Raw genomic sequence first — 208434 nt, 5'->3', positions numbered from 1 at the left:
CGGGGGGGGGCGCCCGCGGCCCGCCCCCCCCGCGCCCCGGGGGGGGCGCCGGGGGGGGGGGGGGGGGGGGCGCGGCGGCCCCCCCCCCCCCACCGCCGCGTGCGACGCGGGCCCACTCGACGGGCCCGGCCGGTCGGGTCGGCCTAGAGGTCGAACTCGTTCGGCGCGATGTCCAGGGCGTAGCAGACCTCGCGGACGACGGCCTGCTCGGTCAGGTCGAAGTCGCCGTCCGCGCCGCCGATGACGATGCCGATCTGGATGACCGCGCGCGCCTCGACCGGCTTCTTCTTGACCTTGCCGATGTCCTGGATCACGGACACCTTGCCGAACTCGAAGTCGGCGGCCAGCTTGTCGAGGTACTCGTTGAAACGACGCTGCAGATCGTCGGCGGGGAAGTTCTGGAGCACGTCGTTGGTGGCGATCAGCGAGGCCACGCGCTGCCGCTCGGAGGCGTCGACCGAGCCGTCGGCGGCGGCCACCAGGGCGCACATCGCCATGCTGGCGTCCCGGAACGCGCCGCTCTTCAGCTCGTTCTTCTTCGCCGTCAACTGGGTCTGCATCGAGGACGCGGACTCCTTGAGCTTGTCCCACAGGGCCATCGGTAACTTCTCCTCGTGTTATCGCGCGGCGGCCGTAAGAAGCCCTCGGCGACGCCCGCAGATCTCTACAACGATGTAGAAGCTAGCAGGCCCGTCACCCCCACGCGGCCCGACCCGACCCCTCGCGACGGACGAGGCCACGCGCGCCCGACGCCTCCGCCCGCCTCCCACCCCCCGAAGGGGCCGCGACCTCGCCCGCGCCGCCGGGAGCCACCTCCCGCCCGGAGCCCGCCCGCACGTCCGCACATCCGCCGTGCCCGCCCGCCCACACGTCCGCGTGGCCACACGTCCGCGCGCCCGCCCCGGTCCACGCGCCACCCAGACGGGTCACCCTCGGATCAAGCCGCCTGGGGCGCGCCCCAGCAGCCCCATCCGCCCCGGGGCCGAGGTGGCGCACGGGGGCGCACGGGAGTGTCGTGGAGCGGTGGGTGGGGTGCCACGGGATCGGGTCGCTCGCTCGCGTGGCTCGGCGGTGCGCCCCTGCCGGGCCCGTCGGTCCAACGGCGGGGGCCGTACGGGGCGTACGAGGTGCGCCCCGCGTACGCCGGTCGCATGCCGGTCCGCCGGCGCGTCACGGCATGCCGTTCGAGCCCAACTCCCTTGACCAGGACAAGTGTTGCCCACGTGGCGGTAAAGCATCGGCCATCTTCGCGAGGCCCCCGGAGCCCCTCGCGGATGGCCGGTTTCCCATGGGACGTAGGGGACTTGGGGAAACCGATGGGGTGGGACCGCGCGGGGGCGGTGGCACGCTGCGGGAATGAGGTGGACACAGGAGGTCAGCGGGCGGGTGCGGGCACTGGCACCGGCCTGTTTCGCCCCGGTCATGGCCACGGGCATCGTGTCGCGCGCGGTGGCGAGCGGCGGTGCGCGGCGGCTGTCCTGGGCTCTGCTGGGCATCGGCCTGGCCGGGTTCGCCGTCCTGGCCCTGGCGCTGGCGTGGCGGCTGCTGGCCTACCGCGAGCACGTCGCCGCCGACGCGGACGCGCCGGCCAGGGTCTTCGGGTTCTTCACGTTCGTCGCCGGCTCCGAGGTCCTCGCGGCCCGGCTGGCGGGCGCGGGCGCGCGGGCGCTCGCCCTCGCGTTGTACCTGGTCGCGGTCCTGGCGTGGGGAGTTCTCGCGGCTCGTACGGCCCGGACGCTGCGCCGCCACCCCGGGGCCGCGCGGCTCGCGGACGGCACCTGGTTCCTGTGCGCGGTCGGTCTCCAGTCCGTCGTCGTGGCCGGCGCCGCGCTGTGGAGCGGCCCGTGGGCCCGGGGCGTCCTGCTCGGCTGCTGGGTGGCGGGCGTGGCGCTGTACGGGGCGGTGCTGGGCGCCGTCGGCTGGCGGCTGCGGCGGCACCCGGTGGCGCCGGCCGCCCTGACGCCCGCGTACTGGGTGGCCATGGGCGCCTGCGCCATCAGCGTGCTGGCGGGTGCGCAGGTGGTGGGCCTGGGCTGGTCGGCCGGGCCGCGCCGGGCCCTGCTGGCCACGCTGCTGGCGCTGTGGTGCTGGGCGACGCTGCTGCTTCCGGTGCTGGTCGCGGCCGGATACTGGCGGCACTGCCGACATCGGGTGCCGGTGCGGTACGAGCCCACGCAGTGGTGCGTCGTCTTCCCGCTCGGGATGTACGCGGCGGCCAGCCGGCAGCTCGGCGGCGTGGCCGAGGTGGCCGCGCTGCGCCCGGTGGCCGGCGTGGTGACCTGGCTCGCGGTCGGCGCCTGGCTGCTGGTCACCCTGGCCATGACGGGGCTTCCCTGGCGATTCATCCGTCGCACCCCGTCCGTGCCAACGAAGTCGCTGGGTTCCGGCCAAAATCAGTTCTAAAAGGCACGCAAAGCCCGGTGAGCGGTCACGTCAAGAACGACGCTGTCCGCTTCCGCTCACTCCCTGTACTGGGCCACGCTGCGCTGAGCAATCGGCAAGCGGCTGAGAGGGGGCCCGTCGTGGCCTCGAACAAGTTCGGGTTGCGTGTGGGGCGTTCCGCTGACGCCGCCGAACGCGCCCTGCTGGCCATGGGGCAGATGTTCCACAAGGCGCCGGTCAGCCCGCAGGCACGCGCGATCTTCCGTACGGACCAGAGCGTCAACGACTCCACGTACCGCGAGCGGTGGGCGCACGACAAGGTGGTGCGCTCCACGCACGGCGTCAACTGCACGGGCTCGTGTTCGTGGAAGGTCTACGTCAAGGACGGGTTGATCACCTGGGAGACACAGGCGACCGACTATCCGACAACCGGTCCCGACCGACCCGAGTACGAGCCGCGCGGATGCCCGCGCGGCGCTTCTTTTTCCTGGTACACCTACTCGCCCACGCGGGTGCGCTACCCGCACGCCCGTGGCGTGCTGGTCGAGCTGTACCGGGAGGCCAGGCAGCGGCTGGGCGACCCGGTGGCGGCCTGGGCCGAGATCACCACCGACCCCGACAAGCGGCGCCGCTACCAGTCGGCCCGTGGCAAGGGCGGCCTGGTGCGCGTCGGTTGGGACGAGGCGCTGGAGATCGCCGCCGCAGCCCACCTGCACACCCTGCGCGAGCACGGCCCGGACCGGATCGCCGGCTTCTCGCCCATTCCCGCCATGTCGATGGCCTCGCACGCGGTCGGTGCCCGCTTCCACGCGCTGATCGGCGCGCCGATGCTCTCCTTCTACGACTGGTACGCGGACCTGCCGGTGGCCTCCCCGCAGGTCTTCGGCGACCAGACGGACGTGCCGGAGTCCGGTGACTGGTGGGACGCGGCGTACCTGATGCTGTGGGGTTCCAACGTCCCGGTGACCCGCACCCCGGACGCGCACTTCATGACCGAGGCCCGCTACCGGGGGCAGAAGGTCGTGGTGGTCTCGCCCGACTACGCGGACGCCACCAAGTTCGCCGACGAGTGGCTGCACCCGCACCCGGGCACCGACGGGGCGCTGGCCATGGCGATGGGGCACGTGATCCTCACCGAGTTCTTCGTCCAGCGCCAGGTCCCCTACTTCGTCGAGTACGGCAAGCAGTTCACCGACCTGCCGTTCCTGGTCGAGCTCGACCCGCACGGCGCCCACGACTACACCCCCGGCAGCTTCCTGACCGCCGCCGACCTGGGCCTGGACGAGGGCGACGCGCCCGGCGCGGGCCGCTACAAGCCGGTCCTGGTGGACGCGGTCACCGACGAGGTGGTCGTCCCGGCCGGCACCCTGGGCGACCGCTGGGGCAAGGCCGGCGAGGGCCGCTGGAACCTGGACCTGGGCGAGGTGGACCCGCGGCTGACCTTCCACCGCGAGGACGGCACGGCCCCCACCGCCCGTGTGGTGCTGCCGCGCTTCGACGTCGAGGACGCCGGCTCGCTCAGCCGCGCGGTGCCCGTGCGCCGCATCGGCGACCGCGTGGTGACCACCGTCTTCGACCTGCTGCTCGCCCGGTACGGGGTGCGCCGCGAGGGCCAGTCGGGCCAGTGGCCGCTGTCGTACGAGGACGCCTCGGTGCCCTGCACGCCGGCCTGGCAGGAGACGATCACCTCGGTGCCGGCGCGGGCGGCGATCCGCACCGCCCGCGAGTTCGCCCGCACCGCCGAGCAGACCCGTGGCCGGTCCATGATCGTGATGGGCGCGGGCACCAACCACTGGTTCCACTCCGACACCATCTACCGCTCGTTCCTCTCGCTGCTGCTGCTCACCGGCTGCCAGGGCGTCAACGGCGGCGGCTGGGCGCACTACGTCGGGCAGGAGAAGGTGCGCCCGTACGCGGGCTGGCAGCAGATGGCCACCGCCGCCGACTGGGCGCGCCCCTCGCGGCAGATGGCCGGCACCCCGTACTGGTACACCCACACCGACCAGTGGCGGTACGAGAACGCCCCGGCCGACGCGCTGGCCTCACCCGCCGGGCAGGGCCTGTTCGCCGGGCGGCACACCGCGGACCTGGTGGCCGAGTCGGCCCGGCGCGGCTGGATGCCCTCCTACCCGACCTTCGCCGGCAACCCGCTGGAGCTGGGGGCCGCCGCCCGCGCCTCGGGCCAAAGCCCCGGCGACTGGGCGGCCGAGCAGATCGCCACGGGCAAGCTCGGCTTCGCCTGCCAGGACCCGGACGCGCCCCGGAACTGGCCCCGGGTGCTGACCGTGTGGCGGGCCAACCTGATCGGCTCCTCGGCCAAGGGCAACGAGTACTTCCTGCGGCACCTGCTGGGCGCCGACGACAACGCGGACGCGGACGAGGTACCGCCCGACAACCGGCCCCGGGACGTCACCTGGCACGACCAGGCGCCGCGCGGCAAGCTCGACCTGCTGATGGCGCTCGACTTCCGGATGACCTCGACGACGCTCTTCGCCGACCTGGTCCTGCCGGCCGCCACCTGGTACGAGAAGCACGACCTGTCCAGCACGGACATGCACCCCTACGTGCACGCCTTCTCGCCCGCGATCAACCCGCCCTGGCAGGCCCGTACCGACTTCGACATCTTCCACGGCCTGGCCCGCAAGCTGAGCGAACTGGCCAAGGGGCGCCTTGAGGTCGCGTACGACCTGGTGGCCACCGCGCTCCAGCACGACACGCCCGGCGAGGCGCCGCCACCGGGCGAGACGATGCCGCAGGTCACCGTGGTGGAGCGGGACTACACGGCCATCGCCGACAAGATGGCCGCCTTCGGGCCGCTGGCCGAGCGGGACGGCATCGTCGTCAAGGGCATCACGGTGCGCCCGGAGCCGGAGGGCCGGTGGCTGGCCCAGCGCTGCGGCACCGCGACCGAAGGCGCGGCGGTCGGCCGCCCGCTGCTGGACACCGATGTCAAGATGTGCGAGGCGATCCTCGCGCTGTCCGGCACCACCAACGGACGGCTGGCCGCCGAGGGCTTCCACCGGCTCGCCGAACGTGTCGGCCCCGACTCGGGGCTGACCGAACTGGCCCACTCGGTCGCCGATCGCCGCATCGTCTTCTCCGATACCCAGGCCCGCCCGGTGCAGGTCGGCGCGAGCTTCGAGTGGTCGGGCAAGGAGGGGCCCGAGCGCCGCTACTCGCCCTTCACCATCAACACCGAGCACCGCAAGCCCTGGCACACCCTCACCGGCCGCCAGCACTTCTATCTCGACCACTCCTGGATGGCCGAGTTCGGCGAGCAACTGCCCGTCTTCCGGCCGCCGTTGAACATGGCCGCGCTCGGCGAGCGCCCCCGCAAGGGCGGTGGCCAGGAGCGGTCGGTGACCGTGCGCTACCTGACGCCGCACTCGAAGTGGTCCATCCACTCCGAGTACCAGGAGAACCTGCTCATGCAGACCCTGGCCCGGGGCGGCCCGGTGATCTGGATGAGCCCCGAGGACGCCGAGGCCATCGCCGTGGCCGACAACGACTGGATCGAGGCCGTCAACGCCAACGGCGTCGTGGTGGCCCGCGCGATCGTCTCGCACCGCATGCCGGCCGGCACCGTGTTCATGTACCACGTGCAGGAACGCCTGGTGAACGTGCCCAAGTCGGAGGCGACCGGCCGGCGCGGCGGCGTCCACAACGCCCTGACCCGCCTGCTCATCAAGCCCACCCACCTCATCGGCGGCTACGCCCAGCTCTCCTTCGCCCCCAACTACTACGGCCCCACCGGAAACCAGCGCGACGCGGTCACGGTCATCCACCGCCGCTCGCAGGAGGTCGACTACTGATGCCCCCGCGACAAGCGCCCATCGGCCGGGTGATGGCCCAGGTCGCCATGGTCATGAACCTCGACAAGTGCATCGGCTGCCACACCTGCTCGGTCACGTGCAAGCAGACGTGGACCAACCGGCAGGGCACCGAGTACGTCTGGTTCAACAACGTCGAGACCCGCCCCGGCCAGGGGTACCCGCGCCGCTACGAGGACCAGGAGACCTGGCGCGGCGGCTGGGAGCTGAACAAGCGCGGCAAGCTCGTACCGCGCTCGGGCGGCCGGCTGCGCCGCCTCTCGCGCATCTTCGCCAATCCCGAACTGCCCACCATCGAGGACTACTACGAGCCCTGGACGTACGACTACGCCAACCTGACGGACGCGCCGCTGGGCGACGACGTGCCCACCGCCCCGCCGCACTCCCAGATCGACGGCCGCCCCATGGCGATCACCGCCGGGCCCAACTGGGACGACGACCTGGGCGGCGGCCCCGAGCACACCGCCAGGGACCCGCTGCTGGCGCGGATCAGCGAGACCGTGCGCCTGGAGTACCAGGACGCGTTCATGTTCTACCTGCCGCGCATCTGCGAGCACTGCCTGAACCCCTCGTGCGTGGCCGTGTGCCCGTCGGGGGCGATGTACAAGCGGGTAGAGGACGGCATCGTGCTGGTCGACCAGGACCGCTGCCGTGGCTGGCGGATGTGCGTGAGCGGCTGCCCGTACAAGAAGGTCTACTTCAACCACTCCTCCGGCAAGGCCGAGAAGTGCACCTTCTGCTACCCGCGCATCGAGGCCGGCGAGCCCACCGTGTGCTCCGAGACGTGCGTGGGCCGGCTGCGCTACCTGGGCGTCATCCTCTACGACGCCGACCGGGTCGACCAGGCGGCGGCCGTGGCCGACGAGAAGGACCTGTACGAGGCCCAGTTGGAGTGCTTCCTGGACCCCGCCGACCCCAAGGTCATCCGCGCGGCCGAGGCGTCCGGCATCCCGCACGACTGGATCACCGCCGCCCGCCGCTCCCCCGTCCACGCCCTGATCAGCCAGTACCGGGTGGCCCTGCCGCTGCACCCGGAGTACCGCACCATGCCGATGGTCTGGTACGTGCCGCCGCTGTCGCCCATCGTGGACGCGCTGTCCAAGAGCGGGCACGACGGCGAGGACGCGGGCAACCTGTTCGGCGCCATCGACACGCTGCGCATCCCGCTGTCCTACCTGGCCGAGCTGTTCACGGCCGGCGACGTGGAGCCGGTGGCCGACGCGCTGCGCAAACTGGGCGCCATGCGCGCGCACATGCGCCGCCAGAACCTCGGCGAGGAGCCCGACCCGGACATCGCCGCCAGCGTGGGCCTGGACCCGACGACCATCGAGGCCATGTACCGGCTGCTGGCCGTGGCCAAGTACGAGGACCGGTACGTCATCCCCACCAGCTACGTCGCCGAGCCCGGCAGCCCCCTGGACACCGGGTGCAGCCTGGACGGCGACGGCGGGCCCGGGATGATGGAGGCCGACGCCTTCCACGCCGCCCCCGGCGCCGGCCCCGAACCCGAACACGCCGGGCTCGCCCTGCGCGGCCGGGTCAACCTCCTCAACTGGAACGGCACCGGACGCCCGGACGGCCTCTTCCCCGAGGGCACGGCGTGAGCGCCCCACGCGCGGGAGCGGGCACACCGTCCGCCCGCTCCCCGCGGGCCACGCCGGCCGGGCACCCGACGCGGGCCGGGTCGGCGGGCGCCACGCCACCGGGGGCCGCCTCGTGAGCGCGCCCGCCGTCCACCAGGCCGCGTCGCTGCTGCTCTACTACCCCGACCGGGCCTGGCTGGAGAGGCTGGACCTGGTCGCCGAGCGGCTGCGCGAGACGCGCCACCCGGCCGCCCGGCCGCTGCTGCGGTTCTGCGCCGAGGCCGCCCGGGTCCCGGTCCTTGAGGCCGCCGCGCACTACACCGACGTCTTCGACCGCACCCACCGGCGCACCCTGCACATGACGTACTACACCGACGGCGACACCCGACGGCGCGGCGGCGCGCTCGCCGCGCTGCGGGAGGTCTACCGCGCCGCCGGCTGGGAGCCCGACCCGGCCGAACTGCCCGACTACCTGCCGCTGATGCTGGAGTTCGCCGCCCGCGTCCCGCGCGCCGGCAACCGGCTGCTGCGCGGTCACCGCGCGGGCGTCGAACTGCTGCGGCTGGCCCTGGAGGACCGCGGCACCCGCTACGCGCACGTCCTGGACGCCGTCAGCGCGACCCTGCCGGGCCCGCGCCCGGCCGACCGCGCCGCCGCCCGCCGACTGGCCCGCACCGGGCCGCCCCGCGAGAGCGTCGGCCTGGAACCCTTCACGGCCCGCCCACCGTCCTGACCGGGCCCCGACCCACCCCGCCCCGACCACCCCCACTCTCCTCATCACCCCCTTGCCCCGCCGCACGGGGCGCCGCCGCGAAGGAGCCCGCTGGTGGACCACCTACACACCACGCTGTGGGGCGTGTTGCCCTACCTGACCCTGACCTGCCTGGTCGCGGGCACCGCCTGGCGCTACCGCTACGACCGCTTCGGCTTCACCACCCGCTCCAGCCAGCTCCACGAGAACCGGCTGCTGCGCGTCGGCTCGCCGCTCTTCCACTTCGGACTGCTGCTCATCCTCATGGGCCACATCGTGGGCCTGCTCGTCCCGGAGAGCTTCACCGAGTGGCTGCACGTCACCGAGGCCCAGTACAGCGCGGGCGCGCTGGTGGCCGGCAGCGTGGCCGGCCTGATGGCCACCGGCGGGCTGGCGATCCTGGTCTGGCGCCGCACCCGCGTCAAGGCCGTCCGCCGGGCCAGCTCCCGCAGCGACCGGGTGCTGTACCCGGTGCTGGGCGCGACCCTGGTCGCCGGCCTCATGAACACCATGGTCACCCCGGCCACCAGCGACTACGACTACCGCCTCGGCGTCTCCGTCTGGGTCCGCAGCCTCTTCACCCTGGACCCGGACGTCTCCCACATGGCCGACGCCCCGCTCCAGTTCCAGGTCCACGCGGTCCTCGCGATGGCCCTGTTCGCCCTGTGGCCCTTCAGCCGCCTCGTCCACGCCTTCACCGCCCCCGTCGGCTACCTCTTCCGCCCCTACGTCGTCTACCGGGCCCGCAACCGCCGCGTCCACGGCCCCTACGGCCCCCGCGACGGCTACCGCTCCCGAGGCGACCACGGCCCCCGAGGCGAACGCCCCGTCCCCCTCGAAGGCGCGACCACCGGCCGCCCCACCCCCCACCGCTAGCCCCCGCCCCACCCCGGGCCCACCCACCATCCCCCGCACGCGCTGACCAAGACCGCCCGTGCGGGGGATGCTCCGCCCCACCCCAGCCACCACGCCCCCACCCACGAAGCGGCGAGCGTCACGAAGCGACGATCACGACCTGGGACGCGTGGCGGGGGCGTTCGGAGGGGCACAGGCGCAGCACCCGGCGAATGCGCGCGGCACCTCAGCGGGGCACGACGGCCGGACGACACAGGCTCGTGAGCCGCGCAACTTCCTCGTCGCGGAAGTCCCGGACTTCGGCACAACGCCGACTCATCACGAACTCGCCCAGCGGTAGGCACAGATCCATCCGCTGAATACACACACCGACCATGAACGGGCCGTTTCGCGCCCGGTACATCCGGACGCCGTAGTACCCCTCCTGGCAGTCCCGATCGTTGTTGAACCGACAGTCAGAGCAGGTGCGGGGGAGCCGGGTCGCACGGATGCTCTTGGCGTACAGCGTCCGACCGTCCGGGAGCCGATAGCGGGTGCGCTGGTCAGACGCGCCAGCGGTGATGACACGACGGACCGGCACTGCTCCGAGGTGGTTGACCACCTCGCGCATCGCCGCGAGCGAGGCCCCGTCGTCTTCGAGGTTGACCAACATGCGTACGGTCACGGCCCGCCCGTACTCCTCGATCACACGAAGCACCCGGGCCACGTGGCCCCGGTCCGGGACCACGATGTTGGCGGAGACCTTCACACCGTGTCGAGCCGCGGTCTCGATCGTGGCGGCCAAGGCCCGCAGCTTGCGCGCGGCCAGTTTCGGCGAGGCCGATCGCCCGGTCTGGACCGCCGCGAGTTCCTCGGGGGTGGTGCCGAAGACGGACAGGTTGATCCGGTCGAGGCCAGCCGAGGCACACTCGGGCAGTACTGCCGCACCGTTCTCGCCGTTGCTGGTGAGGCCGACAGTGAGGCCGAGCCGTCGAGCGATGTGGACGAGCTTGGGGAGCTCAGGATGGAGGGTGGGCTCACCGCCGGTGAGGTGAACCTCCGTCGTGGGAAGACTGCCGCGTACCGCTGCCAGGGCCAGGGCGAAGTCCGAGTCCGCTGCGACACGATCGGACAAGAAGCTCGCTTCGTTGGTCGCGAGGTAGATCGAGACCCGCCCCGAGGCGCCTGGTGTTCCGGTGAACTGCCCGGCTTCGCGGCCGAGGTTGTCCGACGTCACGGGGGTGCCTTCGTTGTGACAGAAGGTGCAGGCGAGTCCGCAGGCATCGATGATCTTCACCCGCAGCGTCCGGTCCGGCACCACTGTGACGGGCAGGTCGTACTGGTCGGTTGTGGTCAACACCGCCTCCTACCCGGCGGGGCTCGACGCCCCGCCGACAGTTCGCCAACAGGTCAGGTGAAGCGGAGCTCACTGATCGAATCGAGGTCGATCCCGTACCTGGCGAAGACCTTGGTCGTATTCTCGCTGGTCAGAGCCTCTCGCGTGAGGGCAAGGCGCTCGGCGGCAGCCCACACCTGCTCCTCGGTGTCCCCCTCGATCTCAAGGTAGGGCGGGATGAGCGGCCACGCGTCGATCTCCAACCGCACCCCGTTCAGGGACCAGGACGAACGCCGGTTCTCCTGATATGCGCGATGCGTGAGGCCCATGAGGCCCAGCAGCGCGTGCGTGTCCTCGAACGAGCCGACCGTCGTCTCGGTCTCACGAGTACCGTCCAGCGCGTCCGAGCTGATCGTCTTCACGCACAGCGTGACGGTGTCGCCGGAGTCGCGCAGACGCACCCACCGTCCCGGCACGGGGGGAACGGTGTCATAGACATAGCGACGCATCAGGTGCTCGCCCCGAAATCCGCCGCCGGCCAGCGCGATGCGCTCGGCCATCGCCTTCGGGTCGATGTCGAGCATCTTCGTCTCGTACTCAACGGTGTGCACGGCTCTCCTTCGCGTATGCCGGACTCGCCTGCGTCGACGAGCTCTCCACATGCCGTCGCACGCCAACACCCCAGCACGGACACCACCACGTTGGCGGCGCCCCAAGGGCGGTTCGCACACTGCTTGACGGCATGTCCCCAGGCAACCGCAGTCGCTCGTTCGAGTCAGGGGCCCCCGAGGGGGCCAGCAGGGGGGCCAGTATGGGGACAGCGAACTGCGACCGGGGAGCGACATGGACGAGTGCGGAATCGGCGAGCTCCTCGTTCGGCTGCGAAAGGCCCGTGGCTCGGTCACGCAGGCCCAGGTCGCCGCCGAGTACAACACGATCGAAGGGAGCGCGCTCCCGAGAATGACAGGCAAGGAGATCGGTCGATACGAGCGGGAGGCACGTCTACCGAACGCCCGCACCCGGGGAATTCTGGCCGAGGTCTACGCCGTGGAACGGGCCGTGCTGGACAGCGCGCATGCGCGGAGTCGTCGCCACAGAGACGGCGTCGACCACACCGTGAAGGCGCCGACGGCGAAGGGGAAGCCTGTCAACGAGCCGACTGTCCCCCGTACGTCAACGCAGCATCTCGTGGCGGACGCGTCGCGCTCGGCGAGGTTCGCTCGCTACATCTCCGCCCTGAATGCCACGGAAACGACCGTCGAGCAGCTCCACGCGGACACCGCGAGGTTGGCACGTCATTTCGTCAGCCAGCCGGCAGGCACGCTCCATCGCGAGATTCGCGACCTCCGCGATGAGACCTTCGAGCTGCTGAGGGGGCGGCAGCGCCCCCGGCACACGCATGATCTCCTGGTCACGGCCAGCAGGCTCTGCGGCCTGTCGGCCCACCTCTGCCTCGACGCCGGACAGTACGAGGCAGCGGCCACACACGCACGCGCTGCCTGGTCATGTGCCGAGGTGGCGGGCCACAACGAGATGTTGGCTTGGGTCCGGTCGATCGAATCCCTGATCGCCTTCTGGAACGGCAACCCGCGACGTGCGGCCCTTCGCGCACAGCAGGGGCAACACCTCAGCGGCACCGGCAGCGTGGGGGTGCGCCTTGCGAGTCTTGAGGCCCGAGCGCTTGCCGCGACGGGAAACACACACGGCGCTGTCCTCGCACTGGCAGCCGCTGAGCGAGCGAGAGAATCCATGCGGGCTCCGGACGGGATGGCCGGTGTCTTCAGCTTCCCCTCAGCGAAGCAGGCGACCTATGCCAGCACCACGCACCTCGCGTTGGGAGGCTCGGGTCACCTCCGACAGGCCATCCGCTGCGCCGAGACGTCCGTGGCACTGTACGGCAGTGTCCCAGACGCCGACCGATCGACGTTCGACCTGCTCGCCGCCCACCTGGACCTCGTTCGGGGCCGGACACTGGCCGGTGACCTGGATGGTGCCGAGGCCGAGCTCAACACCTTCTCCGGCACGGCGCCGGACTCGCTCTCCGCGAGCATCGTCAGCCGCCTTCGGGTTCTCGCTGGCGATCTGAGCGCCCCGCAGTACCGTGGCTCCACACGGATCGCTCACCTTCGTGAGCGTGTCACGAACGCCGCCGCTGAGGCGTTGTCCGCCGTCGACCGATCGGAGTCGCTGACGTGAACCGCCCGCCCCACGGCCAGCGCGCCACCGTGACCGATCGCGCGTTGCTGGCCGGAAGCGCGTACAGGACAGGTGAGGAACTGTCCGCCCGGCAGTCCCTCTACCGGTGGCAGGAGCCGCGTTACGACCTTCCCGGCATGGTCGTGGAGCGACTGCGGGACGTCCGGGGCACCGTTGTGGACGTGGGGTGCGGGAACGGCGGGTTCCTGCGTCGCCTCCGGCGGGATCGGCCTGACCTACGGATCGTCGGTCTCGACGTGTCGCCGGGGATTCTCGCCGAGGTGCCTGGTCCGGTGGCGGTGGCCGATGCCGCACGCCTGCCTCTGTCGGCGGCGGGCGTTGACGCCGCGCTCGCCACGCACATGCTCTACCACGTCGACGACATCCCGGCCGCCATCGGCGAGTTGGCCCGAGTCGTCAGGCCGGGTGGGCGGGTGGTGGTGTCGACGAACAGCGAACGCGACAAGGTCGAGTTGGACCGGTTGTGGGAGCGTGCGGCGGGTGACGTGCTCGGGGTCGAGAAGGGGCCAGCGCGGATGTCGCTCAGCGCCAGGTTCCCCCTGGAGAAGGCGGGGGGCCTGCTCGGCGCCGCGTTTGGTGACGTCGAGACGGTCGAGCTTGCCGGAACCGTCACCGTGCGCACGCCCGAACCCGTGATCGCTCATCTGGCGTCGTACCGGGCGTGGGCGGACCAGCACGACACGCCGTTCACGGAAACCGTCGCGAGGGCCCGGGAGATCGTCACCGCCGAGATCGAGCGCAACGGGGCGTTCGAGATCGGTTGCCTGGGTGGGTTGTTGCTCTGCACCCGCTAAGGGTGCGAACCGCGCGGGGGCGGTGGCGGGCCGGGGCGGGCGCCGTCGTGGGGCGCGGGGGGGGTGGCGGTGGATCGGGCGGGCGGGGGTGGCCCCCCACCTCGCCGCTGGCCTCGCCGTGCACCGGCCGCCCCGGCGGGGTCGAGGGGCCGTCGACGAACCCGGGCCGCGGGCCGTGCCCGCTGGCCGGATAGCGTCCCCGTATGGACGAGAGAACCGAGGGCCGCGACGCGCATCCCGACCCCGCACGCTGGGGTGCCACGCGCGCCTGGGTGGAGAAGGAGCTGTCCGAGGGGGAGCACATCGAGCGGGTGGTGCGGCTGCGTGGTGGGTGGACGTCGGACATGCGCCGCCTGGACCTGCGCGGGCCGGGCGGTCGACGCTCGCTCGTGCTGCGGTCCTTCGTCAAGCCCTTCTTCGTTCGGCACGCGGAGGGCCTGCTGACCCGTGAGGCGGACATTCTGCGCCTGCTCGGTGACACGGACGTGCCCGCGGCCACGCTCGCGGCGGTGGACGCGACGGCGTCGCACTGCGACCACCCCTCCTTGCTGATGTCCCTTCTGCCGGGGACCGTACGCCTGGACGACGCGGGCGCCGAGGAGCGCGCGGAACTCCTGGCGCGGCAACTGGTGCGCGTCCACCGGTTGTCGGTGGACGCGCCGCGACGGCCGCGCGTCTACCAGCCCTGGGTCACCCCCGAGCGTGTGCGGCTGCCGGCGGCCACCGAGCGGCCCGAGCTGTGGCGGCGAGCGGTCGACCTCATCCGCGAGCCCCCCTCCTACCAGGGCTGCTTTCTGCACCGGGACTTTCATCCCGGCAACGTCCTGTTCACCGACACCGATGACGGCCTCCGGATCAGCGGGATCGTCGACTGGGTGGAGACCTCGTGGGGCCCGGCCGACCTGGACGTGGCCCACTGCTCGACCGCTCTGGCGCTGCTGCACGGGGTTCCCACGGGCATGCGGTTCGCCGACCGCTACCGCGCCACGGGAGGGGCGCTGGCCGCTGACGGCCCCGCCCATCTCTACTGGCGGCTGCTGGACGCGTTGGCCTTCGCTCCGGACGCGGAGAAGGTCGCGGTTCCCTGGCGCGAGCTGGGCCGCGTCGACCTGACACCCGAGGTCCTGGCCCACCGGCTGGAGGAGTACATCGCGGCCCTGCTCGCCCGCTACGCGTGACATGACGGAGCACGGAGGGACGTTCGGGATCGGTCGCGCGCGGTCCCCTTCCACGGTCGCCGAGAGCGCGGCGGATCGGGCCCGGTGGCGGCGCGGGGGCGCGGGTGGGTGGTGATGGTGGATCGGGCGTACGGGGGCGGGTGGGGCGTCCTACGCTGCTCGGAGTATCCCCGCTCCTCTCGGAGGGCCCGTGTCGCGTGAAGCGTTCTGTACGGCGGTCGACTGTCGGGCCACGTCCGGCCGGGTGGAGCGGCAGGAGGAGCTCGACGCCTGGTGTCTGGCCCATACCGACCGCCACCCCGGGCACGACTACTTCCGCCGCGTCACCACCGACCACCTGCTGATCGGCGAGGCGTGGCGGGACGAGGGGGGCCCGCGCTGAACCGGGCGGGCGGGGCGGCCCGGTGGCGGGTCTAGCGCCGCCGGGCGGTCTCGTCCACGGCACGTGGTGCGCCCAGGCGCACCGCGTCGCCCTGTCGTACGCGACCCGCTCGTACCACTCGCGCGTAGACACCCGCGCACGGCTGGGGGTCCATGCCGGGGTGTGGTTCGACGCGGTTGTGCGCGGCGGGCACGCGCAGGGCGTGGGTGTCGCGCGGCAGGGTGCCGTGGGCCAGGGTGGGGATGGCGCAGCGCGGGGTGGTGGACAGGACGTGCAGGGTCAGTTCCTCGCCCAGGTGCAGTTCGCGGCCGACCCAGTCGTTCTCGGGGAAGGCGGGCGACGTGCCGGGCCCCGTGGGTGGTTCGGCGGGTAGGGACACGATGATGTTCGGCCGGTAGCGCTCGGCCTCCACGGCGCCGCGTGGGCTCAACTCCGCGATGCGGGCCAGGGTGGCGGTGGTGACGAGGTGGATCGGGGCGAAGTCGAAGAACGTGCCCAGGGGCGCCCCGGTGCCGATCTCGTTCTCGTCGTACGCGACCTCCGCGTCGATGCCCGCCGCCAGCACCTCCTCGGGCCTGGAGCGTTCCAGCCGGGCGCCGGGCGGTGGGGTGTGGGCCACCCGGACCGGGGCGCCCAGCACCTCGCTCAGGACCGCGTCGGCCCGCTCGTCCGTGGCCAGCAGGGTGCGGCCGTCGGGGAGGGTGACGCGCACCGGCGTACCGTCGGCCCCGACCGGCCCCGGGGCTTCCACGGTGGCGGACAGGGTGAGCAGGTCGCGCCACAGCCTCGGGTTCTTGGCGCTGGCGATCCTGCCGGTCTCGCGGTGCACCAGGGCGATCGCCCGGTCGTGCCGCAGGCCGCGGCGGGTGACGTCGCTCGCGGGCACCTCCTCGCCGAGCATCGACTTGACGGGATAGCGCCGCAGTGTGCGTACCGTACCCAGCATCGGTTTCCGCTCCTCTCGCCCACTCCGCGCGCCAGGGTGGGTCCCGACGACCGTACCCAACGCCCGGTCACGAGTTCGACGCGACGGAACGGGCCGGCGAGATCAAGTCTGGCGACGCACGAGTGGAAGGATCCACCAGTGCTCGTCCAACCTGCACGACGGGTACGTGAACCAGGCGTGGAACGACACCCACACGTTCGGGTTCAGGCCCCGTTCGGCGGGCGAGCCGGCGAACGCGTGGGAAACGGGCGGGGACGGGGCTCGGCACGAGCACGGCCGCTGCCGCCGCGCCGGCTCCCCGCGACCCGCGCGCCACCGCGAACACCTTGGCCGGCTGGGGCACTTTCGTGGGCGCCTACCACCGCAAGGGCGCCCCGGCCACGGAGTGCGCCTCGGTGGCCACCGGCGCGCAGGGCGCCACGTTCTCCTTCTGGTGCGATGTCCACAACCACCACGGCGACCCGTGGGTGTACGGCCGGCTGGCCGGCACGCGGACACAGGGGTGACCTCCATGGACAACCCGATACGGAACGAGGGTTCCTCCAACCCCTGCCCGACGTCCACGAGTCGACCGCTCGCCTGACCCGAGTCCGGGGCGCGTGCGCCTGCCCGCGCACTCCGTGGCGTAGCGGACGAACCGTACGTCGCCCCGTGGAGCGGCGGCGGGCGCGATACGGGGCTCGCGGCCCCGCGCGGCGGCCCGGGGAAGGCCGCGCCCCGTGGTGCCGGCGGGAGCGGCGGTGCGCGGGCGGGCCGCGCGCTACGCGTGCCAGGGGGCGCCCGTGACCTGGTGGTCCGCGTGTCGCAGGGCCTCGACCACCAGGCGGCGCAGGTGTCCGTCGCGCAGCGCGTACACCGCGTGCCGGCCTTCCTTGCGCGACCGCACCAGGCCGGCCAGGCGCAACTTGGCCAGGTGCTGGCTGACGGCCGTACGGGCCGCGCCGCTGGCCGTGGTCAGGGTCGTGACGTCGGCCTCACCCTGGGCGAGGAGCCACAGCAGGTGCAGCCGGGTCGGGTCGGCCAGCAGCGCGAAGACCGTGGAGGCGACGCCCAGTTGCTGCTCGCCCGGGGTGTGCTCGTGCGCGGGGTGTGCGACTGGGAACTCTTCGCGGACCGCCATGGCCCCATCGTACGGCGGGGTGTACGGGACGGCGCCGCGCGCGAGGCGGCCTCGGTCCGGGGCCGGCCCCGGCGCGGGCTTCCCGGGCCCGCGCGGGCTCACATCCGGGACCGGAGCACGTCGACCTCGCAGCCCGGCGCGAAGGGGTCGAAGCCGTGCTCCGCCAGCCAGCGAACCGCCAGCAGGCTGCGCAGCGACCACCACGCGTGGATCACGTCGCGGTCGACGTCGGTGCCGTAGCCGGCGATGACGTCGTCGAGGTGCTCCTCGTGTCCGAGCGTGAAGGTGGCGAGGTCGTACAGGGCGTCGCCCTGGCCCGCCTCGGACCAGTCGATGATGCCGGTGACCTCGGCGCCGTCGAGGAAGACGTGCGCGATCTGGAGGTCGCCGTGGGTGAACGCCGGGGTCCACGGCCGGAGCGCGGCCTCGGCGACCTCGCGGTTACGGGTGACCAGGTCGGCGGGCAGCAGGCCGTGGGCCACGAGCGACGCGCACTCGTCGTCGAGTTCCGCCGCCAGCGCCGCCGCGCTCCGCCCGGCCCGGCCCGGCAGGGGTGGCGGGGGCGCGTCGTGCAGCGTCCGGATGGCGGCGCCCGCCGCGGCCCACGCCGCCGCCGAGCCGGTCGAGTCCCCGCCAAGGCGCCCCAGGGTGGTCCCCGGGAGCGCGGCGAGCGCGAGGACGGGCGGCTCGCGCCACAGGACGCGCGGGGTCGGGACCGGCGCGCGGGACATCGCTTCGACCTCGGCGTCGACGCGCGCCTGATCGGCGTCCACCTTCAGGAACACGTCGCCGACGCGCAGCGTGGCGCGCTCGGAGTGGGCGACGACGACGGTGACCTCATCCATGGGCGCCCAGTATCCCGAAGGTGATCGCCCACGTCGCCGGGTTTACCGCGGGCGCCAGGGCGGGCGCCAGGGCGGGCGCCCGCGGCCCGGCGGTCCCCGGCCCGAGGCCGTCCGCTCCGGTCGGGCCCACCGCTCCGGGAGGAAACGCGCTAGTCGGGGGCGGTGGTCGGCTCGCCGGCGGCCGGGGCCGCCGGGCCCCTGGTCCCCGCCGCCGGACAGGTCGGCGCCGCCGGACCGGTGGGGCGTCGGTGCGTCGGCGCGCAGCCCGCGATCTTGCGGAGCGCCGCGTACGTGGCCTCGGGCTGGTCCATCACGAACAGGTGGCCGCCCGGCACCCAGCGCGTCCCCCGCGCCGCCAACTGGTCGGCCAGCTCGGTGAGGACGGCCGGCGGGCTGGCCGGGTCGTCGGTGCCGCCCAGCAGGTGGACCGGGGGGCGTACCGGCTCCGGGGCCCAGCCCGTGGTGCCGAGCGTGGCCAGGTCCCGGCGCAGGCCGGGCAGCAGCAGCCGGATCACCAGCTCGTCGGGCAGCTCCAACCGCGGCACGATGCCCCGGGCGCGGGCCACCGAGAGCAGCGAGTGGTCGTCGAGGCCGGCCAGCGCGTAGGCGGGTGGCCCGGGGCGGGGTGGGGCGGAGAGGACCAGTCGCAGGTCGGCGGGCCAGTGCGCCGCGTGCCGCTGGGCCATCCGGTGCGCCACCACGGCGCCCAGGCTGTGCCCGAGCACGATGCCGGGTCCGCCGAGGTCGGTGGCGAGCAGGTCGGCGTAGAAGTCGGCCAGTTCGTTCAGGTCGGGCGGCGTGTCGTGGTCGTGGGCGGCGGGTGGCTGGGCCGCCACGACCGTCCAGTCCTCCGTGACCTGGCGCACCAGCCGCGTGAACGACCGGGCCGAGCCGCCCGCGTACGGCAGGCACACCAGGCGGTACGGCCCGCCCTCGCGCAGCACCAGCCGGTCCGGGCCCGTCCTCATCGGGTGGCTCCCTCGGCTGTCGCGGCGGGGGTGGCGCCGGCGAGGAGGAGGGCGGTGGCCGCGCCGTCCGGGTCGAGCCCGAGGCAGAGCGCGAGCGGGGCGGCGGGTGTCTGGGTGGGGGCGCCGGGGTCGGTCGGGCCGGGGGTCGCCGGGGGTGGGGGCGCGGCCCGGGTCAGCGCCTCGACCGCGACCGCGAAGGCCAGCGCGCCGTCGGCGCCGCCCGTGGTGCCCGTGGTTCCGGCGACGGCCAGCCGGGGCAGCGCGGGTCCGAACACGGCGGTGACGGCGGCGTGTTCGGCGACGCCGGTCGGGGTGTGGGGGGCGGCGGTCGTCACCGCGAGAGTGAGCTCGTGGGCGGCGCGGCCCGCGGCCCGCAGGGCCGCGCGCACGGCCTCGGCTCCCGCTTCGGTGAGGTCGGGCCGGGCCGGGGCGCCCCCGGCGTCGGCGTTGGGGGGCACGCCGTCCCCGGGCCGGTCCTCGGCGGCGTACGCACGGGCCGTGGCGCAGACGTGGGCCAGGGCCGGGGCCCGCGCGGGGCCGCCCGGGGCGGTCAGGACGATGACGGCCGCGCCCTCGCCGACCGGCGCCGCGAGCCCGCTCCCCGCACCCGGCCCGACCATCACCGGTGCCGTGCCCGGCGGTGGCTTCGCGCCCGCCCGTGCCGCGCCCGACGATGCCGCGCCCTGCGGCACCGCACCCCACGGCCCCATGCCCCCCGGCGTCGTATCCGCTGGTGGGGCGCCCTCCGGGGGTGGTGGGCAGGCGGCCGACAGCGAGTCCACGCCGCCGGCGACGACCGCGTCGCAGCCGCCCGAGCGCAGGTGCTGCACGCCCAGGGCGATGGCGTCGAGGCCGACGGCCGCGCCCGAGGTCAGGGTGAGGTTGGGGCCGCGCAGGCCGAGGTGGATGGAGAGGCCGGCGCCGGGGGCGTTGTAGCTGGACTGAGGGCCCCAGACCGGGTTGACCGGGCCGGCGTCGGCGCCGGCCCGGTCGTGGATGGCCACGTACTCGCCGCGCCCGGCGTGCGACGTGCCGGTGAAGACGCCGATCCTGGCCGGGTCGGCGCCCCGCAGCGGGGCCGGTGGCGGGGGCGGCGGCGAGTCCGGTACGGGCTTCGCCACCTCGCCCCGGGACACGTCGGCCCGGGGCGCGGCGGCCCCGGACACCGTCGCCCGGGGGGCGGCGGCCCCGGACACCGTGGCCCGGGGGGCGGCGGTTCGCGGTACCTCGGCTCCGGGCGGGTCGGCCCGCGGTGCCGGGCCGGGCTCGGGGACCCAGGGGGGTGCCGGTGTGGCGGTCAGCGCCGCGTGGGCCGCGGCGAGCAGCAGGGCCGTGTCGCGGCCGAGGGTGCGGCGAACGCGGGCGTCGATGTGGGGCGGGAGCGTGAGGGGGGCGGTGACGTGGGCCGCCGCGACGTCACGGGCCCCGTCCCGGTCGGGCCGGTGCGCGGGGCCGGCCGGGAGGGCGCCGGCGACCGGCGGGACCTCCCGTACCGTGACCCGCCGGGCGCCGGCCAGCAGGTCCTCGTAGAGCGCGGCGACCGTCGCCCCCGACGCGCTCACCGCCCCCACACCGGTGACCGGCACCGGGCTCGTCCAGGTCGCGTCCTGCGTTGGCACGTCGTACTCCTCGCGGTCTTGCGTCGGTGCGCGGGCCCCGTGGGTGCGGGGCGGCGGGTCGGGGCGGCGTCGGGGCCGGTGGGAGCCGGGCGGGGCCGGCGCCCGGGCGGGGCGGGTCAGTCCGTGGGCGCGCCGAAGACCACCGAGGCCGTGTTGCCGCCGAAGCCGAACGCGTTGCTCAGCGCGACGCGTACCGGCAGGTCCCGGGCCGGGCCACGGACCAGGTCCAGGTCGCGGCAGCGGTCGTCCACGGTGCGCAGCGTCGGGTTGCCCGGCACCCGGCCGTGGACGATCGCGAGCACACAGGCCACGGCTTCCAGGGCGCTGGCGGCACCCTGCGCGTGGCCCAGCATGCCCTTGATGGACGAGGTGGCCGGGCGTGCCCCGGCGGCGCCGAAGTAGCGGGCGAGGCAGGCGGCTTCGGTGGCGTCGTTGACCGGCGTGCCGGTGCCGTGCGCGCTGACGTAGTCGACGTCGCCGGGGCCGAGCCCGCCGCGCCGCAGGCTCGCGTCCACGCAGCGCAGCAGCGCGTCGCCGGCCGGGTGCGGGGCCGTCATGTGGTGGGCGTCGGCGGCCAGGGCGTGGCCGCGCAGCTCGGCCAGGACGGTGGCGCCCCGGGCCCGCGCGTGGGCCAGGGACTCCAGGGTGAGGACGCCGGCGCCCTCGGAGGGCATCGTGCCGCGCCGGTCGCGGTCGAAGGGCCGCACCACGTCGGGTTCCACGGCCCGCAGCGTGGTGAAGAGCTGGAAGACGGCCTCGGCCAACTCGTCGACGCCGCCGGCCAGTACGCAGTCCGCCTGCCCGGTGGTGATCAGGTCGGCGGCCGTGCTGAGGGCCGTGTTGCCGCCGGCGCAGCCGGCCGCGACGACATGGCGCGGGCCGCCCAGTCGGAAGCGGCGCGCGGGCCAGGAGGCGAGCAGTGCGGGCGTGTCCCAGCGGCGGTCGGCGGCGGTGTCGGCTCCCCGGCGGCGCAGCTCCTCCAGGTGCGGGCGGGTGCCCATGACGGTGCCGAGGACCAGGCCGACGCGGCGCGGGTCGGTGCCGTGGAGCGCCTTGGCGGAGTCGAGGGCGTCGCGTACGGCGTGCTCGGCGTAGCGCAGGGCGCGCGGGACGAGCGTGCCGTCGGCGTCGTACGGGGCGGTGAGCTCCGGTTCGTCGACCTCGGCGGCCCGGTGGGCGGGGTAGGCGTCGGTGGCGAAGCGGCGGATGGGGCCGGTGGCGACCGTGCCCGAGGTGACGCGCCGCCAGAACCGGTCCACGTCGCTGCCGAGCGGGGAGACCACGCCGAGCCCGGTCACGACGACGCGGGCCGTGTCCGGGAGGGCCGGCGGGCGGAGTGGGGCGTCAGCCGACATGGCCGCCGACGTACCGCGCGAGGGTGTTCACGGAGTTGCCGAGCGCCGCCTCGTCGTCGGTGAGCCGGCAGTCGAAGTGGGCCTCGACGTGCGCGATGACCTCCAGTTTGTTCAGCGAGTCGGCGCCGAGGTCGTCGTAGAGGTCGGCGTCGCCGGGGACCAGCTCCGGCGAGGTGGCCAGGACCCGCGCGATGACCTCGCGCACGGCGTGCCGGATGTCAGACTCGTTCAACGGTGCTCCCACGGGATGACGGAACGGCGATCGCGGCCCACCCACGGAGCTGGGCCCGGGTGAGGGCCGGCGCCCAGTGCAGGCGCCGGGACGCCAGCAGCCAGTGGCCGGCGCCGAGTGCGGCGACGGCGGCCATGCCGGGCGAGGCCATCGCCGCCAGCAGGTACGCCGCCAGGAACAGGAAGGTGTACGAGTGCATCACCTCGCGCGCCACCGACCGCTCCTCGGTCGACTCGGCCGCGTTCGCGCCGCGCACCACGTACGCCGACGCCAGGACGCACGGCAGCACGGCCAGGCTGCTGACCGGCAGCAGGCGCAGCACGACGAAGAGCGCGTCGAGGGCGAAGGGCGCGACGACCAGGACGTGGACGGCCGCGCCGCGCCCGGCCCGGGCGATGGTCAGCCACAGGCTGGAGTAGCCGAGCAGCCGGTCGCCCGCCACGTCGGTGATGTCCTTGATGCCGGCCAGGCCCAGGCTGAAGGCGGCCAGCACGGCGGCGGCCGGCAGGACCGGCGAGGTCAGCGCGTCGGCGTCGGGGCGCGTGGCCCAGCCGGTGACCATGGGCAGCACCAGCGGCATGACCAGGACGAGCAGGGCCAGTACGCGGTGGCGCTTGAACGCGGGGCCGATCGAGTAGCCGACGGCGATGGCGATGTCCACGAGGATCATCGCGGCGAAGGCGGGCTCGGGGTCCAGCGCGAACAGCAGGGCGCCCCAGGCGGCGAAGACCACCCAGGCGCCCACGGCGATACGGGTCAGCCGCGGCCAGCCGATCGCCTCGCACAGGGCGGTGCGCTCGGGCCGGTTGACGATGTCGGCCTCGCGGTCGGCGATCCGGTTGACGGACTCCGTGCCGACACAGAAGGCCAGCCACATCGGCGCCGCGCCCACGGCTCGGGCCACGGTGAGCTGGTCCACGGCGGCGAGCCCGGCGAGGAACCCCATCCAGTAGTACGCGGCGAACCGGCAGCTACAACAACGCAGCAGCAGGGGCAGCACGTTGGCCGGCGCGCGGCGGGCGGTGGTCACGGCCATGGTGGCGTCCCTGCCGGCGAGGGTATGCCTGGGGTCACGTCAGCGCTCCGTATTCGGTTACTCGTGAGGCGGGTTACTCGTGGGGCGGGTTCGGGCCACGGGGTGGGTCGGCGGCGGGGGCGGGCGCCAGGGGTGGGCCGGTCGCGGGGCGCGGGCCAGCGCGCCCGCCGTGCGGCGGGCCGTCGTGGAGACGGCTCGCCACGCCGCCGAAGGCGCCGCTAGCGCTCGCGTGGGGTCGGGGCCATGGACACGTGCCGCTCGTCAGGCCGCGTGGCACGGCCGTCGCTGACGTCGTGGTGGTGGTGCATGTTCGTGTCCCCCGTCGGCGCTGCGGGCACCCCGTCCACGGGGCCACTCCGCGCGCGGCATCGCCTTGCGACCACCCGCGGCGGCCCGGGTGGGCGTGCGGGTGGACAGATCCGCCCGGCTGGGCGTGGCGAGCAAACTACAAAGGAACGTCACCCTTGTTCAATAGCCTTCCGCCTGGCTGTCCGCCCCCTGCCATGGCGCGCGGGGGCGCCCCAGGGGCGCGCGACACGGGCGAACCGCCGTTCGACACCGCCCGAAACCCCGTTCGCCACGCGGGCGGCGCTCCCCCGTCGCCGCCGTAACATCCCTGGTCACCAGGGAGTTGTGGAGCCCACCCCGCGCAACGCGAGCGAGTCGACACCACCCCACCACGGCCCGCACACCCACCCCGCCCCAGCGCCTCGCCCACCCGTCTCCCCGCGTCTCGCGTCCCGAATCCCCACACCGGATCACCCCCTCCCACACCCCGCCCGGCAGGAAGCTGCTGGGCGGGGCTGTGGGCGCCGGGTCCGCTGGATGGGGGCCTGTTGCTCGGAGGCTGTCGTGGTGGGGGCCCGCTGGGCGTGGAGGCTGTTCAGGTGCGGGAGCGGCTGGGTGCGGGGGCCGTCGGGCGCGGGGGGTGTGTTGAGCTGCGGGTTCGCTGGGGTGCCGGGTGACTTGGGGCGGGTTCACTGGGTGCGGTCCTGGTGTCTGGTGGGGATGGGTGACGCGGGTTGTTGTCCGCGGGGGCCGTACGTGGGTGGGGGTCGCGGCGGAGGCTGACTCCGTGGGGGCCCGGCGCCGTGTAGGTGGGTCGCGGTGGTGGCGGGTAGTGACGGCCGGGGTGGGTCGCGGCTCCGGGGTGGCGTCGTACGCGGGTGTCGTACGCGCGGCGGTGTCGTAGGCGGCGGTGTCGTGTTGGGCCGTGCGGGCGGCGGGGCTGTGCGCCGATCGGGCGGACCCCGGCAGATCGGGCGTTCCCGGCGGCCCCGCCCGGGTACCCAACGCGGCTGGTACGCACGGCCGGACCACCCCAGCCCGCGCATCCGCCCGCCCCGCCTCCCACCACCCACCCCTGCCTCTCCCCGGGCCCCACACCCGCCCCGCGATTCCGCGTACCACCCCGCGCCCGCCACACGACCCCGCGCACCCGTCCCCACACTCCGCGAAGGAGCCCCCGTATGCCTCAACCCGCCGCCTCGGCCTCCCCCGTACCAGCGTCCCCCGCGCCCGCTTCCCCCGCGCCCACACCCACCGCACCACCCCGACCCGCCCCGACGGCCTCCGCGTCGACAGCGCCACCCCGAGCGACACCCGCGCCAACGACTCCCACCCAGCCGGGCCCCACCCCGACCCACCTCACTCAGCACACACCCACCCACGACAAGCCCGGCAGCGCGGACCCCACTCACAGGGAGCCCGACGGCGCTGGACCCACCCACGACAAGCCCGGCCGGGCGGAGCCCGCGCACCGGGAACCCACCCACAGTGACCCCGGCCACGGGGAGCCCGTCGCGGGGGGCGGGGTCGCTGCCGGGGCTGCGGGGGTCGCGGGGGGCCTGCCGACGGCGAGCGCGGCGGACGCGGCGCGGGTGGCCGCCTCGTTGTTGCTGCCCGCCGTGGCCGCCGGGGCCGCCCGGCGGCGGCCGGCCGGCGTGGCGCTCGGTGAGCGGGTGCGCTGGGGTCGACGGGCCGTCGAGACGCTGGACCGGTTGCGCGCGACATACGGGGACGGGCCGCTGCTGCTGCGCTTCGGTGGGCGCGCGGTGGCGCTGCCGTTGACGCCCGATGACGTGCGCACCGTGCTCGACCGGACGCCGACGATCTTCTCGCCCACCACGTGGAACGAGCCCGACCCGTTCCCGCCGCCCGGCGCCCCGACCGCCGGGGAGTCGCAGCGGGCGAAGGCGCGGCGGCTCGACGCGACGGCTTCGGGCGCCGCGCGGTCGCCGCTCCACCACCTGGCCCCGGTGGTCGTCGCCACGGTCCGCGCGGAGGCCGCCGCGCTGCTCCGGCAGACGGCCCGTACCGGCGAGCTGACCTGGGACGACTTCGACGCGGCGTGGTGGCGTACGGTACGCCGGCTCGTACTCGGTGACGCGGCGCGCGACGACACCGCGCTCGCCGGCCCGCTCGGCCGGCCGAGGCCCGCCGGCGACTGGTCGGTGCTGCGGCCCCGCCAGCGGCACATCCGGGACGACTTCCTCCGTCGGCTACGTCAGCACGCCGCCGATGCCGGACCCGACACGCTGGCCGGCGCGCTGGCGACACGGAGCGCGGGTGGGAGCGCGGACGGTGGCCCGGACGGGAGCGCGGACGCGGTGGTCCGGCTCCGGCCGTGGTGGTTCGCGTACGACGCGGCGGCGACCACCGTGCCACGTACGCTCGCGCTGCTCGCCACGCATCCCGCCCACGAGGCGCGGGCCCGAGCCGAGATCGCCAGGGGTGGCGGGGAGCCCGGCGCGCTGTCGTTCACGCGCGCGTGCGCGCTGGAGACCGCGCGGCTGTGGCCGAGCACCCCGTCGCTGCTGCGGGAGAGCACCGAGGAGACCCGGTGGCGGGGCCGTCCGATCGCCGCGCGCACCACGTTCGTCGTCCACACCCCGTACTTCCAGCGTTTTCGGGCCGGCGCGCGGCAGGAGTACGCGGACCGGTACACGCCGGAGATCTGGCTGGACGGGCGGGCCGCGCGCAATCCGGCGCTGGTGCCGTTCGGCGGGGGCACCGACGCGCACGCCGGCACCGATCTCGTCCCGCTGACGGTGACCACCTGGCTGGCGGCCCTGCTGGAGGGGCACACGTTCCAGCCACCGGCGTACGCGCCGCGCCCCGGCCCCGACGGCACCCTGCCGGTGGAGTTCCCCACCCACACACCACACTTCACCGCACGCCCCACGGGGGTGTGACACCGCCCGCGCCCGACACGTCGCGGCGGGGCGCGGCGGAAGGAGGGCGCGCGGGGCGGGGCCCGACCACCGGGCGGCGGGGTTCAGGTCGCGGGGCCCAGCCGCATCCGTACCTCCATCTCCTGGTCGCCGGGAACGGCCTTCTCCTCCGTCACCGAGAAGTGCCGTCGCAACGTGTCGCGTACCTGGTGGGTGGGGGGTTCCGTGCCGTAGAGGTCGACGCTGACGGGCTCCGACAGCGGGGCGGCGGGCGCCGAGTCGCCGGGTTCGCGGGTGTCCACGGTCATCGACCACACGACGGGCCGGTCGGACTCGGTGTCCACGGGCCGCCCCGCGTCCGGCCACTCGTCGGCGGCGGTCGCCGGGAACGCCGCGCGCAGCACCCGGAACACGGCGTCCGCGTCGTCCCAGTCGCAGCCACAGACGTGCACGCCCACTCCGGCCGAACTCTGCTCAGTGCTCATGCCAGCCGGGTAGCCCACGCGGCCGACTCAAAACCGACCGCGCCCCCGTCCCCGGGCGAGACGAACCGGTGGGCCGGGGGTCGGGCGTTCTCCGCCCGGACGAGGCGTCAGGTCTCGGACCGGACAAGAGTCCCTGTGTACGGCGTATACCTGGCCTGGTATACGCCGTACACCCGCCCCGTGGGAGAGGTCCATGCCGCCCGCAGATCGCACCGGCCGCCCCAACCGCACGACTGACCTGAGCGCCGTCGCAGACCTCCTGTGGCGCGCCGATCCCGACCCCACCGAGGCGTCCCGCCCCCGGCTCAGCGTCGAGCTGATCGTGGGGACGGCCGTCGCCCTCGCCGACGCCGAGGGACTGGACGCGCTGTCGATGCACCGCGTCGCCTCCGAGCTGGGCTGTACCGCGATGGCGCTCTACCGGCACGTCCCGAGCAAGAACCAGCTCCTCGCGGCCATGACCGACGCCGCCACCGGCAGCCCACCGACACCGCCCACGACCACGGCATGGCGCCCCGAGGTCGAGGGGTGGGTGGACGCGCTGTGGGGCCGCTACCTCCGCCACCCCTGGATGCCACGGACACCCACGCTCGGCCCACCGGTCGGACCGAACGAACTTGCCTGGTTCGAGGCGCTGTTGAGTCCGCTCCACCGCTCCGGCCTGGACCGCGCGGACCTCGTTCCGCTCGCCACGTTCATCTCCAGCGCGGTACGCGACCTGGCGAGGGTGTCCGTCGCACCCGACCCCGCCGGCGCCGCCGCGTACGGCCAGGTCCTGGCCGAGCGGCTGGACCCGGAGCGGTTCCCCACCCTGTGCTCGCTCGTGGGCGGAAGCGGACTCGACGAGGCGGAGGACGGCGACGTCACGCCGATCGTCCACCACGGCATGCGGCGTCTGCTCGACGGCATCGAGGCCCGCGCCCGCCCGTCTTCCACACCGGGCGGGGAGGAACGTCGTGGATGACATCCGTGTACGACAGGTTCGCCCGACCGCCTGACGGGCGGCCCGGGCGCGCCGGGCGGACAGACGCGCCCCGTGGCGGGTCGGCGGACTCCGCCCGGGGCGCGCTGTGGGTCGTTGTGTGCGTGCGGGGGTGGGTCAGCCGTTCATGCAGAAGGCTCGGCCGCCCATGTCCCAGCACTGGACCTTGCGGGTGGCGGTGCCGGTGTTGCCGGCCCGGTCGGTGACCGTCAGCTCGGCCGTGTAGGTCCTGGCACCAGCCGGGTAGGAGTGCTTGGCCGTGAGCCCGGTACCGGTCTTGCCGTCACCGAACTTCCACGCGTACGAGGCGATGTCACCGTCCTTGTCCGAGGACTGCCTCGCGTCGAAGTCACACACCTCGTACCAACACGAGACCGAGAACCCCGCCACCGGCGGCACCCCCACCGGCGCCCCCACCGACACCCGCCTGGACACCGAGCCCGACTTCCCACTGTTGTCCGTGACGGTGAGCTTGACCTCGTACGCACCCGCCTTGGCGTACGTGTGCGAGGGCTTCACACCCTCACCCGACGTGCCGTCACCGAAGTCCCAGGCGTACGAGGCGATCGAACCGTCGGAGTCCCGGGAAGCCGAACCGTCGAAGGCACACGAGAGGTCCACCTCCGAGCACGACGCCGCGAAGTCGGCCGTGGGCTTGCCCGGGTCCACGGGTGCGCCCAGCTTGTTCACGTCGAGGAACTTGTTGGGCGAGCCGCTGCCCGGGTTGGTGACGGCGCCTTCGCGGGCGGCGGCGACCACCGCTTCGGTGGCCTGGGTGGCGCCGGCGGTGGGGTTGGTCTCCAGGTAGAGGGCGAGGGCGCCGGCGGCGTGCGGGGACGCCATGGAGGTGCCGCCCATGGTGGCGCTGCCGGTGTCCGAGCTGTGGCTGGCCGAGGTGATGTTGCCGCCGGGCGCGAACAGGTCCAGGCAGCGGCCGTAGTTGGAGAAGCTGGAGCGGCTGCCGTTGCTGTCGGTGGAGCCGACGGACAGGGCCTCGGGGGTGTCGCCGGGTGAGGTGCCACAGGCGTCCGCGCTGGAGTTGCCCGCCGCGACCGCCGCCGGGAACCCGGCCCGCACGGCCCGCTTGGTCGCGTCCCGCATGCCCTGCGGGTCGGCGCCCGCGCCGCCGGAGGTGAGGCTCATGTTGATGACGCCGGGCTTCTTGCCGTTCTTGATGACCCAGTCGATGCCCTCGATGGTGGCCGAGTCGGGCCCGTTGCCCGAGCAGTCGAGCACCCGCACGGCGACCACCTTGGCCTGCTTGGCCACGCCGTACCCCTTGCCGGCGATGGTGCCGCTGACGTGCGTACCGTGGCCGCTGCAGTCGGCCGCGTCGGCGTCGTTGTCGATGAAGTCGTACCCGGAACTGGCCCGGCCGCCGAAGGTCTGGTGCGAGAAGCGGGCGCCGGTGTCGATGACGTACGCGGTCACACCCGCCCCGGTGCCCGGGTAGGTGTACGTCTTGTCCTGCTTGCCGTCGACGGCGTCCAGGCCCCAGGACGGCGGGTTGGGCTGGCTGCCGCCCTCGGTCGCGCGCACCATCAGCGACTGCTGGACGTACGCCACCGCCGGGTCCGCCGCCAGCCGGCCCGCCTGGGCCGGGGTGAGCCTGGCGGAGAAGCCGCGCAGCGCGGCGCTGTAGATCCGCTCGGCGGTGCCGCCGTACCGGTCGGTGAGCTGGTCCGCCTCGGCCTCGACACGGGCCTCGGCCGTGGCGGAGAGCGACGTCGCGCCCTTGAGGGCGACGATGTACTGACCGTCGATGGCGTCCGGCGCGCCGGCGTTGATGACCCGGCCCTGGGCGTGCGTGCCGCCCTCACCCGGGGCGGCGTGGACGGGAGCGCCGGCCATGGCCAGCGCGGCGGCGGCGGCGAGGCCCGTACAACTCGCCGTCACCCAGCGGTAGGTCCTTCTCGCGGTTCGCATCTCGTGTGCCTGTGCCTCTCCGTCGTGATGGTGCGGTGGATGGGTGGGTTGGTGGGTTGGTGGGTTGGTGGGTTGGTGGGTCGGTCGGTTGGTTGGTGGGTGGGTGGGTCGGTTGGCCGGTTGGTTGGTTGGTTGGTGACTCGGAGGGGGTGTGGGAGCGCCGTACGGGGCGTGTCGTGGGGGCGCGCCCGTGTGGCGGGTGCGGGTTGGTGGGGTGGGGGGCCGACTGGCTGTGCCGGAGGCCCGGTGGTGGTGGTGCTGGCTTGCCGGGGGCGCGGGCCGGTAGGTGGGTGGGGCCGCGCCCGGTGGGTTGGTGGGTGGGGTGCCGCTTGCCTCAGGGGTGCCGGGTGTGCGACGAAGGCCCTGAAGCGTGAGGTGAGGTGGGTTGTCGCTGCCTGCCTCGGGGGTGCCGCTGCCTGGCGGGGTTGCCGCTGGTCGGCGGGGGTTGGCCTGTCGGTGGCGGCGCCTGCTGGGGTGGCGGGTGCGCGGTGGTGGTGGCTGGTCGCGGCGGGCGCCGCCGGTCCGACGGGTGGTACGCCGGCTCGCTCGTGGCGGGGGGGATGGGCCTGCCGGGTGGGGTGGGCTCGACGGAGGTGCGGCCGGCGGGGCGGCACGGCCGGCCGGCGCGTGGCTCGCGGTGGGGAGCGGCGTGTACGGGACGGAGCGGGCCGCCGATGTGGGACGGGGCGGCCCACGGGATGGGCGGGCGCGCTCCGGTCGGGCCGGCCGCTGGTGCGGGGAGTGCGGCGCGGCGTCTGGGTGGCGTGCGGAGGATCGGGCCGGGACGGCCCGGCGTCGACCCGGCCGACCGACCGGAAGGCGGGGCTGTCTGGGACGGGAGGCTGTGACCGACCGGTCGGAGGAACGGGCCGTCCGGTCGGACGGCTGGGCCCTCGCGTCCCGGCGCCCGGCCTACCGGGTCGCTGCGCTCGTGAACTCCGCTGCCGGGGCGCGGAGTTCGTCCGGACCACCGGGGCGGGTGGGTGGCATCTCTGCTCCTTCTGTGGGGGACAGCGCCCGGCCCGGTGTGCGGAGGGGCCGGGCGCTGGGGTCAGGCGCCGGCGTGGGGGGTTGACGGGAGAAGCGCGACGCCGCGTGACGCGCCTACTTTCCTGGTGCGTGGACCCGCGAACAATCCGTGACGGGGTAGGTAGTCCCACGTATCCCACCCTCCCGCGCGGCCGGGCACGCCCACCCCCACACAGCGACTCCCCGGCGACCGCCCCCGCCCCTCCCCCACGGCGACGCCCCCACCGCCCCGCGCACCGGCACGTCCGCGCACCAGCGCCACCCCGTCACAACCCCCACCTCCCCGCCCGCCAGCGCCCCCGCGCGGCAGGGCCCCCGCCCGCCAGCGCCTCCGCCCGCCAGCGCCCCCGCGCGGCAGCGCCTCCGCCCGCCAGCGCCTCCGCGCGGCAGCGCGCCCCCCCTGGGTTCAGCTCTCCGGCGGGGCTTCGGTGGCGACCTCGGCTCGGGAGGTGAGGTTCAGTTTGCGGAGCACCTTCGCCACGTGCTGCTCCACCGTGCGGGGGGACAGGAACAGCACGTCGGCGATCTCCCGGTTCGTGTGGCCGAGTGCGACGAGGCGGGCCACTTCCCGTTCGCGGGGGGAGAGTTGGTCGCCGTAGCCGCGCCGGCCGCGCCGCGACGGGGTGCTGACACCGTTGCCACGCAGGACCCGGCGGCAGCGGGCCGCGTCCCGGGTGGCGCCCAGCGCGGCGAACCGCTCGGCCAGGTCGGCCAGTTCCGCCGCCACCCGGGCCCCGGCGGCCGGCGGCGTACCGTCGTCGCCCGGGTCGTCGGCGCCCCTACCGGCCGGGCCACCCACGGCGGGCGGGGCCGCCGTACCGGGCACGCCGCCACCCGTATGCGTCTCGCCCGGTGGCGGCACGGGTGTCGGCGCCGGGCCGAGGCGGCAGCGCAGGGCCGCCTCGGCCGCGCGGGCCGCCGAGTAGGGGCGGGGCAGCGCGGCGTACCGGGCGCTCGCCGCCTCGAACGCGGCGACCGCCGCCGCCCGGTGGCCCCGCGCGTACGCCACCGTCCCCCGGCAGGCGTGCAGCGCGGCGTCGGCCAGCGGCGCGTCGCGGCCGGCGATGCCGGCGGCGTACTCGGTGACCAGGGCGTCCGCCTCATTCGTCCGGCCGGCGCGGACGAGCGCGGCCACCGCCATCGGCATCAGATCCGCGCCCCAGACCCAGATGCCCTTGCGGCGCACCCGGGCCACGGCCCGTTCCGCCTCCGCGCGGCCGGCCTCCAGTTCGCCCCGGGCGACCCGGATCCGGATCATCGCGCCGGAGGCGGCGGCCAGGACGGGGGCCGGGGCGTTGGCCGGGTCGCCGAGCGCGGCGGCGTCCAGTTCCTCGGTGGCCTCGTCCCACTCGCCGCGCGCCACGGCGAGCAGCCCGAGCACCAGGTGCGCGTCGGCGGAGATGCCGGAGACGCCCTCCACCATGTCGAGCAGGCGGCGGGCGCGGTCGGCCAGCCCCTGCCACGCGCCCAGGCTCCACTCCAGGCGCAACAGGGTGCCGTCGATGATCCCCTGGAGCCACGGCGAGCCGCACTCGGCGGCGAGCCGGTGCCCCTGGTGACGGAACCGCTGGGCCGGCGCGTAGTGCCCGAGCCAGGTCGTGGCCTCGGCCAGGTTGCCGGCCAGCCGGGCGACCTGGAGGCGCTCGGCGTGCGTGTGCCCGGCGGCCAGCAGTTCGGCGGCCGGGGCCCAGGCGGCGGGGTCGCCGGCCGACATGCGCAGGGTGACGTGGTTACCGCGCACGGCCAGCCGCAGGGCCGGGTCCGGCTGGCCGGCGGCGAGTTCCTCGGCCCGGTCGATCCACCGCTGGTACACCGCGTACGGGTGGTCTCCCCAACTCGCCAACGCGAGCGCGGCCATGCCCCGGGCGGCGAGCGCGGGCTGCGCGCCGAGTTCCCCGACGGCGATCTCGGTGTCGATCCGGCCCTGTTCGTACTCGCCGGCCTGGTTGTTGAGCAGCAGGGCCAGGTTGAGCCGGATCTCGCCGCGTACGGCGTCGGGGAGGTCGCCGTCGCGCACGATGCGGCGCAGCAGGCCGGCCGCCCTGCGGTAGGCGAGGCCGATCACCGCGGCGCGGCTGAGCTGGGTGGCGAGGCGGGCCCGGTCGGCGGCGCGCAGGCGCGGGTCGGAGAGCAGGCCCTCCAGGATCTCCACGGCCACGGCGGTGTCGCCGAGTTCGCGGGCCGCGTCGGCCGCTGCCTCGCCGTGCCGTAACCAGGCGGCGAGTTCGCCGGCCCGCCGCGCGTGGTAGGCGAGTTGGACCAGGGGTGGTGGTTCGGCGGCGGCGAGTTGGGCCATCGCGCGGCGGTGCAGCCGACGCCGGTCGACACCCGACAGGAAGGCGTAGACGGCCTGTTGGGCGAGCGGGTGGCGAAAGCCGTAGCGGTCGTCGCCGACGTCGTAGAGCACGCCCGCCGCCAGCGCCTCCCTGATCCCGTCCTCCGCGTCGGCCCCACGGCCCGCCCCGCCCCCACCGGTCGGGCCGCCCGCGCCGTCGGGCGGGCCGGTCACCGCCGTCTCCGCGCCCCGCCCGGGGCCGGCCTCGGGCCCACCGAGGTACGACGCGATCCCGCCGTCACCCGCCGCCAACTCGCCGACGTGCCGGGGAAACACGGCGACCCGTGGCCGGTGCTCGGCGAGGTCCGGCGCGATCTCCCCGCACGCGAGGCGCCCGGCCCCGCCCCGCCCGGCGGCGGGCACGCGACCGTGGTCGGCGGGCTCGTCCGACGCGTCGGAGCCGGAGCCGGGCGGCACGCCGGCACCGGTGCCGGGCGGCGTCGCTCGTACGGCCCGGGGCCCGGTCGGCGGGCCGGGGCGAGCGGCCTCGGGGGCCGGGAGACCCGGCTCGCCGCGCGCGACGGCGGCGATCAGGTCCTCGGCGGCGGGGATGCGCAGCACCGCCGCCGCCCGCACCACGGCCACCGCGCGCGGCGAGAGGGCCGCCATCCGGTCCGCCATGGCCTCGCGCAGCAGTGTGGGCACCTCCATCGCGTCCAGGCTCTCGCGCCCCGGGTGCCAGTCCGCCGGGAAACCGCTGCCCACCAGCCCGCGCACGACCTCCTCCAGGACGAAGGGGATGCCCGCCGTGCGTTCGTGCAGCGCGGCGGCGAGCGGGGCGGGGACGGTGGCGCCGCCGGTGATGGCCGAGGTGAGGTCGCGTACGGCCGAGAGGTCCAGCGGGCGCAGCGGGACGAGGACGGAGGTGGTGCCGGGCGGGTGCCGGTAGGCGCGGCCCAGCGGCAGCCCGGCGCCCGGCAGGTCCTCGCGGCGGTAGCTGAGCACCGTGGACATACCGGGCGGCGGGTCGTCCACCAGGAAGCGGACCAGGTCGCGGGTGCCGTCGTCGGCCCAGTGCAGGTCCTCCACGACCACGACGACCTGGCCCAGCGAGGCCAGCAGCGCGCGCACGGCGCGAAACAGCCGGTGCTGGCGGGCCCGGTGGTCCTGGAGGGGTTCCAGGGCGGGCGGCAGGGCGTCGGCCAGCTCGGGCAGATAGGGCCGCAGCGCGCCGCACACCGGGCCGAGCCCCCTGGGCAGGCGGCCTTCGAGCTGCCGCAGCAGGTCGAAGAGCGGGCCGTACGGGAAGGGCTCGCGCAGCGGGTGGCAGGTGCCCAGCAGGACGCGCCGGCCCCGCAGGGGCGGCTGGGCCAGCGTCTCGCGGATCAGCCGGGTCTTTCCGATCCCGGCCTCCCCCTCGACGAGGGCGACCGAGGGCGGGTGGGTCAGCGCGTCGAGCAGCGTGCGGAGCTCGCCGGTGCGCCCGACGAGGACCGGGGCTCCGAGGCGGCGTAGGACGGAACTGGTCATGAGGGGACTCCGTGCCCGAGGGAAGGCCGTGGCCGGGTGGCCGCCCGGTGCGGACCCGCCACGCCCGGCCCGGTCGACCGACCGGCCCGACCCGCCGCCGTCGCCCGGACGCTCAGCCGTCCGCCGGCCGCCGTCGACCCGCCCTCGCGTACGGCACGCCCCTCACCGGTCGGTCACCGCGGTGACGTGAAGCTACGTTCCACGGGCCGCCGGGGCAAGGGACCGCGCACCACGACCAGCGGCGCACCCCACATCCACCCCGCACGGTCCAGACCAAGCCCCCTGGCCGGCCCCGCCGACGCCCGGCCCGTCCCCGCCGAGCCCCGGCCACCCGCACCACGCCCCGGTCCGCCACCCCGCCGACGCGCGGTGTGGGCCCGCCGCCGCGCGCGGATGCGTACGCCTACGGATCGAATCGCGGATTGTTCCGCTCGGCCGCCGCCCCTACGGTCACCCCATCTCCCAGCCTGTCATGCACTCGACGAACCCTGCCGTGCGTGTCGTTCGGACGGGGGCCGCCCGCCCGACGGCGGGCTCCTACCTGGAAAGGGAAGGCATGAAAGGAACCAGGCGGTTGGCCACGGCGGCCAGCCTCGCGGTGGCGGCTCTCGCGTTCACGCCCCTGTTCGCCGGGGGCGCGCGGGCGGCGCAGGAGGGGCCCGTCCAGCGCTCCCAGGCCGTCAACCCGACCGACACCGCGCCAGCGCCCAGCGGGCCGCAGAGCAGGATCATCGGCGGCGAGAGCACCACGGTCGCCGCGTACCCGTACCTGATCGCCGCGCTCCGCGAGGGCGGGCCCCGGCCGATGGGCCAGACGTGCACGGGCTCGGTCATCGGCCCGAAGACCATCCTGATCGCCGCGCACTGCAAGGACGGCGAGGGAGCCAAGTCCTTCTACTACGGCGCCGACGACCTCAACAAGCCCGACGGCGGCGTCAGGATCGACGTCGCCTCCTACACCCAGCACCCCAAGTACGAGCCCCCGAACGGCTGGCAGACCGGCTACGACGTGGCCGTCGTCCAGACGAAGCAGACCATCCCCGTCAAGGGCGGGCAGTACGCGAAGTTCGCCACCTCGGCCGACAGCGACCTGTCCAAGCCGGGCAGGACCGGCACCGCCATCGGCTACGGTCGCACCCGCGACGGCGAGAACCAGTACGCCCAGCTCAAGAAGGCCGACCTGCCCGTCGTGGACGGGCGCAACACCTGCGGCTCCTTCGGCGGCTTCAACGACGCGTACATGGTGTGCGCGGGGTACGCGGACGGCCACGACGGCATCTGCCAGGGCGACAGCGGCGGCCCGCTGGTCGTGGACGGCGTCGTCGTCGGCGTCGCCTCCTGGGTCAAGACCGGCTGCGGCAGCTACGGCGCCTGGGGCCGACTCACCGGCGTGATGGGCGACTGGGTCAAGACCCAGCTTCCCAGCGTCGAACCCGGCGCCCCCACCGCGGAGTTCACCGCCTCGTGCTCGGAGGCCGACCTCTCGTGCGCGTTCGACGCGTCGGCGTCCCGGGACACGGACGGCTCGATCGCCGGTTACGTGTGGGACTTCGGCGACGGCACGGCCGCCAAGGGCGTGAAGCCCTCCCACACGTACAGCAAGGCCGGCACCTACGAGGTGAAGCTGACAGTCACCGATGACAGTGGGAAGTCGGGCTCGGTGTCCAGGCGGGTGTCGGTGGGGGCGCCGGTGGGGGTGCCGCCGGTGGCGGGGTTCTCGGTCTCGTGTTGGTACGAGGTGTGTGACTTCGACGCGAGGCAGTCCTCGGACAAGGACGGTGACATCGCCTCGTACGCGTGGAAGTTCGGTGACGGCAAGACCGGTACCGGGCTCACGGCCAAGCACTCCTACCCGGCTGGTGCCAGGACCTACACGGCCGAGCTGACGGTCACCGACCGGGCCGGCAACACCGGCACCGCCACCCGCGCGATCCAGTGCTGGGACATGGGCGGCCGAGCCTTCTGCATGAACGGCTGACCCACCCCCGCACGCACACAACGACCCACAGCGCGCCCCCACTCAGCGCGTACGGCGCGCCGCGTGCGGGACTCCTGGCCGGAGTTCCGCACGCGGCGCGCGCCCGCTGTCGCCACCTCACGCTCGCGCGAGAGCGCCGGCCACCGTGGCGGTGGCCGTCCGGCCGGGTCTCTAGGGCAGCGCGTCCCGTACGGCCTTGTCCAGGTGCTTGATGATCTCCGGGGTGAAGTCACCGTCCGCCGTGTCGCTCATCCACGGGTCCATGGTGGTGGAGATGAGGAAGGAGACGTCGGGGAGGTCCGCGACGTCCGTGTCGATGTCGGGGACGCTCAGGCCCAGCCGGTGCGCGAAGCTGGCCACGAACTCCGGTCCGTACATCGACGGGGTCAGGCTGGAGAACATCAGGACCAGCTCGGGTGGTGGGGACGGCTTCGCGCTCGCGGCCGTGGCGGGGTTGACGCTGAGGGCCTGGTAGACGCGGGCGTTGAACTCGTTGGCCGCGCGCACGTCCGTGTTCAGCACGCCGTCCACGTAGAAGTTGAACGCGTAGCCGATGATGACCTGGTCGGCGCCGAGTGTCCGGAACAGGTCCATGGCCGCCGGGTCCGCGACCAGTTCGGCGTTGGTCCTGGTGACGATCTTCTCGTACATCGTCTCCAGTTGCGCGGCGACGTCGCCGTGGTCCTTCTCGGCGGGCAGCCACTGGACGGGCACCACCTTGTACCGGGGCACACCCGCGGCGTCCTTGTTGTGCAGGTTCATGGTCGTGATGCCGGCGTAGAGCCGTTTGCTGTTGAACAGGCACTGGCCGAGGATGCGGCCGTAGCCGTCCTGGTCGGGGCGGATGACCTTGTGGCTGAGGTAGACGCCCGCGGCGGAGGCGCCGGGTTTCGACCCCTCGATGGCGTACGGCCCGGTGCTCGGGTCCTGGTCGCTGTGGACGAGGTAGCGCAGCGAGAAGGTGACCATCTCCCGCTGTCTGAGGTTGCGGTAGCACAGGGCGCCCGCCGGGTAGGGCAGGAAGCCGGCCTTGTGCGGGTCGACGGTGATCGAGTCGGTGCGGGGCAGGGCCCGGTACTGCTCGTTGACGTAGTCGCTCATCACCAGCGAGGGCGTGGTCACGGCCCGTACCACGGGATCGGTGGGGGCCTCGCGGTGCCCGGGGCGGGGTCGCAGGAGGGCCGCGAAGTAGCCGCCCCAGGCGGCGTCGACGTGCACGGGGTAGAACACGCCCTTGTGTCGGGCGTACTTGTCCCGCAGGTCCAGGATGCCGACCAGCGGGTCGACGGCGCTCAGTTCCGTGCTGCCGAGGACCGCGATGTCCATGATGACCGGGCGCCTCTCGGTCCGGCACCGGGCCAGGATCTCCTCCCGGTGGGAGAGTACGGCGTGCGCGTCCCGGTCCACCCGCACGGCGAGCAGGTTGTCCTGGCCGATGCCGAGCACGGAGGCGGCCTTGGGCCACGAGTAGTGCATCGTCCCCGGGGCGAGGATCGCCGGCGGGCCGAGGGGCTGTTCCAGCAGCTCGCGCTGGAAGCGGTCGAAGCCCAGTTGCTGCACCGTGTAGTCGTTGATCTTCGCGATGGCCTCGTCCGGGACGCCCATGTCGGCGATGACTTTGGGCAGGGACAGGACCTCGTCCATCGGCAGGTTGACCAGGGCCCAGTCGGTCAGGTCCAGGAGTCGGTGCTGCTGGCCCGCGCCGTCGGTCACCGGGACGTCCCGTGCCTTGGCCAGCCCGCTCTCGTTCTCGACGGCCCGCGCCAGGGCCACCGGGTAGTACTTCAGGTTGCGGGCCGCCCACATCGCTTCGAGGTTGGCGACCGTTCCGTCGCAGGTGATGTGCCCCCAGGAGGTCTTCCTGTCGTAGCCGAGCAGCGCGCACAGGTCCTCGCACACCTCCCGTTCCAGGATGGTGGTGACCGGCGAGGCCTCGGCGGCGACGTTGTTCTGGTTGTAGAGCATCCCGGCGAAGTAGCCGGCCATGCCGGGCAGCGTCAGGTCCCACAGCATGTGGCCCTGGTGGCGGTAGCTGAACTGGGGGACGGACCCGGTGAGCCGGCTGAGCAGTTCGCCCAGGTCGGCCTTCATCCGCTTGACGGCCTGGTCGTAGGCGTCGGTCTGCTTCATCTCCTCGGTGACGTAGACCGGGTCGTGCGGGTAGACGGTGTCCCGGTCCGCGAGGTGGGACCGCAGGGCCTCCAGGACCAGCTCCTGGAAGACCGCGCCGTTCTCACCCCGTGGCCCGAGGAACCACGCGGCGAGTTCGGTGGTGCCCTCCGCCTTCTTCAGGTCGTACTCGGGCCGAAGCTGTTCGAACGCCTCGGCGTAGTCGGGAGGCAGGTCGTGGACCTGGTGCTGCTGGGGCATCGCTTCTCTTTCGGGGAGGTGGGGGGAGGTGCCAGTGGGTGGTCCGCCGCGCCGGGCGGGCGGGGCTCAGGAGGTCGCGGCGCCGGTCAGCGCCTGCTCGCCGGCGCCCCAGGCGCCGTCCTTGCTCCTGGCGAGCGCCACCAGGAGCAGGACCTGCGCGAAGGTCATGGAGTGGAGCTCGTCCAGGCTCACGCTCTCGTGGTCGCCGTGGATGTTGCAGGTCGGCTCCTCGCACCCCCACAACAGGATGGCGGCCTTCGGCTCGATGGCCTGGAGCGTGTTGGTCAGCGGGATGGACGCCCCCTGGCCGGCGAGCTCGACCTCCTTGCCGGCGTACGCCGTCCGCAGGGCAGTCCTCGCCGCCTCGAAGCCCGGCCCGGCGTCCGCCGAGGCGACGAATCCGGGGGCGCCGGAGACGTAGCTGACCTTGACGTCGGCCCGCCAGGTGTTGACGTCGGGGCGCAGGAGGTACGCCTCCAGGTGGCCGTAGGCGGCCTTGGGGTCCTCGTCGGGCGGCAGGCGCACGCCCAGTCGGGCGCGTACCGCCGGCTGGAGGATGTTGCGGGACTTCCTGACCGGCGGCAGGGGCCTGGGGTCCGGCGGCGGGCTGCCCTGGGTGACCTCCTCCAGTCCGACGACGTTGATCGACGGCTTGCTGTACAGCCGTGAGCCCAGCGAGCCGGTGCCGGCCAGCGGGACGCCCGCCCGGACCTTGGCGGCCTCACGGAACTCCGCCGTGTCCGGCTGGTGCCCCGTCCACACCGACTCCTTCAGCCCCGGGACGGCGACGTTGCCCTCCTCGTCGTGGAGCTTGGCCAGCATGTGGGTGAGGGCCATGAAGGCGTCCGGGGCGGGACCGCCGTACATGCCGTTGTGCACCTCCCCGTCGAGGGTGCTGACCGTCACGTCCGCCATCACGAACCCGCGCAGCGACGTGGTCAGGGTCGGCTTGCCGAGCGCGACGTTGCCGGCGTCGGCGAGGGAGACGACGTCCGCCCGGAACAGGTCCGGGTTCGCGGTCATGTACCCGGGCAGCGTCTCCGTGCCCTGCTCCTCCTCCCCCTCCAGCACCAGCTTGAGGTTCACGCGCAGGTCCGGGTGGTTCTGGAGGTAGCGACAGGTGACGAGGTGCAGGATGATGCCCGACTTGTCGTCGGCGGCCCCCCGGCCGGTCATCCGCCCGTCGACGGGCCGCGGGTCGAACGCCCCGGCCCAGTCGGCGCCCACCACGTCGTAGTGCGCGTACAGCAGCACGGTGGGGGCGTGCGGGTCGCCGCAGGACCGGGTGGCGTAGACGATCGGCGCCGGCACGTCCGGCTGTTGGCCGTTCGGCGACCCGGGGGGCGGGTTGATGATCCGCACCTCCATCCCGGCGGCGCCCAACAGGTCGGCGCATGTCGTGGCGGCCTGCTTGACGTTGTCCAGGTTGTCCTGGTGGTACACCGAGTCGATGCGGACCAGGGTCTGGAGGTCCTTCTCCGCCTGGGGTCGGAGCGTGGTCAGTTCCTTCTCGATGTCCGCCGGGGTCGGGGCGGCGTGCACGGTGTCCAATTCCGTCTCCTGTGGGTGGTGGCGGTCACGCCCGTGCGCCGGCGGCGGGCACGGGGGCGCCCGGCGCGCGAGCGGTCCGGCGAACGGGGGGTGGAGGGAGGGTCAGCGGTACGTCGTCGGCCGGCCGCACCGCCGTGGGCGTCGGGCCCACGGGCCAGGTGCGCGCACCTGGCCCGAGCCGTCCGAACCGCCATGCGCCCGGTCGACGCACGACGCATCCGGATGAACGCCTGGAGTGTCCGTGAAACACGCACCGCCAAGGCTCGCTACGGTCCTTGCGGCTGCCATTCCGATGGGCCCGCCAGCGAAAGTGGACCAGAAACCGGAACGGAAAGAAAGGACAGCGAGACGCCATGTCGGACGAATATCCCCTCGTCGACGGAAAGAACACGCAGAGAATCTCGGCGGACCGCATCAGCCGCGAACGCAAGGACGTCCACGAGGTCCTGAACGAAGGCTTTGTGTGTACCGTCGCGTACCAGTACCAGAGCCAGAGCGGGAACGTCCACGAGAGCTACCCGGTCGCGACCCCGATGCTGTACGGGTTCACGGACGAGAAGGTGTACCTGCACACCGCGGCGGGGGTCGTCCCCCACGTTCCGGCCGCCCGGCTGTACGCGCTGGCCACGGACAAGCAGCATCCGAACGGGCTGCCGGTCTGCCTCACCGTGTCCCTGGTCGACGCCCTGCTCCCGGCGACCACGCCACTCCACCACGGCATCAGCTACCGCTCGGTCATGATCTACGGGAGCCTCAAGCCGGTCACCGACGCGTCCGTGGGAGGCGAAAAGGAAACGGCGCTCAGAATCCTCCTGGATCACGTCATCCCCGGTCGCTCCAAGGAATTCACCGCCGACGACTTTCGCCATACGGACGACTTCTTCAAGAACCCCATGGACGCGGTCGGAGTACTGCGCCTGGATCTCAACGCCAGCGACAGCGCGGTCTGCGCCAAGCTCACCAGAAAAGCCGATTACCCGCCGAAGGACCCCGGCGACACCACAAAGCACTGGTCAGGAATCGTGCCGGTCACACAGACCTACGGCTCCCCCAAGCCGGACGCGAAGAACCAGGTCTCGCCACCACCGGACTACCTCACCCACTACCAACGGCCCTGAGCACGCCCGCGCGCACCTCGGCCCACCCGTACCGGGCCGCGCCGCCCGGCCCCCACCCCCACCTCCGGCCCTCGCGCCGCCCGCCCCGGGGGCCCGGCCCTCCGGCCCCCGGGCCCCTCACCCGCCGCCGCGCCCCGCCAGCATCGCCGCGTCGCCCAGGTCGGCGGTGCGCAGGTACTCCAGGAGGACGCGGCGCAGTTCGCGGGCGGCGCGGGGTGGGGCCACGTCCTTGCGGTGGGCGACGGCGACGGTGCGGGTCATGCCGGTGCCGGCGAAGGGGGTGATCCGCAGACCGGAGCGGGCGGCGACCATGCCGGGGACGACGGCGACGCCCAGGCCCGCGCGCACGAAGCCGAGCACCGCGTCCATCTCGCCGCCCTCCACCGTCAGGGTGGGTTCGAAGCCGGCGGCGCGGCAGGCGGCCATGGTGAACTCGCGCAGGTCGTAGCCGCGCCGGAACATGGCCAGCGGCTTGCCGCGCAGGTCGCCGACCCGTATCCGGGGCCGGGCGCCGGCCGGCGGCAGCGAGAGCGGCGAGGAGACCACCACCAGTTCCTCGTGCAGCAGCTCGGTGGTGGCCAGCGCCGGCCCCTGGCTGGGCTGCGGGCTGATGATCAGCGCGAGGTCCAGTTCGCCCGCGCCGAGCGTGCGCACCAGGTCCTGCGAGCCGTCCTCGTCCACGAGCAGGTCCACGCCGGGGAACTCGTCGTGGAAGCGGCGCAGCACGTCGGGCACCAGGCTGGCGCACAGGCTGGGCGGCGCGCCCAGGCGCACCCGGCCCCGGCGTAGCTGGGCCACCTCCTGCACCTCGCGGCGGGCGGTCTCCGCGTCGGCGAGGATCTGCCGGGCCAGGGGGAGGAGCGCGGCGCCGGCGTCCGTGAGGGTGATGTTGCCCCGGGCCCGGTAGAAGAGGTCGGCGCCCAGCTCCCGCTCCAGGGCGCGAATCTGTTGCGAGAGGGACGGCTGGGCCACGTGCAGCGCTTCGGCGGCTCGCGTGAAGTGCCGGAGGTCGGCGACCGCCGCGAAATAGCGAAGCTGTTGTAGCTGCATGCTCGGATGATAGTCAGACCCTATGCAAACGAGCTCTTTCATGTCTTGGACTGATGGCACGGGGTGTCTCTAGCGTCGGGTGTCATGGCACTGGCGACTCGGACGCCCCGTCCCCCCTCCCTCATCGGCTCCGTATGGCGATCGACCGTCGGCAAGAAGACGATCATGGCCGTCTCGGGCCTGATCATGCTCGGCTACCTGGTCTCGCACCTCGCGGGCAACCTCAAGGTCTTCTTCGGTGCCGACGACTTCAACGGCTACGCGCACTGGCTGCGCACCATCGGTGAACCGATCCTGCACCACGGCTGGTTCCTGTGGATCGTGCGCCCGGTGCTGCTGGCCGCCGTGATCCTGCACGGCGTCACCGCGTACCAGCTCAGCCGCCGCGACATCGCCGCGCGCCCCCAGAAGTACGCGCACCAGCGCAAGGAACAGAGCTACGCCACCCGCACCATGCGGTGGGGCGGGATCATCCTGACCCTGTTCATCGTCTGGCACATCCTCGACCTGACGACGCTGACCGTGAACGAGCGGGCCGAGGAGGGGCACCCGTACGAGAACCTCGTGGCCTCCTTCAGCACCTGGTACGGCAACACGATCTACATCACCGCCATGGTCGCCGTCGGGCTGCACGTGCGGCACGGGCTGTGGAGTGCCGCGCAGACCCTCGGGGTGGCCAGCGTCCGCCGCACCCGAGCTCTGAAGATCCTCTCGAACGGTCTGGCGCTGGTGATGACCTGCGGATTCATCTCCATCCCGGTGAGCGTGATGCTCGGATTGGTGGACTGACATGGCTGACACGACCCCGGACACGCCGGCCGCCGAGGCCACGGCCGCGTCCGGCACCGCCTCCGCCACCGACGGCAGCGCCCCCGGCGCCGACTACACGGCGTACGGCGTGGGCGTCCCGCTGGTGGACACCAAGGCGCCGAAGGGACCGATCGAGGAGCGGTGGAAGACCCGCCGCTTCGAGGCCAAGCTGGTCAACCCGGCCAACCGGCGCAAGTACACCGTCATCGTGGTCGGCACCGGCCTGGCCGGCGGCGCGGCGGGTGCGACGCTGGCCGAACAGGGCTACCACGTCGTGCAGTTCTGCTACCAGGACTCGCCGCGCCGCGCCCACTCGATCGCCGCGCAGGGCGGGATCAACGCGGCGAAGAACTACCGCAACGACGGCGACTCGGTGCGCCGGCTCTTCTACGACACCGTCAAGGGCGGCGACTTCCGCGCCCGCGAGTCCAACGTGCACCGGCTCGCCGAGGTCTCGGTGGAGATCATCGACCAGTGCGTGGCGCAGGGCGTGCCCTTCGCCCGCGAGTACGGCGGACTGCTCGACACCCGCTCCTTCGGCGGCGTGCAGGTCTCGCGCACCTTCTACGCCCGTGGCCAGACGGGCCAGCAGTTGCTGCTGGGCGCCTACCAGGCACTCTCGAAGGAGATCGCGGCCGGTCACGTCGAGATGCACCCGCGCACCGAGATGCTGGACCTGATCGTCATCGACGGCCGGGCCCGGGGCATCGTGGCCCGCGACCTGATCACCGGCAAGGTCTCCACGTACCTGGCGGACGCGGTGGTGCTGGCCTCCGGCGGGTACGGCAACGTCTTCTACCTGTCGACCAACGCCAAGAACTCCAACGCCACCGCGATCTGGCGGGCCCACCGGCGGGGCGCGTACTTCGCCAACCCGTGCTTCACGCAGATCCACCCGACCTGCATCCCGCGCTCGGGCGACCACCAGTCGAAGCTGACGCTGATGAGCGAGTCGCTGCGCAACGACGGGCGGATCTGGGTGCCCAAGGCACAGGGCGACACGCGGCCACCGGCACAGATCCCCGAGGACGAGCGGGACTACTACCTGGAGCGCATCTACCCGGCGTTCGGCAACCTGGTCCCCCGCGACATCGCCTCGCGCGCCGCGAAGAACGTGTGCGACGAGGGGCGCGGCGTGGGCCCCGGCGGCCAGGGCGTCTACCTGGACTTCGCCGACGCCATCGCGCGGATGGGCCGCAAGGCGGTGGAGGAGAAGTACGGCAACCTCTTCGAGATGTACGAGCGGATCACCGCGGAGAACCCGTACGAGGTGCCGATGCGCATCTACCCGGCCATCCACTACACGATGGGCGGCCTGTGGGTGGACTACGACCTGCAGACCACCGTGCCGGGCCTGTTCGCGGTCGGCGAGGCCAACTTCTCCGACCACGGCGCCAACCGGCTCGGCGCCTCCGCGCTGATGCAGGGCCTGGCCGACGGCTACTTCGTCCTGCCGGCCACCATCAACGACTACCTGGCCCGCCACCCGCACGACGAGGTGGACCAGGACCACCCGGCCGTGCACGAGGCGGTCACCTCGGTCACCGACCGGCTGTACGCGCTGCTGTCCAACAACGGTGACCGCACCCCCGACTCCTTCCACCGCGAGCTCGGCGAGCTGCTGTGGGACGAGTGCGGCATGGCCCGCACCGAGACCGGGCTGCGCAAGGCGCTGGAGCGCATCCCCTCGCTGCGCGAGGAGTTCTGGCGCCGCATCAAGGTGCCCGGCAGCGGCGAGGACCTGAACCAGTCACTGGAGAAGGCCAACCGCATCGCGGACTACCTGGAGCTGGCCGAGCTGATGTGCCTGGACGCCCTGCACCGCAAGGAGTCCTGCGGCGGTCACTTCCGCGAGGAGAGCCAGACCGAGGGCGGCGAGGCCAAGCGGCTCGACGAGTCGTACACCTACGCCGCCGCCTGGGAGTTCACCGGCAGCGGCAGCGCCCCGGTACTGCACCGCGAGGCTCTGGAATTCGAGTACGTCCACCCCACCCAGCGGAGTTACGCATGAGGCTCACCCTGCGCATCTGGCGCCAGCAAGGCCCCGCCGAGCAGGGCGCCATGACCACCTACGAGGTGGACGGCATCAGCGAGGACATGTCGTTCCTCGAAATGCTCGACCACCTCAACGAGGAGCTGATCCTCGGCGGCGACGAGCCGGTGGCCTTCGACCACGACTGTCGCGAGGGCATCTGCGGCGCGTGCGGCATGGTCATCAACGGCCAGGCGCACGGCCCCGAGCGCACCACCACCTGCCAGTTGCACATGCGGCACTTCGCCGACGGCGACACGATCGACATCGAGCCCTGGCGGGCCTCGGCGTTCCCGGTCGTCAAGGACCTGGTGGTGGACCGTTCGGCGTTCGACCGGATCATCGGCTCCGGCGGCTTCATCTCGGCCCCGACCGGCAGCGCGCCCGACGCGCACGCCACGCCGGTGCCCAAGGCCGCCGCCGACCTGGCCTTCGAGAACGCCGAGTGCATCGGCTGCGGCGCGTGCGTGGCGGCCTGCCCGAACGGCTCGGCGATGCTGTTCACCTCGGCGAAGGTCGTCCACCTCAACGTGTTGCCGCAGGGCGCCCCCGAGCGCGAGAGCCGCGTCCTGGACATGATCGACACGATGGACGCCCAGGGCTTCGGCGGCTGCACCAACACCGGCGAGTGCGCCACGGCCTGCCCCAAGGGCATCCCGCTGCCCTCGATCGCCGCGATGAACCGCGAGTACCTGCGGGCCACGCTCAAGGGCGGCAAGCGCCGTACGGGCTGACCGCCCGCACCGGCACCCCTGCCGCTGCCACGGTGCTCCCCCCTTGGCGGGGCGGGGCACACCGGAAACGTGGGCGGCCCCTGCGGGCGAGGCACGGGCTCCCACGCGGCCCGGGGTCACGGGTACTGACCCCGGGCCGTCACCCGTTTGCGACGGCCGTGGCGCTCACTCCCGCCGGCGGGCCCGGTTCCTGCCGCCGGGGCCCCGGGAGAGCGCGCCGGCCAGCTCGTCCAACGCGTCCACCAGCAGTTCCGCGCAGCGCACCGGCAGCGCCTCGGAGCCCTCGCGCGCCCGCCACGCGACCAGCGCCGCGTGCGTCTCGTGCCAGTCGAGCGGCTGCCGTTCGCGAACCGCCGTGGCGGCCTCCGGCAGCTCGGCGCGCAACGCCGCCGCGAAACGCTCGGCCTCCGGTGAGGCGGGCGCGGCCCGGTCCGGCGGATGGGCCTCCAGGAGCATCGTGACCCGCCCCATCGTGGACAGCGCCGTCTGGGCCGCGCCCGCCGAGCGACGCGAGATGCCCCGGTGGCGTACGGGCTCCGCCTGCGCGCGGGCCTCGCTCTGTTCCCAGGCCAGACGGGCCGCGCGGGCGTCCAGGAGCGCGTCGCGCACGTGCCGGGGCCGGCGTTCCAGCGGGTGCGCGTGGCCACCGAAGACGGCCACCGCGTACCGCCCGTTGGCCAGCAGCCAGTCCGCGAGCCGGTCGCGCAGCTTGGGCGTCTCCCAGGCGGGGAAGAGCGCGTACGCGGCCATCGCCAGCACCCCGCCCAGCAGGGTGAGCCCCACCCGGTCCTGCACCGTCTGGGACCAGCCCTCGCCCGCGATGCCCAGCAGGAACACGACGTACGCGCTGATGCACGCCGAGGCGACGGTGAAGCCCGTACGCATCAGCAGGTACATCAGCCCCACGCACACCACGGCCAGGCCCGCGCTGACCCACTCCCCCGGATGCCCGAGCGCCATCACCGCCCCACCGGCGACCACCCCCACCAGCGTGCCGGCGAACCGGGCCACACCACGCGAGTACGTCTGCTCGAAGTCGGGCCGCATGACCATGACCGAGGCCATCGGCGCCCAGTACCCGTGCCCCAGCGGCAGCGCCGTGCCCACCAGGTACCCCGCACAGGCCACCACCGCCAACCGCACGGCGTGCCGCAACACCGGCGAGGACCAGCGCACCTCCCGCCGCAGCGCGCGCAGCGCGACGGGCACCAGACGCGGCATCGTGGGCCGCAGCAGCGCGTTGCGCGGGACGGCCCGCTCGACGGGCTCACCCTCGGGGCCCTGCGCGGGCGGCGGCTGGGTGGGGATGCCCTGCGCGGGCGGCGGCTGGATCGTGGGGGTGGCGGGGCCCTGCGCGGGCGGCGGCTGGATCGTGGAGGCGGCGGGCGCGTCAGGTGCTGACGTCCCGTCGGTGGCGGGCGCGTCGGGTGCTGACGTCCCGTCGGTGGCGGGCGCGTCGGGTGCTGACGTCCCGTCGGTGGTGGGCGGAGCTGGTGGCGACTTCGCGGTGACGTCCCGGCTGGGTGGGGGCTCTTCGCCGGCGGTCAGCGGGCCCGAAGGCGACGTTCCGCCCGTGACCGGCGGGCCGGTGGGTGTGGGGTGGGTCGGCCCGGCGCCGGCCTGCGTGGGGTGGGTTGCTGTGGCGCCGGCCCGCGTGGGGTGACTCGGCCCGGCGCCGGCCGGTGTGGGGTGGCTCGGCGTGGGAGGGGCCGCTGCGGCGTCGGCCGCTGCCGGGCCGGGCGACATGGGGTGGGCCGGCGTGGGGTTGGCGGGTGTGGGGCGGACCGGTTCGACGGTTTCCAGGGGTTCGTCGGCGGACTCCACCACCTCCGCCAGCAGCGCCATCAACCGCAGCGCGGAGCGACGCGCGGCACCGTGCAGCATGGGGCCGGACGCGGGCACCTCCAGCACGCGCATCGCCTCGACCGGCAGCCGGACCGGCTGCCCCCGGCGGATCGCGTGCGCCACCGCGTCCAGCACCGTGCCCGCCGCCCGCAGCAGCTCACGCACCCGGTCGCGTTCCGGTCCGGTGGCCGGGGCGCCGATGACCGGGTCGGCCAGCGAGGCCAGTACGGGACGTACGCGCTCGGCCAGCGCCCGGTAGCCACGGAGCTGCTGTGGTCGGCGGCGGGCCTGGCGGGGCGTCATCGACGAGGCGTGCCGGGCGTCCATCAGCGGCTGCGGGTCGAACGGCGCCACCGGGTCCTCGCGCAGCCGGCGCGCGAAGTCGGCCTCGGCGGCGAACGCGTCGGCCAGCGCGTCACGCTGCGCGCCCCACGGCCGGATGGGCACCAGCACGATGAGCGCGGCCTGGACGAGCCCGCCGAAGGCGATCAGCGCGGCGTGGTGCAGGGCCCCGAGCACGGAGGTCGGCAGTGTGACCGTGACCAGCATGACGGCCACCATCTGCGTGGCGACCAGCCCCGACACCGGCCCGACCGCCCACGCCATGCCGGCCAGCAGCGACCACAGGCCGAGCAGGATGACGAAGGCGAGCGGATGCGCGGCGGCCACGTACCCGAGGAAGGTGCTGACCGCGAGCCCGGCGGCGGCTGCCAGCGCGAGCACGGGCCGGGGCCGCCAACTCCGTTGGAAGGTCGCCACGCCGGAGGCGAACGCCCCGAACGCGGAGGCGACCGCCAACGGCGGCGACTCCAGCCACAGAATCAGCCCGATGACGATCGCGACCCCGCACGCCCCCCGCAGCGCCACCAGCGGCTCAAGCCGGGTCCGCTCGATCGTCAGTCCGGTGCGGGCGGTCTCCTTGAGTGCGCGCAACCAGGTCATACGGCGAGAATACGGCGCTGATCACAGCAAACGTACGCGGCCCGAGGCGCCGGCGCCTGACGGCGAGCCAGCCGGGCCCCACATGCCGCACCGGGCCACCCATGCCAGCCCGCACCCGCCGAAGCGACGCGATGTCACGCGCACCGCTCCCCCGCGCGTACGCTCCGCGCGGCCCCGGGGGTACGCCAGTGAGGCAGCACCCCCACGCGGTGCGCCCCGCCCACCCCGGCCGCTACCGTGAGACCCCGACGGCGGGCCAAGCGGAGGGGAAGGCGCGAATGGGCGCTATGTCGCGATCGCAAGAAGTTGCAGAAAACGGGGTGCGCCCCCGATAAACCCGCAGCTCAACAACTCTGCTCCCCGCGCGTGCGGGGATGGTCCCGACGGCTGTGTCCCCATCGAGATCGCGCAGACCTGCTCCCCGCGCGTGCGGGGATGGTCCCCCCGGCATCCGCTGCCTGGTCGTACGCAAGACCTGCTCCCCGCGCGTGCGGGGATGGTCCCGCCTCCGCGTCCCGCCCCCGCCAGTCCGTCAGCTGCTCCCCGCGCGTGCGGGGATGGTCCCCGCATCTTCAACAGCACGGTCCTGCCCAAGCACTGCTCCCCGCACCCGCGGGGCTGGACCTCCTCACCCGCGCCGGCGCCCCCATCAGAGGCGCAAGCCCCCCGAAGGCGCAAGCTCCAACCCAACCCCCCCACCGGCAGGTGGCCCACCTCCGGGGTGGGCCACCCATGCGAGGCGCGCCGCAGGCGATCACCCCTCGCAGCTGATGTCGGTCAGCTTCATCGGCTTGCTGGCGTCGAGGCCGACGTAGGCCGTGAAGACCTGGGTGTCCTGGCCCTTGCCCCAGTGCGTGGTGATCGGGGCCCAGCCCACGCCGGCCGACTGGGCGGTGGTGACGGGGCCGATCTCGATGTCCTGGGGGGTGTTCTGGGCGCAGAGCAGCAGGTCGTAGTCGGGGGTCTGGGCCACCTTCTCCTTCAGCTCCTCGGTCACCAGGTGTTCGCGCTGCCAGGCGCTCGGGCCGTGGTGGCCGTAGAAGCCCTTCAGGAAGTGGCGTACCTCCTTCGCGTCGTACTGGCGGCCGGCCGTCGAGTCGGACCCCGACCGCTGGGCCGCCGACGCGGGCACGGAGACGGCGGCGCCGAGTCCGAGCCCGAGGACGGCGACGCAGGTGGCGGCGAGCAGAGCCGGTCGCCGGGGGCGGTGTGTGGTGTACAGCATGACAATCCCTCCCATGCCGGATTTGCGGTATCTCATGCGCCTATGTGGCGCTACTAGGGAAGACACTCCCCCCACCGAAACGGTTGCACCGCGCGCCGTACGAAACGGTGCGGCCCGCCCTGTCGGCGCGCCCACCTCCCCCGCCAGACCCCTCCGCCCCCGTACGGTTGGGCTCGCGCGTGCGCCTGTCGCCGGCTCCCGGCTCCCCAGAGGGGCGCGACGGCGCCTGGTCACCGTCAGCGGCTCCACCGGACACCACCACCGACCGCTCCACCGGGCGCGACCACCGGACACGGTCACCCGGCACAGTCACCGGACACGACCACCGACCGCTCCGCCGAGCGCAACCACCGGACACGACCACCAGGCACAGCCACCGGACACAGCCACCCGACACGACCACCGAGCCTGACCACCGAACACGACCGCCAGGCGCGACGGCCACGTGCGACCCTCGACGCCCCGCGCGGCGCTGCCTAAGATCACGGACACGGCATCGCGTGTCGGTCACCGGTCGGGTGAGGCATGGAGGCGCCCGTGAGATTGCCTTGCGGAGGCATTCCACCTATGTCAGTCGAGTTGAATCACACCATCATCCACGCCCGGGACAACCGGGAGTCGGCCGAGTTCCTGGCACACGTTCTGGGACTTGAGGTCGGGACCGAGTGGGGCCCGTTCATTCCGGTCGCCACCGACAACGGGGTCACCCTGGACTTCGCCACCATTCCGGCGGAGTCGATCGTCACGCAGCACTACGCGTTTCTCGTCTCCGACGAGGAGTTCGACGCGGCCTTCGGGCGTATCCGGGAGGGCGGGATCGCGTACTACGCCGATCCGCGTATGAAGCAGCCCCAGGAGATCAACCACCATCACGGCGGGCGCGGCCTTTACTTCATGGACCCGGCCGGCCACGGCATGGAGATCATCACGCGACCCTATGGCGGCCACGAACAGGAGCCGACGGATTAGCAGGACGAGAGGGGCAGGCCAGGGAGCGCCCTGACCTGCCCCTTCGTGACGTAGCTCGACTGCCGGTGGCGACGTACCGACGGGTTCGCGCATGCGGTCGCTCCCGTCCTTCGCAGGTCGTGTACGGCGCTCGGGGCGGTGGCCCAACTCCCTGACCGAGAAAAGGAACCGCCTGAGGCCATTACGGCGGCATATGCGCCGCACGTATCGGGGCCAGGAGTTCCAGCCAACACGGAGCGACGGCTTTGGCGGGAACTCCCGATTCCACGCGAGGTATCAAGACAACCGCTTCGTCCGAGCCGCGATCACAGGCTCCTTCCCGTGAAGGTGAGAGGTGGGTTGTACGGCCTGGCCGGGAAATATTTCGCGACCGGAAGGCGATCGGGGACGGCCATGGCCGGCCCCTTACGCAACTCCCGCCCGACCGTGGCCGTTAAATTCCCGCTCGTGCTAGGAATTCCCCCACGCGGCGCCAACCCGGCGCCGTATCGCTACTGTGCAGGGAGGTCGCACTCCATGTTCCAGAGCAGGGCTTTGTTCACCGCGGCGGCGACGGCGGTTCTCGCCGGCGGGACGTTGCTGACCGGACCCGCGTCAGCCAGTGCCACGGCATCGGAGGCCGGGGCATCGGTCGCCGCGCCGAGCGGGTGTACCGCCACGTACTACTGCGTCTACCAGAACGCGGGCTACCGGGGGGCGGTGTACAAGTTCCAGGACGACAACCCCAGTTGGGCCAGGTGGGACATCTTCAACCAGGACTCCTCGTCCTTCAACAACGGCACCTCCGGCCTGTCCGTCGCGCTCTACGGCGAGGAGAACTACGGCCGCAAGCTCGGCTGCCTGCCCCGGGGGCAGGGTTGGACCCAGCACCGGCCCAACGACGACGGTGAAAGCAACAAGTGGGGCTGCTGACGCCTGAGCGGTAGGCAGCGTCTTTGGTCACCATCGAGTACCGAATGCCGGGCGGATGATTCGCTCCGGCGCTCCGCCCGGCATTCACACCGCGCCACAGGAGGGCCACTCGTGCACCGTCCCACCGGGTCCCGATCCGCCGCCGTCACCGCCTGCGCTCTCCTCGCTCTCGTGACGGCCTGCGATGCCCAACCCAGCGCCTCGGGCGACGCGACTCCCCGCCTCAGAGGCGCCGCCCTGGCGCGAGTCCAGGGCAGCGAGGCCGAGCAGCGACGGCTCTTCGACGCGGAGGAACGGCTGACCGCTGACTGCATGACCGACCGGGGGTTCACCTACCGGCCCAACCCGTGGCACGGGCCCTCCGCCACACCGGCCGACGACCCACGCCACGGTGACGACGTACGGACGCGCCGGCGCGCCGGCTACGGAAGCGCCTCCGCGACGGGTGCCGATGGCGGGGACACGGGCGGCGACCCCAACGGGGTGTACGTGCGCTCGCTGGCGCGCGACCGGCAACGGGCGTACATGAGCACCCTCTACGGCACCGCACAGCACAAGGTCAGCGCCGCCGTACCGGGCGGTGGAGTGACCTTCATGTACGGCGACGGATGCAACGGCGGGGCCCAGCGCCGGCTCTACGGCGACCTCAGGCGGTGGATGGTCGCGCGCCTGGTGGTCGCCAACCTCGACTCCGAGATCAACCGCAGGCTGCTCGCGGACCGGAGGGTCACCCGGGCCGACGCCGCCTGGAGTCGCTGCATGAACGACGCGGGCCACTCCTTCCCCCACCCCGCCAAGGCCAGGGCCGTGGCCCTCGGCGGCGAGAAGGCCGACGAGCGACGGCGCCCCGCCCGGCCGGCCGGGAAGGCGGCGGGACCGAGTCGGCGGGAGATCGCCATCGCCGTGGCCGACGCACAGTGCGACAGGTCCGTGGGCAGAGCGAAACTGATCCGCTCCCTCGACGGGCACTACCGTGATCAGCTCGCTCGGGAACGCGCCGAGTCGATCAACACCTATCGCGAACTTCGCGGCCGGGCTCTGGCGTCCCTGGCGGCATCGCCCGAGCGGGAGCGACACGCCGCGTAGGAGACCCCGCACCCGAGCGGGATCGACCGAAGCGGCCGGGCGACCGCGAAGCACCGGACCGGGCCAGCGCGCTGGCCGCCCCCTCGCTCAGCCGGGCGCGCCCCCCAACCAGCCGGGCCACCGCCCCCTGGCACCTCCGGCGCCGTACCGCCGGGGCGCGCCCCCATGCGCTCCCGCGTCACCCTTGCCCCGATATGCCCGACCGCAGGACGCTGGTTCCTCCCGACACGACCCGACACGAGGAGAGCGGCCATGCCCGGCAAGCACGAGAAGCCACCCCCGCCACCGTCCGACGGAACGCCCCCACCGGGAAACACCGACGGCCAGGTCCCACCCTCGCCACCGTCCGACGGCAAGCACAAGAAGGGTTGACGTGCCCGCCGAGCGGCAACGGCGACTGGACGCCGCCCTGGCCTCGGCGGGAGCCTGGCCCACCCGCTCCCCGTGGGTACGCGAGGCCGTGCGGGCACTGCCACGACACGCGTTCGCGCCCGACCGCGTATGGGTGTGGAACGGCACCGACTACCGCCCCGTCGACCGCGCCACCGCCCCCGACGCCTGGGCCGACGCGGTCTACGCGGGTGCCCACGACGCCACGGTCACCCAGCTCGCCGACGGCCGTGCGACCTCCTCGCTGTCGGGCACCTCGATCGTCGCCGACATGCTCGACTCCCTCCGGGTCGAACGCGGCCACCGGGTCCTTGAGCTGGGCACCGGAACCGGCTGGAACACCAGCCTCCTCGCCCGGCTCCCGACCCGGGTCGACAGCGTCGAGGTCGATCCCGAACTCGCCGCGTCCGCCGCCGGGCGGATCAAGGACCACCACCTGGACGCCACGGTCCACGTGGGCGACGGGGCACACGGCTGGCCGGCCGGCGCCCCCTACGACCGCGTCATCTCCACCTACGCCGTCGACACCGTCCCCTGGCCCTGGATCGCCCAGACCCGGCCCGGCGGACGGATCGTCACCCCCTGGGGGCACCTCGGGCACGTCGCCCTGACGGTCGCGGACGACGGCCGCTCGGCGAGCGGCTGGGTGCAGGGCCTCGCCCAGTTCATGCCCGCCCGCCACACGTCCACCAGCCAGGCGCCCACCAGCCGCACCTACCGCGCCGTCCGTGGCACCGGGCCACCGGGCGAGGAGCGGCCCTTCCCCCGCGAACTCGCCACCCTGCACAGCGACTGGCACCTACGGTTCGCCGTACGCGCCCGCCACCCCCACCTCCACCTCGCCACCGCCACCGATGACGACGGCGCGCACGCCTGGCTCCACGACGGTGTCGCGTCCTGGGCCAACATCGTGACCACCGACGGCCGCGCCCTCGCCTACCAGGGCGGCCCCCGCCACCTCGCCGACGAACTCGCCGCCGCCTGGGACTGGTGGGAGGACGCCGGCCGCCCCGACGTGTACGACTTCGGCCTCACGGTCACCCCGGACGACCAGCACGTCTGGTGCCACGACCCGACCACCGGCGCCCGCTGGCCCACCCCTCGCGCCTGACCGGGTGGTCACCGCACCAGCGGCTCAGGCTGATGCGGACGAAGAGCTCAACCGGGCTGCGCCGGTCGACTCACCCGCGTGAGTAGTCGTCAATACCTGTGGACCAGAAGGTCCGCGGCTTTGGGGTGATCCGAGCCGGCCGGCCCCTTCGACCGCCGACAGACAGGCGCCGACCCCGGGGCCTCGTCCGTCTGCACGACCGGGCACTCACCGGCGGCGGTCTCCCCATGGTGGGTCAGTTGCCCGGGGCGACACCCCATGACCGTAGGAGCGCGGAGAGTTCCTCCTGGAAGAGCTTGTCCGGGCTGGTGGTCTGGGTGTGCAGGTGCCCGTAGATCTCCAGTGAGACCAGGCCGTGCAGGCGGCCCCAGACGCGTAGGGCGAGTGCCACTGCGGCCGGGGGCAGTTCGGGGAAGGCCAGGCGGACCTTGTCGACGAGGCCGGGGGCGAAGTCGGGCCAGTCGAAGTCGCTGCCGGCGTAGAGGTGTTCGGCGTGTGGCCAGGCGGCGTTCGCAAGTCCAGCGAGGCCGATGCAGACCCGGCGTGCGGCATCCGGGGCGGCTCCGCCTTCGGGCGCGCGGTAGCCGGGGACGGAGTCGCCGTAGATCAGCCGGAAGCCCTCCGGGTGGGCAAGGGCCCAGTTGCGAAAGGCGTGCGCCCACGCCTGGATCTGCTCAGTCGGCTTGTCGGCCGGGGCGGCATGCCAGGAGGCGTCCACGGCGTCGGCCAGTGCGGTGTACACGTCGTCGATGAGCGCGGTGACCAGGTCATCACGGGTGGCGAAGTAGCCGTAGATGGCGTTGGCGGTCATGCCCATCTCGCGGGCGATGGCCCGCAGCGTGATGGCGTCGGGCCCGCCCGACGCCATCAACTCCAGCGCCACGCGCTTGATTTCAGCTGTCGTTTCGGCCCGCAGTCGCTCCCGGCGTCCTCTCGTATTACTCCTCGCCGCGCTCTCCACGGTGGCCACTCTACAGCGCCCCGAGACTGATTGCCGTATCTAAACTTCACGCCGTATAGTTTCTGTACGTTGTCACGACGAAGGGGAGAGTCATGCACATCGGAGTCATCGGAGCCACCGGCACCATCGGCAGCCGCGTAGTCGCCGAAGCCCTCGGGCGAGGGCACCACGTCACGGCGTTCACCCGCGACATCACGCGGATCCACGAGGACCGGGACCACATCACCTGGAAGAGCCTCGACGTCCTCGATGCCGCCGCCATCGCTGCCGCCCTTCCCGGGCTGGACGTGCTGATCAGCGGATTCCAGCCCGGTAACGCGGCCAACGACATCGCTGACACCGTGGAGCGTTCGGTCGCCGACCCCACGGTCTTCGCCACCGCTGCCCGGGCGCTACTGAAGGCGCTGGAGAGCCACCCTCGTACCCGCCTGATCGTGATCGGCGGCGCAGGCAGTCTGGAGGTCGAGCCGGGCCTGGTCCACGCCGACTCCGACGAGCATCTGCACGCCACCCTTGACCAACTCGGCCTGCCTCGAACCTACGCGGCGGCAGTACGTGGCCATCGGGACGCACTGAACGTCCTGCGCACGTCCAACCGCTCGTGGACCTACTTCAGCCCGGCGGAGGACATCACCCCCGGGGAGCGCACGGGACGGTTCCGGATCGGCCTCGACCAGCCGGTCCTGGACGCCGACGGGCGCAGCCGCATCTCAGTGGAGGACGCCGCCGTCGCACTGGTTGACGAGGCGGAACTGCCCCGCTTCGTGCAGCGGCGTTTCACGATCGGCTACTGAACACACGCCAGGGAAGTCAACGGCGGGCCAGCCCTGCGGCACACGCCCATCGCGGCAAGGCCGGCCCGTCCCGACGCGACCAACCCCAGGATGCCCGGAAGTGCGACACCGCTCTGCCCGTCGTCCGACTACCCGGCGATCGGGTCCACCACCGAGGCATCCGGGGAAGGGGGGCGCACCCGGGCGGAGGAAAGGTCACATCCGGTGAATCATGAGGTAGTTCAGGCCCTCGTTCAGCGCGTTCCAGAACCCGAGGGCCCCGTCGCCGACGGCGAGTACCGGAGCGCGCATGCCGCGCCGCCGGCAGTCCCGCAGCAGGCCCGCCCAGGACTGTGAGGACTCTCGGCAGCCGTCCGCCATCGCGATCAGCTCCTTGGTGCCGTCCGCGCGCGCCCATGACGACCGGGACCGCGGCCTTCGCCTCCTCCAGGCGTATCCGCAGGTGGATGCCGTCGGCCCAGACGTAGACGTAGTCGGTGGCGGACAGGTCGCATTCGCCGAATGCTTTGCGGTCGGCCCGCCACTGGGTGGTCAACCGGGTGACGGCGGCCGGTGACAGGCCGGCCGAGCCGTTACGGAACACCAAACGGCGCCCGCGATCATCCCGCTGGTCAGCCAACTCATCTATATCGGCGTCCACTTCGACCTCCAGCGCAGCGGCCAGCATCCGACTCGCGCCCTCACGGACGATGTCGTCGATCAGGGAGCCAGCCTCGGTCGTTCCATCGGCATTCACTACGCGCAGCACGGCGCGCCTTCCCGACCGACGGTGCGACGTCGGCCTGCTCGATGACCAGAAGTCGATCACTCGGGAAGGTACGCCCTTCGCGTCCAACCCGAGGCCGACCCACAGGTCATGAGCATTGCCCCACCCACGAACCAACCCAGGTCCAGGCGGGCCGCGCGGGTTCGGGAGGTCGGCCGTGCGGGTCGCTGGGGAGGCGACCGGCGTGAAGGCGGTGGGCGCGTGCGAGATGTGACTTCGAGTCCGGACATGGTGATGTTTCCAGCCTGATGTCGCCTGTATTTGTGCATAGCTCGAATGAACGTGCACGTTATGTGAGCGAGTTGTGGCAGCGTGAGGTCCTGCCGGCGGTCATTGAGCCGATGGCCGCCGCTTCCTTGGGGGGAACCGTATGGTTCAGGATGATTCTGGTCTGTGGTCGGGTGTGCCCGCGGGCGCCGCTCCTCCTCCTCCTTGATCTCGCGGGGGGTGCGTTGTCGCCAGGGTGACCCAGGGGCCTGGCCACTCGTTCGAACCCGGGGGCGTTACGAGGCGCCGAGGGGCCCGAGAGTGCGGCCGGGGTCAGCTCCTGGCGCTCGGGTGCGCATCGGAGAGATGCCTGGCCCCTTCTCACTCGTTCGAACAGTGACTCCCCCGCGATCCGGCGAGCGGAACGCGTAGGGCGACGGCGAGCTGTCTACGGCATGTCATGTACCTGCCATTTTGGATGGCCTCGGTCCGGCTCTGGCGGAGCGCTCACGCCACCCTCTCCCCCTCTGTGCCGTCAGCGGTGCCGGCCCGTGCTGATCCGGGCCGCACACCAGTCGCACCCCCGTCATGTCCTCACTCAGGAGCCGAACTGTGCTTACCGCGTTACCGAAGAGACTCATCCAATTAGTGCTGGTCATGGTGATGGCCTTGGCCGGCTCCGTCGTCTCGATGGCCCGTCCGGCCACTGCCGCCCCGGCCTCGGAGCCTCGAACCGCTACCACCCGAACCGCGGCGCTCTCGTCGGCGGCCGGGCCGATCACCCGCTCGGAAGTGCTCGAACGGGCCCGTTACTGGTACGACAGGCGCTCCAACATTCCGTACAACCAGGGCGCCACCTACAAGGACTCCTCCGGTCGCGCCTATCGGACGGACTGCTCCGGGTACGTGTCGATGGCGTGGCACATGAGTTACAGCGCCGACACCAGAGCACTCGCCGACGCGGAGACCCGTCCCATTTCACGTGGCGACCTCAGGCCCGGTGACATCCTCAACAGCTACTACGATCACGTGATTCTCTTCGAGAAGTGGGACAACGACGCCCACACCCTCTTCTCCTACTACTCGTTCGGGTCCACCCCGGTGAAGCACGCCACCGGGGTCTCCATCAACGCGGCCACCCTCGACAGCCACCCCAACTCCGACTACCGAGCCCTGCGGTACAAGAAGATCGTCGAGGACTCTCCGCCCGACCCGACCACGTTGCCGAGCGGCACGCTGGTCAAGACCGCGAACAACCCGACGGTGAAGGTGATCGTCGGCGGTGCCGGGTTGCCGGTCGCGGGGTCGGACGTCGGGCCGGGCGGGTACGACCTGAGCAAGGTGGTCCCGGTGGACAGCGCGGCCTTCAACGCCCTGCCGAGCGCGCCCGCGAGCGGAACAGTGGTGCATGACCAGGCGGGCGGTCCGAGTCGCTACGTGGTCGTGGACGGCGCCGCCCTGCCGATCACCGGAGCCGAGTGGACGGCCGACGGATACGACCAGCGTCCCGACATGGGCGTACCGTCCTCCTGGCTGGCCGGGGCCACGGGCAACACGCTCTCCACGGGTCTGATCGTGATGAACCAGTCAGGCAGGGACCCGAGCCGGTACGTGATGGTCAGCGGTGCGGCGCTCCCCATCTCGGGTGATGAGTGGACCGCCAACGGTTACGACAAGCAGATGTTGTTGGGCGTCCCGGGCAACTGGCTGCGGACCGCCGCGGCGAAGTCGCCGCCTAACGGAACCGTGCTGATGGATCAGGTGGGTACGGACTCAAGTCGGTATGTGATGGTGAACGGCTCGGCGCTGCCGATCTCCTGGCCGGAGTGGACCTCGCAGGGATACGACCGACAGACGCTGATGGGTGTGCCGGGAACGTGGCTGCGCGCGCAGGTGGCACGGCCGCTCGCGAACAAGACGGTGGTCAAGGAGATCTCCGGCGCGAACCCGACGGTCTACGTGATGGCCGGCGGAAGCGCGGTCCCGCTGTCAGCGGCGGACTACACCGGCCTGGGGTACGACAAGCGCCCGCTGGAGCGAGTGCCCGGTACGTGGCTCGGAGTCGCGGCGGGACGAGGCGCTCCGAATGTGGGGACCCTGCTGCTCGCGCCTGAGAGCCCCACGGTGTGGTTGGTCGTGGAGGGAGGCCGCAAGAAGGGCCTGACCGCCGACGACTTCGGCCCGGGCAAGTACAGCTTGGACGACGTGGTCAAGGTGCCCAACGCCCTCGTCGCCACCCTCCCCACCGCCTGACACCCGCTCGGTCCCGGACGGCTGAACGGCTGAACCGTCCGGGTGTTGTTCTCGCGCCGGCCCTGGGGAGAACCTCAGGGCCGGCGTCCTCCCGAGCGTGGCGTCTCTTCGGGCGCCCAGCGGTCTAGTCGCGCTCGGCCAGTGCGGCCCGGGCCAGGCGCTGCCGCGCGTCGATGGTCGCGCGGATGGCGGCCAGCTCGTCGCGGTGCTGGTCCATGTCCCGCCGCTGGTAGGCGGCCTCGACCGCCCACCAGACGCCGATCAGGTTCTCCCGCCGCTTGCACACCGCGTCGGCGGTCGCGGCGGACCGTTCCGCCGCCGACGGAGTCGCCGTACGCCACGCCGGGTCGTTGCCGGCCGCGAACGGATCGGCGTAGGAGAACCCCCGGGCGCGCATGCAGCGGGACCAGCGCGAGAGCACCTTCGTCACGCGGGGGTCGCGCCGCGAGCGGTCGAAGCTCTCGGAGGTGATCCGCCGGGCCAGTTCCGCGTCACCGCCTCCGTCGCCGTCCCGGGCCTTGAGCGCCTCCATCGCCTGCCCGAAGCAGCCACCGTTGGGGACGGTGCGTCCGTTGACCCGCTGCCCGCCCTTCGCGTCGGTGGACCCGGGCATGACCTTGGGGCTATCGGTACCGCTGAGTACGAGGGACTGCGTGGCCGACAGCGGCGGCCTCTCCGGCGGTGGCTTCTGCCCGCGCGGACTTCCGGGCGGGGCGAAACCGTGCGTCGCCGTCTGTCGCGGATCGCTGACGCCGTAGCGGTACTGCATCCGGTTACGCGGGCGAAAGCCCGGCTTGACCAGCGGTTCGTAACGGAGCCCGAAGCTCGCCATGCACCGTGTGACGAGAGCGTGGCGGGCCCGCGCGAACGTGTCCTCCTCGTCGTTGGTGAGCAGATACGCGTCCACGGGCAGGGACCGGTCCGCCGGCTGCGTGATCACCGGAATCGCGGAGCTGTCGACGGGAGGTGGCGGAGCGGCGGACGGTTCGGAACCCGCGGAACACCCGACCGTCGTCACGGTCGCCGCGAGGAACAGGGCGGAGGCGGTACGAATACGAGCGCGCATGCGGGCGGCTGCTCCGATCTGTCAGAGCGATAGGGAAGGTGCCCCGCCCGACAAACGGGCGGGGCACAAGGTTGCACGCGTAATCAGTGATCCCATCTACCTGACGCGTTGTTGTTCTTGGTCACGTCGAGATTCCTGGAAGTCCAGGCCGGAACACCGTCCCATTTCCCGTCATAGTTGCTGTTCACGTAGATTCTGATCCCGTTGCCCCGGTCCCAGTTGGTCACCGAGGCGGCATTGTTCTTCACGGGCTGGCCGGCGCCGGCGCTGCCCGCGTCGCTGGCAGTGAAGACGTATCCCGCGTAGTTGGGGATGTTGTAGCGGTGCTTGAACATCGCACCCTTGAGGTCCGAGTTGTAGTACAGGCAGACGTACTTGTCCTCGCAGCTCCCCGACGTGATCGGCTGGGGAGCGGCCGAGGCGGGGGCTGCGGCCAACGCCGAGCCCACGGCCGCCATGCCGGCGATCACGAGGGCAAGCAGACGACGCTTCGTTTTCATGTTTCGTCTCATTCCGTTCGGATTAACGAATTCCCTTTTCCCGCCGTTCCGCGCCCGCACTGTCGTGGACGTGGATGACTGAGGATGAATCGAGAAGCTCACCAGGCACGGCCTCAATGCGGAGTACACCATTCGAGCGAGCTGGCGTGACTGACCGGAAACAGGCGGGGCTCAACGTGGGGGTCAATGGCCCACACACGATGGACACTTTCCTTCGGGCTGCTTTCGCGCCCTCAGAGGTTATCTTCGTTTTATCGAGATCCCCTGAGCGCTATCGCATCGAATCACGACGGTCGCCCACTCGCCTATGACCTATCGCGCCATACGATGAGGTTGGCGCATATGTCCCCATCTCCGCCTAAATGGAAGGTCACGTATCGCGGTAGCCGGGACTCCGGTATGACGGGGGGCGGCGCGTCACCCGCCCCGCGAGGCGACGGGCCGACCCCAGGCCCGCAGGCCCCGCCGCCCTACCCGACGACGAACGGCGGCAGTTGGGCCACCGCCGCGCCCAGGGCGACGGTCATGCCCTGGTCGTCGGCCAGCGCCTCGGCCCCCGCCCACCGCCGCCGATGCGAGCGCGCGGACGGGTGCGGGCGGGCGGACGGATGCGGGTGTGAACGAGGGTGTGGGTGTGGGTGCCGCGCGGGGTGCGCGCAGGGGCTCGTGGCGCTGCCCGCCAGGTCCGCGTCCGGGCCCGCCACCCAGCCGCCGTCCACGACGATCACCACTTCGCCGACCCGGCCCGCGCCGGCCGGCCGCTGGTCCACGGCGAGTACGCGGTGCGCGTTCGGCAGGGTCAGCCCCAGCGCGTACGCCACCCGCTCGGCGGCGCCCATCACGCGTTCCCCGTCCCCCAGGACGACGCTGGGCGCCAGCCACGGCCCCTCCCCCTCGCGCACCTGGAGCACGCGCGGCCAGCCGGCGGACACGTCGCCGGGGGCGTCGGCGTCGAGCGGTCGCCACACGAGGAGGGTGACGCGTACGGCGTGCGTCCTCATGCCGCACCCCCCGAGGCGCGCGCCGGAACCGAGGCCGGCGTGAGCCCGCACGCGTCGGGCGTCAGCCCGTTGGTGGTCATGACGCCCGCCTCGGCGTCCCCGTCCGACCAGAAGAAACTCCCCGGCCCGGCGAGCGCGTCGAGACCGACCTGGCACCGCCGCGCGTTGGGCCGCAGGTCGACGGGCCCCGCGCCGTGCCGCTCGAACAGCGACATCTCGTAGGCGAGTTGGAACTCCACGTCCGCGACGGCCACCCAGCCGCACGCGGGATCGTCCAGAAACGCGTCGGCGAGAAAGAACCGCAACACGGCCCCGCAGGCCATGCGTACGGTGTGCTCCCCGGTCAGCACGCGGGCACGGGCGTCGGTGACGTCCGCACGTTCCGACGCGGGTTCCGACGCGGGCGTCGGGAGGGGCGACGCCTCGGGCTCGACGGGTGGCGTGGTCGCCGGCCGGAGCGCCGGCTCGGGCGTGGGGCTCGGCTCGGGCGTGGGGGGTGCGCTCACGTCGCCGCCTCCTGCCGGTGGCGCGGGCAGCGGCAGGGCCCCCAGGCGGTGGAGCAGTGCTGCCGCTCCAGCTCGCACCGGGTCACGGCGTCGGGATCAACCCGCACGGTCGCCCGAGCGACGACGGGGCTCGGCGGTTCACCGGGGCGCTGGCGGTAGACCTTGATGGTCATGGAGTGGTTCACGCGACGGCTCGTTTCGGACGAAGGCTGCGTACGCCCACGCGGCCCTCGGCGGCAGGACGTCGACCTCGATCACCGATTGTGATCAGGCCCTTACAGGCTTCTCCCCGGACGGCTACGATCGCAATGAGTGAGCCGTTCCGGCCAAGGTCACACCACTGCCGTGACGGGGAATGCAATGACACACACCGAAGGGGGTCCCCATGGCGCGTCGGGGACGCGGAGTTGATAGAGATGCGGGTGCCTCTCCATCACCGCCTGGGAACGATCTCGCCGTGACGGCCGCGCAGTTGTTCGGACGGTTCATAAAGCACGCCCGCGAACGGGCAGGCCGAACCCAGACCGAACTCGGCACCGTCGCCCACCTGGATCGCTCCACGGTCGCGAGAATCGAGGCAGGCGAACGCGTACCCGACAAGCGGCAGGTAGTGGCCTGGGAGGACATGCTGGAGACCGGCGACACCATGCTGGACCTGTGGCGTGAGGTGGATTGGTATCCGGCCGTTCCAAGGCAGGACTGGTTCGAACGTCGCGCACAAATGGACCGCGAGGCGACTGCGTTACGCGTCTATCAGAGCCAGAGCGTCCCCGGGCTCATGCAGACGGAGGATTACGTCGACGCGCTGTATGCCCCCGTGCTGCGCAGCTCGGACGAACTCAAGCGCACTGTCGAAGCGCGACTTCGTCGCCAAGATCGCTTCGTGACACCGGCCCCTGACAGCCCGCTGCTTTCCGCCATCCTCACCGAGGAGGCCCTTCGCACAGTCGTGGGCAGCCCCGAGATCATGGCCGACCAGTGCGCGCACCTCTTGCGTCTAGCTGAGCTGCCGAACTTCGTGATCCAGGTCGTCCCGTCGAACTTTCCCTTGGTGGTACGCCCGATCACCCCGATGACCATCATCTCGATGCCGAACGGCCGAGACTGGGTCTACTCGGAATCAGTGGATTTTGGCCACTTCGTCAACGATCCTGCTCGGGTTCGGGAGTTAACCCGCCTTTACACTCGGCTTGCGGCGGACGCACTGTCCACAACTGAGTCTGCCCAATTCATCCGGAATGTGATGGAGGGATATCAGTGACCACCGATCTCACTTCGGCGAAGTGGTTCAAGAGCAGCTACAGCGGCTACCAGGGCGACTGCATTGAGGTCGGCGCCGGCGTACCGCACACCGTCCCGGTCCGCGACAGCAAGAACCCCACCGGCCCGGCCCTCACCTTCGAACCGGCCGCCTGGACCGCGTTCATCACCGCCATCAAGACCGGCGACCTCCCCAGCTAGCCACCTACCGCGCCCCGGCAACCCGCAAAGGTCACCGGGGCGCTGCCGGTCACGACCAGCACTCCCCCAGCAACCGCACCAGCCAAGAACAGCTACGCCAGTCCGCGCAACTCACCCGTAACGCGATGGAGGCTTAGCAGTGACCACTGACCTCACCTCGGCCACATGGTTCAAGAGCAGCTACAGCGGCACCCAGGGTGACTGCGTCGAGGTCGCCACTGGCGTACCGAACACCGTCCCGGTCCGCGACAGCAAGAACCCCACCGGCCCAGCCCTCATCTTCGAACCCACCGCCTGGACCGCGTTCATCACCGCCATCAAGACCGGCGACTTCCCCAACTAAACACCAACTCGTAGCGCCCCGGCAGCCCACACAACCGCCGGGGCGCTACCAGTGCAGACCGGCCTTCCCTACCGCCCCAGCCAGTCACCGAAGCCGTGAAACGAGTCCGGCGCACGTCGCCCCGCCGACTCGATCCCGCCGTACGTCTCCCGCACCCTCGGGTAATACCGGGTCTGCTGCGGAGCAGCCTTGCGCGCCTCGACCAGGCTCGCGAACGCCGCGTCCGGATGCCCGGCCCGCAGCAGCGCGTACGCCACGTCCGTGTGGTGGCGCGCGCGACGCGTCGCCGGCCAACCCTCGGGAAACACGACATCGCGCCCGGCGCGTACCGCATCGGGGTAGCGAGCCAGGTCAACGAGCACGCTCACCCGGTGTACCCGCACATTGGTCGGCCCGAAGGACAGCCAGTGAACACGCTCGGCCGGCCCGGTACGCCCAGCGAGGCGCTCCGCCTCGGCCAGGTGGTGCTCGGTGGCACCGGCATCGCCCTCGCGCGCGGCCAACACCGCTGCGGCGAGGTTCAGTTGGCCGGAGACAACGTCTCCGACCCGGCCGTCGCTGGCACCCGCAGCGGCCTCGAAGCCCAACGCCACGATCCGGCGCCCGCGGGCGTAGTCGCCGGCCCGCGCGTACGCCAGCGCCCGGAAGTACTGCCGCACGCCAGCCAGAGAAGCGTCCGACGCGCGCTGGGCCGCCCCGTCGAGCCGGTCGAGAGCGACCGTCGCCAGGTCGGTGAATCCGAGCTTGGACGCCACGTCGTACGCGGTGCGGTAGGTGGCGCCCAACGTCTGCCACGCGGACTCGCTCGGGGTCGAGTGGGCCGTTCCCGCGAGCTCGGCCAACAGACCCGGCAGATCTGTCGCCACCTGCCTCAGCTCTGCGGCACGCACCAGAACGCACAGCCGCTCGGCGTCTTCGGCCAGCTCGCGAAGCGGGCGCGGGGCAGCGTCCAGATCGGGACCGGTGTCGTACGCGTCCAGAGCCTCGCGGATCGGCTGGATCAGTATGTCGAGGTGGTCGGCGCGGAGCTCTTCGAGATACGGCTGGCCCGTCAGCGTCGTCACGGGCACGGAAAGCGCCCGCGCCAGCGCGGCGAGCGCGGTCGAACTGGCGGGCAGCCGGTCTTGCTCGATCTGCGCGAGCGTCGCGTACGAGACCCTCGCGAGCCGCGAGAGCGCGCGCTGCGTCAGACCACGGGCCTTCCGTTCGCGGGCGACGCGCGCGCCCGTACTCTCCACAACAGGTCGAGCCACGGGGGTACCTCCTTCTGGGAGACACTTCGAAAGTACCGGGCACACCCGACAACACAACTGCCCTGAAAGGGATCTGGCGACAGTGCCGCCAGTGCGAGGAACCTGGTTTCCGACCACGTCCACCCCGATAGCCGCCACCGGCGTCCCCCGGACCTACGCGAGGCCCACCCACCCGGCAACGTGCCGCCAACCAGCCCTTCGGTCAAGGCACTTCAGGCCACCTACGGTCGGGGGCCTACCGCACGTCCGGCGGCGAGGTCGGTGACGCTGGCGCGGAGCTGGCCGTTCGCTCCGGGCGCTGGCCGGGCCCCTCACACGTCCCAGGAGTTCGTCGGGGCGTCCAGCCACGCCCGCTGCCGGCCCTCCGGTGTCACCGTCAGGCCGAACCGGGCGAGCTTCGGGCGGCCCTGGCCGGCCCACCAGGCGTACGCCGTCTCCACCTCGTCCCACAGGCGGCGTGGGCCCGACTGGTGGACGGTGGCGTCGGGTGCGTCGTCGGTCCAGGTGACCGCCGCCCACGAGCGGCCGCGCAGGTCGAAGAACCACGCCCGCGTGGGTTCCCCGGCTTCCGCACCCGAGCGGTTGACCACGTGCGCGCAGGCGGGGACGCGCAGCCCGATGGCGAACCGCACGGTGTCGTAGCGATCCCCCAGGTCCGCCGGCCGCAAGCGGGTGCGCGACACGGCGGCGTCGCCTGGGAAGGCGGTGACGTGCTCGGCGAACCGGGCCCAGTCCAGCCGCTGTCGCCGCAGCTTCATGAACTCGACCAGGCGCAGGAACCGGCCCGCCGCGCTGCCGTCCGCCGCGACGGTCAGACGGATCAGGGCGTCCTGGTCGGTGTAGTGGGTGCCCCACGGGGCGAGCACGACGCCACCCGGCCGGACCTGCTCCAGCCAGGCCGGGGGAACGGTCCGGACGCCCGCCGTGGCGATCAGGCGGTCGTAGGGCGCGCCGGCCGGCCAGCCGTACGTCCCGTCGCCGTGCACGACCTCGGGCGCGAGCTTGGCCCGAGCCAGCGCCGCGCGGGCCCGCGCGGTCACCGCCGGGTCGACCTCGACGCTGACCACGTTCGCGCCGCCCAGCCGGCGCGCGAGCAGGCCCGCGTTCCACCCGGTGCCCGTACCGACTTCGAGCACCCGCGCGCCCTCGCGTACGTCCAGGTCACGCAGCATGCCGGCCACCACGGACAGCATGCTCGCGGAACTGGTCGGCACCGTTCCCGGGGCCCGGCCCGCGTGCCGGCCGTCGTCCCACTGGGTGACGAGCGGAACGTTGGCGTCCGCGATGTGTCGCCACCCCTCGGGGTCGTCGCCCCGGGCTACGGGCACGCTGCGGCCGGTCGGCATGTCGTGCGCCCAGACCAGATCCGGTAGGAACGACGCGCGCGGCACGGCCGTGAACGCCTCCACCCACTCGGGCGCGAGGACGCCCGCGTCACGAAGCGACCGTGCCAACTCGCTGTTGGCACGGCCCCTTTCCCCGTCGTGACTCACGTGCGGTGCGTCCCGTCGCCGGGCGGCATCTCGCCGTCCGGGGGCGGCGGGGGCGGCGGATTCCAGGGCTGCCCGGGGTGCGAGTCCCCGTCGTCCTCGTCCCCACCGCGCCGACCGCCCTCGGGGGCACTCTCGCATCGTGCTCGCATTCCGCGTCTCCTTACTGTGGTTGATGACACGAATTCGTCGGTTGACGCGTCACACCTGTGATGTACCCGGGAAGAGGCGGATCGCGCCTCCTTCTCCGTCATCGACTAAAGATCATGAATGACTGGCGGCAGACCACGCCGTCAGCAGGGCCCTGGCCTTGTCATCGAAAACGGCGTAGCTCTCCAACGTGGCGAAGAGCTCCACGTGCACACTGATATCTCTTGGATCTCTGAGGATGACGATGCCCGTGGTGTTTTCTACTGTGACGAGAGAATCGTCGTAGACGGTAAACGTGTCCAGCGCGGCCGTCGGCTTGTGTCCCGCTGTCGGAATGATCCCGATCCGGACGTTCCGAAGGTGGGTCAGTGACGCCAGACGGTCTATCTGCGAGACCATCCCGGCCGGCGGCAAGAGGGGCCACCGCACGGCCTGTTCGGTCAGCAGGAAAGTGAAGAGCTTCGTCGTGTCATGAAGGACTTCCTGTCGTTTCAGTTTTCTCTCGATCGTCTTGGTGACGTCGACCGTTGACTGGGCGAGGCTGGCCTGAACGTATTCGGGCGTGGACAGGAGCCCGGTGAGCATGGACAGGAGAAAGAACCGGAACCGCGTGGACGTGGCCTCCAGCGCCGCAAGTTCGGCCTGCTTGGCCTCCAGCCCTCGGCGTCGCATTGAACGCAGACTCTGCCACTCGGTGTTGGCCAGTCGCGCGAGGGTGAAGACCTCCTCGACGACGTCGGGCGGAGCGGCGACGGCACGCAGGATTCGTTCCAGGTCGAGCAGGCTGGGCTGGGCCTTCCCGTTCTCGATGCGGCTGATCTTCGACTGGGACATGTCGCACCGCAGGGCGAGCCGGTCCCCGGTGAGGCCGGCTCGCCCGCGCAGTTCTTTCAACGTGGCGGCCAATTCCCGTTTCGGCCGCCCTGGTCGCTGAGGATCGAACGTCACGGACCGCTCACGTACTCCAGAAACGGGACGGACTCGGCGACGGCCAACCGTTTCCACCGGCGATAGGGCTCAGGACTGCCTTCGAGGAGTTCCCGGTTGATCTGCGTCCCATCGGCGCGGTAGTTGAGCAGAACCACCGTGGAATCATCGAACAACCAGAAGTCCTGGTCCGGCAGTCCGGGGTTGTCTCGGTCGGTGAGATCGAGAATGCGGATATCCTCGCCCGCCGTCACGTGGTGCCGGTAGTAGTAGTCGAACTCGAACCGCAGATAGTCCGAGAGCGGACGGGTTACCACATGCACCCGCCCCACGCTCTTCCCCTCCGCCGTCCACTGCCGGACCTCGTCCATCCAGGGCGAGGCGTAGTCGTCCGGGGAGTTCTCCCCGGCGAGAAAGCGCTTCAGCTTCTCCTCTTCCTGGGGCATCGTGTAGACGGGCAGCGTCTCCAAGCGCCATGCCCCGTGCTCCATGGAATCGAAGCAGTCATTCCACGCGTCACCAGCCAAGTGCACGAATAGCCTCCCTGAGAACCGGCTCCGGAATCTCCACGAGCCCCTCTCCGGCGGGCGGAGTGAACGCGTCGGAAACGTCGCCCTGCACGAGGATCGACCCCTTCGCGGTGCGATACACGTTCGGGCAGTCCTTCTCGCCACACTCGCCGGTGCCGTTTCCCGTGAGTCGGGTCAGCGTCGAACGCTCGGACATGTCAAACCCCCTCGCTCCGGCCCTACTTGGGCCTGCGAATACCGACCGTAGAGGGGTCGGAACGCTACGTCCACGTATCGCCGTGACTATGCGTGTTCTCGCATAAAGAGACCCCGGCCGCCCCCCGCTGCGCCTGCCGCGTTCGCCTCGCCCGCAGGCGCGGGCACCGGCTTCGCGAAGCTTCCCCCGCGCCCGCACCCACACCCACACCCGCGCTCACGCGCGGCCAGCGCGGCGGCGGGGTGTCGGGCCGGGCCGGTGGGAACTGGGCCGGTGGGGTCGGGCCGGTGGGTGGGGGCGTAATCGGGAGGCGGGGTGAGGGCGTGCTCCGTAGGGTCTCTCGGATGACGCTCTCTTATGACGTGGCCGGAGACGGTCCCGCGCTGGTACTGCTGCATTCCGGGGTGTGTGACCGACGGATGTGGGACGCGCAGTGGCCGGCCCTGGTCGACGCCGGGTACCGGCTGGTGCGCTGTGACCTTCGTGGTTTCGGCGAGACTCCCGCGGCGGACCGGTCGCACAGCGACGCCGAGGACGTACGGGAGCTCCTGGACACTCTCGACATCGGGCAGGCGGCACTGGTGGGCTCCTCGTACGGGGGCCGGATCGCCCTGGAGTTCGCCGCGCGCTGGCCGGAGCGGGCGAGCGCCCTGGTGCTGCTCTGTGCTGGCATGCCCGGGCACGCGGCATCCGACGCGCTGCGCGCGGTCGGTGAGCGCGAGGAGGCGCTGCTCGCGGCGGGGGACGTCGAGGGGGCCGTGGAACTCATGGTCGAGACCTGGCTGGGCCCGGACGCCGACGAGGGCGCCCGGGAGGCGGTGCGTCGGATGCAGCGGCGCGCGTTCGCGGTGCAGCTCGCCGCCGAGGAGTTCGAGCCGATCAGCACCGAGGTCGACCTGGCGAACGTGCGGGCCCGCTGCCTCGCCCTGTCGGGCGGGCACGACCTGGTGGACTTCCGGCAGATCGCGGCCCAACTGCCCGGCCTCGTCCCGAACGCCCGCCATGTGGAACTGCCCTGGGCCGGCCACTTCCCCAGTCTGGAGCGGCCCGCCGTGGTGACCGACCTGCTGGTCGACTTCCTGCGCGAGGCCACCCCCGCCGGCTGAGCCCGCTCGCCGCTCCGTCCCGCCGGCTGGGCGTACCGACGCCGACCGGCGCTGCCCCCGGACGCGGACGGCTGCGGGGACGCGGACGGCTCCGGGAAAACGGGTGGGCCCGGACGCGAGTGGGCCCAGGCGCGGTGGGGCCCGGACGCGAGTGGGGCCGGTCGCGGATGGGCCGGGACATGGATGGGCCCGGCGGACCGTCGTCGTGCGACGGGGCGCCGGGCCCGTGCAGACCTCGCCTCGCAGGCCGTTTGTCCGGGGGCGGTGGGCCCATCGGGTGCACGCACATCAGCCGATGGGCCGCGCCGGGCCGGACCACGCGTCCTCGCGAGGCGGGGTGTGCGCTTACGGTGCGAGGTGAGCCGACACGCTGCGCAGGATGTCCTGCGGCGAGAGGGCGGCCGTCACCTCAGGGACGTCCACCTCGTGGAGCGACTGACCCTCACCAGCCACGATGACCGCGAACTCCGCGGACCTCCGGGCCTCCGACGCGTGGCCCTGTTGCACGGCCACGACGCGGCCGCCCGCTTCGGTGATGACGGTGAGCTTCATGAGAAACCGCCTCCCTGAAGGTTGTGGGTGCCCGCTTCGCCACCGACGTTCCGGATGGTGACGCCGTACTCGGTGCCGCCGCTTCCGTTCTTGCGCTTGCTGTGGTTGAACGCGATGTGCGACGGACCGTTTCCGGACGGCTTCACGTCCGGCCAGGCCGTCTGCGCACCACGGTCCTGGCCGTTGAAGCTGAACGACCATGTGGTCTGCGCGCCAGCGGCCAACGTGGTGACCGCTCCGACGTTGTTGAATGCCACGACTTCTTCCTTTCGCTATCCGAAGTCGAAGGTCGATCCGGCGAATTCCGCTCGCCTGCCCGATCGGACTCCAAGGCCCGTGTCGGGACGCGGAATTCGGATGACCTAATCGGCAGCGTGACAGTCCGGCGTGACGCCTGCTATCACTCAAAAGAGGTATATTCTCGGCCTTATCGTGTAGTTCCGCCCATGTGGTCTCTCGCTTGCACGGCAGCGCGTGTACGCCGCGCACGGCACAGCTCCCCCTTCCGGCGCCTGTGGTGCACGCGTGTCCGTCCCGTGGGGGCGCGGGTTCGCCTGCCGTCGTCGTTGCCGACCCCGCTGACCTGGGCCGAGGTCCTCGCGGCGACCGGCCACGGCCTCGGTGGGCGCGGCCGGCGTGGTGGCGGCGGTGGGGAGTCGGTCGGGCCGGGTCGGGCGCTGGGGTGCGCGCGGCAGCGCCGTACCGGGGCGGACTCGCGCCCGCGTGCCGGCGACGCGGTCGACTCACGGCCCACGGGCCCGCCGGCCGCCACGCGCCCGACGGACGCGCCCCGCGCGAGCCGGCGGCCCGGACAGGCGGTGACGCCCCGCGCGGCTTCCCCCTCGCCCGGCCGCCGCCCCCTCGCGCGATCCGACCCGGGGCGCGCACCCGTTCACCCGCCTTCGCGGGGGCCGCGAGCGGTGCGGACCACGGCGAGGGGGCGGCCTGGCGAGGGGCGGCCCGGCGCCCGCGCGGGGGGTCACCGGGGGGCGTGACAGGGGCCGTGACGCACGGCGGGCCCGCCCCTGAGGGCGGGCCCGGGTGCCGGCGGGTGGGTCGGTCGCCCCGGCCAGGCGGGAGGTCAGTCGGGCCAGGTGCCGGTCAGGCGGCGGGTGGTGACGGCGCCGCCACGCTCCACGGCGGCCTTGACCCCGGCGAAGATCGCGCCGTGCAGGACGGAGGCCGCCAGCACCTCCCGCCAGGTGCGGTGCTCGTCGGTGGCGTCGGGAGCGTCCTCCTCGTGCCCGAGCCGCTTCCACACCTGCTGGAACACCATGCCGGCGAGGAGGCCGCTGACGGCGCCCATGGCCAGGCCGACGGGCTTGTAGGCGAGTGCGACCGCCTTCACCGCGACCGCCGGGCCCGACGGACGAGGAGCAGCGCGACGACGAGCGCGCCGGTCACCGCGAACAGCGGAGTGCGGTTGGCCCGTGCCACCTCGGCGCCCTGGCTGGCCTTCTCCCGCACCGGCTCGGGCGCCTTGTCCCGGGCGAGCTGGCCGACCTGGGCGGCCTTGTCGCGGATCTGCTCGGAGGTGGCGGCCGCCCTGGCGCGCGCGGGCTCCGGTGTCTTCTCCTGGACCAGGTGGGCGGCCCGCGCCGCCTTGTCCCGCAACTGGGCCTTGGCCTGCGCCGCCTTCGCGTCGAGTTGCTGCCTGGCGGCCGCGGCCTTCTCCTGCGCGCGGGCCCTGACGTCGGTCTTCTCGACCAGGGACTGGACCGTCTCGCCCAGTTCCTCGCGCGTCTCCTCGGCCTTGGCGCGCAGTTCCCCGGTGGTGGGCTGGGAGTCGTCGGTCTGCGGCTTGCTCTTGGTCATCGCTGCGCCCTCTCCTTGATTTCGGCTACGTCGGCCCTGACGCTGTCCACCGTCTGTTCCGGTGCGGGCGGGGCCGCCTTGCTGATCTGCTGCCTGCCGAGGATCGCCAACAGCCCGGCGACGCCGGCCAGGACGGCGGTGACGACCAGCGCCGCGACCCACACGTCCAGCGCGAGGGCCAGGGCGGCGATCGCGGTCGCCACCAGGGCCTGCAGGGCCAGGACGCCCACCAGGCCGGCACCGCCGAGGAGGCCGCCACCCCTGCCGAAGCGCCTGCCCTTCTGGGTCATCTCCGCCCGCGCCAGGCGCATCTCGTCGCGCACCAGTTGGGACAACTGCTGGGAGGCCCGCTGGACCAGCTCGCCCACGGGCTCCGTCGATCGCTCGTTGGGGTGGCGGGAGTCGACTGTGGTCATCGGTGTACGCCCTTCCTTCCTCGGCGTTCCGGGCGGCTCGGGGGCGGTCGTCGTGCTCGACGGGTAGCCCTTGGCGGCGGCCATGTGACGTCTCTCCCTGGGGATCGCGTGCGGTCGGTGAGTACGTCGGGTACCCACGTCGCGCCGTCCGACGCGCCGGCGGCCCATGTCGCCGTACGGTGCGCGCGGCGGCCCTCGGGAGTGCGGGAGGTGGGCGTGGCGGACGCCGCGTGGTGGGTGGGCGCGCCGTGCGGTGGCTCACAGGCCATCGCGGGGCACCGTCTCGTTCCAGCTACGGGAGAAGACCCGCCGGTCCCCCTCGTAGCCGTCCAGCGTGGCGTTGACCTGGAACGCGTTCTCGTCGCAGCGCAGCACGGTGCGGGTCTCCACGCGGACGTCCCAGTCGTCGCGTCGAAAGCGCATGGTCCAGGCCGACTCGCCGTGCGGGGAGGTGAAGTCGTCGGCGACGGACGTGTAGCGCTCGTGGGCGCGCGTGCCGACGTCCAGACCTATGTCGTCGAAGCGCACCAGCCCCCGGTCCTTCACGATCTCCAACTCCGCCCGGTAACCGACCAGGTCACGCTTGACGTCCCAGCGCTCCTCCACGGGACTGAGCCGGGTGGTACGCAGCGGAGGCGCTCCCTCCGGCTCTCCGAACGGCCACGCCGGCCCCTCGTCCCGGCCGGCCGGGCGTACCGGGAGCGTCAGGCTGCTCGTTCCCTCGTGGACGCTCAGCAGGACGGGGCGCGGGGGCGGCCAGGCCAGCGGCCAGTACGAGGTGGACAGGGAGAGCCGGATGCGGTGGCCGGGCGGGAACGCCTGCGCCACGCCGTTGAGTTGGACGACCGCGCGGTAGCGGCGCCCGGGCTCCAGCGGTGCGGGGTCCTCGGTGCCGTCGCCCCGGCCGATGTTGAGGATGCCGTACGTCACCCGCGTCGCACTCCCGTCCGGCGCCACGTCGGAGATCCGGGCGGCGACCTGGGCGACCGGCTCCGAGACGGTGAGGTCCAGCTCCACGGTGGGCGATCCGAGGATCTCCACCCGCTCGGTGAGCTGGTCCGTGTCGAAGACCAGGGAGCCGCCGTCCTCCTCGCGCTGGTCGTACGGCAGGTCGGGGGGCGCGTTGTACGAGGCCCACTTCCCGGCGAACTGGCCCACGGACAGCGGCGAACGCACCGTCATCGCCTCGCCCGGCTCCCCTGGACGTCCCGCCTCGTCCGCCGCCACCGCGGGGCCGGCCTCGGCGACCGCGCTCACGCTGGCGTCCGCGACCGGCCCCGCGCCCCGGCCGGCGGGGTCGCGGGTGAGCCGGCCGGTGTCCTCGGGTGCCTCCCGGGGGGCGCCGAGGCGGTGCCGGGTGAGGGGATGGGTGACCTGGTGGACGTGCGGCGAGGGCCAGCTCGGCTCGGCGATCCACCGGCCGGGGCGCTGCGCGTACGCGGTGGAGGGAGGCACGGTGTCCTGCATCCAGGTACGCAGCATGGGGCCGTCCATCACCCCGTTCTCGATGCCCTTGAGCCAGCGGTCCCACCAGCGCACGACCTCCTGCAGGTAGCCGATCGCCGGTCCCGGCTCGCCCAGGTGGGGGAACGTGTGCGACCAGGGCCCGATCAGGCCCTTGCGGGGCACGTCCAGGTTGGCGAGCAGCCGGGTGACGGCGTTGGAGTAGCCGTCGGCCCAGCCGCTGGAGGCGAGCACGGGGCAGCGTACGGCCTGGTAGTCCTCGCAGACCGAAGCGCGCTGCCAGTAGGCGTCCCGACGCTGGTGGCGCAGCCACTCCAGGACCCAGGGCTCGGTGTTGTCCAGGCGCTCGTGCCACATCTCGCGCCAGCGCTCCCCGACGACGGCCGGGTCGGGCGGGCAGGTGCCGTAGGCGAACATGGTGCCCGCCTCGGCGAGGCTGTCGGAGAGCAGCGCGCCCCCCATGTAGTGCATGTCGTCGGCGTACCGGTCGTCCGTGAAGGAGGAGATGACGATGGCCCGCAGGCTCGGTGGCTGGCGGGCCGCGACCTGGAGCGCGGCGAAGGCGCCCCAGGAGAGCCCCATCATCCCGGTGGTGCCGTCACACCAGGGCCGCTCGGCCAACCAGGCCAGCACCTCCTCGGCGTCGGCCTGCTCCCGCTCCAGGTACTCGTCCCGCAGCACCCCCTCCGAGTCCCCGGTGCCCCGCAGGTCCACGCGTACGCAGGCGTAGCCGTGACCGGCCAGGTAGGGGTGGTGGACGGAGTCGCGCACGGAGGTCAGGTCACGTTTGCGGTAGGGGATGTACTCCAGGATCGCCGGGACCGGCTCGTCCTCGGACGAGACGGGGCGCCAGACGTGTGCCGACAGGCGCACGCCGTCGGACATGCGGATGGTCAGGTGGTGCTCTTCCCTCGTCGCGTACGGCAGGTCGCTCACGTGTCGCATGGGCGGGGCTGGCTCCTTCCTCGCGCCCGCGTCGCCCCGTGGACGGGTCCGGTGCGCGGTGTGCTCAGCGGGCCGGCTGGGCCGGGCCCTTGGGGGGTGTGGCCGCGAACCGGTGGTTCAGGGCCGCGACGCAGCGGTCGTACTTCTCACGCAACTCCTCCTCGCTGTCGCCACCGGTGACGATGTGGGCCACCTCGTAGCTGTAGTTGTCCTGTTCGCGGGCGTCGGAGAGGTTCTCGCCCCGGGCGGGGACCAGGGTGACGCGCGCGCCGGGCACGTCCCGCTCGATGCGCTCGATGTCGGCCGGGCTCGGCACCCCACGCACCGCGGCGTCGGCGAACCAGCGGTAGTACCACTTGGCCGCCATCCGGTAGGGGCCCTCGCGGTAGGGGAGGGCCGGGTCCTCGCCGAGCGCGAGGCGGACCATGCAGTGGTGGTTGGGCACCCCGTCCACGTACGCGAAGAGCGGCGCGTGCGACTGCGAGTGCCGGGGGTTGATCTCCAGCAGGTTGATCGCGTCGGTGCGCGGGTCGTAGAAGAACTCGATGCTGAACGTCGCGTTGTCGAAGCCGATCTGCCGCATCACGCGCGCCGAGACGTCCCGCAGCCGAACGAGCACCGACTCGGGCAGCGTCGAGGGGTACTGGTGACGCAGGAAGCTGGAGCTGTCCGGGTAGTCGATCGAGTCGAGTACGCCGTAGACGGTGACCAGGCCGTCGTGGACGTATCCCTCCACAGCGACCTGGATGCCCGTCAGGGTCTCCTCGGCCAGACACACCTGGCCACCGGTGCCGATCATCTCGGGGGGCAGCTCCAGTCGGTCCAGGACGTGGTCGAAGGGGCGCCCGACGCGGTCTATGCCCTCACGTACGCGCGCGACCGCGTCCTGGAACTCCCGCTCGTCGGACACGCCGAACGCCAACTCGGACGAGTACGCCACCGCCGGCTTGACCCACATCGGGAAGCTCATGCCCGCCGGCGGCCGGGGGTTGTCGGCCGCCAGGTCGACGCGGCCGAAGCCCGGGTGCTCCTCGATCGCCTTGCGCTGCTCCAGCCGGCTCCAGTACTTGTGCTCGCACTTGGCGACGGAGGCCAGGCTGGTGCCTCGGGTGCCGTAGCGCGCGTTCAGGATCGGGACCAGCGCGCTGACGGGGAAGTCCCAGTACCCGACGATCGCGTCCACGCCGCCGTCGAGGGCGTCGAGGGCGCCGACCGCCTTGGCCACCAGGCGGTTCATGTCGACCTCGCCACCCTGGAGTTCGTCCGGCTCGAACAGGCCGTGGAACGTGAGGTCGGCGGCGCCCGGCATGCTCCGCAGCACCCGCAGGTTGGCCTCGTCCGCACCGATCACGACGATGTTCCTTCGGCTCACCACTGCTCCCTGTCCTCGGCGTGCGCTTCCGCCGTCGCCTTCCTCGTTCCTCCGGGATCTCTCATGTGTTCCGCCTCCTCGGCATGACCGTCCGGCTGGCGTGGGGACCGGTTACCCGGTCGCGCCCGCTCGATGTCAGATCGCCGCCGGCGTCGGGGTGAGAGGTGTCACGGCCCGGGCGGCTCCCCCGGTGCGCGTGGCCGGGCGCCGGAGGGGTGGTGGCCGCGTGCGGGGCGAGCGTCGACACAGGGCGTCAGGGACGGGGCGTCGGGGGCGGGGCGTCAGGGGCGGGGCGCGAGGGGTCAGTGGCGACCGTGCGCGCTGTCGGACGCACCGCCGAACAGGCGGGCGATGGCGCGGAAGGGCAGGGTCACGACGGTGGCGATGGCACTGCCGATCGAGCGCAGTACGTCCGCGATGGCCTTGAACATGTGGGCTCCTCTCCGGGACCTTCAGCTCCCTGAGCTTGGCGTCTCCGGCGGGTCCACCCGGATGCGGCGAGGTGCGCGAGGGTGCGCCGGAGTGAGGTTCAGGGTGTCCCGCGAGCGGTTTCGCAAACGCCCTGTGACCTCATCGGCCCTACCGGACGCCGAAACGTCGAGGGCGACAGCTACGGAACGGCGCGAGGCGGTGGGGGAACGTGGCGCTGGTGAAGCGGGTGTGGCGGGCGCGGGTGGGGGCAGGGTCGTACGGGAGTGGGGGGCGGGCCGGACCAGCCGGCCCGAGGCGGCCCGAGGCGGCCCGGACCGGCCGGCCGAGGTCCCGTCCTCGCGTACGGGAGCCGCGGTGGTGGCCGGGCCCGAGGAGCACTCCCCCGTACGGGTGCGGTCCCGCGCGCGCCCGCGCGGGGTCTAGGCGATCAACTCACACCACACGACCTTGCCGCTTCCGCGCGCCTGCCGACCGCGCCCCGCGAGCCGGTAGCAACTCCAGTTGTCGGCGTACTCGCTCACCAGACGCAACCCCCGGCCGCTCTCCTGGTGGAGGTCCCACTCGCCCGCTCTCGGCGAGACGGGAAGCTCGGAACTCGTGTCCCGCACACTGATCCGCAGGACGCCGGTTCGCCAGCCGATCCGCAGCGAGGCCGAACCCCGCGCGTACCGGAACGCGTTACTGGCCAACTCGGAAACGAGCAGTTCAGCACGGTCGAGAAGGTCGGCAGGACCGTGCAGGCGCAGCACGGTGCGGGCCAGGGCGCGGGCAACGCTGGGAGCGAGCGGGCTGTGCGGCAGGTACAGGGTGTACCGCCAGGCGTCCGAAGGGGCACCGATGGCCGACGCGGCCAGGGCGACGGCCGGGACGACAGAGACGTTGGGGACGACTGAGGCATCGACGATCACGGAACTTCCCCTCTGCGGTGGGATACCTGTCACCGCGCCCGACGGCCGCCCTGGCGCCGCCACGCCCGGACGACCGCACGCGGCGGTGCATCTCCGGACGCGGAATGCCGACGTTCGGTTCATGATCGACCGCGGTGGCCTGGCGGGCCGAGGCGAACGGTTCCGTGCCGCGCGCCCTTTCGGGCGCCACCCAGCGCACCACCACCCGCACACGCCCGCCCGCCGACCACCCCGCCGCCGGCCCCGAGGGCCCGCGCCTCAGCCCACCGCGCGCTTGACGAGTTCGGCGATCCTCGTCTCCGCCTCGGCCGTCACCTCGGTGAGCGCGAACGCCGCCGGCCACATGGTGCCCTCGTCCAGCTTCGCGGTGTCGCTGAAGCCGAGCGTCGCGTACCGGGTCTTGAACTTGCCCGCGCTCTGGAAGAAACAGACGACCTTGCCGTCCAGCGCGTACGCCGGCATCCCGTACCACAGCTTGGGGGCGAGCGTGGGGGCGCTGGCGGTGACGACGGCGTGCACGCGCTCGGCCATGACGCGGTCCGACTCCCCCATGTCGGCGATCTTCGCGAGCACGTCGCGGGCCGCCTCCGCCGCCTTGTCCGCGCGCGATGCGCGCCGGCTGGCCTTCTTCAGGTCCTGGGCGTGCTCCTTCATCGCGGCCCGCTCCTCGGGGGTGAATCCCTCGTGCGTGGTGTCGTCGGCGTTGCTCATGGCGTGGCTCCCCTTGGCGGCCGTGCGGCGGGCCGTGTCGTTCCGGTTCTGTGGGGACCCTAGCCCGCCCCACTGACAACGCCCCCGGAGACCGACTCACCGCCGATCGCCCACCGCCCAGGGCCCACCCGACACCCGCGCGGCGCCACCGGCACACGCCCGGCCCCGCCGACCCGGGGCGGCGGGTCGACGGGGCGGGGGTGCTTCGGGGCGGCGCGGGGGCCGGGCCGCGGGGGCGCGTCAGCGGCGGGACCGACCGTCAGCGGTGGCTGGGAAAGCCCAGGTCGACGCCGCCGTCCTCCGGGTTGGGCCAGCGGGTGGTGACGACCTTGCCGCGGGTGTAGAAGTGCACGCCGTCGTTGCCGTAGATGTGGTGGTCGCCGAAGATCGAGTCCTTCCAGCCGCCGAAGGAGTGGTAGCCGACCGGGACCGGGATGGGGACGTTCACGCCGACCATGCCCGCCTCGACCTCCATCTGGAAGCGGCGGGCGGCGCCGCCGTCGCGGGTGAAGATCGCGACGCCGTTGCCGTACGGGGAGGCGTTGATCAGTTCGACGCCCTCGTCGTAGGTCTCCACGCGCAGGACGGACAGGACGGGGCCGAAGATCTCGTCGCGGTAGGCGTCGGCGGTCACCGACACCTTGTCCAGCAGGGACAGGCCGATCCAGTAGCCGTCCTCCTTGCCCTCGACGGTGAAGTCCGTGCCGTCCAGCACCACTTCGGCCCCCTGGGCGCTGGCGCCGTGCACGTAGGAGGCGACCTTGTCCCGGTGCGCGCGGGTGATCAGCGGGCCCATCTCGGAGGTCGGGTCGTCGCCGGGGCCGATCGTGATCTTGGCGGCGCGCTCGGTGATCTTGGCGATCAGGGGGTCGGCGGTGGCGCCGACGGCCACCACGGCCGAGACGGCCATGCAGCGCTCGCCGGCCGAGCCGTACGCCGCCGAGACCGCCGCGTCGGCCGCCGCGTCCAGGTCGGCGTCGGGCAGCACGAGCATGTGGTTCTTGGCGCTGCCCAGGGCCTGCACGCGCTTGCCGTGGGCGGTGGCGGTGGCGTGGATGTGGCGGGCCACCGGGGTGGAGCCGACGAAGCTGACGGCGGCCACGTCGGGGTGCTCCAGGAGGCGGTCGACGGCCACCCGGTCGCCGTTGACGATGTTGAGCACGCCCTCCGGGAGCCCGGCCTGGGTGGCGAGTTCGGCCAGCCGGTACGCCGCCGAGGGCACCTTCTCGCTCGGCTTGAGCACGAAGGTGTTGCCGCACGCGATGGCCAGCGGGAACATCCACAGCGGCACCATGGCCGGGAAGTTGAACGGCACGACGCCGGCCACCACGCCCAGCGGCTGCCGGATGGAGGCCACGTCCACCCGGGTGGAGACCTGCGCGGACAGCTCGCCCTTGAGCAACTGCGGGATACCACAGGCCAGTTCGACGATCTCCAGGCCACGGGCCATCTCGCCCAGGCCGTCCGCGTGCACCTTGCCGTGCTCGGCGGTGATCAGGTCCGCGATCTCGTCGCGGCGCGCGTCCAGCAGCTCGCGGTAGCGGAAGAGGACCGCGGTGCGCTGCGCCAGGGACGAGGTGCCCCAGGTGGCGTACGCGGACTTCGCCGCGGCCACGGCCGCGTCCACCTCGCTGGCCGACGCGAGCGCCACCCGCGTGGTCTGAACGCCGGTCGCCGGATCGGTGACCGGCCCGTACGTGCCGGAGGTGCCCTCCACGGGCTTGCCGTCGATCCAGTGGTCGATGGTCCTCATACCAGGGAGACCTTTCTCGTGACGGGGCACGCGGGGCGCGTGCGGGGCGCCGCGGGCCGGGGTGGGGCACCCGAACGCGCGGGCGGTGGGACGGGAAGGCGAGCGGGCGGGGTAGGCGGTGACGGGGTCAGAGGTGGCGGCGGCGGGCGGTGACGCGCTGGTCGTACTCCTGGCGGGCCCGGGTGGCCGCCGGTCGGGTCGCCGCCTCGGCGACGGGAACATCCCACCACGCGTGGGTGCCCGGCGCGCTGGACACTGTGTCGGTCGTTTCGGTCTCCACGTAGACACATGTGGGCCGGGTGGAGGCGCGCGCGGCGGCCAGCGCGGCGCGCAGCTCGCCGACGGTCGCCGCGCGCAGCACCTCCACGCCCAGGCTGGCCGCGTTGGCGGCCAGGTCCACCGGCAGCGGCGGGCCCGTGTAGCCGCCGTCGGCGGCGCGGAAGCGGTACGCGGTGCCGAACCCCTCGCCGCCGACCGCCTCGGAGAGGCCGCCGATGGAGGCGTACCCGTGGTTCTGGACCAGGACGACGTTGATGTTGACGCCCTCCTGGACGGCGGTGACCAGTTCGGTCGGCATCATCAGGTACGTGCCGTCGCCGACCAGGGCCCACACCGGCCGGTCCGGGGCGGCCAGCCGGACGCCGATGGCGGCCGGGATCTCGTAGCCCATGCACGAGTAGCCGTACTCCAGGTGGTACTGGCGCCGGGAGCGGGCCCGCCAGAGCTTGTGCAGGTCGCCGGGGAGCGAGCCGGCCGCGTTGATGACCACGTCGTCGTCGCCGACGACCGCGTCCAGCGCGCCGACGACCTGCGTCTGGGTGGGCCGGGCCGTCTCGTCCGGCGCGGCGTACGCCCGCTCGACCACGCGCTCCCAACGCTCTCTGCCGCGCGCGTACTCGCTCGCGTACTCCGCCGTGACCCGGTGTCCGGTCAGCGCCTCGGCCAGCGCGGTCAGGCCCGCGCGGGCGTCGGCGACCAGCGGCAGCGCGGCGAGCTTGTGGCCGTCGAAGGCGGCGATGTTGAGGTTGACGAAGCGCACGGCCGGGTCGGCGAACAGGGTGCCGGAGGCGGTGGTGAAGTCGGAGTAGCGGGTGCCGACGCCGATGACCAGATCGGCGGCGCGGGCCAGGTCGTTGGCGGCGGCGGTGCCGGTGTGGCCGATGCCGCCGACGTCGGCCGGGTGGTCGTGGCGGAGCGAGCCCTTGCCGGCCTGGGTGGCGGCGACCGGGATGCCGGTGGCGTCGACCAGGGCGCGCAGCGCGTCCTCGGCCTCGCTGTGGTGGACGCCGCCGCCCACCACGAGCAGCGGGCGGCGGGCGGCGCGGACGGCCCGGGCGGCGGCGGCCAGGGCGGCCGGGTCGGGCGCGGGGCGGCGTACGTGCCAGACGCGTTCGGCCAGGAACTCCTCGGGCCAGTCGTACGCCTCGGCCTGTACGTCCTGTGGCAGCGCGAGGGTGACGGCGCCGGTCTCGGCCGGGTCGGTCAGCACCCGCGTGGCCGCCAGGGCGGCGGGGATGAGCGCTTCGGGGCGGGTGACGCGGTCGAAGTAGCGGCTGACGGGGCGCAGCGCGTCGTTGACGGACACGTCGCCGGCGTAGGGCACTTCGAGCTGTTGGAGCACCGGGTCGGCGGGGCGGGTGGCGAAGGTGTCGCCGGGCAGCAGCAGGACGGGCAGCCGGTTGACGGTGGCCAGCGCGGCGCCGGTGACCAGGTTGGTGGCGCCGGGGCCGATCGAGGTGGTGACGGCGTGGGTGGCGAGCCGGTCGCGCTGGCGGGCGTAGCCGACGGCGGCGTGCACCATGGCCTGTTCGTTGCGGCCCTGGAGGTAGGGCATGGTCGCGGGCCCGGACTCCAGCAGGGCCTGGCCGATGCCGGCGACGTTGCCGTGTCCGAAGATGCCCCAACAGGCGGTGACCAGGCGGCGCTTGTGGCCGTCGCGCTCGGTGTGCTGCGCGGCCAGGAACGCGATCAGGGCCTGGGCGACGGTCAGGCGGCGGGTGCTCATCGGGCGTCTCCGTTCGGCGTGGCGGCGGGCCCGGGGTCGGTGTCGGACGTGGGGCCGGGTGCGGCGTCGGGGCCGGGTGCCGGCTCGTCCGGGCGCGGGGCCTGGTACAGCGGCAGGCGGGGGTCGACGGGCTGGGTGGGCCAGGTGTCGCGGATCCAGGTGTGCGCGGGGTGGTCGCGGATCAGCCAGGCGCGCTCCGGGTCGGGGCCGGCCATGACGTTGAGGTAGTACAGGTGGTGGCCGGGGGCCGCGATGGAGGGGCCGTGCCAGCCGTCGGGGATCAGCACGGCGTCGCCGCCGCGTACCTCGGCCAGGACGTCGGTGTGGCTGCCCGGCCCGGAGGGCGTCACGCGCTGGTAGCCGAGGCCGGGGGTGCCGTGTGCGGCGGCGACCTCGAAGTAGTAGATCTCCTCCAGCTCGGACTCCTGGCCGGGGTGGTGCTCGTCGTGTTTGTGCGGCGGGTAGGAGGACCAGTTGCCGCCGGGGGTGAGCACCTCGACGGCGATGAGCCGGTCGCACGCGAAGACCCCGGCCGCCGCGAAGTTGTTGACCTGACGGGAACAGGCACCGCTGCCGCGCAGCTCGACGGGGACCCGCGAGGCCGGCCCGTAGCGCGCGGGCAGCGCGCGTTCGCAGCGGGCGCCGGCCAGCGCGAACCGGCCACCGGCCGCGCTGGTGAGGCGGGCGTGGGCGTCGCGCGGCAGGTAGGCGAAGTCGGAGACGCCGCTGAACACGCTCTCCCTGCCGTGCAGCGCGAACTCCTCCTCGCCCGCGCTCACCACGCAGCCGCCGGCCAACGGCAGCACGATCCACTCGCTGTCGCCCGTCTCCCAGGCGTGCTCGCCGCCGGCGGGCAGGTCCAGGACGCGCAGCGAGGAGTAGCCCCAGCCGGCCCGGTCGGGGTCGATGGCCAGCGCGTACGGGCCGTCGGCCGCACTGCCGGCCGGCAGGTGGAAGGCGCGGGGAGGGGTGGCGGTCATGGGTTCACGTCTCCTGCACGGGGTGGTGGTCGCGGGGGTACGCGGGCGTGGGCGTGGCCGTGGTGACGGTCGTGGCCGTGGTGACGGGCACGGTGGGTGTGGTGGCCGCGACGGTCGTGGCCGTGGTGACGGGCACGGTGGGTGTGGTGGCCGCGACGGGCGGGGCTGTGGCGACGGTCAGGGCGGCGGGGGCCGGGGTGGCGGCCGTTGTGGTCGGGGCGGTCGGGGTTGGGGTGGCGGCGGCCGTTGTGGTCGGGGCGGTGGTGGCGGTCAGGGTGGGGGTGGCGGTCGCGGCCGGCACGTCGATCACAGCAGTCCGACGGCGGTGTCCACGGCGGCGGCGACGTCACCGTCCGCCGGATAGAGCAGCGCGCGCCCGGCCACCAGCCCCTGCACGGTGGGCAGCTTCAGCGCGTGCCGCCACTTCTCGTACGCCCGCTCCTGGTCCCGCGCGCCACCGCCGACGTCCCCGCCGAGCAGCACGGCGGGCAGCGTGGAGCCCGCCATGACCCGCGCCATCTCCGCCGGGTCGTCGGTGACCGGCACCTTGAGCCAGGTGTACGCGGAGGTCCCGGCCAGGCCCGAGGCGATGGCGATGGAGTGGGCGATGGCGTCGGGGCCGAGATCGTTGCCGACCCTGCCGTCGGTGCGGCGGCAGATGAACGGCTCCACGAAGACCGGCAGCCGGTGGGCGGCCATGTCGTCGATGGCGCGGGCGGCGGAGACCAGGGTGTCCAGCGAGCCAGGATCCTCGTAGTCGATGCGCAGCAGCAGCTTGCCGGCGTCGAAGCCGTGTCGGGCCAGGTCCTCGGCGCGGGGCCCGGTGAACCGGTCGTCCAGCTCGAACGCGGCCCCCGCCAGCCCGCCCCGGTTCATCGAGCCCATCGCCACCTTGCCCTCCAGGGCTCCGACGAGCAGCAGGTCCTCCAGGACGTCGGCGGTGCCGAGCACCCCGTCGACCCCGGGCCGCGACAGCGCCAGACACAACCGCTCCAGCAGCTCCGTACGGTTGGCCATGGCCAACTCCCGCCCCCCGACGGACAGCGCGCCGCGCGCCGGATGGTCGGCTGCGATGATCATGAGTCGCCCGCTGGCTCCCACGAGCGGTCTGCGCGCCCGGCGCGCGGCGGCCTCCGCGATGGCCTCGGGGTGCCGGGCCCGCACCGTCGCGATGTCGCGGATAGGGATAGTCAAGGGAACGCTCGCTCTCGCTGGTGGTCGGGGCGCGGGTGGCCGGGGCCCCGGTGACGGGGCGTGGGCGCGGGGTCGCAGGCGTCGGAGGGTACGGGGTCGCGGCGGCGGATGGGGGCCGGCACGGCTCTGGCGTACGGGGCGTCAGGCGGGGCCCCACGGCGGGAGCCGGGCCGGCGGTCGGGGCCGGGCCGGCGTCGGGCCCGGGGCCGAGACCGGTGGCCCGGCGGGTCAGGGGCGGTCCAGCAGGTCGGTCACCTCCCGTGGGGTGGGCATGGCGGAGGAGCAGGCGAGCCGGGAGGCGACCAGGGCGCCCGCCGCGTTGGCGTACCGCATGACGCGCTCCAGCTCCCAGCCGGCGAGCAGCCCGTGGCACAGCGCGCCGCCGAACGCGTCGCCCGCGCCGAGCCCGTTGACCACCTCCACGGGGACCGGCGGCACCTCGGCGGTGGTGCCGTCGCGGTGCACGGCCAGCACGCCGGCCGGGCCCCGCTTGACGACGGCCAGTTCGACGCCGGCGGCCAACAGGGCCTCGGCCGCCGCGCGCGGCTCCCGCTCGCCGGTGGCCACCTCGCACTCGTCGAGGTTGCCGACGGCGACGGTGGCGTACTGGAGGGCCTTGGCGTAGTACGGGCGCGCCTCCTGCGGGTCGCGCCAGAACATCGGCCGCCAGTCGAGGTCGAAGACGGTGGCGAGCGGGCCGGGGGTGGCGGAGGTGGTGGGCGTGGCGTGCGCGTCGGCGGGGTTGGCCGGGGCGGCCGGGGCCGGGGCCGGCGCGGAGGCGCCCGGGGCGCCCGGGGTCGGCGGGGTGCGGTCGGTGGCGCGGGCGGCCAGCGCGGCCAGGGTGGCCGCGCGGCTGGGTTCGGCGCACAGGCCGGTACCGGTCATCCAGAAGACGCGGGCCGCCCGCACCGCGCCCAGGTCCAGCTCCTCGGGCCGGATCTCCAGGTCGGGGGCCTTGGGCTGGCGGTAGAAGTAGAGGGGGAAGTCGTCGGGCGGGAAGATCTCGCAGAAGGTGACCGGCGTCGGGTACGCGGCGACCGGGGTCACCCACCGGTCGTCCACGCCGAAGTCGCGCAACGCCTCGTGCAGATAGCCGCCGAACGGGTCGTCCCCGGTCCGGGTGATCACCGCGACCCGGCGGCCGAGCCGGGCCGCCGCCACCGCCACGTTGGTGGCCGAGCCACCGAGGAACTTGCCGAACGTCTCGACGCGCGCCAGCGGCACGCCGGTCTGGAGCGGGTAGATATCGACTCCGATGCGGCCCATGGTGATCACGTCGTACGGCTGCGTCATGCTCGCCCTCCACTGTGCCCGGCCAACTCCATCACCAGGTCTAACGGCGGCTCACGCGGCCTGTCAACATTTTGTCCTGACATACTGACGTATCGCGCGCGTTCCTTGACGTGACGTCCTTATGTCAGGACGAAGCCTTGACAGTGTGTGGGGTGGCGGGAAAGCTACCCGGCAAGGCCGTCCACCGATCCGCCCCGGCCCCGCCGGGAGCCCCACGGGCCGGTCAGCGCCGACCGGCGAGAGGAGAGCGTGCCCATGGCCGCTGCCCACCAGCCCGTCCCCACCGCCCTGGACCGCATCCGCGTCGGCTCGGCGCCCGACTCCTGGGGTGTCTGGTTCCCTGACGACGACCAACAGGTGCCCTGGTGGCGCTTCCTCGACGAGGTGGCCGAGGCCGGGTACGCGTGGATCGAGCTGGGCCCGTACGGCTATCTGCCCACCGACCCCGCGCGGCTGAGCGACGAAACGTCCCGGCGTGGGCTGAGCGTCTCCGCCGGCACCGTCTTCACCGCCCTGCACCGTGGCCCGGCCGTCTGGGACGCCACCTGGGAGCACGTGGCGCGGGTGGCCGAGCTGACCCGCGCCATGGGCGCCGCCCACCTGGTCGTCATCCCCGCCTTCTGGCGCGACGACCGCACCGCCGAGCTCATCGAGAGCCCGGAGCTGACCCCGACCCAGTGGCGCGACCTGGCCTCGGGCACGGAGCGGCTGGCCCGGCGGGTGTGGGAGACCTACGGCCTGCGGGTCGTCGTCCACCCGCACGCCGACACGCACATCGACGGCGAGGCCAACGTGGCCCGCTTCCTCGACGCCACCGACCCCGACCTGGTCCGCCTGTGCCTGGACACCGGGCACTACGCGTACTGCGGCGGCGACAGCGTGCGGCTCATCGAGACCTACGGCGAGCGCATCGGCTACCTGCACCTCAAGCAGGTGGACCCGACGATCCTGGCGTCGGTGATCGAGCAGGGCCTCCCGTTCGGGCCCGCCGTGCGGCGCGGGGTGATGTGCGAACCGCCCCTCGGGGTGCCCGCGCTGGAGCCGGTGCTGACCGCCGCCCAGGGGCTGGGCGTCGACCTGTTCGCCATCGTGGAACAGGACATGTACCCCTGCCCGCCCGACCAGCCCTTCCCCATCGCCCACCGCACCCGCGCCTACCTGCGCGGCTGCGGCGCCTGAGTCCCGTCCCCCACCCGCCCCGGGCGCGCCGTACGCCCCGGGCGCCCGCGCCGCCGCGTAGGCCACCGACCACCGCGCTGACCCCGCGCACCGCCACCGCACGCCGCCGTACGCACCAGCCCCCACCACCCTCGTACGCGCACCCGCACCACACCCGCACCACAGAGGAGCACCCGCACATGCCGCAGCAGCCACCGCTCCGGGTCGCCGTCATCGGCACCGGCCGCATGGGCGCCGATCACGTACGCCGCCTCCACGAGGTCACCCACGGCGCCCGGGTCACCGCCGTCGTGGACATCGACGCGGAGCGGGCCAAGGCCGTCGCGGACCGCATCGAGGGCTGCGCCGCCTACACCGAGCCCGCCGCGGCCATGGCCTCCGCCGACGTGGACGCCCTCCTGATCGCCTCCCCCGGGCCGGCCCACGAGGCGGCCCTGCTCCAGGCGTTCGCGCACGACCTGCCCGTCCTGTGCGAGAAGCCGCTGACCCCCGACGCCGCGTCGGCCCTGCGCGTCCTGGAGGCCGAACAGCGCCTGGGCCACCGCCGCGTGCAGGTCGGCTTCATGCGCCGCTACGACGCCGGGTTCCTGCGGCTCAAGGCGGCGCTGGACAGCGGCGAGTTCGGCCGGCCGCTGATGCTGCACTGCCAACACCGCAACGCCAGCTCCCCGGCCGGCTTCACCAGCCAGATGATGATCAACGACTCGGTGGTGCACGAGATCGACACCACACGCTGGCTGCTCGACCAGGAGATCACCGCCGTCACCGTGCTGCGCCCCCGGCCCTCCGACGCCGCCCCCGCCCACCTGAGCGACCCGCAGTTCGTGCTCTTCGAGACCTCCGGCGGCGCGCTCGTCGACGTCGAGATCTTCGTCAACTGCGGCTTCGGCTACCAGGTGCGCTGCGAGGCGGTCTGCGAGTCCGGCAGCGCCCGCACCGGCGACGAGTCCGGACTGCTCACCCAGTCGGCGGGACGCTGGGGCGGCACGATCCCGCGGGACTTCGTGCCCCGCTTCGCCGACGCCTACGACCGCCAGGTGCAACGCTGGGTGGACGCCACCCGTCGCGGCACCGTCGAGGGCCCGAGCTGCTGGGACGGGTACGCCGCGGCGGCCGTCTGCGAGGCGGGCGTCGCCGCCCAGAGCTCGGGCCACCGCACCGCCACCGAACTGGTCGAGCGCCCGGCCCTGTACGCCTGACGCCGCCGCCCCGCGCCGGCCACGCCCCGCCCACCCCACGACGCGCCCCTGCCTCACAGACGGGAACCCGCCCCATGCGCATCGGACTTCTGGGCGCCGGCCGTATCGGCACCCGCCACGCCGCCACCCTGGCCGCCCTGAGCGACGTCGGCGACCTGCTGATCGGTGACGCCGACCCGGCCAGAGCGCACGCGCTGGCCCAGGCCGTCGGGGCACGGGCGTCCACGGTGGACGAGGTGTTCGCGGGGCACCCGGACGCCCTGGTCATCGCCACCGCGACCGCCGCGCACGCCGCACTCGTCACCCGCGCGGCCCGCGCCGGGCTGCCCGCCTACTGCGAGAAGCCCGTCGCCACGGACCTGGCCGGCACCATCGGCGCCCTGCGCGCGGTCGAGGAGGCCGGCACCCTGCTCCAGGTGGGCTTCCAGCGCCGCTTCGACGCCGGGTACCTGGCGGCCCGAACGGCGCTGCGCGCGGGCGCGTTGGGGCGACTGCACACCATCCGTGCCCTCACCTCGGACCCGACCCCGCCACCACCCGCCTTCCTCGCCGGGTCCGGCGGCCTGATCAGGGACTGCCTGGTGCACGACTTCGACGCCGTGCGCTGGCTGACCGGGCGGGAGGTGCGGGAGGTGTACGCCACCGGCGCGGCGGGCGGTGCGGAGTTCTTCCGCGCCACGGGTGATGTGGACACCGCCGCCGCGCTGCTGACGCTGGACGACGAGACCCTGGTCACCGCCACCGCGACCCGGTACAACGGCGCGGGGTACGACGTCCGCATGGAACTGGCGGGCGAGCGCGCCCAACTCGTGGTCGGCCTCGACGCCCGCACGCCCTTCGCCTCCGCCGAGCCCACCGGCCCGCCCGCCCCGGCCCGCCCCTGGGCCGGCTTCTGGGACCGGTTCGAGGCCGCCTACCGCGCGGAGCTGGTGGCGTTCCTGCGGGCGGCGCGGGGCGAGGAGGCCAACCCGTGTTCGGGGCGGGAGGCGCTGAGCGCCCTGCTGGTGGCCGAGGCGTGCGAGCTCTCCCGACGGGAACACCGCCCGGTACGTCTCACGGAAATCCATGACCGCGTCGGTGGTGTTTCGTAACATCCGTCGCCCCTCGGTCACATTCGTCACGCTTATCCGGCCCTTCCGTCACAGACCATCAACAGGTGTTCGCCGCCGCTCACTCAGCGTCGTTCACCGGGCACAGCTCAAGTGATCAACGACAGTTCCACCGCGACACCCCCGACGGCCCCCGGCCGTGGTCGCGGTGGTCTGGGAGGCGCGAGACATGACCGATCGCAGGCTTTGGTCGTACAAGGAAATCGCGGCACACATCGGCGTCCAACCGGACACCGTGCGCTCCTATCGCAAACACGGGCTGCTGCCGGCCCCCGACGTCGTGGAGGGCGGCAAACCCTTCTGGCTCGCGGACACCATCCGCGAGTGGGTCCAACGCCGACCGGGCAACCGTCCGCGCCGCGACGGCTAGCGCCCGACACCCGCACCGCCCGCGCCGGGCCGCCGCTCGGGCGGACACCCGGCACCCGTACCGCCCAACGGCGAGCCGCGGGCGTTACGTTCGACGGAGCGACTGGACCAGACCACAGGGGTGCGCAATACCCCCCAGGGGTATAACATGGCCTTCGTGGGGACGACCGGGAAGAGACGCCGGAGCCCCTGAGACCACCAGGCCCCTCCCCGAGGAGACACCCATGACCTCCGCCGAAGCGCCCCAGTCCGCCGACGTCACCACCGTGTACACGGTCACGGGCATGACCTGTGGCCACTGCGAGGGCGCGGTCACCGAAGAGGTATCGGCACTGGACGGCGTCACGTCCGTCACGGCCGTGGCCGCCAGCGGCCAGGTGACCGTCGTGTCGGCCACCGCGCTGGACGACGACGCCGTGCGCGCCGCGATCGACGAGGCCGGCTACGAGCTCACCGGCCGGGCCGCCTGACCGCCCCCGCACCACCGGCACCTTCGAGGCCGGGCCACCCGGAGCCCCCAGCGGCCCACCGGACGGCCCGGCCTCCGCGCGTGACGCCACCCCTCGCGCCGACTCGCGTACCGGCGCGCACGCCGACCGACGTACACCCATCCGCGCCGAGCGACGTACCGACCCACCGACACGCGCGCCGAGCCGACGCGACACCGCGCCCCCGCGCCACCGGTTGTACGGAGAAATCGACTCGAACGTCTTCACGAAATCCCCATAGGGTGCACAACACCCATACGCGAGCGCCCAGATATTCAAATCGAGACCCTTGCCCGAGTACGCCCCTATATGGCAAGAGACGCAGATCACAGTGGAAGGGGGGTAACCATTCGCGGGGGTCGCGAGTCTAACTGGGTGGTGCTGGGACGTCTTGGGGGACGTTTCCAGACTGCGCGTGGCCGGGGCGACGTACCGGGGAGCTTTGAGCGGCCCTCCCGCATGTACGCGTCCCGGCAGATCGCGGGCGCCTGGCCCTTGTGGCCAGCAAGGCTCCCGGCCGGGTCCCGTGGGGGGAATCCGTTCCGGGGAACAGGAAGCGCCCCGCTCCGACCCGTGGGGGGATCGGTAGCGGGGCGCTTTCATGTGCGCGCGACCCCGATCCGGGCCCGCCGGACGAACCGCCGGAGCCCGTGACGCCACCTCGCGGGGGCGCGCGGAAGCGCGGGCTGACAGCGCGCCGCGACCACCCCTTCGCCCGCGCGCGACAGTTTCACTTTCTTCACATACCGCCTTCCCCTCGGACCCGCGTACGCCCCGTCGACGCCGGCCCGCTACCTCACCATGCCCACCGCGCCCACCATCGCGGCGTCGCGGCGCGCCCTCACGTCGAGCCTTCGCGGCGCGTCCGTGATAGAAACTTGGACGATCGTCTCACTTTCTCTGTCCTCCTCTGTCAGGAGTCGCGATGGCCAACCCCTACGGCGCGCTCTTCGCCGCACCGGGCGCCCGAGCCTTCAGTGCCGCCGGATTCGTCTCCCGCATGCCGCTGTCCATGACGGGCATCGGCCTGATCACGATGCTGTCCGACCTGCGTGGCCAGTACGGGGTCGCCGGCGCCGTCGCCGCCACGTTCACGCTGGCCATGGCGTTCGTCGGGCCCCGGGCCTCCCGGCTGGTCGACCGGTACGGGCAGGGCCGGGTCCTGTTGCCGGTCACCGGCGTGAGCGTCGTCGCACTCGGAGCGCTGCTGCTCTGCGCGCACTACGACGCGCCGGTGTGGACGCTGTTCGTCCTCGCGGCGATGGCGGGCTGCATGCCGAGCATGGCGGCGATGGTCCGGGCCCGCTGGACCGAGCTGTACCGGGACTCCCCCCGGCTGCACACCGCCTACGCGTGGGAAACCGTCGTCGACGAGGTCACCTTCATCGTCGGCCCCGCGCTGTCGGTGCTGCTGTGCACGACACTCTTCCCCGAGGCCGGGCCGCTGGTGGCCGCCGCGCTGCTGGCCGTCGGCGTCGGGTTGTTCGTCGTCCAGCGCGGCACGGAGCCGCCGGTGCGGGTGGCCGCGACGACCGCGCAGGGCTCGCCGTTGCGCGACGGGGCGCTGCGGGTGCTGGTGCTCACGCTGGTCGCCGGTGGCGCGATCGTGGGCACCGTGGACGTGGTGAGCGTGGCGTTCGCCGACGAACAGGGGCAACCCGGCGCGACCGGCCTGGTGCTGGCGGTGTACGCCGTCGGCTCCTGCACGGCCGGCCTGGTCTTCGGGGCCGTCACGCTACGGGCGCCGCTACCCCGGCTGCTCGTCGCCGGCGTCCTCGGCACGGCCGCCACCACGCTGCCGTTCCTGTTGGTCAACAACGTGGTCACGCTGGCGGTCGCGGTGTTCTTCGCGGGCGTGTTCTTCGCGCCCACCATGATCACGATCATGAGCCTGATCGAACGCATCGTGCCCGCGCACCGGCTGACGGAGGGCATGACCTGGGCCACCACCGGGCTCGCCACCGGCGTCGCCCTCGGCTCCGCGCTCTCGGGCCTGATGGTCGACGCGTTCGGCCCGCGCGGCGGCTTCGCCGTAGCCGTCACGGCCGGCGCCACCGCGCTCGCCACCGCTGCCCTGGGCTACCCCCGCCTGACCGCCCTCCCCTCGACCGACACCACGCCGGGCCCCGAGTCACGGAGCGACGTGAGCTGCGGAGCGACGTGAGCCGCGGAGCGACGTGAGCTGCCGAGCGACGTGAGCCGCGCGGAGAGCGCCGGGCGGGGCACCGCCGGGCGGGCGCCGAGCCCGGCGCGGCGTTGGCGGGGCTCCCGCGCCAGGGTGTCGGGGTGAGCGGTACGCCGGAGCGCGGGGGCGACCCTCGCCCCGGGGCGGGTGACCTCGCGCCCGGGATGGGAGCTGCCGCGGGGCGGGGCGTGGTCGGCGAAGGCTGAGGATGCCCTCGTGCCCGGGGGCGGGTCTCCCGTCGCGGGCCGGGGGAAGGGCTCGGCGCTGGTGCCGGTCGGGCTCCGCGTCGGCGGTCCGCGTAGGCGGTGGGGCGGAGGTCGCGCGCCGCGGGCGGAGGGGGGCGCCGAGGCGAGGGGCGGGGAAGGCGTCGCGGCGGGGCCCGGGGAGGTACGGTCACGGTGACTGTCGGTGTGGGTCGTACGTACGGGCTCGTGCGCGGGGAGTCTGGCACGGCGCGGGACTGGTCGGACGCCCGGCGGGTCGCGGCCGGGCGGCTCCGGTTCTGGTCGCGGGCCGTGCGGCGCGCATGTCGGGTGCGGGCGCCGGGGGCGCGGAGGCCGTGGCCGGAAGGTCGGAACCGGCAGACCGGGCCCCAAGGCGTCCCGGCACTTCGTCGCGTGGGCGCGGGCCGCGACCGACAGCGGTCCTCCGTCGACTGCGGCTGAACGCGACGCGTTACGGCCGCCCGGATCACGGGAGCTTGCCCTGAACGAGCGTGAAACCTCGCCCCCGCCCGGCGGCGACGCCGCCGACACCCACCAGCCGCCCGACCCGGCGGAACCGCAGCCCCCGGCCCCCCGCCGGGGCGGGCGGCCGACGGGTCCCGCGCCGGCGACGGACGGTCGGCGGCTGAAGGGCGAGCGGCGGCGGCAGGCGCTGATCGAGGCGGCGTTGCGCGTGGTGGAGCGGGAGGGTGCGGCGGGCGTGAGCCACCGGGCGGTGGCCCGCGAGGCCGCGCTGCCGACCGCGTCGGCCACGTACTACTTCCGGGGCATCGACGATCTGCTGTGCGCCGCGCTGACCAGTGTGATGAGCGAGGACGCCGACCGGATGCGGCGGCTGGCCCGCGCGACGGACGGCGGGCTCGACAGCCGCCGGACGCTGGCCCAGCTCATGGCCGACGTCGCCGCCGAACCGGGGCGGCTGCTGGCCGAGTACGAGCTCTACCTGCTGGCCGCCCGACGCCCCGAGCTGCGACAGGTCACCCAGGTGTGGCTGGACGCGGCGGCCGACTTCGCCCGCCGCTACACCGACGACCCCGTACGCGTACGGATCGTCGTCGGCGCCATCGACGGCCTGCTGCTCCAGGCGCTGCTCACCGACGACCCGCCCGGCGTGGCGGAGTTCGAAGAGGTGCTGAACACCCTGCTGCCCTACGCGGACGAGTAGCCCCCGCGGCCACCGGCCACCGACGCCGGCGAACACTCCCGCGAACACGACGGCAGGCGGCCGAGCGGAGCGCCGGCCGAGCGCGGGGCGACGGGGGCGGACCGACTGGACGGGGGCCGGCAGGGTGGGGGCCCGCGGGGTGGGGGCCGGCAGGGTGGGGCGGTGCGGGTCGGTGGTCGGCTGGGGTGGGCTTGGCCTGGCGCGGGGGCTGGAAAGGAAGAGCCCACACGCCGGGGTGGCCGAAGCGGGGCGGGCCGGCGTGTGGGCGGGGCCGTGGTGGGCGGGGCGGGGCGCGCTACCGCACGCGGCGGGCGGACCGCACCCCGCCTGTCCCGGCGCGAACGACTAGCGCTGCTCCACGGGGACGAAGTCGCGCTCGACGACGCCCGTGTAGATCTGGCGCGGGCGCCCGATGCGGGAACCGGGCTCCTTGATCATCTCGTGCCACTGGGCGATCCAGCCGGGGAGCCGGCCGAGCGCGAAGAGCACGGTGAACATCTCGGTGGGGAAGCCCATCGCGCGGTAGATGAGGCCGGTGTAGAAGTCGACGTTCGGGTAGAGCTTGCGCTCCACGAAGTAGTCGTCGGCCAGGGCGTGCTCTTCGAGCTTGAGGGCGATGTCCAGCAGTTCGTCGGACTTGCCGAGCGCGGAGAGGACGTCGTGCGCCGCCGACTTGATGATCTTCGCCCGGGGGTCGAAGTTCTTGTAGACGCGGTGCCCGAAGCCCATGAGCTTCACGCCGTCTTCCTTGTTCTTCACCTTGCGGATGAAGGTGTCGACGTCGCCGCCGGAGCTCTTGATGCCCTCCAGCATCTCCAGCACCGACTGGTTGGCGCCGCCGTGCAGCGGGCCCCACAGGGCGCTGATGCCCGCCGAGATCGAGGCGAACATGTTCGCCTGCGACGAGCCGACCAGCCGCACGGTCGAGGTCGAACAGTTCTGCTCGTGGTCGGCGTGCAGGATCAGCAGCTTGTCCAGGGCGCTGACCACGACCGGGTCCGGGTCGTACTCGGCGGCCGGCACCGAGAACGTCATCCGCAGGAAGTTCTCGACGTAGCCCAGGTCGTTACGGGGGTAGACGACCGGGTGGCCGACCGACTTCTTGTACGCGTACGCGGCGATGGTCGGCAGCTTGGCGAGCAGCCGGATCGTCGACAGGTGCCGCTGCTGCTCGTCGAACGGGTTGTGGCTGTCCTGGTAGAACGTGGACAGCGCGCTGACCACGGACGACAGCATCGCCATCGGGTGGGCGTCGCGGGGGAAGCCGTCGTAGAACCGCTTCACGTCCTCGTGGAGCAGCGTGTGCTGGGTGACCTCGTTACGGAAGGTGGCCAGCTCGTCGACGGTCGGCAGCTCCCCGTTGATCAGCAGGAACGCCGTCTCCAGGAAGGTGCTCCGCTCGGCGAGCTGCTCGATCGGATAACCGCGGTAGCGCAGGATGCCCTGCTCACCGTCGAGGTAGGTGATCGCGGACTTGTACGCGGCGGTATTGCCGTATCCCGAGTCCAGGGTCACCAGACCGGTCTGGGCGCGGAGCTTGCTGATATCGAAGCCGCTGTCGCCGACGGTGCTCTCGATCACCGGGTAGGAGTATTCGCCGTCCCCGTGCCGCAGTACTACAGAGTTGTCGCTCACGTCATCCCTCACCGACGTTGTGCCTCTTCTTCGAGGTGCCCTGACTAGCTCTACCTTCCCCCATTTGGACGATGAACGTGCACTCGGGGTCGGCCATCGGGCCTAATTGCGGCACTGAGTGCCGCCATCGTGTCCATCCTGCCCCCTTCCTGCCGATTCCGGAAACCCGGTGGAACCGGAACGCGGTGCCTCACCGCCGAGCCGGTGATCGAGGGCGGTGTGGCGCCGGCCCGCCGAGACCGTGCGGACCGCCTGCCCCAGCGCCTTGCGGGAGCCCACCAGCACCACGAGCCGCTTCGCCCGCGTCACCGCCGTGTAGAGCAGGTTGCGCTGGAGCATCATCCACGCGCCCGTCGTCACCGGGATCACCACCGCCGGGTACTCGCTGCCCTGCGAGCGGTGGATGGTCACGGCGTACGCGTGCGCCAGCTCGTCCAGCTCGTCGAAGTCGTACGCCACCTCCTCGTCCTCGTCCGTGCGCACCGTCAGCCGCTGCTCCTCGTTGTCGAGCGCGGTCACGACGCCGACCGTGCCGTTGAAGACGCCGTTCGCTCCCTTGTCGTAGTTGTTGCGGATCTGGGTGACCTTGTCCCCGACACGGAAGATCCGGCCGCCGAAGCGCCGCTCGGGCAGATCCGGCCTGGCGGGCGTGACGGCCTGCTGAAGCAACCCGTTGAGCGCCCCCGCGCCCGCGGGGCCCCGGTGCATCGGGGCGAGGACCTGCACGTCGCGCGGGTCGAGCCCGAACTTGGCGGGGACGCGCCGCGCCGCGACGTCGACCGTGAGCCGCCCGGCCTCCTCGGTGTCGTCCTCCACGAAGAGGAAGAAGTCGGACAGGCCCTGGGTGAGCGGCGGCTCCCCCGCGTTGATCCGGTGCGCGTTGGTGACCACTCCGGACTGCTGGGCCTGCCGGAAGATCCGGGTCAGCCGGACGGCCGGGACCGGGCTGCCCGGGGCCAGCAGGTCCCGCAGCACCTCGCCCGCGCCCACCGAGGGAAGCTGGTCCACGTCACCGACCAGCAGCAGGTGCGCGCCCGGCGGCACCGCCTTGACCAGCTTGTTGGCCAGCAGCAGGTCCAGCATCGACGCCTCGTCGACCACCACCAGGTCGGCGTCCAGCGGCCGGTCCCTGTCGTACGCCGCGTCGCCGCCCGGCTTGAGCTCCAGGAGGCGGTGCACGGTGGACGCCTCGGCGCCGGTCAGCTCGGCCAGCCGCTTGGCGGCGCGGCCGGTGGGCGCGGCGAGCACCACCTTGGCCTGCTTGGCCCGGGCCAGCTCCACCACCGAACGCACGGTGAACGACTTGCCGCAACCGGGGCCACCGGTGAGCACGGCCACCCGCTCGCGGAGCGCCAGCCTGACCGCCTCCTGCTGCTCGGGCGCGAGGTCGGCGCCGGTGCGGCGGGCGAGCCAGGCCAGCGCCCGGTCCCAGTCGACGTCCTGGAAGCCGGGCATCCGGTCCTCCTCGCTCCGCAGCAGCCGGCGCACCGCCCCGGCCAGCGAGAGCTCCGCGCGGTGGAAGGGGACCAGGTACACGGCCGTGATCGGCTCGCCGTCGGCGGGGCCGGGCACCGCTTCCCGGACGACGCCCTCCGGGTCCTGGGCCAGCTCGCCCAGGCACTCGATGACCAGCCCCGTGTCGACCTGGAGCAACTTCACCGCGTCCGCGATGAGTTGCTCCTCGGGTAGGTAGCAGTGGCCGTTGTCGGCGGACTGGGACAGGGCGTACTGCAGGCCGGCCTTGACGCGGTCGGGGCTGTCGTGCGGGATGCCGACGGCCTGCGCGATGCGGTCGGCGGTGAGGAAGCCGATGCCCCACACGTCGGCGGCCAGCCGATAGGGCTGGTTGCGCACGACGGAGATGGAGGCGTCGCCGTACTTCTTGTAGATGCGCACCGCGATGGAGGTGGAGACCCCGACGCCCTGGAGGAAGACCATGACCTCCTTGATGGCCTTCTGCTCCTCCCACGCGGCGCCGATCATCTTCGTCCGCTTGGGGCCGAGGCCCGGCACCTCGATCAGCCGCTTCGGGTCCCGCTCGATGACGTCCAGCGTCTCCACGCCGAAGTGCTCGGTGATCCGGTCGGCGATGCGCGGTCCGATGCCCTTGATCAGGCCGGAGCCCAGATACCGGCGGATGCCCTGGACGGTGGCGGGCAGCACCGTCGTGTAGTTCTCCACGGTGAACTGCTTGCCGTACTGCGGATGGGAGCCCCAACGGCCCTCCATGCGCAGCGACTCCCCCGGCTGGGCGCCCAGGAGCGAGCCGACGACGGTCAGCAGGTCGCCGGAGCCACGCCCCGTGTCGACCCGCGCGACCGTGTAGCCATTGTCCTCATTGGCGTAGGTGATCCGCTCCAGGACCCCTTCGACCACCGCGAGCTGCAACATGAGGCGACCGTATCGCCGAAGACCGACAGCCCGTGCGGGCCTGTGGATAACTTCGGGAACGCCGTGAGGGGCCCGGTCCACGGACCGGGCCCCTCTGGCTTCCCCCTCCACCGGCTTCGCTCGAAATCCCCCCGGATCCCCCTCCGCGAAAGCCTGACGACCCGTACGACCCGTCGCGGCCGGGAAGGGTTGCACGCCGCTCCCGGATTTCTGTCCGCGCCACGGTCGGCCTCGCGTGACGGGGGGTCAGGGCGGAGGTCGGGGGCGGGCGTCGGACGCGCCCTGGCCCGCTCACCGTCGCGCTGTCAACATCGTGAGAGGTGGACAGGCGTCGTTTCGGCCCCGCGTAACGCTCGGCGCTCGCCCCCCTTCGTCCCGCTGTCAGGCACCGGGCCAGGCCCGCGCGTCCCCCCTGTTGGCGGCCGGAACGGAAGGGTGTCCGATGACAGACGACGACCGACCGGGCCCGCGCGTGGCGCCCGGGAAGCCCGAGCCCCCCGCCCACCTCCCAGGCCCGGCCCAGCACGCCACCCCGTCGGACGGCACTGCCCTGGCCAACGCGCGGACCAGTGGCGCGACCGAGCCGCCTGACCTGCTGTTCCTGGCCGACCCACGGGCGCGTGACGTGCGGCTCGCCGGCTCCAAGGCGGCCCACCTGGCGCGCGCGGCGCATGCCGGACTCCCGGTGCTGCCCGGGTTCGTCCTGCTCGACGGGGCGGCGGTCGGTGTGGAGCACGGGCCCGTCCACGACGCCTGGCACGCCCTGAGCGACGGCGGCCGGCGCCCCCTGGTGGTGCGCTCGTCCTCGCCACGGGAGGACACCCGAGAGTCCTCGCTGGCCGGGCAGTTCGCGTCCGTGCTCGACGTGCGCGGCTGGGCGGCGTTCCGCACGGCGGTGGCCACGGTGCGCGCCTCCGCGCACCGTGGCCACCCCGTCCAGCCGGGGCAGCACGAGCCCCACCCCGCTGGGCCCCGACCCACCGGACCTCACCCCGCCGAGCCCCGCCGTGGCAAGCCGCGCCCCGGTGGGCCGGGGGCCGACCCGTGCGCGCACGCCCCCGGCGCGGGAGACGGCGCGCCGGTCGGCCGGGCCGCGCGGCACGGCCCCGCCCCGATGGCCGTACTGGTGCAGCCCATGGTGTCGGCGCGGCTGGGCGGCGTGCTCTTCGGCGCCGACCCGCTCACCGGCCGCGCCGACACGCTGCTGGTCAGCGTCGTACGCGGCGGCCCCGACGCGCTGGTCGGCGGGACGCGTTCCGGCACCACCTACCGGCTGAGCCGCCACGGCCGCCCCCGACGGGAGGACGGCACACGGGGACGGGCGCGGCCCGAGGCCAAGCGGGTCACGGGCGCCCGGGGCGCCGGCGACCGCTCTTCCGGGGCCGGCTGTCACCCCTCCGAAGGCGGCGGTACGCGCGCGGGCGCGGGCGAGGCTCCGGGTGTCAGCGGGGGCGGGGCGCCGGGCTCGTCCGGGGCCGGGCCCTCGGGCGGCGGTACGCGCGCGGCCTCGCACGGCGGCGGGGGCGCGGCGCCGCGCGACGACGGGGGCAGGGGCCCGAGCGGCCTCGACGGCCAGGACGGCCAGGACGGCCAGGACGAGGGTGCCGCGTGGCTGACGGGGCGGCAGGCGCGGCGGTTGGCGGGGCTCGCGCGGCGGGGGCGGCGGGTGTTCGGCGGGGCGCAGGACATGGAGTTCGGGTTCGACGCGGAGGGGCGGCTGTGGCTGTTCCAGAGCCGACCGATCACCGCGCTGGCTCCGACGCCGGAGCGCCGCGCGCGGCTGCTGGGGCCCGGGCCGGTGGCCGAGACGTTGCCCGAGACGCTCCAGCCGCTGGAGGAGGACCTGTGGGTGACGCCCATGGCACGGGGCCTGGCCGCCGCCCTGGACATCGGGGCCGCCGCGCCGCGCCGCAGGCTGCGCGCCCTGCCCGTGGTCCGTGCGGTGGGCGGGCGGGCCGTGGCCGACCTGGAGTTGCTCGGGGTGGCGGGCCGGCCTCGGCACCGGCTGGTCGCCGCGCTCAACCCGCTGCCGGGCGCGCGTCGGCTCGGCGCCGCCTGGCGGCTCGGCAGGCTGCGCGGCGAACTTCCCGGGCTCAGCCGCGACCTGCTCGCCGACGTGGACCGGCAACTCACCGAGACGCCGCCGCCCGCGACGCTGCGGCACGCGGAGATCCTGGCGCTGCTGCGCTGGGGCCGGAGCGCGCTGGTCGCCCTGCACGCCCAGGAGGCCCTGGCGGGCGCCCTGCTCGCCAGCGGCCCGGGCGAGCCGGTCGCCGGGGGCCGTGGAGGTGGCGCGAGCGGCACGTACGGAGCGGGCGACACGGCTCGTACGGACGGGGCGGAACGCGCGGACGACGCGACGGGCGCGCGGGGCGGGGGCGGGGCGGGGATCGGGCGCCTTGGTGTGCGTGGCGCGTTCGTCCGTCGGCCCGTCGCCGGTCAACACGCCACCGGTGACGCTCCGTTGTCCGGCGACGGGCCGGACGGCAGGGACGGACCGGGCGAGGCGGGCCGAGCGGGGACGGCGGCCGGGCGGGCGCTCGGCGCGCTGCGTGAGGGCCGGGCACGGGGACTGTCCGACGCTCGCATCATCGCCGGGAGTCCGCTCGTCCTCGCCCTGGTGCCGCCCCGCCTCGCGGCCCCCACCCGCCTCCCTGAGCTCCCCCACGCGTCGGGCGGGCACCCAGGCGGGGCAGGGTGGTCGGCACCTTCCGAGGCGGCGGCTCCAAGGGGTGGCGGCCCGCCAGCCGCCGTGGCGGCGACACTCGCGCCGCGCGAGGGGCTGCGGCTGCGCGTGCGCTGGGTGCACGAGTTGCAGGTCAGACTGGTTCGGGAGGTGGCGGCGCGACTCGTGGCGCGGGGCGCGCTACGCGAGCCCGACCGGGTGGCGCTGCTGCGCTGGCGCGAGTTGGCCAGCGCGCTGGCGGGCGGGCCGTTGCCGGCCGACCTCGCCGAGCGGCTGCCCCGGCCGCCGTCGGCCCCGCTGCCGGACGCCTTCCGGCTGACGGCGGACGGGGTGGCCGTACCGGAGGCCGTGGCGTACGCCGCCGGTCGTACGCCCGGGGCGGGTGGCGGCGGGCAGGGCGTCTCCGTCGGGCGCGCCCACGGCACGGCCTGGGACGGGACGGGGCCCCGGCCCGCGTCCGCCGTACTCGTCACGCGCACCCTCGATCCCGCGCTGGCTCCACTGCTGCCGGAGCTGAGCGGGCTGCTGGCGCAGACCGGCGGCCCGCTGTCCCATCTGGCCCTGCTGGCCCGCGAGTCCCGGCTGCCGGCCGTGGTCGGGGTCGCGGACGCGGTGCGCCGCTTCCCGCCGGGCTCGGGCGTCGTCCTCGACGGCGCGACGGGCGCGGTGGGCCACGCGCCACCCGCCGAGCCCCGGTCGTCGCCATCCGACAGACCCGCCGCGCCGGACCGGTCGCCCCCGCCCGCCGGCACCGGCGCCCCGCCCGCCGGCGCCCCGGGTCCCGGTGACCGCGACGCCGGGCGCGACCGGCCGGCGGGGCCCGGCCGCGAGGGTGCGTGCGACCGCTCGGGCCGGGACGGCCGCACGGGCGCGGGCGGCGACACCGGTCCGGGTGACCGGCGCGGGCCGGCCGATGGCACGCCCACGGAGCGACACGTGGGACGGGGCAAGGAGGTTGACGGATGAAGTTCCTCGCGTACTTCTTCGGCGGGGCCGCCGCCGTGGGAGCCGCCGCCTATGTCGTCATCTACCTGTACCGCTGGCAGTGGCAGCGCGCCATCCTGTGCGGCGTCCTGCTCGTCATCATCGAGGTGCTGCTCTTCGCACTGGCGCTGCTCGGCCGCATGGCCCGCCTGGAGGCACACGTACGGGACCACATCGAGCGCCAGGCGCACGCCCCGGCCGGACCGTGTACGCGGGCGCGCCCGGAGGAGCACGCGGCGTACGGTCCCGGCCCGGCCGCCCGGGGACCCGAGGGCGGGCCCGCGCCGTACGCGTCCGCGCGCCCCGCCCCGCCCCACGAGACCGCCCGGTACGCCACCGACCCGTACGCCGCCACCCCCGCTCACCAGGCCGCCCCGTGCACCGGGCCCGCGCCCGGCGCCCCGGGCAACGCGCCCCACGGCGACGCTCGCCGCCCGGCCGCCGTCGACGCGCCCCACGGCGCCGAGGACGACCCCGCCCACGGCCACGGCTGTGACCACTGTGGGAGTCGCGCCCGAGGCGACGCCCGTACCCCACGTGGCGAACACGCCCACGGTGGCGAACCCGCCCACGACGCCCAGGGCTCCGCCCGTGCCCAGGCCGGCGAACGCGGTGACGGGCGCGCGTACGGCGGGGGCGACGGCGGCGCCCACCGCTGGGGCGACGGCCCGGACGCGGGCCCCGGCCGTGACGGGGCGGGCGGCGGGCCGGCCGCCGGGGGCCCGTGGGAGTGGGTCCCCGAGCGCTCCGACGGGGACGGCGACGGCCGCTGGGGGCGGGCCCTCGGGGACACCGACCGGGCGGCGGGCCGGGCGCGGCGGGGCGCGGGCGGTGGGCGGTCCCCGTTCCGCTGGCTGGAGGAGCCGTTCGACGCGGGTACCCACCGCACCCACGTGTTCGTGCCCGTCCTGATGATCACCGGACTCGTGTTGTCCGGGCTGGCCTGGCTCGTGCAGCGGATCGCCGAGGCCACGGTGCGGCCGGGCGTCGAGCGCCGGCTGGCCGGCCGGCTGGCCCCGCTCGCCGCCCCGCCGCTCGGCGCCGCGCGCGACCAGCCCGACCTGGAGGACCTGCCGCCGCTCGGCGGCCCGGACGCGGCCAGGTGGCGCCGACGTCGACGCCTGGCGGTGGTCCTGGGGGTGGTGGGAGCGCTGTCGCTCGGCGCGACGCTGGTCGGCCTCGCGGAGCTGACCCAGACCCGGCAGCAGCGGGCCAACCGGGCGGCGGCGACGTCCGTACTGGTCAAGGTGGTGGTACGCGGCGAGGCGACGCCCGGCAGGGCCGACCTCGCGGCGCGCCAACTCTGGGAACGCTGCCGGGACTCGACCTCCGTACCGCTGCGACGGGCCGCGCTGACCAGCCTCGGCGACGACCTGTACGCCGGCGTCGTCCATCCGGCGCTGGCCGACCACGACCGCATGCGACTGCGCGGCTGTCTGGAGGACGCCGGCGTGGACCGTACCCACCTCACCGTCGTCGGCGTGAGCGAGGCCCGACCGGACGACGCCTGACCCGCCACCCGACGCCACACCCGACGGCGCGCCTCCCCCGCCCCGCGTCCCGTCGGACCGCGCCGGCCCCCCCGCGCCGCGTCGCGCCACCGCGCCCGTGCCGTAGCGCGCCGCCCCCGGCCGAGGGGCGGCCGTCCCCGGCGCGCGGTCGTGGGGGACGCGGGGCCGACCCCCCTCCACCGCGCGCACATCCGGCACGGTTACCCTGCGGCTGACCCCGGGGCGCGTACCCGGCGGCGCGGCGCCGCCGCGCCGTCGCGGGCACCGGCGAGTGCGCGGGCGCCGCTCGCGGCCCGCCGCTCGGGCGGCCCGCCGTCCGTGACCGACGGCCCGCACCGGGGCAGGACATCCACAACCGATCGACTACACGGCAACCGACCACACCCCGCACCGCCCGCACCCGCGCACGACAGTCCCGACGAACGAGCCCGCACCCATGACAGCCCCCAGGGCCTCCACGGCCCTCACAGCCGCGACCGCCCCGGCCGTCGACGGCCCACCACGGACGGCCCCCGCTCGGCGTCCGCCAGCGACCGACGCGCGGGGCCGCGTACCGATGACCGTCGGCACGCGGCGTACATCACGGGCGAACGCGGTAACTCCCGTACGACACACCGCGTCTCGACCCCGACCGCGTCGTGGGGCCACCGACTCCGGCGACGCGGACCGGCGACGACAGCGACAACCAGACAACAGGCGACAGCCACGGCGGCGATGCCGTCGTGGCAGTGGTGGAGGACGGCGGCGGATGGAGCGGAAGCGATGACGGTGACCCTGGCCGACGTGGCGGCGCGGGCCGGGGTGTCGGCGGCCACCGTCTCCCGCGTACTCAGCGGGAACTACCCGGTCGCGGAGGCGACCCGGGCCCGGGTGCTGCGGGCCGTCGACGATCTGGACTACGTCGTCAACGGCCCGGCCAGCGCGCTCGCGGCGGCCAACTCGGACCTCGTGGGCATCCTCGTCAACGACATCGCCGACCCGTTCTTCGGGATCATGGCGGGGGCGATCCAGTCCGAGATGGGGCCCGCCCTCCCGCTGGCCGGCAACGAGGCATGGGGCCCGGTCGGCGGCGCGGCGGCGGCCAAGCCCGGGGGCGGCCCGGCCGGTCCGGGGACGGTGGCCGAGAAGCTGGCCGTCGTCTGCAACACCAACGGCTCCCCCGAACGCGAACTCACCTACCTCACCCTGCTCCAGCGCCAGCGCGCCGCCGCCGTCGTCCTCACCGGCAGCGCGGCCGACGGCGCGGAGCACACGGAGCGGCTGGCGGCCAAGGTGGCCAAACTGGTCTCGGCCGGTACCCGGGTGGTGCTGTGCGGACGACCGCCCGTGCCGGGCGCGCTCGCGCTCACCTTCGACAACCGGGGCGGTGCCAGGCGCCTCACCGAGCACCTGCTCACCCTCGGCCACCGGCGCATCGGCTACATCGCCGGCCCCGTCGACCGCACCACCACCCGACACCGGCTGGAGGGCCACCTCGCCGCCCTGGCCGCGCACGGCCCGCCGACGACCCCCGCGACCCCGCACGCGCCCCCGAACCGGCCCTCGACCGGCGAGGGGCCGCCGCTGGTCGTGCACGGGGCGTACGACCGGGCCTCCGGGTACGACGCGGCCTGTGAACTGCTGCGCCGCGAACCGAACATCACCGCGCTGGTCGCCGCCAACGACACGGTCGCCCTCGGCGCCTGTGCCGCGCTCCGCGACCTGGGGCTCAGCATTCCGCGCGACGTCTCGGTCGCCGGCTTCGACGACCTGCCGTTCAGCGCGGACGCGGCCCCCGCGCTCAGCACCGTGCGGCTGCCGCTGCACGAGGCGGGCGCCCGGGCGGGACGACTCGCACTCGGCCGGGAGGCCACGCCCCCCGGCGGGGTGGCCATGATCCGCGCCGAGCTGATGATCCGCGACTCCACCGCCCCGCCCCCCGCCACCCGCGACTGAGCGGACCGGGAGCCCCCGTACGGACCGGCCGCCCGCCCTCGTCAGCGGGCGTTACACACCGGCCGCGCACCGCCACCCGCCCGGGGCGGGTCCGGAACCCGCGGGGGTGGCGGGGTCGGGGAGTCGGCCGGTTCGTAGGATCGGCCGCATGGGCCATGAGAAGAGCGAAGTCGAGCGGGTCCTCGCGGCCTGGCGGACGCTGACCGACTGGTTGGCCGAGCACGCCCCGACCTCCCACGCGTCGATCCTGCCGCCGGCCTCCGAGCGGGAGTTGGCCGACGCGGACCGGACGCTGAACTCCGCGCTCGGCTTCGGGCTTCCCTCCGAGATGGTGGCGCTGTGGTCCCTCGCCGGCGGAACCCGACACGTCGACATCGACGCACTGGACGAACAGGGCGAGGTGCACACCGGCCGCTTCCTGCCCGGCGGCGTCCTGCTGTCGCCCGGGGTGAGCGTCGGCCCGCGGCTGCACTTCGGGGCCGCGTGCGACGCGAACTACGCGGGCCCGTGGGTGGCCTTCCTCGGCAACGACGAGGAAGCGCCCGACCTGGGCCGCTACGCCGGCGCGCGGGGGGTGGGCGGCTGGCAGACCTACGAGGGCGGCGACGCGGGCTCGCCGGTCTGGCCGTCGGTGGCCGCGTACCTGGAAGCCGTGAACCGCGCCCTCACCGAGGGCCCGGCGGATCTCCTGGGCCCCGACCTGCCCGGCCTCGTGTACGGCTGTCTGGTCTGGGAGGACCCGGCGAACCCGGCCATGACCCAGGCCCTGGAGGACTGGCGCCCGCTGCGCTGACGGCACGGGCCCACCGCCCCACGGGCCCCGTACGCGAGAGCGTCCCGTCCCGTTCGGGCGCGCCGCCCCCGTGGACCCGTACGGTTCGGCCACGCCGTCGGCGGGCAGATGGGGCCGTGGCGGGATCGACCCGACCCGCCGCGCCACCCGGCGCCCCCGTGCTCATCCGTGCGCACCGACCGACCTGGAGCCCGCGTGAAACTCGCCTTTTCCACCCTCGGCGTTCCCGGACTGCCCGTTCCCGACGTCGTCCGGTTGGCCGTGGACAGCGGCTACCAGGGGGTCGAGCTGCGAGCGCACCCCGAGGAGCCGGTGCACGTGGGACTCGGCGCGGCCGAACGGGCGAAGGTAGCGGCGCGGTTCCGGGACGCCGGGGTGAGCGTGCTGGCCGTCGCCGGTTACGCGCGGGTCGCCGAGGCGGGCGACGACGGCCCGGTCCTGGCGGAGACGCGCGACCTCCTCACGCTCGCCCACGACCTCGGCGCACCGTACGCGCGGGTCTTCCCCGGCGGCGGCGACCAGGACCCCGCCGAGGCCGACGCGACCGCCGCCCGCCGCCTGGCCGCCCTCGCGCCGTACGCCCACGACCTCGGGGTGCGGCTGCTGCTGGAGACCCACGACTCGCACCGCACCGCGGCCGACGCCTGCCGGGTGCTCGGCCTGGTCGGGCATCTGAGTGTGGGGGCGGTCTGGGACCTGCTGCACACCTGGCTCGGCGGCGAGGAGCCGGCCGCCTCGCACGCCGCGCTCGCCCCGCACCTGGGATACGTGCAGGTCAAGGATGTCGCCTCGGCCCGGGACACGGCCCCGCTGCCGCTGGGCGCCGGGGTGCTGCCGCTGCCCACGTGTCTGACCGAGCTGGTACGGACCCACTTCGCCGACGCCTCGCGGCAGCGGAGCGCCGAGGGCTGGGTGTGCTGGGAGTACGAGAAGCGCTGGTATCCCGACGCGCCCGACCTGGCCCCGCTGCTCGGCCCCGGCCGGGAGCACCTGCTCGGGCTGCTGGCCGGCGCCGAGGTCAGCGAGCCCGTGGCCCGGGAGCACCGGCTGCGGGAGCCCGGCCAGCACCCGTAGCGGGCACGGTACCCCCGGCCGGGCCGACGGTGCCCCCGGCCGGCGGGCCGCCCACCCCGACCGCGCCACCGCTCATGACCGGGCCGGCGGCGCCGGAGCCGCCCGGACCGGGAACGCCCGTACCCGCGCCTACCGCCGGGCCAGCCACGCCCGAGCCAGCCGCGATCCCGGCCTCCGCGATCCCGGCCGCACTCCGCACACCCGCACCGCCCGTGCCACCCACGGCCCGCCGGCCCAGCCGCCCGACGCCGGCCAGCGACGTCAGCGCGACGCCGCCCACCAGCAGCGCGGCGGCCACCCAGCGCAGCGGGGTGACGTCCTCGCCCAGCAGCAGGGCCGCCGAGGACATGCCGAAGACCGGCACCAGGAGCGTGAACGGGGCGACCGCCGAGGCGTCGTAGGTGCGCAGCAGGAAGCCCCAGGCGCCGAAGCCGAACAGGGTGGTGAACCAGGCCACGTAGGCGATGGTGCCCAGGCCGCTCCAGTCCAGCGCGCGCAGCGCCGCCAGGTCCTCCTCGGGCCCCTCGAACAGCAGCGACAGGAACAGCAGCGGCAGCACCGGGACCACGCTCACCCAGACCATGAACCGCAGCCCGTCGGGCGGCGCGGCCTTGCGGGTCAGCACGTTGGACACGCCCCAGCACGCGGCTGCGGCCACCACCAGCGCGAAGCCGAGCACCGGGCCGCCGGTCCCCTCGTCCACGGCCGCCACCGCGATGCCGCCCAGCGCGACGCCCATGCCGACCAGCCGTATCCCGCCCGGCCGCTCGCCCAGCGCGAACGCGGCGAACAACACCGTGAACACCGCCTGCACCTGGAGCACCAGCGAGGACAGGCCGGCCGGCGCGCCCTGGTCCATGCCGACGAACAGCAGGCCGAACTTGGCCACGCCGAGCGCGAACCCGACGCCGATCACCCAGCGCCAGGGCACCTGCGGCCGGCCCACCAGGAAGACGGCGGGCACGGCGGCGGCCAGGAACCGCAGCGCGCAGAACAGCAGCGGGGGGAAGTGGTCGAGACCGATGTCGATGGCGATGAAGTTGACGCCCCAGGCGGCGGCGACGAACACGGCCAGGGCGATGTGTGCGGGACGCATGGTTCGAGGATCGACGCAGCCGACCTTGTAGCACCAGCGCGAGTATCTGCATGATTGGTTGAAGCAGTGCTACAAATAGCGGTGCCGGACACGACGGCACCGGAACACGGTGGCGCCCCGTACGGCGGTGCCGGGCGCGACGGCCGGGGCCGGCCGCTCCGGTCGTGGACAGCCCGCGTCGTGGCGCGGGCGCCGCGCCGTGTGGTGCGAGGACCCCTGGGGGGAACATGTTGGATCTGTCCCGGTTGCGGGCCCTGCACGCGGTGGCCGTGCACGGGTCGGTGAGCGCGGCGGCCGTCGCCCTCGGGTACACCCCGTCGGCGGTCTCGCAGCAGATAGCCAAGCTGGAACGGGAGACGCGGACCACGCTGCTGGAACGGCAGGGGCGCGGCATCGCCCTGACGGACGCGGCCCGACAACTGGCGGACACGGCACAGCAGTTGCTGGCGATCGTGGAGCGTGCGGAGACCACGCTGGAAGAGCGGCGCGGGCAGCCGGCGGGGCGGCTCGCGGTGGGCGCGTTCGCCTCGGCCGCGCGCGGCCTGCTCCCCTCCGTCCTGGCCGAACTCACCGAACGACACACCGGGTTGGACACCCGGCTGGTCGAGGTGGACCCGCATCTGTCGCCCGACCTGGTGGCCCGTGGGGTGATCGACCTGGCCGTCACGCACGACTGGGACATCTCGCCGCTGCCGGCGCCCGAGGGCGTGCACCGGGTCGTCATCGGCGACGACCCCTCGGACCTCCTGGTCCCCGGCGACCACCCGTTGGCCGGCCGCACGGAGCTGGCGCGCGCGGACCTGACCGACCTGCGGTGGATCTGCCAACCGCCGGGCACGGTGTGCCACGACTGGCTGGTGCGCACGTTGCGCGCCTCGGGCCACGAACCCGACCTCGCCTACCAGGTCGCCGAGTACCACACCCAGTCGGCACTGGTCGCCGCCGGCCTGGGCGTCGCGCTGGTACCCCGGCTCGGGCGCGGCCCCGTGCCCGAGGGAGTGGCCGTCGTCCCGCTGGAGCCGACGCCGGTGCGCCGGCTGTACGCGCTGTGGCGGCCCGGCGCCGCGCGCCGCCCGGCCATCACCGAGGCGGTCCGCGTCCTGCGGGAACACTGGCCGCGCCGCGCCGCGGCCTGAGGCCGCGCTCACCCGCCGCGCCGCGCGTGCGGCCAGGCCGCCTCGCGACGGACACGGCGGGCGCCGGCCGGCACCGCGTGGGCGGAGGGAGCCGACGGCCGACCGGCCACCCGCCCCGCCCCGCCGCGCGCGGGCCGCGCGGCGTACCGCGTGTCGCACGCGGTACGCCGAGGGGGCCGCTACGGGCGCAGGACCGACTCGCGCGACTGCTCGCGGCGGTCGAGCTGCTTGTCGTACGGGGCCAGCGGCTTGGCCGTCTGGGCGCCGGACTTCACGGCCTCGGGCTGCACGCCGGCCCAGTCCAGGACGCGCGCGGTGGCCTTGGCCTTCTGCGCGGCGGGCAGCGCGGCGATGTTGGCGCCGTGGTTGGCGCCCGGGGCGACGTAGACGTACGAGTCGTTGCGCCGGTTCACGTGGAAGGGCTCGGCGCCCCACGGGTCGTTCTGGCCGTTGACGAACAGCATCCGCTCACCGTCACGGCGCACCCAGGAGTCCACGTCCCGCATGGTGCTCGGGTCGAACCGCATGGGGATCTCGGCCGGCACGGAGTGGCGCGGCGCGTCGATGCCCGGGTAACGCAGCAGGTCGCGCAGCTTGTCGTAGCGCACCGTCGGCCAGCCCAGCTGGGTGCCCGCCTGGTAGTAGTACGGCGTGTACCCCTCCAGGCCCTGGTCGGTGGTGGACTCGAAGCCGGAGATCTTGTCGACGTAGTTGTAGATCACGTCGTCGGAGGCGGTCGGCGCGGGCACCTCGGCGCAGTCCTTCTCCAGGCTGTACTGCCAGAACGCCCAGGACAGACTGATGACGGCGTTCTCGTACGCCTTGTCGGCGCTGCCCATCACCTTGAACGTGCGGCCCTGCTCGTCCGCCCACTTCTGGTAGCGGGCCACGAGCGGACCCCGGCGCTCCAGCGCCTCGCGCTGCACGGCGGTCAGGGCGGCGCGGCACTCGCGGTGGCCCACACGGGAGAAGAACCGGTCGTACGCCGAGTCCTCCTTGTTCACCACGTCGTTGGGCGCCACGTACGCCACCGTGCCGTCCATGTCGTTCGGGAAGAAGCGGCGGAAGTAGGTCGCCGTCATGCCGCCCTTGCTGCCGCCGGTGGCCAGCCACTTCTTGCCGTAGACGGGCTTGAGCGCCCGGTAGAGGCGGTGCTGGTCGCTGGCGGCCTGCCAGATGTCGAGCTTCTTCCAGTCGGCCGGCTGGGGCCGGGAGGGAGTGAAGAAGCGGTACTCCATGGAGAGCTGGTTGCCGTCGATGATCTGCGTCGGCTCGCTGCGGCGCGGCGCCGTGCTGACGTTGTAGCCCGAGGTGAAGAAGACCGTCGGGCGGTCGACGGACTTGTGCAGCAGGGTGATCCGCTGCTTGAACGTGCCCTTGGACGGGTGCCGGTGGTCGATCGGCTGCTCGTAGTTGAGCACGAGGAAGCGGTAGCCGTCGTACGGCTTCTCCTCTATGAAACTCATCCCCGGTATTCTCAGGACGCGTTCCTTGATGTCGTCCGGCTCCGCGGCGGTGGCCGTCCCCGCCGAAGCGCTGCCCACACCGAGGGTGCCTATCAGCACCACCAGCGTGAGCAGCCATCTAAGCGACTTCTGCATGCTTCGCTCCCAGGAGTTTCACAATGGTCGCCGTGAACCTATAGGGGTCGGGCGCGGGCGGCTAGCCCCAGCTCATACGGTCGACGGGGGCCGCTGTCGGCGCGAACGAAGCGCGTTACGCGCCGTCGCCCCCTCCCCCGCGCGCGCCAGATGACCCATGCTGGTCGGCATGGACCGAGAGGAACGCCGGGGGTCGGACGGCCCCGAGCCGAGCGAACGGGCCGAACGACTACGCCGTTACCTGGGCGAACTGGAGCAGCGCGTCGACCCGCGCTCCCTGGAACTGCTCATGCGCCTGCTCCGTGAGCTGAGTGTCTCACCGGCCGTGCGCGGCGGCACCTACGAGCTGGGCATGGGGCCGGAGGAGCGCGAGCTGTTCACGCCCGCCCTCCAGGCCGAGCTGTTGGTGCTGTTCGGCCTGCTCACCTCGCACGACGACCGGGTCGTGGTCGACCTGGGGGACAGCCCGCACGCCAAGGGCATGAAGGTCCTCGTCCCGCGCGAGCGGGCCGAGGACCCCGACTTCCTGCACCGCCACAAGCAACGGGTGGCCGCCGAGGCGGCCGAACGCGAGGCGGACCGCCGCGAGGTGGAGGCCATCGCCCGCGCCAGCGGGATCGAACCGTAGCGCTGGGGCGGGGGCGCTGGGGGCGCTGGGCCGTCGGGTTGGGCTGGTTCGCTGGCGCCGGGCCGTCGGGCTGAAGCCGGGGCGGGGCGCTCGGTCAGGCCGGGCTGTGGGGCCGGGTCGGGGCCGTCGGGGCTGGGCTGGTGTCGAGGCGTAGCCGGGCCGTCGGGTGGGAGCTGGACCGGGCCGTCGGAGCTGGACCGGGCTGTCGGAGCTGGACCGGGCTGTCGGAGCTGGGTTGGCGCGGGCTGTCGCGGCCTCGTCGCCTCGCGCCCGGGGCGCCCGGTCCGGCCGCGCGTTGTCGCGCCCGCACGGTCTCGTCCCCGGCGCCCCGCTCCCGCCCTCGTGCCGCCGGCGTCGCGCACCCGTGGCCGCGTTCCCGCCGCCGCCTACCCGGCGCTCCGCGTTCCGCCGGGCGGACGTGCTGTCGCGCTCCCCGCGTCCCCGGCACCCGCCGCCGCTTCGGCCGGTGGAGTGACGTTCGGCCGTCGCCGCCGACCGCCCCGCCCGGCGTGGGGGCGCGGGCGGGGCGACCGAAGACGGGTCGCCGCGACGCCCCGTGGCCGGACCGGGCGGCGGCGGGCGAGGTGACGGCCCGTAGCGAGGACCGGGCGGACCCGGTGGGCCCGCCGGTCAGTTCGCCGCGCCGACCGTGGCCATCTCGCCGCCTCGGAACGCGTGCCACAGCCGGGCGTACCGACCGTCCCTGGCCAGCAACTCCTCGTGGGTGCCGTCCTCGACGACCCGGCCGGCGTGCAGCACCACCACCCGGTCGGCGCGGGCGGCGGTCGTCAGCCGGTGGGCCACCACCAGCGTGGTGCGCCGCCCGGCGAGCCGGTCGGTGGCCTGGTTGACCAGCGCCTCGGTGGCCAGGTCGAGCGCGGCGGTCGCCTCGTCCAGGAGCAGCACGTCCGGGTCGACCAGCTCGGCGCGGGCCAGCGCGATCAACTGCCGTTGGCCAGCGGAAAGGTTACGGCCACGCTCGGTGACCTCGTGCAGGTAGCCGCCGTCCAGCCGGGCGATCATCTCGTGCGCGCCGACCGCCCGCGCCGCGGCCTCCACCTCGGCGTCCGATGCGGCGGGTCGCCCGTAGGCGATGGCGTCGCGCACCGTCCCGGGGAAGAGATACGACTCCTGGGGCACCACGCCGAGCCGGTGCCGGTAGTCGGCCAGGTCCAGTTCGCGCAGGTCTCCGCCGTCCACGGTGACCCGGCCCGCTGACGGGTCGTAGAACCGGGCGACGAGCTTGACCAGGGTGGACTTGCCCGCGCCGGTCTCGCCGACGAAGGCCACGGTCTGGCCGGCCGGAATCCGCAGGTCGATGTCGGTCAGGGCCTCCTCGGGCCGGTCGGCCGGCCCGTAGTGGAAGGAGACGCCCTCGAAGGCGATGTCGCCGCGCAGCTCGCGCACCGGCCGGGGCTCGGGCGCCTGCGGCGTCGTCGTCGGCTCGCGCAGCAACTCCTGTACGCGGCGCAGCGAGACGGTGGCCTGCTGGTAGCCGTCGAAGACCTGGGAGAGCTGCTGGACGGGGGCGAAGAACAGGTCGATGTAGAGCAGGTAGGCCACGAGCGCGCCCGCCGTCAGCGTGCCGTCGCTGACCCGGCCGGCGCCGACGATCAGCACCAGCGCGGCGGCCACCGACGACAGGAGCTGGACGAACGGGAAGTAGATCGAGATCAGCCACTGACCGCGCACACGGGCCTGCCGGTACGCGTCGCTGCGCTCGGCGAACCGCTTCCGGCCGCTTTCCTCGCGCCGGAACGCCTGCACGATGCGCAGCCCGGCCACGTTCTCCTGGAGGTCGGCGTTGACGGCGCTGACCCGGTCGCGGGCCAGCTCGTACGCCTTGACGCTCTGGCGCCGGAAGAAGACCGTGCCGATGATCAGCGGCGGTAGCGTCGCGAAGACCACCAGCGCGAGTTCGACGTCGATGACCAGCAGCGCGACCAGGATGCCGAAGAAGGTGAACACGCTGACCAGCGCGGTGACCAGGCCGGTCTGGAGGAACGTGGACAGCGCGTCCACGTCGGTGGTCATCCGGGTCATGACCTTGCCGCTCAGCTCACGCTCGTAGTAGTCGAGCCCGAGCCGCTGGAGCTGCGCGAAGATCTTCACGCGGAGCGAGTACAGGACGCGTTCGCCGGTCCGCCCGGTCATCCGCGTCTCGCCGATCTGCGCCGCCCACTGGACGAGCACGACCACCAGCGCCAGCCCGGACGCGGCCCACACGGCGCCCAGCGCCATCTCCTGCACACCGTCGTCGATGCCGTGCCGGATCAGCACCGGCAGCAGCAACCCCGCCAGGGCGTCGAGCGAGACGAGCAGCAGACACAGGGCCAGCGGCCTGCCGAAACCGCGCAGCAACCGGCGGAGCCCGTAGCTGCTCTCCCCCTGGGCGGCGGCCCGCTCGTCGATGCCGGGGGTGTCGTTCGCGGGCGGCAGGGCGGCGACCTTGGCCAGCAGTTCGGGGGTGGCGGGCATGCCGGCCATCGCACCGGCGGTGGTCGTCGCGGGCGGCCCGGAAGGCCCGGCGGCGGCCTTGCGGGCCGGGACGGAGCCGCTGTGCCCGGTCGCGGGGCCCTGGCCGGCCGGGGCCGTGGCGCCCGCGCCGGCCGGGGGCGCGGTGGTGGCCGCGTCGACGGGGGCGCCGTCGGGGGTGTGCCGCGGGTCCTGGTGGCGTACCCACAGCTCGGGGGTGACGGTGTCGGTGGCCGCGCGCTCCGCGCGGGCCCGCCCGACGGCGTCGGCGTGGGCGGCGGGAATGTTCCCGGTCGCCGTCTCGGAGGCCGATATCTCGGCGATCTCCTCGATGTCCTCGGCCCACCGGAAGTCGGCGTCCTCCTCGGCTCGCCGGAGGTCGGCGCCCGGTATTCGCTCGGTCGCCCGCCCCGGTACGCGCTCGGCCGCGGGTCGGGCGGAGCGGTGGCGGTCGGGCCCCTCGCTCGGGGAGGCCGTCCCGGGGGCGCCGTCGGCGGTGGCCGTGGCGTCCGCGAGGCGGCCCGCCCGGGCGGGAGCTGGCGTGGCCCGGCCACGGGTCGGGGTGCGGCTCTCGGGCGCCAGCAGCCCGGAAGCCGCGGACTCGCCGCCGAAGGACCCGGCGATGGCGACGCCGGGCCCGCCCGGGCGGGAGCTGGCGTGGCCCAGGCCGGCCGCGTCGGGCGGCACCTCGCCCAGTTCGTCCGGGTCGGTGAGCAGGCGCCGGTAGAGCGCGCAGCGCTCGGTCAGCTCCTCGTGCGTGCCGACGTCGGCCAGGCGTCCGTGGTCGAGCACGGCGATCCGGTCGGCCAGGGCCAGCGTGGACTGGCGGTGGGCGATCAGGAGCGTGGTCCGACCGGCCATCACCCCGCGCAGCGCCTCGTGGATCTCGTGCTCCACGCGGGCGTCCACGGCCGAGGTGGCGTCGTCCAGGACCAGCAGCCGGGGGTCGGTGAGGATGGCGCGGGCCAGGGCGATGCGCTGGCGCTGCCCTCCGGAGAGGGTCAGGCCCTGCTCGCCGACCCTGGTGGCGTAGCCGTCCGGGAGCGCGCTGATGAAGCCGTCGGCCTGCGCGGCCCGCGCCGCCGCGCGCACCTGCTCGTCGGTGGCTCCGGGCAGGCCGTACGCGATGTTCTCGCGCACGCTGTCGGAGAAGAGGAAGCTGTTCTCGGGCACCAGGCCGATGGCGGCGCGCAGCGAGTCGAGGGTCAGCTCGCGCACGTCGTGCCCGCCGACGCGCACCGTGCCGCCGCTCACGTCGTAGAAGCGCGGCAGCAGCAGCGACAGGGTGGACTTGCCGCTGCCGGAGGCGCCCACCACGGCCAGCGTCTGGCCGGGCTCGATGCGCAGCGACACGTCCCGCAGCACGGGCCGTGGCGCGGACCCGCGCGCCTCGGTACCGGACACGTCGGCGCCGGTCTCGGCGGCGGAGGCGGGGCCTGCGGTGGAGGCGGGGTCGGGTCCGGTCTCGGCGGCGCCGGCGCCGTATCCGAAGGTGACGTGCTCGAACTCGACGGTGGCGGGGGCGTCGGCGGGCAGGGCGCGGGCGTTCGGCCGCTCGGTCATGCCGGGCTCGGTGTCGATGAGCTCGAAGACGCGCTCGACGCCGGCGCGGGCCTGCTGGCCCACGGTCAGCATCATGGTGAGCATCCGGACCGGGCCCACGAGCTGCGCCAGGTAGGTGGAGAAGGCGACGAACGTGCCCAGGGTGATCTGGCCCCGGGTGGCCATCCAGCCGCCGAGCGCGAGCATGGCGACCTGGCCGAGCGCGGGCACGGCCTGGAGCGCGGGGGTGTAGCGCGAGTTGAGACGGATGGTGCGCAGGCGGGCGGCGAACAGGCGGCGGCTGACCTCGCGGAGCTTGCCCGTCTCCTGCTCCTCCTGGCCGAAGCCCTTGACCACCCGGACGCCGGTGACCGCGCCCTCCACGACGCCGGCGACGGCCGCCGCCTGCCCCTGCGCGTACCAGGTGGCGGGGAAGAGACGGTCGCGGCTGCGGGAGGCGATGAACCACAGGGCGGGCGCGACGGCCAGGGCCACCACGGTCAGCAGCGGGGACAGGGTCACCATGACGACCAGCGAGATGACGAACAGCAGCACGTTCCCGATCATCATCGGGAGCATGAACAGCAGGCCCTGCACCAGTTGCAGGTCGCTGGTGCCCCGGCCGAGGACCTGCCCCGTGCTCAGCTCGTCCTGTCGTCGGCCGTCGAGGCGGGAGATCGCCTGGAACATCTCGGTCCGCAGGTCGTGCTGGACGTCCAGGGCGAGCCGGCCGCCGTAGAAGCGGCGGAGGAAGGTCAGGCCGTACACCACCAGGGCCGCGACGACCAGCAGCGCCGCCCAGGGGGCCAGCGGGCGGTCGTCGGCGACGATCACGTCGTCGATGATCAGCTTCGGCACGAGCGGAACGAGCGCCGTGACGGCCATTCCGGCGAGCGAGGCGCCGAGCGCGAGGATGACGTTACGCCGGTACCGCCAGCAGTAGCGGGTCAGTCTGCGCGCCCAGCCCTCACGCGCCGCCCTGGTCGTCGCGGCTGTCGCTGTCACTCCCGGCCTCCCCGTCTCATGGTCATCACCGGAAGGCTGCAACGCCGTGGCGTGCGGATTTCATTCCGCTGTTACAAACGAGCGCGCGCACGGGAAGCGTACAAGCGATCGGATTACGCGCCCGCGCCCCCGCGAGCGCCCGGGCGCGCCCCCGGCCTCGGGCACCCCGGCGCGGCCCCGTCCCGGCCCGGGAAGTGCCCGCGTCGGCGGCCTGACGCGGACGCCGCCCGCCGCGCGGAACGGAAGAACCGGAGCGGCGCGCCACCCCGCGCCGGCCGCCCCGGAGACGGCCGCGTGAGACCACCCGCCGGCACCCGCCAGCTCCTCGACACCCCGCAGAGAGGGCGGCGAGGCGGGCGCCGCCGCCGACGCGTCAGGCCGCCGACGCGTCCTCGGGCTCCGCCACGGCGGCGCAGTGCGCCGCGACGTCGTCCAGGCGCAGGCCGAGGGTGACGGCCAGGGCGGCGACGGTGAAGAAGGCGGGGGTGGGGGCCCGGCCGGTCTCGATCTTGCGCAGGGTCTCGGCGGAGATGCCGGCACCGGCGGCGACGTCGGCCATGCTGCGTTCGCCGCGCGCCTGGCGCAGCAGCAGGCCGAGGTGACGGCCGCGCTCGCGCTCCAGGGGGGTCAGGGGTGTGCGCACCATGCGGGCGATTCTAATACCGGTAAAGTAATAACGGTATTGAAATTGGCGCGCCCAGTGGTGACGTCCGCTCCGCCCTGCCCACGGCCCCACGCGGTCGGTGGGTCCGGGCCGGGCGGGCCGCTCACGCGGCGGGCCGTACGCGACCTCACGAAGGGCCTCACGGAGATGGTAGAGATCAAGACCGACGGCGAACTCGACGCGATGCGCGAGGCCGGACGCGTCGTCGGGCGGGCGCTGGCCGCCGTGGAGAAGGCGGCGGCGATCGGGGTGAGCCTGACCGCGCTGGACGAGGTGGCGCGCGAGGTGCTGCGCGAGGCGGGCGCGGGCTCCCCGTTCCTGAACTACCGTCCGCACTTCGCGGCGACCCCCTTCCCCGCCGTGATCTGCGCGTCCGTCAACGACGCGATCGTGCACGGCATCCCGACCGACTACCGGCTCCGCGACGGCGACCTGGTCAGCATCGACTGCGGGGCCACCCTGGACGGCTGGGCCGGCGACGCCGCCACCAGCTTCACCGTGGGCACCCCGCGCCCGGCCGACCTGGAGCTCATCGCGACGGGGCGCGCGGCGCTGGCGGCAGGCATCGCGGCGGCTGTGCCGGGGGCCCGCATGGGCGACATCGGGCACGCCATCGGCACCGTCGGCCGCTGTGCCGGCTACGGCATCCCCGCCGACTTCGGTGGCCACGGCATCGGCCGGCGCATGCACGAGGACCCGCCCGTGCCCAACACGGGCCGGCCCGGCCGGGGCTTCGTGCTGCGGCACGGCCTGGTCCTGGCGCTGGAGCCGATGTTCCTGGCCGGCGGCTCGGACACGTACGCGCACGACCCGGACGGCTGGACCCTGCGCACCACGGACGGCAGCCGCGCCACCCACAGCGAGCACACGGTGGCCATCACGGACGACGGCCCGCGCGTCCTCACCCTGCCCTGAGCCGCCCCGGGCAGGCCCGCCCCGGCCGGCGGCTCACCGGCCGGCGGCTCACCGGTCCTCGGGCAGCGCGCGGCGCAGCGCCTGGTGCAGATCGCGCGCCACCTCGCCCGGATCGTCCGGATCGTCGCCCGTCAGCCGGCCCAGGTGGTCGGCGAAGACCTGGGTGAACGCCCCGTACAGCGGGGTGCGCGGGCGGGCCACCGCGTCCCGCAGGGCCGCGCGCACCACCGCGTACGACCGGGGCCGCCCGTCCTCGGTGCGCGGGATGCGGTCGGCGTCCTCGCCGGTGGGGGACGGCGTGGCCGGGCGCGCCGGGGTCAGCCGGCAGCGCGCCCCGCCCTCCTCGTACGCGCTGGCCCGGGTCGCGGCGAAGCCCGCCTCCAGCAGGCACCGTTCGCTGTCCCTGCCGGTCAGGAAGCGCAGCAGGTCGTTGATGGCGACGAGGTTGTCGGCCGGCGCGTGCCGGGTGACGGCGAGGTTCTGCCCGCCGAGCACGACCTTCCCGGGCAACCGGGCCACGCCCAGTTGCCGCTCCGTGAGGTCCTGGTGGAGCTGGCCGTACGCGTACGGCCAGTGCCGCAGGAAGGCCGTCCGGCCGGCGGCGAAGTCGGCCAGCAGCCGCGCCTCGGCGGACTCCTGCGCGCCGTCCAGGGTGTACGCCCGGTCGATGCGCCCGGCGAACCCGGTCAGCCCGACGCGCAGTTGTTCCTCGTGGCCGACGTAGCGACCCTCGTCGTCCACCAGGGGCTGGTCCGCGCTGAGGGCCCCGGCCGTGGCGAACGCCTCAACACCGTTGACGGTCCGCCCCTCGTACGAACCGAGCTGGGTGGTCCACGGCTTGTCGTACGCGGCGGGCAGGTCACCACGGCTGTGCGCCCGGAGCACCGACTGCTGGAGGTTCTTGAACCCGGCCCAGTCCATGGACGCGGTGTCCAGGTCGGTGTCGGCGGCGAGCAGGTAGTCGCGGCGGTAGTAGAGGAGCCCGACGTCGCTGTTGAAGGGGACGGCGTAGAGCTCGTCCCGCCAGCGGCCGGTGGCCGCGACGGTGGGCAGCACGTCGGCGTCCAGGAGGGAGTCGTCCAGCGCGCGCACCAGGCGCCCGTCGGCGAACTCCGGCACCCAGGTCACGTCCAGGTTGACCACGTCGTAGTGCGAGCTGCCCGACTGGAGGGCGCCCAGCAGTTGGCTGCGCTGCTGGTCGGCGGTGCCCGGCAGTTCCACGAGCCGGGCCCGCAGGGGCGAGCCCGAGCGGCGGGAGCGATCGTTCCACGCGTCCACCATCTGCTGCCGCACCCCGCCGCGGCCGGTGATGTCCTGACCGCTGGCGATGATGATCGCGTTCGGGTCCCCGTCGCTGGTGAACGCCTCGCCCCGGTCGCCGTCGGACGTACAGCCGCTGGCCAGGGCGAGGGCGGCCAGCAGCGCCGCGAGCGGGCCGGCCGCGCGCCGCCGCCCGCCGCCGCGTGGACGTCCCCTCATGGCGTGCTCCCCCGCTCGCCCTCGGCGGTCCGCGCGACCGCTTCCCGTAGCTCGGCCGCCCGGTCGTGGCGCTGGTCCAGACATGTACCGCCGGAGGCGTCGGCGATGCGTTGGTCCGGCTGGCCCGCGTCGCACCCTCGGCTGCTGAACGAGACCACCGCCACCGGTACGCCGCTCTCGCGCACCACCCGCAACAGCGCCTCCAGGCGCGTGCGCCCGCCGGCGCGCCCGTTGTCCTCGTCGTCGGTGAGCAGGACGACCAGAGCGGGCCGCTCCCGCTCCGCGCCCCGCCGGGCCAGCTCGGTGACCGCCTCCCGTAGCGCGCCGTACGGGTCGGCCTCGTGCGCGGTCGGCCGGGCCCGCGCGACGACACCGCGCTGGGCGGCGGCCCGGTCCCGGTGGGTGCCGAACTCCAGCAGCCCGGTGTCGTACGGCCGCTCGGCGTCCTCGGGCACGGCCACCCGCCACACGCCGTACTCGTCCCGCGCGCCCAGCCCCTCCATGGAACGGGCCAGCAGCGCGGGCGCGCCGTCGGCGCCGTCCCACAGGCCGGCCATGGACGGCGAGGCGTCGAGCAGGTAGAGCACGCGGCCGGGGCCGCTGGCCGCGCGGTAGCGCTCCAGGGTGCCGCTCAGGCCCGTGGGGGTGGGCATGGTGGCGGTGGCGGGCGAGGGGAGGGTGGCCGGCCCGTCGGGCGTACGGCGCGCGTCCGGCGGCGGCGTGCCGTCCCGGGACCAGAAGCCGGCCGCGCGGAACACCCGCTGCCCCTCGGCGTCCCCCAGCCACTGGCGGAAGCTGGCGAGCCCCGCGGCGCGGGTCCGGGCCGTGTCGGAGCTCTGGTCGGCCCCCTCCCAGGTCAGCGTGAGGGCCACCGGGGCCAGGGGGGACACGTCGTCGGGGTAGACGGCCCGGCGCGGCGACCGGGTCTGGGCCTGGCACTTCGGGTCGTCGGTCCGCAACAGGTACTCGGGCACGATCGCGGCCGTACGCCGGTCGGCCTCCCGGTCGTCGGCCAGCGCGCACAGCAGATCGGCCCCGTCGGGAGCCAGCGGCCCGTCGTGGGCCAACCGCCGCTCCACGGAACCCGCCCGCTCCCGCCCGTACAGCGCGTCCGTGGCGAGCAGGGCCGCGTCGGTCGACTCGGGGTCGGGGCGTCGGACGCGCCGGCCGGCACCGGCGTCGAGAAAGGCGTCGACCAGCTCGGCCAGCGAGCCGCTGGCACGGCCGTGGAGCGGCGCGGGCAGGGCGAGCACGGTGGGCGAGTAGCCGAGCGGCCGGGTCGGGCGGCCCAGGTCCACGTCCTGGCTGCCCTCGGTGGCGCGCACGACGTCGGCGGCGGTCGCCGGAATCCACAGGTCGGGCTGGGCGCCCACGTCACGCTGTGGGTCCAGCGGCGCGGCGGACGGCGCCCCGGCACCGGAGTCACCGGCGCGCCCGGCCGCGGCACCCTCGGTGGGCCGCGCGACGTAACCGGGGGGCCGCTGCCACACGTTGGACAGGTCGTGCAGGGCGGTGATCACATCGGAGGAACGGGCCGCGTACACGGTGATCCCGACCCGCGCGCACGCGCCGTGCGGGCGGTTCGCGGCCGAGAAGGTGTACGCCTGCGCGGCGTGGTGCACCACCGAGTGCAGATCGGGGTCGGTCAGCACGCGCAACTCCTGCGGGGGCGGGCAGATCCGCGCGGCGGGCGGCCTGTCGAGCGCGTACCACACCGCACACACCAGCGCCGAGACGGCGACGGCGGCCACACTCACCAGCACGGGCCACCGCCCCCACCACCGTCGGGGCAGCCGCGCTGGCAGCCGCCGGAGCAGCCGGCGGGGCAGCCGGCGGCGCACCCAGCCGCCCGCCGGCGCGGGCCCCTCGCCGGACACCGCCGGGCGCCCGGCGGCCGGCTGGTCGGACGACTTCTCGACGCCCGCGCCCTCCGTCGGCCCACCTGCCGGGGCTGACTCCCCCGGCCCGACCCCGCCCGACGCTCCCGACGACTCCACCGACGCGGACGACACCGGCACGCGTACGTGCGCGGGCACCTCGGACGACGCGGACGGCTTGACCGACCGGGCCGGCGCGACCGACCCGGCCGGCGACGCCCGCACCCGACGCGCGCCCCCGGCGTCGCCCACGCCGGGCCTCGTGGCGCGACGTGCGGCGCGCCGTGCGGCTCGGCTTGGGGTGGCGCTGTCGTCGGCCGCGTCCGCGCCACCCGGAGGGCCCTCCCCCGCCGTGTCGGCTCCCGGCGTGACGCGACCCGGGGCTCCGGCGCCCGGAACTCCGGCGCCCCGCGCGTCGGCGGTAGTGGGGGGCGGGCCCGCGCCGTCCGCGCCCTCGGCGCCCGTACGCGGCAGCTGCCCGTCGCGCGGGTCGGACGGGTCGGCCTGCTCCGCATCCGGCTCCGTGTCGGGGCCGTCCGCCCAGGGCCACGGTGCCTCGGCCTCCGCCAGCCAGCTCCGGCCAGGCCCGAACCAGGGCCCGAGCCCGGACTCGGACTCCCCCTCGCGCTCCGGCGCGGGCTCCAGCGCCGGCGCGGGCTCCCGCTCAGGCACACGCTCCGGCTCTGATGCGCGCTCCCGGCCCGGTGCGGGCTCCGGCTCCGGTACGCGGTCGCGCTCAGGCGCGGGCGCGCGCTGGGGCTCAGTCGGGTGCGGCTCCGACGGCGTGGGCGGGCGCGCGGGCGCGCGCACGCCGGGCGGCCGGGGGCGAGCCGGGCCGGCGGCCGGGCCTGACGCGAACGGCACCGGAGGCGGGGGCGCGGCGCCTCCCGACACGGGACGCGGTCCGCCGGGAGCCGGCCCGGCCGCGCCCCGCTCGGGTCGTGGGGCCGGCGCTCCCGCCCCGCGCACGGGCGCTTCGGATGCTCCCGGTGCTTCGGGCGCTCCGGATGCTTCGGGCGCCGGCGCGTACGGCACGGGCCGCCCGCCCTCGGGCACGGGCGGGGAGCCGCCCCCGTCAGCGCGACCCGCGCCGGAGGCGCCCCCGTCAGAACCGTCCACCGCGCAACCGTCCACGGCGGGCCGCTCGCGCCCGGGCTCAGCACCTCCCGGCGCCGACGTCTCACCACTCGCCCCGGACCACGTACCGCCCGGGGCGGACCACGCGCCCCCCGCGCCGGACCACGTACCGCCCGGCGCGGACCACGTGCCCCCCAGGGTCAACGCCGCGCGGTCCGGCGTGGGTTGGCCGGTGCCGGGCGCGCGGGCCAGGACGACGTCCGCGTCCGGGTCGCCCTGCCGGGTCTGCGGTATCCACGGCTCGCCCGAGAGCGTGCGCTGGCCGGCCATCCGCTCCCGCAGCGCGGAGCCGAGCCCCGCGAACGTGACGGGGTGCTCCGGGGTCGCGCCGCGCAACACGTCGAGCAGCGCCGCCGTGAAGGGTGTGGGGGTCTCCGGAGGGCCCGCGTCGATGCGTCGGTTGGCCTGCACGGCGGCCACCAGGAAGAAGCGGTGCCGCTCCTCGAAACCCTCCAGGATCCGCGCGGCGTTGCCCGCGAAACAACAGTCCAGGACCACCACGATCCGCCGCGCCGGGGAACTGGCCAGCACGCCGAGCAGGTCGGTCACCGAGACGGAGCCGGCGAAGACCTGCTGGGCGCCCGGCACGGTGCGGGCCTGGGGCAGTTGTAACCAGAGTTCCTCGCCAGTGAACGGCACGGCCCCGTGGCCGGCGAAGTAGAACAACAGCACCCCGCGCGTCTCGGCGACGATCTGCCACAGCACCTCGTTGAAGTCGTCCTGCCCGGACGGCTCCATCCGCAGCACGCCCCCGCCCGCCCCGCCGCCGGCGCCCGCCCCGGGGTCCGCGTCGGTGAAGACGCCCCCGGCACGCAGCGTCGCCTCCAGTTCCACCAGGCCCGTACGCACCGCGGGCAGATCGCCCGGCACCCCACCGACGAACTCCCCCGCCACGTACGCGTACTCGGGCACGCCCACGAGCAGCGCCCGGTTGTCCCCGCCCCGGGGGTCGCTTGCCGGCATGGGGCCTACTCCTCGCCCTCCGCGTCATGGTCCGAGGCGTCGTCCGTCCACTCGTCGCCGACCTCGGGCGGTGCGCCGCCCTCCACCCGGCCCCGGTTCTCGCGCCAGGAGGCGATGCCCCGCTTGACCGCGTCGTACAGGGTCGACTCCCCGAGCTCGCCCAGCACGAAGACCAGCAACTCGACCACGCCACCCATCGGATGGCCGCCGTCGTCCGTGGCGGCGGCCGTCCGCGTCTCGATCCGAACCGTGCCCTCACGCGCCCACTTCTCCAGCGGCTGCTCCCGCTCCAGCCAGGCGCGCAGCGCGGCCACGTCGCGCCCGGTGTCGGCGCCGCTCAACCAGATCCGCAACGCCCGCCGCCGGCGCTCATCTCCTCGCGTCATAAGCGCCCATACTCGCACCGCTTTTACGGCACGTCAGAGACGTACGCGGTGAAGTGTGATCAGGCTGTAACCAGGGGGCGCTTTTCCGCGCGACCGCGGCCACATTATCTCGGGGTGCGGGGAATGCGGGCGAGGGAAAAATCCCGATCCCTGCCGCGTTGTTGCCCCCGTTCCCCAAGTGATCCGAGTGTCCCGCGTTACGCCAGGTCACCCGCCTACCCGAGTCACTTCGACACGCCGCCTCACCCCGGGTTCACGCCGCCGAGGAGACGGCGCGACGCGTCATACCCATCGCCTCGCAATCGGGCCAAGCGTCCCGACGACCGCGGCACAAGATCGCCTTATCCCGACCGTCGACTTTCCCCGCGCGCGCAAATGCGGGCCGCACTCCGGCGCGTACGGGAATTCCCCGACACTCCGTCGGGGAATTCACCTCCGACCCCGAATTCCCCGGCGCCGACCGGGACCCGGCCGGACAGACCCCGACACCGGGCCCCACCCGCGCCCCCAGCCCCGGGCCCTCGGGCCCTCGGGCCCGCCTAGCGGGACGCCGCGATCTGACGGGCCATGATCGTCGTCAGCTCGTACGCCGTGTGCGAGGCCGCGACCGAGGTGATCTCCGCGTGGTCGTACGCCGGGGCGACCTCGACCAGGTCGGCCGAGACCAGGTGGCAGTCGGCCAGGCCGCGCAGGATCTCCAGCAGTTCGCGGGAGGTGAGGCCGCCGGCCTCGGGCGTGCCGGTGCCGGGGGCGTGCGCCGGGTCGAGCACGTCGATGTCGATCGAGATGTACAGCGGGCGGTCGCCGATGCGCTGCCGCAACTGGTCGGCGACCTCGTCCACACCGCGCCGCATCACGTCGGCCGAGGTGACGATGCCGAAGCCCATCTTCGCGTCGTCGTCCAGGTCCTTCTTGCCGTACAGCGGGCCGCGCGTACCCACGTGGGAGAGCGCCGAGGTGTCCAGGACGCCCTCCTCGACCGCGCGGCGGAACGGCGTGCCGTGGGTGTACTCGGCGCCGAAGTAGGTGTCCCAGGTGTCCAGGTGCGCGTCGAAGTGCAGCAGCGCGACCGGGCCGTGCCGCTTGGCGACCGAGCGCAGCAGCGGCAGCGCGATGGTGTGGTCGCCGCCGAGGGTCATCAGCCGGGCGCCGGTGGCCAGCAGGTCGTCCGCCGCCGCCTCGACGGTCTCGACGGCCTCGTTGATGTGGAACGGGTTGGCGGCGATGTCACCCGCGTCGGCGACCTGCGCCAGCGCGAAGGGCGACGCGTCCTGCGCCGGGTTGTAGGGGCGCAGCAGGCGCGACGCCTCGCGGATGGCGTTGCCACCGAAGCGGGCGCCGGGCCGGTAGGAGACTCCGCTGTCGAAGGGGACGCCGACCACGGCCACGTCCGCGCTGCCGCCCACCTCGTCGAGGCGCGGCAGCCGCGCGAAGGTGGCGGGCCCGGCGAAGCGGGGCACACGGGACGAGTCGACGGGGCCCACGGGCTCCGGGGTGGCGCTGCTCATGCGACGGCCTCTCCATCTCTCTCCAGGCGGTACGGCGCCCCGCCGCACCCTGCCGACGGCCCCACCCGCACGCGGGCCGGGAGCCCGGCATGACCGACATGTACGATGCGCCGGCGCTCACGGCGGAGCCGGTGGACCGACGGCTCCTGGAGGGTACGGCCCGCGCGCGGCGCCGCGACATGTACGTTCCGAAGCGGGCCCCGGGGCGTTTGCGCCACGGCGTCCATGACGCCGGTCACGTACGCCGCCGGCGCATACCGCATACGGGGCGCTCCGGGCGCCTGGCCCTCGCGTATTGATCAGACGTTCAGCCCGTCTCGGACCGCGCGCGGCACAATGGTCAGCATGCCGATACCCAGCCCCGCGCCCGACCGGGCCGAATTGGTCGACCATCTGGTCCGTACCCGCATCGCGGGCAATGTCGCCACCCCCCGTGAGAACAACCTCTCCCACTACCGCAAGCTGGCGAACGGCGACCGTCACTACTGGCTCGGTCTGGAACTCGGTGACCGCTGGACCGACGAGCAGGACGTGCTGGCCGTGATGGCCGAGCGGTGCGGCGTGATCGACGACCCCGAGCACCGCGCGGGCCAGGACACCATCGACCCCGAGCTGACCGTGGACGGGCTGGACCGCAAGGCGGCCGTGCTGCGCAAGGCGGCGGAGAGCCAGAGTCGCGTCCTGTTCGCCACCGGACACCCCGGCGGCCTCATCGACGTCCACCGGGCCGTGGCGGCGGGGCTGCGCGCGGTGGGCTGCGAGATCGTGGAGATCCCCGGCGGGCTCCAGGCCGACGAGGGCTTCGTCTTCCAGTTCGCGGACGTGGCGATGCTGGAGCGCGGCGCCACCCTGTGGCACACCCACTCCCCCGAGCCGATGAACGCCATCCTGGACGGCCTCACCCGGGAGGGCCGCCCGCTGCCCGATCTGGTGGTGGCCGACCACGGCTGGGCCGGCCGCGCGGGCCAGCGCGGCATCGACGCCGTCGGGTACGCGGACTGCAACGACCCGGCGTTGTTCATCGGCGAGGCCGAGGGCACCCTCGCGGTGACGGTGCCCCTGGACGACCACGTCACCAACCCGCGCTTCTACGACCCGATGACGGCCTACCTGCTGGACGCGGCGGGCCTGCCGGCGCTCCCGTAGGACACCGCCGCGCCCCACCGGCCCGCGCCCCGCGTGGCGCACCGCCCGCCCGGCCCGCTCACGAGGCGGCCCGGTCGGCGCGGGGTCGGGGCGTGCGGATCAGCCCCTCCTGGATGACCGACACGGCCAGGTGACCGTCGGCCGTGTAGATGCGGCCCTGGCCCAGGCCCCGGCCGCCGGCGGAGGACGGGCTCTCCTGGTCGTACAGCAGCCACTCGTCCGCGCGGAAGGGCCGGTGGAACCACATCGCGTGGTCCAGGCTGGCGCCCACCACGTCGCCGACGACCCAGCCGCCCCGGCCGTGCGCGAGCAGGATCGAGTCGAGCAGCGTCATGTCGGAGACGTAGGTGACCAGGCAGAGGTGGAGCAGCGGGTCGTCGTGGGGACCGTCGAGCTTGCCCCGGGTGCGGAACCACACCTGCGAGCGCGCCTCGCGCACCCGGCCGGCGCTGACGAACGGCGGGTCCGCCACGTACCGCAGGTCCACCGCCTCCCGGGCCGCGATCAGCCGGGGGATGACGGTGGGGTCGGGAAGCCGGTCGGCGTGCCGGGCCAGCGTCTCCTCGGCGGTCGGCAGGGTCAGCGGGTCGGGGGCGGGCGGCATGTCCGCCTGGTGGTCCAACCCCTCCTCGACCTGCTGGAAGGAGGCGGAGAGGTGGAAGATCGGCCGCCCGTGCTGGACGCCGACCACCCGCCGGGTGGTGAAGGACAGCCCGTCGCGGATGCGGTCCACGGTGTAGACGATGGGCGCGCCGGGGTCGCCGGGGCGTAGGAAGTAGGCGTGCAGCGAGTGCGGCGGCCGGTCGGCCGGCACCGTGCGGCCGGCGGCGACCAGTGCCTGGGCGGCGACCTGGCCGCCGAAGACGCGGGGCACCAGGGAGGTGCGGCTGGTGCCCCGGAAGATGTCCCGGTCGACGCGTTCCAGGTCGAGCAGGTCCAGCAGGTCGGTCAGTGCCTCGTTCACGGCGGCGCTCCGAACCCGCCTACAGGCCCATGGACTTGGCGATGATGGAGCGCATGACCTCGCTGGTGCCGCCGTAGATGCGGCTGACGCGGGTGTCCGCGTACAGCCGGGCGATGGGGTACTCGGTCATGTAGCCGTAGCCGCCGTGCAGTTGCAGGCACTTGTCGATGACGACGGCCGCCCGCTCGGTGGTGAACAGCTTGGCGGAGGCGGCGTCGGCGGCGGTCAGTTCGCCCGCGTCGTGCGCCTCCAGCGCGCGGTCCACGACCGCCTGGAGCGCGTCCACGTCGGCCTTGCAGTCGGCGAGCACGAACTTGGTGTTCTGGAAGGAGGCCACCGACTTGCCGAAGACCTCGCGCTCCTGGACGTAGCGCTGGGCGAACTCGACGGCGGCGGCGGCCTGCGCGTACGCGCCCACGGCGATGCCCAGGCGCTCCTGGGGCAGGTTCTGCCCCAGGTAGGAGAACGCCCGGCCCTCCTCACCGAGCCGGTCCGCGACGGGCACCCGCACGTCGGAGAAGAAGAGTTCGGCGGTGTCGGAGGTCTTCAGGCCCAGCTTGTCGAGCTTGCGGCCGACCGTGTACCCCGCCGACGTGGCGTCCACGACCAGCAGCGTGATGCCCGCCCGGCGGTCCTCGGGGGTCGGCGGGGCCGTGCGCGCGCAGACGATGACCCGGTCGGCGAGCACGCCGCCGGTGATGAAGGTCTTGGCGCCGTTGAGCACGTAGTGCGTGCCGTCGGCCGACAGCGCGGCGGTGGTCTTCATGCCGGCCAGGTCCGAGCCGGTGCCGGGCTCGGTCATGGCGATGGCCGTCATCATCTCGCCGGTCACGAACGGCGGCAGCCAGCGCCGCTTCTGCTCCTCGGTGGCGTACGCGAGGAGGTAGGGCAGGCAGAGCGCGGTGTGCACGTTGGAGCCGCCGAAGCTCACGCCGGCCCGCGCGCACTCCTCGATGACGACGGCGTGGAACTTGAAGCTGGTCTCGCCCGCCCCGCCGTACTCCTCGGGCACCTCGATACCGAAGACGCCCAGCTCACCAAGGGTGCGGTAGAAGTCGCGGGGGACCTGACCGGCCTCGATCCACTGGTCGTAGACCGGCACGACCTCGGCCGCGACGAAGTCGCGGATGGTCCGCCGGAACGCCTCGTGGTCCTCGTCGAACACCGTACGGCGCACGCTTGCCTCCCTGGGTGCGGTGGAACTCCCCCGACCAGCCGGCAGGCGCCAGGGGCTCACGTGGGCGCGGTCGCCGGCCCCGCGCGACCCCGCGTCGGCCGGCCACGGGAACCCGCCCCGGGACGATCACCGACCCGGAGACCCCGGAGGCGGACTAAGCGCTCGCTCAGAAAAGTTACCTGCGGGTTGCACGGACTGTCCAGGGCTGACCCGACCCCCACGCCAGGGGGCCGCGCGGCGCGCGGAGGCGCCCAGGTCGACACTCGACGCGTCCCGCCCGACACCCGGTGCGGCCCCGCCCGGCGTCGCGGAGGGGGCGGGAAAGCGGCCCGGCTGGCGCGACGGGGCACGGGGGCACCCGGTCGGCGTAACGGGTCGACCGCCGGCCCGCTCGGCCCGGCGGCGCGGGTGGGGGCGCCCGGTCGGCGTGATGGGCGGCGCCGGCACGAGGGGCGACGGCCGGCCCGAGGGAGGGGGCGACGTCTCGGGAGAGGTACGGGGTGAGTGACGGGACGCGAACCCGCGACACCAGGCGGCGGGGTGTCCCACGCGCCACGGGCGACGGGCGCGTGGGCCGCCGCGCGTCGGCGCAGGCGTCGGCTCCCGGCCGGGTGGCCCGCTCAGAGCGCGGCCAGCGCCCCGTGGGCCAGGCGGCGCAGCAGGGCGGCGGTGGCGTCGCGGCCGGGCAGCGAGGGGGCCTGGCCGAGGTGGGGGGTGGAGTTGAGCAGCCCGAAGACGGCGTGCACGGCGGCCCGGACCTGGCCTTCCGAGGCGTCCGGGTGCAAGGTGCGGACGACCTCCACCCACAGTTCGACGTATTGCCGCTGGAGCTGGCGCACCAGCTTGCGGTCGCTCTCGCGGAGCTGGCCGAGCTCGCGGTCGTGCAGGACGATCAGCGGGCGGTCATCCAGGGCGAAGTCGATATGCCCGTCGATGAGCGAGCCGAGCACGGTCGCGGCGTCGGCCGACGCCTCGGCGGCGGCGCTCACCCGCCGCTTGCCACCGGCCAGCAGCCGCTCGCTGATGCCCACCAGGAGCTCGGCGAGCATCGCGTCCTTGCCGGCGAAGTGCCGGTAGAGCCCCGGGCCGCTGATGCCGACGGCGGCCCCGATCTCGTCGACGCCCACACCGTGGAAGCCGCGCGCGGCGAAGAGCCGGGCGGCCTCGGCGAGGATCTGCTCCCGCCGGGTCGGGGCGGGGGCCTGCGTGCTCAGAACTGGTTCACTCACCCGGCCATTCTAGACAGCGACGTTAGTGGCCGTTAACCTGAGAGCAACAGTTAACGCTCATTAACTGAGCAGGCTCAAACCTACCGAGCAAGGGGGCTCGACGGCATGGGGCAGGCACCAGTGCTGGCCAGCGGCGTCGATCCGACGTCGGACGCCTGGCAGGCGAACGAGGCGGCGCACCGGGAACTGGCGGCGACGCTGCGCGAGAAGCTCGCGGTGGCGCGGTTGGGCGGCGGCGAGCGCGCCCGCGCGCGCCACACGGCGCGCGGCAAGCTGCTGCCACGCAAGCGGGTCGACGCGCTGCTCGACCCGGGATCGCCCTTCCTGGAGCTGGCCCCGCTGGCGGCGGACGGGCTGTACGACGGGCAGGCGCCGGCCGCCGGCGTCATCGCGGGCGTGGGCCGGGTCGCGGGCCGCGAGGTGGTGGTGGTCGCCAACGACGCCACCGTCAAGGGCGGTACGTACTACCCGATGACGGTCAAGAAGCACCTGCGCGCCCAGGAGGTCGCGCTGGAGAACCGGCTGCCGTGCCTGTACCTGGTGGACTCCGGCGGCGCGTTCCTGCCGATGCAGGACGAGGTCTTCCCCGACCGCGACCACTTCGGGCGGATCTTCTACAACCAGGCGCGGATGTCCGGCGCGGGCATCCCGCAGATCGCCGCCGTCCTCGGCTCCTGCACGGCCGGCGGCGCGTACGTGCCGGCCATGAGCGACGAGGCGGTCATCGTCCGTGGCCAGGGCACGATCTTCCTGGGCGGCCCGCCGCTGGTGAAGGCCGCCACCGGCGAGGTCGTCACGGCCGAGGAACTGGGCGGCGGCGAGACGCACTCCAAGGTCTCCGGCGTCACCGACCACCTCGCCGAGGACGACGCACACGCCCTGCGCATCGTGCGCACCATCGTCTCCACCCTGCCCGAGCGCGGCCCGCTGCCCTGGTCGGTCGAGCCGGTGCGGGAGCCGGTGGTCGATCCGGCGGGGCTCTACGGCGCGGTCCCCACGGACTCGCGTACGCCCTACGACGTGCGCGAGGTCATCGCCCGCACGGTCGACGGCTCGGAGTTCCAGGAGTTCAAGGCCGAGTTCGGCACCACGCTGGTCACCGGCTTCGCGCGCATCCACGGACACCCGGTCGGCATCGTCGCCAACAACGGCATCCTCTTCTCCGAGTCCGCCCAGAAGGGCGCCCACTTCATCGAGCTGTGCGACCAGCGCGGCATCCCGCTGGTCTTCCTCCAGAACATCTCGGGCTTCATGGTCGGCAAGCAGTACGAGGCCGGTGGCATCGCCAAGCACGGCGCCAAGATGGTGATGGCCGTGGCCTGCGCGCGGGTACCGAAGCTGACGGTGGTCGTCGGCGGCTCCTACGGCGCCGGCAACTACTCGATGTGCGGGCGGGCCTACGGGCCGCGCTTCCTGTGGATGTGGCCCAACGCCAAGATCTCGGTGATGGGCGGCGAGCAGGCCGCCTCGGTGCTGGCGACCGTCAAGCGCGACCAGCTGGAGGGGCGCGGCGAGCAGTGGAGCCAGGAGGACGAGGAGTCCTTCCGCGCCCCGGTCCGCGCCCAGTACGAGGAGCAGGGCAACGCGTACTACGCCACGGCCCGGCTGTGGGACGACGGGGTCATCGACCCGCTGGAGACCCGCACGGTCCTGGGCCTGGCACTGACCGCCTGCGCGAACGCGCCACTGCCCGGCACCCCCGCCTTCACCAGCCCGGACGCCGCCCCCGGCTACGGCGTCTTCCGGATGTGAGGGGAGCGCCATGACGCGTACGGACCCAGCGGCGCGCACCGCGACCGGCCCGGCCGACAGCGACCGGGCCAGCACCGGAGCGGCCACCCCGGCCCCGACGGCCACCCCCACGGCCAGCACGGCGCGGGCGAGCACACAGACGACGGACGGGGGCGCCGGACAGCCGGCGGCCCACCACAGGCCCGGCCCGGCAGCCGGGCGGGAGGCGGAGCGGGTGACAGCGGCGATGTTCGACACCGTGCTGGTCGCGAACCGAGGCGAGATCGCGGTCCGGGTCATCCGTACCCTGCGCGAACTCGGGGTGCGGTCGGTGGCCGTCTACAGCGACGCGGACGCGGACGCCCGGCACGTGCGCGAGGCCGACACGGCCGTGCGCATCGGCCCGGCGGCGGCGTCCGAGAGCTACCTGTCCGTCGAGCGGCTGTTGGAGGCCGCGGCGCGCAGCGGCGCCCAGGCGGTCCACCCGGGGTACGGGTTCCTCGCCGAGAACGCCGCCTTCGCCCGCGCCTGCGCGGACGCCGGGCTGATCTTCATCGGCCCGCCCGCCGAGGCCATCGAGCTGATGGGCGACAAGATCCGGGCCAAGGAGACGGTGCGGGCGGCCGGTGTGCCGGTGGTGCCCGGCTCCTCGGGCAGCGGCCTCAGCGACGACCAGCTCATCGACGCGGCCCGCGAGATCGGCACCCCCGTCCTCCTCAAGCCCTCCGCCGGCGGCGGCGGCAAGGGCATGCGGCTGGTGCGGGACGAGACGGTGCTGGCCGAGGAGATCGCGGCGGCCCGCCGCGAGGCGCGCGGCTCCTTCGGCGACGACACGCTGCTGGTGGAGCGCTGGGTGGACCAGCCCCGGCACATCGAGATCCAGGTGCTGGCCGACGGGCACGGCAACGTCGTCCACCTCGGCGAGCGCGAGTGCTCGCTCCAGCGCCGCCACCAGAAGATCATCGAGGAGGCGCCGAGCCCCTTCCTGGACGAGGCCACCCGCTCCGCGATGGGTCAGGCGGCGGTCCAGGCGGCACGCTCGTGCGGGTACACCGGCGCGGGCACGGTCGAGTTCATCGTGCCGGGCGCCGGCGACGGCGGACGACAGGCGGCCCCGGGCGACTACTTCTTCATGGAGATGAACACCCGACTCCAGGTCGAGCACCCGGTCACCGAGCTGGTCACCGGCCTGGACCTGGTCGAGTGGCAACTGCGGGTGGCCGCCGGCGAACCGCTGCCCCTGACCCAGGAGGACATCACGCTGAGCGGGCACGCCGTGGAGGCCCGGATCTGCGCCGAGACCGTACGCGCCACGGCCGACGGCGAGCGCGTGGACTTCCTCCCCTCCGCCGGCACGGTGACCGCGCTCGGCGAACCCGCCGGCGAGGGCGTACGCGTGGACTCCGGCCTGTCGGCGGGCAGCGAGGTGGGCACGGCGTACGACCCGATGCTCGCCAAGGTCATCGCCTACGGGCCGGACCGGGCCACCGCGCTGCGTCGGCTGCGGGCGGCGCTGGCCGAGACGACCGTGCTCGGCCTGGACACCAACACCGGCTTCCTGCGCCGTCTGCTGGCCCACCCCGACGTGGTCGCCGGCGCGCTGGACACCGGCCTGGTGGACCGGGAGGCCGCCGCGCTGACGCCGACCCAGGTGCCGCCGGAGGTGTACGGGGCCGCCGCGCTGCTGCGGCAATCCGCCCTGGAGCCGGCCGCGCCGGCGGCCGGCACCTGGACCGACCCGTTCTCGCTGCCCACCGGCTGGCGGCTGGGCGGGCCCGGCGCGGCGACCGCCCACCCGCTGCGCGTGCCCGGCCACGACCCGGTCGGCGTACGGGTGCGGGGGCGGGCGCACGACGCCGAGGTCAGCGTGGCCGAGGGCCCGTGGGTCCGGGCCCGGCTGGTGGCCACGCGCGAGACGGCGGGCGCCGCCCGGGTACTGGTCGAGTGGGACGGGCTGACCCACGCGTTCGCCCACGCGGCCGGGGACGGCGCGGCCGGCTCCTGGCTGGCCCGCGACGGCGACACCTGGCACGTGGCCGACCACGACCCGGTGGAGGCCGCGCTGCGCGGCGCCGGCGCGGGCGGCGGCGCGGGCGCCCTGACCGCCCCGATGCCGGGCACCGTCACCGTCGTCAAGGCCGCCGTCGGCGACAGCGTCGTCGCCGGCCAGGGCCTGCTGGTGGTGGAGGCGATGAAGATGGAGCACGTCATCGCCGCCCCGCACGACGGCACGGTCACCGAGCTGGACGTGACGCCCGGCAGCACGGTGGCCATGGACCAGGTGCTGGCCGTGGTCGCCCCGCACGAGGCGGCCGAGCCCGACACGGACGGGCCGCGGGCCACCGCCCCCGCCGAGAGCCGAGGAGGCACGCGATGATCGACGGACTGCCGATGGCCGTCCCCGCGCCGGGGCTGCCCGCGCGGGTGCGCATCCACGAGGTGGGCGCGCGCGACGGCCTCCAGAACGAGAAGGCGATCGTGCCCGTCGAGGTCAAGGCGGAGTTCGTCCGCCGCCTCGCCGACGCCGGCCTGACCACCATCGAGGCCACCAGCTTCGTCCACCCCAGGTGGGTGCCCCAACTGGCCGACGCCGAACAGCTCATGCCCCTGCTGGCCGGGCTCGACCAGCGGCCCGGGGTCGACGGCGCGGCCCTGCGACTGCCGGTCCTGGTGCCCAACGAACGGGGCCTGGAGCGGGCGCTGGCGCTCGGCGTGCGCGAGATCGCCGTCTTCGGCAGCGCCACCGAGTCCTTCGCCAAGGCCAACCTGAACCGCACCGTGGACGAGTCGCTGGCCATGTTCGCGCCGGTGGTCGCCCGGGCCCGGGACGCCGGCGCGCACGTGCGCGGCTACCTGTCGATGTGCTTCGGCGACCCCTGGGAGGGCCCGGTGCCGCTGGCCAGGGTCGCCGACGTCAGCCGCCGCCTGCTCGACCTGGGCTGCGACGAACTGAGCCTGGGCGACACCATCGGCGTCGCCACTCCCGGCCACGTCACGGCGCTGCTGAACGAGCTCAACGCCGTGGGGGTGCCGACCGAGCGGATCGGCGTGCACTTCCACGACACCTACGGCCAGGCCCTGGCCAACACCCTCGCCGCGCTCCAGCACGGCGTGACCACCGTCGACGCCTCCGCGGGCGGCCTCGGCGGCTGCCCGTTCGCCAAGAGCGCCACCGGCAACCTCGCCACCGAAGACCTCGTGTGGATGTTGCACGGCCTTGGCATCGAGACCGGGGTCGACCTCGGCCAGCTCACCGCCACCAGCGTGTGGATGGCCGACCAGTTGGGGCGCCCGAGCCCCTCGCGAACCGTTCGCGCCCTCTCCCACAAGGAGGCATAGCCATGTCCCTCGACCACCGCCTGTCCGCCGACCACGAGGACCTGCGCAAGACCGTCGAGTCCTTCGCGCACGACGTCGTCGCCCCGCGGATCGGCGAGTACTGGGAGAACCACCAGTTCCCGTACGAAATCATCCGCGAGATGGGCCGGATGGGCCTGTTCGGGCTGCCCTACCCCGAGGAGTACGGCGGCATGGGCGGCGACTTCCTCGCCCTGTGCCTGGCCATCGAGGAACTGGCCCGCGTCGACTCGTCGGTGGCCGTCACACTGGAGGCCGGCGTCTCGCTCGGCTCCATGCCGCTGTTCCTCTACGGCACCGAGGAGCAGAAGCGCGCCTGGCTGCCCGACCTGTGCTCGGGCGCGGCGCTCGGCGCCTTCGGCCTGACCGAGCCGGGCGGCGGCTCGGACGCGGGCGGCACCCGCACCACGGCCACCCTGGACGAGGAGCGCGGCGAGTGGGTGATCAACGGCACCAAGTGCTTCATCACCAACTCGGGCACCGACATCACCTCGCTGGTCACCGTCACCGCCGTCACCGGCCGCAAGCCCGACGGCCGCCCGCTGATCTCCTCGATCATCGTGCCCGCCGGCACCCCCGGCTTCACCGTCGGCGCCCCGTACTCCAAGGTCGGCTGGAACGCCTCCGACACCCGCGAACTGTCCTTCGACGACTGCCGGGTGCCGGCCGCCAACCTGCTCGGCGAGCGCGGCCGGGGCTACGCCCAGTTCCTGCGCATCCTCGACGAGGGCCGCATCGCCATCTCCGCGCTGGCCACCGGCCTCGCCCAGGGCTGTGTGGACGAGTCCGTGGCGTACGCCAAGACCCGCGAGGCGTTCGGCAAGCCGATCGGCGCCAACCAGGCCATCCAGTTCAAGCTGGCCGACATGGAGATGCGCGCCCACACCGCCCGCGTGGCCTGGCGGGACGCGGCCTCGCGGATGGCGCACGGCGAGTCCTTCAAGAAGGAGGCGTCGCTGGCCAAGCTCTACAGCTGCGACGTGGCGGTCACCAACGCCCGCGAGGCCACCCAGGTGCACGGCGGGTACGGCTTCATGAACGAGTACCCGGTGGCCCGCATGTGGCGCGACTCCAAGATCCTGGAGATCGGCGAGGGCACCAGCGAGGTCCAGCGCATGCTGATCGCCCGCGAGCTGGGCCTGGAGGCGTAGGGCCGCACGGGCCGGGCCGGCGGCACATCCCGCCGGCCCGGCCCCGCGTGGAAGAATCCCGCCCATGGCGGAGATCATCCAAAAGGACGGCACCTGGACCTTCGACGGGGAGGCCGTACGGATCGTGCCGGGGCGCGACAAGAGCGTCGGGCTCGCCCGGCAGGCCCTGGGCGAACTGGTGGTGCCCCTCCAGGCGCTGAGCGGCATCGCCTTCGAGACCGGGCGCAAGGCGGGGCGGCTGCGGCTGCGCCCGCGCGAGGGCAGCGACCCGCTGCTCCAGGCGGTGGGTGGCCAGTTGCCCGACGCCGCCGACCCGTACCAGCTGGCCGTGGAACCGGACCGCTCCGGCGTCGCCGAGTACTTCGTGGACGAGGTGCGCAACGCGCTGCTGCTGGAGCAGGTGCCCACCGCGCCCTGTGACCGGTACCTGCTGCCCGGCCCCTCGGTGCCGCTGTCGGCCACCGCGGGCGACGCCACCGCCTCCTTCGACGGCGAGACCATCCGCCTGGAGTGGAACTGGAAGACCGAGGAGTCCAAGAAGTCCTCCGGCACCCAGACCTTCTCCCTGGCGGACGTGGACGCCGTGGAGTGGCTGTGGCCGGGCGGGCTGGAGAACGGCTACCTGCGCTTCGTCATCGCCAAGGCCACCACCAAGGCCCCGCCGAAGTACGACCCGCGCGCCGTGGAGCTCTACGGCTTCAAGAAGGACCCGCTGATGGCGCTGGTCGCGGCGGCGGTGACCGCCCGCATGCCGCACCCGGCCGCCCCGCCCGCGCCGGCCCCCGCGCCGGCCGGCCTCCCGACCGCCGCCGCCCCCGCCCTGCCGGGCCCGGCCGCCCCGGGCGCGACCGGCGACAGTGATCACGACGCGCTGCTGCGCCGCCTGCGCGAGCTGGGCGAGCTGCACCGCGAGGGGATACTCACCGACGAGGAGTTCACCGCCGCCAAGCAGGCCGTGCTGCGCCGCTTCTAGCCCCGCCATCGGGCCGCCCGCGCCTCCGCCGCCGCCTCGGGGGCGCGCGCCCGGCCTCTCCCGTCCCACCGCTGGGCCACTTGCCCGCACTTTCACCCGTCGCCTGCCCGATATCGGGCAGGATTCTTGCGAAACCCGCCGCCGCCGCGCAGTATCAACGGGTGCTCGATCGCCGCAGCCGAAGTACCGACGCCAGCCCGACCTCCCATGACGACCTCGTCGACCACCTTGTGCGCAGCTCCCCGCTGGGCCGTGGCGAGGCCGCCCGGGTGGTACTGGAGGTGCTGGCGTACTTCGACGAGACGACGGAGGAGTTCGTCCGACGCCGCCACCGCGAGCTCCAGTCGGCGGGGCTGACGAACGCGGACATCTTCGAGCGGATCGAGACCGAGCTGCCCCACCGAGCGGTGGCGCCGCCCGCGCTCTCGCTCCGCCAACTCCGCCGCATCGTCTACGGCTGAACACCGGCGCGGCGACGCGAACGACACCGGAGAGCGGGGCCCGCGCCCTCACGCGAGAGCCCCCGCGCCGGTCGCCGGGCCACGGGCCCGGCGGGCCCCGCGCACCCGTGCGCGACCCGCCGCGGCCCGGAGGCCGGCGACCGCTCCGGCATCCCACCAGACGAAAAGGAACCGATCATGTGCGGCATCGTCGGATACATCGGCAAGCGTGACGTGGCACCCCTGCTCCTTGAGGGCCTCCAGCGCCTGGAGTACCGGGGCTACGACTCGGCGGGCATCGCCATCCACGCCGGCGGCAAGACCGGCGGCGTCAAGACCGCCAAGGCCAAGGGCCGGGTCCGCGAACTGGAGGACCGCCTGCCCAAGCGCTTCGCCGGCACGGTCGGCGTCGCCCACACCCGCTGGGCCACCCACGGCGCGCCCAACGACGTCAACGCCCACCCGCACCAGGACGTGGACGGCAAGGTCGCCATCGTCCACAACGGCATCATCGACAACGCCGCCGCGCTGCGCACCCGCCTTGAGGCCGAGGGCGTGGCCTTCGAGTCCGACACCGACTCCGAGGTGCTCGCCCACCTCGTCGGCCGCTCCGGCGCCGCGACCCTGGAGGAGAAGGTCCGCGAGGCGCTGCGACTGATCGAGGGCACCTACGGCGTGGCCGTGCTGCACGCCGACTTCCCCGACCGCATCGTCGCCGCCCGCAACGGCTCGCCCGTGGTGCTGGGCATCGGCGAGAAGGAGATGTTCGTCTCCTCCGACGTCGCGGCCCTGGTCAGCCACACCCGCCAGGTCGTCACGCTGGACGACGGCGAGATGGCCACCCTCAAGGCCGACGACTACCGCACCTACACCACCGAGGGCAGCCGCACCTCCGCGTCGCCGACCACCGTGGAGTGGGAGGCCGAGTCGTACGACATGGGCGAGCACGACACGTACATGCACAAGGAGATCTGCGAGCAGCCCGAGGCCGTGGACCGGGTGCTGCGCGGACGCATCGACGACCGGTTCTCCACCGTCCACCTCGGCGGCCTGAACCTGGACGCCCGCGAGGCGCGCGGGGTGCGCCGGGTGAAGATCCTGGGCTGCGGCTCGGCGTACCACACGGGCCTGATCGGGGCGCAGTTGATCGAGGAGCTGGCGCGCATCCCGGCCGACGCGGAGCCGGCGAGCGAGTTCCGCTACCGCAACGCCGTCGTCGACCCCGACACGCTCTACATCGCGGTCAGCCAGTCCGGCGAGACCTACGACACGCTCGCCGCCGTTCAGGAGTTGAAGCGAAAGGGCGCACGCGTCCTGGGCGTGGTCAACGTCGTCGGCAGCGCCATCGCCCGCGAGACCGACGGCGGCGTGTACGTCCACGCGGGCCCGGAGGTGTGCGTCGTCTCCACCAAGTGCTTCACCAACACCGCCGTCGCCTTCGCCCTGCTCGCCCTGCACCTGGGCCGCATCCGCGACCTGTCCGTCGCCGACGGCAAGCGCATCATCGCCGGGCTGCGCAAGCTGCCCGAGCAGATCGCCGAGGTGCTGCGCGGCGAGGAGGAGATCAAGAAGCTGGCGGGGCTGTACGCGGGCGCCCGGAGCATGATGTTCATCGGCCGGGTGCGCGGCTACCCGGTGGCCCGCGAGGCGTCCCTGAAGCTCAAGGAGGTCAGCTACGTGCACGCCGAGGCCTACCCCGCCTCCGAGCTCAAGCACGGCCCGCTGGCGCTCATCGAGCCCGAGGTGCCCACCGTCGCCGTCCTGCCCGACGACGACCTGCTGGACAAGAACCGGGCGACGCTGGAGGAGATCAAGGCCCGCAGCGGGCGCATCCTGGCCGTCGCCCACCAGGAGCAGGAGAAGGCGGACCACACGATCGTGGTACCCCGCAACGAGGTCGAGCTCGACCCCATCCTGATGGGCATCCCGCTCCAACTGCTCGCCTACCACACGGCGTTGGCCCTCGGTCGGGACATCGACAAGCCGCGCAACCTCGCCAAGTCCGTCACGGTGGAGTAGCCGGCGCCCCCGACGCGGGCCCGCGCCCGGGGAGTTCGGGCAGGTGGTATCCCCCGCGTGCCACCCCGCGTGCGGGAGGCCACCTCCCCGGCGCCGACGTCGCCCCTACGCCGCCCGTCGGGGACCGTCACCCCCGAGGGGTGGCGGGCTGGCCCCCGCCGCGCGCCGGTCGTGCCGCGTGCCGGGTGGGTACCCGTCACCCACGCACCCTCCACCTCCGTGCGCGGCCGACCCGCCAGCGCCGGTGTCCCCGCACGCGCCACGGACCCACCCGTCGTCGCGGGAGCAACCGTTCGCGTGCCGGGCCGGCGCACCCCCGGACCGCCCCGAACCGCCGGCCACCCGCCCCGGCTCCCCCGGGCGACCCCGCTCGCACCGCGTCGCCGCGCGCCCCCGGGCAGCCCCGGGAGCGCGCGAGGGGGCGCCGAACGCGCAGTCGCACCCCAGGCCGCCGGACCACGCCAGAAAACAGCCGGAAACCGCCCCCCGCGCTGGCCGCACCCCACCGGGCGTGCCTACCCGCCCGGCCCGGTCCGGCGGGGCACTCCGGCAGGGCGCGGGCGGCACGGGGGCCTGGACGGCGCGGCGACCGGAGCCGACAGGCCCCGGCTCCCCGTCCCGGCCGCACGGGCGGGCGGGACGGGGAGCCGGGCGGGACGGTGGCGGGGAGGGCGCTACGGGATGACCACGACCGGGCGCTGCGCACGACGTGCGAGCCGCCCGGCGACGGAGCCGAAGATGCGGCCCACCAGCCCGTGCGTGGAGCCCACGACGATGGCGTCGGCCGCGTACTCCCGACCGACCTCCTCCAGCTCGTGGCAGATGTCCCCGCCGCGCTCGACAAGGATCCACGGGACCTCGGAGAGGTGGTCCGCGCAGGCCAGTTCGAGGCCGAGCACCTCGGTGCGGTGGTCGGGGACGTCGACGAAGACGGGTGGTTCACAGCCGGCCCACACGGTGGTGGGCAGGCGGTTGGCGACGTGCACGATGATCAGGCCGGAGCCGGAACGGCGGGCCATGCCGATGGCGTAGGCCAGTGCGCGTTCACTGGACGTCGAGCCGTCGAAGCCGACCACCACTCCGTGCTGGAACGCCGGATCGCAGGGATGACGCGTCTCTTCCGCCGCTTCGGGGTGCGCCGTCGAGTCGGCGACCCGCTTGCGGTCCGCGGGTTCGGGGATTTCGTAACCGGCCATCTGTTGTCTCGGCGAAGAAAGTCCTGTTGCGGAGGGGTTCGGCGGGGGCTACTTGCGGTGGACGGCGGACTGTGGGAACGGAACGGCGACACCGGACTCAAATCGTCCGGGATTCACCTTTCCAACCCCTTACCCCCAAGGGTACGGCGCCAGTCGCCCCCTGCCCAGGGACCACCTCGGAAGGGGCCGGCCCCGGCGGGCTTCATCGGAGCATGCCGGAGGGTGGCGCAGAGTGCAATGCCCCAAGTGGCCCCCCGGCGTACGCCGTGCAGTGACCCGACGGCCAACAGGACGTTGTAGTACCCACCAGCCGCCCCCCGGAGGGACTCGCGCCCCAGGAAGGGAGACTTCGTGCCTCGACTCGGCGCGCATACCCCCGTTGGCCCCTCCGCCGCCACGTCGGCCACACCCGGGGCCTCGCACTCAACCCCGGACGCCACCACCGCCTCCGCACCCCCACGCGCCCCCGCTCTCCCCCCGCACCCGTTCACCCCACAGGCTGACTCCGCGCACTCCTCCCCCAACTCACCCTCCACCCCCGGGCCACCCTCCCGCGCCGCGAGCCCCGCCCGCCCCACGGCTCCCGAGGCGCCGGCGGCCACCCGCGCGCGACTGTTCACCGCGCCACGCGTCACCGGGGCCGACCCACGGTCGGCGCCGCGTGTCACACCGCGCGCCGAGGCCCTCCCGCCGACCCGCCTCGCGTGCCCGTGCGCGGGCCCGGCGTGCACGGGCGAACGGCCGGGTTCCGTCGCCCCGGGCGACCGGGTCGGCTGGGGGGTCTTCGGGTGGGCACTGGTGCCGGTGGCCCTCCTCCTGTGCGGGGCCTCCCTGGGCGGTGCGGCGGGCATCGCGCTGGGGCTCGCCACGGTGACCGCAACCTGCCGTGCGCTGCTGCGACGGGCCGAACGGCGCACGGCGCGAATGACCGACGAACGCCTGCGCGCGGTGCGCGCGCGGCGGGGTCGTACGGCACCCGTTGGGCCCCGTGTTGACGACCCGTCCGGTGCTCCTACGTCGGTCGACTGACGCGATCGTACGTTTGCGGCCAACGGTTTTCGGCCAACTTCGGAACAAGTTGTCCCTGTAGTCGAAGACCCCGTCAAACTCGCGTCTGACCAGCTAGGAAAGGAGTGTTGGGGGTCCGTACCCCCTACGGGGAGTGGGCAACGGCGAAAGGCGCACTTCCCAGCGGGGCCCACGAGTGCAACGCTTCGTGATCGAATGCTTTACGCCAAGTTGTCATGTCGACTTACGGGCGAGTGGTGAACTGGTCACGGTGACCACACGCGACACAGTAGATTCGATCTTGGCCATGACCGGCGGGGGAACCGTTCAGGACCGAGGGGAAACGTGCAGGACCGAGAGGACGCGACCACCCAGGGGGGCTTAGTTCCATGAGCCAGGACTCCACAACCGTACCGGAGGCCGCCCGAAAGCTCTCCGGACGCCGCCGCCGGGAGATCGTCGCAGTGTTGCTCTTCAGCGGCGGCCCCATTTTCGAGAGCTCCATACCGCTCTCCGTCTTCGGCATCGACCGGCAGGACGCCGGCGTCCCCCGCTACCGATTGCTGGTGTGCGCGGGCGAAGACGTACCGCTTCGCACCACGGGCGGACTCGAACTGACCGCACCGTACGGCTTGGAGGCCCTCTCACGAGCGGGCACCGTCGTCGTACCGGCCTGGCGGTCGATCACCCAGTCGCCACCCGCGGCGGCGCTCGACGCACTGCGCCGCGCGCACGAGGAGGGCGCCCGCATCGTCGGGCTGTGCACCGGCGCCTTCGTGCTCGCGGCGGCCGGGCTACTCGACGGACGGCCAGCGACGACGCACTGGATGTACGCGCCGACGCTCGCCAAGCGCTACCCGTCGGTCCACGTGGACCCACGGGAGTTGTTCGTGGACGACGGAGACGTGCTGACATCGGCGGGCACCGCCGCCGGTATCGACCTGTGCCTCCACGTCGTGCGCACGGACCACGGCGCCGACGCGGCCGGGGCGCTGGCCCGCCGGCTCGTCGTACCACCCCGTCGCTCGGGCGGGCAGGAACGCTATCTGGACCGGACGCTGCCGGAGGAGATCGGCGCCGACCCGCTGGCCGAGGTCGTGGCCTGGGCGCTGGAACACCTCCACGAACAGTTCGACGTCGAAGCGCTCGCGGCACGCGCGTACATGAGCCGACGGACCTTCGACCGGCGCTTCCGCTCGCTCACTGGGAGCGCTCCACTCCAGTGGCTGATCACCCAGCGGGTGCTCCAGGCGCAACGGCTCCTGGAGACCTCCGACTACTCGGTGGACGAGGTCGCCGGGCGCTGCGGGTTCCGCTCGCCGGTGGCCCTGCGCGGGCACTTCCGGCGGCAGCTCGGCTCGTCCCCCGCGGCGTACCGGGCGGCGTACCGGGCGCGCCGGCCACAGGGTGGGCCCGCCGACCGCTCCGAGCGGCACGAGCGCGCCGAGCGGCCGGACCTGATCGAGCCCCGCCCCGGCGAGTCGGTGCCGGTCCGGCGCGCGTCCATGGCCGCCGCGGGCGTCCACGGCGGCCCGGCCGGCGCCACGGCGCTCGCCCACGGCGGCATGGCGCACACCGGCATGAACCACGGTGGCCCACCGCACGGCGGGCCGGGGCACGGCGAGCCCGGCAAGCCCGACTCGGACGCCTACGCCCCACGGCTGCCCGAGCAGTCGACCCGTACCCCTGGCCGCGCCACCCTGCCCGGCCAGCGGGAACGCCCCGTAGGGTGACGGCATGAACGATCGCATGGTGTGGATCGACTGCGAGATGACCGGCCTCTCGCTGTCCGACGACGCGCTCATTGAGGTGGCCGCGCTGGTCACCGATTCCGAACTGAACATCATCGGCGACGGTGTGGACATCGTGATCCGTCCGCCCGCCGAGGCGCTGACCACCATGCCGGACGTGGTGCGCGAGATGCACACCGCGTCCGGGCTGCTCGACGAGCTGGCCGGCGGCACCACGCTCGCCGACGCCGAGCAGCGGGTCCTGGCGTATGTGAAGGCCCACGTGCCGGAGCCGGCCAAGGCCCCGCTGTGCGGAAACTCGGTGAGCACCGACCGGGGCTTCCTGCTGCGTGACATGCCGACGCTGGAGGGTCACCTCCACTATCGGATCGTCGACGTGTCATCGATCAAGGAGTTGTCCCGCCGCTGGTATCCGCGGGCCTACTTCAACAGCCCCGAGAAGAACGGCAACCACCGAGCCCTCGCCGACATCCGGGAGAGCATCGCGGAACTGCGCTACTACCGCGAGGCGGTCTTCGTCCCGCAGCCGGGCCCGGACTCGGACACGGCCAAGGCGATCGCGGCCAAGCACGTCCTGCCCGCGCCACAGGCGTGAGGCGGCTCGCTCCCGGCTCCCGATAAGCCGGGAGCGAGCACCCCTTCGGACCCTGTACACTTTTTCTCGGCCGGCAAGGAAAGCGCCGGTCATGGTGGGTATAGCTCAGCTGGTAGAGCACCTGGTTGTGGTCCAGGATGTCGCGGGTTCGAGTCCCGTTACTCACCCTGATAGATCAAGGGCCCCAATCCGCCAAGGCGGATTGGGGCCCTTGTGTGTAAGTGAAGCGGCCGGGTCCCCGTGCACGTGTCGCCAGCGGAGTACGCCAGCGGCTGCGCGATCCGCGCGGGCCGGGTCAGTCGGCGGGGGCCGGCCAGTGGTCCATGTCGCCGCCGCGCCACTCGATCTGGTCGGGGTTGTCCAGCGTCACGTCGTCCGGGTCCTCGATGCCGGCCCGGCGCAGGAACTCGGCGACATCGCCCCGGCCGTGGGCCAGGCCGACGATGACGCCACGGATCGTGACGCGCCGCCCGCCCGAGGCGGAGGGCGGATGGACGATCACCGGCGGATGCTCAACCATGGTTCCAGCGTGCGCCCCGGGCCCGACGGTCGCACATCGGGCCCGCGCCGGCCGCCTCACGGCCCCCGCGCCGGCACGACACCGCCCCCGTACGACACCGCGCCCGCGAGGCGGGGACCTCGCGGGCGACGGGGCGGGGCGCGGTGGGGCCGGGCGGTCAGGAGGAGTCGCGGGGGACGAGCCTGGCGGGCAGCACCAGGTGGGGGCGGGGCGGCGGGGTCTGGGTCGTGGCCTCGCGGGTCGCCATCTGCTCCAGCAGGACGCGGGCCATCGCGCGACCCATCTCCTCCGTCGCCTGCCGGACGCTGGTCAGCGGCGGGTCCATGTGTCGGGCCACGGGCGAGTCGTCGTAGCCGACGAGGGCCACGTCGTCGGGCACCTTGCGGCCGTGCTCGCGCAGCACGCGGCGGGCGCCGGCGGCCATGACGTCCGAGGCGGCGAAGACCGCGTCCAGGTCCGGGCGGCGCTTCAGAAGGGCGGTCATCGCCCGCCGGCCGCCCTCCTCGGTGAAGTCGGCCCACTCGACCAGATCGGGCGGGCGGGGGAGGTCGGCGGCCTCCAGGGCCTCGCGGTAGCCGTCGAGGCGGCACTGGGCCGTGTACATGTCGAGCGGTCCGGTGATGGTGGCGATCGTCCGCCGGCCCCGCTCGGCGAGGTGGGTGACGGCCGAGCGCGCGCCGCCGAGGTTGTCGGAGTCGACGTAGGCGACGGCCTCGCGGGCCGAGCGTCGGCCGCCGAGCACGGCCGGCATGTCGATCTGGTCCAGCACGTCCGGCAGCGGGTCGGCGGCGTGCGCCGAGATCATCAGGACGCCGTCCACGCGGTGGGCGGCCAGGTAGTCGGCCAGCCGCTGCCGCTCCTTGGCGGTACGGACGAGGGTGAGCAGCAGTTGCAGGTCGGTGTCGGCGAGTTCGCAGGCCACGCCCCGGATGATGTCCGAGAAGTACGGCTCGGCGAAGAGCCTGGTCTCCGGCTCGGGGATGACTAACGCGACGGCGTCGGCCCGGTTGGCCGCGAGCGCGCGGGCCGCGCGGTGGGGCACGTACCCCAGGTCGGCGACGGCCTGTTCGACCGCGGCACGGGTCCGGTCGCTCACCCGGGGCGAACCGTTGATCACCCGGGACGCGGTGCCTCGGCCCACTCCCGCCCGCGCGGCGACCTCCTCCAGGGTGGGTCTGCTCCGCCCGGCGTCCCGCCGCCTGCCCGCCGCCATCCCTATCTCCCCCCTCATGCGTCGGACCCCTCCCTCACGCCGACGATCGCTAGACATTCAACAACAGTCAGATGTCGGCAGCCGCGCCACGCGTACGACCGCGCGGCCCTGATCTGCGCCAATGCTTCAACTCCTCACAACAAGAGGCCGCTTGGGGACTGGAGTGTGTTCACAACTCACCGACACGCCCCGCTCCCCGGCCCCTCCCCCGGCCCGTCCGTACGCGAGTTCTCCCCCTTCCGCGGCGGGTCACGCGCGACGAAACCAGGCAGTAACGTGTCCGCTCGTCCCGCGCCGGGCCGGCGCCCAGCCCGGGGCGCACGCGGGCGCACGGCGGGGCGTGGCGCGGTGGGCGCGGCCGGACCACGGCGGCGGAGCCTCCGGGGGCGCGCGGGGGCGGGGGGCGCTGGGGCCGGAGGGGGCGGGTCCGCGTTCCCGGTGGGGCTAGTCGAAGGCGGTGGCGGGCGGGGCGGGGGACGCGGTGGCGTCCGCGTCGGCGACCGGGCGCGCGCCGCCGGTGAAGTCGGCCAGGGCGCGGCCGTGTTCGACCCGGGCCGGGTGTGGGTCGCTGGCCGCGCGGCGGGTCAGCTCCGCCACGGGCAGCGTGGTGTCGCCGGCCAGCAGGACGGCGTTGCCAAAGCGTCGCCCGCGCAGCACCGCGGGGTCGGCGGTCAGGCAGGTCTCGGCGAACACGGCGCGGGCGGTGGCCACTTGGGAGCGCAGGTGGGCGAGCGGGGCGCCGTCGGCGATGTTGGCCGCGTAGAGCCCGCCGGGGCGCAGCGCGCGGCGCGCCTGTTCGAGGAACTCGACGCTGGTCAGGTGCGCGGGGGTGCGGGCGCCGCTGAAGACGTCCGCGATGATCAGGTCGGCCCAGCCGTCGGGCACCCGGTCGAGGCCCGCGCGGGCGTCGACGCCGCGCACCCGGATGCGCCAGGTGGCCTCCAGCGGCAGCGCGCGGCGTACGAAGTCGACCAGCGGGCCGTCCACCTCCATGACCTGCTGGGTGGAACGGGGGCGGGTGGCGGCGACGTAGCGGGCCAGGGTGAAGGCGCCGCCCCCCAGGTGCACGGCCTGGATCGGCCGGCCCGGGGGTGCGACCAGGTCGGCGATGTGGCCGAGCCGGCGCTGGTACGAGAAGTCGAGGTAGCGGGGGTCGTCGAGGTCGACGTGGGACTGCGGGGCGCCGTCGATCAGCAGGGTGTGTCCGCGCGGCCGGTCGCGGTCCGGGCGGAGTTCCGCGTGGCCGCCGTCCACGCGCGCGCTGAGCGGCTCGCCGGCGCGGGCCCGCCCCCGTGCGCGCTCCCCGCGCGCCCCGCCCGGGGGCTCCGTCGCGTCGCCGGCCGGCTCGGCCGGGGCGCTCCGCCCTCGGCGCGACCGCCCGGCCCGCTCCGTGTCGCCCTGCCGTCCGCGCTTGCCTCGTGCCATCCGGCCAGTATCCGTCACCGCTGGTCAGGAGGGCTGCCTCGGCCGGGGCTCGGGACACCGGCGCGGGGGGCGGCGGGGCGGCCGACCGCTCCCTGCCGTACCGGTCGGCAGGGCGGGCGTGGCCTCAGCCGCAGCGGTCGATGGCCTCGATGACCCGTGCCGCCTCACCGAGCGCGGCGCGGAGCACGGCGGGGTCGGTGGCCTCGCTGTACGCGTCGGCGGGCGGCACCAGCCAGCCGGCGGCCCGCACCGGGGAGGCGGCCGGGGGCGCGGCGTCGGTGGCCTCCCGCGCGCCCGGTGGGGTCGTGGCCCGGCCGGTGCACGCTCCGGAGCGCGGACCGCGCGCGTGCGCTCGCGTACACGCGCTGCCGGGTACGTCCCAGCCGGCGGCGGTGCCGGCGGGGACGACGAAGCCGAGTGTGTCGCACGCGTCGTCGTGCAGCACCGGTCCGATGCCGCCCGACTCGCGCAGCCGCAGCAGGTCCACGGCCTCGATGCCCTGGCGCGCGGGCACCGTGACCACGTCGCAGCCCTCGCCGGCGACGCCTGCCGGGCCGAGCGGCCCGCCCTCGGGCGACCCGTCCGTGTCGGCCGGCGACGGCGCGCGGTCCGCCCGGCCGCGCGCGGGCGGCGCGCCGGCGGGGTCGGTCACCGTGCGGAAGGGGCCCGCCCCGGGGATGGCCGGCGGCGTGGAGACGGCCGGGCGCGCGGGGGCGAAGTCCAGGGCGCTGAGCCCGCAGCACGGCGGGGCCTCGCCCTCTGGTGCGGCGCCCTCGTCCGGGCGCGCGGCGTCCTCCGGGCGTACGCCCTGGCGTGGGTCCTGGCAGACGGCCTGGTGGGGGCCTGGGCCCGCGTCCTGGCGTGGGTCCCGCCGCTGGTCCTCCGGGTGTGGGCGGGCGCCCGGGAGCGGGGTGCCGGCCTCCTCGCGGGGACGGTGGCGCAACTGCGCGGGCATCCGCGTGCCGTTAGCGTCCGCCTCGGTGGCTCGTGTGACGTCCGGCAAGGGGACCCCTCCTCCGCTTGGCTGTCATGGTCCACGGGGAACAACGCAACAAAACGTCAACAGCTACGGCGCAACGCCGCCGCAAAGGATGGCACTTCATGGCAAATCACGGGTGAGATATCCGTTTTGTAGCTAAACCGCGGCTGCTGCCCGTGACGTAGTCGGTACGGTCTTGCCCCGTCGATCACGGCATCGGTTCCGCCCGTGGCGCTGCCCGGAGCGAGGACCGTCTGGAGGGCACGCCCATGGCCTCGACATCGGAACCTTCGCCACCCCGGTCGAACACGGCCTTCAGACGGCTGCGCGGGCATCTGTCGCCGGGCGAGTTCGCGGCGCTCGTACGGCGCTCGGCCCGCGAGATCGGCGAGCAGGTCTCGTGCGACGCCCGCTACATCGGCCGCGTCGAGTCCGGCGCCATCCGCTGCCCCAACTACGCGTACGAGCGCGTGTTCCGGCACATGTTCCCCGGCCACTCGCTCGCGGACCTCGGCTTCGCCCCGCGCGCGAGCGTGCGCGGGCACGGGCCACGCGAGACCACGGGAGGAGCGGGCGCGGGCGCGCGCGCGGGTCTTTCGGGCCCGCTGCCCGTACCGCCCCAGTCCGGGCCGTGGTCCGCTCCCCGGCCGCCGTCGCAGGCCCCGGACGCCCCCGCCCCGCCCGCGCGCCCGCGCGGGGGCGCCGCGTCCGGGGCGGGCGCCGACCCGGACGGCCGCCGCGAGCCCCACCGCCAGGAGGAGGGCGAGGTGCTGCGGCGCGCCTTCATGACCATCGGCTCCGCCACGGTCGCCGCCGCCTCCCTGGACCTCGGTAGCGCCTGGGCGGCGGGCCCCGGCGGGCCCCGGGGAGCGGGGGGCGAGGCGGGGGCGGCGGCGGGCGGGCGGACCGCGCGGGTGCCGCGCCGCGCGGCGGCGCGCGAGCTGCCACGGGTGCCCCGGTCGCAGGGGCGCGTGGGCACGGCGGAGGCGGTGGCCCTGGAGGAGGCCGTACGGCACATCCGGCTGCTGGACGACCAGCACGGCGGCGACGGCATCTACCGTGGCGCGACCCAGCCCCTCGTCGCCGCCTACGAGCTGCTCGACGTCGGCGCCGAACGGCAGTCGCTCAGCGACCGGCTGCACGCCGCCGCCGGCGAGCTGGCCCTGTCGGTCGGCTGGCTGGCCCACGACTCGGGCCGGATCGCGCAGGCCCGCTCGCACTACGCGGAGGCCCTGGCCACCGCGCGGCTGGCCGATGACCCGGCCCTGGAGGCGCACGCCTTCTGCAACATCGCCTTCCTGGCCCGGGACGCGCGCCGGCCGCGCGAGGCCCTCCAGGCCGCGCAGGCCGCCGAGCGCGCGGCGCGGGCCCTGGCCTCGCCCCGGCTGCTCGCGCTGCTCGCGCTGCGCGAGGCGGGCGGCCGGGCGGGGCTCGCGGACCGGTCCGGTTGCGGGCGGGCGCTGCTGCGCGCCCAGCGACTGTTCGACCTCGGGCCCTCGGACGCCGATCCGGAGTGGATGTCCTTCTTCGGCGAGGCCGAGATGGCGGGGCTTGAGGCGCAGTGCTGGTCGGCGTTGCGGGAGTGGGGGCGGGCCGCGGAGCACGCGCGGCGTTCGGTGGCGCTCCAGGGGCCGCACTTCGTCCGCAACCGCGCGCTGTTCACCGCGGAGCTCGCCGCCGACCTGCTCGGCAAGCGGGTGCCCGACGAGGCCGCCACCGCGGGTGAGCGGGTGCTCGCGCTGTCGGGGCAGGTGCGTTCGGCCCGCGTGCGGGCCATGCTCGACGAGCTGGCCCAGGGGCTGCGGCCGTGGCGGCGGGAGGCCCACGTCGCGCGCTTCCTGGAGCTCCACCGCGCGGGGGAGCCGGCCTGAGCCGGGCCCCGTCGGTGTCCCGGCCGCCCGGGGAGTGACGCGTCGGCCCGGGGCTGCCACAGGTGGCCACGCGCGCCCGCGCGGGCGCGGCCACACCTGTCCCGGCGGCGCGGACGCGTACGGGCGGCCTCGCGCGCGGGGCGCCGGCGCGCGGCCCGGGGTCAGGCCAGGTGGCCGGTGTCGTTCCAGCGTTCGATGGCGGGCTCGCCGTACGCCCAGCCGAGCACGGACAGCGAGGTCGGGTCGAGCCGCACGCGGGCCCCGAAGGCGAGGTCGAAGCCCAGCCACCGGGCGGCCAGCGAGCGCAGGATGTGGCCGTGGGCGAAGACGAGCACGTCCCGGTCGGCGGAGCGGGCCCAGGCCACGACGGCGTCCGCCCGCGCCGTGACGTCGGCCACGCTCTCGCCCGGGAACGCGGGGCCCTCGCCCGGGTGCGCGACGTCGCTCCCGTGCGGGTGGGCGACCGCACCGGCGCCCACCGGCGCGGCGCCCGGCACGGGGCGGGTGGGCACCCCGTCGCGCCAGATCAGCCAGTCGGGGCGGGTGGCCCTGATCGCGTCGGGGGTCATCCCCTCGTACGGGCCGTAGTCCCACTCCACGAGCGCGTCCCAGGGCGTCGCCCGGTCACCGAATCCCGCCAGGTCACAGGTCTCGCTGGCACGGACCAGGGGGCTGGTGCGCACCTCGACACCGGGCAGTCCCGCCCACGGCGCGCGGTGCAGTCGCTCACCCAGGAGCTCGGCGCCGCGACGCCCCTCGTCCAGGAGGGGGATGTCCGTGCGGCCCGTGTGCTTCCCGGACAGCGACCACGCGGTCTGTCCGTGGCGGGCCAGCAGGAGGCGTGACGCCATGGAGGGGGCCTTTCGCTCGTTCGGGGGGTGGCTGGGGCGGATTGGGCACACCGGAGCCCCGTCGCCCATCATCGCCTACGGGCCCGGCACGCAACCCGCTGGGCCCGCACGGCGTCTTGTCACCCGCGCGAAACGACCGAGGAGCCCCGAGGTGGGCAAACACGGCATTTCGTCGTCCCCGCCGGGGGTGGTGCGCAGGCCACCGCTCGGAGACCGTACGGTTGACTGCGCGCCTTTTGGCCGCCTGAACACACTTGGGAGAGCGACCGGATGCCCCATACCGCGCCCCGTACCGGGACACCACAGCGCACACAGCCCCGCTGGTGGGCTGAGCTGCCGCTGATCGCCGTGGTGTACGCCGCGTACTCGGCCGGTCGACTGCTGGCACGGGGTTCCGTGTCCAGCGCCGTCGACCACGGCCTTGGCATCCTGGAGTTCGAGCAGACGCTGGGCATCGACTTCGAGACGCCGCTGAACGACTTGTTCACCCGACACGCCTCGCTCGGCATACCGGCCGACTTCGCGTACGCGTCGCTGCACTACATCGTCACGCCCGCGATCCTGATCTGGCTGTGGAAGCGCCGCCCGACCCAGTACCGGGTGATGCGCACTTGGCTGATGCTCTCCACCCTCATCGGTCTCATCGGCTTCATCACCCTGCCGACCTGCCCGCCGCGCCTGCTCGACGCCGGTCACGGCTTCGTCGACACGATGGCGCAGTACGGCGAGTACGGCTGGTGGGGCGGCGAGGCCAGCGCGCCGCGCGGGCTCGGCGGGCTGACCAACCAGTACGCCGCGATGCCCAGCCTGCACGTGGGCTGGTCCCTGTGGTGCGGCATCGCGCTGTTCCGACACGGCAGGTCGGTGTGGGCGAAGGCCGCGGGCATCGCGTACCCGCTGCTCACCACGATCATCGTGATGGGCACCGCGAACCACTACTTCCTCGACGCGGCGGCCGGCGCGGCCGTGATGGGCGTCGGCTTCCTGCTGGCCCGGCCCGCGCTGCGGCTGACCGACCGGGTGCTGGCGCGGGCCTCTGGACGCGGGGTCGCCGGCGCGGCGGCTCCCATGGCGGCCGGCTCCGAGCCGGCGGCCGGCCAGGCGGTGGGCGGCCAGACGGCACACGGGGCGGCCGGTGGCTCCGGCGCGGGTACGACGGCCGGCGCGGGCGCCCCGAGCGGGGCGAGCGGCGGTCAGGACGAGCCCGATCCCGAGGTGAGCGCCCCCAGTGTCAGTGGCGGGTGCGAGACTTCGGCAGGTGAGCACATCCCTCAACAGCCGAAGCGAGACGCCGACCGCAGCGCCACCGCCCCCGCGGACGGCGCTGCGGCAGCGGCTCGCTGAGCTGCGGGGTCCACGGGTCGCCCCGCGCCCGCTGGACGCCCGCGCGCTGGCGGCGCTCGCGGCCAACCCCGGCTGCCGGCGCCGCGCGCTGCTCGACGGCGCCGGCGTGGACAAGACGGCGCTGGCGATGGCGCTGGGCGCGCCCGCGGCGTACGGCCAGTCGCAGTTCGCCCACCAGCGCGGTCACGTCTTCGAGGCCCGGGTCACGGCGGACGGTGGGGAGCGGTTGGTCGCCCTGCTGCGCGAGCGGCTGGGCGAGCCGGGGCCGGCGCCCGCGCCGGGCGAGATCGACGCGCCCGAGCTGGCGGCCGACGGCCCCGCCGGGCGCGCGGCCCGCACCCGGATCGCCCTCGCGCGGGCCACGGCGGCCGGCCGGTGGGCCGTGCTCCAGCACCCCATGGTCAGCGTGGAGGTGGCCGGCTCGCCCGCGTACCTGGAGCCGGACGCGCTGGTGGTGCACCCGGACGGGAGCTGGACCGTCGCGGAGATCAAGTCGTTCCCGATGCTGGACGGCGCGGCCGACCCGACGAAGGTGGGCGCGGCGGCGCGGCAGGCCGCGGTGTACGTGCTGGCGCTGCGCGAGCTGGCCGAGTCACTGGCCGCCGCCGACGCCCCCGGGACCACGTCGGCGGCCGGGCCGGGCACGGCCGGGCCGGGCGCGGAGGCGGCCGACGGGAGGCCGGGCGGTGGCGACACGGGTCTGAGCGGGCCGGTGGACGCGACCGTGGACACGACGGGACGGGTGCGCCAGCGGGCGCTGCTGGTCTGCCCGAAGGACTTCTCCAACCTCCCCACGGCCGAGCTGATCGACGTACGCAAGCAGCTCTCGGTGACCAGCCGCCAGCTCGCGCGGCTGACCCGGATCGAGGAGATCGCGGCGGCGCTGCCGGCCGACGCCACGTTCGACCTGCGGCTCGCGGAGGACGGCACGACGCCGACACGGGCCCTGACGGAGCTGACCGCCACCGTGGACGCGGTGCCGGCGGCGTACGTGCCGGACTGTCTGGCCTCGTGCGAGCTGGCCTTCCACTGCCGGGGCCGGGCGCGGGCCGCCGGTGCGGTGGAGGCCCTCGGCCGGGGCGTACGCGGTGAGCTGGGTGGCCTGACGACGGTGGAGGCCGTGCTCGCGGCGGCGCGCGGCGACGGGCCGCCGGGCGAGGCGGCGGGCGGCGGCGCCGGCGGTTCGGTGGCCGAGGACGATCCGGCGGTGCGCGCGCTGCGCCGGGCCGCCGCGCTGCGCGCGGAGGCGCTGGCCCTGGCGGCCGGCCGGGACGACGCGGCGAGCGGGGCGGGCGACGAGCTCGCCGGGCGGACCGGGGAGGGCCGATGAGCCTGCTGACGACGTTGGCGCGGATGGAGGCGACGGAGAGCGGGCGCGCGGTGCCGACCGCCACGGTGTGCCACCGGCATCTGGCCGACCGGCCGTTGGTCTTCGTCCCGCTGACCACCGCGGGCGAGGCGGGCGCGCCGCTGGGCGCCCTGGTGGGCACCGAGCGGGAGGCGCCCAGGCTCCTGGTGGTGCCCCAGCCGCGCGACCGTGACCTGCGCTTCGCCTTCCTGGCGGCGCTGGCCGAGGAGATGCTCCCGCACTTCACGGCCCCCGCCGACGCGGTGGAGTGGGAGGAGCGCAAGGAGACCGACCCGGAGACCGGCAAGCGCGTCACGGTCCAGGTCGAGTTGTGCGCCGACGCGCCGCAGCTGCTGGTGCCCAGCGCCCCCGGCATCGAGTACGTCCGGCTGCTGGGCCGCTCGACCCGGTTCCGCCGCGCCACCGAGCACGAGCCGGAGGGCCCGCCGGGCACGCGCGAGGGCGCGCCCGCGCGCGACGTGGACGCGCCACGGGAGCCGGGCGCGGCCGGGAACGTCGGCGCGGCGCACGGGCCGGGGGCGGTCGGCGGGCCGGCCCCGGGCGCCGGGCTCGTCGACGGGCTGGCCTCGGGCGTGGGTTCCGGCGACGGCGGGGCAGCGCGGGCGACGCCCGCGCGGGTGCCGCTGCTCGGGCGCTGGCTGACGCACTACGGCGAGCGGGCCCGGGTGCCCGGCTCCGCCCTGCTGCTGGCTCTCACGGACGTGCTGGGCCAGCACTGGGCGACGGGGCAGAGCCGGCTGGAGGACCAGCACCTGGGGTCGCTGCTCGCCTGGATCGACCCGCCCGCCGGGCTGAGCGGGCCCGACGCGGCGCTGTTGGCCGAGGCCGCGCGCAACGCGCGGGGCCAGTTGCTGCGGCCTCCGGCCGGGCCGGCCACCGATCCGGCCTTCGACAACCGGCTGCTGGCCCCGGCCATGGCCCGTTACGACGCGGCGCGCGCCGGCGGCGAGGTCGCGGCGGTGGCCGCGGCCGAGCACGAGGTGCGCGAGCTGATCGCCAGCCAGCTCCGGCCGACCTGGGACGCCGTGTGGCACGGGCTGGACCTGCTGCGCGCGCTGCCGCCGGGGGCGCGGGTCGCCGACCGGTGGAAGCGCGACCGCTGGTCGTACACGGGCCACCGGGACCGGGTGCGCGCCGGTGAGCCGCCCCAGCCGAAGTGGGACGACGCGGTGACCGCCGCGCGCAAGCTGGCCGCGCGCGAGACCGCGCGGGCCCAGCTCGACGCCCACGAGGCGCTGGACGATCCGCTGGTCATGGCGGCCAGGCGGCTGTCGGGCGAGGCGTTCGCGGGCGAGGTGGCCGAGGTGGAGATGGCGTACTCGCGGGCGAAGGTGCCGCGCCCGCGCCCGCTGGTGAGCGTGCGCACCGACGACCGTCCGCTGCTGGACGAGGGCGTCAAGGTCTACCGCGCGCTGCCCGACGGCCGGACGCAGACGGCGGAGTTCGTGGCGTACGAGGCGGGGGCGGGCGGGGCGTCGGCGGACCAGGCGCCCCGGGGCGGGGCGGGGGTGGACGCGGCGCCGACGCTGGTGCTGCGGCTGACCGGGGGCATGGGCCGGGGCAGGGAACCGGAGCCCGGCACGGTGCCCGAGGCGGGCGAGCGGGTGTGCTGGACGCTGTTCGAGCACGCCCCGCGCGGCGGCCCCGAACTTCCCGAGCCCGAGCGGACCCCGTGGACCCACGGCGGCCCACCCGTCACCGACCCGGACCCCACCACCGTCCCCGCTCCGGCCGGCGCAGAGCCCCGCCCCGGCGGCGAGCCCGGCCCCGCCGGGGCCGGCACCGCGACGGATGCCGGGGGCGCCACCCCCGGCCCCGGACCGGCCGGCACCGCGCCGACCGGCAGCCGCGCCCCTGACCTTCCGGCCGACCTGCCGACCGCCGTGTCGGGGGCCGCGTCGGCTCCCGACCCCGTGACCGACGAGGACTTCCTGTGAGCGACGCCGACGCCCCCGCGCGCCTCGCCGTGCCCGACGCCCGCGCGCCCCGGTCCGCCGGGGGCGTGGGGGCCGTGTCGGGGCGGGCCGGGTTCGACCCCGGGGCCGCCGCCGCGGCGGCCACCGCCGCCATCCTGCGGGACACCATGGCGGGCACCGAGCGCGGCGTGGTCGTCGACTCGCCGCCCGGCGCGGGCAAGTCGACGCTGGTGGTGCGCGCGGCCCGCGAGCTGGCCGCCGCCGGTCGGCCGCTGATGGTCGTCGCGCAGACCAACGCGCAGGTGGACGACCTGGTGATCCGGCTGGCCGAGGCGGAGCCCGAGCTGCCCGTCGGCCGGTTGCACAGCAGCGACGCCGCCGCGTACGACCCCGCGCTGGACGGCCTGCCCTCGGTGCGCACCTCCGCCAAGGTGGGCGACCTCGCCGGGCTCGACGTGGTGATCTCGACGGCCGCGAAGTGGGCGCACACCAAGAACGTCGAGCCGTGGCGGCACGCCATCGTCGACGAGGCGTACCAGATGCGCTCGGACGCGCTGCTGGCTGTCGCGGGGCTCTTCGAGCGGGCGTTGTTCGTCGGGGACCCGGGGCAGCTCGACCCGTTCAGCGTGGTGGGGGCCGAGCAGTGGTCCGGGCTGTCCTACGACCCGTCGGCCAGTGCCGTCAGCACGCTCCTGGCGCACAATCCGCGTCTGCCGCAGCACCGCCTGCCGGTCTCCTGGCGGCTGCCCGCCTCGGCCGCGCCGCTGGTCTCGGACGCCTTCTACCCGTACACGCCCTTCCGGAGCGGCACCGACCACGGCGACCGGCGGCTGTCGTTCGGGGTGGCGTCGGACGGGTCGGGCGTGGACCGGGTGCTGGACGAGGCGGCCGAGGCGGGCTGGGGCCTGCTGGAGCTGCCCGCGCGGCACACCCCGCGCACGGACCCGGAGGCGGTGCGCGCGGTGGCCCTGGTGATACGCCGGCTGCTGGACCGGGGCGGGGCGGCGACCAGCGAGCGCTCCCCCGACCCGGTGCCGCTGACGGCCGACCGGATCGCGGTCGGTACCGCCCACCGCGACCAGGCCGCGGCCGTCCGCGCGGCGCTGGCCGACCTCGGCGTGACCGGCGTGGTGGTGGACACCGCGAACCGGCTCCAGGGGCGGGAGTTCGACGTGACGGTGGTGCTGCACCCGCTGTCGGGCCGGCCCGACGCGACCGCCTTCCACCTGGAGACGGGCCGGCTGTGCGTGCTGGCCTCCCGGCACCGGCACGCGTGTGTCGTCGTCTGCCGGGCCGGGGTGGCCGAACTGTTGGACGAGCACCCGTCGACGGAGCCGGTGCAGCTGGGGGTGACGGTGCGCTTCCCGGACGGCTGGGAGGCCAACCACTCCGTGCTGGCCCACCTGAACGAGCACCGGGTGCGGTGGCGCCCCTGAGGCCGGCGCCGGGGCCGGGGGACGCGCCCCGGCCCGTGGGTCAGCGGCCCGCGCCCGGCCCGGCCGGGGGCCGCTCGTCGCGGGAGGCCGTCGCGCCGGCCGTGACGGCCACGCCCACGCGTCCGCCGTCGACGTCCAGGACCGTTCCGTGGACGAACTCGGCCTCGTCGCCGGCCAGGTAGAGCACGGCCGAGGCGATGGCGTCGGGGTGGCCGGCCCGGCCCGCCGGAGTGCCGACCATCAGCTCCTCTCCGGCGTACGCGGCCTCCGGCGCCAGCTCGGGCGTGCGGATCACGCCCGGCGAGACCGCGTTGACCCGGACGCCCAGCGGGCCGAACTCCGCGGCCCACGCCCGCGTCAGCGTCTCCAGGGCCCCCTTGGTCGAGCTGTAGAGGCCGCCGGACGGCAGCCCGAGCCGTGCCACCCAGCTCCCCAGGTTGACGATCACCCCGCCGCCCCGCGCGACCATCGCCGGGACGACGGCCTGGGTCAGGAAGAAGGGCGCCTTGACGTTGACCCCGTAGACCCGGTCGAAGGTCGCGTCGTCGGTGGCCAGCGTGGTGGCCGGCGGAAAGACGCCGGCGTTGTTGACCAGGATGTCGAGGTGCCCGCCGAGCGCGGCTCGGGCGGCCTCGGCCAGGTCCCGGCTGGCGCGGGAACCGCCGTCGAGGTCGGCGCGTACGAAGTCGGCTCGGCCTCCGTCGGCGCGGATCGCGGCCACGACCTCGCCGCCGCGCGCGGCGTCGCGTCCCGAGACGACGACCCGCGCGCCCTCCGCCGCGAACCGCCGTGCCACTGAGCGTCCGATGTTGCTGGTCGAACCGGTGATGAGGGCCGTCTTACCGGCCAGTCGTCGTGTCATGGCGGGGAACCTACGGAGCCGGTTTTGGACTCTCAAGTCCAAACGTGGGGGGCACCCGGCATCGTGGACCGCTCGATCCCACACGTCGTAGGCTGCGCGCCATGGCGTTCACGGCCAAGGGGCTCGCGACGCGGCAGCGCATCATCGAGGGCGCCGCCGCCTATCTGCGCGGCGACGACCCGGGCAACGTCACGCTCGACGACATCCGCGCGACCACCGCCACCAGCAAGAGCCAGCTCTTCCACTACTTCCCGGGCGGCAAGGAGGAGCTGCTGCTCGCGGTGGCCCGCCACGAGTCCGACCGGGTGCTGGCGGACCAGCAGCCCTACCTGGGCTCGCTCGACTCGTGGGAGGCGTGGGAGCGGTGGCGCGAGGTACTCGTCGCCCGCTACCGCGCCCAGGGGCCGCGCTGCCCACTCGCCGCGCTCATCGGCCAGGTCGGCAGCGTGCCGGGCGCCGCCGACGTGACCGCGTCGCTGCTCCGCCGCTGGCAGGAGCAGTTGCGACGGGGCATCGTCACCCTGCGGGAACGCGGCGAGGTGGGCCCGCACATCGACGCGGACCGCACGGCCGCGGCCTTCGTCGCCGGCACCCAGGGCGGCGTCATCGTGCTCCGCTCCACCGGCGACACGTTCCACCTGGAGGCGGCCCTGGACGCCCTGATCGCCTACCTGCGCGACAGCGCCCGCCCCGAAGCGGTGCCGGACGCGGCGCGGGCGACCCAGGCGAGCGGGCCCACCCGGCCCTGACAGGTCCGCCCAGCCGGACGGACCGGGACCCACCCCCGAACCGCCCTCGCGCACCGCCCCCAGCCGACCGGGCCCGACGCCGACCGGCCCGCCCGCTGGCCCCCACCACCGTCGGCTGACCCACCCCGCGCCGTGCGTACGCCGGCCGCCGCGTACCCACCTCACGACATCCCGTTCGCCGCACCCCACCCCAGCCGGGTGCGACGCCGACTACCCCACCCCGCTGCCCCACACCGCCCCGCCACAGGCTGACCGGCCCCGCCATGTGCGGCTGCCGAACGCCTGGCCCGCAGGGCCTCGCCTCCACCCTGCCGCACCCCACACCGGGCCGGATGCCGCGCCAGCCGGACCACCCCCGCTGGCCCACACCGCCGGCGGGCGGCCCGGCACCATGAGCCCTCCGCCGCGAACCCGGCCCGTCACCCGCTGGGCCCCGTGCGCCACCCCGCCGCGCGGCCTGCCGGGTACCGACCCACCGCGACCCGCACCCCCACCCCGCAACCAAGCGCATGCCGCCCGCCGCCGTGCCACGCACCCCACACCCGGCCGGGTGCCGCGCCGGCCGGACCACCCCCGCTGGCCCGCACCGCCGGCGGGCGGCCCGGCCATACCGCCGGCAGGCGGCTGGCACCACGTCGACCGGGCCTGCGGCGCTCCGGCCGGCAGGCGCCACGCGCACGCCCCGCCCCGCTCGCGACTCGCGCGCACGCCCGTGCCCGGGGTGGCCCTGCCGCCTCGCCGATGAGGTGCCGGCTGGTCGCGCCCGTGGCGTACGGCCTGGTCAGACGCCATGCCGGGGGCGGCTGGGGCGGGCGGCGGGGGCCCGCGTACGCCGGGCCGGAGCGCCCTTGCGCGGGGCAGGACAATGGAACGCGGCACTCAACACCGGAGGTAGATACATGTCCGAGCCGCATTCGGCTGCCACCCCGCGCACCAGTCCGGCGCGGCGCCTCAAACCCGCACCGTTGCTCTTCGAGCCGTCCGAGGCCGTGGCCGACCCCGAGCACTTCTTCGACCTGGAGTCGATGGAGGACCCGCGCGAGTTGCTGGCCCGCTCGACGGAGCTGACGCTCGCGTTCCGGGCCGCCGCCGAGCGGGCGACCGAGTTCCAGGCGATGGCCGCGGCCCAGCTCGCCGACCCGCAGCGGTTCGACCGGCTCACGCTGGCCATGATCGCCGAGCGGGCGGACTGGACCGAGGACTACGCCCGGAAGATGGTCGAGTTCGGCCGCGAGCTGCTACGCGACGGTGCCGTGTCGGAGCCGTGATCGCACCGGCGCCCACGGCCGGCCGGGCCCGCCCCCAGTGGGCGGCCCGAGCGGCCCGCCGTGGCCGCCCCTCGCCTCCCGGCGCCCCCGTCGCTCCCGTCGCCACGCCGGTCGCGGCCGGGCGTCCGTTCCGGCCCGGCCGCCCTCGGTTCGCCTCCGGTCGCGGCCCGACCACGTCCCGGTTTCGGCTCCGGTCTCCGCCCGGTCCCGTCCCGCCGCCGGCCCGGCAGCGGGACATTCTCGGGCCGGTCGGGGGGTACCGCCGGGTCGGGCACGGTTTCGGATGAACCAGAGGCACATGCCGGTCACGTAGTCGGGGGCGCAAGATACTCCGTACTGCCCCGCCCTGTCCCAGTTTCCGGACTTCGCCCAAAACGGAAACTGAACGCCCGGTAAGTATGTCCGCCATGACCAGTACCAGCGACAGCGCGCATAGCGGCGGCAGGCACGGCAGCGAGACCCGCCTCGCGAGAAGATGTGAAGGACGGACGAGGCGCGACGGGGTACGGAACGCCACACCCGGCGAGGACGCGACACCCGGCCCCACGCCCCGGGCGGGACTCCCCGAACCCACCCCCCACCCCGCCTCCGGCAACGCCCCCCGAACTGGTCACCCCCACGACACCCCCCGAACCACCACTCCCCCCGCCAACGCCACCACCCCGACCTCCCCCCACCACGTCACACCCCAGCCCTCCACGCCCCAGCCCACTCCACCCGGGCCCCCCACCGTCGCCCGGCCCACGACGGGCCAGCCGGAGCCGGGGCACCCCACCACCCACCACCCCGCGCCAGGCCCCGCCCCCCTCAAGCCCCCCAAACCCCACCGCCCCGAGGCCGGGCCCCCCGCGACCGAACCCGCCAGGGCCAGCCGGCCCGAGGCCAGGCGCCCAACGCCCAGGCCTTCCGAGGCCGAGCAACCCGCCGGCGGGCACTCGGAGACCGCCAAGCCGGGGCCCGAGCAGCCGGAGCCCGGGCACGCTGAGGCCGGGCGGTCCGAGGCCGAACGCCCCGAAGCCGGCCACCCCACCAGGGCCGACCGCTCCGAGCCCCACCAGGAACCCGAGCCGCGACAACCCGAGACCGGGCGCCCAACGGCCGGGCCACCCGAGGCCGGGCCCCGGCACGACCGGCACCCCGTGGGCGGTCACCCCCACCCCGGCCGCGCGACGACCAAGCGGCCAGCGGCCGAGCGCTCCGAAGCGGAGCGACCCAGGCCCGGCCAGCCCAGGCCCGAGCGCCCCATCGCCGAGCACACCGAGCCGAGCCGCCCCGAAGCCAGCCACTCCCACCCCAGTCGCCCCGAAGCCGCGCGACCCGGTGTCAGCCACCCCAGCACCAGCCCCCCCGGGGGCAGTGAGCCCGAGCTCGGTCACCCGGAGGCCGGTCGCACCGCGTCCAGCCGCCACGATGCCGAACGTCCCAAGCCCAGGCCCCCGGGGAACGGCCGCTCCGGGGTCGCGGTCGAGCGACCGGTGGGTCGGCGTCCCGAGCCGACGGAGTCCGACACGCGGCAGCCTGGGGCACGGCTTCCCGCTCGCCCTGGCGCACAGCTTCCCGCTCGGCGGCGTGCCGCCACCGCCGCGGCGGCCGTCGCCGCCACCCGCGCCGCCATGCGGACCGCCGACGACGTCGACGGCACCACCCGTGCCACCACCGAGCCCGCCACGGCCTCGCCGGGTGCCACCGCGCCCGGCCGGCCCCGGCGGATGACGCCGGTCGCGGGCCAGGCCACGCTCACCCCACGGCCGCAGGCTCCCGGGCGGCCCGAGGCCGAGCGGTCCGACGCCGTGCGGGCCAGCCCCGGCCGGGGTGGGAGTGGGCGGGGGGATGCCTCCCGGGCGCGGCGCGGCGAGGCGGGTGACGCGCGGTACGGGGCGACGTGGGTGACGCCGGAGGGCGCGGAGTGGCTCGCGTCGGCCAGCGCCTTTCCGCGGAGCGTACGCGCGCTGTGGGCGGCCCGGCCCGCCGCGCCCAGCGTGCTGCCCTGTGGCACCGCGTTCGACATCGTGAGCGCGCCCGCCCTGTTCGGACGCCGGATGGTCGACCGGCTGTGGTGCGACGGCCCGGGGTCGGGGCCGGTGGCGATCCAGCGCGGGCGCGTGCTCCTGTTCACCCGACCTGGCGTGGCTCAGCGGTTGCCGTCCCTGCTGAGCTGGGAGGAGTGGGGGGCCGGGGTGCCGCCGCTGCTGTGCCACGGCACCGGGGACGCGGTGACGATCCCGCCGCTGCACGCCCCCGAGCCGATCGACCCGTACGACGTACCACCGCTGCCGGGCCCGCTCCCGGGCCCCTTCCTCGCGCACCGGCCCGCCGCGGGGCCGCCGCGCGTCGCGGGGCCGACCCCGCCACCCTCCTCAGCCGGTGCCCCGCACCCCGGAGCGCCGCTCCCGCACCCCGCGCCGGCGGGCCCCGAGCTGTCGCACGCCGAGGGCGGGGCGTACCCGGACGGGGCGTACGGAGCGGCTGGCGCGCACGGAGCGCGGGAGGGGCGGGCCGCGCTGCCCACCCGGGTGGCCGGGGCCGGGGTGGGTCCGCCCGGGCCGCCGGCGCCGCAGGGTGCGGCCGCACCGGAGGGCATGGCCGCGCGGGAAGGGACGGCCGGGGTGGGCGCCACGCACGGGGCGGGCGCCACGGGAGGTGTCTCGCGCTGGCTGGTGGCGCCCGACGTACGCCACCCCTGGCTGCCCGGACCCGACGTACTGCTGTGGGCGTGCGTGCGCGCGGCCCGTGGCCAGACCCGTAGCGCGAGCGCCGACACGGCTGTGACCAGGGCAAGCTCGGTCCGACGCGGCTGATCATCGCGGAAGTAACCGATTTTCGTTCCGCCGGACCCGGGTGCTAAGGTCGTCTACGTCAGCGAGCGCCGCTAGCTCAGTTGGTTAGAGCAGCTGACTCTTAATCAGCGGGTCCGGGGTTCGAGTCCCTGGCGGCGCACCTGAAGAAGGGCCCTCGCACTACGGTGCGAGGGCCCTTCGCCGTATCCGGCCGCACCCCCGCCGCCACCCAGCGCGCCCGGCCCGAGCGCCCCGCCCCGCCGACCACGTACGACCAGCCCCACCCTCCGCGCCGAGGCACGACCGGACCCCGCGTCCTCGCCGACGCGCGACCGGCCCGCGCCCCCGCTCCCGCCGGCGGCGCCCCGCTCAACCCGCCGGGTCGTGGGTGATCTTCACCGTCCAGGTGGCGCCGCGCCCCTCGGTGCCGCCGGCGGCGTACGCATCGGCGACGGTGGCGTCCTCGACGCTGACCCGGATGCCGTCCCCGGGCGCGACGTAGCTCTCGCCGACGTCGAGCGGGGCGTCGGCGAGGGCGGGGTAGACCGAGGCGCTCTCGCAGGAGGCGGTGCCCGGGTGCCCGTCGACGACCTTGACGGGGCCTTCGGCGGACGCCGTCCCGCTGCGTACCTCGTAGATCAGCACGCCCTCCGAGCAGGTGCCCGCGTCGTTCCCGTACGCGCCGCGCGCCTCGACGACCAGCACCCGGTCGGGGCCGGTGCGCACCACCACCACGCGCGGGTGGGCGGGCACACCCGGCGCCCGGGGCGCGCCGAGCGGGTCGAGGGTGTGCAGGGTGGTGCCGGGGTGGTGGACGCACACCACCTCGCGCCCGCCGAGCCAGCCCAGCTTCCACTTGTGCCAGCCGAACGGCTCGGGTGCCATGCCGAACTGGCTGCCCATCAGGTCCCAGTCGCCGACGTGGGTGTCCCAGTCGCCCTTCCCGTCGCGGGGGCGGTGGTAGAGGTCGGGCAGGTCGAAGACGTGCCCGGTCTCGTGGGCCAGGACGTTGTGGTCGGGCGGGTGCTGCTCGAAGACGGTGACCAGGCGGCGCAGTTCGGTGCCGTCCACCGACAGCGGCCGGTCGAGGTTGACCACCTTGGTCGCGTCGGCGTCCACCCCCGGAGCGCCCGGGTCGGCGACGAAGTAGACCAGGTCGTAGCGGCTGAAGTCGACGGCCGGGTCGGCGGTGGCGACCGCGTCGCGCAGGTAGGCGGCGCGCCGGTCGCTCTCCCAGTCGCGCCGTATGGCGTACGTGGTGGAGGCGGCCGGCATGGTCAGCCAGTGCCGTACGGGGTGCACGCGGAGGTCGAAGGCGCCGTAGGAGGCGCGCGCGAAGAATTCCGAGGTGCCGGGGAAGTGGTCGGCGGCCAGGGCGGTTGGGGTAAGCGTGGGGTGTGCGTCGGGGAAGGCCAGGAAGACCATCGCGGCGTCGAGGGTGCCCGCCGGGCGGGGGTACTCCGGGTTCCAGGTGTCCAGGCCCTCGGAGTGGTGGGCGCCGGTGCGCTCCAGCGCGCAGGGTCCGCCCGGCCCGCCCGCGACGGCGGGCCCGGCGACCACGGTGGTCGCGATGACCGCGCTCAACGAGGTCAGGACCGCCGCCATCCGGCGGAGCGGCCCCGCCTTGGCGGGTCCACGCGAACGCGCCACAACGACCTCCCCGGGTGGACGAGGGGACACCTCACCCACCTTGTGGTGGTTTGCAGCGGTACGCCCTGTTCCACTCAACCAGTCGAGTGACAAGCCGGCCTGGCGGGTATGTAACAGAAAGTCACAGCCGGTCAATTGAAAGCTGGGATCGTGCACGGTCCGCCAAAAGCAATCATTCTCTTACCCGGGCCTCAAGGTGGTGCCGTTGATCGCGGCGGCGTCGCTGGAACGGCCGAAGAGCAAACCTCTATGATCGCCACATTTCCAGCGCGAATTCCCTCCCCGGGCCGCCCGCACTCGCTGCCCGCCGCCCGGTATGCGACTGACCCACACCCTGTACGAGACGAGCGCCTTGCGGGAGCGAGCGGTGAGCGGATCTCTCGACGGCCAGAGCGGCGCGCCCAGCGCGACCCTGCCGACGATGACGGAACGTAACGCACCACTGAGTGAGTACCGCGCCGCCTTTCGTGCCGCGCACGTGGCGATGGCCGTCGTGGACCGCGAGGGGGTGGTGCGCGCCGCGAACGCGGCACTCGGAACGCTGCTCGGCGCCGCCCCGGAGAAGCTGACCGGGGCCCTCGCCGCCGACCTCGCCGACCTGCGCGACGACCCGCGGCTGTGGGGCGCCTACCGCGAGGTGCTGCGTGGCCGGCACGACCGGCTGCGCTGCACGCGGCGGCTGCGCGAGCGCGACGGCCGCGCGCGCTGGGTCGAGGTCACGGTGGTCCCGCTGCCCGAGGACCACGAGCTGACCGCCGCGCTGCCGCCGGAACCGCGCCGAAGGCGGCGCGCGGGCCGCCGCGAGCAGGCCGGTACGGACCGGCCGGACCCGCGGGCGGAGCTGCCCGCCGAGCGGCGGTCGGCGCTGCTGACCATCGTGGACGTGAGCGAGCAGCACGACCTGCAGGCCCGGCTGCGGCACCTCCAGATGCACGACCCGGTGACCCGGCTGCCCAACCGGAGTCTGTTCTTCGAGCGGCTGACCAGCGCCCTGGAGTCGGCCACGGCGGCAGGCGGCGCGGGCCAGCCCCCACATCCGACGGGCGGGTCCGGCGCGCCGCCGCACGGCGAGGGCGACGCGGCGCGGGCGGGGCACGTCGAGCGGCCGGTCGGCCCGCCGCCGGCCCTGACGCGCCCCGCCGTGGGCGCCGTCGGAGTCCCGGGCCCGACCACCGGCCGGGCCGAGCGCGACGGGCGGCCGTGCCCGGCCGACGGCCACCGGTGCCCGGCCGAGGCCCAGCGCGGCGCGGAGGCCCAGCGGGGCGTCGAGGCCGAGCGCGCGGGCCCGGCCCCGACGGCGGGGGCCAACGGGGCCGGCGAGGTGGCGCGCAGCGGCCGGGTCGGGCTGTGCTATCTCGATCTGGACGGCTTCAAGGCGATCAACGACACGCTCGGGCACCGGGTCGGGGACGAGCTGCTGGGCGCGGTCGGTCAGCGGCTGGCCGAGTGCGCGGCGCCCGACGGGCATCTGGTGGCCCGGCTGGGCGGCGACGAGTTCGCGCTCCTGGTGACCGACTCGACCGGCACCGACCAGCTCACGGGGCTGGCGCACGCGCTGCTGGTCGCGCTCCAGCGGCCGTTCGACGTGGCCGGGCACCGGCTGACGGTCTCGGCCAGCATCGGGGTCGTGGAACGGCTGGCCGCCGGGACGCACAGCACCGCCCTGATGCAGGCCGCCGACACCACGTTGTACTGGGCGAAGGCCGACGGCAAGGCCCGGTGGGCGCTGTTCGACCCGGAGCGCAACGCGCACCGGATGACCCGTCAGGCCCTGTCGAGCACGCTGCGCCAGGCCGTGGAGCGGGGCGAGTTCACGCTGGAGTACCAGCCGCTGGTCGGCCTGGCGGACGGTGTGGTGCGCGGCGCGGAGGCGCTGGTGCGCTGGCGGCACCCGCAGTTCGGGCTGCTCGCGCCGAATCGGTTCATCGGATTGGCGGAGGAGAACGGCGCCATCGTGCCGTTGGGCCGCTGGGTGTTGCGCACGGCGTGCTGGCAGGCCCGGAACTGGCAACTGACCCATCCGACGCGGCCGATGCGGGTCAGCGTGAACGTGGCGGTGCGTCAGGTGTGGGACTCGGACCTGGTCGCGGACGTGGCCGCGACGCTCGCGGAGACCGGGCTGCCGGCCGAGCTGCTGCAACTGGAGCTCACCGAGTCGGCCGTGATGGGCTCGGCCGGCCGCCCGTTGCAGGCGTTGCAGCAGCTCAGCGACATGGGGGTGGCCATCGCCATCGACGACTTCGGCACCGGCTACTCCAACCTGGCCTATCTGAGCCGGCTGCCGGTCTCCTCGCTGAAGCTGGACGGCTCCTTCGTCCGGGGCTTCCGGGCGGAGGAGCACCCCAACCCGGCCGACGAGACGATCGTGGAGGCGCTGGTGCGGCTCGCGCACCGGCTGGGGCTCACGGTGACCGCCGAGTGCGTGGAGAGCGCGGAGCAGGCCGAACGGCTCGGGCGCATCGGCTGCGACACCGGGCAGGGCTGGTTCTTCTCCCGCCCGGTCTCGCCCGAGCGGATCTCCGCCCTGCTCCGCGAGGAGGGCTGACCACGCCCCGCCGCCGGACCCGCCCCCCACCGGCCCGGGGCACGGCGGAGCCCGTACGCCACGGGCCCCGCCGGCGGCGGCCGACCGGGCCGCGCGCTCGACCGGCCGGGGTCGCGGGCGGCTAGCTCGCGGCGGCGGGCGGCGGCGTGAGCCCGTAGGCGTCGGCGATCAGCTCGTACGAACGCAGCCGGGCCCGCGGGCCGTGCACGTTGGCCGTGATGACCAGCTCGTCGACGCCGGTGCGCTTGACCAGCTGGTCCAGGCCCTCGCGGACGGCGTCGGGCGTGCCGTGGACGACGTTGGGCACGTGGCTGTCCACGAACTCCTGCTCGGCCGGGGTGAAGGCGTACCCCTCGGCCTCCTCCGGGGTCGGCACCAGGCCGGGGCGGCCCAGCCGCAGCCGGATCATCGACAGGGCGCCGGTGAGCACCTGACGGCGGGCCTCCCGCTCGTCGTCGGCGGCCAGCGCGGAGACCCCGATGGAGGCGTACGGCGCGTCCAGGACGGCCGAGGGGCGGAACGCGGAGCGGTAGAGGTCGAGCGCGGGGATGGTGTTGGCCGCCGAGAAGTGGTGCGCGAAGGAGAACGGCAGGCCGAGCGCGCCGGCGAGCTGGGCGCTGAAGCCGCTGGAGCCGAGCAGCCAGACCACCGGCCGGTCCGCGCTCTGCACGCCGCCGGGCACCGTCCCCTGCACGGGCCCGGGGACGGCGTGGATACGCGCGTACGGGTGGCCGTCGGGGAAGTTGGCGTCCAGGAACTTGGTGAGCTCGGCGAGCTGGCGCGGGAACTCGTCGGCGCCCTCGTTCAGCCGGTCCGAGCGGCGCAGCGCGGCGGCCGTCGCCCCGTCGGTGCCCGGCGCCCGGCCGAGCCCGAGGTCGACCCGCCCCGGCGCCATCGCCTCCAGGGTGCCGAACTGCTCGGCGATGACCAGCGGCGCGTGGTTGGGCAGCATCACGCCGCCCGAGCCGAGCCGGATGCGCTCGGTGTGGGCCGCGAGGTGGGCGAGGATGACCGCCGGGGACGAGCTGGCGACGCCCGGCATCGAGTGGTGCTCGGCCACCCAGTACCGGTGGAAGCCGCGCCGCTCGGCGAGCTGGGCCAGCTCGACGGAGGTGCGCAGCGCGTCGCTGGCGGTCCGTCCGCTGCCCACGGTCGCCAGGTCCAGCACGGAGAGCGGTACGGGTGCGGTGCCGCTCGCCGTTCCTCGAATCGTGTCCACCGGCGTCGTGCCTCCTGAGTTCGTGTACGTGGCGAACGACCGCAACCGGAGATGGTCTCCGGTTATTCCCGGTCCCCGTCCCCCACGGTCTCAGCCCAGCGCCTCCCGGAGCCAGGCCCGCCCGGCGTGACGGGTGGCACGGGTGATCGGGAGCTGCCGCGCCGACACGGGTCCGCGCCGTCCTCGGCGCGCCGTGGGCGGGCGCCGGGGCGCCCGTGGCGAGGAGGCGCCCGCCCTACGGTGCCGCCGGAGCGCCCGTGGTGAAGAGGCGGCCGAGGCGGGGGGCGGTGACCGCGCGGCCGAGCAGGCGTAGCCCCTCCCAGACCGTGACCTGGTTGGCGGTCAGTACGGGTTTGCCCAGGGCGGCCTCCAGGGTGGGCAGGTGGGCCGCGGTGTGCAGGGCCGTGTCGGGCAGCAGGACCGCCTGGGCGTCCGGGTGGTCGCCGGCGCGGGCCAGGTCCCTCACCTCCGCCTCGCCCCAGGTGCCGACCTCGGCCGCGGTGATGACGCCGCTGCCCCGCGTGGCGACGACCCGGGTGCCGGCGGCCGTGAGGAAGGCGGTGAAGTACGCCGCCACCTCCCGGGGGTACGTCGCGGCCACGGCCACCCGGGTGGCGCCGAGGGCGCGCGCCGCGTGGGCGAAGGCGAACGACGTGCTGGAGGCCGGGACGCCGGCGGTGGCCGCCAGCTCGCGCACCTGGGCGCCGGCGCCCTCCCAGCCGAAGACGAAGCTGGCGCTGGTGCAGGCCCAGACGACGGCCTCGGCCCCGCGCCGGCGCAGTTCCCCGACGCCGGCCGCGAGCCTGCCCGCCGAGCCCATTTCCCGCAGGGCGTCCACCCGATGGGCGTCCTCGCCGATATCCGTATGCGTCAGAGGCAGGTGAATACCGGCGCCGAGCAACTCTTCCAGACGCGGATAGTCGTCTTCCGCCGAGTATCCGGGGTAAAGGAATCCGACCGTCGTCACACTGCCTCCTCGTCATCGTTCGCTGACCGCTCTTTGAGGTCTTTCCGTAATGCGCGCCGCCGCCCCGCACTCGTCAGCGGGCGACACGCGCGGGCCCCGTCCGCTCTTCGACGCCGGATGCCCGGGGCGCGGTCACGAAAGCCGGTCGGCCGGGCCCACGATCGCGGCCCGGCATCGCGCGTTCCGGGCTCGGCCCGGCCCCCGAACGGAATGCCCTGACGTGGCCTGTCGGGCCGTACGCGGGCCGGTCCGCGCCCACTCGGCGCGCGCCGCCGCGTCCCGTCCGCACGGGCTAGGCGGGCGGGCCGCCGCGCTCCTCCGGGCGGGGCGGCGGGGCATCGGGGCCGCCGCCGTCCGCCGGATCGGGCTCGGGGCCGCTCGGCGGTCCGGCGTACGCCTCCTCGGCCGCCCCGGGGGCCAGCGTCACCGGGCCCGTGCGCGCGGACGGGTCGACCAGGGCCTGGTAGGGGCCGATCGCCCGCGCGCCGATGGTCCGCAGCGCCAGCCACATCGTCACCTGGTTCGCGGAGAGGACCGGCATCCGCAGCTCCGCCTCCAGCTGCGGGATCACGTCGTAGGTGGGCAGATTGGTGCAGCTGATGAACAGGGCGTCGGCGGAGCCGACCACCGCCAACCGCGCCATGTCCACCACGTCCCGGTAGGGCACCCGCCAGATCTCCCGGGTCAGCCCGAGGTAGGCCCGCCCGACCACGGCGATGTCGGCCACCGCCAGATAGTCCTCCAACGCGTCGGTCACCGACTTCGTATAGGGCGTGACCAGGGCGATGCGGTGCGCGTCCAGCTCGTCCAGCGCCGCGAGCAACGCGCCCGACGTGGTCAGCGAGGGCATGTCGCCGGCCTGGGTCATCGCCGCGCACATCGCCCGCTCCCCCGGCACGCCGCCGACGAAACTGCCCGACGCGCAGGCGTACGCCACGACCTCGGGCGCGATGGCGGACAGCGCCTGCACCGCCGCGTGCAGCGTCTCGTGCTCGCTGACGATCCGCGCCAGGTCCAGGCTCACCTCGACCGGCACGAACGGCGTCCGGGTCAGGTGCAGGGAGACCTCATCCGGAACCCAGCGCCACAGTTCGCGATCCAGCGCGAAATCGAAGGGAGCGACGACGCCCACGCCGCGCTGCCGCTGTGGACCACCGAGAAAGGAGACGTCCATTTCGAGCCCCTATACGTACGCCGGGCTATGGCCATATGGCCAGGTGAAAGAGAGCCGGTAAATGCCGGGACGTCGGGATGAGTACCGTTGTTGACGACGGTAGTTTCCGCTGCCTAGCGTGGTCAATCCTCATATGTGCGGTAACTCGTGACGTGCTTACCACTTCCCGTCCGCCCGACGATTCGGAAACGGTTTCCCGCTCATGTCTGCATACAACGTCGTAGTCCTTGGCGATACTCCCCCCGTGCGGCTGGACCGGCTGGCCGGGCGCGCCCGCGTCCAGGTCAGTGACGACCGCTCGCTGCCGACGCTGCTGCCAGCCGCCGACGTGCTGTTGGTGTGGGACTTCCAGTCCGACGCGGTGCGCACGGCCTGGCCCCAGGCCGGGCCCCGGCCGCGGTGGGTGCACACCGCCAGCGCCGGCGTGGACCGGCTGCTCTTCCCCGACCTGGTCGCCTCCGAGACCGTGCTGACCAACGCGCGCGGCGTCTTCGACCAGCCGATCGCCGAGTACGTCGCCGGGCTGGTGCTCGCCTTCGCCAAGGACCTCGCCGGCACCTGGGAGCTCCAGCGCCAGCGCCGCTGGCACCACCGTGAGACCCGCCGGCTGGCCGGCACCCGGGCGGTGGTGGTGGGCGCCGGGCCGATCGGCCGGGCCATCGGGGAGACGCTGCGCGCGCTGGGCGTGCGCGTGGAGTGGGTGGGCCGCACCGCGCGCGAGGGCGTCCGGGGGGCGGCGGAGCTGGACGCGCTGCTGCCGGACGCCGACTGGGTGGTGTGCGCGGCGCCGCTGACGGAGGCGACCCGGGGCCTGTTCGACCGGGCGGCGTTCGCGCGGATGGCGGCCTCGGCGTACTTCGTCAACGTGGGCCGTGGGCCGCTCGTGGTGACCGAGGAGCTGCGGGCGGCGCTGCTGGCCCGGCGGATCGCGGGGGCGGCGCTGGACGTGTTCGAGCGGGAGCCGCTGGCGGCCGACAGCGTGCTGTGGGACACCCCCGGCCTGCTGGTCTCCCCGCACATGAGCGGCGACACGCTGGGGTGGCGGGAGGACCTGGCCCGACAGTTCGAGGACAACTTCGACCGCTGGGCGGCGGGCGAGCCGCTGTTCAACGTGGTCGACAAGCGGCTGGGCTACGTACCGGGGCCAGGCGCCGAGCCGGCCGCGGGGGGCGGCCAGACCCCGGGAGCACCCGCTCCGGCCGGGCGCCGGGCGGGGCCACCGACCACGCGGGGGACCCCAGGAGGAACGGATGAGTGAGCTCTGCGACCTGAAGGCCGTTCAACTCGTCGAGGGCTACGCGGCGCGCGCCGTGTCGCCCGTCGAGGTCACCCGGGCCGCGCTGGCGCGGGCCGAGCGCGTCCAGCCCCTGGTGCGCGCGTTCGTCCGACTCGACGCCGAGCAGGCGCTGCGGGAGGCCACCGAGTCCGCCGCGCGGTGGGCACGCGGCGCGCCGCTGGGCCTGCTGGACGGGGTGCCGGTCTCGGTCAAGGACATGCTGCTGCTCCGGGGCGGGCCCACCCTGCGCGGCTCGCTGACCGTCCCCGAGCGGGGCCCGTGGACGCAGGACGCGCCCGCCGTGGCCCGGCTGCGCGAGCACGGGGCGGTCTTCCTCGGCAAGACCACCACGCCCGAGTTCGGCTGGAAGGGCGTGACCGACTCCCCGCGCGAGGGCGTCACCGGCAACCCGTACGACCCCACGCGCACCGCGGGCGGCTCCAGCGGGGGCGGCGCGGCGGCGGTGGCCTGGGGCGCCGGCCCGCTGGGCCTGGGCACCGACGGCGGCGGCTCGGTGCGCATCCCGGCCGCGTTCTGCGGCGTCTTCGCGCTGAAGCCGACGTACGGGCGGGTGCCGCTGTACCCGGCCAGCCCCTTCGGAACGCTCTCGCACGTGGGGCCGATCACCCAGGACGCGGCCGACGCGGCGCTGCTCATGGACGTCATCACCGGCGCCGACTGGCGGGACTGGTCGCAGCTCGGGCCGCCGACCGACGGCTTCCGGGCCGCGCTGGCGGGCCCGCCGGACGGCTCGCTGGCGGGGCTGCGGGTGGCCTACAGCCCCACGCTGGGCGGCGCGGCCGTCGACCCGGAGGTGGCCGTGGCGGTGCGGCGGGCGGCGGAGCTGCTGGCCGAGCTGGGCGCCGACGTGGACGAGGCGGACCCGGGGTTCGCCGACCCGGTGGAGGCGTTCCACGTGCTGTGGTTCAGCGGGGCCGCGCGCGTGACGCAGCCGCTGGACCCGGCGCGCCGGGCGCTGCTCGACCCGGGGCTGCGCGAGGTGTGCGCGCTCGGCGCGGCGTACAGCGCGCTGGACTACCTGGCCGCGGTGGACGCGCGGACGGCGCTGGGGCTGGCGATGGGCCGCTTCCACACGCGCTACGACCTGCTGGTCACGCCGACGCTGCCGATCACCGCCTTCGCGGGCGGGGTGGAGGTGCCGCCGGGTTCGGGCCTGGGGCGGTGGACGGGCTGGACGCCGTTCACCTACCCGTTCAACCTCACCCAGCAGCCCGCCGCGTCCATGCCGTGCGGCCTGACCTCGGACGGGCTGCCGATCGGGGTGCAGCTCGTCGCGGCGCGGCACGCGGACGCGCTGGTGTTGCGCGCGGCGCACGCGCTGTACGGGGCGGGCCTGGCCGACGCCGTACGCCCGCCCTCCCCGGGCGCGGGCCTCAGGCCCGGCGGAAGCTGAGGGTCTCCCCCAGGGCTCCGGCGCGCCACAGGTCCTGGCAGGCGTCGGCCATCCGGTCGAGTCCGTCCACGACGGCGCCCCACACGATGCCCGGCACCCAGCCGACGTCGCCGTTCAGGAGCAGGTTGTTGCGCTCGTAGAACAGCGCGAGGTCCACCACCGGCCGCTCGGCGGGCGCCGGCGTGGCCGGGGGGTCGGTGTCACGCGCGGTCGCCGAGCGCGCCGCCGCGTAGCCGTAGGAGGCGGTGTTCAACTCGGTTCCGGCGAACGAGAAGTAGCACAGGTCGCCGGGGATGGGAGTGACGGTGGGGTTCTCCAGCGGTGGCTCGCGCGGGGCGAAGGGCGGCAGGAGCGCGTAGATCTCGTTGCGCGCGTACTTGGCGTGGTACACCTCGCCGCCCAGCGGAAGCGCGTTCCAGACGGCCTCGCAGGTGCGCGGAGCGCGGTCGTCGAGCAGCTTGGCGGTACAGCGCACGCCACGTTCGTCGAGGGAGACCTCCAGGAACCGGTCGGTCATCGGCTGCTCCTCTCTCGCTTTCCGGAATCCATCGTGCCGCAGGTCTCCAGGTCACGACCTACCCGCCGGCCGCGTCAAGGGCCGGAAACGATCCGCATAACTTCGGCCAAGTCGGGTAGCCGCGCGGCCATGGCTCGACCACGACGGAACGACAACGGACAAGGGCTGGCACGACGCTCGCTGCTCGCGGGCGGCGCGGCTCTGGGGCTGCTGGGGGCGGCCGGCTGCAGCCGGGTCTCCAGCGCTGATGCCAAGGACGGGGGGAATCTGCTGGACCGGCTGAGGTCACAGGGCACGGTCCGGCTGGGGATCGCGGGGGAGATCCCCTTCGGGTACATCGACAAGAACGGTGAGTTCACCGGCGAGGCGCCGGAGATCGCCAAGGTGATCTTCAAGCGGCTCGGCGTGGGCGGCGTGCAGCCGGTACCGACCGAGTTCGCCTCGCTCATCCCGGGGCTGCGCTCCCAGCAGTTCGACGTGGTCTCGGCCGGCATGTACATCGACCCGGTCCGCTGCGAGCAGGTGATCTTCTCCGACCCCGACTACCAGATGCGCGACGCGTTCATCGTGGCCAAGGGCAACCCGAAGAACCTGCACGACTACAAGGACATCGTGCGCACCGGCGCGCGCATGGCCAGCGGCACCGCCTACGCCGAGATCGGCTACGCGGTGGCGGCGGGCGTCAAGCGCTCCGAGATCACCGTGCTGCCCGACCAGCTCGCGGGCCTGCTCGCGGTGGAACAGGGCCGGGTGGACGTCTTCGCGGGCACCACGGTGACCGTGCACAACGTGGTCAAGCAGCGCAACAGCCGCAAGGCCGAGGCGACCGAGCCGTTCCAGCCCAGGGACGCCGACGGCAAGCCGGCGATCGGCGCGGGCGGCTTCGCCTTCCGCCCCGAGGAGACCAAGCTGCGCGACGCGTTCAACGTGGAGCTGCACAAGATGAAGAAGAGCGGCGAACTCCTGCGGATCATGAGGCCGTTCGGCTTCACCGAGACGGAGATGACCGATCTCACCGCCAAGGAGCTGTGCTCATGACCTCGGGACTGTGGGAGCACTGGCTCCTGCCCGGCATCTGGATCACCGTGCAGCTCACGGTCTACAGCTCGGTGTTCGCCACCCTGGTCGCCTTCGGTGTCGGCATGGCACGCACCTCGCGGCTGTGGATCGTCCGCTTCCTGACCGGCTTCTACGTGGAGGTCTTCCGCGGTACCTCGGCTCTGGTGTTGATGTTCTGGTTGTTCTTCGTGATGCCGCTGGGCTTTGAATTCCAACTCGTCCCCATGTGGGCCGCCGTCCTCGCGCTCGGCCTGACCTACGGGGCCTACGGCTCGGAGATCGTGCGGGGCGCGATCGCGGCGGTGGCTCCGGCGCAGCGGGAGGCGGCCATCGCGCTCAGCTTCTCGCCGGCGCAGCGGATGCGCCGCGTGGTGCTGCCGCAGGCCATCCCCGAGATGATCCCGCCGTTCAACAACCTGCTGGTCGAGCTGCTGAAGGCGACCGCGCTGGTCTCGGCCGTCAGCGTCGCCGACATCACCTTCGCCGCGCAGCTCTCGCGGCTGGCGACCGGTGACAGTCTGGAGATCTACTCCATCATCCTCGTCCTCTACTTCGTGCTGGCCTTCCTCCTCACCCGGGCGATGCGCCTGCTGGAGCGCAAGGCCAAGGCGAGCGTCGGCCAGGCCCCGCCGCCGCGCGCGGGGGTGTGGCACAAGGTCACCAAGGTCTCCGCCAAGCGCGCCGCCGCGCCGAAGGCGGCGGGCGCCGTGGCGTCGGGAGGTGCCAAGTGACCTGGAACTGGGACGTCGCCAGGGACTTCCTGCCCGACCTGCTGGACGGGCTGCTGATCACCCTGGAGGCCACCGCGCTCGGCTCGGTGCTCGCCTTCGCGCTCGGCCTGGTGTGGGCGCTGGCCTTCCGTTCGCCGACGCGCTTCGTGCGCTGGCCGGTGGGCGTCTTCGTGGAGTTCATCCGCAACACGCCGCTGCTGGTGCAGCTCTTCTTCTTCTACTGGGTGCTGCCGAGCTGGGACATCAAGTTCTCCGCGCTCACCACCGGGGTGATCGCCCTCGGCCTGCACTACTCGACGTACGTCGCCGAGGTCTACCGCGCGGGCATCGACGGGGTACCCGTCGGCCAGTGGGAGGCGGCCACCGCGCTGAACATGGCGCGCGGGCGGACCTGGTTCGTGGTGATCCTGCCGCAGGCCATCCGCCGCGTGGTGCCGGCCCTGGGCAACTACGTCATCGCGATGCTGAAGGACTCCCCGATGATCGCGCTCATCGGCGTCACCGACATGCTGCAAAAGGCCAGGTCAGAGGGGGCTACGTCCTTCCAGTACATCGAGCCTTACACGATGGTCGGCATCGCCTTCATCCTCATTTCGTACCCGGCATCCCTGTTGATGCGAGCCCTGGAGCGTCGTCTTGGCCACTGAAACCCCGCACTCGAATCCCACCGTGGACGGCTCCGAGCTGATCCGCTTCGACAACGTCACCAAGCGCTTCGGCGACAACGTCGTCCTGGACAACCTCGACTTCACCGTCGCCTCCGGCAAACACGTGACCCTCATCGGCCCGTCCGGCTCCGGCAAGACGACGATCCTGCGGCTGTTGATGACCCTGCTCAAACCCGAGGAGGGCACGATCACGGTCGACGGCGACTACCTCACGCACCAGGAGAGGAACGGCAAGCTGGTCCCGGCCGGCGAGCGGCACACCCGCGAGGTGCGCAAGAAGATCGGCATGGTCTTCCAGCAGTTCAACCTGTTCCCGAACATGCGGGTGCTGCGCAACATCACCGAGGCGCCGGTGCACGTCCTGGGCCTGGACAAGGACGAGGCCGAGGAGCGCGCCCGGGGCCTGCTGGACCTGGTGGGCCTGGGCGACAAGTGCGACGCGTACCCCACCCAGCTCTCCGGCGGCCAGCAGCAGCGGGTGGCCATCGCCCGCGCGCTGGCGATGCGCCCGCAGGTGCTGCTGCTCGACGAGGTGACCTCGGCGCTCGACCCGGAGCTGGTCGCGGGCGTGCTGGACGTGCTGCGGGACCTGGCCCACACGACGGACATCACCATGCTGTGCGTGACGCACGAGATGAACTTCGCCCGGGACATCTCGGACGACGTGTTGATGTTCGACGCGGGGCGCGTGATCGAGTCGGGGTCGCCGGACAAGATCTTCAGCGAGCCCGAGCACGAGCGGACCCGCGAGTTCCTGAGCGCGGTGCTCTGAGCGCCGTGATCGGTGGCGGCCGCCGCGTGACGAGGCGTGATCGGACGCGGCGGTCGCCCCGGTCTTCCGAACCGATGATCGGATCCATGACGCCGGCATATGCCAGCGTAGTGAGCCGCTGTTGAGCCGGGTGGCTGGCAACAGCAATTCACCCAACACCCCCGTCATGGCCACCGCTTGACGGCTATCGTGGTACGAAGCTTCGCTGCCCGGGGTCGCGCCGTGGCCCGCCCGTCGGCCGTGACCAGCAGCGACAGCGACACCGCAAGCGGTCACAACCTGGTAGGGGGAAACCGTGGCGCCCAAGCCCGAGCCGACCGCCCCACAGCACTCGGTACGGCATGCCCTCCGCGTGCTGGAGATGGTCTCCAAGCACTCCAACGGCGTCAGCGACGTCGAGATCGCCCGCCGCCTCGACGTCACCAACGCGCAGGTCGACCAGCTTCTGGCGATGCTGCGCCGCGAGGGGTACGTGGAGCAGGCGAGCCAGGGCGTCTACGTCAGCGGGGAGGCGCTGCTGGTCCTCGGCGGCAGCGGGGCGGACCGCCACCAGGCACTGCACGCCAAGCTCCAGCGCACGCTGACCGCGCTGCGCGACACGGTCGGCGCGGCGGTCTACATCAGCCGGTACATCGACGGCGAGGTGAAGATCACGCAGTACGCGGACGGGCCGAACGCGCCGAAGGTCAACGAGTGGGTGGACTTCCGGGTCGCGGCCCACGCGAGCGCGGTCGGCAAGTGCCTGCTGACCCAGCTCGACTACAACGAGCGCCGCGACCACCTCTCCCGGCACAAGATCGTGCGGCTGACCTCGCGCACCACCACCAGCGAGCGGGTCCTCTTCAGCCGGCTGGACAGCCAGCCCGCGACGGTGCCCGTGCTCGACCTCCAGGAGTACGCGGTGGGCACGGTGTGCGCCGCCGTCCCGATCACGGCCGGCCGCGCGGTGGGCTGCCTGGCCCTGTCCCTGCCGGTCGAGCACGCCCACCGGCTGCGCCAGGCGGCGTACGCGCTGAACCGCGAGGCCGCGCCGGTCCTGCTGTCGCTCACGCTCTGAGCGGCCACGGCCCCGCGCGGGCGAGCGGGAACCAGGCGCCGGCCCGCGCGCTCCCCACGCGGCCGGCGGGTCCGGGTGGATCGGCCCGGCGAGCGGGAAAGGCCAGGTCAGGGCGGTGCGGCCGGGTGGTCCCGAGCACCCCTGAGAGGCGGGTAGGATGGTCTTCGTCAACGCGCGCCGCTAGCTCAGTTGGTTAGAGCAGCTGACTCTTAATCAGCGGGTCCGGGGTTCGAGTCCCTGGCGGCGCACTTCGTATGACACGTACCGACGATGGCCCCCGGAGTTCTCCGGGGGCCATCGTCGTCGTGTGCGACCTCAGCGCGGGCGGCGCGGGCCGGGTGGGCGGGCGCCGGTCCAGCGGGCGCGGCGCGAGGGCGACGCGGCCGGGGTCGGCGCCTAGAACTCGACGTCCGAGCAGGCGTAGAACGCGTTGCCCGTGTCGTTGATCGTCCAGACGGAGACCAGGACGTGCCGACCGGTGCGCTGCGGCAGCGTGGTCGGGTGACTGGTGGTCGCCGAGGGCTGCCGGCCGTTGTAGGGGACGGTGTGGAACGGCGTGAGGTCCAGGTTGGCCCGGGTGACCTGCTGGGTCGGGTCGAACCCGTCCTTGGTGAGGTAGTAGCGGAAGTCGGTGGTGGAGTGCGGCACCGGAATCCGCCAGTTGAGGCTGATGTTCTGGCCCGAGGTGACCTTGGTGGCCGGCCACTTGCCGCCGCGCGGGTCGTCCAGCGGAGACCACCGGGCGTCGGCGCCGGCGCAGATCTTGCCGTCGGCGGGACCGCGCGAGGGGAAGCCCTTCGGGCCCTCGACGCTCATCGGCTCCCACTGGATCTGGCCACAGTTCTTGACCTTGCCCTGGGCGCACAGGATCTGTCGGCTGGGGGGATTGTCGGTGTAGCCGTGGCTGGAAGCGGTACCGCCGGTCATGAGGACGGAGGTACCCGCGATGCCGAGCCCGAGGATGGCCGCCCTGATCTTCTTACGCATGCTTGGCTCCTGACAGGCGTGTGGGGAGTGCGTGTGGAGGCGTAGCTGGCGTGCGTGAGCGGTGCGCGGGGGGTGCTGGGGCTGGTGCGTATGGGGGGTGGGGCGGTCTAGACCAAGGCGCAGACTAGTCCCGCCAATTGAACATGTCCATACCAATTGAAACGAGAACGCGGTCGCATCGCCGCCTTGATTCCTTGACCTGTTCACCGTTGGGGCGGTCGTTGCCGGCCACCCAGGCGCGGGCCCGGTCGGCGTCCCTGCCGCCCGCCAACTGCCGTTCCAGAAGCCGCTCTTCGCGTACCGCGTCGGCGGTCTCCAGGTACCAGACCTCGGCCAGCGTGGCGCGCGCGGCGCGCCAGCCGGGGGCGTCGCACGCCAGGTAGTTCCCCTCCGTGACGACCAGCCGCGCGGTGGGTGGCACCAGGTGTCGGGCCGCCACCGGCTCGTGCAGCGTGCGGTCGTAGTCGGGCACGTACACGTCGTGCCGCCGCTCCCGAGCCACCCGCTCCAGCAGGGCGGCGTAGCCCCACACGTCGAAGCTGGGCTCCGAGCCCTTGCGGTCGGTCAGGCCGAGCCGCCGCAACTGCGCGTGGGACAGGTGGAAGCCGTCGAGCGGGAGGTAGGCGGCGGCATCCGGACCGTACCGCCGCCGCACGGCGGCGACCAGCGCCCGAGCCAGCGTGGACTTCCCCGCGCCGGGCGCCCCGGCGATCCCCAACAGCCGCCGCCCAGCCGGCGGCTGGTCCGCTGGTGGGGCCTCGTCTGACCACGGGCCCGCTGGTGGGTGGCCGGTCGGCGGGGCGTCGGTGGGTGGGGCGGGCCGCGGTGCGCGCGGGTGGCGTGCGTCGGGGCGCGCGGGGTGGGGGTCCCGAGGGTGGGGCCGGTCGGCGTCGGGGGCGGCGCCGTCGAGTCCGCCAGGGGCGGCGCTGTGCGGCCGGTCGTCGCGGGCGGTGGCCAACGTCCAGGCCAGGGTGGCGAGTGTCGGCAGGTCGAAGGGTGCGGGGCCGGTGGGGGCGGGGTCCGGGGGTGTGGTGTGGCCAGCCATGCCCCGCACGCTAGGCCCTCCCCCGCGCCGCGCCCCGTCGGGGGGCGGCACGCCCCGCCGAAGGCCCGAAGCCGGGGCCCGTTCCGTGTGGTGGGTGCGGCGCGGCTCCGGTCCGACGGGGGCGCGCCCGCGTCCCGGCTCACCGTCGCGGTGGGCCCTCGCGCGTCGACGGCCCCGGCCCCGCGCGCGCCCCGCCACGTGCGTACGGCGGGGCGGGGGCCGTAGGGGGTGGCGTACGGCTCGACGGCCGGTTTCCGTACGCCACGGGGCCACACCGTGCGGCCTCCCCGACGGACTCACGCCCCGGGGCCGTACGCCACCGTGTGCCCCCACCGCACTCGTGCGCGGCGCGGGAGGGCGGCCCCGCGCGACGGGCAGGTGGTGTACCCCGCGACGGGCGGTCGGCGTACGCGACCGCCCCGCCCCGTGTCGCTTCTCCGGCGGACCCGCGCCCCGGGCCCGGCCACGGTGTGCCCGCGCCGACCGCGTACGGGCCGGGGAACGGCGGTCGTACGCGGTGGCCGGGCGGGGTACGGCTTCGGGCCGGGTGGCCCGTGGCACGGTGGCGGGGTGGTGGCGGGTCAGGCGACCTGTCGGGGCGCGGTGGCGTGGGGTGGGGACTGGGCCGCGTGCAGGAGGTGGGCGTAGCCGAGGCGGAGGGCGATGAGGGAGGTGCGGGCCTCGTGGTACGCCATGGAGACCGGGCCGCCGCGCGGAGCGAGGTGACGGACCGGGGCACACTGTCGCTCCAGCGCGGTCAGCCAGGCGCGTTGGGCGGCGGGCAGGTACCGCCGCGCCGACTGGCGGCCCGACTCGCCCGCGCGCTGCGCCCCGGCTCCGAGCACGGCCTCGGCCGCCTGGAGCACGGGCGGCTCCAGGGTGGTGGGCAGGTGCGGGGCACCGCGCCCCACCGCGCCTCCCCCGTCGCGGGCCGCCCGTGGTCCGGCGCGGCCGGCGCTCTCGTCGCGGCTCCCGCGCGCGCGCGGGACCGAGGGGGGCGGGCCGAGGCGAGGCGGGGTGGCGGAGCGCGGGCCGGTGGCGTGCGGAGCGTCGGGGCCCGGCCCGGTGGAGTGCGAGGCGTCGGTGGGGTGGCCGTGGACGGTGGGCGGGGTCGTGCGGGGTGGTGGCGCCGCGTGGACCAGCGCGGCGATGATCGCGCGCTGCTGGTCGGTGACGGGCGCGGCGGCCACCGCCTGGTGCTCGGCCGCCAACTGGGCCCGCAGCGCGTGCAGCACCCGGGCCAGCCGGCGCAGCGCGGTGGCCGTCGCGGGAGCGTCCGGGCCCTGTGCGGCGAGCGTGTGGGCCAACGCGTCGGCGAGCCGGAACAGCCACACGCCGTGTGCCTCAAGTCGGGTGGTGGCCAGCAGGAGCCGGTCGAGGCGGCTCAGTGGTTCGCCCGCCGGCGCCCAGCGCACCACCGGCACCAGGGCCTCCGCGCGCACCAGTTGGTCGATCGGCAGGTGGCGGCGCGGTTTGCGGGCGGTGGCCCAGTTGTGCAGGGCCAGCGCGGGCAGCGCCACGAAGTGCGGCTGGTCGAGCCGGTGCCCGAGCGCGGACCACAGGTCGGCCAGGCCCTCGGTCACCCGCGCGCCCGGCTCCGGGTCCGGGCCCGTCGGCTCCGGCCCCGGCACGTCCCGTCCCGGTTCCGGCGGGGTCGGCCCCTGACCTGTCGGGTCCAGGTGTGCCCAGCCGCAGGCCGCCGCCAGGACGGCGACGCGCATCGCCGCCGCCTCGGCGTGCCGGTGTGTCAGTCGCGCCACGCGGGCGCGCAGCGTGGCCAGTTCACCGGCCGCCTCGGCCCGCGTGACCAGCGCGCGGGCGGCGGCCCGGGTGGGAGCCAGGGCCACCTCGGCCGCCAGCTCGTCCAACCGCACCCAGGTACCGATCATGGCCCGCACCGGGGGCCGTTCGGGCAGGAAGCCGTGCGCGAGCCGCTCCCCGGGCCCGGCCGGCGCCCCCCGCGCCACCGCCCGCGACGCGGACGTCGCTCCCCCCGCCGCCGGGTCCGCCACCGGCACCGATTCCGTCCCGTGCGCGGCCAGCTCGCTCCCGTACGCGGCCGGCTCCGTCCTGTGCGCTGCTGTCATCACCGTCGTCCCTTCCCTGTCGGGCATCCCTGTCACCTGCTCTCCGGCGCGGGGCCGCGCGCCGTGTAGAAGGCCACCGTCAGGTCCTTGACCAGCGCCTTGCGTTCGTAGTCGTCGAGTTCCACCAGCCCGCGCGAGGTCAGCCGGCGCACGGTGTCGTCCACCGCGTCCACCACCGAGGTCAACACGTCGTCGCGGTGGCGCGCGTCGATCGCGGCGAGTTGGCTGCGGTGCATGACGGCGGCCACCCCGGGCGCGTACGCGAGACTGACCGGCTGGGCCGAGTAGACCGTCAGGCCCACCGGTTCGCAGCGCGCCGCCAACGCGCGGGTCAGCGCGTCACCGACCGCGTGCCCGTCGCGCAGCGTGGGCGGCGCCCCGCCACGGGTGGCACCCCCGGTCGGGCCCGTACCGGGGATGCGGTCGTACGCGTCGGCCGGCAGCCGCGAGAGCACTCTGGCCACCGTGGCCTCGACCTGTTCGCGCAGGTAGCCGACGTGGTCGTCCACCGAGAGGACCGCCCGAGCGGTGTCCCGGACCCGCCATACGACGAGTACCTCCACCCGCAGCTCCAGGCCACGCGCGTCCACCACGGGCATCGGCTCGCCACGCCAGTGCCGCAGCCGTACGTCCACGCGCCGGCGCAGCATCAGCGGGCTGATCCACACCAGACCGGTCCGGCGCACGCTCCCCCGGTAGCGGCCGAACGCGCTGAGCACCCACGCGCTTCCCACCCGCCCGCGACCGAGCCCGCCGAGCGCGAGCGAGGCGACGGCGCCGGCCATCGCGACCGCCGCCCACAGCCAGGGCGAGGGCGCGGCCGGGCGGACGCTCAGCCCGAGGGCCCGGCTCGCACGCGCCGGCAGCACGCCGGCCCACCACAGCGACACGCCCCCGGCCGCGAGCGCGACGACGCCCACCCAGAGCGCACACCAGCCGGGCAGCACGGGCCCGGGCCGCTCCCGGAGCTCACCCCGGTGCGACCCCGCCACGGCGCGGGCCCACTCCACGTCGTCGGCCTCCACCGCCGACCGGCGGGCGCCACCCGGCGGCGGGCGGTCGGCGGGTGGTGGCTGGGTGCCGGGCGGTAGCTGGCCGGCGGGTGGCAGGCGGTCGGCGCGGGGCGGGCCGTCGGCGCGCGGCCGACGCTCGGCACGCGGGGGCCGGGTTCCCGCGCCGGTCATGGTCACCGTCGGCTCGGGCGCCCGCCGCACCCCACGCGACACCGCGCCCGACCCTGTCGCCCCGCCACCCGGCCTCCCGGCCGACACACGAACCGACCACCCGTCGTCCGCCCCCGCCCGACCCGCGCCCGGGTCGACGGGCTGACCGACGTTGACCGACCGACGCACGTCGGAGGGGCGGCTCGCGCCGGAGGAGTGGCTCACGCTGGAGGGGCGGCTCGCGTCGGAGGAGTGGCTCACGCTGGAGGGGCGGCTCGCGTCGGAGGAGTGGCTCACGCTGGAGGGGCGGCTCGCGTCGTCGGGAGGGTGGCCCGTGCTGGAAGGGTGGCTCACGTCGGAGGGGTGGCTCACGTCGTCGGAAAGGTGGCTCGCGTCGGGCGGCCGGGTCGCGTCGGCCGGTTGACCGACGCTGGGAGGCTGGCCCACGTCGGCGGGCCGGCTCGCGTTGAGGGGCTGACCTCTGCCGGGGGGCTGGCTCTCGCCGTAAGGCTGGCTCTCGCCAGACGGCTGACCCACGTCAGCGGGCTGGCTGACACCGGAGGGCCGACCCTCGCCCGGAAGCCGGCTCCCGTCGAGGGACTGACCCACGCCGAAGGATCGGCTCTCCCCCAGGGGCCGGCCCGCGCCCGACAACGGGCCCACGTCAGCCGGCCGCCCTACGTCAACGGGCTCACCTACGCCTGCACGACCGCTCACGCCGGAGGGCCGCCCCACGTCAGCGGGCTGGCCGACACCGGAGGGCCGACCCTCGCCCGGAAGCCGGCTCCCGTCGAGGGACTGACCCACACCGAAGGATCGACTCTCCCCCAGGGGCCGGCCCGCGCCCGACAACGGGCCCACGTCAGCCGGCCGCCCTACGTCAGCGGGCTCACCTACGCCTGCACGACCGCTCACGCCGGAGGGCCGCCCCACGTCAGCGGGCTGGCCGACACCGGAGGGCGGACCCCCGCCCGGAAGCCGGCTCCCGTCAGGCGGACCGAGCGGGTCGAGCGGGTCGGACGGATGGGGTTGGTCGGGTGGGGCGGGCAGGTCGGGTGGGTGGTTCAGGGTGGGGGGTCGGGAGGGGTCCGTGCGTGGGTCGTGCGTCGTCGTGTTCGGCATCGCGGGTGTCCGCGTCGTTGATTCCATAGACCTCTCCGTCAACCCTGTCCGTCAAGCCCCCGCGTCTGTCCCGCCGTCCCCCTCCTCGCCCTCGACACCGGCCGGCGCGGCGCCGGCCGGACCGTTCGCCGTCCGCCACCGGCCCCTCTCACCCAGGGCGCCAGCCCGGGGTGACACGGTGGGCTCCTCGCCGTCCGCGACCGCCATCGGCCCTCCCTCCGCCCCGGGCCGCTCGCCGCCGGGTCGCGCTTGCGCCCCGGCCCGCCCCGGCACGGGGCCGTCGTCTCCTCTGCCGCCTGCCCGTCGTCGCCCGTCCGCACCCGTGGCGATATGCCCGCCGGCCCGGCGGTACGTCGCGTGCGCCACCGGCTCCGGTCGCTCCACCGGCCGGTGCGGCGATCCGTGGCGGCCGGTCCGGACACCGACCGGGCCGGGCACGGTCCGGTCGGGCCGAGGCCCGCGCCGGGAGTGCCGGTGCTCGCGCCGGACGCGGTGCGGACATCGGACGCGGTCGGTCCGGCCTGGGCCGAGCGCGGGAGCGAACGCCGACCGGGAGCCGGTCGGGCCACGCGCCCGGATGCCGGCCGGGAGCCGGTCGGGAACCGGTCGGGCCGACGCCCAGGTGTCGGCCGAGCGGGCCCGGCCGCGCCCGGGGGTCGGTCGCGGACAGGGGTCGGTCGCGGACAGCAATCGGTCGCGGACAGGGGTCGGGTGGGGTCACCTGAACAGGCGGCGCCATGTCTCGGGGCCCGGGTAGCCGTTGGCGTCGGGGCCGCGCCAGCCCTGGGCGCGTTGGAACGCCTCGACGTTGCGGCGGTCGCTCTCGGACCAACGACGGCCGGGCCCCAGCGCGTAGTGGCGGCCGAACCCCTTGCGTACCAGTTGCCGGCCCAGCCGCTCGACGTGCGCGTTCGACTGGCCGGGGCGGAAGGCGCCCGCGCCCGGGAAGGGCGGCACCCGGTGCCCGGCCGTGCCGCTGTCGGGGCGGGACGCGGAGCCGCCGCCGACGTCCCGGCCGGTGCCGGCGACGAGCCGGTTCCAGGTGCTCGGGCCCGGGATGCCGTCGGCCTCGGCGCCCCGCCAGCCCTGCGCGTGTTGGAAGGCCCGGGTCGCGTGCCGGTCGGCCTCGCTCCATCGGGGGCCCGGCCCCGACGCGTAGTACTTTCCGGCGCCACGGCGTACCAGCATCCGGCCGAGTTCGGTCACGTGGGCGTTGTTCGCGCCGGCCCCGAAGGCCCGTGTGCCGGGAAAGGCGTGGCCCTGGTCGCCGCCGCCGGGATTTCCCGGCATTCCGTCGCCGCTCACCCCGCGATAGCGATAGGCCACGTATGCGCCGGAGTTATTCCAATAGGCGTAGGGCGTCGCGCGCGCGAGGGTGTGCGGGCGCGTCTGTTCGTACGCGAGGTAGCGGGTCCTCGCCGCGTCGACCCAGCCGCCGAAGAGCGTCACGTGCGAACCGGCCGTGGGGTTCGCGGCGTTGTGGAAGAGCAGGATGTCCCCCGGCTGGAGCTGGTTTCGGGAAATCCGTACGGCGAAGCCGGGAAGGCTGCCGGTCCACTGGTTGCTCCCCAGGTTCCAGGCCATCGATATGAAACCCGAGCAGTCGCGCCGATAGCCGTCCTTCGCGTAGCCGTTCATGCTGTACGGCACCCGCTGGTCCACCCAGCGCTGGGCACGCTTCATGATCGCGGCGCGGGTGGTGGTGCGGCTGGCGACGGTGGTGACCGGTGCGGGGCCGCCCGTCACCTGTCGTTCGGCGCCGAACAGCGGGCCCGGCCCGCCCTGCGGCGCGTCCCCGTCCACCAGTGCCGCCATCCCGGCCGCGACCAGCCCCTCGGCCGCGCCGGCCGCCTCGGCCACGCCCGCGCCCACGACCGCCCGGCCCACCGCGTCCCGGCCCACTGGGCCCCGGGCGGCGGGGCCGCCGGCCGCCCCCGCGCCGTGGCTCGCGGTGCCCAGCACCGTGCCGGCCGCCGCCACGAGGACCAGCGCCCGGCGCGCGCCGTGGGCCGCCGGGTGGCCGCCCGCGCGCGGGGGCGCCGCGTGCGGCACGGTTCTGCGGCGCTCGACACATCCGGCGCACGGGCAGTCGGCCGTGGGCTCGAATTCGTGGAAGACCGGCGCTGACATACCCAACCCCTCCGAGATCTGAGAACACACCACGACGCTGACCGCGCACTTCAGCTTCTCAACTACCGGGACATACCGCATGTTGACGGAGCAACTGGTGACATGAGCAACGGAACGATCTTCACAGAGCGAATCCCGGCACCCGGCAGTCCAAAGTCCCGAAAGGCCGGGACTTTCGGCCCGAGAGCCCGAGCACGCTCATGCGATAGGGGACGCGACGGAATGCGACCACCCCCGAATGCGCGTGTGGCCCGCGTCACGGACGGCCCGCACGGATTGCCCGACGAGCCGGCCCGGAATTCCCCCGGGGCGCCACGGGGTCGCCGCGCGAGTCACCCCGACAATGGACCACCCACCACGGGCGGGCGGGGCCGACGGGCACGGGGGCGGGGGCGTCCGCGAACGCGGTCGAAAGCACACTCCAACGTCGGGTAAGGTTTCCTTTGTCAGCGCGCGCCGCTAGCTCAGTTGGTTAGAGCAGCTGACTCTTAATCAGCGGGTCCGGGGTTCGAGTCCCTGGCGGCGCACGTCACACTGTGGGCCTTCTCGTCATCGACGGGAGGGCCCACAGTCGTTCCGTAGCACCACGGCCGCCCGCGCCGGGTCTCCCTGGCCGCGCGACCGGGGGATGGTCATACCGGAGGTGGCGGTGCACGGTCGCGGAGTGGCGAGCGACATCCAGGAACGCATCAAGCGGCTGATCATCGACGGGCGGCTGCCCTCGGGTGCCCCGCTGCCCACCGAGGCCGAGCTGATGGAGCTGATGAGCGTCAGCCGGAACTCGGTGCGCGAGGCGCTCAAGGCACTCCAGGCGATGGGCATCGTGGAGATCCGGCACGGCTTCGGCACCTACGTCGGGGCCATGTCGATGGCGCCGATGATCGAGGGCCTGACGTTTCGCACCGTCGCCGGGCACTACCGGGGCGAGGACAGCCTGCTCCAGCTGCTCGAACTGCGCGAGGCGCTGGAGACCGGGCTGCTGGCCCGACTGGTGGGCCGGGTCCCGGCGGCCGACCTGGCCGCGCTGGACACGTTGGTGGAACGCATGGCGACCGAGGCCGAGCGCGGCCCGGTACGCGCCGACACCGACCGGGCCTTTCACACGGCGCTGTACCGGGGGCTGGACAACCAGCTGCTCAGCGAGGTGCTCGAAGCGTTCTGGGACGCGTTCCACCGGGTGCGCACGGACCTGGTGGACGGCACCCCCGACCCGCGGGTCACCTGCGCGCAGCACCGCGAGATCCTGGCCGCCGTCCGCGCCGGGGACGCGCTGCGGGCCGAGGCCGCCGTCCGCGACCACTTCGACAACATCAGGACCCGGCTACGGTCGACCCGACACCCGGGCCACGGCTGACCCGCCCGCCGGACCCCACCGGATCCCCCACCGTGCCGGCTCCCGCCCCGGGCCAGCTCACCCACCACGCCGGCTCCCCCACCGGATCGGCTCCCGCCCCGCGCCACCCCACGGCGCGCCGGATCCCTCACGGCGCGCCGGGCGCGTTGCGGGCCAGGTCCAGGGCGTAGTCGGGCCACCACGCGCCGGCTCGGGGGCCGCCCTTGCAGGGGCCGTCGGACTCGCCGGGGCGCTTGACCCACAGGTAGGCGTCGACGCGCTCGTCGCCGGTGTGGGTGGTGGGCGGCTCGCCCAGAGCGCGTTGGCCGGGGTTGCACCACGCCTGCGGGTCGTCCGCGCCGGGGGCCGGGCCCCGACCGTTGCGGCTGGTGTCGATGACGAAGTGCTTGCCGCCGACCAGCTCCGAGAGCTTGCGCCCGTACGTCGTGTTCTCCTCGGTGGTCTGGTAGTTGGCGATGTTCAGCGCGAAGCCGTCGGCCGCCTCGATACCGGCCCGCCGCAGCGGCTCGGCCATCCGCCGTGGGTCGGTGATCCAGTGCGGGTTTCCAGCGTCCAGGTAGACGCGCGTACGCGGCAGTTCGCGCAGCCGGTGCACGGCCTCGGCGAGCAGCGCGAACCGCTCCTCGTGGAACTTCCTCGGCGTGCAGCCGTCCTCCACGTGCGGCAACGCGTCCGGCTCCAGGATCACCGTCGCGGGGCGGTCCCCGATGCCGGCGACCACCTCGTCCAGCCAGCTCCGGTAGGCGCGGCCGTCGCCCGCGCCGCCCCTGGAGTACTGGCCGCAGTCCCGGTGCGGGATGTTGTACAGCACCAGCAGCGCCTCCCGGCCGGCCACGCGGGCCGCCTCGGTGAAGCCCCGCGCCCGCCCCCGGGGGTCCTCCACGCCGATCCACTCGGCGACCGGCTGGCGGGCGATGCGCTCCATCAACGCGGCCTCGTCGACGCGGCCGTCCGCGCGGTAGGCGGCGAGCTGGCGGGCCGCGTTGCCGTCCGGGTTGACCCAGTACGGCACGACCGTCGCGGGCCGCTGCGCGATCGGCTTGTCGACGTCGGTCGCCCGCACCCGCTCGCGCCCGCCCTCGTCGTCGGCCGGCGCCGAGCACGCCGAGGCCAGCAGCAGCGCGGCGGCCACCGTCGGCACCAGCCGCGCGAGCAGGCGCCGGCAGCCGGGGCCGGCGGCGCGTGCGACCCGACCGACCCGGGCCCGCCCCCTACGCCGCGGCGTGTCGCGACGCGGGCCGCGCGGCCCCCTCGGCGCGCCGCGCGAAGCTGTCCCGGGCTCACCTCGGGACACGTCTGGTCGATTCAATGCCTCCACACCCGTCCCTGTCGCGGCCGTGTCCGTAGGCACCCTGTTGTACCGCGACGACGCCCCGCCAGCGCGCGGCGACATGGCGTGCGGCCCGTCCGGACCGGCCGGCCCACCCGTCCTGCCCGCCGTACCGGACCCCGGCCCCGGGCGCGTACCCGCCGGTCGCCGCCGGTCCGGTGGCCGCGCGCGGGCGCGGCCCCGACGTACCGGCCGGGGCGCGGCGGGCCCCCGCGCGCGGGGGCCCGCCTCAGCGCGCGGGGTGGGCGGCGGTCAGATACGCGGAGACCACGACGTTGGCCGAGTAGGCGCGGGTGGCGCGGTCGAAGGTGCCGCCGCAGGTGATCAGCCGCAGTTCGGCCCGGCCGGCCCGGCGGGGCCCGTAGACGCGGTGCGGGTCGAACCGGTCGTGAGGGACGACCGCGACGTCCTCCACGGTGAACTCGGCCACCGTCGCGTCCGCCCGTGCCACCCGCAGCCGCTCGCCCGGCCGCAGCGTGCCCAGGTCGCGGAAGACGGCGGGCCCGGCCTCGGTGTCCACGTGGCCGACCAGTACGGCGGCCCCCGCCTGGCCCGGGCGCGGGCCCGCCCGGAACCAGCCGACGTCGCCCGGCCTGTCGTACGGCGGCGGGTCGACGGCCCCCGACGCGTCCAGGTCGCGGCCCACGACACGGGCCCAGCGCACGCCGGCGCCCGGCGCGTCGAGCGTACGGGGCGCGGCGGCGGACAGCGGGGGGTGGGGCTGGGCGCGTCCGCCGGGGCGGCCGACGGCGGCCACGTCGCCGGTGGTCGGCCCGGCGAGGACGCCCGCGCCGCCGTCCCTGCCCCACAGCCACAGGCCCACCAGTAACGCCGCCCAGGCCAGTCCGACAAGCAGCCGACCCCGGCCGCCGCCGGGCGCGGGGCTCCCGGCCATGGGCGCCCCGCCGCTCAGTGGCCGGGGCGGCCGGCCCGGCCGCGTCGACGCAGGGCCATGCCGCCCAGGGTCAGGGCCGTGCCGCCGGCCAGCGCCAGGCCGTACGCCTCGGCCACGCCCAGGTCACCGTCGGGCGTCGCCTCCGGGTCGGCGGCCACCTCGTGGCGCTCGTCGGCGGTCGCGCCGCCGCCGGCCCGCACCGGGGCGACGGGTGTCAGGGCCGGGTGCGGGCGCGCCTCCCCCCGGGTGGGCGGGCTGGCCGCGTCGTCCGGGAGGGTGGCGGGCGCGTCCGCGCGCGGGTGGTCCGGGGTGTCGACGCGGACCCGGGTGGTGGCCTCCCGCACGTGGCCGGCGCAGCGGACGGTGACGTCGTAGCCGCCCGGCTCGGCCGTGGAACGGATCATCGCCTCGGCGAACAGCTCGCCGCCGGTGGGCGCCGGGGCGAGCGGGGCGGCCACGACGAAGGCCCGCGAGGTGGCGACCCCGCGCCGCCCCTCGCACCCCCAGGCCCGCAGTTCCACCTCGCCGCCCGGCCGGGCGGTGGCCGGGCTGACGCGCAGCGGGCCGGGGGCTGACGGCTCGTCGGCCGCGGAGCCGATGGCGGGCACGACGACGGCCACGCCGACGGCGGCCACCGCCGCACCCAGCGTGCGGGGGACGAAGCGCATGGTGAACCTCCTGGACTCCCAGGGTTCGCGCACCGCCCCCTCCCCCGCATCCGCTGCGGCCCCGCGTTGGTCCGTTCGCGTGGGCGACGGGCGCGCGGGGCCGGGGCCGGTGCCTTCGCGGGGCCTTCGCGGGGCCTTCGCGGGTGGGTCAGACGCGTTCGACCGGTCTCGGGGTGGGCGCCGATGGCGTTCAGGCCGGCGCGCGTCATCAGCGGGTTGGGGTTGCCGACGACGTACGGTTCCCGGCCGGTGACCTTGGTGATCAGCGCGGCGACCGAGCCGGTGGCGGGCAGCGCGCCCTCGGCCGAGGGGCCGGTCTCGTCCGGGTTGGTGGCGATGGACCGGGAGGATGAGGCGGGAAGAGATCCAGAAGAGCATCGAGAGCGTGGTGATCAAGCCCGCTGGCAAGGGTGGAGCTCAGCGAGGCGTCTTCCGCCCCGACCTGATCGAGATCGTCTGGAAGTAGGCCGTGCGTAACGGGACCGCCTCGGCCCGAAGGCTGGGGCAGTCACGATGTCACGTCATCAACGATTTCGCGTATGGCCCATGAATCGAGTTGGCCGGCACCTGCCTGACGACCGTCGCGCGGACAGATCGCACGGTGGTGACACCACGCCTTCTTCCACGGTTCCGCATCGTCTTCCCGGCCGCTTCCCATCGTGACCACGCCGGCGACGGGGAGGGGGCCGTGGGCGGTGGGGACCGGCCGCCACCTGAACAGGGGTGGCCTCGCCCCTGTTGGCGTGGCGTCTGGGAGGCTCGCCGTTTCGTCGGTGACCGAATTTGACTGGCCAGGGGCTCGTTACGCTGGGGTGCCGGCACAGAGTCGTTCCGGCACCCCAGGAAGCCCAGGTGTACAGGAGAACGGCATGGCAGAGCGGAAGCCCATCGAGTCGTGGCTCACCGACATGGATGGCGTGCTGATGCACGAAGGTGTCCCGGTGCCGGGAGCGGACGCGTTCATAAAGAAGCTGCGCGATTCCGCGAAGCCGTTCCTGGTGCTCACGAACAACTCCATCTACACCGCCCGCGACCTGCAGGCTCGGCTGTCTCGCATCGGGCTCGAAGTGCCCGCGGAGAACATCTGGACCTCCGCGCTGGCCACGGCGAAGTTCCTCGACGACCAGCACCCCAACGGCTCGGCGTACGTGATCGGGGAGGCGGGCCTCACCACCGCGCTGCACGAGGTGGGCTATGTCCTGACCGACACCGACCCCGATTTTGTGATCTTGGGTGAAACTCGCACGTACTCCTTCGAGGCCATGACGAAGGCTGTTCGGTTGATTAACGCCGGGGCTCGTTTCATCGCCACGAACCCGGATGAGACCGGCCCCTCCGCCGAGGGCGCTCTTCCCGCGACCGGGGCCGTCGCCGCCCTCATCACGAAGGCGACGGGGAAGGAGCCCTATTTCGTGGGCAAGCCGAACCCGCTCATGATGCGGACGGGCCTCAACACGATCGGCGCGCATTCCGAGAGCAGTGCCATGATCGGCGACCGGATGGACACCGACGTGCTGGCCGGCCTGGAGGCGGGCATGGAGACGTTCCTGGTCCTCACCGGGCTGACCGCGGCGGCGGACGTCGACACGTTCCCCTACCGTCCGACCCACATCAGGGACTCCATCGCGGACCTGGTGGACCTGGTCTGAACGCGGCGCACCCTGGCCGCCTCGGCGGGTCGCTCACGCGGCCAGGGCCGGTCCCGTCCACGCGCCCGAGAGGCCGTTCGCGTAGTTCAGAGCGTCGCCGCGGACATAGCCGACGGCGTGCGACGCGGTGGGCGAGCCCGCCTGGCCGATGACGTACGCGCCGCCGTCCGGACGCTGGCCCCCAGGTCAGCGCGCCGGCGTCGGTGCCGGATGCTCCTGAACCGGGTCCGGGCCGCGCGGCGCGCGGGGCGCCGGGCGGCCCGGACCAGGCCCGTCATCCGGTGGTGGCCGGCGGGTCGTGGGGGCGTGTGGGTAGGTGGGTCAGCTGCCGGTGGCGGACTTCCACGCGTCGATGTACTCGGTGTAGTTCTCGTCGATGTCCTTCCAGTCCGGCTTGAAGACCTCGACGCCCCTCATGATCTCGGCGAGCGCGGTGGCGTTGGCGTCGGTGGCCTTGATGTCGGTCCGGGCCGCGAAGCCGCCGCCGATCTCGCTGACCTGGCGCTGGGCGGTCTCGCTGAGCAGGTAGTCGAGGAACTTCTGCCCGTTGGCGCTGTGCGGGGCCTTGTTGACCAGGCCGGCCGCGTAGGGCAGGGCGAAGGTGGTGCGCGGGCCGCCGTCCTTGGCCGGGAACCAGATGCCCAGGTTGGGCATGGACTTGGACTGGGCGAAGTTCATCTGCACGTCGCCGTTGGCCACGTGCAGCTCGCCCTTGTCGGTCTTGGGGGCGAGCTTGCTGGTCGAGGAGGACGGGCCGACGTTGTTGGCCTGGAGGTCGCCGAGGTACTTCATGGCGGCGTCCTTGCCGCCGAAGTCGTGCATCGCCTTGATGACGACGGCGGTGCCGTCGCCGGCGACGCCCGGCGTGGAGTACTGGAGCTTGTTCTTGTACTTGCCGTCCAGCAGCTCCTCCCAGGTCTTCGGCGGCTGCTTGAGCTCCTTCTTGTTGTAGGCGAAGGAGAAGTAGTTGTTGACGACCGAGATCCACTTGCCGTCGGTGTCCTTGTCGCTGGGCGCGACGGCTTCGGCGCCCTGCGGCGTGTACGCCTTGAGCAGGCCCTTCTTGTCGGCCTGCTGGATGAACGGCGGCAGTGTGATCAGCACGTCGGCCTGGGTGTTGGACTTCTCGCGGACGGCGCGCTGCACCATCTCGCCGGAGCCGCCCTCGACGTACTTGACCTTGATGCCGGTCTTCTTCTCGAAGTCCTTGAACACCGTGTCGTACCAGCCCTTGCCGTCCTCGCCCTTGAGGCCGTCGGCGCTGTAGACGGTGACGACCTTGGCGTCCTTGTCGGCGGACTCGCTACAGGCGGCCAGCGTCCCGGTCAGGACGAGGGCTCCGGTGAGGGCGACGGCGGGCTTGAGGTACCGGCGCGCGCGGTGCGCGCTGCGGGCGGTGGTGGGGGTGCGCATGGCTGTGGTGTCTCCGTGACGGTGAGGGTGGGAAGGCGCGTGGGGGGCTGTCGGTGGGCGGGCGGGGGCGGGCCGGCGGGGGGAGGCGGGCCCGAGCGGGGGGTGGGTCAGCGGTAGCTGGCCCGGGTGCGGATGCGCGAGACGGCCAGCAGGACCAGCAGCGTCGTGCCCATCAGGACCACGGCGACGGCGGAGCCGGTGAACAGGGCGCCCCGGTCGGTGGCGGTGAAGATGCGCACCGGCAGCGGCATCCAGTCCGGCGGGTAGAGCATCATCGTGGCGCTCAGCTCGCCCATGGACAGCGCGAAGCACAGACCGGCCGCGGCGTTGAGCGAGGGCAGCAGCAGCGGCAGCTTGACCCGCCACAGCACGAGCCAGGGCCGGGCGCCGAGACTGGCCGCGGCCTGCTCGTACGCCGGGTCCAGGCGGGTCAGCGCGGCCGAGACCGACTGGTAGGCGAAGGCGGTGACCAGCACGCCGTGGGCCAGGATGACGATCCACCGGGTGCCGTTGAGCAGCATCGGCGGCTTGCTGAAGGCGACCAGGACGGCGAGGCCGACGACCACCGAGGGCACCGCGACCGGCAGCATGAACAGCGCGTCCACCACGCGCTTGCCGCGCCGGCGCAGCTGTCCGGCGGCCAGCGCCGCCCAGGTGCCCACCGCCAGCGCCAGCACGCTGGCGGTCAGCGCGGTCACCAGGCTGGTGGTCAGCGCCTGGAGGGACTCGCCGCGTACGGCGGCGCCGTAGTGCTCGGTGGTCGGCCCGGAGGGGAAGGCCCCGCTCCAGTGGGTGGCGAACGAGGCGGCCACGATCACCAGCAGCGGCAGCGCGAACAGCGGCAGGAAGAGCGCGAAGAACACGGTCCAGGCCGTCCAGCGGCCCGTTCGGCTATGCACCAGCACGGCGGGCCCCCCGGGAGAGCGTGGACGTGCCGCCGGGCCCGGTGCGCGCGACGAGCGCGCGGTAGAGGCCGAACAGGCCGACCGAGAGGGCGATGTTGACGACGGCGACGACGCAGGCGGCCGGGTAGTCCGACTCCAGGATCGCCTCGCTGTAGACCAGCATCGGCAGCGTGGTGACGCCCTTGGCGCCGGTGAACAGGACGATGCCGAACTCGTTCAGACACATCACCAGCACCAGGCCGCCACCGGCGGCCAGCGCGGGCAGTGCCTCGGGCAGGATCACCTGGCGCACGATGCGCGCGGGCCGGGCGCCCAGCGAGGAGGCCACCTCCAGCTGGGCCGTGTCGATGCCGGAGAACGCGGCGAGCAGCGGGCGCATGACGAACGGCGTGAAGTAGGTGATCTCCGCGAGGAGGACGCCCCAGGGCGTGTTGAGGAAGTCGAACGGGCCGCTGGAGGCGCCGCTCACGTCCGTCCACACCCCGTTGGCCATGCCGACCGTGCCGTAGATGAACAGCAGCGCCAGCGTGATCAGGAAGGACGGGAAGGAGAGGAAGACGTCGATGAACTTGGCGACCGCCTTCCCACCGGGGAACGGCACGAAGGCGATGATCAGCGCGAGGACGAAGCCGAGGACCAGGCAACCGACGGTGGCGCAGGCCGCGATCCACACGGTGGTCCACAGCGCCTCGCGGAACGCCTCGGAGGCGAAGACCTCGCGGTAGGGGGCGAGCGAGGTGCCGCCCTCGTCCGGGCTGAAGGACTGCTCGACCACCAGGTAGAGCGGGTAGAGGAAGACCAGTCCGAGCACGGCGACCGGCGGCAGGGCCCACAGCCAGCGGCCCGGTCCGGCCGCCCGGCCGCCGCGCCGGCCGCTGGGGCCCGCGCCCATCGGGCCGGTCCCGGCCGGCTTGCCGGCGGCCATCGCCCTGGTGTCCGTGCTGGTGGGGCCCGGGGTGGCCGGGTCCGTGCCCGTGGGGCGGGCGGCGGCGCGTGCGCTAGCCATCGGTGCCCCCTCCCGCGCCTGGGGTCACGCCCTTGGCCAGCGAGGGTGCGGCGGGCGTGGCGGCCAGGGCGCGCGCCGGGTCCGCCGGGTCGGTACGTCCCGTCGCCGGGCCGGCCGCCTCGGGGGCCGGCGGGTCGGCGGGGCCGGGTGCCGCGTCGGCACCGGCGCTGGCGCCGGCCCGCGGGTCAGCGCCGGTGTCGGGGCCGGTGTCGGCCGGCAGCAGCACCGCGTCCCGGGCGGCGAAGTGCAGCGTCACCCGCTGCCCCAGGGTCGGGGTCTCGCGCAGCTCGCGTACGTCGGCCTTGACGCGGTGGCCCGCGACGTCGACGAACAGCCGGTGTGTGGAGCCGCGCCACTGCACCTCGGTGACGGTCCCGCGCAGCGTGTTCTCGCCCTCGCCGAGGTCCACCAGGTGCGGTCGCACGCACAGCGTGGCCCGCGCGCCCGGTGCCGGCCCGTCGGTGACGGGGGCCACGGTCAGCTCCGTGTCGGCCAGGCGTACCCCGTTCGGGGTGACCGTGACCGGCAGCAGGTTGGCGTTGCCGACGAAGGAGGCGGTGAACTCGGTGCGCGGGCGCCGGTAGAGGTCCTGGGGCGTGCCGCAGTCCTGGAGCCGCGCCTTGTCCATGACCGCGATCCGGTCGGCCAGCGTCAGCGCCTCGACCTGGTCGTGGGTGACGTACAGGATCGACACGTCGGGCAACTCGCGGTGCAGGCGGGCCAGTTCGGCCAGCATGCCGGAGCGCAGCTGCGCGTCGAGCGCGGACAGCGGCTCGTCCAGGAGCAGTACGCCGGGGCGGATGGCCAGCGCGCGGGCGATGGCCACGCGCTGCTGTTGGCCGCCGGAGAGCTCGCGCGGGTAGCGCCGGGCGTAGGTGGCCATGCCGACCATCTCCAGCGCCTCGGCGACCCGCCCGGCGATCTCGCCGCGCGGCACCCGGTGCGCCTTGAGGCCGAAGGCCACGTTCTGCTCGACCCGCATGTGCGGGAAGAGGGCGTACTGCTGGACGACCATGCCGATGCCGCGCCGGTGCGGCGGCAGGGCGGTCACGTCGCGCTCGCCGATGAACACCCGGCCCGAGGCGGGCTGGACGAAGCCGGCGACCGCCCGCAGCGCGGTGGTCTTGCCGGAGCCGGAGGGGCCGAGCAGGGCCATGACCTCGCCCGGTTCGACGGTCAGGTCCAGCGCGTCCAGCGCCACGGACTCGCCGCGCTTGCCGTAGGCGACGCTGACCCGCTCGAAGCGGATGCCGCTGGGCGGCGTGGTCGTCGCGCTCACGGCGCGGCCCCCACGGCCTCGGCGCCGCCCTGGCCCGCGTCCCCCGTCTCGTACGCGCCGGTGTCGCCCGCCTCGTACGCGGCGATCAGCGCGGGCAGCGCGGCCACCGAGGGCAGGACGTGGGTGGCGCCGGCGGCGCGCAGGTGCGCGGTGTCGTGCGCGCCGGTCAGCACGCCGGCGACCAGGCTGGCGCCGGAGCGGCGGCCCGAGCGCATGTCGTACGCCGTGTCGCCGGCCACCGCGATCTGCTGGACGCCGTCGGCGGCGTGGGTGCGCAGCAGCGCGCCGAGCACCATGTCCGGGTAGGGGCGGCCCCGGCCGCCCACGTCGGAGGGGCACAGCGCGAGCGGGACCAGGTCCCGCCAGCCCAGCGCGGCGATGATCGCGTCCTGGGTCGGGCGGGCGAAGCCGGTGCTCAGCACGACGGTGCGGCCCTGCGCGGTCAGCTCCTCGATGGCCTCCCGGGCGCCGGGCAGCGGCGCGCAGTGGCCGGCGTCCACGAGCTGGCCGTAGGCCGTCTCGAAGGCCCGGTTGGCGCGCTGGGCCCGCTCCTCGGTGCCGTACAGGTGGCGGAAGACGGAGATCTTCGACTCGCCCATGGTGGCGCGCACGTAGGTGAGTTGGTCCGCGTGCTCGGGGCCGCCGGGCTCGACGCCCAGTTCGCTGGCGGCGGCCGTGAACGCCTGCTCGACCAGGCCGTCGTCGGCGACGGTGGTGCCGGCCATGTCGAGGACGACGAGCCGGATGGCGCGCTCCTCGGGAGTGGTCTCGGGGTGCTGTCGCGGTGTCATGTCGGTTACCAGCCCAGTTCGTTGGCGGTGGTCTCGGCGATCGCCGGGGAGCAGGTCATGCCGCGCCCGCCGGGCCCGGTGACCAGCCACACGCCGTCGGCGACGCGCTCGCGGTGCACGACCCGGCCGGTGTCGACGCACTGCGCGTACACGCCGGCCCAGCGGTGGCGGATCGCCGGCAGCGGGCGGCCGATGAGGCCCTCGACGACGCGGGTCAGGTGCTCGTAGGGGTCCTCGACGACGTCGAAGCCGAACGGCTCGGCGTACTCGTGGGTGTCGCCGATGGTCAGCCCGCCGTCCGCGCGCTGCACCATCAGGAGCTGCATCCTGTGCTCGGCCGCCACCGGGGTCTGCCGCTGGGCGGCGGCCAGCGCGTCCAGGGCGCGGCCCTGGTAGGCCGGGTAGTAGCGGAAGCTGTCGGCGTCGGCGACCGAGGTGGTCAGCGTCTCGCCCAGCGGCGCGGTCTGCATCATCTGCAACCGCACGCGGCGCACCGGCAGCTCGGGGGCCAGCTCGCGGACCAGGCCGCCGAGCCAGGCGCCGGTGCACAGGATCACCGCGTCGCCGGTGTGGACGGTGCCGTGGTCGTCGCGGACCGCGCCGGGCCCGGTGACCTCGCGGACCTCGCGCCCGCCGACGAAGGTGTAGCGGCCGGAGGCCAGCAGCGCGTCCTTCAGCGCGCGCTGGGCGACCCGGGGCTCCACGGCTCCGTCGCGCTCGCACCACAGGGCGCCGGCGAACTCGCCGCGCAGCGCCGGGTTCAGGGCGCGCGCCTGGGCGGCGTCCAGCAGCCGGTAGCCGCGCTCGGCGGCGTCCGGACGTTCGGTCGCGGCCCGGGCCACGGCCAGCTCGTCCTCGTTGGTGACGATGGTCAGGGAGCCGTTGGGCCGAAACCCGAGGCCGGGCACCCGGGCGCCGATGCCCTCCCACAGCTCGCGGGCCCGCAGCGCGGTCTCCAGCTCCGCGCCACCGGCCCGTCCACCGACCCAGACCAGGCCGAAGTTACGGACCGAGGCACCACGGGCCTCGGCCTCGCGCTCGATGTGTACGACCTCGTGGCCGCGTTCCACTGCCTGCCAGGCGTGCATGGTTCCCACCACGCCGGCTCCGACGACTATCACTCGCATGACCCCGACGTTCGCCGCGCGGAGTGACTCAAACCAATCCAGTCGGCGACGTCCAGGTGAACACGGGCGCAAGCCTGGCCTAGACCCGTTATCTTTCCGTGATCAAACAGGCTGTCACTTTGGCCCGCTTGGGCGGTGGATGGGCGATCTGGTGGGGGCGTTGGGAGTACGTACGCCCCGGGTGGGCGGCGGGCCCGACGGGCGTGGCCCGTACGCGGTCCACGGCCCGGTCACGGGTCCGGGAAGCGGGCTCCGACGGGCGGAGCGGGTCCCGGCTCGGATTCCGGTTCCGGCGCCGGCTCAGGTCGCCGACGAGCCCAGGTGGGTGGTGAAGCTGAAGCGGTCGCCCCGGAACAGCGAGCGCACGCGCTCCAGCGGGCGGCCCTCCAGGTCGCGCGAGATCCGGTGGATGAGCAGCATCGGCAGCGCGGGCGGGGTGCCGATGAGCAGCGCCTCGCGCGGGGTGGCCAACACGGTCTCCAGCCGCTCGTCCGCGTCGCCGAACCCGATGCCGAGCCGGTCGTGCAGATAGCCGTAGAACGACGAGTCGGGCTCGAAGTCGCTGGCCAGTCGCGGGACGCGGGCGACCTCCACGTACGTGCTCTCCAGGCCCATCCGCTCGTCGTCGGCGAGCAGGACCCGCTCCAGGTGCCAGACCGGCACGCCCCGCTCCAGCTCCAGCTCGACGGCCAGCCGGGGCGGGCAGGGGAACTGGTCGAGGGTGATGAGCGTACGTCCCGGCCGGCGGCCCTGACGGCGCACGCCCTCGGTGTAACTCGCCAACGACAGCGGCTGCTCCAGCTTGGGCCCGGCCACCACGGTGCCGCGCCCCATCCGCCGCAGCCGCCCCTCAAGGAGCAGTTCACGCAACGCCTGACGCAGCGTCTCGCGCGAGACCGCGAACCGCACGGCCAGATCACGCTCGGTCGGCAGCAGTTCACCCTGCCCCAACTCGTCTATCAGCGCCGACACTTGGGTCTTGACGGCGTAGTACTTGGGGATGCGCCCGTGCTCGGGGACGCCCGCCCTGATGGGTGCGCCAGGTGCCTGGTCGTTCGGGTATTCCACGCGGTGATCCTCGCACCACCCAGCGAGAGCGCGCCCGCGGGCCGGGCGCACGACGACCGGGGGAAGCCCCTGGCGGGGTGGCCCCGGGTGGGCCGACGGGGTGCCGTCGGGTGGGCCCGATGAGGCGTGCCCAGCGAGCCGGGCGGGCTGGCGGCGGGCGGCCCGGCGTCAGCGGCGGGAGCCGCGCGGTCGGCGGGGGGCGCGGGCCCCACGGGTGCGGGCCAGGAGCGCGGCACCGCCGACGAGCAGGCCGAGCGCGAGCGCGGCGAGCCCCCACAGCGGGCCGGAGGCGGGGCCGGTCGCCGCGAGCTGTGGCGGGGCGTCGGCGGGCGGGTCGCCGGGCGCGGTGTCGGCGCCGGGGAGTGTCGCGCCGGGGCCGGTCCCCTCCCCCGCGCCGGCCCCTTCCCCCGCACCGGTGCCCTGCCGCGCGACGTCGCCGGTGGCCGGCGCGCGGTCGGGGTGGCCGTCGGGCGCCTCCCCGGTCCTGGCGCCGGACTCGGTGCTGACGTCGGACTCGGCGCCGACGTCGGGCCCGTCGTCGTCCGTGGTGCCCGGCTCGCTGGACCGGGCGTCGGCCCGGGCCGGCTGGATCGTGAACCGGTACGTCGGCGACTGGCCGACCCAGTCCCCGTCCTGGTGCTGGCGCTGCATGGCGGTCACGGCGGCGGAGGCGGGCCCGATGGGCGCGTGCGCGGCGAACCTGACCCGCACCCGGACCGTCAGCGTCTCGCGCGCGGGCACCTCGAACCCCGTGAAGCGGGGCGCCTGCCGGCGACCGCCGCCGTCGAAGACGCCGACGTTCTCGTCCTCGTCGGTCACCTCGAACCGCACCGGGCGCCAGCGCCGCTGGTACGGATCGTGGAACTCGACCCGTAGCTGGTCGGGGCGGAGCGCGTGCGCGCGGTCGGCGAACAGGGCGACGGGATGGATGGCCGCGCACGCCACCCGGGTGGTGTTGCGCAGATCCAGCCGCCAGTGTCGCCACGGGTCGCCCGCGCGGTAGTCGCCGGGCCCGGCGTGCAGCCGCGTCCCGATGGGGAAGTCGGCGTCCGAGGCGTCCCCGCACTCGGGGGCGAGCGCGGCGCCACGCGAGGCGGCGGCGGCCGGGGCCGTGGGGGCGGTCGGCGCCACCGCGAGCAGGGCCGCCACCAGGGCCCCGACGACAGCGGCGACGGACGCCGCGCGCGGGCCGACGCGGCCGGCGGGCGCGAGCCGGGCCGGCGGCGGGGCGCACCCACGAACCGGGGCCTGGGCGGGGACGGGTGCGGCGGCCGGAACCGGGACAGGCGCCGGACGCCGCGACCACCAGCGGGACTGGGGGTGGGGCGAACGCATGCGTGACCTTCTGCTCGGGGGCAAGGGGAGTGCTCCCTCGGTCTGAGCAACCTTCCACGCCCCGTCACGCGCCCCACCCCTCGCCGCCGGACCGACCCCTCTCCCACGAAATCCCGCCCGAACGGCCCACGCCCCACGGCCGCCACCTGACGGCCCGCAGCCCACGCCCCACCGGCCGCCGGCCCTTCCCCGCGGGCCAGCCGGGCGCGGCCGCTAGCCGTCCAGCGTGAGCGCGTTCTTGGCCCGGGTCATGGCCTCCTCGCCAGGGGGCCCGCCGGGGTTGTCGGTGACCAGGGCCTGGTTGGCGGTGGCGTACGGGCGCATCCGCCGCTCGTAGGCGGTGTACGCCGCCGCGTGGTCGACCCGCGCCGTGGCCAGGCAGTCGGCCAGGACGTACGCCCCCACCAGCGCCAGGCTGGTGCCCTGCCCGGACAGCGGCGAGGGGCAGTAGCCGGCGTCACCCAGGAGGGTGACCCGGCCGCGCGACCAGCGCTCCATCCGGATCTGGGCCATGGCGTCGCAGTAGAAGTCGGGCGCGCTCGCCGCGGCCTTGGCCAGCCGTTCGCCTTCCCAGCGCAGGGCGTTGAGCCGGTCGACGATGGCGCGGCGCAGCCCGTCGGGGGTGCGCTGGTCGGCGGGGAGCGGGGCGGACTCGAAGCCGAAGGCCACCCGCAGTTCGGTGTTGCCACGGACGGCGAGGATGCCGAAGCCCACGTCGCCGTCCCGCATCCAGACCTGCCAGTCCTCCAGGCCCAGGAAGTTGTCCGCGCTGAACACCGAGAGGTAGCTGCCCAGGTGGTGGAGGAAGCCCTCCTCGGGGCCGAAGGCCAGCCGCCGCACCGTCGAGTGCAGCCCGTCCGCCCCGACGACCAGGTCGAAGGTGCGCGAGGGCGCGTGCGCGAAGTCCACCCGCACCCCGTCCGGGCCCTCGACGAGGGCCGTGACGCTGTCGCCGAAGACGAACTCGACGTCCGCGCGCGTCCGCTCGTACGCCATCCGCACCAGGTCCTCGCGCATCAGCTCGATGTCCGGGCTGTCGAGCCGGCCGCCGCTGCGGGTGGCCTCCGTCGAGCGTTCGATCTCGCGGCCCTCGGGGTCGAGGACCGACATGCCGCGCATCCGGGTCCGCGCCGCGCGCGCCCGCTCCAGCAGGCCCATCCGCTCCACGACGTCCAGGGCCACGCCACGGATGTCGATGGCCTGGCCGCCGGTACGCGGTCCCGGGCCGCGTTCGACGACGGTGGCGGCGAAGCCGTGCCGGTGCAGCCAGTAGGCGAGGGTGGGTCCGGCGATCCCGCCGCCGGAGATGAGAACGGTCCGCATGTGAGCCTCCTGTACGCCGTGTGCGCCCCGAACGTACGGCGTACGCGGAGGGGCCTCAACGGGCCTGTTCGGCCCGCTGTACTAGGGCAGTTACCGGATGTTCGGCGTACCCGCTGCTAGCCTCCGCACTAGTACAGAACGGGAAGGCGGCAGGCTGTGACCAAGCCCATAGGAGCCCACGACCCACCGCCGTATCTGCGGATCGCCGCCGAGTTGCGCCGGCGCGTCACCGCGGGCGAGCTGGCGCCCGGCGACCGGGTGCCCTCCACCCGGCAGCTCGCCCGCGAGTGGGGGGTGGCGATGGCCACCGCCACCAAGGCGCTGACCACGCTGCGCCTTGAGGGGCTCGTGGTGGCCCGGCCACGGGCCGGCACCGTCGTCGCCGGTGGCGTCGCCTCCCCCGCGCCACCGGCCCGCCGCCGCCCGGCTCCGGCCCCGGGACCGCCGCCCGAAGCGGAGCTCAGCCTGGACCGGATCGTCCGTACGGCCATCGACATGGCCGACACCGAGGGGCTCGCGGCGCTGTCGATGCGCGGGGTCGCGGCCCGGCTGGGCGTCGCCGTGATGTCGCCGTACCGCTACGTCCCCAGCAAGGACGAGCTGATCCTGCTGATGGCGGACGCGGCGTACGGCGAGGTGGGCTATCCGGCGAAGCCTCCGGCCGGCTGGCGGCCCCGCGTCGAGCTGGGCGCCCACACGCTGTGGGGCCTGTACCGGCGTCACCCGTGGCTGGCCCAACTCGGTTCGCTGACGCGTCCGTTGATGGTGCCCAACCTGGTGGGTCACGGCGAGTGGCTGCTGCGCGCCCTGGACGGGCACGGCCTCGACCCGACCACGCTCTTCGAGATCCACCTGCTCGTCTACAGCCACGTCCAGGGCATGGCCGTCCATCTGGAGTGGGAGACGAGCGCCGAGGCGGACACGGGCCAGTCCGACGAGGAGTGGATGGACAGCCGGGCCCCGGCGTTGCGCGACCTGGTGCGCTCGCACCGGTTCCCGACCTTCACCAGGGTGGTCGGGAGCTTCACCGACGGTTACGACCTGCGCATCGACGACCTCTTCGCCACCGGCCTGCGTGCCCTCCTGGACGGCCTGACCCCGCTCGTCGAGGGCCACGGCGCCCGGCCCGTCCCGACCGACGGCCCCTGACGCGCCGACCGACGACCTCGGCCCCGGGAGACGGCGGGCTCGGCCCCGGGGGACGGCGGGCCCGGCCCGTGGGCGTACGGCGGCGCCCGGCCGGCCTCCCGGGCCACAGGCCGCGCAGGCCGGTCCGGGGCGGGCCGCCACGCCCCGCGCGCGCACCGGTTGCGCTGAGGCACCCGCGTTGCCAGAGTCCTCGGCATGGATGGCACGGACGGCGTCGACAGCACGCACCAGAGGCCCGGTACGCCCGGCACGGGCACCCCGACCAGCGCGCCCGGGGCGCCCGCCGGCGGCGGAGGCCCCGCGAGCGCGGGCGCCAGGCCGGGAGCGGGCCCCGACGAGGCGCCCGTACGGCCGCCGTTGACGCGGGACGGCCCGCTGCGCGTCGGGCTCGTGGGCTACGGGCTCGCGGGGTCGGTCTTCCACGCCCCGCTGGTCGCCGCCACCGACGGCCTCACCCTGCGCACGGTGGTCACCTCACGCCCCGAACGGCAGCGCGCGGCGCGGGAGGCGCACCCCGGCGCGCGGGCCGTCGGCACCGCCGACGACCTGTTCGCCGACGCGGACGCGCTCGACCTCGTCGTCATCGCCTCCCCCAACCGCACCCACGTGCCGCTGGCCCGCACCGCGCTGGCGGCCGGCCTCTCGGTCGTGGTGGACAAGCCGCTGGCCGCGACGGCCGCCGAGGCCCGCGAGGTGAGCGCGCTGGCCGACGCGCGCGGGCTGCTGCTGAGCGCCTTCCAGAACCGCCGCTGGGACAACGACTTCCGCACCGTGGCCCGGCTCGTGCGCGAGGGCGCGCTCGGCGACGTCCAGCGCTTCGAGTCCCGCTTCGAACGCTGGCGGCCCCGACCCAAGGGCGGTTGGCGCGAGTCCGGTGACCCGGCCGAGATCGGCGGCCTCCTCTACGACCTGGGCAGCCACCTCGTCGACCAGGCCCTGACCCTGTTCGGCCCGGTGACCTCGGTGTACGCCGAGAGCGACGTACGGCGAGCCGGCGCCGAGGCGGACGACGACACCTTCCTCGCGCTCACCCACGCCACCGGCGTGCGCTCCCAGCTGTGGGCGAGCGCCACCGCCGCCCAACTCGGCCCGCGCTTTCGGGTGCTGGGCAGCACGGCGGGCTACGTGAAGTACGGGCTGGACCCGCAGGAGGCCGCGCTCCGCGAGGGCCGCCGCCCCGGCGACGGCTCGGCTTGGGGCGTGGAGCCCGAGTCCGCGTGGGGTCGGATCGGCGCGGGCATCTCACCGCCGACCGGCGGCGGCGAGCCGGTGCCGACGGAACGGGGCGACTACCCGGCCTACTACGCCGCCATCGTCCACGCCCTGCGCTCCGGCGGGCCCCCGCCGGTCACCGGCGCGCAGGCCGCCGCCACGCTGGCCGTCCTGGAGGCGGCCCGTCGCGCGGCGGCCGAGTCCCGCCCCGTCCCCCCGGAACCCGCCTGACCCGCAAACCCCCGTGGCCCACGCCCGCTGGCCGTCCTGGAGGCGGCCCGTCGCGCGGCGGCCGAGTCCCGCCCCGTCCCCCCGGAACCCGCCTGACCCGGAAGCCCCCGTGGCCCACGCCCGCGGAAGCCCCGTGGCCCCGGCACGGGCCCCGGTCACGCGCGGGCGGCGCCCGACGTGTCGTCCGCGCCGGGTGGCCCGGCCGGCGCGGCGGCCTCCTCCGGCGTCTCCCAGTCGGCCAGCACCTCGCCGTCCGGGCGGCCGTCCGCCTCGCGCGGGCCGAGCAGGCTGACCGCGACGGCCACCGCCAGGTTGAGGACCAGCGCGACCAGACCCGCGTTCACGCCCCACAGGGGGTCGCGGTCGGTGAAGACCAGCACGGACACCAGCGTGGCGCCGACGACCAACCCGCTGAGCGCCCCGTACAGCGTCATCCGACGCCAGGCCAGCCCCAGCAGCAGCATCGGCACGAGCTGGGCCATCCCCTCGTACGAGATCAACGACAGCCGCACCAGCGTGTTGGGCGCGGTGTAGGTCAGCAGCAGCGCCAACGCGCCCGCCACCACGACCACCACCTGCGAACCGAGCTTCTGCCGGGCGGCCAGACGCGGCACCAGGCCCAGCACGCTGCGACCCCACATGGTGCCGATGACCAGCATGAACACGGCCATCGGCACGATCGACGACAGCGCGGCGGCCACGCCGATCACCCCGACCGCCCAGGCCGGCAGCGAGTCCACCACGAGCTTGAACAGCGCCAGGTTCGACTCCGCGCCCACCAGCCCCGGCACCACGAACAGCGCCGCCATGCCCAGCAGCATGGGCACGAGCAGCAGCACGTTGTACAGGGGCAGGGCGATCGCGTTGCGCCGCAGGGTGTCCGCGCTGCGCGCGCCGAGGTAGCCGGCGACGGTCGTCGGGAAGATCACCACGGTCAGGGAGTTGAGGAGGCTGGTCGAGACGAACCAGCCCTGGTCCAACCCGCCCGACGCGTGTCCGGGAAAGGTCAGCCACTGCGCCTTCTCGTCCACCAGGCGCCCCAGGAAGTCCCCGTAGCCACCGAAGTAGTGCACCGGCACGTACACCGCCAGGAACCCCAACGTGCCGATGACCAGCACGTCCTTGAGCACCGACACCCACGCGCTGCCGCGCAGCCCGCTGACCACCACGAACCCGGTGGTGATCGCGAACGCCAGGAAGTAGGCCCAGTCCAGGCTGATCGCCCCGTACGAGATGGTCGAGACGACCACGCCCATGCCGGTGATCTGGAGCTGGATGTAGGGCAGCAGACACACCGTCGCCCCCACCGCCACCAGGGCGCCCAGCCAGGGTCGCCCGTACCGGTGGGCGATCATGTCGGTGATGCCGACCAGCCCGTGCCGCCGCGCGTAACCCCACAGCATCGGGCCGACCAGGTACCCGATGGCGTACCCGCAGGACATGTACGCGATGACGTACAGCACGGGCGCGCCGAAGTTGTAGCCCCAGCCGGCCGCGCCGAGGTAGCTGAAGCTGGTGTAGCCCTCGCCGGCCATCAGCACCCAGATGAACACGGTGCCCAGGCTGCGCCCGCCCACCGACCAGTCCGCGAGGCCGCCACCGCCCTTGGCGGCGCGTCCGGCGCGTACCGACAGCAGCCCGAGCGCGACGGTGAGCACCATGAATCCGGCGAAGACGGAGGTGGCGACGGCGGCGTCGGTGCTCATGCCCGCCCCCGCTTCCGCTGGCCCCGCCACGCCAACCACACCGCGACCGGCGTCAGCACGGTGGCCACCACCATCCAGAACACCAGGAAGGGCAACCCGAAGACGGTCGGGTGTACCCGATTGACCAGCGGCAACGCGCCCAGGTACAGCACGTAGGGCGCGAGCAGCCACAACAACGAAGATCGACGCGACACGGCGCCCGACCCTAGCCCCCACTCCCCACGCCCGGCGCGGCGCCCCACTCACGCGGCGCGGCGCCCCACCCGCGCGGCGCGGGAGGGGCCGGGGGCAACGGCGCGCGCCGCCACCCACGCGGGTGACGGCCGCGCCGCGACGCCCCCCGGGCCCCGGGGGGCGTCGCGGTCAACGTGCGGGCGGTGGCTGGCGGTTACCGCATACGTTCGGCACGACACACGCCCTACGGAAAGGGAGTTCGGGGAATTCCCGTACCAGGCCACGGAAGTCTTATTTTGCGCCTTTCCCGCACAACGGTTGCCTATTACGGGGGAGGGGGATATTCGGCATGAGAAACGGGAGCGAGAACCGGGCACGTCATCTCGAAATGCTCGACTCACCGTCCGTCGCGGCGAATTGGTCGCCTCGCTCCTGTCGAAACCACCCCCTCCTCGTCCCGGAACACGTTCTCGTGCCCGATGGCGCGGCTTCCGGGAGGGGAGGGGCGGCTGGTGACGAACGCACCTCGTGTGCGGCGAGAACTCCAGGAGGCGTGCCATGGCCACACCGTCCGAGGTTCACACCATAAGCGTCACCTCCCGAGGGGAGGACGCGTCGCAGAACACCTGCGATCCCCCTTCCGGTCCGCCCTGCGCATGCCCTCCGGCATCGTGCCGCTGCTCGCCGAGCCCCCCTTGCGGTTGCCCTCCGCACACCCCCGGCGGGCCGCCCGGCCCTCCCGGCCCGCAGGGGCCGCCGGGGCGGCAGGGCCCAGCCGGCCCACCCGGGTGGGCCGGTCCCACGGGGCCGGCCGGCCCGCCCGGTCCGGCGGGACCACCCGGCCCCGCGGGGCCGCGCGGGCTGGAGGGCCCGGCGGGCCCCGAAGGCCCTGTCGGCCTGCCCGGACCTGAGGGCAGCCCGGGGCCGGGGGCCCGCCAGGCTCGCCCGGCAGGGACGGCAAGGACGGCAAACCCGGCCCTGCCGGGTTGGACGGCATCGACGGCCGGGACGGCCCGGCGGGGCCGCGCGGACCCGAGGGGGTCCCCGGCCCCCCGGGCCTCACCGGGCCGACCGGGCCCCCAGGGTGCCGTGGTCCCAAGGGAGATCCGGGTGACCCGCCCAGCCGGGACTGCCTGCGTCAACTGGTCAGGGAGTGCCTGGCCGAGTTCGGCTTCCGCCCGCCCTGCTGACCCCTCCCGCGCGGGGCGGTCGCGGGCCACGTCCGCGAGCGGCGCACCGGCACCCGGGATACGGCGCGAGGAGTGCCCCCCCCCCCCCCGGGGGCCGGGGACGACGCGC

At 74.4% G+C, this 208434-nt stretch carries 162 protein-coding genes, 4 tRNA genes, 5 pseudogenes and 1 CRISPR repeat array; of the genes and pseudogenes, 76 read left to right on the top strand and 95 right to left on the bottom strand.

Annotated features, from left to right (window positions below):
* Positions 1–143: 143 nt before the first annotated feature.
* Positions 144–599, bottom strand: coding sequence for a tellurite resistance TerB family protein (locus tag ACFVFR_RS11750; protein ID WP_383699979.1), 456 nt, complete (start codon positions 597–599; stop codon positions 144–146).
* A 757-nt stretch (positions 600–1356) separates the two neighbouring features.
* Between ACFVFR_RS11750 and ACFVFR_RS11745 the strand changes: the two genes are divergently transcribed.
* The 5 genes from ACFVFR_RS11745 (at position 1357) to narI (ending at position 9422) form a co-directional block, all read left to right on the top strand.
* On the top strand, positions 1357–2403 hold the full coding sequence (locus tag ACFVFR_RS11745) for a tellurite resistance/C4-dicarboxylate transporter family protein (protein ID WP_383699977.1): 1047 nt from the start codon (positions 1357–1359) through the stop codon (positions 2401–2403).
* 188 nt (positions 2404–2591) lie between these two features.
* Positions 2592–6194, top strand: coding sequence for a nitrate reductase subunit alpha (locus ACFVFR_RS11740; protein ID WP_383700005.1), 3603 nt, complete (start codon positions 2592–2594; stop codon positions 6192–6194).
* Positions 6194–7816 (top strand): nitrate reductase subunit beta, encoded by a 1623-nt coding sequence (gene narH, locus ACFVFR_RS11735; protein WP_383699975.1) that lies wholly within the window; start codon positions 6194–6196, stop codon positions 7814–7816. Before ACFVFR_RS11740 ends, narH begins: the two co-directional genes overlap by 1 nt.
* Positions 7817–7928: 112 nt before the next feature.
* Positions 7929–8528, top strand: a complete 600-nt coding sequence (gene narJ / locus ACFVFR_RS11730; RefSeq protein ID WP_383699973.1) for a nitrate reductase molybdenum cofactor assembly chaperone — start codon at positions 7929–7931, stop codon at positions 8526–8528.
* A gap of 93 nt (positions 8529–8621) precedes the next feature.
* Positions 8622–9422, top strand: a complete 801-nt coding sequence (gene narI, locus ACFVFR_RS11725; RefSeq protein WP_383699971.1) for a respiratory nitrate reductase subunit gamma — start codon at positions 8622–8624, stop codon at positions 9420–9422.
* Positions 9423–9627: 205 nt separating this feature from the next.
* Here the strand turns inward: narI and ACFVFR_RS11720 are convergent, their stop codons facing one another.
* Together ACFVFR_RS11720 and ACFVFR_RS11715 are read right to left on the bottom strand one after the other, a co-directional pair.
* Positions 9628–10737 carry a radical SAM protein gene (locus tag ACFVFR_RS11720; protein WP_383699969.1) on the bottom strand — a complete coding sequence of 370 codons (1110 nt, stop codon included), beginning with the start codon at positions 10735–10737 and terminating at the stop codon, positions 9628–9630.
* 53 nt (positions 10738–10790) lie between these two features.
* Positions 10791–11327 carry a class IV adenylate cyclase gene (locus tag ACFVFR_RS11715; protein WP_383699967.1) on the bottom strand — a complete coding sequence of 179 codons (537 nt, stop codon included), beginning with the start codon at positions 11325–11327 and terminating at the stop codon, positions 10791–10793.
* A gap of 232 nt (positions 11328–11559) precedes the next feature.
* Here ACFVFR_RS11715 and ACFVFR_RS11710 point away from each other — a divergent pair, with 232 nt between their 5' ends.
* The 4 genes from ACFVFR_RS11710 (at position 11560) to ACFVFR_RS11695 (ending at position 15287) form a co-directional block, all read left to right on the top strand.
* On the top strand, positions 11560–12912 hold the full coding sequence (locus ACFVFR_RS11710) for an XRE family transcriptional regulator (protein WP_383699965.1): 1353 nt from the start codon (positions 11560–11562) through the stop codon (positions 12910–12912).
* Positions 12909–13727 carry a class I SAM-dependent methyltransferase gene (locus ACFVFR_RS11705; protein ID WP_383699963.1) on the top strand — a complete coding sequence of 273 codons (819 nt, stop codon included), beginning with the start codon at positions 12909–12911 and terminating at the stop codon, positions 13725–13727. The genes ACFVFR_RS11710 and ACFVFR_RS11705 overlap by 4 nt, the downstream gene beginning before the upstream one ends.
* 203 nt (positions 13728–13930) lie before the next feature.
* On the top strand, positions 13931–14905 hold the full coding sequence (locus ACFVFR_RS11700) for a phosphotransferase family protein (RefSeq protein ID WP_383699961.1): 975 nt from the start codon (positions 13931–13933) through the stop codon (positions 14903–14905).
* 190 nt (positions 14906–15095) lie between these two features.
* On the top strand, positions 15096–15287 hold the full coding sequence (locus tag ACFVFR_RS11695) for a hypothetical protein (protein ID WP_383699959.1): 192 nt from the start codon (positions 15096–15098) through the stop codon (positions 15285–15287).
* Positions 15288–15318: 31 nt separating this feature from the next.
* Here the strand turns inward: ACFVFR_RS11695 and ACFVFR_RS11690 are convergent, their stop codons facing one another.
* Positions 15319–16233 (bottom strand): MOSC domain-containing protein, encoded by a 915-nt coding sequence (locus ACFVFR_RS11690; RefSeq protein WP_383699957.1) that lies wholly within the window; start codon positions 16231–16233, stop codon positions 15319–15321.
* A gap of 347 nt (positions 16234–16580) precedes the next feature.
* On the opposite strand from ACFVFR_RS11690, the gene ACFVFR_RS11685 reads away from it, so the two are divergent.
* Positions 16581–16739, top strand: coding sequence for a hypothetical protein (locus ACFVFR_RS11685; RefSeq protein WP_383699956.1), 159 nt, complete (start codon positions 16581–16583; stop codon positions 16737–16739).
* Between the two features lie 254 nt (positions 16740–16993).
* On the opposite strand, the gene ACFVFR_RS11680 is transcribed toward ACFVFR_RS11685, so the two are convergent.
* The 7 genes from ACFVFR_RS11680 to ACFVFR_RS11650 form a co-directional block, all read right to left on the bottom strand.
* Complete coding sequence (locus ACFVFR_RS11680) at positions 16994–17353, bottom strand: ArsR/SmtB family transcription factor (protein ID WP_383699954.1); 360 nt, start codon at positions 17351–17353, stop codon at positions 16994–16996.
* A 98-nt stretch (positions 17354–17451) separates the two neighbouring features.
* Positions 17452–18198 (bottom strand): phosphotransferase family protein, encoded by a 747-nt coding sequence (locus ACFVFR_RS11675; protein ID WP_383699952.1) that lies wholly within the window; start codon positions 18196–18198, stop codon positions 17452–17454.
* Positions 18199–18347: 149 nt separating this feature from the next.
* Positions 18348–19166 (bottom strand): thioesterase II family protein, encoded by an 819-nt coding sequence (locus tag ACFVFR_RS11670; protein ID WP_383699950.1) that lies wholly within the window; start codon positions 19164–19166, stop codon positions 18348–18350.
* Positions 19163–20785, bottom strand: coding sequence for a beta-ketoacyl synthase N-terminal-like domain-containing protein (locus ACFVFR_RS11665; protein ID WP_383699948.1), 1623 nt, complete (start codon positions 20783–20785; stop codon positions 19163–19165). The genes ACFVFR_RS11670 and ACFVFR_RS11665 overlap by 4 nt, the downstream gene beginning before the upstream one ends.
* A 116-nt stretch (positions 20786–20901) precedes the next feature.
* Entirely contained in the window at positions 20902–22140 is a 1239-nt protein-coding gene (locus ACFVFR_RS11660) for a beta-ketoacyl-[acyl-carrier-protein] synthase family protein (protein WP_383699946.1), read from the bottom strand.
* Positions 22130–22372 (bottom strand): acyl carrier protein, encoded by a 243-nt coding sequence (locus ACFVFR_RS11655; RefSeq protein ID WP_383699944.1) that lies wholly within the window; start codon positions 22370–22372, stop codon positions 22130–22132. The genes ACFVFR_RS11660 and ACFVFR_RS11655 overlap by 11 nt, the downstream gene beginning before the upstream one ends.
* Entirely contained in the window at positions 22359–23408 is a 1050-nt protein-coding gene (locus ACFVFR_RS11650) for a UbiA family prenyltransferase (RefSeq protein WP_383699942.1), read from the bottom strand. The genes ACFVFR_RS11655 and ACFVFR_RS11650 overlap by 14 nt, the downstream gene beginning before the upstream one ends.
* 1880 nt (positions 23409–25288) lie before the next feature.
* Between ACFVFR_RS11650 and ACFVFR_RS11645 the strand changes: the two genes are divergently transcribed.
* Positions 25289–26602 (top strand): cytochrome P450, encoded by a 1314-nt coding sequence (locus ACFVFR_RS11645; protein WP_383699940.1) that lies wholly within the window; start codon positions 25289–25291, stop codon positions 26600–26602.
* A gap of 83 nt (positions 26603–26685) precedes the next feature.
* Here the strand turns inward: ACFVFR_RS11645 and ACFVFR_RS11640 are convergent, their stop codons facing one another.
* Complete coding sequence (locus ACFVFR_RS11640; RefSeq protein ID WP_383699938.1) at positions 26686–27066, bottom strand: hypothetical protein; 381 nt, start codon at positions 27064–27066, stop codon at positions 26686–26688.
* 193 nt (positions 27067–27259) lie between these two features.
* Here ACFVFR_RS11640 and ACFVFR_RS11635 point away from each other — a divergent pair, with 193 nt between their 5' ends.
* The gene (locus ACFVFR_RS11635) at positions 27260–28030 is read left to right on the top strand and encodes a TetR/AcrR family transcriptional regulator (RefSeq protein ID WP_383699936.1); all 771 of its coding nucleotides are present in this window, start codon (positions 27260–27262) and stop codon (positions 28028–28030) included.
* 135 nt (positions 28031–28165) lie between these two features.
* Here ACFVFR_RS11635 and ACFVFR_RS11630 read toward each other — a convergent pair whose 3' ends face one another.
* The 4 genes and pseudogenes from ACFVFR_RS11630 to ACFVFR_RS11615 all read right to left on the bottom strand — a co-directional run bounded on the left by ACFVFR_RS11630 (position 28166) and on the right by ACFVFR_RS11615 (position 34808).
* Entirely contained in the window at positions 28166–29944 is a 1779-nt protein-coding gene (locus ACFVFR_RS11630; protein ID WP_383700003.1) for a PKD domain-containing protein, read from the bottom strand.
* A pseudogene (locus tag ACFVFR_RS11625) lies at positions 29865–30074 on the bottom strand (hypothetical protein); the annotation flags it as partial. The pseudogene ACFVFR_RS11625 and the gene ACFVFR_RS11630, both read right to left, overlap by 80 nt.
* Positions 30058–30588: pseudogene (locus tag ACFVFR_RS11620) on the bottom strand (hypothetical protein); the annotation flags it as partial. The pseudogenes ACFVFR_RS11625 and ACFVFR_RS11620, both read right to left, overlap by 17 nt.
* 821 nt (positions 30589–31409) lie before the next feature.
* On the bottom strand, positions 31410–34808 hold the full coding sequence (locus ACFVFR_RS11615) for an AAA family ATPase (RefSeq protein ID WP_383699934.1): 3399 nt from the start codon (positions 34806–34808) through the stop codon (positions 31410–31412).
* 556 nt (positions 34809–35364) lie between these two features.
* Between ACFVFR_RS11615 and ACFVFR_RS11610 the strand changes: the two genes are divergently transcribed.
* Positions 35365–36786, top strand: coding sequence for a PKD domain-containing protein (locus ACFVFR_RS11610; protein ID WP_383699932.1), 1422 nt, complete (start codon positions 35365–35367; stop codon positions 36784–36786).
* 171 nt (positions 36787–36957) lie between these two features.
* Here ACFVFR_RS11610 and ACFVFR_RS11605 read toward each other — a convergent pair whose 3' ends face one another.
* Entirely contained in the window at positions 36958–39156 is a 2199-nt protein-coding gene (locus ACFVFR_RS11605) for a pyridoxal phosphate-dependent decarboxylase family protein (RefSeq protein WP_383699930.1), read from the bottom strand.
* A 66-nt stretch (positions 39157–39222) separates the two neighbouring features.
* Positions 39223–40698: a M20/M25/M40 family metallo-hydrolase gene (locus tag ACFVFR_RS11600; protein WP_383700001.1), complete on the bottom strand. Its 1476-nt coding sequence runs from the start codon at positions 40696–40698 to the stop codon at positions 39223–39225.
* 362 nt (positions 40699–41060) lie between these two features.
* Between ACFVFR_RS11600 and ACFVFR_RS11595 the strand changes: the two genes are divergently transcribed.
* On the top strand, positions 41061–41825 hold the full coding sequence (locus tag ACFVFR_RS11595) for a pyridoxamine 5'-phosphate oxidase family protein (RefSeq protein ID WP_383699928.1): 765 nt from the start codon (positions 41061–41063) through the stop codon (positions 41823–41825).
* 117 nt (positions 41826–41942) lie between these two features.
* Here the strand turns inward: ACFVFR_RS11595 and ACFVFR_RS11590 are convergent, their stop codons facing one another.
* Positions 41943–42875: a LysR family transcriptional regulator gene (locus ACFVFR_RS11590; protein ID WP_383699926.1), complete on the bottom strand. Its 933-nt coding sequence runs from the start codon at positions 42873–42875 to the stop codon at positions 41943–41945.
* Between the two features lie 84 nt (positions 42876–42959).
* On the opposite strand from ACFVFR_RS11590, the gene ACFVFR_RS11585 reads away from it, so the two are divergent.
* Genes ACFVFR_RS11585 through ACFVFR_RS11575 form a run of 3 tightly spaced genes read left to right on the top strand, consistent with a single transcriptional unit; the run spans position 42960 to position 46451 of the window.
* A complete protein-coding gene (locus tag ACFVFR_RS11585; RefSeq protein ID WP_383699924.1) occupies positions 42960–43664 on the top strand; it encodes a succinate dehydrogenase cytochrome b subunit in 705 nt (234 codons plus the stop codon).
* A gap of 1 nt (position 43665) precedes the next feature.
* A complete protein-coding gene (locus ACFVFR_RS11580) occupies positions 43666–45696 on the top strand; it encodes a fumarate reductase/succinate dehydrogenase flavoprotein subunit (protein ID WP_383699922.1) in 2031 nt (676 codons plus the stop codon).
* The gene (locus tag ACFVFR_RS11575) at positions 45693–46451 is read left to right on the top strand and encodes a succinate dehydrogenase/fumarate reductase iron-sulfur subunit (protein WP_383699920.1); all 759 of its coding nucleotides are present in this window, start codon (positions 45693–45695) and stop codon (positions 46449–46451) included. Before ACFVFR_RS11580 ends, ACFVFR_RS11575 begins: the two co-directional genes overlap by 4 nt.
* Before the next feature lie 165 nt (positions 46452–46616).
* Here the strand turns inward: ACFVFR_RS11575 and ACFVFR_RS11570 are convergent, their stop codons facing one another.
* Together ACFVFR_RS11570 and ACFVFR_RS11565 are read right to left on the bottom strand one after the other, a co-directional pair.
* Positions 46617–49238 (bottom strand): FUSC family protein, encoded by a 2622-nt coding sequence (locus tag ACFVFR_RS11570; protein ID WP_383699918.1) that lies wholly within the window; start codon positions 49236–49238, stop codon positions 46617–46619.
* A 353-nt stretch (positions 49239–49591) separates the two neighbouring features.
* A CRISPR array of direct repeats spans positions 49592–49864; the repeat unit is 29 nt; unit sequence CTGCTCCCCGCGCGTGCGGGGATGGTCCC.
* Positions 49865–49992: 128 nt separating this feature from the next.
* Positions 49993–50463, bottom strand: coding sequence for a hypothetical protein (locus tag ACFVFR_RS11565; protein WP_383699916.1), 471 nt, complete (start codon positions 50461–50463; stop codon positions 49993–49995).
* A gap of 567 nt (positions 50464–51030) precedes the next feature.
* Between ACFVFR_RS11565 and ACFVFR_RS11560 the strand changes: the two genes are divergently transcribed.
* From ACFVFR_RS11560 to ACFVFR_RS11545, 4 genes are all read left to right on the top strand, one after another.
* The gene (locus tag ACFVFR_RS11560) at positions 51031–51432 is read left to right on the top strand and encodes a VOC family protein (protein WP_383699914.1); all 402 of its coding nucleotides are present in this window, start codon (positions 51031–51033) and stop codon (positions 51430–51432) included.
* Positions 51433–51948: 516 nt separating this feature from the next.
* The gene (locus ACFVFR_RS11555) at positions 51949–52344 is read left to right on the top strand and encodes a peptidase inhibitor family I36 protein (protein ID WP_383699912.1); all 396 of its coding nucleotides are present in this window, start codon (positions 51949–51951) and stop codon (positions 52342–52344) included.
* 171 nt (positions 52345–52515) lie between these two features.
* On the top strand, positions 52516–53430 hold the full coding sequence (locus ACFVFR_RS11550; protein WP_383699910.1) for a hypothetical protein: 915 nt from the start codon (positions 52516–52518) through the stop codon (positions 53428–53430).
* Between the two features lie 373 nt (positions 53431–53803).
* Positions 53804–54931, top strand: coding sequence for a methyltransferase domain-containing protein (locus ACFVFR_RS11545; protein WP_383699908.1), 1128 nt, complete (start codon positions 53804–53806; stop codon positions 54929–54931).
* Positions 54932–55166: 235 nt separating this feature from the next.
* Here ACFVFR_RS11545 and ACFVFR_RS11540 read toward each other — a convergent pair whose 3' ends face one another.
* Positions 55167–55814, bottom strand: a complete 648-nt coding sequence (locus ACFVFR_RS11540) for a TetR/AcrR family transcriptional regulator (RefSeq protein ID WP_383699906.1) — start codon at positions 55812–55814, stop codon at positions 55167–55169.
* Between the two features lie 170 nt (positions 55815–55984).
* On the opposite strand from ACFVFR_RS11540, the gene ACFVFR_RS11535 reads away from it, so the two are divergent.
* Positions 55985–56686 (top strand): NAD(P)-dependent oxidoreductase, encoded by a 702-nt coding sequence (locus ACFVFR_RS11535; RefSeq protein WP_383699904.1) that lies wholly within the window; start codon positions 55985–55987, stop codon positions 56684–56686.
* 228 nt (positions 56687–56914) lie between these two features.
* On the opposite strand, the pseudogene ACFVFR_RS11530 reads toward ACFVFR_RS11535, so the two are convergent.
* Positions 56915–57434: pseudogene (locus tag ACFVFR_RS11530) on the bottom strand (transposase); the annotation flags it as partial.
* A gap of 882 nt (positions 57435–58316) precedes the next feature.
* On the opposite strand from ACFVFR_RS11530, the gene ACFVFR_RS11525 reads away from it, so the two are divergent.
* Complete coding sequence (locus ACFVFR_RS11525) at positions 58317–59912, top strand: hypothetical protein (protein WP_383699903.1); 1596 nt, start codon at positions 58317–58319, stop codon at positions 59910–59912.
* 124 nt (positions 59913–60036) lie between these two features.
* Here the strand turns inward: ACFVFR_RS11525 and ACFVFR_RS11520 are convergent, their stop codons facing one another.
* The 5 genes from ACFVFR_RS11520 to ACFVFR_RS11500 all read right to left on the bottom strand — a co-directional run bounded on the left by ACFVFR_RS11520 (position 60037) and on the right by ACFVFR_RS11500 (position 63170).
* Entirely contained in the window at positions 60037–60978 is a 942-nt protein-coding gene (locus ACFVFR_RS11520; RefSeq protein ID WP_383699902.1) for a hypothetical protein, read from the bottom strand.
* Between the two features lie 83 nt (positions 60979–61061).
* On the bottom strand, positions 61062–61478 hold the full coding sequence (locus tag ACFVFR_RS11515; protein ID WP_383699901.1) for a peptidase inhibitor family I36 protein: 417 nt from the start codon (positions 61476–61478) through the stop codon (positions 61062–61064).
* 470 nt (positions 61479–61948) lie between these two features.
* Positions 61949–62479, bottom strand: a complete 531-nt coding sequence (locus ACFVFR_RS11510) for a hypothetical protein (protein WP_383699900.1) — start codon at positions 62477–62479, stop codon at positions 61949–61951.
* The gene (locus tag ACFVFR_RS11505; protein ID WP_383699899.1) at positions 62476–62985 is read right to left on the bottom strand and encodes a hypothetical protein; all 510 of its coding nucleotides are present in this window, start codon (positions 62983–62985) and stop codon (positions 62476–62478) included. The genes ACFVFR_RS11510 and ACFVFR_RS11505 overlap by 4 nt, the downstream gene beginning before the upstream one ends.
* The gene (locus ACFVFR_RS11500; RefSeq protein ID WP_383699897.1) at positions 62982–63170 is read right to left on the bottom strand and encodes a hypothetical protein; all 189 of its coding nucleotides are present in this window, start codon (positions 63168–63170) and stop codon (positions 62982–62984) included. Before ACFVFR_RS11500 ends, ACFVFR_RS11505 begins: the two co-directional genes overlap by 4 nt.
* Before the next feature lie 272 nt (positions 63171–63442).
* On the opposite strand from ACFVFR_RS11500, the gene ACFVFR_RS11495 reads away from it, so the two are divergent.
* The 3 genes from ACFVFR_RS11495 to ACFVFR_RS11485 all read left to right on the top strand — a co-directional run bounded on the left by ACFVFR_RS11495 (position 63443) and on the right by ACFVFR_RS11485 (position 64789).
* Positions 63443–64246 (top strand): Scr1 family TA system antitoxin-like transcriptional regulator, encoded by an 804-nt coding sequence (locus ACFVFR_RS11495; protein WP_383699895.1) that lies wholly within the window; start codon positions 63443–63445, stop codon positions 64244–64246.
* A complete protein-coding gene (locus tag ACFVFR_RS11490) occupies positions 64243–64446 on the top strand; it encodes a DUF397 domain-containing protein (RefSeq protein ID WP_383699893.1) in 204 nt (67 codons plus the stop codon). Before ACFVFR_RS11495 ends, ACFVFR_RS11490 begins: the two co-directional genes overlap by 4 nt.
* A gap of 139 nt (positions 64447–64585) precedes the next feature.
* Positions 64586–64789 (top strand): DUF397 domain-containing protein, encoded by a 204-nt coding sequence (locus tag ACFVFR_RS11485; protein ID WP_383699891.1) that lies wholly within the window; start codon positions 64586–64588, stop codon positions 64787–64789.
* A gap of 68 nt (positions 64790–64857) precedes the next feature.
* Here the strand turns inward: ACFVFR_RS11485 and ACFVFR_RS11480 are convergent, their stop codons facing one another.
* The 6 genes from ACFVFR_RS11480 to ACFVFR_RS11455 all read right to left on the bottom strand — a co-directional run bounded on the left by ACFVFR_RS11480 (position 64858) and on the right by ACFVFR_RS11455 (position 69335).
* The gene (locus ACFVFR_RS11480) at positions 64858–66042 is read right to left on the bottom strand and encodes a helix-turn-helix domain-containing protein (protein WP_383699889.1); all 1185 of its coding nucleotides are present in this window, start codon (positions 66040–66042) and stop codon (positions 64858–64860) included.
* Positions 66043–66353: 311 nt separating this feature from the next.
* Positions 66354–67535 carry a methyltransferase domain-containing protein gene (locus tag ACFVFR_RS11475; protein ID WP_383699887.1) on the bottom strand — a complete coding sequence of 394 codons (1182 nt, stop codon included), beginning with the start codon at positions 67533–67535 and terminating at the stop codon, positions 66354–66356.
* The gene (locus tag ACFVFR_RS11470; protein ID WP_383699885.1) at positions 67532–67684 is read right to left on the bottom strand and encodes a hypothetical protein; all 153 of its coding nucleotides are present in this window, start codon (positions 67682–67684) and stop codon (positions 67532–67534) included. The genes ACFVFR_RS11475 and ACFVFR_RS11470 overlap by 4 nt, the downstream gene beginning before the upstream one ends.
* A 112-nt stretch (positions 67685–67796) precedes the next feature.
* Complete coding sequence (locus ACFVFR_RS11465) at positions 67797–68630, bottom strand: Scr1 family TA system antitoxin-like transcriptional regulator (protein WP_383699883.1); 834 nt, start codon at positions 68628–68630, stop codon at positions 67797–67799.
* The gene (locus ACFVFR_RS11460; protein ID WP_383699881.1) at positions 68627–69142 is read right to left on the bottom strand and encodes a DUF6879 family protein; all 516 of its coding nucleotides are present in this window, start codon (positions 69140–69142) and stop codon (positions 68627–68629) included. The genes ACFVFR_RS11465 and ACFVFR_RS11460 overlap by 4 nt, the downstream gene beginning before the upstream one ends.
* Complete coding sequence (locus ACFVFR_RS11455; protein ID WP_383699879.1) at positions 69126–69335, bottom strand: hypothetical protein; 210 nt, start codon at positions 69333–69335, stop codon at positions 69126–69128. The genes ACFVFR_RS11460 and ACFVFR_RS11455 overlap by 17 nt, the downstream gene beginning before the upstream one ends.
* 344 nt (positions 69336–69679) lie before the next feature.
* Here ACFVFR_RS11455 and ACFVFR_RS11450 point away from each other — a divergent pair, with 344 nt between their 5' ends.
* Entirely contained in the window at positions 69680–70441 is a 762-nt protein-coding gene (locus tag ACFVFR_RS11450; RefSeq protein WP_383699877.1) for an alpha/beta fold hydrolase, read from the top strand.
* Between the two features lie 345 nt (positions 70442–70786).
* Here ACFVFR_RS11450 and ACFVFR_RS11445 read toward each other — a convergent pair whose 3' ends face one another.
* The 16 genes from ACFVFR_RS11445 to iolC form a co-directional block, all read right to left on the bottom strand.
* Entirely contained in the window at positions 70787–70993 is a 207-nt protein-coding gene (locus ACFVFR_RS11445; RefSeq protein ID WP_383699875.1) for a hypothetical protein, read from the bottom strand.
* Positions 70990–71250 carry a hypothetical protein gene (locus ACFVFR_RS11440; protein WP_383699873.1) on the bottom strand — a complete coding sequence of 87 codons (261 nt, stop codon included), beginning with the start codon at positions 71248–71250 and terminating at the stop codon, positions 70990–70992. The genes ACFVFR_RS11445 and ACFVFR_RS11440 overlap by 4 nt, the downstream gene beginning before the upstream one ends.
* A gap of 824 nt (positions 71251–72074) precedes the next feature.
* On the bottom strand, positions 72075–72341 hold the full coding sequence (locus ACFVFR_RS11435; RefSeq protein ID WP_383699871.1) for a DUF4235 domain-containing protein: 267 nt from the start codon (positions 72339–72341) through the stop codon (positions 72075–72077).
* Positions 72338–72808 carry a DUF3618 domain-containing protein gene (locus tag ACFVFR_RS11430; protein WP_383699869.1) on the bottom strand — a complete coding sequence of 157 codons (471 nt, stop codon included), beginning with the start codon at positions 72806–72808 and terminating at the stop codon, positions 72338–72340. Before ACFVFR_RS11430 ends, ACFVFR_RS11435 begins: the two co-directional genes overlap by 4 nt.
* Positions 72805–73224 carry a phage holin family protein gene (locus tag ACFVFR_RS11425; protein ID WP_383699867.1) on the bottom strand — a complete coding sequence of 140 codons (420 nt, stop codon included), beginning with the start codon at positions 73222–73224 and terminating at the stop codon, positions 72805–72807. Before ACFVFR_RS11425 ends, ACFVFR_RS11430 begins: the two co-directional genes overlap by 4 nt.
* Before the next feature lie 258 nt (positions 73225–73482).
* Positions 73483–75633: a CocE/NonD family hydrolase gene (locus tag ACFVFR_RS11420; protein ID WP_383699865.1), complete on the bottom strand. Its 2151-nt coding sequence runs from the start codon at positions 75631–75633 to the stop codon at positions 73483–73485.
* A 64-nt stretch (positions 75634–75697) separates the two neighbouring features.
* A complete protein-coding gene (locus ACFVFR_RS11415) occupies positions 75698–77005 on the bottom strand; it encodes an ATP-grasp domain-containing protein (protein WP_383699863.1) in 1308 nt (435 codons plus the stop codon).
* 302 nt (positions 77006–77307) lie between these two features.
* Positions 77308–77436 carry an LPFR motif small protein gene (locus ACFVFR_RS11410; RefSeq protein ID WP_383699861.1) on the bottom strand — a complete coding sequence of 43 codons (129 nt, stop codon included), beginning with the start codon at positions 77434–77436 and terminating at the stop codon, positions 77308–77310.
* A gap of 420 nt (positions 77437–77856) precedes the next feature.
* Positions 77857–78345: an ATP-binding protein gene (locus ACFVFR_RS11405; protein ID WP_383699859.1), complete on the bottom strand. Its 489-nt coding sequence runs from the start codon at positions 78343–78345 to the stop codon at positions 77857–77859.
* A 258-nt stretch (positions 78346–78603) separates the two neighbouring features.
* Positions 78604–79056 (bottom strand): iron chaperone, encoded by a 453-nt coding sequence (locus tag ACFVFR_RS11400; protein ID WP_383699857.1) that lies wholly within the window; start codon positions 79054–79056, stop codon positions 78604–78606.
* Positions 79057–79315: 259 nt separating this feature from the next.
* Positions 79316–80809 carry a CoA-acylating methylmalonate-semialdehyde dehydrogenase gene (locus tag ACFVFR_RS11395; RefSeq protein WP_383699855.1) on the bottom strand — a complete coding sequence of 498 codons (1494 nt, stop codon included), beginning with the start codon at positions 80807–80809 and terminating at the stop codon, positions 79316–79318.
* Positions 80810–80936: 127 nt separating this feature from the next.
* Complete coding sequence (iolD, locus tag ACFVFR_RS11390; protein WP_383699853.1) at positions 80937–82814, bottom strand: 3D-(3,5/4)-trihydroxycyclohexane-1,2-dione acylhydrolase (decyclizing); 1878 nt, start codon at positions 82812–82814, stop codon at positions 80937–80939.
* Positions 82811–83794 (bottom strand): 5-deoxy-glucuronate isomerase, encoded by a 984-nt coding sequence (gene iolB, locus ACFVFR_RS11385; protein ID WP_383699851.1) that lies wholly within the window; start codon positions 83792–83794, stop codon positions 82811–82813. The genes iolD and iolB overlap by 4 nt, the downstream gene beginning before the upstream one ends.
* A 4-nt stretch (positions 83795–83798) precedes the next feature.
* Positions 83799–84095, bottom strand: coding sequence for a hypothetical protein (locus ACFVFR_RS11380; protein WP_383699849.1), 297 nt, complete (start codon positions 84093–84095; stop codon positions 83799–83801).
* 5 nt (positions 84096–84100) lie between these two features.
* A complete protein-coding gene (locus ACFVFR_RS11375) occupies positions 84101–84988 on the bottom strand; it encodes a deoxyribose-phosphate aldolase (RefSeq protein ID WP_383699847.1) in 888 nt (295 codons plus the stop codon).
* 228 nt (positions 84989–85216) lie between these two features.
* Positions 85217–86281: a 5-dehydro-2-deoxygluconokinase gene (gene iolC, locus ACFVFR_RS11370; RefSeq protein WP_383699845.1), complete on the bottom strand. Its 1065-nt coding sequence runs from the start codon at positions 86279–86281 to the stop codon at positions 85217–85219.
* A 255-nt stretch (positions 86282–86536) separates the two neighbouring features.
* Between iolC and ACFVFR_RS11365 the strand changes: the two genes are divergently transcribed.
* The 7 genes from ACFVFR_RS11365 to ACFVFR_RS11335 all read left to right on the top strand — a co-directional run bounded on the left by ACFVFR_RS11365 (position 86537) and on the right by ACFVFR_RS11335 (position 94199).
* Positions 86537–87460 carry a sugar phosphate isomerase/epimerase family protein gene (locus tag ACFVFR_RS11365; RefSeq protein WP_383699843.1) on the top strand — a complete coding sequence of 308 codons (924 nt, stop codon included), beginning with the start codon at positions 86537–86539 and terminating at the stop codon, positions 87458–87460.
* Between the two features lie 179 nt (positions 87461–87639).
* Positions 87640–88659, top strand: a complete 1020-nt coding sequence (locus ACFVFR_RS11360) for a Gfo/Idh/MocA family protein (protein ID WP_383699841.1) — start codon at positions 87640–87642, stop codon at positions 88657–88659.
* Positions 88660–88733: 74 nt separating this feature from the next.
* The gene (locus ACFVFR_RS11355) at positions 88734–89750 is read left to right on the top strand and encodes a Gfo/Idh/MocA family oxidoreductase (protein ID WP_383699839.1); all 1017 of its coding nucleotides are present in this window, start codon (positions 88734–88736) and stop codon (positions 89748–89750) included.
* 187 nt (positions 89751–89937) lie between these two features.
* Positions 89938–90138 (top strand): helix-turn-helix transcriptional regulator, encoded by a 201-nt coding sequence (locus ACFVFR_RS11350; protein WP_383699837.1) that lies wholly within the window; start codon positions 89938–89940, stop codon positions 90136–90138.
* Between the two features lie 223 nt (positions 90139–90361).
* Entirely contained in the window at positions 90362–90607 is a 246-nt protein-coding gene (locus ACFVFR_RS11345; protein ID WP_383699835.1) for a heavy-metal-associated domain-containing protein, read from the top strand.
* A gap of 943 nt (positions 90608–91550) precedes the next feature.
* Positions 91551–92789 carry an MFS transporter gene (locus tag ACFVFR_RS11340; RefSeq protein ID WP_383699833.1) on the top strand — a complete coding sequence of 413 codons (1239 nt, stop codon included), beginning with the start codon at positions 91551–91553 and terminating at the stop codon, positions 92787–92789.
* An 870-nt stretch (positions 92790–93659) separates the two neighbouring features.
* On the top strand, positions 93660–94199 hold the full coding sequence (locus tag ACFVFR_RS11335; RefSeq protein WP_383699999.1) for a TetR/AcrR family transcriptional regulator: 540 nt from the start codon (positions 93660–93662) through the stop codon (positions 94197–94199).
* Positions 94200–94544: 345 nt separating this feature from the next.
* Here ACFVFR_RS11335 and ACFVFR_RS11330 read toward each other — a convergent pair whose 3' ends face one another.
* The gene (locus ACFVFR_RS11330) at positions 94545–95834 is read right to left on the bottom strand and encodes a citrate synthase (protein WP_383699997.1); all 1290 of its coding nucleotides are present in this window, start codon (positions 95832–95834) and stop codon (positions 94545–94547) included.
* A 102-nt stretch (positions 95835–95936) separates the two neighbouring features.
* Complete coding sequence (locus tag ACFVFR_RS11325) at positions 95937–98225, bottom strand: ATP-dependent RecD-like DNA helicase (protein ID WP_383699831.1); 2289 nt, start codon at positions 98223–98225, stop codon at positions 95937–95939.
* Positions 98226–98667: 442 nt separating this feature from the next.
* Between ACFVFR_RS11325 and ACFVFR_RS11320 the strand changes: the two genes are divergently transcribed.
* From ACFVFR_RS11320 to ACFVFR_RS11300, 5 genes are all read left to right on the top strand, one after another.
* A complete protein-coding gene (locus ACFVFR_RS11320) occupies positions 98668–101877 on the top strand; it encodes a PEP/pyruvate-binding domain-containing protein (RefSeq protein WP_383699829.1) in 3210 nt (1069 codons plus the stop codon).
* Positions 101874–103406 (top strand): hypothetical protein, encoded by a 1533-nt coding sequence (locus ACFVFR_RS11315; RefSeq protein WP_383699827.1) that lies wholly within the window; start codon positions 101874–101876, stop codon positions 103404–103406. The genes ACFVFR_RS11320 and ACFVFR_RS11315 overlap by 4 nt, the downstream gene beginning before the upstream one ends.
* 762 nt (positions 103407–104168) lie before the next feature.
* Positions 104169–105341: a LacI family DNA-binding transcriptional regulator gene (locus tag ACFVFR_RS11310; protein ID WP_383699825.1), complete on the top strand. Its 1173-nt coding sequence runs from the start codon at positions 104169–104171 to the stop codon at positions 105339–105341.
* Positions 105342–105489: 148 nt separating this feature from the next.
* Entirely contained in the window at positions 105490–106134 is a 645-nt protein-coding gene (locus ACFVFR_RS11305) for a hypothetical protein (RefSeq protein WP_383699823.1), read from the top strand.
* Between the two features lie 195 nt (positions 106135–106329).
* Entirely contained in the window at positions 106330–107208 is an 879-nt protein-coding gene (locus ACFVFR_RS11300; protein ID WP_383699821.1) for a sugar phosphate isomerase/epimerase family protein, read from the top strand.
* On the opposite strand, the gene ACFVFR_RS11295 is transcribed toward ACFVFR_RS11300, so the two are convergent.
* Complete coding sequence (locus ACFVFR_RS11295; protein ID WP_383699819.1) at positions 107153–108304, bottom strand: EamA family transporter; 1152 nt, start codon at positions 108302–108304, stop codon at positions 107153–107155. The genes ACFVFR_RS11300 and ACFVFR_RS11295 overlap by 56 nt on opposite strands.
* 227 nt (positions 108305–108531) lie before the next feature.
* Between ACFVFR_RS11295 and ACFVFR_RS11290 the strand changes: the two genes are divergently transcribed.
* Entirely contained in the window at positions 108532–109440 is a 909-nt protein-coding gene (locus ACFVFR_RS11290; protein WP_383699818.1) for a LysR family transcriptional regulator, read from the top strand.
* Between the two features lie 179 nt (positions 109441–109619).
* Here the strand turns inward: ACFVFR_RS11290 and ACFVFR_RS11285 are convergent, their stop codons facing one another.
* Positions 109620–111041: a S28 family serine protease gene (locus tag ACFVFR_RS11285; protein ID WP_383699816.1), complete on the bottom strand. Its 1422-nt coding sequence runs from the start codon at positions 111039–111041 to the stop codon at positions 109620–109622.
* Positions 111042–111210: 169 nt separating this feature from the next.
* On the opposite strand from ACFVFR_RS11285, the gene ACFVFR_RS11280 reads away from it, so the two are divergent.
* Positions 111211–111669, top strand: coding sequence for a hypothetical protein (locus ACFVFR_RS11280; protein ID WP_383699814.1), 459 nt, complete (start codon positions 111211–111213; stop codon positions 111667–111669).
* 630 nt (positions 111670–112299) lie between these two features.
* Here the strand turns inward: ACFVFR_RS11280 and ACFVFR_RS11275 are convergent.
* Both ACFVFR_RS11275 and ACFVFR_RS11270 read right to left on the bottom strand, forming a co-directional pair.
* Positions 112300–116691, bottom strand: a complete 4392-nt coding sequence (locus ACFVFR_RS11275; RefSeq protein ID WP_383699812.1) for an ABC transporter transmembrane domain-containing protein — start codon at positions 116689–116691, stop codon at positions 112300–112302.
* A 373-nt stretch (positions 116692–117064) separates the two neighbouring features.
* Positions 117065–117337, bottom strand: a complete 273-nt coding sequence (locus ACFVFR_RS11270) for a helix-turn-helix domain-containing protein (RefSeq protein WP_383699810.1) — start codon at positions 117335–117337, stop codon at positions 117065–117067.
* Between the two features lie 165 nt (positions 117338–117502).
* Between ACFVFR_RS11270 and map the strand changes: the two genes are divergently transcribed.
* Positions 117503–118270 carry a type I methionyl aminopeptidase gene (map, locus tag ACFVFR_RS11265; RefSeq protein ID WP_383699808.1) on the top strand — a complete coding sequence of 256 codons (768 nt, stop codon included), beginning with the start codon at positions 117503–117505 and terminating at the stop codon, positions 118268–118270.
* A gap of 48 nt (positions 118271–118318) precedes the next feature.
* Here the strand turns inward: map and ACFVFR_RS11260 are convergent, their stop codons facing one another.
* The 4 genes from ACFVFR_RS11260 to speB all read right to left on the bottom strand — a co-directional run bounded on the left by ACFVFR_RS11260 (position 118319) and on the right by speB (position 125620).
* A complete protein-coding gene (locus ACFVFR_RS11260; RefSeq protein ID WP_383699806.1) occupies positions 118319–119749 on the bottom strand; it encodes an extracellular solute-binding protein in 1431 nt (476 codons plus the stop codon).
* Complete coding sequence (locus tag ACFVFR_RS11255) at positions 119746–123726, bottom strand: substrate-binding domain-containing protein (RefSeq protein WP_383699804.1); 3981 nt, start codon at positions 123724–123726, stop codon at positions 119746–119748. Before ACFVFR_RS11255 ends, ACFVFR_RS11260 begins: the two co-directional genes overlap by 4 nt.
* Before the next feature lie 5 nt (positions 123727–123731).
* A complete protein-coding gene (locus ACFVFR_RS11250; protein ID WP_383699802.1) occupies positions 123732–124112 on the bottom strand; it encodes a hypothetical protein in 381 nt (126 codons plus the stop codon).
* Positions 124113–124651: 539 nt separating this feature from the next.
* Complete coding sequence (gene speB, locus ACFVFR_RS11245) at positions 124652–125620, bottom strand: agmatinase (protein ID WP_383699800.1); 969 nt, start codon at positions 125618–125620, stop codon at positions 124652–124654.
* A gap of 336 nt (positions 125621–125956) precedes the next feature.
* Here speB and ACFVFR_RS11240 point away from each other — a divergent pair, with 336 nt between their 5' ends.
* On the top strand, positions 125957–126766 hold the full coding sequence (locus ACFVFR_RS11240; RefSeq protein WP_383699798.1) for a phosphatase: 810 nt from the start codon (positions 125957–125959) through the stop codon (positions 126764–126766).
* Between the two features lie 58 nt (positions 126767–126824).
* Here the strand turns inward: ACFVFR_RS11240 and ACFVFR_RS11235 are convergent, their stop codons facing one another.
* From ACFVFR_RS11235 to ACFVFR_RS11225, 3 genes are all read right to left on the bottom strand, one after another.
* On the bottom strand, positions 126825–127730 hold the full coding sequence (locus tag ACFVFR_RS11235; RefSeq protein WP_383699796.1) for an acyl-CoA thioesterase: 906 nt from the start codon (positions 127728–127730) through the stop codon (positions 126825–126827).
* A 19-nt stretch (positions 127731–127749) separates the two neighbouring features.
* Complete coding sequence (locus ACFVFR_RS11230; protein ID WP_383699794.1) at positions 127750–128907, bottom strand: acyl-CoA dehydrogenase family protein; 1158 nt, start codon at positions 128905–128907, stop codon at positions 127750–127752.
* A 620-nt stretch (positions 128908–129527) separates the two neighbouring features.
* Complete coding sequence (locus tag ACFVFR_RS11225) at positions 129528–130121, bottom strand: TetR/AcrR family transcriptional regulator (protein WP_383699995.1); 594 nt, start codon at positions 130119–130121, stop codon at positions 129528–129530.
* 120 nt (positions 130122–130241) lie between these two features.
* Between ACFVFR_RS11225 and ACFVFR_RS11220 the strand changes: the two genes are divergently transcribed.
* From ACFVFR_RS11220 to glmS, 7 genes are all read left to right on the top strand, one after another.
* Positions 130242–131888, top strand: coding sequence for a carboxyl transferase domain-containing protein (locus tag ACFVFR_RS11220; RefSeq protein WP_383699792.1), 1647 nt, complete (start codon positions 130242–130244; stop codon positions 131886–131888).
* A gap of 226 nt (positions 131889–132114) precedes the next feature.
* Positions 132115–134244 carry an acetyl/propionyl/methylcrotonyl-CoA carboxylase subunit alpha gene (locus ACFVFR_RS11215; RefSeq protein ID WP_383699993.1) on the top strand — a complete coding sequence of 710 codons (2130 nt, stop codon included), beginning with the start codon at positions 132115–132117 and terminating at the stop codon, positions 134242–134244.
* On the top strand, positions 134241–135206 hold the full coding sequence (locus ACFVFR_RS11210; protein WP_383699790.1) for a hydroxymethylglutaryl-CoA lyase: 966 nt from the start codon (positions 134241–134243) through the stop codon (positions 135204–135206). Before ACFVFR_RS11215 ends, ACFVFR_RS11210 begins: the two co-directional genes overlap by 4 nt.
* 2 nt (positions 135207–135208) lie before the next feature.
* Positions 135209–136375: an acyl-CoA dehydrogenase family protein gene (locus ACFVFR_RS11205; protein WP_383699788.1), complete on the top strand. Its 1167-nt coding sequence runs from the start codon at positions 135209–135211 to the stop codon at positions 136373–136375.
* A 64-nt stretch (positions 136376–136439) separates the two neighbouring features.
* On the top strand, positions 136440–137348 hold the full coding sequence (locus ACFVFR_RS11200; protein ID WP_383699786.1) for a DUF4429 domain-containing protein: 909 nt from the start codon (positions 136440–136442) through the stop codon (positions 137346–137348).
* 161 nt (positions 137349–137509) lie between these two features.
* Positions 137510–137809, top strand: coding sequence for a hypothetical protein (locus ACFVFR_RS11195; protein WP_383699785.1), 300 nt, complete (start codon positions 137510–137512; stop codon positions 137807–137809).
* Between the two features lie 177 nt (positions 137810–137986).
* Positions 137987–139807, top strand: a complete 1821-nt coding sequence (glmS, locus tag ACFVFR_RS11190) for a glutamine--fructose-6-phosphate transaminase (isomerizing) (RefSeq protein WP_383699783.1) — start codon at positions 137987–137989, stop codon at positions 139805–139807.
* 674 nt (positions 139808–140481) lie between these two features.
* On the opposite strand, the gene ACFVFR_RS11185 is transcribed toward glmS, so the two are convergent.
* On the bottom strand, positions 140482–141003 hold the full coding sequence (locus tag ACFVFR_RS11185; RefSeq protein WP_277322084.1) for a universal stress protein: 522 nt from the start codon (positions 141001–141003) through the stop codon (positions 140482–140484).
* 1397 nt (positions 141004–142400) lie between these two features.
* Here ACFVFR_RS11185 and ACFVFR_RS11180 point away from each other — a divergent pair.
* From ACFVFR_RS11180 to ACFVFR_RS11170, 3 genes are all read left to right on the top strand, one after another.
* Positions 142401–143744 (top strand): helix-turn-helix domain-containing protein, encoded by a 1344-nt coding sequence (locus ACFVFR_RS11180; protein WP_383699780.1) that lies wholly within the window; start codon positions 142401–142403, stop codon positions 143742–143744.
* Positions 143745–143748: 4 nt separating this feature from the next.
* Entirely contained in the window at positions 143749–144357 is a 609-nt protein-coding gene (gene orn / locus ACFVFR_RS11175) for an oligoribonuclease (RefSeq protein ID WP_383699778.1), read from the top strand.
* A 94-nt stretch (positions 144358–144451) separates the two neighbouring features.
* Positions 144452–144524 (top strand) — tRNA-His (locus ACFVFR_RS11170).
* A 128-nt stretch (positions 144525–144652) separates the two neighbouring features.
* Here the strand turns inward: ACFVFR_RS11170 and ACFVFR_RS11165 are convergent.
* From ACFVFR_RS11165 to ACFVFR_RS11150, 4 genes are all read right to left on the bottom strand, one after another.
* Positions 144653–144877, bottom strand: a complete 225-nt coding sequence (locus ACFVFR_RS11165) for a hypothetical protein (protein WP_383699776.1) — start codon at positions 144875–144877, stop codon at positions 144653–144655.
* Between the two features lie 157 nt (positions 144878–145034).
* On the bottom strand, positions 145035–146090 hold the full coding sequence (locus ACFVFR_RS11160) for a LacI family DNA-binding transcriptional regulator (protein ID WP_383699991.1): 1056 nt from the start codon (positions 146088–146090) through the stop codon (positions 145035–145037).
* A gap of 444 nt (positions 146091–146534) precedes the next feature.
* On the bottom strand, positions 146535–147515 hold the full coding sequence (locus tag ACFVFR_RS11155; RefSeq protein WP_383699774.1) for a spermidine synthase: 981 nt from the start codon (positions 147513–147515) through the stop codon (positions 146535–146537).
* A 124-nt stretch (positions 147516–147639) separates the two neighbouring features.
* A complete protein-coding gene (locus ACFVFR_RS11150) occupies positions 147640–148518 on the bottom strand; it encodes a hypothetical protein (protein WP_383699772.1) in 879 nt (292 codons plus the stop codon).
* A 245-nt stretch (positions 148519–148763) separates the two neighbouring features.
* On the opposite strand from ACFVFR_RS11150, the gene ACFVFR_RS11145 reads away from it, so the two are divergent.
* The gene (locus ACFVFR_RS11145; RefSeq protein WP_383699771.1) at positions 148764–150365 is read left to right on the top strand and encodes a hypothetical protein; all 1602 of its coding nucleotides are present in this window, start codon (positions 148764–148766) and stop codon (positions 150363–150365) included.
* A 161-nt stretch (positions 150366–150526) separates the two neighbouring features.
* Here ACFVFR_RS11145 and ACFVFR_RS11140 read toward each other — a convergent pair whose 3' ends face one another.
* Positions 150527–151216: a histidine phosphatase family protein gene (locus tag ACFVFR_RS11140; protein WP_383699769.1), complete on the bottom strand. Its 690-nt coding sequence runs from the start codon at positions 151214–151216 to the stop codon at positions 150527–150529.
* Between the two features lie 270 nt (positions 151217–151486).
* Between ACFVFR_RS11140 and ACFVFR_RS11135 the strand changes: the two genes are divergently transcribed.
* The 4 genes from ACFVFR_RS11135 to ACFVFR_RS11120 all read left to right on the top strand — a co-directional run bounded on the left by ACFVFR_RS11135 (position 151487) and on the right by ACFVFR_RS11120 (position 157281).
* Positions 151487–152560, top strand: a complete 1074-nt coding sequence (locus tag ACFVFR_RS11135) for a phosphatase PAP2 family protein (RefSeq protein ID WP_383699767.1) — start codon at positions 151487–151489, stop codon at positions 152558–152560.
* A complete protein-coding gene (locus ACFVFR_RS11130; RefSeq protein ID WP_383699765.1) occupies positions 152475–153890 on the top strand; it encodes a hypothetical protein in 1416 nt (471 codons plus the stop codon). Before ACFVFR_RS11135 ends, ACFVFR_RS11130 begins: the two co-directional genes overlap by 86 nt.
* Positions 153887–155866, top strand: coding sequence for a hypothetical protein (locus ACFVFR_RS11125; protein WP_383699763.1), 1980 nt, complete (start codon positions 153887–153889; stop codon positions 155864–155866). The genes ACFVFR_RS11130 and ACFVFR_RS11125 overlap by 4 nt, the downstream gene beginning before the upstream one ends.
* A 74-nt stretch (positions 155867–155940) precedes the next feature.
* On the top strand, positions 155941–157281 hold the full coding sequence (locus ACFVFR_RS11120) for an AAA domain-containing protein (protein WP_383699989.1): 1341 nt from the start codon (positions 155941–155943) through the stop codon (positions 157279–157281).
* 40 nt (positions 157282–157321) lie between these two features.
* On the opposite strand, the gene ACFVFR_RS11115 is transcribed toward ACFVFR_RS11120, so the two are convergent.
* Positions 157322–158143 (bottom strand): SDR family NAD(P)-dependent oxidoreductase, encoded by an 822-nt coding sequence (locus ACFVFR_RS11115; protein WP_383699761.1) that lies wholly within the window; start codon positions 158141–158143, stop codon positions 157322–157324.
* Between the two features lie 101 nt (positions 158144–158244).
* On the opposite strand from ACFVFR_RS11115, the gene ACFVFR_RS11110 reads away from it, so the two are divergent.
* The 4 genes from ACFVFR_RS11110 to ACFVFR_RS11095 all read left to right on the top strand — a co-directional run bounded on the left by ACFVFR_RS11110 (position 158245) and on the right by ACFVFR_RS11095 (position 163097).
* Entirely contained in the window at positions 158245–158892 is a 648-nt protein-coding gene (locus tag ACFVFR_RS11110; RefSeq protein WP_383699759.1) for a TetR/AcrR family transcriptional regulator, read from the top strand.
* Between the two features lie 899 nt (positions 158893–159791).
* Positions 159792–160160, top strand: coding sequence for a hypothetical protein (locus tag ACFVFR_RS11105; RefSeq protein WP_383699757.1), 369 nt, complete (start codon positions 159792–159794; stop codon positions 160158–160160).
* Positions 160161–162199: 2039 nt separating this feature from the next.
* Positions 162200–162958: a hypothetical protein gene (locus ACFVFR_RS11100; RefSeq protein ID WP_383699987.1), complete on the top strand. Its 759-nt coding sequence runs from the start codon at positions 162200–162202 to the stop codon at positions 162956–162958.
* 65 nt (positions 162959–163023) lie between these two features.
* Positions 163024–163097: transfer RNA gene (locus ACFVFR_RS11095), tRNA-Lys, on the top strand.
* Positions 163098–163306: 209 nt separating this feature from the next.
* Here ACFVFR_RS11095 and ACFVFR_RS11090 read toward each other — a convergent pair.
* A complete protein-coding gene (locus tag ACFVFR_RS11090; RefSeq protein WP_383699985.1) occupies positions 163307–164542 on the bottom strand; it encodes a M6 family metalloprotease domain-containing protein in 1236 nt (411 codons plus the stop codon).
* A 466-nt stretch (positions 164543–165008) separates the two neighbouring features.
* On the opposite strand from ACFVFR_RS11090, the gene ACFVFR_RS11085 reads away from it, so the two are divergent.
* Positions 165009–167132, top strand: a complete 2124-nt coding sequence (locus ACFVFR_RS11085) for an EAL domain-containing protein (protein WP_383699755.1) — start codon at positions 165009–165011, stop codon at positions 167130–167132.
* A gap of 121 nt (positions 167133–167253) precedes the next feature.
* On the opposite strand, the gene ACFVFR_RS11080 is transcribed toward ACFVFR_RS11085, so the two are convergent.
* From ACFVFR_RS11080 to ACFVFR_RS11070, 3 genes are all read right to left on the bottom strand, one after another.
* On the bottom strand, positions 167254–168351 hold the full coding sequence (locus ACFVFR_RS11080; protein ID WP_383699754.1) for an LLM class flavin-dependent oxidoreductase: 1098 nt from the start codon (positions 168349–168351) through the stop codon (positions 167254–167256).
* Between the two features lie 235 nt (positions 168352–168586).
* Entirely contained in the window at positions 168587–169318 is a 732-nt protein-coding gene (locus ACFVFR_RS11075; protein ID WP_383699752.1) for a decarboxylase, read from the bottom strand.
* 292 nt (positions 169319–169610) lie between these two features.
* Positions 169611–170492: a decarboxylase gene (locus tag ACFVFR_RS11070; protein WP_383699750.1), complete on the bottom strand. Its 882-nt coding sequence runs from the start codon at positions 170490–170492 to the stop codon at positions 169611–169613.
* 202 nt (positions 170493–170694) lie between these two features.
* On the opposite strand from ACFVFR_RS11070, the gene ACFVFR_RS11065 reads away from it, so the two are divergent.
* A complete protein-coding gene (locus ACFVFR_RS11065) occupies positions 170695–171750 on the top strand; it encodes a D-2-hydroxyacid dehydrogenase (RefSeq protein WP_383699748.1) in 1056 nt (351 codons plus the stop codon).
* Positions 171743–173182 carry an amidase gene (locus ACFVFR_RS11060; RefSeq protein ID WP_383699746.1) on the top strand — a complete coding sequence of 480 codons (1440 nt, stop codon included), beginning with the start codon at positions 171743–171745 and terminating at the stop codon, positions 173180–173182. The genes ACFVFR_RS11065 and ACFVFR_RS11060 overlap by 8 nt, the downstream gene beginning before the upstream one ends.
* Here ACFVFR_RS11060 and ACFVFR_RS11055 read toward each other — a convergent pair.
* The gene (locus tag ACFVFR_RS11055) at positions 173163–173699 is read right to left on the bottom strand and encodes a DUF3830 family protein (protein WP_383699744.1); all 537 of its coding nucleotides are present in this window, start codon (positions 173697–173699) and stop codon (positions 173163–173165) included. The two genes, ACFVFR_RS11060 and ACFVFR_RS11055, sit on opposite strands and share 20 nt — an antisense overlap.
* A 129-nt stretch (positions 173700–173828) precedes the next feature.
* Between ACFVFR_RS11055 and ehuB the strand changes: the two genes are divergently transcribed.
* The 6 genes from ehuB (at position 173829) to ACFVFR_RS11025 (ending at position 178234) form a co-directional block, all read left to right on the top strand.
* Positions 173829–174737, top strand: a complete 909-nt coding sequence (gene ehuB, locus ACFVFR_RS11050) for an ectoine/hydroxyectoine ABC transporter substrate-binding protein EhuB (RefSeq protein ID WP_383699742.1) — start codon at positions 173829–173831, stop codon at positions 174735–174737.
* On the top strand, positions 174734–175489 hold the full coding sequence (ehuC, locus tag ACFVFR_RS11045) for an ectoine/hydroxyectoine ABC transporter permease subunit EhuC (protein ID WP_383699740.1): 756 nt from the start codon (positions 174734–174736) through the stop codon (positions 175487–175489). The genes ehuB and ehuC overlap by 4 nt, the downstream gene beginning before the upstream one ends.
* On the top strand, positions 175486–176136 hold the full coding sequence (gene ehuD, locus ACFVFR_RS11040) for an ectoine/hydroxyectoine ABC transporter permease subunit EhuD (protein WP_383699738.1): 651 nt from the start codon (positions 175486–175488) through the stop codon (positions 176134–176136). The genes ehuC and ehuD overlap by 4 nt, the downstream gene beginning before the upstream one ends.
* Before the next feature lie 22 nt (positions 176137–176158).
* Complete coding sequence (gene ehuA / locus ACFVFR_RS11035; protein ID WP_383699983.1) at positions 176159–176929, top strand: ectoine/hydroxyectoine ABC transporter ATP-binding protein EhuA; 771 nt, start codon at positions 176159–176161, stop codon at positions 176927–176929.
* 295 nt (positions 176930–177224) lie between these two features.
* Entirely contained in the window at positions 177225–177986 is a 762-nt protein-coding gene (locus ACFVFR_RS11030) for an IclR family transcriptional regulator (RefSeq protein ID WP_383699736.1), read from the top strand.
* Positions 177987–178160: 174 nt separating this feature from the next.
* Positions 178161–178234, top strand: a tRNA-Lys gene (locus ACFVFR_RS11025).
* Positions 178235–178382: 148 nt separating this feature from the next.
* Here ACFVFR_RS11025 and ACFVFR_RS11020 read toward each other — a convergent pair.
* The 5 genes from ACFVFR_RS11020 to ACFVFR_RS11000 form a co-directional block, all read right to left on the bottom strand.
* Positions 178383–178973 (bottom strand): lytic polysaccharide monooxygenase, encoded by a 591-nt coding sequence (locus tag ACFVFR_RS11020; RefSeq protein ID WP_383699734.1) that lies wholly within the window; start codon positions 178971–178973, stop codon positions 178383–178385.
* A gap of 124 nt (positions 178974–179097) precedes the next feature.
* A complete protein-coding gene (locus tag ACFVFR_RS11015) occupies positions 179098–180018 on the bottom strand; it encodes a hypothetical protein (protein WP_383699732.1) in 921 nt (306 codons plus the stop codon).
* Between the two features lie 581 nt (positions 180019–180599).
* Positions 180600–182105, bottom strand: coding sequence for a hypothetical protein (locus ACFVFR_RS11010; RefSeq protein ID WP_383699730.1), 1506 nt, complete (start codon positions 182103–182105; stop codon positions 180600–180602).
* 32 nt (positions 182106–182137) lie between these two features.
* Complete coding sequence (locus tag ACFVFR_RS11005; protein WP_383699728.1) at positions 182138–183289, bottom strand: SPFH domain-containing protein; 1152 nt, start codon at positions 183287–183289, stop codon at positions 182138–182140.
* A 1818-nt stretch (positions 183290–185107) separates the two neighbouring features.
* The gene (locus tag ACFVFR_RS11000) at positions 185108–186520 is read right to left on the bottom strand and encodes a peptidoglycan-binding protein (protein WP_383699726.1); all 1413 of its coding nucleotides are present in this window, start codon (positions 186518–186520) and stop codon (positions 185108–185110) included.
* Positions 186521–186973: 453 nt separating this feature from the next.
* On the opposite strand from ACFVFR_RS11000, the gene ACFVFR_RS10995 reads away from it, so the two are divergent.
* Positions 186974–187047 (top strand) — tRNA-Lys (locus tag ACFVFR_RS10995).
* 101 nt (positions 187048–187148) lie between these two features.
* Positions 187149–187874, top strand: a complete 726-nt coding sequence (locus ACFVFR_RS10990; RefSeq protein WP_383699724.1) for a FadR/GntR family transcriptional regulator — start codon at positions 187149–187151, stop codon at positions 187872–187874.
* Positions 187875–188001: 127 nt separating this feature from the next.
* On the opposite strand, the gene ACFVFR_RS10985 is transcribed toward ACFVFR_RS10990, so the two are convergent.
* The 4 genes and pseudogenes from ACFVFR_RS10985 to ACFVFR_RS10970 form a co-directional block, all read right to left on the bottom strand.
* Entirely contained in the window at positions 188002–189006 is a 1005-nt protein-coding gene (locus ACFVFR_RS10985; RefSeq protein WP_383699722.1) for a glycoside hydrolase family 6 protein, read from the bottom strand.
* A gap of 427 nt (positions 189007–189433) precedes the next feature.
* Positions 189434–190099: a class F sortase gene (locus ACFVFR_RS10980; RefSeq protein ID WP_383699720.1), complete on the bottom strand. Its 666-nt coding sequence runs from the start codon at positions 190097–190099 to the stop codon at positions 189434–189436.
* Between the two features lie 14 nt (positions 190100–190113).
* Positions 190114–190767, bottom strand: a complete 654-nt coding sequence (locus ACFVFR_RS10975) for a hypothetical protein (protein ID WP_383699718.1) — start codon at positions 190765–190767, stop codon at positions 190114–190116.
* Between the two features lie 164 nt (positions 190768–190931).
* A pseudogene (locus ACFVFR_RS10970) lies at positions 190932–191120 on the bottom strand (TIGR01457 family HAD-type hydrolase); the annotation flags it as partial.
* A gap of 516 nt (positions 191121–191636) precedes the next feature.
* Between ACFVFR_RS10970 and ACFVFR_RS10965 the strand changes: the two are divergent.
* Positions 191637–192416 carry an HAD-IIA family hydrolase gene (locus tag ACFVFR_RS10965; RefSeq protein WP_383699716.1) on the top strand — a complete coding sequence of 260 codons (780 nt, stop codon included), beginning with the start codon at positions 191637–191639 and terminating at the stop codon, positions 192414–192416.
* Positions 192417–192737: 321 nt separating this feature from the next.
* On the opposite strand, the gene ACFVFR_RS10960 is transcribed toward ACFVFR_RS10965, so the two are convergent.
* The 9 genes and pseudogenes from ACFVFR_RS10960 to ACFVFR_RS10920 form a co-directional block, all read right to left on the bottom strand.
* On the bottom strand, positions 192738–193829 hold the full coding sequence (locus ACFVFR_RS10960; RefSeq protein ID WP_383699714.1) for a 2-aminoethylphosphonate ABC transporter substrate-binding protein: 1092 nt from the start codon (positions 193827–193829) through the stop codon (positions 192738–192740).
* A 107-nt stretch (positions 193830–193936) separates the two neighbouring features.
* A complete protein-coding gene (locus tag ACFVFR_RS10955) occupies positions 193937–194734 on the bottom strand; it encodes an ABC transporter permease (protein WP_383699712.1) in 798 nt (265 codons plus the stop codon).
* A complete protein-coding gene (locus tag ACFVFR_RS10950) occupies positions 194721–195626 on the bottom strand; it encodes a 2-aminoethylphosphonate ABC transporter permease subunit (protein WP_383699981.1) in 906 nt (301 codons plus the stop codon). The genes ACFVFR_RS10955 and ACFVFR_RS10950 overlap by 14 nt, the downstream gene beginning before the upstream one ends.
* A gap of 295 nt (positions 195627–195921) precedes the next feature.
* Positions 195922–197019, bottom strand: a pseudogene (locus ACFVFR_RS10945) (ABC transporter ATP-binding protein); the annotation flags it as partial.
* Positions 197016–197810, bottom strand: coding sequence for a phosphonatase-like hydrolase (locus tag ACFVFR_RS10940; protein ID WP_383699710.1), 795 nt, complete (start codon positions 197808–197810; stop codon positions 197016–197018). The pseudogene ACFVFR_RS10945 and the gene ACFVFR_RS10940, both read right to left, overlap by 4 nt.
* A gap of 5 nt (positions 197811–197815) precedes the next feature.
* Positions 197816–198937, bottom strand: coding sequence for a TIGR03364 family FAD-dependent oxidoreductase (locus tag ACFVFR_RS10935; RefSeq protein WP_383699708.1), 1122 nt, complete (start codon positions 198935–198937; stop codon positions 197816–197818).
* 300 nt (positions 198938–199237) lie between these two features.
* Positions 199238–200005 carry a GntR family transcriptional regulator gene (locus tag ACFVFR_RS10930; RefSeq protein WP_383699706.1) on the bottom strand — a complete coding sequence of 256 codons (768 nt, stop codon included), beginning with the start codon at positions 200003–200005 and terminating at the stop codon, positions 199238–199240.
* Between the two features lie 168 nt (positions 200006–200173).
* A complete protein-coding gene (locus ACFVFR_RS10925) occupies positions 200174–201154 on the bottom strand; it encodes a hypothetical protein (protein WP_383699704.1) in 981 nt (326 codons plus the stop codon).
* Positions 201155–201553: 399 nt separating this feature from the next.
* Positions 201554–202663 carry an FAD-dependent monooxygenase gene (locus ACFVFR_RS10920; protein WP_383699703.1) on the bottom strand — a complete coding sequence of 370 codons (1110 nt, stop codon included), beginning with the start codon at positions 202661–202663 and terminating at the stop codon, positions 201554–201556.
* Positions 202664–202819: 156 nt separating this feature from the next.
* Between ACFVFR_RS10920 and ACFVFR_RS10915 the strand changes: the two genes are divergently transcribed.
* Together ACFVFR_RS10915 and ACFVFR_RS10910 are read left to right on the top strand one after the other, a co-directional pair.
* Positions 202820–203812: a GntR family transcriptional regulator gene (locus tag ACFVFR_RS10915; RefSeq protein ID WP_383699701.1), complete on the top strand. Its 993-nt coding sequence runs from the start codon at positions 202820–202822 to the stop codon at positions 203810–203812.
* 195 nt (positions 203813–204007) lie between these two features.
* Positions 204008–205255, top strand: coding sequence for a Gfo/Idh/MocA family oxidoreductase (locus ACFVFR_RS10910; RefSeq protein WP_383699699.1), 1248 nt, complete (start codon positions 204008–204010; stop codon positions 205253–205255).
* A gap of 155 nt (positions 205256–205410) precedes the next feature.
* On the opposite strand, the gene ACFVFR_RS10905 is transcribed toward ACFVFR_RS10910, so the two are convergent.
* Positions 205411–206961, bottom strand: a complete 1551-nt coding sequence (locus ACFVFR_RS10905; RefSeq protein ID WP_383699697.1) for a sodium:solute symporter — start codon at positions 206959–206961, stop codon at positions 205411–205413.
* Positions 206958–207155 (bottom strand): DUF3311 domain-containing protein, encoded by a 198-nt coding sequence (locus ACFVFR_RS10900; RefSeq protein WP_383699695.1) that lies wholly within the window; start codon positions 207153–207155, stop codon positions 206958–206960. Before ACFVFR_RS10900 ends, ACFVFR_RS10905 begins: the two co-directional genes overlap by 4 nt.
* Positions 207156–208434: the final 1279 nt, after the last annotated feature.

Source organism: Streptomyces sp. NPDC057702 (genome assembly GCF_042799315.1).
GTDB lineage: Bacteria > Actinomycetota > Actinomycetes > Streptomycetales > Streptomycetaceae > Streptomyces.
Note: the sequence above shows the minus strand (reverse complement) of the source record. Positions and strands in the feature narration are given on the sequence as shown.

What these genes read in the sequence shown, in the direction of transcription:
- ACFVFR_RS11750 (WP_383699979.1), bottom strand. Translation starts at nt 599, where the DNA reads ATGGCCCTGTGGGACAAGCTCAAGGAGTCCGCGTCCTCGATGCAGACC.
- ACFVFR_RS11745 (WP_383699977.1), top strand. Translation starts at nt 1,357, where the DNA reads ATGAGGTGGACACAGGAGGTCAGCGGGCGGGTGCGGGCACTGGCACCG.
- ACFVFR_RS11740 (WP_383700005.1), top strand. Translation starts at nt 2,592, where the DNA reads ATGGGGCAGATGTTCCACAAGGCGCCGGTCAGCCCGCAGGCACGCGCG.
- narH (WP_383699975.1), top strand. Translation starts at nt 6,194, where the DNA reads ATGCCCCCGCGACAAGCGCCCATCGGCCGGGTGATGGCCCAGGTCGCC.
- ACFVFR_RS11710 (WP_383699965.1), top strand. Translation starts at nt 11,560, where the DNA reads ATGGACGAGTGCGGAATCGGCGAGCTCCTCGTTCGGCTGCGAAAGGCC.
- ACFVFR_RS11700 (WP_383699961.1), top strand. Translation starts at nt 13,931, where the DNA reads ATGGACGAGAGAACCGAGGGCCGCGACGCGCATCCCGACCCCGCACGC.
- ACFVFR_RS11690 (WP_383699957.1), bottom strand. Translation starts at nt 16,233, where the DNA reads ATGCTGGGTACGGTACGCACACTGCGGCGCTATCCCGTCAAGTCGATG.
- ACFVFR_RS11680 (WP_383699954.1), bottom strand. Translation starts at nt 17,353, where the DNA reads ATGGCGGTCCGCGAAGAGTTCCCAGTCGCACACCCCGCGCACGAGCAC.
- ACFVFR_RS11675 (WP_383699952.1), bottom strand. Translation starts at nt 18,198, where the DNA reads ATGGATGAGGTCACCGTCGTCGTCGCCCACTCCGAGCGCGCCACGCTG.
- ACFVFR_RS11670 (WP_383699950.1), bottom strand. Translation starts at nt 19,166, where the DNA reads ATGAGGACGGGCCCGGACCGGCTGGTGCTGCGCGAGGGCGGGCCGTAC.
- ACFVFR_RS11660 (WP_383699946.1), bottom strand. Translation starts at nt 22,140, where the DNA reads ATGTCGGCTGACGCCCCACTCCGCCCGCCGGCCCTCCCGGACACGGCC.
- ACFVFR_RS11650 (WP_383699942.1), bottom strand. Translation starts at nt 23,408, where the DNA reads ATGGCCGTGACCACCGCCCGCCGCGCGCCGGCCAACGTGCTGCCCCTG.
- ACFVFR_RS11640 (WP_383699938.1), bottom strand. Translation starts at nt 27,066, where the DNA reads ATGAGCACTGAGCAGAGTTCGGCCGGAGTGGGCGTGCACGTCTGTGGC.
- ACFVFR_RS11635 (WP_383699936.1), top strand. Translation starts at nt 27,260, where the DNA reads ATGCCGCCCGCAGATCGCACCGGCCGCCCCAACCGCACGACTGACCTG.
- ACFVFR_RS11615 (WP_383699934.1), bottom strand. Translation starts at nt 34,808, where the DNA reads ATGACCAGTTCCGTCCTACGCCGCCTCGGAGCCCCGGTCCTCGTCGGG.
- ACFVFR_RS11610 (WP_383699932.1), top strand. Translation starts at nt 35,365, where the DNA reads ATGAAAGGAACCAGGCGGTTGGCCACGGCGGCCAGCCTCGCGGTGGCG.
- ACFVFR_RS11605 (WP_383699930.1), bottom strand. Translation starts at nt 39,156, where the DNA reads ATGCCCCAGCAGCACCAGGTCCACGACCTGCCTCCCGACTACGCCGAG.
- ACFVFR_RS11595 (WP_383699928.1), top strand. Translation starts at nt 41,061, where the DNA reads ATGTCGGACGAATATCCCCTCGTCGACGGAAAGAACACGCAGAGAATC.
- ACFVFR_RS11590 (WP_383699926.1), bottom strand. Translation starts at nt 42,875, where the DNA reads ATGCAGCTACAACAGCTTCGCTATTTCGCGGCGGTCGCCGACCTCCGG.
- ACFVFR_RS11585 (WP_383699924.1), top strand. Translation starts at nt 42,960, where the DNA reads ATGGCACTGGCGACTCGGACGCCCCGTCCCCCCTCCCTCATCGGCTCC.
- ACFVFR_RS11580 (WP_383699922.1), top strand. Translation starts at nt 43,666, where the DNA reads ATGGCTGACACGACCCCGGACACGCCGGCCGCCGAGGCCACGGCCGCG.
- ACFVFR_RS11575 (WP_383699920.1), top strand. Translation starts at nt 45,693, where the DNA reads ATGAGGCTCACCCTGCGCATCTGGCGCCAGCAAGGCCCCGCCGAGCAG.
- ACFVFR_RS11570 (WP_383699918.1), bottom strand. Translation starts at nt 49,238, where the DNA reads ATGACCTGGTTGCGCGCACTCAAGGAGACCGCCCGCACCGGACTGACG.
- ACFVFR_RS11565 (WP_383699916.1), bottom strand. Translation starts at nt 50,463, where the DNA reads ATGCTGTACACCACACACCGCCCCCGGCGACCGGCTCTGCTCGCCGCC.
- ACFVFR_RS11560 (WP_383699914.1), top strand. Translation starts at nt 51,031, where the DNA reads ATGTCAGTCGAGTTGAATCACACCATCATCCACGCCCGGGACAACCGG.
- ACFVFR_RS11555 (WP_383699912.1), top strand. Translation starts at nt 51,949, where the DNA reads ATGTTCCAGAGCAGGGCTTTGTTCACCGCGGCGGCGACGGCGGTTCTC.
- ACFVFR_RS11535 (WP_383699904.1), top strand. Translation starts at nt 55,985, where the DNA reads ATGCACATCGGAGTCATCGGAGCCACCGGCACCATCGGCAGCCGCGTA.
- ACFVFR_RS11525 (WP_383699903.1), top strand. Translation starts at nt 58,317, where the DNA reads ATGGTGATGGCCTTGGCCGGCTCCGTCGTCTCGATGGCCCGTCCGGCC.
- ACFVFR_RS11520 (WP_383699902.1), bottom strand. Translation starts at nt 60,978, where the DNA reads ATGCGCGCTCGTATTCGTACCGCCTCCGCCCTGTTCCTCGCGGCGACC.
- ACFVFR_RS11515 (WP_383699901.1), bottom strand. Translation starts at nt 61,478, where the DNA reads ATGAAAACGAAGCGTCGTCTGCTTGCCCTCGTGATCGCCGGCATGGCG.
- ACFVFR_RS11510 (WP_383699900.1), bottom strand. Translation starts at nt 62,479, where the DNA reads ATGAGGACGCACGCCGTACGCGTCACCCTCCTCGTGTGGCGACCGCTC.
- ACFVFR_RS11470 (WP_383699885.1), bottom strand. Translation starts at nt 67,684, where the DNA reads ATGCGAGCACGATGCGAGAGTGCCCCCGAGGGCGGTCGGCGCGGTGGG.
- ACFVFR_RS11455 (WP_383699879.1), bottom strand. Translation starts at nt 69,335, where the DNA reads ATGTCCGAGCGTTCGACGCTGACCCGACTCACGGGAAACGGCACCGGC.
- ACFVFR_RS11450 (WP_383699877.1), top strand. Translation starts at nt 69,680, where the DNA reads ATGACGCTCTCTTATGACGTGGCCGGAGACGGTCCCGCGCTGGTACTG.
- ACFVFR_RS11445 (WP_383699875.1), bottom strand. Translation starts at nt 70,993, where the DNA reads ATGAAGCTCACCGTCATCACCGAAGCGGGCGGCCGCGTCGTGGCCGTG.
- ACFVFR_RS11430 (WP_383699869.1), bottom strand. Translation starts at nt 72,808, where the DNA reads ATGACCAAGAGCAAGCCGCAGACCGACGACTCCCAGCCCACCACCGGG.
- ACFVFR_RS11425 (WP_383699867.1), bottom strand. Translation starts at nt 73,224, where the DNA reads ATGACCACAGTCGACTCCCGCCACCCCAACGAGCGATCGACGGAGCCC.
- ACFVFR_RS11420 (WP_383699865.1), bottom strand. Translation starts at nt 75,633, where the DNA reads ATGCGACACGTGAGCGACCTGCCGTACGCGACGAGGGAAGAGCACCAC.
- ACFVFR_RS11410 (WP_383699861.1), bottom strand. Translation starts at nt 77,436, where the DNA reads ATGTTCAAGGCCATCGCGGACGTACTGCGCTCGATCGGCAGTGCCATC.
- ACFVFR_RS11400 (WP_383699857.1), bottom strand. Translation starts at nt 79,056, where the DNA reads ATGAGCAACGCCGACGACACCACGCACGAGGGATTCACCCCCGAGGAG.
- ACFVFR_RS11395 (WP_383699855.1), bottom strand. Translation starts at nt 80,809, where the DNA reads ATGAGGACCATCGACCACTGGATCGACGGCAAGCCCGTGGAGGGCACC.
- iolD (WP_383699853.1), bottom strand. Translation starts at nt 82,814, where the DNA reads ATGAGCACCCGCCGCCTGACCGTCGCCCAGGCCCTGATCGCGTTCCTG.
- iolB (WP_383699851.1), bottom strand. Translation starts at nt 83,794, where the DNA reads ATGACCGCCACCCCTCCCCGCGCCTTCCACCTGCCGGCCGGCAGTGCG.
- iolC (WP_383699845.1), bottom strand. Translation starts at nt 86,281, where the DNA reads ATGACGCAGCCGTACGACGTGATCACCATGGGCCGCATCGGAGTCGAT.
- ACFVFR_RS11365 (WP_383699843.1), top strand. Translation starts at nt 86,537, where the DNA reads ATGGCCGCTGCCCACCAGCCCGTCCCCACCGCCCTGGACCGCATCCGC.
- ACFVFR_RS11360 (WP_383699841.1), top strand. Translation starts at nt 87,640, where the DNA reads ATGCCGCAGCAGCCACCGCTCCGGGTCGCCGTCATCGGCACCGGCCGC.
- ACFVFR_RS11355 (WP_383699839.1), top strand. Translation starts at nt 88,734, where the DNA reads ATGCGCATCGGACTTCTGGGCGCCGGCCGTATCGGCACCCGCCACGCC.
- ACFVFR_RS11350 (WP_383699837.1), top strand. Translation starts at nt 89,938, where the DNA reads ATGACCGATCGCAGGCTTTGGTCGTACAAGGAAATCGCGGCACACATC.
- ACFVFR_RS11345 (WP_383699835.1), top strand. Translation starts at nt 90,362, where the DNA reads ATGACCTCCGCCGAAGCGCCCCAGTCCGCCGACGTCACCACCGTGTAC.
- ACFVFR_RS11340 (WP_383699833.1), top strand. Translation starts at nt 91,551, where the DNA reads ATGGCCAACCCCTACGGCGCGCTCTTCGCCGCACCGGGCGCCCGAGCC.
- ACFVFR_RS11325 (WP_383699831.1), bottom strand. Translation starts at nt 98,225, where the DNA reads ATGTTGCAGCTCGCGGTGGTCGAAGGGGTCCTGGAGCGGATCACCTAC.
- ACFVFR_RS11320 (WP_383699829.1), top strand. Translation starts at nt 98,668, where the DNA reads ATGACAGACGACGACCGACCGGGCCCGCGCGTGGCGCCCGGGAAGCCC.
- ACFVFR_RS11315 (WP_383699827.1), top strand. Translation starts at nt 101,874, where the DNA reads ATGAAGTTCCTCGCGTACTTCTTCGGCGGGGCCGCCGCCGTGGGAGCC.
- ACFVFR_RS11310 (WP_383699825.1), top strand. Translation starts at nt 104,169, where the DNA reads ATGACGGTGACCCTGGCCGACGTGGCGGCGCGGGCCGGGGTGTCGGCG.
- ACFVFR_RS11305 (WP_383699823.1), top strand. Translation starts at nt 105,490, where the DNA reads ATGGGCCATGAGAAGAGCGAAGTCGAGCGGGTCCTCGCGGCCTGGCGG.
- ACFVFR_RS11295 (WP_383699819.1), bottom strand. Translation starts at nt 108,304, where the DNA reads ATGCGTCCCGCACACATCGCCCTGGCCGTGTTCGTCGCCGCCGCCTGG.
- ACFVFR_RS11290 (WP_383699818.1), top strand. Translation starts at nt 108,532, where the DNA reads ATGTTGGATCTGTCCCGGTTGCGGGCCCTGCACGCGGTGGCCGTGCAC.
- ACFVFR_RS11285 (WP_383699816.1), bottom strand. Translation starts at nt 111,041, where the DNA reads ATGCAGAAGTCGCTTAGATGGCTGCTCACGCTGGTGGTGCTGATAGGC.
- ACFVFR_RS11280 (WP_383699814.1), top strand. Translation starts at nt 111,211, where the DNA reads ATGGACCGAGAGGAACGCCGGGGGTCGGACGGCCCCGAGCCGAGCGAA.
- ACFVFR_RS11270 (WP_383699810.1), bottom strand. Translation starts at nt 117,337, where the DNA reads ATGGTGCGCACACCCCTGACCCCCCTGGAGCGCGAGCGCGGCCGTCAC.
- map (WP_383699808.1), top strand. Translation starts at nt 117,503, where the DNA reads ATGGTAGAGATCAAGACCGACGGCGAACTCGACGCGATGCGCGAGGCC.
- ACFVFR_RS11260 (WP_383699806.1), bottom strand. Translation starts at nt 119,749, where the DNA reads ATGAGGGGACGTCCACGCGGCGGCGGGCGGCGGCGCGCGGCCGGCCCG.
- ACFVFR_RS11255 (WP_383699804.1), bottom strand. Translation starts at nt 123,726, where the DNA reads ATGCCGGCAAGCGACCCCCGGGGCGGGGACAACCGGGCGCTGCTCGTG.
- ACFVFR_RS11250 (WP_383699802.1), bottom strand. Translation starts at nt 124,112, where the DNA reads ATGACGCGAGGAGATGAGCGCCGGCGGCGGGCGTTGCGGATCTGGTTG.
- speB (WP_383699800.1), bottom strand. Translation starts at nt 125,620, where the DNA reads ATGAGCAGCGCCACCCCGGAGCCCGTGGGCCCCGTCGACTCGTCCCGT.
- ACFVFR_RS11240 (WP_383699798.1), top strand. Translation starts at nt 125,957, where the DNA reads ATGGTCAGCATGCCGATACCCAGCCCCGCGCCCGACCGGGCCGAATTG.
- ACFVFR_RS11220 (WP_383699792.1), top strand. Translation starts at nt 130,242, where the DNA reads ATGGGGCAGGCACCAGTGCTGGCCAGCGGCGTCGATCCGACGTCGGAC.
- ACFVFR_RS11215 (WP_383699993.1), top strand. Translation starts at nt 132,115, where the DNA reads ATGTTCGACACCGTGCTGGTCGCGAACCGAGGCGAGATCGCGGTCCGG.
- ACFVFR_RS11210 (WP_383699790.1), top strand. Translation starts at nt 134,241, where the DNA reads ATGATCGACGGACTGCCGATGGCCGTCCCCGCGCCGGGGCTGCCCGCG.
- ACFVFR_RS11205 (WP_383699788.1), top strand. Translation starts at nt 135,209, where the DNA reads ATGTCCCTCGACCACCGCCTGTCCGCCGACCACGAGGACCTGCGCAAG.
- ACFVFR_RS11200 (WP_383699786.1), top strand. Translation starts at nt 136,440, where the DNA reads ATGGCGGAGATCATCCAAAAGGACGGCACCTGGACCTTCGACGGGGAG.
- glmS (WP_383699783.1), top strand. Translation starts at nt 137,987, where the DNA reads ATGTGCGGCATCGTCGGATACATCGGCAAGCGTGACGTGGCACCCCTG.
- ACFVFR_RS11185 (WP_277322084.1), bottom strand. Translation starts at nt 141,003, where the DNA reads ATGGCCGGTTACGAAATCCCCGAACCCGCGGACCGCAAGCGGGTCGCC.
- ACFVFR_RS11180 (WP_383699780.1), top strand. Translation starts at nt 142,401, where the DNA reads ATGAGCCAGGACTCCACAACCGTACCGGAGGCCGCCCGAAAGCTCTCC.
- orn (WP_383699778.1), top strand. Translation starts at nt 143,749, where the DNA reads ATGAACGATCGCATGGTGTGGATCGACTGCGAGATGACCGGCCTCTCG.
- ACFVFR_RS11165 (WP_383699776.1), bottom strand. Translation starts at nt 144,877, where the DNA reads ATGGTTGAGCATCCGCCGGTGATCGTCCATCCGCCCTCCGCCTCGGGC.
- ACFVFR_RS11160 (WP_383699991.1), bottom strand. Translation starts at nt 146,090, where the DNA reads ATGGCGGCGGGCAGGCGGCGGGACGCCGGGCGGAGCAGACCCACCCTG.
- ACFVFR_RS11155 (WP_383699774.1), bottom strand. Translation starts at nt 147,515, where the DNA reads ATGGCACGAGGCAAGCGCGGACGGCAGGGCGACACGGAGCGGGCCGGG.
- ACFVFR_RS11145 (WP_383699771.1), top strand. Translation starts at nt 148,764, where the DNA reads ATGGCCTCGACATCGGAACCTTCGCCACCCCGGTCGAACACGGCCTTC.
- ACFVFR_RS11140 (WP_383699769.1), bottom strand. Translation starts at nt 151,216, where the DNA reads ATGGCGTCACGCCTCCTGCTGGCCCGCCACGGACAGACCGCGTGGTCG.
- ACFVFR_RS11135 (WP_383699767.1), top strand. Translation starts at nt 151,487, where the DNA reads ATGCCCCATACCGCGCCCCGTACCGGGACACCACAGCGCACACAGCCC.
- ACFVFR_RS11125 (WP_383699763.1), top strand. Translation starts at nt 153,887, where the DNA reads ATGAGCCTGCTGACGACGTTGGCGCGGATGGAGGCGACGGAGAGCGGG.
- ACFVFR_RS11115 (WP_383699761.1), bottom strand. Translation starts at nt 158,143, where the DNA reads ATGACACGACGACTGGCCGGTAAGACGGCCCTCATCACCGGTTCGACC.
- ACFVFR_RS11110 (WP_383699759.1), top strand. Translation starts at nt 158,245, where the DNA reads ATGGCGTTCACGGCCAAGGGGCTCGCGACGCGGCAGCGCATCATCGAG.
- ACFVFR_RS11105 (WP_383699757.1), top strand. Translation starts at nt 159,792, where the DNA reads ATGTCCGAGCCGCATTCGGCTGCCACCCCGCGCACCAGTCCGGCGCGG.
- ACFVFR_RS11100 (WP_383699987.1), top strand. Translation starts at nt 162,200, where the DNA reads ATGGTCGACCGGCTGTGGTGCGACGGCCCGGGGTCGGGGCCGGTGGCG.
- ACFVFR_RS11090 (WP_383699985.1), bottom strand. Translation starts at nt 164,542, where the DNA reads ATGGCGGCGGTCCTGACCTCGTTGAGCGCGGTCATCGCGACCACCGTG.
- ACFVFR_RS11085 (WP_383699755.1), top strand. Translation starts at nt 165,009, where the DNA reads ATGACGGAACGTAACGCACCACTGAGTGAGTACCGCGCCGCCTTTCGT.
- ACFVFR_RS11070 (WP_383699750.1), bottom strand. Translation starts at nt 170,492, where the DNA reads ATGGACGTCTCCTTTCTCGGTGGTCCACAGCGGCAGCGCGGCGTGGGC.
- ACFVFR_RS11065 (WP_383699748.1), top strand. Translation starts at nt 170,695, where the DNA reads ATGTCTGCATACAACGTCGTAGTCCTTGGCGATACTCCCCCCGTGCGG.
- ACFVFR_RS11060 (WP_383699746.1), top strand. Translation starts at nt 171,743, where the DNA reads ATGAGTGAGCTCTGCGACCTGAAGGCCGTTCAACTCGTCGAGGGCTAC.
- ACFVFR_RS11055 (WP_383699744.1), bottom strand. Translation starts at nt 173,699, where the DNA reads ATGACCGACCGGTTCCTGGAGGTCTCCCTCGACGAACGTGGCGTGCGC.
- ehuB (WP_383699742.1), top strand. Translation starts at nt 173,829, where the DNA reads ATGGCTCGACCACGACGGAACGACAACGGACAAGGGCTGGCACGACGC.
- ehuC (WP_383699740.1), top strand. Translation starts at nt 174,734, where the DNA reads ATGACCTCGGGACTGTGGGAGCACTGGCTCCTGCCCGGCATCTGGATC.
- ACFVFR_RS11020 (WP_383699734.1), bottom strand. Translation starts at nt 178,973, where the DNA reads ATGCGTAAGAAGATCAGGGCGGCCATCCTCGGGCTCGGCATCGCGGGT.
- ACFVFR_RS11015 (WP_383699732.1), bottom strand. Translation starts at nt 180,018, where the DNA reads ATGGCTGGCCACACCACACCCCCGGACCCCGCCCCCACCGGCCCCGCA.
- ACFVFR_RS11010 (WP_383699730.1), bottom strand. Translation starts at nt 182,105, where the DNA reads ATGACAGCAGCGCACAGGACGGAGCCGGCCGCGTACGGGAGCGAGCTG.
- ACFVFR_RS11005 (WP_383699728.1), bottom strand. Translation starts at nt 183,289, where the DNA reads ATGACCGGCGCGGGAACCCGGCCCCCGCGTGCCGAGCGTCGGCCGCGC.
- ACFVFR_RS11000 (WP_383699726.1), bottom strand. Translation starts at nt 186,520, where the DNA reads ATGTCAGCGCCGGTCTTCCACGAATTCGAGCCCACGGCCGACTGCCCG.
- ACFVFR_RS10990 (WP_383699724.1), top strand. Translation starts at nt 187,149, where the DNA reads ATGGTCATACCGGAGGTGGCGGTGCACGGTCGCGGAGTGGCGAGCGAC.
- ACFVFR_RS10980 (WP_383699720.1), bottom strand. Translation starts at nt 190,099, where the DNA reads ATGGCCGGGAGCCCCGCGCCCGGCGGCGGCCGGGGTCGGCTGCTTGTC.
- ACFVFR_RS10975 (WP_383699718.1), bottom strand. Translation starts at nt 190,767, where the DNA reads ATGCGCTTCGTCCCCCGCACGCTGGGTGCGGCGGTGGCCGCCGTCGGC.
- ACFVFR_RS10965 (WP_383699716.1), top strand. Translation starts at nt 191,637, where the DNA reads ATGGCAGAGCGGAAGCCCATCGAGTCGTGGCTCACCGACATGGATGGC.
- ACFVFR_RS10960 (WP_383699714.1), bottom strand. Translation starts at nt 193,829, where the DNA reads ATGCGCACCCCCACCACCGCCCGCAGCGCGCACCGCGCGCGCCGGTAC.
- ACFVFR_RS10950 (WP_383699981.1), bottom strand. Translation starts at nt 195,626, where the DNA reads ATGGGCGCGGGCCCCAGCGGCCGGCGCGGCGGCCGGGCGGCCGGACCG.
- ACFVFR_RS10940 (WP_383699710.1), bottom strand. Translation starts at nt 197,810, where the DNA reads ATGACACCGCGACAGCACCCCGAGACCACTCCCGAGGAGCGCGCCATC.
- ACFVFR_RS10935 (WP_383699708.1), bottom strand. Translation starts at nt 198,937, where the DNA reads ATGCGAGTGATAGTCGTCGGAGCCGGCGTGGTGGGAACCATGCACGCC.
- ACFVFR_RS10920 (WP_383699703.1), bottom strand. Translation starts at nt 202,663, where the DNA reads ATGCGGACCGTTCTCATCTCCGGCGGCGGGATCGCCGGACCCACCCTC.
- ACFVFR_RS10910 (WP_383699699.1), top strand. Translation starts at nt 204,008, where the DNA reads ATGGATGGCACGGACGGCGTCGACAGCACGCACCAGAGGCCCGGTACG.
- ACFVFR_RS10905 (WP_383699697.1), bottom strand. Translation starts at nt 206,961, where the DNA reads ATGAGCACCGACGCCGCCGTCGCCACCTCCGTCTTCGCCGGATTCATG.